The 230,686-nt window shown below is 53.1% G+C and carries 220 protein-coding genes and 1 tRNA gene (2 of these 221 cut by a window edge); 126 read left to right on the top strand and 95 right to left on the bottom strand.

Annotated elements, in window-relative coordinates:
- From rnm to G163CM_RS07425, 4 genes are all read left to right on the top strand, one after another.
- A protein-coding gene (gene rnm / locus G163CM_RS07440; RefSeq protein WP_015964657.1) for an RNase RNM crosses the window boundary here: on the top strand, positions 1-159 show its end. 723 nt of this gene lie to the left of the window's left edge; only the last 159 of its 882 coding nucleotides appear in the window; its start codon lies beyond the left edge, outside the window; the stop codon is at positions 157-159.
- Positions 156-776 carry an L-threonylcarbamoyladenylate synthase gene (locus tag G163CM_RS07435; protein WP_015964656.1) on the top strand — a complete coding sequence of 207 codons (621 nt, stop codon included), beginning with the start codon at positions 156-158 and terminating at the stop codon, positions 774-776. The genes rnm and G163CM_RS07435 overlap by 4 nt, the downstream gene beginning before the upstream one ends.
- A 198-nt stretch (positions 777-974) precedes the next feature.
- The gene (gene rluB, locus G163CM_RS07430) at positions 975-1,859 is read left to right on the top strand and encodes a 23S rRNA pseudouridine(2605) synthase RluB (RefSeq protein ID WP_015964655.1); all 885 of its coding nucleotides are present in this window, start codon (positions 975-977) and stop codon (positions 1,857-1,859) included.
- Between the two features lie 211 nt (positions 1,860-2,070).
- Positions 2,071-4,263, top strand: coding sequence for a TonB-dependent siderophore receptor (locus tag G163CM_RS07425; protein ID WP_231827507.1), 2,193 nt, complete (start codon positions 2,071-2,073; stop codon positions 4,261-4,263).
- 42 nt (positions 4,264-4,305) lie between these two features.
- Here G163CM_RS07425 and cobO read toward each other — a convergent pair whose 3' ends face one another.
- Positions 4,306-4,896, bottom strand: a complete 591-nt coding sequence (gene cobO / locus G163CM_RS07420; RefSeq protein ID WP_231827506.1) for a cob(I)yrinic acid a,c-diamide adenosyltransferase — start codon at positions 4,894-4,896, stop codon at positions 4,306-4,308.
- Positions 4,893-5,651 (bottom strand): YciK family oxidoreductase, encoded by a 759-nt coding sequence (locus tag G163CM_RS07415; RefSeq protein WP_231827504.1) that lies wholly within the window; start codon positions 5,649-5,651, stop codon positions 4,893-4,895. Before G163CM_RS07415 ends, cobO begins: the two co-directional genes overlap by 4 nt.
- A gap of 251 nt (positions 5,652-5,902) precedes the next feature.
- On the opposite strand from G163CM_RS07415, the gene sohB reads away from it, so the two are divergent.
- Positions 5,903-6,949, top strand: coding sequence for a protease SohB (sohB, locus tag G163CM_RS07410; RefSeq protein ID WP_015964651.1), 1,047 nt, complete (start codon positions 5,903-5,905; stop codon positions 6,947-6,949).
- Between the two features lie 60 nt (positions 6,950-7,009).
- Here sohB and G163CM_RS07405 read toward each other — a convergent pair whose 3' ends face one another.
- Positions 7,010-7,261, bottom strand: coding sequence for a YciN family protein (locus G163CM_RS07405; protein ID WP_015964650.1), 252 nt, complete (start codon positions 7,259-7,261; stop codon positions 7,010-7,012).
- 407 nt (positions 7,262-7,668) lie between these two features.
- Here G163CM_RS07405 and topA point away from each other — a divergent pair, with 407 nt between their 5' ends.
- From topA to G163CM_RS07360, 9 genes are all read left to right on the top strand, one after another.
- The gene (gene topA / locus G163CM_RS07400) at positions 7,669-10,266 is read left to right on the top strand and encodes a type I DNA topoisomerase (RefSeq protein ID WP_149464605.1); all 2,598 of its coding nucleotides are present in this window, start codon (positions 7,669-7,671) and stop codon (positions 10,264-10,266) included.
- 177 nt (positions 10,267-10,443) lie between these two features.
- Complete coding sequence (gene cysB, locus G163CM_RS07395; RefSeq protein ID WP_015964648.1) at positions 10,444-11,418, top strand: HTH-type transcriptional regulator CysB; 975 nt, start codon at positions 10,444-10,446, stop codon at positions 11,416-11,418.
- A gap of 324 nt (positions 11,419-11,742) precedes the next feature.
- Complete coding sequence (locus tag G163CM_RS07390) at positions 11,743-11,904, top strand: YmiA family putative membrane protein (RefSeq protein WP_083867130.1); 162 nt, start codon at positions 11,743-11,745, stop codon at positions 11,902-11,904.
- Positions 11,904-12,056, top strand: coding sequence for a hypothetical protein (locus G163CM_RS07385; protein ID WP_015964646.1), 153 nt, complete (start codon positions 11,904-11,906; stop codon positions 12,054-12,056). Before G163CM_RS07390 ends, G163CM_RS07385 begins: the two co-directional genes overlap by 1 nt.
- Before the next feature lie 121 nt (positions 12,057-12,177).
- Positions 12,178-12,276 carry a small membrane protein YmiC gene (ymiC, locus tag G163CM_RS07380; protein ID WP_229837649.1) on the top strand — a complete coding sequence of 33 codons (99 nt, stop codon included), beginning with the start codon at positions 12,178-12,180 and terminating at the stop codon, positions 12,274-12,276.
- 202 nt (positions 12,277-12,478) lie between these two features.
- Positions 12,479-15,154, top strand: coding sequence for an aconitate hydratase AcnA (acnA, locus tag G163CM_RS07375; RefSeq protein WP_231827501.1), 2,676 nt, complete (start codon positions 12,479-12,481; stop codon positions 15,152-15,154).
- Positions 15,155-15,465: 311 nt separating this feature from the next.
- Complete coding sequence (locus G163CM_RS07370; protein ID WP_149464607.1) at positions 15,466-16,356, top strand: carbohydrate ABC transporter permease; 891 nt, start codon at positions 15,466-15,468, stop codon at positions 16,354-16,356.
- Entirely contained in the window at positions 16,349-17,251 is a 903-nt protein-coding gene (locus G163CM_RS07365) for a carbohydrate ABC transporter permease (protein ID WP_231827499.1), read from the top strand. The genes G163CM_RS07370 and G163CM_RS07365 overlap by 8 nt, the downstream gene beginning before the upstream one ends.
- Before the next feature lie 11 nt (positions 17,252-17,262).
- On the top strand, positions 17,263-18,390 hold the full coding sequence (locus G163CM_RS07360) for an ABC transporter ATP-binding protein (RefSeq protein ID WP_231827493.1): 1,128 nt from the start codon (positions 17,263-17,265) through the stop codon (positions 18,388-18,390).
- 34 nt (positions 18,391-18,424) lie between these two features.
- Here G163CM_RS07360 and ribA read toward each other — a convergent pair whose 3' ends face one another.
- Positions 18,425-19,018 carry a GTP cyclohydrolase II gene (gene ribA, locus G163CM_RS07355; RefSeq protein WP_015964640.1) on the bottom strand — a complete coding sequence of 198 codons (594 nt, stop codon included), beginning with the start codon at positions 19,016-19,018 and terminating at the stop codon, positions 18,425-18,427.
- A gap of 179 nt (positions 19,019-19,197) precedes the next feature.
- Between ribA and pgpB the strand changes: the two genes are divergently transcribed.
- The 5 genes from pgpB to yciH all read left to right on the top strand — a co-directional run bounded on the left by pgpB (position 19,198) and on the right by yciH (position 22,856).
- Complete coding sequence (gene pgpB / locus G163CM_RS07350) at positions 19,198-19,962, top strand: phosphatidylglycerophosphatase B (protein ID WP_231827491.1); 765 nt, start codon at positions 19,198-19,200, stop codon at positions 19,960-19,962.
- Between the two features lie 152 nt (positions 19,963-20,114).
- The gene (locus G163CM_RS07345; protein WP_015964638.1) at positions 20,115-20,423 is read left to right on the top strand and encodes a LapA family protein; all 309 of its coding nucleotides are present in this window, start codon (positions 20,115-20,117) and stop codon (positions 20,421-20,423) included.
- A gap of 6 nt (positions 20,424-20,429) precedes the next feature.
- A complete protein-coding gene (gene lapB, locus G163CM_RS07340) occupies positions 20,430-21,599 on the top strand; it encodes a lipopolysaccharide assembly protein LapB (RefSeq protein WP_015964637.1) in 1,170 nt (389 codons plus the stop codon).
- Between the two features lie 193 nt (positions 21,600-21,792).
- Complete coding sequence (pyrF, locus tag G163CM_RS07335; RefSeq protein WP_231827489.1) at positions 21,793-22,530, top strand: orotidine-5'-phosphate decarboxylase; 738 nt, start codon at positions 21,793-21,795, stop codon at positions 22,528-22,530.
- Positions 22,530-22,856 (top strand): stress response translation initiation inhibitor YciH, encoded by a 327-nt coding sequence (yciH, locus tag G163CM_RS07330; RefSeq protein WP_231827487.1) that lies wholly within the window; start codon positions 22,530-22,532, stop codon positions 22,854-22,856. Before pyrF ends, yciH begins: the two co-directional genes overlap by 1 nt.
- A gap of 66 nt (positions 22,857-22,922) precedes the next feature.
- On the opposite strand, the gene osmB is transcribed toward yciH, so the two are convergent.
- The 3 genes from osmB to G163CM_RS07315 form a co-directional block, all read right to left on the bottom strand.
- A complete protein-coding gene (gene osmB / locus G163CM_RS07325) occupies positions 22,923-23,141 on the bottom strand; it encodes an osmotically-inducible lipoprotein OsmB (RefSeq protein WP_015964634.1) in 219 nt (72 codons plus the stop codon).
- Between the two features lie 401 nt (positions 23,142-23,542).
- Positions 23,543-24,292: a DNA-binding transcriptional regulator YciT gene (gene yciT / locus G163CM_RS07320; RefSeq protein WP_231827486.1), complete on the bottom strand. Its 750-nt coding sequence runs from the start codon at positions 24,290-24,292 to the stop codon at positions 23,543-23,545.
- 64 nt (positions 24,293-24,356) lie between these two features.
- Entirely contained in the window at positions 24,357-24,539 is a 183-nt protein-coding gene (locus tag G163CM_RS07315; protein ID WP_015964632.1) for a YciZ family protein, read from the bottom strand.
- Here G163CM_RS07315 and G163CM_RS07310 point away from each other — a divergent pair.
- Entirely contained in the window at positions 24,519-24,680 is a 162-nt protein-coding gene (locus G163CM_RS07310; protein ID WP_231827484.1) for a hypothetical protein, read from the top strand. The genes G163CM_RS07315 and G163CM_RS07310 overlap by 21 nt on opposite strands.
- Here G163CM_RS07310 and G163CM_RS07305 read toward each other — a convergent pair.
- The 8 genes from G163CM_RS07305 to sapA all read right to left on the bottom strand — a co-directional run bounded on the left by G163CM_RS07305 (position 24,677) and on the right by sapA (position 34,282).
- Positions 24,677-26,611 (bottom strand): exoribonuclease II, encoded by a 1,935-nt coding sequence (locus tag G163CM_RS07305; RefSeq protein ID WP_231827483.1) that lies wholly within the window; start codon positions 26,609-26,611, stop codon positions 24,677-24,679. The genes G163CM_RS07310 and G163CM_RS07305 overlap by 4 nt on opposite strands.
- A gap of 81 nt (positions 26,612-26,692) precedes the next feature.
- Positions 26,693-27,850, bottom strand: a complete 1,158-nt coding sequence (locus G163CM_RS07300; RefSeq protein WP_231827482.1) for a CMD domain-containing protein — start codon at positions 27,848-27,850, stop codon at positions 26,693-26,695.
- A 195-nt stretch (positions 27,851-28,045) separates the two neighbouring features.
- Entirely contained in the window at positions 28,046-28,834 is a 789-nt protein-coding gene (gene fabI, locus G163CM_RS07295) for an enoyl-ACP reductase FabI (RefSeq protein WP_015964629.1), read from the bottom strand.
- 159 nt (positions 28,835-28,993) lie between these two features.
- A complete protein-coding gene (gene sapF / locus G163CM_RS07290; protein WP_015964628.1) occupies positions 28,994-29,800 on the bottom strand; it encodes a putrescine export ABC transporter ATP-binding protein SapF in 807 nt (268 codons plus the stop codon).
- A gap of 1 nt (position 29,801) precedes the next feature.
- Positions 29,802-30,794 (bottom strand): putrescine export ABC transporter ATP-binding protein SapD, encoded by a 993-nt coding sequence (gene sapD / locus G163CM_RS07285; RefSeq protein ID WP_015964627.1) that lies wholly within the window; start codon positions 30,792-30,794, stop codon positions 29,802-29,804.
- On the bottom strand, positions 30,794-31,684 hold the full coding sequence (gene sapC, locus G163CM_RS07280; protein WP_015964626.1) for a putrescine export ABC transporter permease SapC: 891 nt from the start codon (positions 31,682-31,684) through the stop codon (positions 30,794-30,796). The genes sapD and sapC overlap by 1 nt, the downstream gene beginning before the upstream one ends.
- Complete coding sequence (sapB, locus tag G163CM_RS07275; protein WP_015964625.1) at positions 31,671-32,636, bottom strand: putrescine export ABC transporter permease SapB; 966 nt, start codon at positions 32,634-32,636, stop codon at positions 31,671-31,673. Before sapB ends, sapC begins: the two co-directional genes overlap by 14 nt.
- Positions 32,633-34,282, bottom strand: coding sequence for an ABC transporter substrate-binding protein SapA (sapA, locus tag G163CM_RS07270; protein WP_231827480.1), 1,650 nt, complete (start codon positions 34,280-34,282; stop codon positions 32,633-32,635). The genes sapB and sapA overlap by 4 nt, the downstream gene beginning before the upstream one ends.
- A 790-nt stretch (positions 34,283-35,072) precedes the next feature.
- On the opposite strand from sapA, the gene G163CM_RS07265 reads away from it, so the two are divergent.
- Positions 35,073-35,885: a helix-turn-helix domain-containing protein gene (locus G163CM_RS07265; RefSeq protein ID WP_231827478.1), complete on the top strand. Its 813-nt coding sequence runs from the start codon at positions 35,073-35,075 to the stop codon at positions 35,883-35,885.
- 52 nt (positions 35,886-35,937) lie between these two features.
- Complete coding sequence (locus G163CM_RS07260) at positions 35,938-36,177, top strand: hypothetical protein (protein ID WP_231827477.1); 240 nt, start codon at positions 35,938-35,940, stop codon at positions 36,175-36,177.
- A gap of 252 nt (positions 36,178-36,429) precedes the next feature.
- Here G163CM_RS07260 and G163CM_RS07255 read toward each other — a convergent pair whose 3' ends face one another.
- Together G163CM_RS07255 and G163CM_RS07250 are read right to left on the bottom strand one after the other, a co-directional pair.
- Positions 36,430-36,789, bottom strand: coding sequence for a hypothetical protein (locus tag G163CM_RS07255; protein WP_231827476.1), 360 nt, complete (start codon positions 36,787-36,789; stop codon positions 36,430-36,432).
- Between the two features lie 56 nt (positions 36,790-36,845).
- Positions 36,846-38,339 (bottom strand): sensor domain-containing diguanylate cyclase, encoded by a 1,494-nt coding sequence (locus tag G163CM_RS07250; RefSeq protein WP_231827475.1) that lies wholly within the window; start codon positions 38,337-38,339, stop codon positions 36,846-36,848.
- Positions 38,340-38,593: 254 nt separating this feature from the next.
- Here G163CM_RS07250 and G163CM_RS23440 point away from each other — a divergent pair, with 254 nt between their 5' ends.
- Together G163CM_RS23440 and G163CM_RS07245 are read left to right on the top strand one after the other, a co-directional pair.
- On the top strand, positions 38,594-38,728 hold the full coding sequence (locus G163CM_RS23440; RefSeq protein WP_255690229.1) for a hypothetical protein: 135 nt from the start codon (positions 38,594-38,596) through the stop codon (positions 38,726-38,728).
- Positions 38,729-38,857: 129 nt separating this feature from the next.
- The gene (locus G163CM_RS07245) at positions 38,858-39,562 is read left to right on the top strand and encodes a metallophosphoesterase (RefSeq protein ID WP_231827468.1); all 705 of its coding nucleotides are present in this window, start codon (positions 38,858-38,860) and stop codon (positions 39,560-39,562) included.
- Here G163CM_RS07245 and pspF read toward each other — a convergent pair.
- Entirely contained in the window at positions 39,516-40,490 is a 975-nt protein-coding gene (gene pspF / locus G163CM_RS07240; RefSeq protein WP_231827462.1) for a phage shock protein operon transcriptional activator, read from the bottom strand. The two genes, G163CM_RS07245 and pspF, sit on opposite strands and share 47 nt — an antisense overlap.
- Before the next feature lie 166 nt (positions 40,491-40,656).
- Here pspF and pspA point away from each other — a divergent pair, with 166 nt between their 5' ends.
- From pspA to G163CM_RS07190, 10 genes are all read left to right on the top strand, one after another.
- On the top strand, positions 40,657-41,325 hold the full coding sequence (pspA, locus tag G163CM_RS07235) for a phage shock protein PspA (RefSeq protein WP_015964616.1): 669 nt from the start codon (positions 40,657-40,659) through the stop codon (positions 41,323-41,325).
- 51 nt (positions 41,326-41,376) lie between these two features.
- Complete coding sequence (gene pspB, locus G163CM_RS07230) at positions 41,377-41,601, top strand: envelope stress response membrane protein PspB (protein WP_015964615.1); 225 nt, start codon at positions 41,377-41,379, stop codon at positions 41,599-41,601.
- Entirely contained in the window at positions 41,598-41,957 is a 360-nt protein-coding gene (pspC, locus tag G163CM_RS07225) for an envelope stress response membrane protein PspC (protein WP_144052247.1), read from the top strand. The genes pspB and pspC overlap by 4 nt, the downstream gene beginning before the upstream one ends.
- A gap of 12 nt (positions 41,958-41,969) precedes the next feature.
- The gene (gene pspD, locus G163CM_RS07220) at positions 41,970-42,194 is read left to right on the top strand and encodes a phage shock protein PspD (RefSeq protein ID WP_015964613.1); all 225 of its coding nucleotides are present in this window, start codon (positions 41,970-41,972) and stop codon (positions 42,192-42,194) included.
- 124 nt (positions 42,195-42,318) lie between these two features.
- Positions 42,319-43,716, top strand: a complete 1,398-nt coding sequence (locus tag G163CM_RS07215) for a YcjX family GTP-binding protein (RefSeq protein ID WP_231827456.1) — start codon at positions 42,319-42,321, stop codon at positions 43,714-43,716.
- Complete coding sequence (locus G163CM_RS07210; protein WP_231827454.1) at positions 43,713-44,765, top strand: YcjF family protein; 1,053 nt, start codon at positions 43,713-43,715, stop codon at positions 44,763-44,765. The genes G163CM_RS07215 and G163CM_RS07210 overlap by 4 nt, the downstream gene beginning before the upstream one ends.
- Before the next feature lie 176 nt (positions 44,766-44,941).
- Complete coding sequence (gene tyrR, locus G163CM_RS07205) at positions 44,942-46,483, top strand: transcriptional regulator TyrR (RefSeq protein WP_231827452.1); 1,542 nt, start codon at positions 44,942-44,944, stop codon at positions 46,481-46,483.
- A gap of 28 nt (positions 46,484-46,511) precedes the next feature.
- A complete protein-coding gene (locus tag G163CM_RS07200) occupies positions 46,512-47,948 on the top strand; it encodes an oligosaccharide MFS transporter (RefSeq protein WP_231827450.1) in 1,437 nt (478 codons plus the stop codon).
- 11 nt (positions 47,949-47,959) lie between these two features.
- The gene (locus G163CM_RS07195) at positions 47,960-49,615 is read left to right on the top strand and encodes a hypothetical protein (RefSeq protein ID WP_231827448.1); all 1,656 of its coding nucleotides are present in this window, start codon (positions 47,960-47,962) and stop codon (positions 49,613-49,615) included.
- A gap of 26 nt (positions 49,616-49,641) precedes the next feature.
- Positions 49,642-50,517: a helix-turn-helix domain-containing protein gene (locus G163CM_RS07190; RefSeq protein WP_231827442.1), complete on the top strand. Its 876-nt coding sequence runs from the start codon at positions 49,642-49,644 to the stop codon at positions 50,515-50,517.
- A 44-nt stretch (positions 50,518-50,561) separates the two neighbouring features.
- Here the strand turns inward: G163CM_RS07190 and tpx are convergent, their stop codons facing one another.
- Positions 50,562-51,068, bottom strand: coding sequence for a thiol peroxidase (gene tpx / locus G163CM_RS07185; RefSeq protein ID WP_015964609.1), 507 nt, complete (start codon positions 51,066-51,068; stop codon positions 50,562-50,564).
- 101 nt (positions 51,069-51,169) lie between these two features.
- On the opposite strand from tpx, the gene ycjG reads away from it, so the two are divergent.
- Positions 51,170-52,135, top strand: a complete 966-nt coding sequence (ycjG, locus tag G163CM_RS07180; RefSeq protein ID WP_231827440.1) for an L-Ala-D/L-Glu epimerase — start codon at positions 51,170-51,172, stop codon at positions 52,133-52,135.
- On the opposite strand, the gene mpaA is transcribed toward ycjG, so the two are convergent.
- Positions 52,126-52,845, bottom strand: coding sequence for a murein tripeptide amidase MpaA (gene mpaA, locus G163CM_RS07175; protein ID WP_231827438.1), 720 nt, complete (start codon positions 52,843-52,845; stop codon positions 52,126-52,128). The two genes, ycjG and mpaA, sit on opposite strands and share 10 nt — an antisense overlap.
- A gap of 177 nt (positions 52,846-53,022) precedes the next feature.
- Here mpaA and G163CM_RS07170 point away from each other — a divergent pair, with 177 nt between their 5' ends.
- Entirely contained in the window at positions 53,023-54,639 is a 1,617-nt protein-coding gene (locus G163CM_RS07170) for a peptide ABC transporter substrate-binding protein (RefSeq protein WP_231827436.1), read from the top strand.
- 45 nt (positions 54,640-54,684) lie between these two features.
- On the opposite strand, the gene G163CM_RS07165 is transcribed toward G163CM_RS07170, so the two are convergent.
- On the bottom strand, positions 54,685-56,820 hold the full coding sequence (locus G163CM_RS07165) for a bifunctional diguanylate cyclase/phosphodiesterase (RefSeq protein ID WP_420851439.1): 2,136 nt from the start codon (positions 56,818-56,820) through the stop codon (positions 54,685-54,687).
- Positions 56,821-57,254: 434 nt separating this feature from the next.
- On the opposite strand from G163CM_RS07165, the gene zntB reads away from it, so the two are divergent.
- The 3 genes from zntB (at position 57,255) to dbpA (ending at position 60,110) form a co-directional block, all read left to right on the top strand.
- Positions 57,255-58,238: a zinc transporter ZntB gene (gene zntB, locus G163CM_RS07160; RefSeq protein ID WP_231827432.1), complete on the top strand. Its 984-nt coding sequence runs from the start codon at positions 57,255-57,257 to the stop codon at positions 58,236-58,238.
- 278 nt (positions 58,239-58,516) lie between these two features.
- A complete protein-coding gene (ynaL, locus tag G163CM_RS23455) occupies positions 58,517-58,708 on the top strand; it encodes a proline-rich small protein YnaL (protein ID WP_071843514.1) in 192 nt (63 codons plus the stop codon).
- Between the two features lie 28 nt (positions 58,709-58,736).
- Positions 58,737-60,110 carry an ATP-dependent RNA helicase DbpA gene (dbpA, locus tag G163CM_RS07155; RefSeq protein WP_231827430.1) on the top strand — a complete coding sequence of 458 codons (1,374 nt, stop codon included), beginning with the start codon at positions 58,737-58,739 and terminating at the stop codon, positions 60,108-60,110.
- Between the two features lie 43 nt (positions 60,111-60,153).
- On the opposite strand, the gene ttcA is transcribed toward dbpA, so the two are convergent.
- Together ttcA and G163CM_RS07140 are read right to left on the bottom strand one after the other, a co-directional pair.
- A complete protein-coding gene (gene ttcA / locus G163CM_RS07150) occupies positions 60,154-61,089 on the bottom strand; it encodes a tRNA 2-thiocytidine(32) synthetase TtcA (RefSeq protein ID WP_149464631.1) in 936 nt (311 codons plus the stop codon).
- Between the two features lie 238 nt (positions 61,090-61,327).
- Entirely contained in the window at positions 61,328-61,744 is a 417-nt protein-coding gene (locus tag G163CM_RS07140) for a DUF1398 family protein (protein WP_231827428.1), read from the bottom strand.
- A gap of 401 nt (positions 61,745-62,145) precedes the next feature.
- Between G163CM_RS07140 and G163CM_RS07135 the strand changes: the two genes are divergently transcribed.
- From G163CM_RS07135 to G163CM_RS07120, 4 genes are all read left to right on the top strand, one after another.
- Positions 62,146-62,424, top strand: coding sequence for a YdgH/BhsA/McbA family protein (locus G163CM_RS07135; RefSeq protein ID WP_015964590.1), 279 nt, complete (start codon positions 62,146-62,148; stop codon positions 62,422-62,424).
- Between the two features lie 182 nt (positions 62,425-62,606).
- Positions 62,607-63,752 (top strand): transglutaminase-like domain-containing protein, encoded by a 1,146-nt coding sequence (locus tag G163CM_RS07130; protein ID WP_231827427.1) that lies wholly within the window; start codon positions 62,607-62,609, stop codon positions 63,750-63,752.
- A complete protein-coding gene (locus G163CM_RS07125) occupies positions 63,730-64,086 on the top strand; it encodes a hypothetical protein (protein ID WP_231827426.1) in 357 nt (118 codons plus the stop codon). The genes G163CM_RS07130 and G163CM_RS07125 overlap by 23 nt, the downstream gene beginning before the upstream one ends.
- Complete coding sequence (locus tag G163CM_RS07120) at positions 64,083-64,367, top strand: heavy-metal-associated domain-containing protein (RefSeq protein ID WP_015964587.1); 285 nt, start codon at positions 64,083-64,085, stop codon at positions 64,365-64,367. Before G163CM_RS07125 ends, G163CM_RS07120 begins: the two co-directional genes overlap by 4 nt.
- Before the next feature lie 56 nt (positions 64,368-64,423).
- On the opposite strand, the gene G163CM_RS07115 is transcribed toward G163CM_RS07120, so the two are convergent.
- From G163CM_RS07115 to nifJ, 3 genes are all read right to left on the bottom strand, one after another.
- The gene (locus G163CM_RS07115; protein ID WP_231827424.1) at positions 64,424-64,591 is read right to left on the bottom strand and encodes a hypothetical protein; all 168 of its coding nucleotides are present in this window, start codon (positions 64,589-64,591) and stop codon (positions 64,424-64,426) included.
- 122 nt (positions 64,592-64,713) lie between these two features.
- Positions 64,714-65,883, bottom strand: coding sequence for a porin OmpC (gene ompC / locus G163CM_RS07110; protein WP_231827422.1), 1,170 nt, complete (start codon positions 65,881-65,883; stop codon positions 64,714-64,716).
- A gap of 341 nt (positions 65,884-66,224) precedes the next feature.
- Entirely contained in the window at positions 66,225-69,752 is a 3,528-nt protein-coding gene (nifJ, locus tag G163CM_RS07105; protein WP_231827411.1) for a pyruvate:ferredoxin (flavodoxin) oxidoreductase, read from the bottom strand.
- A 327-nt stretch (positions 69,753-70,079) separates the two neighbouring features.
- Between nifJ and G163CM_RS07100 the strand changes: the two genes are divergently transcribed.
- On the top strand, positions 70,080-70,346 hold the full coding sequence (locus G163CM_RS07100; protein WP_015964583.1) for a putative hemolysin: 267 nt from the start codon (positions 70,080-70,082) through the stop codon (positions 70,344-70,346).
- A 5-nt stretch (positions 70,347-70,351) separates the two neighbouring features.
- On the opposite strand, the gene hslJ is transcribed toward G163CM_RS07100, so the two are convergent.
- The 4 genes from hslJ to G163CM_RS07080 all read right to left on the bottom strand — a co-directional run bounded on the left by hslJ (position 70,352) and on the right by G163CM_RS07080 (position 74,478).
- The gene (hslJ, locus tag G163CM_RS07095) at positions 70,352-70,795 is read right to left on the bottom strand and encodes a heat shock protein HslJ (RefSeq protein ID WP_231827410.1); all 444 of its coding nucleotides are present in this window, start codon (positions 70,793-70,795) and stop codon (positions 70,352-70,354) included.
- Positions 70,796-70,939: 144 nt separating this feature from the next.
- Entirely contained in the window at positions 70,940-72,010 is a 1,071-nt protein-coding gene (locus G163CM_RS07090) for an ABC transporter ATP-binding protein (protein WP_231827408.1), read from the bottom strand.
- Positions 72,007-73,395: a phosphohexomutase domain-containing protein gene (locus G163CM_RS07085; protein ID WP_231827406.1), complete on the bottom strand. Its 1,389-nt coding sequence runs from the start codon at positions 73,393-73,395 to the stop codon at positions 72,007-72,009. The genes G163CM_RS07090 and G163CM_RS07085 overlap by 4 nt, the downstream gene beginning before the upstream one ends.
- A 27-nt stretch (positions 73,396-73,422) precedes the next feature.
- The gene (locus G163CM_RS07080; protein WP_231827404.1) at positions 73,423-74,478 is read right to left on the bottom strand and encodes a LacI family DNA-binding transcriptional regulator; all 1,056 of its coding nucleotides are present in this window, start codon (positions 74,476-74,478) and stop codon (positions 73,423-73,425) included.
- A gap of 219 nt (positions 74,479-74,697) precedes the next feature.
- Here G163CM_RS07080 and G163CM_RS07075 point away from each other — a divergent pair, with 219 nt between their 5' ends.
- Genes G163CM_RS07075 through G163CM_RS07050 form a run of 6 tightly spaced genes read left to right on the top strand, consistent with a single transcriptional unit; the run spans position 74,698 to position 81,200 of the window.
- Positions 74,698-75,972, top strand: coding sequence for an ABC transporter substrate-binding protein (locus tag G163CM_RS07075; protein ID WP_231828341.1), 1,275 nt, complete (start codon positions 74,698-74,700; stop codon positions 75,970-75,972).
- Between the two features lie 9 nt (positions 75,973-75,981).
- Entirely contained in the window at positions 75,982-76,848 is an 867-nt protein-coding gene (locus tag G163CM_RS07070; RefSeq protein ID WP_231827403.1) for a carbohydrate ABC transporter permease, read from the top strand.
- Entirely contained in the window at positions 76,849-77,676 is an 828-nt protein-coding gene (locus G163CM_RS07065; protein ID WP_015964576.1) for a carbohydrate ABC transporter permease, read from the top strand.
- A gap of 8 nt (positions 77,677-77,684) precedes the next feature.
- Complete coding sequence (locus G163CM_RS07060) at positions 77,685-79,268, top strand: alpha-glucosidase (protein ID WP_231827401.1); 1,584 nt, start codon at positions 77,685-77,687, stop codon at positions 79,266-79,268.
- Complete coding sequence (locus G163CM_RS07055) at positions 79,252-80,310, top strand: glycoside hydrolase family 130 protein (protein WP_231827399.1); 1,059 nt, start codon at positions 79,252-79,254, stop codon at positions 80,308-80,310. Before G163CM_RS07060 ends, G163CM_RS07055 begins: the two co-directional genes overlap by 17 nt.
- The gene (locus G163CM_RS07050) at positions 80,310-81,200 is read left to right on the top strand and encodes a DUF1861 family protein (RefSeq protein ID WP_231827398.1); all 891 of its coding nucleotides are present in this window, start codon (positions 80,310-80,312) and stop codon (positions 81,198-81,200) included. Before G163CM_RS07055 ends, G163CM_RS07050 begins: the two co-directional genes overlap by 1 nt.
- Before the next feature lie 92 nt (positions 81,201-81,292).
- Here the strand turns inward: G163CM_RS07050 and G163CM_RS07045 are convergent, their stop codons facing one another.
- From G163CM_RS07045 to G163CM_RS07020, 6 genes are all read right to left on the bottom strand, one after another.
- Positions 81,293-82,282: a 2-hydroxyacid dehydrogenase gene (locus G163CM_RS07045; RefSeq protein WP_231827396.1), complete on the bottom strand. Its 990-nt coding sequence runs from the start codon at positions 82,280-82,282 to the stop codon at positions 81,293-81,295.
- Positions 82,283-82,506: 224 nt separating this feature from the next.
- The gene (gene hxlB, locus G163CM_RS07040; RefSeq protein WP_231827394.1) at positions 82,507-83,028 is read right to left on the bottom strand and encodes a 6-phospho-3-hexuloisomerase; all 522 of its coding nucleotides are present in this window, start codon (positions 83,026-83,028) and stop codon (positions 82,507-82,509) included.
- A 54-nt stretch (positions 83,029-83,082) separates the two neighbouring features.
- Positions 83,083-83,541 (bottom strand): PTS sugar transporter subunit IIA, encoded by a 459-nt coding sequence (locus G163CM_RS07035; RefSeq protein WP_015964570.1) that lies wholly within the window; start codon positions 83,539-83,541, stop codon positions 83,083-83,085.
- Between the two features lie 7 nt (positions 83,542-83,548).
- Positions 83,549-83,833: a PTS sugar transporter subunit IIB gene (locus tag G163CM_RS07030; protein WP_015964569.1), complete on the bottom strand. Its 285-nt coding sequence runs from the start codon at positions 83,831-83,833 to the stop codon at positions 83,549-83,551.
- Positions 83,834-83,856: 23 nt separating this feature from the next.
- Complete coding sequence (locus G163CM_RS07025) at positions 83,857-85,227, bottom strand: PTS galactitol transporter subunit IIC (protein ID WP_231827392.1); 1,371 nt, start codon at positions 85,225-85,227, stop codon at positions 83,857-83,859.
- A 10-nt stretch (positions 85,228-85,237) separates the two neighbouring features.
- Positions 85,238-85,768, bottom strand: coding sequence for an RpiB/LacA/LacB family sugar-phosphate isomerase (locus G163CM_RS07020; protein ID WP_015964567.1), 531 nt, complete (start codon positions 85,766-85,768; stop codon positions 85,238-85,240).
- Between the two features lie 385 nt (positions 85,769-86,153).
- Between G163CM_RS07020 and G163CM_RS07015 the strand changes: the two genes are divergently transcribed.
- The 4 genes from G163CM_RS07015 (at position 86,154) to G163CM_RS07000 (ending at position 90,252) form a co-directional block, all read left to right on the top strand.
- Positions 86,154-86,909 carry a DeoR/GlpR family DNA-binding transcription regulator gene (locus tag G163CM_RS07015; RefSeq protein ID WP_231827390.1) on the top strand — a complete coding sequence of 252 codons (756 nt, stop codon included), beginning with the start codon at positions 86,154-86,156 and terminating at the stop codon, positions 86,907-86,909.
- Between the two features lie 181 nt (positions 86,910-87,090).
- Entirely contained in the window at positions 87,091-89,730 is a 2,640-nt protein-coding gene (locus G163CM_RS07010) for a YdbH family protein (protein WP_231827388.1), read from the top strand.
- Positions 89,730-89,921 carry a YnbE family lipoprotein gene (locus G163CM_RS07005; protein WP_015964564.1) on the top strand — a complete coding sequence of 64 codons (192 nt, stop codon included), beginning with the start codon at positions 89,730-89,732 and terminating at the stop codon, positions 89,919-89,921. Before G163CM_RS07010 ends, G163CM_RS07005 begins: the two co-directional genes overlap by 1 nt.
- A 10-nt stretch (positions 89,922-89,931) precedes the next feature.
- A complete protein-coding gene (locus G163CM_RS07000; RefSeq protein WP_370516897.1) occupies positions 89,932-90,252 on the top strand; it encodes a YdbL family probable chaperone protein in 321 nt (106 codons plus the stop codon).
- On the opposite strand, the gene feaR is transcribed toward G163CM_RS07000, so the two are convergent.
- A complete protein-coding gene (gene feaR / locus G163CM_RS06995) occupies positions 90,253-91,158 on the bottom strand; it encodes a transcriptional regulator FeaR (protein ID WP_231827386.1) in 906 nt (301 codons plus the stop codon).
- 235 nt (positions 91,159-91,393) lie between these two features.
- Between feaR and G163CM_RS06990 the strand changes: the two genes are divergently transcribed.
- The gene (locus tag G163CM_RS06990; protein ID WP_231827385.1) at positions 91,394-92,893 is read left to right on the top strand and encodes an aldehyde dehydrogenase family protein; all 1,500 of its coding nucleotides are present in this window, start codon (positions 91,394-91,396) and stop codon (positions 92,891-92,893) included.
- 249 nt (positions 92,894-93,142) lie between these two features.
- Positions 93,143-94,012 (top strand): hypothetical protein, encoded by an 870-nt coding sequence (locus tag G163CM_RS06985; RefSeq protein ID WP_231827384.1) that lies wholly within the window; start codon positions 93,143-93,145, stop codon positions 94,010-94,012.
- A 71-nt stretch (positions 94,013-94,083) separates the two neighbouring features.
- Here the strand turns inward: G163CM_RS06985 and G163CM_RS06980 are convergent, their stop codons facing one another.
- From G163CM_RS06980 to paaZ, 6 genes are all read right to left on the bottom strand, one after another.
- Positions 94,084-96,138, bottom strand: coding sequence for a hypothetical protein (locus G163CM_RS06980; protein WP_231827379.1), 2,055 nt, complete (start codon positions 96,136-96,138; stop codon positions 94,084-94,086).
- A 52-nt stretch (positions 96,139-96,190) separates the two neighbouring features.
- Positions 96,191-97,399, bottom strand: coding sequence for a DUF3142 domain-containing protein (locus tag G163CM_RS06975; RefSeq protein ID WP_231827377.1), 1,209 nt, complete (start codon positions 97,397-97,399; stop codon positions 96,191-96,193).
- Positions 97,400-97,766: 367 nt separating this feature from the next.
- Positions 97,767-100,037, bottom strand: a complete 2,271-nt coding sequence (tynA, locus tag G163CM_RS06970; protein WP_231827375.1) for a primary-amine oxidase — start codon at positions 100,035-100,037, stop codon at positions 97,767-97,769.
- Positions 100,038-100,225: 188 nt separating this feature from the next.
- Complete coding sequence (locus G163CM_RS06965; protein ID WP_231827374.1) at positions 100,226-101,920, bottom strand: flotillin family protein; 1,695 nt, start codon at positions 101,918-101,920, stop codon at positions 100,226-100,228.
- Positions 101,921-101,947: 27 nt separating this feature from the next.
- Positions 101,948-102,577, bottom strand: a complete 630-nt coding sequence (locus tag G163CM_RS06960) for an OB-fold-containig protein (protein WP_231827373.1) — start codon at positions 102,575-102,577, stop codon at positions 101,948-101,950.
- Between the two features lie 202 nt (positions 102,578-102,779).
- Positions 102,780-104,822: a phenylacetic acid degradation bifunctional protein PaaZ gene (paaZ, locus tag G163CM_RS06955; protein ID WP_231827372.1), complete on the bottom strand. Its 2,043-nt coding sequence runs from the start codon at positions 104,820-104,822 to the stop codon at positions 102,780-102,782.
- Between the two features lie 286 nt (positions 104,823-105,108).
- Between paaZ and paaA the strand changes: the two genes are divergently transcribed.
- The 15 genes from paaA to G163CM_RS06880 all read left to right on the top strand — a co-directional run bounded on the left by paaA (position 105,109) and on the right by G163CM_RS06880 (position 124,230).
- Positions 105,109-106,038, top strand: a complete 930-nt coding sequence (paaA, locus tag G163CM_RS06950) for a 1,2-phenylacetyl-CoA epoxidase subunit PaaA (protein ID WP_231827371.1) — start codon at positions 105,109-105,111, stop codon at positions 106,036-106,038.
- 11 nt (positions 106,039-106,049) lie between these two features.
- Complete coding sequence (gene paaB, locus G163CM_RS06945) at positions 106,050-106,337, top strand: 1,2-phenylacetyl-CoA epoxidase subunit PaaB (protein WP_015964556.1); 288 nt, start codon at positions 106,050-106,052, stop codon at positions 106,335-106,337.
- Positions 106,338-106,345: 8 nt separating this feature from the next.
- Positions 106,346-107,098, top strand: coding sequence for a 1,2-phenylacetyl-CoA epoxidase subunit PaaC (paaC, locus tag G163CM_RS06940; protein WP_231827370.1), 753 nt, complete (start codon positions 106,346-106,348; stop codon positions 107,096-107,098).
- 13 nt (positions 107,099-107,111) lie between these two features.
- Positions 107,112-107,609, top strand: a complete 498-nt coding sequence (gene paaD, locus G163CM_RS06935; RefSeq protein ID WP_231827369.1) for a 1,2-phenylacetyl-CoA epoxidase subunit PaaD — start codon at positions 107,112-107,114, stop codon at positions 107,607-107,609.
- Between the two features lie 7 nt (positions 107,610-107,616).
- Positions 107,617-108,687, top strand: a complete 1,071-nt coding sequence (gene paaE / locus G163CM_RS06930) for a 1,2-phenylacetyl-CoA epoxidase subunit PaaE (RefSeq protein WP_231827368.1) — start codon at positions 107,617-107,619, stop codon at positions 108,685-108,687.
- Entirely contained in the window at positions 108,684-109,451 is a 768-nt protein-coding gene (gene paaF, locus G163CM_RS06925) for a 2,3-dehydroadipyl-CoA hydratase PaaF (RefSeq protein ID WP_231827367.1), read from the top strand. Before paaE ends, paaF begins: the two co-directional genes overlap by 4 nt.
- A 2-nt stretch (positions 109,452-109,453) precedes the next feature.
- Positions 109,454-110,242 carry a 2-(1,2-epoxy-1,2-dihydrophenyl)acetyl-CoA isomerase PaaG gene (gene paaG, locus G163CM_RS06920; protein WP_231827366.1) on the top strand — a complete coding sequence of 263 codons (789 nt, stop codon included), beginning with the start codon at positions 109,454-109,456 and terminating at the stop codon, positions 110,240-110,242.
- Between the two features lie 3 nt (positions 110,243-110,245).
- Complete coding sequence (locus tag G163CM_RS06915) at positions 110,246-111,661, top strand: 3-hydroxyacyl-CoA dehydrogenase (RefSeq protein ID WP_231827365.1); 1,416 nt, start codon at positions 110,246-110,248, stop codon at positions 111,659-111,661.
- A complete protein-coding gene (paaI, locus tag G163CM_RS06910; protein ID WP_015964549.1) occupies positions 111,654-112,073 on the top strand; it encodes a hydroxyphenylacetyl-CoA thioesterase PaaI in 420 nt (139 codons plus the stop codon). Before G163CM_RS06915 ends, paaI begins: the two co-directional genes overlap by 8 nt.
- Positions 112,073-113,278 carry a 3-oxoadipyl-CoA thiolase gene (gene pcaF / locus G163CM_RS06905; RefSeq protein WP_231827364.1) on the top strand — a complete coding sequence of 402 codons (1,206 nt, stop codon included), beginning with the start codon at positions 112,073-112,075 and terminating at the stop codon, positions 113,276-113,278. The genes paaI and pcaF overlap by 1 nt, the downstream gene beginning before the upstream one ends.
- Before the next feature lie 28 nt (positions 113,279-113,306).
- Entirely contained in the window at positions 113,307-114,620 is a 1,314-nt protein-coding gene (gene paaK / locus G163CM_RS06900; RefSeq protein ID WP_231827363.1) for a phenylacetate--CoA ligase PaaK, read from the top strand.
- A gap of 134 nt (positions 114,621-114,754) precedes the next feature.
- On the top strand, positions 114,755-115,720 hold the full coding sequence (paaX, locus tag G163CM_RS06895; protein WP_231827362.1) for a phenylacetic acid degradation operon negative regulatory protein PaaX: 966 nt from the start codon (positions 114,755-114,757) through the stop codon (positions 115,718-115,720).
- On the top strand, positions 115,701-116,297 hold the full coding sequence (paaY, locus tag G163CM_RS06890) for a phenylacetic acid degradation protein PaaY (protein ID WP_231827361.1): 597 nt from the start codon (positions 115,701-115,703) through the stop codon (positions 116,295-116,297). Before paaX ends, paaY begins: the two co-directional genes overlap by 20 nt.
- 383 nt (positions 116,298-116,680) lie before the next feature.
- Entirely contained in the window at positions 116,681-123,133 is a 6,453-nt protein-coding gene (locus G163CM_RS06885) for a BigA/YdbA N-terminal beta-barrel domain-containing protein (RefSeq protein WP_231827360.1), read from the top strand.
- Between the two features lie 224 nt (positions 123,134-123,357).
- Complete coding sequence (locus G163CM_RS06880) at positions 123,358-124,230, top strand: aldo/keto reductase family oxidoreductase (protein ID WP_231827359.1); 873 nt, start codon at positions 123,358-123,360, stop codon at positions 124,228-124,230.
- A 39-nt stretch (positions 124,231-124,269) separates the two neighbouring features.
- Here the strand turns inward: G163CM_RS06880 and azoR are convergent, their stop codons facing one another.
- A complete protein-coding gene (azoR, locus tag G163CM_RS06875) occupies positions 124,270-124,875 on the bottom strand; it encodes an FMN-dependent NADH-azoreductase (RefSeq protein ID WP_015964543.1) in 606 nt (201 codons plus the stop codon).
- A gap of 238 nt (positions 124,876-125,113) precedes the next feature.
- On the opposite strand from azoR, the gene hrpA reads away from it, so the two are divergent.
- From hrpA to G163CM_RS06860, 3 genes are all read left to right on the top strand, one after another.
- Positions 125,114-129,016 (top strand): ATP-dependent RNA helicase HrpA, encoded by a 3,903-nt coding sequence (gene hrpA / locus G163CM_RS06870; protein WP_231827358.1) that lies wholly within the window; start codon positions 125,114-125,116, stop codon positions 129,014-129,016.
- Positions 129,017-129,248: 232 nt separating this feature from the next.
- The gene (locus G163CM_RS06865; protein WP_231827357.1) at positions 129,249-129,386 is read left to right on the top strand and encodes a DUF596 domain-containing protein; all 138 of its coding nucleotides are present in this window, start codon (positions 129,249-129,251) and stop codon (positions 129,384-129,386) included.
- Positions 129,383-129,772, top strand: coding sequence for a lysozyme inhibitor LprI family protein (locus tag G163CM_RS06860; RefSeq protein ID WP_231827356.1), 390 nt, complete (start codon positions 129,383-129,385; stop codon positions 129,770-129,772). The genes G163CM_RS06865 and G163CM_RS06860 overlap by 4 nt, the downstream gene beginning before the upstream one ends.
- 644 nt (positions 129,773-130,416) lie before the next feature.
- Here the strand turns inward: G163CM_RS06860 and G163CM_RS06855 are convergent.
- Complete coding sequence (locus tag G163CM_RS06855) at positions 130,417-131,736, bottom strand: MFS transporter (protein WP_231827355.1); 1,320 nt, start codon at positions 131,734-131,736, stop codon at positions 130,417-130,419.
- A 397-nt stretch (positions 131,737-132,133) separates the two neighbouring features.
- Between G163CM_RS06855 and G163CM_RS06850 the strand changes: the two genes are divergently transcribed.
- Complete coding sequence (locus G163CM_RS06850; protein ID WP_231827354.1) at positions 132,134-132,934, top strand: YdcF family protein; 801 nt, start codon at positions 132,134-132,136, stop codon at positions 132,932-132,934.
- A gap of 48 nt (positions 132,935-132,982) precedes the next feature.
- On the opposite strand, the gene gap is transcribed toward G163CM_RS06850, so the two are convergent.
- Positions 132,983-133,984, bottom strand: coding sequence for a type I glyceraldehyde-3-phosphate dehydrogenase (gene gap, locus G163CM_RS06845; RefSeq protein WP_231827353.1), 1,002 nt, complete (start codon positions 133,982-133,984; stop codon positions 132,983-132,985).
- 197 nt (positions 133,985-134,181) lie between these two features.
- Between gap and cybB the strand changes: the two genes are divergently transcribed.
- From cybB to G163CM_RS06810, 7 genes are all read left to right on the top strand, one after another.
- Positions 134,182-134,712, top strand: coding sequence for a cytochrome b561 (gene cybB, locus G163CM_RS06840; protein ID WP_231827352.1), 531 nt, complete (start codon positions 134,182-134,184; stop codon positions 134,710-134,712).
- A gap of 89 nt (positions 134,713-134,801) precedes the next feature.
- Positions 134,802-135,440, top strand: a complete 639-nt coding sequence (leuE, locus tag G163CM_RS06835) for a leucine efflux protein LeuE (protein ID WP_231827351.1) — start codon at positions 134,802-134,804, stop codon at positions 135,438-135,440.
- A gap of 282 nt (positions 135,441-135,722) precedes the next feature.
- A complete protein-coding gene (locus G163CM_RS06830) occupies positions 135,723-135,878 on the top strand; it encodes a Hok/Gef family protein (RefSeq protein ID WP_231827350.1) in 156 nt (51 codons plus the stop codon).
- A 364-nt stretch (positions 135,879-136,242) separates the two neighbouring features.
- On the top strand, positions 136,243-136,398 hold the full coding sequence (locus G163CM_RS06825) for a Hok/Gef family protein (RefSeq protein WP_231827349.1): 156 nt from the start codon (positions 136,243-136,245) through the stop codon (positions 136,396-136,398).
- Positions 136,399-136,541: 143 nt separating this feature from the next.
- On the top strand, positions 136,542-136,817 hold the full coding sequence (locus G163CM_RS06820; protein ID WP_015964534.1) for a metal/formaldehyde-sensitive transcriptional repressor: 276 nt from the start codon (positions 136,542-136,544) through the stop codon (positions 136,815-136,817).
- A gap of 24 nt (positions 136,818-136,841) precedes the next feature.
- A complete protein-coding gene (locus tag G163CM_RS06815) occupies positions 136,842-137,960 on the top strand; it encodes an S-(hydroxymethyl)glutathione dehydrogenase/class III alcohol dehydrogenase (RefSeq protein WP_231827348.1) in 1,119 nt (372 codons plus the stop codon).
- Positions 137,961-138,111: 151 nt separating this feature from the next.
- Positions 138,112-139,788: a methyl-accepting chemotaxis protein gene (locus G163CM_RS06810; RefSeq protein WP_231827347.1), complete on the top strand. Its 1,677-nt coding sequence runs from the start codon at positions 138,112-138,114 to the stop codon at positions 139,786-139,788.
- A gap of 38 nt (positions 139,789-139,826) precedes the next feature.
- Here G163CM_RS06810 and G163CM_RS06805 read toward each other — a convergent pair whose 3' ends face one another.
- From G163CM_RS06805 to pcaH, 4 genes are all read right to left on the bottom strand, one after another.
- The gene (locus G163CM_RS06805) at positions 139,827-142,205 is read right to left on the bottom strand and encodes a glucose/quinate/shikimate family membrane-bound PQQ-dependent dehydrogenase (RefSeq protein ID WP_231827346.1); all 2,379 of its coding nucleotides are present in this window, start codon (positions 142,203-142,205) and stop codon (positions 139,827-139,829) included.
- A 285-nt stretch (positions 142,206-142,490) separates the two neighbouring features.
- Positions 142,491-143,414, bottom strand: a complete 924-nt coding sequence (locus G163CM_RS06800; RefSeq protein ID WP_231827345.1) for a LysR substrate-binding domain-containing protein — start codon at positions 143,412-143,414, stop codon at positions 142,491-142,493.
- Positions 143,415-143,592: 178 nt separating this feature from the next.
- On the bottom strand, positions 143,593-144,213 hold the full coding sequence (pcaG, locus tag G163CM_RS06795; protein WP_231827344.1) for a protocatechuate 3,4-dioxygenase subunit alpha: 621 nt from the start codon (positions 144,211-144,213) through the stop codon (positions 143,593-143,595).
- Positions 144,210-144,950 (bottom strand): protocatechuate 3,4-dioxygenase subunit beta, encoded by a 741-nt coding sequence (gene pcaH / locus G163CM_RS06790; protein ID WP_015964528.1) that lies wholly within the window; start codon positions 144,948-144,950, stop codon positions 144,210-144,212. The genes pcaG and pcaH overlap by 4 nt, the downstream gene beginning before the upstream one ends.
- A gap of 218 nt (positions 144,951-145,168) precedes the next feature.
- Here pcaH and hglS point away from each other — a divergent pair, with 218 nt between their 5' ends.
- The 5 genes from hglS to rimL all read left to right on the top strand — a co-directional run bounded on the left by hglS (position 145,169) and on the right by rimL (position 151,618).
- Positions 145,169-146,512, top strand: a complete 1,344-nt coding sequence (gene hglS / locus G163CM_RS06785; RefSeq protein ID WP_231827343.1) for a 2-oxoadipate dioxygenase/decarboxylase HglS — start codon at positions 145,169-145,171, stop codon at positions 146,510-146,512.
- A gap of 40 nt (positions 146,513-146,552) precedes the next feature.
- The gene (locus G163CM_RS06780; protein WP_231827342.1) at positions 146,553-148,061 is read left to right on the top strand and encodes a carboxylesterase/lipase family protein; all 1,509 of its coding nucleotides are present in this window, start codon (positions 146,553-146,555) and stop codon (positions 148,059-148,061) included.
- A gap of 147 nt (positions 148,062-148,208) precedes the next feature.
- Complete coding sequence (locus G163CM_RS06775) at positions 148,209-149,159, top strand: GlxA family transcriptional regulator (RefSeq protein WP_231827341.1); 951 nt, start codon at positions 148,209-148,211, stop codon at positions 149,157-149,159.
- A gap of 183 nt (positions 149,160-149,342) precedes the next feature.
- A complete protein-coding gene (locus G163CM_RS06770; RefSeq protein ID WP_231827340.1) occupies positions 149,343-150,998 on the top strand; it encodes a glucan biosynthesis protein D in 1,656 nt (551 codons plus the stop codon).
- A gap of 68 nt (positions 150,999-151,066) precedes the next feature.
- On the top strand, positions 151,067-151,618 hold the full coding sequence (gene rimL / locus G163CM_RS06765) for a 50S ribosomal protein L7/L12-serine acetyltransferase (protein ID WP_231827339.1): 552 nt from the start codon (positions 151,067-151,069) through the stop codon (positions 151,616-151,618).
- Here the strand turns inward: rimL and ydcK are convergent.
- The gene (gene ydcK, locus G163CM_RS06760) at positions 151,610-152,590 is read right to left on the bottom strand and encodes a YdcK family protein (protein WP_231827338.1); all 981 of its coding nucleotides are present in this window, start codon (positions 152,588-152,590) and stop codon (positions 151,610-151,612) included. The two genes, rimL and ydcK, sit on opposite strands and share 9 nt — an antisense overlap.
- A 112-nt stretch (positions 152,591-152,702) precedes the next feature.
- On the opposite strand from ydcK, the gene tehA reads away from it, so the two are divergent.
- The 3 genes from tehA (at position 152,703) to G163CM_RS06745 (ending at position 155,165) form a co-directional block, all read left to right on the top strand.
- Positions 152,703-153,701, top strand: a complete 999-nt coding sequence (gene tehA, locus G163CM_RS06755) for a dicarboxylate transporter/tellurite-resistance protein TehA (protein ID WP_231827337.1) — start codon at positions 152,703-152,705, stop codon at positions 153,699-153,701.
- 2 nt (positions 153,702-153,703) lie between these two features.
- Positions 153,704-154,300 (top strand): tellurite resistance methyltransferase TehB, encoded by a 597-nt coding sequence (gene tehB / locus G163CM_RS06750; RefSeq protein WP_231828340.1) that lies wholly within the window; start codon positions 153,704-153,706, stop codon positions 154,298-154,300.
- Between the two features lie 196 nt (positions 154,301-154,496).
- Complete coding sequence (locus tag G163CM_RS06745) at positions 154,497-155,165, top strand: DUF3313 domain-containing protein (protein WP_231827336.1); 669 nt, start codon at positions 154,497-154,499, stop codon at positions 155,163-155,165.
- A 33-nt stretch (positions 155,166-155,198) separates the two neighbouring features.
- On the opposite strand, the gene G163CM_RS06740 is transcribed toward G163CM_RS06745, so the two are convergent.
- Positions 155,199-156,107: a DMT family transporter gene (locus tag G163CM_RS06740; RefSeq protein WP_231827335.1), complete on the bottom strand. Its 909-nt coding sequence runs from the start codon at positions 156,105-156,107 to the stop codon at positions 155,199-155,201.
- A 182-nt stretch (positions 156,108-156,289) separates the two neighbouring features.
- Here G163CM_RS06740 and G163CM_RS06735 point away from each other — a divergent pair, with 182 nt between their 5' ends.
- On the top strand, positions 156,290-157,162 hold the full coding sequence (locus G163CM_RS06735; protein ID WP_231827334.1) for a helix-turn-helix domain-containing protein: 873 nt from the start codon (positions 156,290-156,292) through the stop codon (positions 157,160-157,162).
- Here G163CM_RS06735 and G163CM_RS06730 read toward each other — a convergent pair.
- Complete coding sequence (locus G163CM_RS06730) at positions 157,142-158,308, bottom strand: benzoate/H(+) symporter BenE family transporter (RefSeq protein WP_231827333.1); 1,167 nt, start codon at positions 158,306-158,308, stop codon at positions 157,142-157,144. The two genes, G163CM_RS06735 and G163CM_RS06730, sit on opposite strands and share 21 nt — an antisense overlap.
- Before the next feature lie 135 nt (positions 158,309-158,443).
- On the opposite strand from G163CM_RS06730, the gene G163CM_RS06725 reads away from it, so the two are divergent.
- Positions 158,444-159,025, top strand: coding sequence for a helix-turn-helix domain-containing protein (locus G163CM_RS06725; RefSeq protein WP_231827332.1), 582 nt, complete (start codon positions 158,444-158,446; stop codon positions 159,023-159,025).
- Positions 159,026-159,214: 189 nt separating this feature from the next.
- A complete protein-coding gene (locus tag G163CM_RS06720) occupies positions 159,215-161,173 on the top strand; it encodes a peptidase U32 family protein (RefSeq protein WP_231828339.1) in 1,959 nt (652 codons plus the stop codon).
- Positions 161,174-161,223: 50 nt separating this feature from the next.
- Here the strand turns inward: G163CM_RS06720 and G163CM_RS06715 are convergent, their stop codons facing one another.
- Genes G163CM_RS06715 through G163CM_RS06705 form a run of 3 tightly spaced genes read right to left on the bottom strand, consistent with a single transcriptional unit; the run spans position 161,224 to position 163,756 of the window.
- Positions 161,224-161,349, bottom strand: coding sequence for a DUF2474 domain-containing protein (locus G163CM_RS06715; protein WP_231827331.1), 126 nt, complete (start codon positions 161,347-161,349; stop codon positions 161,224-161,226).
- Positions 161,349-162,359 (bottom strand): cytochrome d ubiquinol oxidase subunit II, encoded by a 1,011-nt coding sequence (gene cydB, locus G163CM_RS06710; RefSeq protein WP_231827330.1) that lies wholly within the window; start codon positions 162,357-162,359, stop codon positions 161,349-161,351. The genes G163CM_RS06715 and cydB overlap by 1 nt, the downstream gene beginning before the upstream one ends.
- Entirely contained in the window at positions 162,359-163,756 is a 1,398-nt protein-coding gene (locus G163CM_RS06705) for a cytochrome ubiquinol oxidase subunit I (protein ID WP_231827329.1), read from the bottom strand. The genes cydB and G163CM_RS06705 overlap by 1 nt, the downstream gene beginning before the upstream one ends.
- Positions 163,757-164,005: 249 nt before the next feature.
- On the opposite strand from G163CM_RS06705, the gene G163CM_RS06700 reads away from it, so the two are divergent.
- Positions 164,006-164,081, top strand: a tRNA-Glu gene (locus tag G163CM_RS06700).
- A gap of 10 nt (positions 164,082-164,091) precedes the next feature.
- On the opposite strand, the gene rcnR is transcribed toward G163CM_RS06700, so the two are convergent.
- Positions 164,092-164,364 carry a Ni(II)/Co(II)-binding transcriptional repressor RcnR gene (gene rcnR / locus G163CM_RS06695; RefSeq protein ID WP_231827328.1) on the bottom strand — a complete coding sequence of 91 codons (273 nt, stop codon included), beginning with the start codon at positions 164,362-164,364 and terminating at the stop codon, positions 164,092-164,094.
- 123 nt (positions 164,365-164,487) lie between these two features.
- Between rcnR and G163CM_RS06690 the strand changes: the two genes are divergently transcribed.
- The gene (locus G163CM_RS06690; protein ID WP_231827327.1) at positions 164,488-165,423 is read left to right on the top strand and encodes a nickel/cobalt efflux protein RcnA; all 936 of its coding nucleotides are present in this window, start codon (positions 164,488-164,490) and stop codon (positions 165,421-165,423) included.
- Positions 165,424-165,881: 458 nt separating this feature from the next.
- Here G163CM_RS06690 and G163CM_RS06685 read toward each other — a convergent pair whose 3' ends face one another.
- Positions 165,882-166,079, bottom strand: coding sequence for an ECs_2282 family putative zinc-binding protein (locus G163CM_RS06685; RefSeq protein WP_231827326.1), 198 nt, complete (start codon positions 166,077-166,079; stop codon positions 165,882-165,884).
- A gap of 328 nt (positions 166,080-166,407) precedes the next feature.
- Between G163CM_RS06685 and G163CM_RS06680 the strand changes: the two genes are divergently transcribed.
- The 6 genes from G163CM_RS06680 (at position 166,408) to patD (ending at position 173,455) form a co-directional block, all read left to right on the top strand.
- On the top strand, positions 166,408-167,820 hold the full coding sequence (locus G163CM_RS06680) for an aminotransferase-like domain-containing protein (RefSeq protein WP_015964504.1): 1,413 nt from the start codon (positions 166,408-166,410) through the stop codon (positions 167,818-167,820).
- A gap of 273 nt (positions 167,821-168,093) precedes the next feature.
- Complete coding sequence (ydcS, locus tag G163CM_RS06675; RefSeq protein ID WP_231827325.1) at positions 168,094-169,239, top strand: putative ABC transporter substrate-binding protein YdcS; 1,146 nt, start codon at positions 168,094-168,096, stop codon at positions 169,237-169,239.
- Positions 169,240-169,256: 17 nt separating this feature from the next.
- Positions 169,257-170,270 carry an ABC transporter ATP-binding protein gene (locus G163CM_RS06670; RefSeq protein ID WP_231827324.1) on the top strand — a complete coding sequence of 338 codons (1,014 nt, stop codon included), beginning with the start codon at positions 169,257-169,259 and terminating at the stop codon, positions 170,268-170,270.
- Positions 170,271-171,212: an ABC transporter permease gene (locus G163CM_RS06665; protein ID WP_231827323.1), complete on the top strand. Its 942-nt coding sequence runs from the start codon at positions 170,271-170,273 to the stop codon at positions 171,210-171,212.
- On the top strand, positions 171,202-172,008 hold the full coding sequence (locus G163CM_RS06660; protein ID WP_015964500.1) for an ABC transporter permease: 807 nt from the start codon (positions 171,202-171,204) through the stop codon (positions 172,006-172,008). The genes G163CM_RS06665 and G163CM_RS06660 overlap by 11 nt, the downstream gene beginning before the upstream one ends.
- A 22-nt stretch (positions 172,009-172,030) precedes the next feature.
- Complete coding sequence (gene patD / locus G163CM_RS06655; protein ID WP_231827322.1) at positions 172,031-173,455, top strand: aminobutyraldehyde dehydrogenase; 1,425 nt, start codon at positions 172,031-172,033, stop codon at positions 173,453-173,455.
- 52 nt (positions 173,456-173,507) lie between these two features.
- Here patD and G163CM_RS06650 read toward each other — a convergent pair whose 3' ends face one another.
- From G163CM_RS06650 to G163CM_RS06640, 3 genes are all read right to left on the bottom strand, one after another.
- Positions 173,508-173,768: a hypothetical protein gene (locus G163CM_RS06650; protein ID WP_231827321.1), complete on the bottom strand. Its 261-nt coding sequence runs from the start codon at positions 173,766-173,768 to the stop codon at positions 173,508-173,510.
- 304 nt (positions 173,769-174,072) lie between these two features.
- Positions 174,073-174,306 carry a hypothetical protein gene (locus G163CM_RS06645; protein WP_015964496.1) on the bottom strand — a complete coding sequence of 78 codons (234 nt, stop codon included), beginning with the start codon at positions 174,304-174,306 and terminating at the stop codon, positions 174,073-174,075.
- Between the two features lie 173 nt (positions 174,307-174,479).
- Positions 174,480-174,839 carry a DUF4156 domain-containing protein gene (locus G163CM_RS06640; RefSeq protein ID WP_231827320.1) on the bottom strand — a complete coding sequence of 120 codons (360 nt, stop codon included), beginning with the start codon at positions 174,837-174,839 and terminating at the stop codon, positions 174,480-174,482.
- Between the two features lie 287 nt (positions 174,840-175,126).
- Here G163CM_RS06640 and G163CM_RS06635 point away from each other — a divergent pair, with 287 nt between their 5' ends.
- A complete protein-coding gene (locus G163CM_RS06635) occupies positions 175,127-175,627 on the top strand; it encodes a hypothetical protein (protein WP_231827319.1) in 501 nt (166 codons plus the stop codon).
- A gap of 423 nt (positions 175,628-176,050) precedes the next feature.
- Here G163CM_RS06635 and G163CM_RS06630 read toward each other — a convergent pair whose 3' ends face one another.
- The gene (locus G163CM_RS06630; protein WP_231827318.1) at positions 176,051-176,212 is read right to left on the bottom strand and encodes a hypothetical protein; all 162 of its coding nucleotides are present in this window, start codon (positions 176,210-176,212) and stop codon (positions 176,051-176,053) included.
- Positions 176,213-176,601: 389 nt separating this feature from the next.
- Here G163CM_RS06630 and G163CM_RS06625 point away from each other — a divergent pair, with 389 nt between their 5' ends.
- The 4 genes from G163CM_RS06625 (at position 176,602) to G163CM_RS06610 (ending at position 180,151) form a co-directional block, all read left to right on the top strand.
- A complete protein-coding gene (locus G163CM_RS06625) occupies positions 176,602-176,757 on the top strand; it encodes a Hok/Gef family protein (protein WP_149465145.1) in 156 nt (51 codons plus the stop codon).
- Between the two features lie 244 nt (positions 176,758-177,001).
- Complete coding sequence (locus G163CM_RS06620) at positions 177,002-178,288, top strand: citrate synthase (RefSeq protein ID WP_231827317.1); 1,287 nt, start codon at positions 177,002-177,004, stop codon at positions 178,286-178,288.
- 178 nt (positions 178,289-178,466) lie between these two features.
- Positions 178,467-178,883 carry a translesion error-prone DNA polymerase V autoproteolytic subunit gene (gene umuD, locus G163CM_RS06615; RefSeq protein ID WP_231827316.1) on the top strand — a complete coding sequence of 139 codons (417 nt, stop codon included), beginning with the start codon at positions 178,467-178,469 and terminating at the stop codon, positions 178,881-178,883.
- Positions 178,884-178,885: 2 nt separating this feature from the next.
- A complete protein-coding gene (locus G163CM_RS06610; protein ID WP_231827315.1) occupies positions 178,886-180,151 on the top strand; it encodes a Y-family DNA polymerase in 1,266 nt (421 codons plus the stop codon).
- Here G163CM_RS06610 and G163CM_RS06605 read toward each other — a convergent pair.
- Positions 180,128-180,727 (bottom strand): TetR family transcriptional regulator, encoded by a 600-nt coding sequence (locus G163CM_RS06605; RefSeq protein WP_231827314.1) that lies wholly within the window; start codon positions 180,725-180,727, stop codon positions 180,128-180,130. The two genes, G163CM_RS06610 and G163CM_RS06605, sit on opposite strands and share 24 nt — an antisense overlap.
- A 116-nt stretch (positions 180,728-180,843) precedes the next feature.
- On the opposite strand from G163CM_RS06605, the gene G163CM_RS06600 reads away from it, so the two are divergent.
- Complete coding sequence (locus G163CM_RS06600; protein ID WP_231827313.1) at positions 180,844-182,331, top strand: MFS transporter; 1,488 nt, start codon at positions 180,844-180,846, stop codon at positions 182,329-182,331.
- Positions 182,332-182,379: 48 nt separating this feature from the next.
- Here the strand turns inward: G163CM_RS06600 and G163CM_RS06595 are convergent, their stop codons facing one another.
- The gene (locus G163CM_RS06595) at positions 182,380-183,414 is read right to left on the bottom strand and encodes an AI-2E family transporter (RefSeq protein WP_015964480.1); all 1,035 of its coding nucleotides are present in this window, start codon (positions 183,412-183,414) and stop codon (positions 182,380-182,382) included.
- A 211-nt stretch (positions 183,415-183,625) separates the two neighbouring features.
- Between G163CM_RS06595 and G163CM_RS23540 the strand changes: the two genes are divergently transcribed.
- The 3 genes from G163CM_RS23540 to mdtI all read left to right on the top strand — a co-directional run bounded on the left by G163CM_RS23540 (position 183,626) and on the right by mdtI (position 184,519).
- Entirely contained in the window at positions 183,626-183,724 is a 99-nt protein-coding gene (locus G163CM_RS23540) for a protein YdgV (RefSeq protein ID WP_420851396.1), read from the top strand.
- A gap of 116 nt (positions 183,725-183,840) precedes the next feature.
- Positions 183,841-184,203 (top strand): multidrug/spermidine efflux SMR transporter subunit MdtJ, encoded by a 363-nt coding sequence (mdtJ, locus tag G163CM_RS06590; protein ID WP_015964478.1) that lies wholly within the window; start codon positions 183,841-183,843, stop codon positions 184,201-184,203.
- A complete protein-coding gene (gene mdtI, locus G163CM_RS06585) occupies positions 184,190-184,519 on the top strand; it encodes a multidrug/spermidine efflux SMR transporter subunit MdtI (protein WP_015964477.1) in 330 nt (109 codons plus the stop codon). The genes mdtJ and mdtI overlap by 14 nt, the downstream gene beginning before the upstream one ends.
- A gap of 82 nt (positions 184,520-184,601) precedes the next feature.
- On the opposite strand, the gene G163CM_RS06580 is transcribed toward mdtI, so the two are convergent.
- The 5 genes from G163CM_RS06580 to G163CM_RS06565 form a co-directional block, all read right to left on the bottom strand.
- Positions 184,602-185,420 carry a trypsin-like serine peptidase gene (locus G163CM_RS06580; protein WP_231827312.1) on the bottom strand — a complete coding sequence of 273 codons (819 nt, stop codon included), beginning with the start codon at positions 185,418-185,420 and terminating at the stop codon, positions 184,602-184,604.
- Positions 185,421-185,522: 102 nt separating this feature from the next.
- Positions 185,523-185,606 (bottom strand): small membrane protein YdgU, encoded by an 84-nt coding sequence (gene ydgU, locus G163CM_RS23600; protein WP_459349919.1) that lies wholly within the window; start codon positions 185,604-185,606, stop codon positions 185,523-185,525.
- A 72-nt stretch (positions 185,607-185,678) separates the two neighbouring features.
- Complete coding sequence (asr, locus tag G163CM_RS06575) at positions 185,679-186,059, bottom strand: acid resistance repetitive basic protein Asr (protein ID WP_231827311.1); 381 nt, start codon at positions 186,057-186,059, stop codon at positions 185,679-185,681.
- A 153-nt stretch (positions 186,060-186,212) separates the two neighbouring features.
- Positions 186,213-187,697: a carboxypeptidase M32 gene (locus G163CM_RS06570; RefSeq protein ID WP_231827310.1), complete on the bottom strand. Its 1,485-nt coding sequence runs from the start codon at positions 187,695-187,697 to the stop codon at positions 186,213-186,215.
- Positions 187,698-187,796: 99 nt separating this feature from the next.
- The gene (locus G163CM_RS06565) at positions 187,797-189,047 is read right to left on the bottom strand and encodes an MFS transporter (protein WP_231827309.1); all 1,251 of its coding nucleotides are present in this window, start codon (positions 189,045-189,047) and stop codon (positions 187,797-187,799) included.
- A 116-nt stretch (positions 189,048-189,163) separates the two neighbouring features.
- On the opposite strand from G163CM_RS06565, the gene G163CM_RS06560 reads away from it, so the two are divergent.
- The 3 genes from G163CM_RS06560 (at position 189,164) to bioD (ending at position 192,235) form a co-directional block, all read left to right on the top strand.
- Complete coding sequence (locus tag G163CM_RS06560; RefSeq protein ID WP_231827308.1) at positions 189,164-190,081, top strand: LysR family transcriptional regulator; 918 nt, start codon at positions 189,164-189,166, stop codon at positions 190,079-190,081.
- A gap of 110 nt (positions 190,082-190,191) precedes the next feature.
- Positions 190,192-191,412, top strand: a complete 1,221-nt coding sequence (gene mlc, locus G163CM_RS06555) for a sugar metabolism global transcriptional regulator Mlc (protein ID WP_015964470.1) — start codon at positions 190,192-190,194, stop codon at positions 191,410-191,412.
- A 127-nt stretch (positions 191,413-191,539) separates the two neighbouring features.
- A complete protein-coding gene (bioD, locus tag G163CM_RS06550) occupies positions 191,540-192,235 on the top strand; it encodes a dethiobiotin synthase (protein WP_108474210.1) in 696 nt (231 codons plus the stop codon).
- Here bioD and clcB read toward each other — a convergent pair.
- From clcB to G163CM_RS06470, 16 genes are all read right to left on the bottom strand, one after another.
- Positions 192,188-193,480: a voltage-gated ClC-type chloride channel ClcB gene (clcB, locus tag G163CM_RS06545; RefSeq protein ID WP_231827307.1), complete on the bottom strand. Its 1,293-nt coding sequence runs from the start codon at positions 193,478-193,480 to the stop codon at positions 192,188-192,190. The two genes, bioD and clcB, sit on opposite strands and share 48 nt — an antisense overlap.
- A 222-nt stretch (positions 193,481-193,702) precedes the next feature.
- The gene (locus tag G163CM_RS06540; protein WP_420851090.1) at positions 193,703-194,845 is read right to left on the bottom strand and encodes an IS481 family transposase; all 1,143 of its coding nucleotides are present in this window, start codon (positions 194,843-194,845) and stop codon (positions 193,703-193,705) included.
- A gap of 111 nt (positions 194,846-194,956) precedes the next feature.
- Complete coding sequence (osmV, locus tag G163CM_RS06535; RefSeq protein ID WP_231827306.1) at positions 194,957-196,105, bottom strand: osmoprotectant ABC transporter ATP-binding protein OsmV; 1,149 nt, start codon at positions 196,103-196,105, stop codon at positions 194,957-194,959.
- Positions 196,105-196,752 carry an osmoprotectant ABC transporter permease OsmW gene (osmW, locus tag G163CM_RS06530; RefSeq protein ID WP_015964466.1) on the bottom strand — a complete coding sequence of 216 codons (648 nt, stop codon included), beginning with the start codon at positions 196,750-196,752 and terminating at the stop codon, positions 196,105-196,107. The genes osmV and osmW overlap by 1 nt, the downstream gene beginning before the upstream one ends.
- A gap of 9 nt (positions 196,753-196,761) precedes the next feature.
- The gene (gene osmX, locus G163CM_RS06525) at positions 196,762-197,664 is read right to left on the bottom strand and encodes a glycine betaine ABC transporter substrate-binding protein (RefSeq protein ID WP_231827305.1); all 903 of its coding nucleotides are present in this window, start codon (positions 197,662-197,664) and stop codon (positions 196,762-196,764) included.
- Positions 197,665-197,680: 16 nt separating this feature from the next.
- Complete coding sequence (gene osmY / locus G163CM_RS06520; RefSeq protein ID WP_231827304.1) at positions 197,681-198,391, bottom strand: osmoprotectant ABC transporter permease OsmY; 711 nt, start codon at positions 198,389-198,391, stop codon at positions 197,681-197,683.
- Between the two features lie 280 nt (positions 198,392-198,671).
- Complete coding sequence (locus G163CM_RS06515; RefSeq protein WP_231827303.1) at positions 198,672-199,529, bottom strand: DmsC/YnfH family molybdoenzyme membrane anchor subunit; 858 nt, start codon at positions 199,527-199,529, stop codon at positions 198,672-198,674.
- Position 199,530: 1 nt separating this feature from the next.
- Positions 199,531-200,148: a DMSO/selenate family reductase complex B subunit gene (locus G163CM_RS06510; RefSeq protein WP_231827302.1), complete on the bottom strand. Its 618-nt coding sequence runs from the start codon at positions 200,146-200,148 to the stop codon at positions 199,531-199,533.
- Positions 200,149-200,158: 10 nt separating this feature from the next.
- A complete protein-coding gene (locus G163CM_RS06505; protein WP_231827301.1) occupies positions 200,159-202,588 on the bottom strand; it encodes a DMSO/selenate family reductase complex A subunit in 2,430 nt (809 codons plus the stop codon).
- A 198-nt stretch (positions 202,589-202,786) separates the two neighbouring features.
- Entirely contained in the window at positions 202,787-203,728 is a 942-nt protein-coding gene (locus G163CM_RS06500; RefSeq protein ID WP_231827300.1) for a LysR substrate-binding domain-containing protein, read from the bottom strand.
- 108 nt (positions 203,729-203,836) lie between these two features.
- A complete protein-coding gene (dmsD, locus tag G163CM_RS06495) occupies positions 203,837-204,451 on the bottom strand; it encodes a Tat proofreading chaperone DmsD (RefSeq protein ID WP_231827299.1) in 615 nt (204 codons plus the stop codon).
- A 45-nt stretch (positions 204,452-204,496) separates the two neighbouring features.
- Complete coding sequence (locus G163CM_RS06490; protein ID WP_015964461.1) at positions 204,497-205,354, bottom strand: dimethyl sulfoxide reductase anchor subunit family protein; 858 nt, start codon at positions 205,352-205,354, stop codon at positions 204,497-204,499.
- A gap of 1 nt (position 205,355) precedes the next feature.
- Complete coding sequence (locus tag G163CM_RS06485) at positions 205,356-205,973, bottom strand: DMSO/selenate family reductase complex B subunit (protein ID WP_015964460.1); 618 nt, start codon at positions 205,971-205,973, stop codon at positions 205,356-205,358.
- Between the two features lie 10 nt (positions 205,974-205,983).
- Positions 205,984-208,413 carry a selenate/tellurate reductase subunit YnfF gene (ynfF, locus tag G163CM_RS06480; protein ID WP_041686244.1) on the bottom strand — a complete coding sequence of 810 codons (2,430 nt, stop codon included), beginning with the start codon at positions 208,411-208,413 and terminating at the stop codon, positions 205,984-205,986.
- A 67-nt stretch (positions 208,414-208,480) separates the two neighbouring features.
- Positions 208,481-210,916 (bottom strand): selenate/tellurate reductase subunit YnfE, encoded by a 2,436-nt coding sequence (ynfE, locus tag G163CM_RS06475; RefSeq protein ID WP_231827298.1) that lies wholly within the window; start codon positions 210,914-210,916, stop codon positions 208,481-208,483.
- Positions 210,917-211,059: 143 nt separating this feature from the next.
- Positions 211,060-211,329, bottom strand: a complete 270-nt coding sequence (locus tag G163CM_RS06470; protein WP_015964457.1) for a DUF1161 domain-containing protein — start codon at positions 211,327-211,329, stop codon at positions 211,060-211,062.
- Positions 211,330-211,430: 101 nt separating this feature from the next.
- Here G163CM_RS06470 and G163CM_RS06465 point away from each other — a divergent pair, with 101 nt between their 5' ends.
- Entirely contained in the window at positions 211,431-212,141 is a 711-nt protein-coding gene (locus G163CM_RS06465; RefSeq protein WP_231827297.1) for a YnfC family lipoprotein, read from the top strand.
- On the opposite strand, the gene speG is transcribed toward G163CM_RS06465, so the two are convergent.
- Both speG and G163CM_RS06455 read right to left on the bottom strand, forming a co-directional pair.
- On the bottom strand, positions 212,135-212,695 hold the full coding sequence (gene speG / locus G163CM_RS06460) for a spermidine N1-acetyltransferase (protein ID WP_015964455.1): 561 nt from the start codon (positions 212,693-212,695) through the stop codon (positions 212,135-212,137). The genes G163CM_RS06465 and speG overlap by 7 nt on opposite strands.
- A gap of 77 nt (positions 212,696-212,772) precedes the next feature.
- The gene (locus G163CM_RS06455; RefSeq protein WP_015964454.1) at positions 212,773-213,114 is read right to left on the bottom strand and encodes a DUF1283 family protein; all 342 of its coding nucleotides are present in this window, start codon (positions 213,112-213,114) and stop codon (positions 212,773-212,775) included.
- A gap of 140 nt (positions 213,115-213,254) precedes the next feature.
- On the opposite strand from G163CM_RS06455, the gene G163CM_RS06450 reads away from it, so the two are divergent.
- The 8 genes from G163CM_RS06450 to G163CM_RS06415 all read left to right on the top strand — a co-directional run bounded on the left by G163CM_RS06450 (position 213,255) and on the right by G163CM_RS06415 (position 220,138).
- Positions 213,255-213,581, top strand: a complete 327-nt coding sequence (locus G163CM_RS06450) for a YnfA family protein (protein ID WP_015964453.1) — start codon at positions 213,255-213,257, stop codon at positions 213,579-213,581.
- A gap of 64 nt (positions 213,582-213,645) precedes the next feature.
- Positions 213,646-213,948: a type II toxin-antitoxin system HigB family toxin gene (locus G163CM_RS06445; protein ID WP_231827296.1), complete on the top strand. Its 303-nt coding sequence runs from the start codon at positions 213,646-213,648 to the stop codon at positions 213,946-213,948.
- Positions 213,949-213,953: 5 nt separating this feature from the next.
- On the top strand, positions 213,954-214,313 hold the full coding sequence (locus tag G163CM_RS06440) for a helix-turn-helix domain-containing protein (RefSeq protein WP_231828338.1): 360 nt from the start codon (positions 213,954-213,956) through the stop codon (positions 214,311-214,313).
- Between the two features lie 149 nt (positions 214,314-214,462).
- Positions 214,463-215,677 (top strand): starvation-sensing protein RspA, encoded by a 1,215-nt coding sequence (gene rspA / locus G163CM_RS06435; RefSeq protein WP_113856859.1) that lies wholly within the window; start codon positions 214,463-214,465, stop codon positions 215,675-215,677.
- Positions 215,678-215,741: 64 nt separating this feature from the next.
- Positions 215,742-216,722, top strand: a complete 981-nt coding sequence (locus G163CM_RS06430) for a C4-dicarboxylate TRAP transporter substrate-binding protein (protein ID WP_231827295.1) — start codon at positions 215,742-215,744, stop codon at positions 216,720-216,722.
- A gap of 44 nt (positions 216,723-216,766) precedes the next feature.
- Positions 216,767-217,252, top strand: a complete 486-nt coding sequence (locus G163CM_RS06425) for a TRAP transporter small permease (protein ID WP_231827294.1) — start codon at positions 216,767-216,769, stop codon at positions 217,250-217,252.
- Positions 217,243-218,520 carry a TRAP transporter large permease gene (locus G163CM_RS06420; RefSeq protein WP_231827293.1) on the top strand — a complete coding sequence of 426 codons (1,278 nt, stop codon included), beginning with the start codon at positions 217,243-217,245 and terminating at the stop codon, positions 218,518-218,520. The genes G163CM_RS06425 and G163CM_RS06420 overlap by 10 nt, the downstream gene beginning before the upstream one ends.
- A 157-nt stretch (positions 218,521-218,677) precedes the next feature.
- The gene (locus G163CM_RS06415) at positions 218,678-220,138 is read left to right on the top strand and encodes a mannitol dehydrogenase family protein (protein ID WP_231827292.1); all 1,461 of its coding nucleotides are present in this window, start codon (positions 218,678-218,680) and stop codon (positions 220,136-220,138) included.
- Positions 220,139-220,384: 246 nt separating this feature from the next.
- On the opposite strand, the gene ydfZ is transcribed toward G163CM_RS06415, so the two are convergent.
- Positions 220,385-220,588 carry a putative selenium delivery protein YdfZ gene (ydfZ, locus tag G163CM_RS06410; RefSeq protein WP_015964447.1) on the bottom strand — a complete coding sequence of 68 codons (204 nt, stop codon included), beginning with the start codon at positions 220,586-220,588 and terminating at the stop codon, positions 220,385-220,387.
- A gap of 295 nt (positions 220,589-220,883) precedes the next feature.
- Here ydfZ and G163CM_RS06405 point away from each other — a divergent pair, with 295 nt between their 5' ends.
- A complete protein-coding gene (locus G163CM_RS06405) occupies positions 220,884-221,318 on the top strand; it encodes a universal stress protein (RefSeq protein WP_015964446.1) in 435 nt (144 codons plus the stop codon).
- 39 nt (positions 221,319-221,357) lie between these two features.
- On the opposite strand, the gene G163CM_RS06400 is transcribed toward G163CM_RS06405, so the two are convergent.
- Positions 221,358-222,044: a GntR family transcriptional regulator gene (locus G163CM_RS06400; RefSeq protein ID WP_231827291.1), complete on the bottom strand. Its 687-nt coding sequence runs from the start codon at positions 222,042-222,044 to the stop codon at positions 221,358-221,360.
- Positions 222,045-222,137: 93 nt separating this feature from the next.
- Complete coding sequence (gene ydfG / locus G163CM_RS06395) at positions 222,138-222,887, bottom strand: bifunctional NADP-dependent 3-hydroxy acid dehydrogenase/3-hydroxypropionate dehydrogenase YdfG (protein ID WP_015964444.1); 750 nt, start codon at positions 222,885-222,887, stop codon at positions 222,138-222,140.
- 124 nt (positions 222,888-223,011) lie between these two features.
- Here ydfG and dcp point away from each other — a divergent pair, with 124 nt between their 5' ends.
- On the top strand, positions 223,012-225,057 hold the full coding sequence (dcp, locus tag G163CM_RS06390; RefSeq protein ID WP_231827290.1) for a peptidyl-dipeptidase Dcp: 2,046 nt from the start codon (positions 223,012-223,014) through the stop codon (positions 225,055-225,057).
- 63 nt (positions 225,058-225,120) lie between these two features.
- Here the strand turns inward: dcp and nqrE are convergent, their stop codons facing one another.
- Together nqrE and ftrA are read right to left on the bottom strand one after the other, a co-directional pair.
- On the bottom strand, positions 225,121-225,720 hold the full coding sequence (gene nqrE, locus G163CM_RS06385) for an NADH:ubiquinone reductase (Na(+)-transporting) subunit E (RefSeq protein ID WP_231827289.1): 600 nt from the start codon (positions 225,718-225,720) through the stop codon (positions 225,121-225,123).
- 721 nt (positions 225,721-226,441) lie between these two features.
- Positions 226,442-227,434 (bottom strand): transcriptional regulator FtrA, encoded by a 993-nt coding sequence (ftrA, locus tag G163CM_RS06380; RefSeq protein ID WP_231828337.1) that lies wholly within the window; start codon positions 227,432-227,434, stop codon positions 226,442-226,444.
- Between the two features lie 103 nt (positions 227,435-227,537).
- On the opposite strand from ftrA, the gene G163CM_RS06375 reads away from it, so the two are divergent.
- The gene (locus tag G163CM_RS06375) at positions 227,538-227,957 is read left to right on the top strand and encodes a rhodanese-like domain-containing protein (RefSeq protein ID WP_231827288.1); all 420 of its coding nucleotides are present in this window, start codon (positions 227,538-227,540) and stop codon (positions 227,955-227,957) included.
- 9 nt (positions 227,958-227,966) lie between these two features.
- On the opposite strand, the gene ydeE is transcribed toward G163CM_RS06375, so the two are convergent.
- Positions 227,967-229,157: an efflux MFS transporter YdeE gene (gene ydeE, locus G163CM_RS06370; RefSeq protein ID WP_231827287.1), complete on the bottom strand. Its 1,191-nt coding sequence runs from the start codon at positions 229,155-229,157 to the stop codon at positions 227,967-227,969.
- Between the two features lie 197 nt (positions 229,158-229,354).
- Between ydeE and eamA the strand changes: the two genes are divergently transcribed.
- Positions 229,355-230,254, top strand: coding sequence for an O-acetylserine/cysteine exporter (gene eamA, locus G163CM_RS06365; protein ID WP_231827286.1), 900 nt, complete (start codon positions 229,355-229,357; stop codon positions 230,252-230,254).
- Between the two features lie 33 nt (positions 230,255-230,287).
- Here eamA and marB read toward each other — a convergent pair whose 3' ends face one another.
- Positions 230,288-230,506: a multiple antibiotic resistance protein MarB gene (marB, locus tag G163CM_RS06360; protein WP_015964436.1), complete on the bottom strand. Its 219-nt coding sequence runs from the start codon at positions 230,504-230,506 to the stop codon at positions 230,288-230,290.
- A 30-nt stretch (positions 230,507-230,536) separates the two neighbouring features.
- Positions 230,537-230,686 carry the end of an MDR efflux pump AcrAB transcriptional activator MarA gene (marA, locus tag G163CM_RS06355; protein WP_108474241.1) on the bottom strand. Its footprint extends 234 nt past the window's final position, so only the last 150 of its 384 coding nucleotides appear in the window; its start codon lies off the right edge, out of view; the stop codon is at positions 230,537-230,539.

Below are 230,686 nucleotides of genomic sequence, written 5' to 3'. Positions count from 1 at the left end.
TATGCCCGAGAATATGCGTTACTGGCCTCGCAGGGTTCTGATTTTCATCAACCCTGCCCATGGATAGAACTGGGCCGTAAGCTGTGGCTACCCGCCGGGGTAGAGGGCATCTGGCAACGCTTCGAGACGCCACAGAATTCTACTGAGAGGGAAGTATGAGTCAGTTTTTTTACATCCACCCGGATAACCCGCAGGCGCGACTGATTAACCAGGCGGTTGAGATCGTGCGCAAAGGTGGGGTGATTGTCTACCCAACCGATTCCGGCTATGCGCTGGGCTGCAAAATTGAAGATAAAGGCGCGATGGAACGCATCTGTCGTATTCGTCATCTGCCAGATGGCCACAACTTCACGCTGATGTGCCGCGACTTGTCCGAACTGTCGACCTATTCTTACGTCGATAACGTGGCGTTTCGCCTGATGAAAAACAACACGCCGGGCAATTACACCTTCATCCTGAAAGGGACGAAAGAGGTGCCGCGCCGTCTGTTACAGGAAAAGCGTAAAACCATCGGCATGCGCGTGCCGTCTAACCCTATCGCCCAGGCGTTGCTTGAGGCATTAGGCGAGCCAATGCTTTCGACCTCCCTGATGTTACCGGGCAGCGAATTTACTGAATCCGATCCGGAAGAGATTAAAGATCGTCTGGAAAAAGTGGTCGATTTGATTATTCATGGCGGTTATCTGGGCCAACAGCCGACTACGGTCATTGATTTAACTGACGACGCGCCAGTGGTGCTGCGTGAAGGCGTGGGCGATGTGAAGCCGTTCCTGTAAACGTGAATAAACCAGATGAATCTTTTCATCAGAAATTCATGTAAGATACGCGGCCACGAATTATTGTTATGGCGCACGTGGTGCGCCATTTAGCGTGTAAAAGATACCTTTCAATGCGTTAGTGTTCTTCTGAACTCAACGCATTGTTGTTGAAAGTATACCCAGACGCCTGTGAAGGCGACACCGGAAGGAAGCTCTATGAGCGATAAAAGCGAAAAACTGCAAAAAGTGCTGGCGCGTGCTGGCCACGGCTCCCGTCGTGAAATCGAAGCGATTATTGAAGCGGGGCGCGTGAGCGTCGACGGCAAAATTGCCAAACTTGGCGATCGTGTTGAAGTGATCCCTGGCCTGAAAATTCGTATTGATGGTCATTTGATTTCCGTTAAAGAGTCCGTCGAACAAATTTGTCGCGTTCTGGCTTACTACAAGCCGGAAGGTGAACTCTGTACGCGAAACGACCCTGAAGGTCGCCCAACCGTATTCGATCGTCTGCCAAAACTGCGCGGCGCGCGCTGGATTGCCGTCGGTCGTCTGGATGTGAACACCTGCGGTCTGCTGCTGTTCACCACCGACGGTGAGCTGGCAAACCGCCTGATGCATCCGAGCCGCGAAGTTGAGCGTGAATACGCCGTGCGCGTGTTCGGCCAAATTGATGACAGCAAAGTGCGCGAGCTTTCTCGCGGCGTACAGTTGGAAGATGGCCCGGCGGCGTTTAAAACCATCAAGTTTACCGGTGGGGAAGGCATCAACCAGTGGTACAACGTAACCCTGACGGAAGGCCGTAACCGCGAAGTGCGCCGTCTGTGGGAAGCGGTGGGCGTGCAGGTTAGCCGTCTTATCCGCGTTCGCTACGGCGATATCCCGCTGCCAAAAGGCCTGCCGCGCGGTGGCTATACTGAACTGGATCTGGCGCAGACCAACTACCTGCGTGAACTGGTTGAGCTACCGCCAGAAACCGCATCAAAAGTGGCGGTTGAGAAAGACAGACGTCGCATGAAAGCGAATCAGATTCGCCGTGCGGTGAAGCGTCACAGCCAGGTCAGTAACCCGCGTCGTGGCGGGGGAAGCCGCAGCAACGGTTAATCAACCTCCTGATTATCAAGCCGGGCAAACAGCAATGTTTGCCCGGTTTTTTTTGTGCCTGACTTTCCGCCTTCACAAAATCTATCGATTTGGTTGTTTTGTAGCCAAAAAAGGAGATGTGAAGGAGATTCCATGAATCATATGTGAAATGCGAATAATTATCATTAGTATGCGCACTTGAATTTTGTGATTCATGACAGGGAATGAAGGCATGTTAACTTCTGTAACAACACGAAAAAAACCGATTGCACTCTTTTTGGCCAGCTTACTGAGCACCAGCGCATGGGCCGCCAATGAAGACCCGACAGAACCGCTCGCCGATAACGAAACCATGATCGTGACCGCCGAGCAGGAACTGAAACAGCAGCCGGGCGTTTCGACCATCACCGCTGAAGATATCCAGAAGAGCCCGCCGGTGAATGACCTCTCCGACATCATCCGCAAAATGCCCGGTGTTAACCTGACAGGCAACAGCGCCAGCGGCAGCCGTGGCAACAACCGTCAGATTGATATCCGCGGCATGGGGCCGGAAAATACCCTCATCATGGTCGATGGCGTACCGGTAACCTCGCGCAACTCTGTTCGTTACAGCTGGCGTGGAGAGCGTGATACGCGCGGTGACACCAACTGGGTTCCGGCGGAAATGGTTGAGCGCATCGAAGTGATTCGTGGCCCGGCGGCGGCGCGCTATGGCTCCGGTGCGGCGGGCGGGGTGGTGAATATCATTACCAAACGTCCGACCAACGACTGGCACGGCTCGCTCTCACTGTTCACTAATCAGCCGGAAGACAGCAAAGAGGGCGCGACCAAACGCGCAAACTTTAACCTGAGCGGACCGCTGGCCGGTGATGCGCTCACTATGCGCCTGTACGGCAACCTGAACAAAACGGACGCCGATGCTTATGATATCAACACCGCCCAGAACGGTTCCGCCGCTGCGGGGCGTGAAGGCGTGCGCAATAAAGATATCAACGCGGTCGTGTCATGGAAAATTACCCCGTTGCAAATTGTCGACTTCAGCTATGGCTATAGTCGTCAGGGGAATATCTATGCGGGCGATACTCAATACAGCAACAGCAACGTCAGCCCGGGTGGGTTAATTAAGACGCTGTATGGTGATGAGACCAACCGCATGTACCGCCAGAACTACGGCATCACCTATAACGGTATCTGGGACTGGGGAACGTCTAAACTCAACTTCAACTACGAAAAAACCAACAACACGCGTCTTGATGAAGGCTCCACCGGTAAAGTGGAAGGGATGATCAACAGTGACGATTATTCAACCAGCCGTCTCGAAAGCTATCGTGCCGGTGGCGAAGTAAACTTCCCGCTCCAGCTGCTGGTGGATCAAACCGTCACGCTGGGCGCGGAGTGGAACCGTGATGAACTGAATGATCCTGCCTCTATGACGGCGACCGATAGCACGGGCGTAACGGTGGGTAATGTTTCGGGCAGCGCCAGCGACCGCAGCAGCAAAAACAGTTCAACCATCAGCTCTCTCTATTTTGAAGATAACATTGCCGCGACGGACAGCACCCAGGTTCTGCCTGGTTTGCGTTTTGATTATCACGACACTTTTGGAGCCAACTGGAGCCCGAGCCTGAACATTTCGCAGGGGTTAGGCGATATGTTCACCCTGAAAGCGGGGATCGCGCGAGCGTTTAAAGCGCCAAATCTGTACCAGTCTACCGAAGGTTATCTGCTCTCAACCCGTGGCAACGGTTGCCCGGTGAGCGTGAGCTCCGGCAGCTGTTTCCTGCTGGGTAATGAAGACCTCGACCCGGAAATCAGCGTCAATAAAGAAGTGGGGATTGAGTTCCATGACAATGGCTATGCGGCAGGGGTGACCTGGTTCCGCAACGATTATAAAAACAAAATCGTGGCCGGGGACGACGTGGTGGGTTACGCCTCAAATGGCGCCAATATCCTGCGCTGGGAAAACGGTGGCAAAGCGATCGTTGAAGGTCTGGAAGGCAACCTGACCATTCCAGTGCTGCGCGATGTGCTTGAGTGGCGCACCAACGCAACCTACATGTTCCGCTCTGAGAGCAAAAAAACCGGAAACCCGCTCTCGGTTATTCCGGAATTTACCATTAACTCGCAGCTTGACTGGCAGATCACCGACAAACTGGATACCACATTAAGCTGGACACAGTATGGCCGTCAGAAGCCGCGCCAGAATGCGGAGATCCGCAACGAAGCGGGCGAGATGTCGAACCGTGAAATCAGCCCGTACTCCATTTTTGGCCTGAACGTCAATTACGATATCACCAAAAACCTGCGCGCCAATGCCGGGATCAACAACCTGTTTGATAAACGGGTTTATCGCGAAAACGATGGCGCATCCACCTACAACGAACCGGGCCGCGCGTACTACGCAGGCGTAACCGTCTCGTTCTAAGATGTCATGCCGGAAAGGTTCACCTTTCCGGCATTTCTTCGTTTAATAATCGATGCCAATCTGCGCTTTAATACCCGCATCGAACGCATGTTTCACCGGACGCAGTTCACTGACGGTATCGGCCATCTCGGTGATTTCACGATGACAGCCGCGACCGGTAATGATCACCGACTGGTGCGCCGGGCGCTGGCGTAACGCGCTCAGTACTTCTTCCAGCGGCAAATAGTCATAGGCCACCATATAGGTCAGCTCATCAAGCACAACCAGGTCCAGGGATGCATCGGCCAGCATGCGTTTTGCGTGTTGCCAGACGGCCATACAGGCGGCCGTATCGCTCTCACGGTCCTGCGTATTCCAGGTAAAGCCGGTCGCCATTACCTGAAACTCGACACCGTGCGGCTCCAGCAAATTACGCTCACCATTGGGCCAGGTGCCCTTAATAAACTGGATGACACCGACTTTTTTGCCGTGTCCGACGGCGCGCGTCGCCGTCCCAAAGGCGGCGGTGGTTTTGCCTTTCCCATTGCCGGTGAAAACCATGACAATGCCACGTTCTTCCTGAGCGGCGGCCACACGGGCATCGACTTTATCTTTCACGCGCTGCTGGCGCTCGCGGTAACGTTCATCACTCATTGGGCTATCCCCGGTTTACGGCCTGGTTGGGCATCGAAAGTCATCCCTGTTTTGCGGCGGCTATCGTCGCCCATCAGCCACAAATAGAGCGGCATAATATCGGCAGGTGTTTTCAGTTTTAACGGATCTTCCGTCGGAAATGCGCTGGCACGCATGCCGGTTCGCGTACCGCCCGGGTTAATGCAATTGACGCGCAGGCGGTTTTGATACTCCTCGGCGAGCACCTGCATCATGCCTTCGGTGGCGAATTTGGACACGGAATAGGCCCCCCAGTTGGCGCGCCCCTGGCGGCCTACGCTTGAGGAGGTAAAGACCAGTGTGCCTGCTTCAGACTGCAACAACAGCGGCAGTAACGCCTGGGTCAACATAAAGGTGCCATTGACGTTAACCTGCATCACCTGCTGCCAGATGTCGGGATTCTGTTCAGACATTGGCACCACTTCGCCGAGCAGCCCGGCGTTATGCAGCACGCCGTCAAGGCGCGGGTAATGCATGCTGATTTGCTGAGCAACCTGCTGGCAATCCTGTGGTGTACAGGTGAGCAGGTCGAGGGTGAACCAGCGTACGGGCAATCCGCCGTGGTTTTCAATTTCTTGCGCGACGGCGCGTAATTTTTCTTCATTACGACCCAGTAAAACCACGCTGGCGCTATAGCGTGCGTAGGTGATGGCTGCTTCCCGACCAATACCATCACTGGCACCGGTGACCAGAATTATACGGTTTTGCAACAAATCGCGTTTAGGCTGGTAGTGCACGACGACTCCTTTGTGGCTTTTCGCTACCACAATCTGTGTTCTTTTCATGGCTTTTGGGCTTTATGCCCTAATCGCGCCACTATTTCAATCAGCCAGGAGGAGAGTCAACGTAAAATTAACAATTTGCAATGATTTCATCAGCCAATTTGAATTACGGAAAGCGTCTCGCAGGCTTTAATCGTGGTCGAGACGTAGCGAAAACGGTGTTGTACACTGGTCACAGATTCAGTGGATTTGTACAAGGTGAAAGCGTGGAAATTCTTTTTCAATATGGTCTGTTTTTGGCGAAGATCGTGACGGTTGTCGTCGCAATCATTGTAATCGCAGCACTTATTATCAATTTATCACAGCGCAAGCGGCAACGTGGAGAGCTGCGGGTAACCAATCTCAGCGAACAACATAAAGAGATGCAGGAGGATTTAGCGGTGGCGCTGCTCGATGGCCCACAGCAAAAACTCTGGCATAAAGAACAGAAGAAAAAAGCCAAACTTGAGGCAAAGGCGGCAAAAGCAAAGGCCAAACAGGGTAATGCCACGCCTTCAGGCAAACCGCGCGTGTGGGTGATTGATTTTAAAGGCAGTATGGATGCGCATGAAGTCGCCTCGCTGCGTGAAGAGGTCACTGCGGTGCTGACGGTCGCCACGCCGCAGGATGAAGTGGTGGTGCGTCTGGAAAGCCCTGGTGGCGTGGTGCACGGTTACGGCCTGGCGTCGTCTCAGCTACAACGCATCCGCGATAAGCAGATCCCGTTGACGGTGGCGGTCGATAAAGTGGCGGCCAGCGGGGGCTATATGATGGCCTGCGTGGCGAATAAAATCGTCGCTGCGCCGTTTGCCATTCTTGGCTCCATTGGCGTGGTCGCACAAATTCCGAACCTGCATCGTTTTCTGAAAAATAAAGATATTGATATCGAACTGCACACGGCGGGTCAGTACAAACGTACCCTGACGCTGCTGGGGGAAAACACGGAAGAGGGGCGGCAGAAATTCCGCGAAGATCTTAACGAAACTCATCATCTGTTTAAGGCTTTCGTTAAAGAGATGCGACCAACGCTTGATATCGACGCGGTGGCAACTGGTGAGCACTGGTACGGCGTGCAGGCGCAGGAGAAAGGGCTGGTGGATGAAGTGGGTACCAGCGATGAACTGCTGCTGAACCTGATGAAAGATCGCGAAGTGATGAGCGTAAGTTATAAACAGCGCAAGAAAATGATGGACCGTTTCACCGGGAGTGCGGCAGAAAGTGCGGATCGTCTGCTGCTGCGCTGGTGGCAGCGGGGGCAAAAGCCGTTGATGTAAGTCTCAGGACAGCCCGGTAGGCTCACTGCCGGGCTGTGAGATCGCCTGACTCAACGTGTGTTAGTCGACCAGGTGATATTTCTCGGAAAGCTGATGGGCAAGGTATTTAAACATGTTAAATACTGCCGTGCTTTTCGGCGTGGGCAGGCCTTGTTCATCCAGGAAATACTCGCCGCTGAATATCAATACGCCATTGCGCTGTTCTACGCCCGTGGCTTCGATGCCAGCTAAGGTATCTTCATGTTCACGGATGAGTCGGTTTGCTTCAATAAGCAGAGTTTGACGATCGATGGGTTGTGTATTACCAGACATTTTCTACTCCTCGAAAAACTTCCCCTAGTTTACGCCGGGCACGCGCTCGGGGCAAATACTCCCTTGAAACTTCAGGGCTATAGTTAAGGTTGAGCCTGCACCTGCCTTTCTGGCGCGTTTAACAAATGCGTGCTAATAAAGTTGCGTAACGAATTTTATCAGGTACAGTGTGACGCTTTCGGCAATCTGGCAACAGATTTGCTTGACATTCGACCGAAAATTCTTCGTGCTATAGCACCTGGCGGTAAAACGTCAGTGAACTCAACCGCCTGGCTTCAGGATGTGAAGTGGGTGGCTAAAGGGTTGATATCCATTGAGACCGCCGCAACATACAAGGCTTGTCGCCAGTGGAAAGGTGACTCAATGTGCGATGTATTCTGGAAGAATCAAATTAGGTAAAGGTGAATATGGGTAAAGCTCTCGTTATCGTTGAGTCCCCGGCAAAAGCCAAAACGATCAATAAGTATCTGGGTAATGACTACGTGGTTAAGTCCAGCGTCGGTCATATCCGCGATTTGCCGACAAGTGGCTCAGCCGCCAAAAAGAGCGCTGACTCTGCCTCCACCAAAACGGCCAAAAAGCCTAAAAAGGATGAACGTGGCGCGCTGGTTAATCGCATGGGCGTTGACCCATGGCATGACTGGAAAGCGCACTACGAAGTGCTCCCGGGTAAAGAAAAGGTAGTTTCAGAACTTAAGCAACTGGCGGAAAAAGCCGACCACATCTATCTCGCAACCGACCTTGACCGCGAAGGGGAAGCCATTGCATGGCACCTGCGGGAAGTGATTGGTGGAGATGATTCGCGCTATAGCCGCGTGGTGTTCAACGAAATTACAAAAAATGCGATTCGTCAGGCGTTTGAAAAGCCGGGCGAACTGAATATCGATCGTGTTAACGCGCAGCAGGCGCGTCGCTTTATGGACCGCGTAGTGGGCTATATGGTGTCGCCGTTGCTGTGGAAAAAAATCGCCCGTGGTTTGTCCGCAGGCCGCGTGCAGTCCGTTGCCGTGCGTCTGGTGGTTGAGCGCGAACGCGAAATCAAAGCCTTCGTACCGGAAGAGTTCTGGGACGTGGTAGCCAGCACCACTACGCCGGGCGGCGATGCGTTGCCGCTGGAAGTGACGCATCAGAAAGATAAAGCCTTCCGTCCGGTAAGCCGCGACGAGACAATGGCCGCCGTTAGCCTGCTGGAAAAAGCGAGCTACAGCGTCCTTGAGCGTGAAGATAAACCGACCAGCAGCAAACCTGGCGCGCCTTTTATCACTTCCACGTTACAGCAAGCCGCCAGCACACGTCTGGGCTTTGGCGTGAAAAAAACCATGATGATGGCGCAGCGTCTGTATGAAGCAGGCCACATTACTTATATGCGTACCGACTCTACCAACCTGAGCCAGGACGCAGTAAGCATGGTGCGTGGTTATATCGGCGATAACTTTGGTGATAAATATCTGCCGAAGAACCCGAACCAGTACGCCAGCAAAGAGAATTCTCAGGAAGCGCACGAAGCGATTCGTCCTTCCGATGTCTCGGTGGTGGCTGAATCGCTGAAAGATATGGAAGCCGATGCGCAAAAACTGTATCAGCTGATCTGGCGTCAGTTCGTCGCCTGTCAGATGACACCGGCGCAGTACGACTCCACGACGCTGACGGTGCAGGCGGGTGATTTCAAACTCAAGGCGCGCGGTCGTACCCTGCGTTTTGATGGCTGGACGAAAGTCATGCCTGCGCTGCGCAAAGGCGATGAAGATCGCACGCTGCCAATGGTTAATCAGGGAGACAAACTCTCTCTGGTTGAACTGACGCCAGCTCAGCATTTCACCAAACCGCCGGCGCGCTTTAGCGAAGCCTCACTGGTTAAAGAGCTGGAAAAACGCGGTATTGGCCGTCCGTCCACCTATGCGTCGATCATTTCGACCATTCAGGATCGCGGCTATGTGCGCACCGAAAACCGTCGTTTCTACGCTGAAAAAATGGGTGAGATCGTCACCGATCGTCTGGAAGCGAACTTCCGCGAACTGATGAACTACGATTTTACCGCACAGATGGAAGACCATCTCGACCGCGTGGCAAACCACGAAGCCGAGTGGAAGCAGGTGCTGGATCTCTTCTTCGGTGATTTCACCAAACAGCTCGAAACGGCTGAGAAACCGCCAGAAGAGGGTGGCATGCAGCCGAACGAGATGGTGCTAACCAGCATCGATTGCCCGACCTGCGGTCGCAAGATGGGTATTCGTACCGCCAGCACGGGGGTATTCCTGGGCTGCTCCGGTTATGCGCTGTCGCCGAAAGAGCGCTGCAAAACCACCATCAACCTGGTGCCGGAAAACGAAGTGCTGAACGTGCTGGAAGGCGATGACGCTGAAACCAACGCGCTGCGCGCAAAACGTCGCTGCCAGAAATGCGGCACGGCGATGGACAGCTATCTCATCGATCCGAAGCGCAAGCTGCACGTTTGCGGTAATAACCCGACCTGTGACGGTTACGAGATCGAAGAGGGTGAATTCCGCATCAAGGGTTATGACGGCCCGATCGTCGAGTGCGAGAAATGTGGTTCTGAAATGCACCTGAAAATGGGGCGTTTTGGTAAGTACATGGCCTGCACTAACGAAGAGTGTAAAAACACCCGTAAGATCCTGCGTAACGGTGAAGTCGCTCCGCCGAAAGAAGATCCGGTTCCGTTGCCGGAGTTGCCGTGCGAGAAATCTGACGCCTACTTCGTACTGCGTGATGGTGCTGCCGGGGTCTTCCTGGCGGCGAACACCTTCCCGAAATCGCGTGAAACCCGCGCGCCGTTGGTCGAAGAGCTGTTCCGATTCCGCGATCGTCTGCCGGAGAAACTGCGTTATCTGGCCGATGCGCCGCAGGAAGATCCACAAGGTAATAAGACGATGGTGCGCTTCAGCCGTAAGACGAAGCAGCAGTATGTTTCTTCTGAGAAAGATGGCAAAGCGACAGGTTGGTCTGCCTTCTTTGTCGACGGTAAATGGGTCGAAGCGAAGAAATAATTGTCACCTGACAAACCGTACAAAGGGCCGATCATCGGCCCTTTTTTATAACCGCGTTATTATTTTTTGTTCCCGTCTATACACTCTTGCTATAAATGATATAGTGGTTATAGCAAACACTTTTCTTATTATGAAATCGTATTAATAGCGTATCACTACGCAACCGGATATCGCGCCATGAAACTACAGCAGCTCCGCTATATCGTTGAAGTTGTTAACCATAACCTCAACGTCTCCTCCACCGCTGAAGGCTTATATACCTCCCAGCCGGGCATCAGTAAGCAGGTCAGAATGCTGGAAGATGAGCTGGGTATCCAGATTTTTGCGCGCAGCGGTAAGCATCTGACGCAGGTCACGCCAGCCGGGCAGGAAATTATCCGTATTGCCCGTGAAGTGCTTTCGAAAGTGGATGCCATTAAATCGGTGGCGGGTGAACACACCTGGCCGGACAAAGGCTCGCTGTATGTCGCCACCACGCATACCCAGGCGCGCTATGCGCTTCCCGGCGTGATTAAGGGCTTTATCGAGCGTTATCCGCGAGTTTCTCTGCATATGCATCAGGGCTCGCCAACGCAGATTGCTGAAGCGGTTTCGAAGGGGAATGCAGATTTTGCCATCGCCACCGAAGCGCTGCACCTGTATGACGATCTGGTTATGCTGCCGTGTTATCACTGGAACCGTTCCATTGTGGTGACACCGGAGCATCCGCTGGCGTCGAAAACGTCGGTTACAATCGAAGAACTGGCCCAGTATCCACTGGTCACCTATACCTTTGGTTTTACCGGGCGTTCAGAGCTCGATACCGCGTTTAACCGCGCCGGGCTGACGCCGCGTATTGTTTTCACCGCCACTGATGCCGACGTTATCAAAACCTACGTCCGCCTGGGGTTGGGGGTTGGGGTGATTGCCAGCATGGCGGTTGATCCGGTTTCCGATCCTGATCTGGTCAAACTGGATGCTGACGGTATTTTCAGCCACAGCACCACCAAAATCGGTTTCCGCCGCAGTACTTTCCTGCGCAGCTATATGTATGATTTTATTCAACGCTTTGCGCCGCATTTAACGCGTGACGTTGTTGATACCGCGGTCGCGCTGCGCTCCAATGAAGATATCGAAGCGATGTTCAAAGATATTAAATTGCCCGAGAAGTAATCCTCTGAATTTCCGAACGGTATCTCCTGTCGGGAGATACCGTCTGAATCGTAATAATACCTCTCCTCATTCTCATCCTCTAAATCATCTTGCTCTCGATATGCCCTTATATTTTTCATTAATTTGGCTAATGTATTGCCAGTGAGCGCACAAAAGTAGAAACGAATTCCCCTTAAGGCAAATTTTGCAGTTCAATTATTTATTTTTGGTCAAAAGATTAAATAAATGCGTCCTTTTAGCTGGCGAAAGCACTGGATTTTTGACTAGATTTTATTTAGGATTTGTCTCAGTGATGATTAATCGTACCGATTGTTTGGTGCCAAAATGATAAGTAATATCGATTGTAAGAGGTTGTCGATGCCGTCAGGAACCAAAGGTCCACAGCGCGATCCGCACGTGAAGCGTAAAGCCTGGGCGTCGGTGTTTCTGGGGTCTGCGCTGTTTTGGGTGGTTGTTGCACTGCTTGTCTGGAAGTACTGGGGCTGATGATGTTCATCTCCAGTCGTCCCCGGCCAGCACAGCCCAAGCCGCAGCCGGAGAAACAGGATAAGGTCAAAATTCCTGAATCATGGGAATTGACCCCCGAACAACGTGAATTTATTGAGTCGTTTAATCCTGGTGAGCGCAAAAAAAAATAATAGCAGGGTGGCTCGCCCAACATATCTTCTGCATTCGCACTGGCTTTTAAATACACCACAGCAACGGTCTGTCGACACCATGTCGGCTGAATGCACTCATGCATAAAAAGGTGTAAGCAAAATGAATACGCATCACAATTTGAAATACTGGTCATGGATGGGCGCGCTGTCGGCTTCACTCCTGTTTTGGGGGCAAATTATCTGGCTGCTGTGCCGCTAAATCCGCTGCGCAATAATCTCCGTCTTCCTTCCTTCTAACGCCTGGCCTCTGCGCCGGGCGTTTTAATTTCACAGAATAGTCTCAACAATTTTATCAATTAGAGTTGTTATCAAAACGTTACGACATCTTTGTGTTATCTTTAATGCGTACCCTGAGGAGTGTCAGGGGGATTGCAAGTCCCGTTACACATAAAGGAGGAGCTATGTCGTCAACACTACGAGAAGCCAGTAAGGACGCGCTGCACACGCAAGATAAAACCTATCACTACTACAGCTTACCGCTGGCAGCCAACACGCTGGGTGACATTTCCCGTCTACCCAAATCACTAAAAGTCCTGCTGGAAAACCTACTGCGCTGGCAGGATGGGGATTCTGTTACTGAAGAAGATATCAAAGCCCTGGCCGGGTGGGTGGAAACTGCCCATGTCGATCGGGAGATAGCCTACCGCCCGGCGAGGGTCTTGATGCAGGATTTCACCGGGGTACCGGCGGTGGTCGATTTAGCCGCCATGCGCGAAGCGGTGAAACGTCTGGGCGGGGACACCGCGAAGGTTAACCCGCTTTCACCGGTTGACCTGGTGATTGACCACTCGGTTACCGTGGATCACTTCGGCGATGACGATGCTTTCGCGGAAAACGTGCGTCTGGAGATGGAACGCAACCATGAACGCTATGTGTTCCTGCGTTGGGGCCAGCAGGCGTTCAGTCGGTTCAGCGTCGTGCCGCCGGGTACCGGGATTTGCCACCAGGTTAACCTTGAGTATCTTGGTAAAGCGGTCTGGAGCGAGTTACAGAACGATGAATGGATTGCTTACCCGGACACGCTGGTCGGCACCGATTCACATACCACGATGATTAATGGCCTGGGCGTGTTGGGGTGGGGCGTTGGGGGAATCGAAGCCGAGGCTGCGATGCTCGGTCAACCGGTTTCTATGTTGATTCCGGATGTGGTGGGCTTCAAGTTAACCGGCAAACTCAGCGAAGGGATCACTGCCACCGACCTGGTGTTGACCGTCACCCAAATGCTGCGTAAACACGGCGTGGTGGGGAAATTTGTTGAATTCTATGGCGATGGCCTGGACTCTCTGCCGCTGGCGGACCGTGCCACCATCGCCAACATGTCGCCGGAATATGGCGCAACCTGCGGTTTCTTCCCGATTGATGGCGTAACGCTCGATTATATGCGCCTGAGCGGGCGCAGCGATGAGCAGGTCGCGCTGGTTGAAGCCTATGCGAAAGCGCAGGGGATGTGGCGCAACACCGGCGATGAACCGATTTTCACCAGCAGCCTTGAGCTGGATATGGGTACGGTGGAAGCGAGCCTCGCCGGGCCGAAACGCCCGCAGGATCGCGTTGCGCTGGGCGATGTGCCTAAAGCCTTTGCCGCCGCGACAGAGCTGGAAGTGAACACCGCGCAGAAAGATAAGCAGCCGGTAGAATACACGCTTAAAGGCCAAACCGTACCGCTACCGGACGGCGCGGTGGTGATTGCCGCCATTACCTCCTGTACCAATACGTCCAACCCGAGCGTTCTGATGGCAGCGGGCCTGCTGGCGAAAAAAGCTGCTGAGCTGGGCCTGAAGCCGAAACCGTGGGTGAAAGCTTCGCTGGCGCCGGGGTCGAAAGTGGTTTCTGATTATCTCGCCCACGCCCGTCTCACGCCATACCTGGATAAACTTGGCTTTAACCTCGTGGGCTATGGCTGTACCACCTGCATCGGTAACTCTGGCCCACTGCCAGAGCCCATCGAAACGGCGATTAAGAAGGGCGATCTGACCGTTGGGGCCGTGCTTTCCGGTAACCGTAACTTCGAAGGGCGTATCCATCCGCTGGTGAAAACCAACTGGCTGGCCTCACCGCCGCTGGTGGTTGCCTATGCGCTGGCCGGAAATATGAACGTCAACCTGGCAAGCGACCCGCTCGGTCACGATCAAAAAGGCGATCCGGTTTACCTGAAAGATATCTGGCCGAGCAGCCAGGAGATAGCCAAAGCCGTGCAGCAGGTTTCCACCGAAATGTTCCGCAAAGAGTATGCGGAAGTCTTCGAAGGTACACCGGAATGGAAAGCCATTACCGTTGCGGAATCGGACACCTACAACTGGCAGGATGACTCTACCTATATCCGCCTGTCACCGTTCTTTGACGATATGGAAGCCCAGCCGAAGCCGGTAGAGGATATCCATGGTGCGCGTATTCTGGCGATGCTCGGTGATTCCGTCACCACCGACCATATTTCACCGGCCGGCAGCATTAAACCGGACAGCCCGGCGGGCCGCTTCCTGCAGGCGCGCGGGGTGGAACGTCGCGACTTCAACTCCTATGGTTCTCGTCGCGGTAATCACGAAGTGATGATGCGCGGTACCTTTGCCAACATTCGTATCCGCAACGAAATGGTGCCGGGTGTGGAAGGGGGCATGACGCGCCTGTTGCCTGGTTCAGAAGTGATGTCGATTTACGACGCGGCGATGGCGTATCAGAAGCAGGGCACGCCGCTGGCGGTGATCGCCGGGAAAGAGTATGGCTCTGGCTCCAGCCGCGACTGGGCGGCGAAAGGGCCACGTCTGCTGGGCGTGCGGGTGGTGATTGCGGAATCCTTTGAGCGTATTCACCGCTCTAACCTGATCGGCATGGGTATATTGCCGCTGGAATTCCCGCAGGGTGAAACGCGACAGTCGCTGGGGCTGACCGGGGAAGAACAGCTCGATATCCCGGATTTACAGCAGCTTAAACCAGGCGCGACGATCCCGGTGACGCTGACCCGTGCGGATGGCACCGCGGAAACGCTGGCCTGCCGCTGCCGTATTGACACCCAGACCGAGCTCACTTACTACCAGAACGATGGCATCCTGCATTACGTGATCCGTAATATGCTGGATTGATCCTGTTCGTTGAATAGCCCGATGCGCGAAAGCGGTCGGGCTTTTTTTGTGCATATTACTAATATTATTAGTTTTTGGTTAAAATAATTAATCATTTTATTAGTTTTATTAGCTTTTATTTATATTGATTCTTAAAATGGGTGTGTGAATTTTATATATTCACTGTGATTATATGTAAAATCAGGCGCAGCAAGGGTTTGATGGCGATCACAGGTTGAATGGATTGAATTATTTCGAGTGTGATAACGATCGCGATGTTGGTGGGGTTTTTACGGGATGATACGGCATTATTTATTTGTCCCGAGGCTGTTATGAATGAAAATAAGTGGTTAGGGTTGGCATGGATCTCACCCTATATTATTGGATTGTTAGTGTTCACCGCCTTTCCCTTTGTCTCTTCCTTTCTGTTGAGTTTTACCCAATATGATTTGATGAGCCCGCCTGAGTTTAACGGCATTGAAAACTACCGCTACATGGTGTCGGAGGATCCGCTGTTCTGGAAATCCCTCGCGGTCACGTTTGTGTATGTGTTCGTGACCATCCCGCTGAAGCTGATGTTTTCGTTGTTCATTGCCTTCGTGCTGAACTTCAAACTGCGCGGTATCGGTTTTTTCCGCACGGCGTACTACATTCCATCCATTCTCGGCAGCTCTGTCGCCATCGCGGTCCTGTGGCGCGCACTGTTTGCTATCGACGGCCTGCTAAACAGCTTTACTGGCGTATTCGGCCTTGATCCTATCAACTGGCTGGGTGAACCCCCGTTGGCGCTGTTTTCTGTGACGCTGCTCAGCGTATGGCAGTTTGGCTCTTCAATGGTTATCTTCCTTGCAGCACTGCAAAACGTGCCGCAGTCGCAATACGAAGCGGCGATGATCGATGGCGCCACCAAGTGGCAAATGTTCCTGAAAATTACCGTGCCGCTGATTACGCCGGTCATTTTCTTCAATTTCATTATGCAAACCAGCGGTGCGTTCCAGGAATTTACCGCGCCGTTTGTTATCACCGGCGGCGGCCCAACCTACTACACCTACCTGTTCTCGCTCTACATCTACGATACCGCCTTTAAGTATTTCGATATGGGATACGGCGCGGCGCTGGCGTGGGTACTGTTCCTGGTTGTTGCCATCTTCGCGTTGCTGGCCTTTAAGTCATCGAAATATTGGGTCTTCTACTCAGCAGACAAGGGAGGTAAAAATGAGTGATCAACATGTCATGACGGCGACCGCAACGGAAGCGGCGAATGAGGTGGCCCGCACGCTGCGACGCGAAAAAATCAGCCGCAATATCCGCTATGTGATTTTACTGTTGGTCGGTTTGCTGATGCTTTACCCGTTGGCGTGGATGTTCTCCGCCGCGTTTAAACCAAACAGTGAAATTTTCACCACCCTGAACCTCTGGCCGACACACGCCACCTGGGATGGGTTTATCAACGGCTGGAAAACGGGCACGGAATATCACTTCGGTCACTACATGATTAACACCTTTAAATATGTGATCCCGAAAGTGATTCTGACCATTATCTCATCCACCATAGTGGCTTACGGTTTTGCCCGCTTTGAGATCCCGTGGAAGAAATTCTGGTTTGCCACGCTCATCGCCACCATGCTGCTGCCGAGCACCGTGTTGCTGATCCCGCAGTATCTGATGTTCCGCGAAATGGGCATGCTGAACAGCTATCTGCCGCTTTACCTGCCAACAGCGTTCGCCACGCAGGGATTCTTCGTCTTTATGCTGGTGCAGTTCCTGCGCGGCGTGCCGCGCGATATGGAAGAGGCTGCGCAAATCGACGGCTGTAACTCCTGGCAGGTGTTGTGGTATGTGCTGGTGCCAATTCTGAAACCGGCGATTATCTCGGTCGCGCTGTTCCAGTTTATGTGGTCGATGAACGACTTTATCGGTCCGCTGATTTACGTCTACAGCGTGGATAAATATCCGATTGCGCTGGCGCTGAAAATGTCCATCGACGTCACGGAAGGGGCGCCGTGGAACGAAATTCTGGCAATGGCGAGCATCTCCATTTTGCCATCTATCATTGTGTTCTTCCTGGCGCAGCGTTACTTCGTCCAGGGCGTATCCAGCAGCGGAATTAAAGGCTAAGAGGGAATATCATGGCTGAAGTGATTTTTAATAAACTGGAAAAGGTGTACTCCAACGGCTTCAAAGCGGTACATGGTATCGACCTGAACATTGCCGATGGCGAATTCATGGTGATTGTTGGCCCCTCCGGCTGCGCGAAATCCACGACCCTGCGTATGCTCGCCGGGCTGGAAACCATCAGCGGCGGTGAAATTCGTATCGGCGAAAAAGTGGTGAACAATCTGCCGCCAAAAGCGCGCGGTATTGCGATGGTGTTCCAGAACTACGCGCTCTATCCGCACATGACCGTGCGGGAAAATCTGGCGTTTGGTTTGAAACTGAGCAAACTGCCGAAAGAACAAATTAATCAACAGGTTGAAGATGCTGCCAAACTGCTGGAACTGGAAGATCTGCTGGATCGCTTACCGCGTCAGCTCTCCGGCGGGCAGGCGCAGCGCGTGGCGGTAGGTCGTGCGATCGTCAAAAAACCGGACGTGTTCCTGTTCGATGAACCGCTCTCTAACCTGGATGCCAAGCTGCGCGCATCGATGCGAATTCGTATTTCTGACTTGCATAAGCAGCTCAAGAAATCGGGCAAACCGGCAACCACCGTTTACGTCACCCATGACCAAACCGAAGCGATGACCATGGGCGACCGTATCTGCGTGATGAAGCTGGGCCACATCATGCAGGTGGATACGCCGGATAACCTGTACCACAAACCGAAAAACATGTTTGTCGCGGGCTTTATTGGCGCGCCGGAAATGAACATCAAACCGGCAAAAATTGTGCGTCGCGATGACGGCCTGCATATCACCGTCGGCGAGGATTTACTGGCGCTGAACGCCAGTCAGCAGGAGAAAGTAGCGCACTACGTTGATAAAGAGGTGCATTTTGGCATTCGCCCGGAATATGTTGATGTCTCCACGACGTCGTTCGGAACAAGCTGTGGGCGAGGGAAGTTAATCCGCATTGAAAATATGGGGCATGAGTATTTTCTTTATTTGCAGGTCGGTGATTTCGAACTGACGGCGCGTATCGCTTCCGACGCGGCGAAACCGATTATCGACAACGGGTTACAGCAGCAGGTGTGGTTCCGTTTTGAGATGGACAAATGCCACATTTTTGACGGGGAGACGCAGGAAAATATTTCGCTGTAAAAAAGCCCGCCAGGTTCGCTGGCGGGCTTCAGGTTTACTCTTCTTTCAACAGGTGGCCCATCTTGGCCGCCTTGGTATCGAGATAGTAGGCGTTTTTCGGGTTGCGCCCAACGATGAGCGGAACGCGCTCAACGATATTGATGCCCGCTTCGGTCAGGATCTCAACCTTTTTCGGGTTGTTGGTCAGCAGGCGCACTTCGTCTACGCCCAGCAGCTTGAACATATCCGCACACAGGGTGAAGTCGCGCTCATCGGCGGCAAAACCGAGCTGGTGGTTGGCTTCAACGGTGTCGTAGCCCTGATCCTGCAATGCATAGGCGCGAATTTTATTCAGCAGGCCGATATTACGCCCTTCCTGACGATGATAAAGCAGAATGCCACGGCCTTCTTCCGCGATGTGCGTCAGGGCCGCTTCAAGCTGGAAACCGCAATCACAACGCAGGCTAAAGAGCGCATCGCCCGTCAGACATTCGGAGTGAACGCGTGCCAGTACCGGTGTTTGCCCGGAAATGTCACCAAAAACCAGGGCGACGTGATCCTGCCCGGTTGCCAGTTCTTCAAAGCCCACCATCAGGAAATCGCCCCAGGGGGTTGGCAGTTTGGCTTCTGCCACACGTTTAAGCTGCATGTGATTCTCCAGATTATGTCAGCGCCAGTAGCGCTTTCTGTTTTTTGTATTTTGCCACAACGTGCTTTGGTTCACCTAATGGTGCGCAAGTGACTGCTGTTAAAGCGCACAATTTTGACAGTTTCGCCGTTATGTTATTATTCGTTTATTATTGAGGATTCAGAGACAAAGGAGCCGTTATGCTAACAATTGCCAGACGTACCGCCGTGGGGGCCGCCGCATTGTTAGTGATGCCGCTCGCCGTATGGATTTCAGGATGGACGTGGCAGCCAGGGAATTCTTCAGCCTGGCTCAAAGCCTTGTACTGGATTACCGAAACCGTAACCGAACCCTGGGGCATTATCACTCACTTGGTGCTCTTTGGCTGGTTTTTATGGTGTCTGCGCTTTCGCCTGCGCCCGGCGATTATGCTGTTCGCGATTCTTGCCGGGGCGATAATGATCGGGCAGGGGGCGAAATCGTGGGTGAAAAGTGTGGCTCAGGAACCACGGCCTTTTGTTATCTGGCTGGAAAAAACGCACCATGTTCCCGTTGATGAGTTCTACACTTTAAAACGTAAGGATCGCGGCGCGCTGGTGGAAGAACAGCTTGCACAACAACAGGATATTCCATCTTTTTTGCGTAAACACTGGCAAAAAGAGACCGGTTTTGCGTTTCCGTCCGGGCATACCATGTTTGCGGCAAGTTGGGCGCTACTCGCCGTCGGCCTGCTGTGGCCGCGTCGGCGCACGTTTACCATCGCGATTTTGCTGGTATGGGCAACGGCGGTTATGGGCAGTCGTCTGCTGTTAGGGATGCACTGGCCACGCGATTTAGTGGCGGCAACGTTGATGTCCTGGCTGCTGGTTACCGTGGCGACCTGGCTTGCACAAAAAATATGCGGCCCGTTGTCACCGCCTGGTGAAGAAGCGCAGGAAATCAGGAAACGCGAGCAGGAAAATTGAGCAAGGGTTGATTTTCCCCCTTTTAACCCTCAAATCCTGAACTGGCCGTGTGCTTTTCCATTTCGTCTGCGCGGCGAAAATGATACTTTATAAGGCTTGATGCGATAGATCGAACGGGATTTATCAGCTAAAGCCACATAACGGGAAGTCGTGTGAAATATTTTCTCATTTTCTTATTGGTGTTAGCGGTCTTTGTCATTTCAGTGACGCTGGGCGCACAGAACGATCAGCTCGTGACCTTTAACTATTTACTGGCGCAGGGCGAGTTCAGAATTTCAACATTACTGGCGGTATTGTTTGCCGTAGGTTTTGCGATTGGCTGGCTGGTCTGTGGCCTGTTCTGGCTGCGCGTGCGTGTTTCTCTGCTGCGTGCAGAGCGTAAAATTAAACGTCTGGAAAATCAGATTGCGCCAGAGAGTGTGCCGTCCGTAAACCCGACCGTGCCAGTAACGAAGGAATAACGATTTATGCTGGAGTTGTTGTTTCTGCTCTTACCCGTTGCGGCAGCCTATGGTTGGTATATGGGGCGCAGAAGTGCACAACAGTCCAAACAGGACGAAGCAAGCCGTTTGTCACGTGATTATGTGGCAGGGGTTAACTTTCTCTTAAGTAACCAGCAAGACAAAGCGGTAGACCTGTTCCTCGACATGTTAAAAGAGGATACCGGCACCGTTGAAGCCCACCTTACGCTCGGCAACCTGTTCCGTTCACGCGGCGAGGTTGACCGTGCCATCCGTATCCACCAAACCTTAATGGAAAGCGCCTCGCTAACCTACGATCAGCGTCTGCTGGCGGTGCAACAGTTGGGCCGCGACTACATGGCCGCCGGGCTCTATGACCGCGCAGAAGACATGTTCAGCCAATTGGTCGACGAAACGGATTTCCGTATCAGCGCGCTGCAACAACTGCTGCAAATCGCGCAACTGACCAGCGACTGGCAAAAGGCTATCGACGTTGCCGAACGCCTGGTGAAACTCGGTAAAGAGAAGCATCGCGGCGAAATCGCCCATTTCTGGTGCGAACTGGCCCTGCAACAGATGGGCAACGATGATATGGATAAAGCGATGACGCTGCTGAAGAAGGGCGCGTCTGCCGATCCGTCCAGCGCGCGCGTCTCTATCATGATGGGCCGCGTCTGGATGGCGAAGGGCGATTACGCCAAAGCGCGTGAAAGCCTGCTGCGTGTCATCGATCAGGATAAAGAACTGGTCAGCGAAACGCTGGAAATGCTGCAAACCTGCTATCAGCAGCTGGGTAAAACCGATGAGTGGGAATCGTTCCTGCAACGCTGCGTAGAGGAAAACACCGGTGCTGCGGCAGAACTGATGCTGGCGCAGGTACTCGACCAGCGTGAGGGCGGCGACGTCGCGCAAACCTATGTGACGCGCCAGTTACAGCGCCACCCTACGATGCGCGTCTTCCATAAACTGATGGATTACCACCTTAATGAAGCAGAAGAAGGGCGCGCGAAAGAGAGCCTGATGGTGCTGCGAGACATGGTTGGCGAGCAGATCCGCAGCAAACCGCGCTACCGCTGCCAGAAATGTGGTTTTACCGCCTATACGCTCTACTGGCACTGCCCATCCTGCCGTGCATGGTCCACCGTTAAGCCGATTCGCGGCCTCGACGGGCAGTAATATTTAAAAAAACGCCCACTTTAGTTACAACATACTCTTCGGTTTTTTACCCCTCGCAAATTCAGCATCGAGCACGTAAGGCTCGGCAGGGCGAATCGCGCCTGTCAATTTGTCCCACTCGCAGGTAGAATGCTCGCCGTTTACCTTTTCTGCGCCTGAATAGCCGGGCGCCCATCAACAAGAAGGTCTGGTCATGACGTCTACTGCTTCATCTTCTTCCCGTATTGTCACATCCTCTCCCGTTGTTGTTGCTCTCGATTACGATAACCGCGATAAAGCGCTCGCTTTTGTCGATCGGATCGACCCGCGCGACTGCCGTCTGAAAGTCGGAAAAGAGATGTTCACGCTGTTTGGCCCGCAGTTCGTGCGTGATTTACAGCAGCGTGGCTTTGATATCTTCCTGGACCTGAAATTCCACGATATCCCGAATACCACTGCCCATGCCGTTGCGGCAGCGGCAGAGCTGGGCGTCTGGATGGTGAACGTGCATGCATCGGGTGGGGCGCGCATGATGACGGCGGCGCGCGAAGCGTTACTGCCATTCGGAAAAGATGCGCCGCTGCTGATTGCGGTCACCGTGCTGACCAGCATGGAAGCCAGCGACCTGGTGGATCTCGGCGTGACGTTGTCACCTGCGGATTATGCCGCCAAACTGGCTAAACTGACCCGTGATTGCGGCCTCGATGGCGTAGTGTGCTCGGCACAGGAAGCGGTGCGCTTCAAGCAGGAGCTGGGGCAGGCATTTAAACTGGTGACGCCGGGTATTCGCCCTGTAGGCAGTGAAGCGGGTGACCAGCGCCGTATCATGACGCCTGAACAGGCGCAGGCAGCCGGCGTAGACTACATGGTGATTGGCCGCCCGGTTACGCAATCCGCGGACCCGGCGTTGACACTGCGCACCATTAACGCCTCGCTGCAAAAGGGGGCGTAATGAGCGACTCCAATAGCCGTCTGGTGTACTCCACCGACAGCGGTCGTATCGACGAACCCAGGGCCGTTGTCGAACGTCCAAAAGGTGATGGCATTGTGCGTATTCAGCGCCAGACCAGCGGGCGAAAAGGAAAAGGCGTGTGCCTGATTACCGGCATCGATCAGGATGACGAATCGCTGGCCAAACTGGCCGCAGAGCTGAAAAAGAAATGTGGCTGCGGCGGTTCGGTGAAAGATGGCGTGATTGAAATTCAGGGCGATAAACGCGACCTGCTAAAAACATTACTCGAAGCTAAAGGGCTGAAAGTAAAACTGGCAGGCGGTTAAGCAACAAAAAGGGCCCCGATAAACATCGGGGCCCTGAATTCTTATTTCAAATATACGGACGATTAATTATTTGCCCACCTGGTGGCCGATAATCCCGCCGACTGCCGCGCCGCCCAGGGTACCCAGGGTGCTGCCGTCAGTTAATACTGCACCGCCCAGCGCGCCTGCGCCAGCACCAATAGCTGTGTTACGGTCGCGTTTGGACCAGTTTGAACATGCGCTCAGTGACATTACTAAAGTAGCAGCAATAACCGCTGCAGTGATTTTTTTGTTCATTGAAGTCATCGTATTTTCTCCTGAATATTCGATTCACGGAAAAAGCCTATTTTAATTTTAGCCGCTGGCCAGAGATAAAAACGGCTTATGTCGTGAAGCATGTTGCGCAGGTTGTAGAACTGTTACTTAGTCACGCAAGTGATAGTTACTTCCTGTTATATCGCTAACATTAATTCTACGATTTTATCCCATATTAGACAGGTAAAAAGTCCTAATTGGGCCTTCGGAAAAATCTCATAGCGGGGTGGGGGGAGCAATACGAGGAATGGATGTTTGTATGGGGAAAGGATCCCCTCACCCTAACCCTCTCCCACAGGGAGAGGGAACAGGCCGAGCGCTATTTAAATATTCGTGCGGTTTTCTCCCTCTCCCTGTGGGAGAGGGCCGGGGTGAGGGGGCGGCACAATTGTCTAAGGCCGCTTAACAATATTCACCTTCAGCCCGGATCGCTCCAGTTGAGCCTGCTGCTCTGCCGCCAGCCCATCATCGGTGATCACCCGGCTAAACTTCGTCATCGGCCCCAGCGGGTACGCGTGGGTGACGCCAAACTTGCTGCTGTCGCTCAACGCAATCGCTTCACACTCTTTTTCCAGAACCGCATTCACTACGTCGGCACGCATCATGTCGCGGCCCGTAAAGCCCGTTGCAGCCTGCCAGCCGTCGATACCGATAAACGCCTTGCTGAAATGGACCTGCTGGATGTACTGGCGCGTCAGCGGGCCAACCATGCTTTCGCTTTTCTTCTGGTAGATACCGCCAAGCAGGATAACTTCTGCCGGCATCTCTTTAAGCAGGTGTGCGATATAGCTGCTGACAGTGATAATCGTGATATCAGGTTGCTCGGCAAGCGTGCGCGCCAGCAGGGCATTGCTGCTGCCATTTTCGATGAACACCGTTTCGCCCGGCAGCACCAGTGATGCGGCAAAGCTTGCCAGCTCGCGCTTAAGCGCAAAATTATTCATCATGCGGGTTTCTACGTCTTCGCTGTCCAGCGGAACCGCAAAGCCGTGGGTACGGCGCAGGTAGCTCTCTTTCTCGAGCAGGTTCAAATCCTGACGAATGGTGACCTCGGAGACGCCGGTCATTTTAGCCAGGTCGGCGACGCTCATGCGGCCTTTATCGATAACCATCTGTAGGATGGATTGTTGTCGGGCATTCATAATTAATTACGTATCAAAAGTCGGGGCGAAAACGCGCAGGCGCATTTTCGCAAGGTGAGCGGTGTCAGATTTCCCACGGGGATTTAGGCTGACCTGTTTGCGTATTTTGTTGATCGGCAATTTGTGCCAGCAGTTCAGCTTTAAGAATTTCCAGGTTATTGATTGCAGAGTGGTAATCACCTGCCACCAGGATATCGAGAACGGTATCAATACGTTGAGCAACCTGATGCGCATCAAGATTGGACATGGTGTAACCCTGTTTAGAAATTTGAATGAAATCAATGATGCTAAAAATAGCGGCAAAAGAGAAGAGAAAAAAATGGCAGACGATACAACATTAAGTGAAAAGCGGCTTCGTTTAACGAAGCCGCTGTTTAGTCGGGCTTAAACCGCCGGACGGGCGATGACGCTGCGGGTTTCCATACGCACTTCGGCGATGGTCACATCGATAACGTCAGTCACTTTGTAAGCGACTTCGCCTTTGATCTGTACGGTGCCGTTTTCCTGGCTGCAAACCATTTCGTCACGCACGGCGTGCAGGAACGGAGCTGGAATAAAGGCTACGGCGCCATTGTCGACCAGACGCACGCGCATGCCGCCACGGCTGATATCGATAATTTCTGCCGCGAAGCGCGTCTCTTTGCCCGCCTGCGGGTGCAGATAGCGCGCGTACAGCCAATCAGCAACATCACGTTCCGCCATGCGGTTCAGGCGACGACGTTCTGCCATTTGGACCGTCACATCATCCTGCGGACGCTCAGCGTTTTCACCCTTAATGATCGCTTTCAGCAGGCGATGATTGAGCATATCGCCATACTTACGAATCGGGGAAGTCCAGGTTGCGTAGGCTTCAAGCCCCAGACCGAAGTGCGGGCCTGGATCGATACTGATTTCAGCGAACGACTGGAAGCGACGGATGCGGCTATCCAGGAAACCTGACGGCTGGGCATCCAGCTCGCGACGCAGCTTACAGAAGCCATTCAGGGTCAGAACTTCTTCCGGATCGACATGGACGTCGTGCGTTTTCAGCAACGCCGCCAGCGCTTCCGTATTCGCCGGATCAAAACCGGTATGGACGTTATAAATTCCGAACCCAAGCTTGTCACGCAGCACGCGAGCCGCGCAGATGTTAGCCGCAATCATTGACTCTTCGACGATACGGTTCGCAATGCGGCGGGGTTCAGCGACGATATCCAGCACTTCGCCTTTTTCACCCAGCACAAAGCGGTAGTCCGGGCGGTCTTTAAACACCAGCGCGTGGGTTTTACGCCATTCGCTGCGCAGCTGACACAAACGTTCCAGCAGCGTGATTTGACGTGCGATATTCTCGCTGTCGGGTTTCCATTCGCCGGTTTTTTCCAGCCAGTTGGAAACATCGTCGTAGGCCAGCTTGGCTTTCGATTCAATGGTTGCCGCGAAGAATTCGATATTGTCTTCGATGGTACCATCGGCGGCCAGCGTCATGCGGCAGGCCAGCACCGGGCGAACCACGTTGGCACGCAGCGAGCAGAGGTCGTCGGACAGTTCACGCGGCAGCATCGGGATGTTAAAGCCCGGCAGATAGTTGGTAAACGCGCGCACTTTGGCGATGTTATCAAGCTTGCTGCCTGCGACAATCCATGCGGTTGGGTCGGCAATCGCCACGGTTAAATTCAGCTTGCCGTCGGCGGCGTCTTCCACATACAGCGCATCATCCATATCTTCGGTGCTGGCGCTATCGATGGTGACAAAGTTGAGGGCGGTAAGGTCGCGACGTTCCAGCCCTTCGTCCTGCATCTCTGTCGCTACGCCGTCAGGCGCTTCTTTTTCCAGATTATGACGGGCGAGGGTAACCCACCACGGCACGAAATGATCGTCGCCGAAGGTGATGAACTGGGTCAGCTCTGCGTAGAAGGTGCGATCGCCTTTCAGCGGGTGGCGGCGCATTTCTGCAACGGCCCAGTCGCCTTCTTTAAAATCGTGATCCACGCCACGCTCAGCGCGACATGGAATAGAATCTTTGATCAACGGATGATCGGGAACGATAGAGAGGCGGTCGTCTTTGCGGTGCACACGCCCGACAAAGCGGCTCAGGAACGACTCAACCAGTTCTTCCGGTTCGGCGCTCTCTTTCTCTTTTTCAGAATGGATCACAGCGATAATGCGATCGCCGTGCATCACTTTTTTCATCTGCGGCGGCGGAATAAAGTAGCTTTTCTGCGCATCGACCTCGAGGAAACCGAAACCTTTTTCCGTGCCTTTGACAACCCCTTCCGCACGCGGCGTCTGGGAGTGAAGTTGCTGTTTTAGCTGCGCGAGCAGCGGGTTATCCTGAAGCATAATGATGTATTTTCTTGGCCAAAAGAGCGGCTGACAGTTTTACGCGATTCTCACTGTTGCGGCAAGCGCTCTTTCATCCTTTTACGCAGGTTGTCGCTCGCTTCTCAGCGCGATCCGCAGCCGATTTAACCAGCCAAATAGCGCGCTCCAGGCGAGCAGAGTGATACTCTGTTCTTCACTCACTCCGTGCTCCGTTAGCGAGGCTAATTGCGCAGGGCTAAAACGGTCCGGCGCGCGCGTTAACAGGCCAATAGCCTGGGTCACGGCCTGTTCGCGCGGATATTGATGACACCACGCCTGCACGGCGCGATCGCCATTACGAATGGCATCGGGAAGCCCGCCGGCGCCTTGCCACTGCGCGCTGTAATGATTAAAACAGCTCACGCTGCCATTAATGCGAGCAGGCACCAGCGCCGCCAGAGCGTGCAAGGGAGGATTTGCGGGCAGGGTGCCGATCAGTTGCCCAAGACAATCCAGAATTGTTTCCTCGTGCGCTAACAGCGGGGCTAACGCAGAAAGCGTCGGCTGCGATTGCCAGCGCAGCAGCGATTGCGCCTGGGTTTTACTTGCATAACGCGCATCCACAACGGGCAAATCGCTCAGCCATTCGCTTTCTGTCGCCTGGAACCCCTCAGCAGCGGCATCTTCCTGCGTCGGCATGCCGGGTATCCAGCGAACGGGTTGCCCTTGCTGGGCCTGGAATATCGCCACTACGCGCGACTGAAAACCGACAAAACCCACAATCTGGTTGATCAAAATAATGTCGTAGGTGGTTAACCCAACATCGTCGAGCTGCTGTCGTGCCAGGGGCGTAATCACGGAAGGGGAACTGGCAAGCTGACGGGCGTACTGGGTAATCTGGGCAAGGCGATGGTTGCTTTCGCGTGACGAATCAGGGCCTGGGAGCGGCGCCAGACGGGCGGCATAGTGATTACAGAGCCGTTGTACCCCGCAGACCTGTGCGACCGTCAGCGCGCTGCTCAGGCGGTCGTAGGCGCTGAATGTCCGTAAGCGGCTGACGGCGACTTCATCCGGGAACAGTTCTTTCGCCAGATTCCGGCAGGCGTTAAGCCAGGGAGTACAGTCGCGTTGCAGCGATTCCGGCAGTTGTAGCCCTAATAAAAAGCGGTCTTCAACGTGGGCGGCTTCAGGCACAAGGGGCAGAACATCACTGTGTTGCGATCGGGACTGGGTCTCATGATACCAGTGGCTTTTACCGTAAGCGCGGCGTTGCTCCATGGGCATTCCTTGAATGGTAAGTGGCGAACCGATGCAAGAATGAGAGGCAACACCGGATCGTTATGGATAAATATCCTGGCGTAAGCGCGCGATAGGAGAAAATATTGTTCGGTGCTAATTAATAACTTACTGGAATAACAGAGGGAAAAACGGGGGGAGGGGAAACCCTTCCGCCAAAGCGGAAGGGTAAAGAACTTATTTCAGTTCCAGTTCGTTCATTGCAGCGATGCTGAAGCCGCCGTCAACGTGAACCACTTCACCAGAGATACCGGCAGAGAGGTTGGAGCACAGGAATGCAGCAGAGTTACCCACATCTTCGATGGTAACGGTACGACGAATCGGGGTAACCGCTTCGCAGTGCGCCAGCATTTTACGGAAATCTTTGATACCGGAAGCCGCCAGCGTACGGATCGGGCCCGCAGAGATGGCGTTAACACGGATACCTTCCGGGCCCATAGCGTTAGCCATGTAGCGAACGTTAGCTTCCAGAGACGCTTTCGCCAGACCCATCACGTTGTAGTTAGGAATCGCACGTTCTGCACCCAGGTAGGACAGGGTCAGCAGAGCTGAATCCGGGTTCAGCATGCTGCGGCAGGCTTTCGCCATTGCCACAAAGCTGTATGCGCTGATGTCGTGGGCAATTTTGAAGCCTTCGCGGGTGACGGCGTTAACATAGTCGCCATCTAACTGGTCAGCCGGCGCGTAGCCGATGGAGTGAACGAAACCGTCAAATTTCGGCCATACTTTCGCCAGTTCAGTGAACAGGGATTCGATGCTTTCATCTTCAGCCACGTCACACGGCAGCACGATGCTGGAGTTCAGTTGTGCAGCAAACTCTTCTACGCGGCCTTTCAGTTTCTCGTTCTGATAGGTGAACGCCAGTTCAGCCCCTTCACGGTGCATCGCTTGCGCAATACCGTATGCGATGGACAGTTTGCTGGCAACGCCAGTCACCAGAATGCGCTTACCGGAAAGAAAACCCATAGCTTTTAATCCTTATATTCATTGTTATGGCGACCTGCCTGAAAACGGCGAGCCGTCGTTAAATCGCGGCGATTCTAGCATGAGTCGCCGGGAGAGTTAATCCGACCACTTCATCTCTGTCGGATTGGTCGTGAAAACTTTGCCGAGGGTGGCTGACAATTATCGGTCTTTTCGCCACGCATCTGCCGTTAATGCTTCGCCAAAATGCCCGGCAATCAAACGCTTAGTCAGATCATGCAGCGGTGACGCCAGCACATCAGCGGTACTGCCGCGTTCGACCACTTCACCCTGGTGCATCACCAGCACCTGATCGCTAATATGCTTCATCATGCCTAAATGCTGGGTCACATAGATATATGAAATACCCTGTTTCTCCTGCAACTCCAGCATCAGGTTCACCAGCTGTGAGCGCATCGACATATCGAGCGAGGCCAGCGCTTCATCACAGACAATCACTTTAGGGCGCAGAATTAATGCGCGCGCCAGCCCCAGACGCTGTTTCTGTCCTGGCGCCAGCATATGCGGGTAATAGCTGACGTGATCCGGCAGCAGCCCAACCATACGCAGCGTTTCAATAATCCGCTTGCGGCGATCCTCCGCTTCAAGCTCGGTGTTCAGGCGCAGCGGGAAATCGAGAATTTGTGAGATTCGCTGACGTGGATTCAACGACGTTGACGGGTCCTGGAAAATCATACGAATACGCTGGCTACGGAAGGAGTAATCGCCATAGTGCAGGGGATGATCGTCAATCAGCAGCTCACCGGTGGTCGGCTCTATCATTCCGGCGAGCATTTTCGCCAGCGTCGATTTCCCCGAGCCGTTTTCGCCGATGATCGCCAGCGTCTGTTTTTCGCGCAGCGTAAAGCTGAGCGGTTTGACCGCCTGAAGCGTCTGACGGTGAAACCAGCCAGTACGATAGCGGAAAGTTTTACTCAGATTACGCACTTCAAGTAATGTTTCGACCACGTCACTCTCTCTCCATGTTCAGCGGAAAATGACAGGCGAAAAGATGGTTTTTCGCACCGGTCAAACGCGGCGTTTCTATGCATTCCCGCTGCGCATAAGGGCAACGCGGGCCCAGGCGGCAGCCAATTGGCAACTGCTCCAGCAAGGGGATCGCGCCCGGCATGGTATTCAGGCGGCTTTTGTGCGGCATCGGGCTTCCAAAGTCAGGTATTGCGCGAATTAACGCCTGCGTATACGGATGATGGGGAATGGTCACCAGATCTTCACTGGGGGCCGTTTCCACCGTTTGCCCGCAATACATAACGTTGATTTTATCCGCCCATTTGGTGAGCATCTGTAAATCATGCGAAATCAACAGAATAGTGGTGTTGTTGTTCTGGTTCAGACGCGTCAGCAGGCGGAAAATCTGCGCCTGCGTGGTGGGTTCCATGGCGTTAGTCGGCTCATCGGCAATCAACAAACGCGGCTGATTCGCCAGGGCGATGGCAATCATCACTTTCTGGCATTCACCTTCCGTAAGTTCATACGGGAAGCTGCGCATGGCGTCTTTATGATCTTTAATCCCGACGCGGTGCAGCAGTTCAATGACACGACGCTTACGCCAGCCAAAACGCTGCCACCAGCGGCCTTTGTAGGTCCAGCCGGGAATGTTCTGCTTGAGCTGCTTACCGATGCGTTCTGACGGGTCGAGACAGGATTGTGGCTCCTGGAAAATCATCGACACGTTATGACCGACCAGCTTGCGGCGCTCGCGGTTGGACAGACGGAGCAGGTCGATATCATCAAAGCGCATACGGTCGGCAGTGACGCGCCAGTTATCTTTATTAACGCCGCAAATCGCTTTGGCAATCAGGCTTTTCCCCGAGCCGGATTCGCCAACCAGGCCGCGAATTTCACCTTCAGCCAGCGTCATACTGACGCGGTCAACGGCTTTCACCCAGCCTTCGTTAGTTTTCAGCTCGATGGTTAAATTACGAATATCGAGTAACGGCATTATTCCACCCCCGCATTAATGGCACGGCGAATACCGTCGCCCAGCAGGTTAACCAGCAGTACGCTAATCATAATCGCCGCACCCGGCAGCATCACCGTCCACGGCGCAACGTAGATAAGCTCCAGCGCATCGCCCAGCATCGCGCCCCATTCCGGAGAGGGTAGCTGCGCGCCAAGGTCGAGAAAACCGAGGGCGGCAATATCCAGAATCGCCATCGACAACGCACGGGTGATTTCTGTCACCAGCCCCGCTGCGATATTTGGCAAAATCGCGAACCACAAAATATTCAGCGTTGATGCGCCATCCAGGCGGGCGGCCACCACATAATCGCGCTCAAGCTCATCGTGCACCATGCTGTAAATGGAACGCACCATGCGCGGTAACAATGCCAGCCAGACGGCAAACATGGCATGCGACAGATGCGGCCCGGCGAACGCGACGACGATAATCGCCAGCAGCAGCGACGGAATAGAGAGCAGGGTGTCGAGGATGTGGTTCAGCATGGCGGAACGCAGGCCGTGCGTTGACCCGGCGAGAACGCCGAGAACCAGCCCGCACAGCGTGGCGGCCAGCGTCACCACAAAGGCGCCGCCTACGGTCGGCGCAGCACCGCTAAGCAAACGGCTTAGTACATCGCGCCCGAGATCGTCCGTGCCAAGGAAGAAGGAGACCTCACCATAGCGCGACCACGACGGCGGCAGCAGTTGATAACCGAGAAACTGCTGATCGATACCATACGGCGCGAACCAGCTTCCGAATACGCACAGCAGCACCAGCCCGCCGCAGCCATAAAGGCCAATCATCGCGGTGGTGTCGCCGTAAAATTTACGCCACACGGTACGCAGCGCACCGGGCGGGCGCTTCTCGATGTAGACGCTATCGTAAGGCATACCATTCCTTATGTTTCAGAGGGTTAGCCATTGCACCCAAAATATCAGAGATCACGTTTACCACAATCACCAGTGCGCCAATCACCATCACGCCCGCAGAAATCGCGGCGTAATCTTGCTGGCGAATCGCGTTAATCATCCAGCGCCCCAGCCCGGGCCAGCTAAAGACCATCTCGGTGATCATTGCCAGCGTCAGCATGGTGGAGAATTGCAGACCTAAACGCGGGATCACCGGCGGCAGCGCGTTATGCAGCACATGGCGACGCAAGATGGTTAACCGGGAGACGCCGCGTGTCGCGGCGGCTTTCACGTAGTTGGAATCGAATACCGCCATGGTGCTTAAACGCATCAGACGCACCACTTCGGTGGTAGGAGCCACCGCCAGCGTCAGAACCGGCAGCACCATATGACGCAGCGCGCTGGCAATCATTTCTTCCCGCCAGGGCGAATCAGAGAGCCAGGCGTCAATCAGCGCAAATCCGGTTACGCTTTTGACCTGGTAAAGCAGATCAAATCGCCCGGAAACCGGCAGCCAGCCGAGCGTCAGCGAGAAGAAGAGGGTGAACAGCAGGGCGAGCCAGAACACGGGCACAGAAAAACCGACCAGCGCCAGCGCGCTGATTAATTTGTCCTGCCATTTATTGCGCGTAATACCGGCTACCATTCCCACCGGAATACCGACCAGCAGGGCAAAACCGAAGGCGAGGATACACAACTCCATCGTCGCCGGGAAAACCTCTTTTAGCTGTTCGGAAATCAGCTGACCGTTGATGCTCGAAACGCCAAAATCCCAGTGCAGTACGCCGTTAAACCAGAACACCAGCGCATTCCAGAACGATGCGCCCTGTAACGGGGCATGCGGCGTGAAATAGCTCAGGCTGAAGCCGACCAGCGCAAGAAGGAAGAGCGTCACCAGCAGAAGCAACAAACGACGAAGGGTAAAAATAATCATGGCTTTTTCACCTGTTCTTCTTTCTCACGCGAGACGCCCGCAAAGGAAGCGTTGCCGAACGGGCTCAACACCAGGCCTTTAATATCATAGCGATAGGCCTGTAAACGCAGTGATGAGGCCAGCGGCAGCACCGGCAATTCGCGCGCCAGAATCTGTTGGGCTTCATCGTAGGCATCGATGCGTGACGCCAGCTGTTGTGAGGCCAGGGCTTTGCGCAGCACGTCATCGAACTCGCGGTTACACCAGTGGGCAAAGTTGGTTTGCGAGGATATCGCCGCGCAGCTCAGCAACGGGCGGAAGAAACTGTCCGGGTCGTTACTGTCAGTCGCCCAACCGGACAACGTCAGATCATGGTTCATATCCATCAGGCGCGCCTCCTGGAAACGGCCTTCAACCGGCACAATCATTACCTTCACGCCAACCTGTGCCATATCAGCCTGAATCAGTTCTGCGGTTTTCAGCGGGCTGGGGTTCCACGCTTGCGAGCTGGTTGGTACCCACAGCTGAAGCGTCAGGTTTTCCGCACCCAGTGATTTCAGCATCTGGCGTGATTTTTCTGGATTGTATTCAGTAATTTTAGCCTCGTTATCGTAAGCCCAGGAGGCGCGAGGCAAAATTGAGGCCGCCGTTTCCGCCGTACCATAATAAATAGACTGCATCAGGCGCTGGTTATTAATCGACAGGGCCAGCGCGTGGCGGATTTCCGGATTATTCAGCGGCGGTTTATCGGTATTAAACGCCAGGTAGGCGATGTTCATCCCAGGACGCAGCGTCAGGCGCAGACGTGGGTCGTCACGCAGAATGGTTAACTGGCTGGCGGCAGGCCAGGCCAGTACGTCGCACTCACCGGTCAGTAGTTTCGATAAGCGACCTGTACCGCCGGAACCCAAATCAACAACAACCTGTGGCATTAAAGGCTTACCGCGCCAGAAGTGTTCGTGACGCTGTAGGCGAATGTATTGCCCGGTGCGATACTCATCAAGCAGGAATGGCCCGGTGCCCACCGGTTGGCGATCGAGCAGCTCCTGGTGATCCTGCTTTGCCAGTTGGTTGGCATACTCTGACGACATGACAGAAGCATAGTGGGTCGCCAGGTGCCATAAGAAGGAGGCGTCTGGTCGATTAAGACGGAATTCTACCGTGTGGCTATCGAGTTTGCGCACGCTCTGAACCGAATCGGCGAACTGCAAACTGTCGAAATAAGGGAAGTTGCCGCCGTTGACGTTATGCCAGGGGTGATTACGGTCAAAGATACGCTCGAAGGTGAAGACGACATCGTCTGCATTGAGGTTTCGGGACGGCTTAAACCAGCGGGTGGTCTGAAACTGTACGTCGTTGCGCAGGTGGAAGCGGTAGGTTGCGCCGTTATCCAGCACCTCCCAGCGCTCCGCCAGTTCCGGTACCAGACGATAAGTATACGGGTCGACATCCAGCAGGCGATCATAAAGCTGGGCCGCCAGCGTATCGACAATAAGACCGCTGCCTGCTTTTTGCGGGTTGAACGTGTTGACCTGCCCACTGACACAGTAGACAAATCCGCTATCGCGAATGTCGGCATTGGCGGGCAGGGAAGAGGGCGGCGCGGCAATCGCCTGACCACAAACTAACCCTAACGCTGCCAGGAGTGATGACAAATTCAGGCGCATAATTCTTTTTTGATGTGAGATAGTGTGGCTATCTTATTAATAGTTAATGACATTTGTCATATCCGTTTGTCCAGGAGAAAGGTGCCGGTTCACCTGTTGCATCGTTCGATACAGACAGCATGAGCATCTTCGGATTTTCCCATAGATTATACCCTGTAAATCAACTCTCCGTCCTGAAGCTCCGCTTTCCCGTGTTGTGGTAAAAGGTCGCCAGTTATGAGAAAGAGGGCACAAAAATGACGGAACATGCTCAGAGTACATTGCTATTATTTGATTAAAAAATTATCAATAGAGAGAAAAATCCCCATCACCTTGAAGTATGGTATCTTTTTATCGATAACATCTCCAGTTGGCCTTCTTGTCCCTTTGTTTAATACTCCCTCACAGCTGAGAAATGTATGTTTTGTAGGCTATCGCATAACGGATCAGACTCGCTGTAGCAAACATATCCTTAACAAGATGAGGCATCAGTATCGCGCAATTTGGTGCCGGGGGTTTTATATTTAATTGATTCCACAGGCAAAAAATTCTCCAGTTCACTCTTTCCCCTCTCCTGGCGGGTGTGGAATGGCATTTGGAATTCATGCCGGATCCGATAAATGGCATAGAGACCACTGACCGAAATTGTTACATTTACTTTTTTATACGGCCAATATGTACATTAGCGGGGCTAATTCATACCGTATAAATGTGACACATGATTCCCAGCACAATACCTTCATGACTGGTAAACCTTCAGTAATGCGTTACATTATATATCTGGCCGAGTGGATGAATTAGGATTGTGATTATGCGTTATGAAAGTATTGTTAGTGATATGGCCGCGTGGATTGAAAACAATAAATATCATAACCTTAAAATTGAAGAAATAACCGAGAAATCCGGGTTTTCCAGAAGGCATCTACAGCGTTTTTTTAAACAAAAAACGGCATTGAGTATCGGTACATATAGTCGACTTCGACGCCTTTCAGGCGCAGCTATCTCACTACGAATCACCGGACACACTGTTAAAAATATCGCGCGCTGGTTCGGCTTTGATTCTGCTGCATCCTTTATTGCAGCCTTTCGCCGTCAATTCGGCGTCACACCTGTCGCATTTCGTAAGCAAGATCACTGGCCCTTTGAAAATATGATCCCTCGCTATGATTATCTGGCTTGCGTAGCGAAGCTGGACTGTCGCCTGATACGATGCAGCATTGATAAACCTATAATGAGTAGCGTTAATATTGCTGAGGTCACGCAGAATATTCAGCCGACAGGATTATATTCAATGCTTATTACGAATGTGAAATATGATGAAGAGTTCACAACTAACAGCGATGTTATGCTATCTTATGCATTATGTATTGAAGATAGTCAAGATGGTGACAAACTGGATTGGATTTCAATTGCCCTCAACGACAATATTAAAAACTTACCGCATATCCAAAGTGTAATTTATGCGGGTTTATTGCCGTCGCTTGGTATAACGCGTCTTCGGGCTCCGGATGTTTTGAAGGTCAAATGTAATCAGGCTGGTGAGGTTATAATCAGCGAATATCGGGTGCCTTGTGTGCAACACACCACAAACTTATGTTCAAACAGCGCAAGTGAAACTTATTGAGGAGCGAAGTAGGAGAGTGTTCATTCCTGTAAAAAATAAAATACACAAATGCATGAGCTATGAAATCTTTGATGATATTTCTTTACAAGAAAAGAAAAGGCTCTATCTTCTGGAAAATGGGGTGAAGAATTTTTCTGGCGGCATTATAAATTTACGCAGCAGAATAGACGAAATTCTCAGCGGTGATTGCGCCGATGCCGAAATGCTTCGTATTTTACTTGGGGATCTTTCGGCATATCTGCGTGATTTACAGGCAGTTGGCCAGCTTGATAGCGATAAATGGATTTTATAACCTCCATAGTCTATTAATAAAACTGGGTAAACTGGTTTCATCCAGCGTTGCCGCCAGACGTAAAAACTCAGATGCAGTGGAATTGGGCATGTTCTTATTCCATTGTGTAAGCGGGGTGCACTGAACATGCTCGTTGAAATAAAGCATGATTTCATTCTCGCAGAGTATTACATCATGTATCAATCCGCACCGGTAAAGGCAGTTTGCTATTAAAGTGACTTTATTAATTTGCATACAAGAAACCTGTCTCTATTATTCATGAATTACCGGAAGTGGAACAGAGTAGTTATCCCTCAGTCCGAGTAACTGACACTGCACAATTTTGCGCTCATCCTGGTACCAAAAAATAAAAATACCACTATTTTGAACATAAATCATTTGATCAAGATTAGCGAACTCAAATATGGTTTTGGAACCATCGATGGTATGGCCGCCCCCTGTTTCAAACTCGTCCTTTCCCCAACGCTCCTGAGTGTGAAGATAATGATGGAGAATAACTTCGATGTGTCCGCGTAGCGGGCACTGGAGGGATATAAATGCATCATTAATGTTTATGGCCAGGGCAAGGGGGGAAGCCAGGAGTAAATTAAGTAATAAAAATATTTTTCTCATAATATGCCACTGTTTATAAGGTTACAAAATTAAGGCGTACGCATATATTGCGTGATTTATCGTTTTATTGTGTTTTTACCGCTCTCTTTGGCCAGATAGAGCAGTTTATCAACAAGCTCCAGTGCTTCTAAGCCAGTTTTATTATCAAATGTAATAATTCCACCACTTACCGTTGTTCTAAGTTCGCTTTCACGATATTTTCTTTCTGATATATCTATGCGTAACGATTCGATAATAGAGTTCGCTGAGTTAATATTGATACCATCAAAAATGGCCGCAATTTCCTCTCCACCATAACGATAGAATTTTATGTTGGCGGTTTCATATTTTCTGGCAAGCTTTGCAATCGTTTTGAGCACCAAATCGCCTATGGTATGACCAAATTTATCGTTAACTGATTTAAAATCATCTATATCGATGAGCGCTAAACAGGAGTCAGATTTGTAGCTGAATGTCTCTAGTTGTTGATCAAATACTCTGCGGTTGAGCAACCCTGTGAGAGCATCAGTCGATGCCTTTGATGAGATGTCTTCTATCCGTGATATATTATTCTCAATTTCAAGCGCCAGAATTTTTGACGAGTCCTCGCCATCAAAACGCCCATATCGAATACTGGATGCGATATTTGTTAATGTTGTATTCATTACGGATATGATCGCCCACCAGGCGAAGCAGATAATCAGTATCGAAAGCATGATGAAATAAAAAATCTTAGTATTCATCTCAATCATTACACGATTCATGTTTTGCCGTGTTACCTTGTAAAAAACTATCCATGATGGATTATCCATTTTCTTATAAAAATAGTATGCATCATCTTCCTGGCTGAAAAACGAACCACTTTCCCATATTGCTCGCGTGAGCAGCTGTAAATTCTTTTCAATATTAGTCATGTTGACTTTATCAGTGATTTGCTCGCCATTCTCAGCCAAAATGAAATTATTGCCCTGTATGGGCGGAGCAATACTGCCTAATGACTGGTTAACAAACGATAAATCAATATCAAAAGCAACGATGCCGTTGGTTATTTCGCCACTTTCGAAAAAAGGCAGTGATACAGAAACAATTCTTTTGGTTGAAATATAGTCGTTGTAAGGCTGCGTGAACGAGGTTTTTTCTGAGTAACTGGTAGACATCTGATACCATGGGCGTGACTTAGGATTGAAGTCTTTGGTAAAGTTACTATTTTCACTCAGCATAGGGATTCTGGTGTAATTTTGTTGTGCGTCGAGAATATTCAGCCCAGTGACGTTAGGCAGGATATATAGCTGGGTGTTCAGCCATTTGTTAAACCTGCGTGTACTGATTTCTGAGTGCTCGCGTATCGTTTCAGTGATGAGTTTCAGGGATGTTTCGCTATTAGCAAGCTTTTCATTGATAATACTTGCTAATACAGTTACATATTTTTTTGAAAATGAGACGCACGAATATTTAATATCAATCCATTGATGATAAGCGATCATTCCACTGGCAATAATTAACGTAAACAATAAGCTGGAAAAAACAATGTTTAATGATTTTGTAAAGGAGACTTTTTTCTTTAATTTCATACTTTCAATTGAGACGGGTTTTTACTGCTGAGATGCTAATTAATTCTGCGTGGTGTGTCAAAAAATAGATATGTTATTTGTGCCAAATTGGTGATTGCTAATAAATAATGACTTTAATCGAGCAGTGCCTGATTCAATATCAGGCACCAGTGAAAGAAGGGACTGAATCAAGATGAGCGATTTCTTTTGCGTGGGCGTGGTCGATTAAACCAGGACATTACCCCGGAGAAAAGCAGCACCACCCACACGCATTCGTGCAAAAAAACGCCGATATAGACGCGATTGAAGATAAAAAGCAGATAAATGATCATCACACTGCAAAAAATCGTGAAGCTGAAGCGGAAGGTTTTAGCGCGCATAATGGGGTTTCGATTGATAAAGATAAGTGATTATACGATCACAATCATTCGTAGATGTAGTGCGTTTTTCCAACGCGAGGTTCATCCTCATCAACGACTAACTGGCCTAAACTTAACCTAACCCCCTTTTTCATCTTATCGACGCGGTCGGAGGTGACAATGAGCCTCTATCAACGTATTCATGGCGACCTCTGGCGCAATATTTGGGTGGTGGGCGATCTCCACGGCTGCTACAGGTTATTGATGCAACATCTTGATCGCGTTGCATTTCAGCCTATGCAGGATCTGCTGATTTCGGTGGGGGACTTAATCGATCGGGGAAGTGAAGATGTAGAATGCCTGATGTTACTGAACCAGCCCTGGTTCCGGGCGGTGCGCGGAAATCATGAGGAGATGATGCTGGACGCGCTGGAGGGGAACGGTCACGCAAATCTGTGGGTGGCCAACGGTGGCGGATGGTATTTTGACCTCAACGTAAACCAGCAACATCGCGTGAAAACGCTGCTGCATCGTATTGCCGAATTACCGTTGATTATCGAAGTGGTGACCGGGGATATAAAAATGGTTATCTGCCACGCGGACTACCCGGATGACCATTATGCCTTTAACAAATCGGTTGACCCTTTTCAGGTGGTGTGGAACCGACAGCGTATCAATCGCGCCCAGCGCGGCTCCATGAGTTTGATAGGCGGGGCCGATCAGTTTTTCTTCGGCCACACGCCTGTACGTAAACCCTTTAAATCCGCCAATCAGCTCTACATTGATACGGGCGCGGTGTTTTGCGGCAACCTGACGCTGGTTCAGCTTCAGCATCGTGTTAAAGCTGGTGCTTCTTCAGTAACGCCCGTAACTGGTGATAGGTGAGCCCAAGCAAATCCGCCGCCTGCTTCTGATTAAACCGCGCCTGCTGCAAACTCTTTTGCAGCAGATCTCTTTCTTGATCCAACTGAAACTGGCGTAAATCGAGCGGTAATTCAGGCGCGTTCTGGCTGCTTTTTTCCGCTGTTTTTGGCTCACTTCGCCGTTGGAAAGGATCGATGATAATGTCGTCCAGCGGGATGTCGCTGCTGCCATGTCGATATACTGAACGCTCCACGACGTTTTTCAGTTCGCGAATATTTCCCGGCCAGCGATAATCCATCAATGTTTCACGGGCCTGCTCAGTGAAACCTGGAAACAGCGGCATCCCCAGTTCACGGCACATCTGAATCGCGAAGTGGTTCGCCATCAGCATGATATCACTCTGACGCTCGCGCAGTGGTGGGAGCTGTACGACGTCAAAGGCTAACCGGTCAAGCAGGTCGGCGCGGAACGTACCGTCTTCTACCATCTGGGGTAAATCGGCGTTGGTGGCGCACACCAGACGCACATTAACCTGCAACGGCTGGCTGCCGCCGACGCGCTCCAGCTCACCATACTCAATTACGCGCAGCAGCTTTTCCTGCACCAGCATGGGCGCGGTCGCCAGTTCATCGAGAAACAGTGTGCCGCCATCAGCGCGTTCAAAACGCCCCGGATGTCGCTTTTGCGCGCCGGTAAATGCGCCTGCTTCATGGCCGAATAATTCCGAATCGAGCAGATTTTCATTTAGCGCCGCGCAGTTGAGCGAGATAAACGGTCCTTGCCAGCAGGAGGAGAGATAATGCAGACGGTTAGCAATCAGCTCTTTCCCCGTACCGCGTTCCCCGATGATCAATACCGGTTTATCCAGTGGCGCGAGGCGTGAAACCTGCTCCAGCACTTCCAGAAAGCGGTTGGCTTCGCCGAGAAGATTGTCTTTGTATTCTGCCATGATGAAATTCACCACTTGTTAGTGTAATTCGCTAATTCACTCTACGTCTAAAGCGGGTGAATTTCAATCACCTTCAGCAGAATCAATAAGATACAAAGTTGGCACGTGAATTGTATTATCCATACAGCAGGCTAATGCCTAAAACAGAAATTATGAGGACTATATTATGGGTATCTTTTCTCGTTTTGCCGACATCGTGAATGCCAACATCAACTCCCTGCTGGAGAAAGCGGAAGACCCGCAAAAGCTGGTGCGTTTGATGATTCAGGAAATGGAAGACACGCTGGTGGAAGTGCGTTCTACGTCGGCGCGTGCGCTGGCAGAGAAAAAAGATCTGACGCGTCGCGTTGAAAAAGCTTTTGCACAGCAGGCCGAATGGCAGGAAAAAGCTGAACTGGCGCTGCGTAAAGAGAAAGAAGATCTGGCGCGTGCGGCATTGATTGAAAAGCAGAAGCTGACCGATTTAATCACCACCCTGGAACATGAAATTACCCTGGTGGACGAAACCCTGGCGCGCATGAAGAAAGAGATTGGCGAGCTGGAAAATAAACTGAGCGAAACGCGTGCTCGTCAACAGGCGCTGGCATTGCGTCACCAGGCGGCAAACTCTTCCCGCGATGTGCGTCGTCAGTTAGACAGCGGTAAACTCGACCAGGCGATGGCGCGTTTTGAATCCTTTGAACGCCGTATCGACCATATGGAAGCGGAAGCTGAGAGCCACCGTTTCGGTAAACAGCCGTCGCTGGATCAGCAATTCGCCGAGCTGAAAGCCGATGATGAAATCAGCGAACAGCTGGCGCAGCTGAAAGCCAAAATGAAGCAGGACAATCAATAATTATTCAGGCGGCACGCGGCGTGCCGCTGCTCATCATTGTAAGGAGTACCTATGAGCGCGCTTTTTCTTGCCATTCCGCTGACATTATTTGTGTTGTTTGTTCTGCCGGTATGGATTTGGCTGCATTACAGCAACCGCTCGCGCAGCAGTGGATTGACGCAAAATGAGCAGCAACGTCTGTTACGGCTCACCGATGATGCTCAGCGTATGCGTGAACGTATTCAGGCGCTGGAAGCGATTCTCGATGCCGAGCACCCGAACTGGAGGGATAAATAATGGCCTTAGATTTTAATAAAAAATTGTGGCGTATTCCCCAGCAGGGCATGGTTAAAGGGGTTTGCGCAGGTATTGCGCACTACCTCGATGTGCCGGTAAAACTGGTGCGGATTATTACCGTGTTGGCGATGATATTTGGCCTGTTTTTCTTTGTCGTCGTCGCCTACATCATCCTGACTTTCGCGCTTGATCCGATGCCGGAAGGCGCGATGGGCGATGCACATAGTCCCACCAGCGGCGAACTGCTGGATGCGGTGGATGCGCAACTTGCCGCAGGTGAACAACGCCTGCGCGAGATGGAACGCTACGTCACGTCCGACACGTTTTCGCTGCGTAGCCGTTTCCGTCAACTGTAATTGAGGATATTCATGAATACTCGCTGGCAACGTGCCGGGCAACAGGTTAAACCCGGTTTAAAAATCGCAGGTAAGCTGGTGCTTCTGACCGCGTTACGTTACGGCCCGGCAGGGGTTGCTGGCTGGGCGGTGAAATCCGTCGCCCGACGTCCGTTGAAGATGCTGCTGGCCGTGGCACTCGAGCCTTTGCTAAGCCGCGCGGCGGCGAAACTGTCGAAACGCTATAACCGACAGTAAAACAAACGAAGCGGCACAACAGGGGTTGTGCCCATTGTTTTCTCTGAGCTTTTACATCTTTCCTTTTCACCCTCATGTAATATCTACCTAATACGTTTTTCCTTCAGGGCATAATGGAACCGCAATGAAGCGACTAAAAAATGAATTCAACGCATTGGTTAACCGGAGTGTCGATAGACACCTGCGCCTCGCCGTTACCGGCCTGAGCCGCAGCGGGAAAACCGCGTTTATCACCGCGATGGTAAACCAGCTATTAAGCCTGCACGCCGGGGCGCGTTTGCCGCTGCTGAGCGCGGTGCGGGAAGAGCGTCTGATTGGCGTGAAGCGCGTGCCGCAGCGGGATATGGGCATTCCGCGCTTTACCTACGATGAAGGGCTGGCGCAGCTCTACGGGCAACCGCCGACCTGGCCGACGCCAACGCGTGGCGTGAGTGAGATTCGTCTGGCGCTGCGTTTTCGCTCCAATGAATCGCTATTACGCCACTTTAAAGATACCTCGACGTTGTATCTGGAAATTGTCGACTACCCTGGTGAATGGCTGCTGGATTTACCGATGCTGGCGCAGGATTACCTGAGCTGGTCGCGGCAGATGACCGGCCTGCTACAGGGGCAACGCGGTGAGTGGTCTGCACATTGGCGTAAGCTGTGCGAAGGGCTTGATCCGCTGGCTCCCGCCGATGAAAACCGTCTGGCGGCGATTGCCCAGGCGTGGACCGATTATCTGCATACCTGCAAACAGGAAGGCCTGCACTTTATCCAGCCGGGGCGCTTTGTGTTGCCGGGCGATATGGCCGGCGCGCCCGCGTTACAGTTTTTCCCGTGGCCGGATGTCGATGGCGTCGGTGAGGCGAAACTGGCACAGGCTGATAAACACACCAACGCAGGCATGCTGCGCGAGCGTTTTAACTACTATTGCGAAAAAGTGGTGAAAGGCTTCTATAAGGAGCATTTTCTGCGCTTTGACCGTCAGATCGTGTTAGTTGACTGCCTGCAACCGCTGAACAGCGGGCCACAGGCGTTTAATGATATGCGCCTGGCCTTAACGCAGTTAATGCACAGTTTTCACTACGGCCAGCGCACGCTGTTCCGTCGTCTGTTCGCGCCCGTTATCGACAAGCTGCTGTTTGCCGCCACTAAGGCGGATCACGTTACCGTCGATCAGCACAGCAATATGGTGTCGCTGCTCCAGCAACTGATTCAGGATGCCTGGCAGAATGCGGCCTTTGAAGGCATCACCATGGATTGCCTGGGGCTCGCCTCCGTGCAGGCGACGCAAAGCGGGCTAATTGACGTAGACGGAGAGAAAATCCCGGCGCTGCGTGGTCACCGGCTCAGCGATGGTCAGCCGCTCACGGTCTATCCGGGGGAAGTTCCCGCGCGTTTGCCGGGGCAGGCGTTCTGGGATAAGCAGGGCTTTCAGTTTGAGGCGTTTCGTCCGCAGGTAATGGATGTCGACCAGCCGCTTCCGCATATTCGTCTTGATGCGGCGCTGGAATTTTTGATTGGAGATAAATTGCGATGAACGAACCGTTAAAACCGCGCATCGATTTCGACGGCCCGCTGGAAGCGGAAAAAAGCGAACAATTCCGGCAGTCGCAAACCTTTGCTGACGATATCGCAGACAAGTTTGCACCAGCGGTTGTTGATGAAACCCTGCCGGAAGAGGGGCAGGCGGAAGCAGTTGTGGAATCGGTGCTGCGTCCTAAACGTAGCCTGTGGCGCAAGATGGTCACCGCCGGGCTGACTATCTTTGGCATCAGCGTGGTGGCGCAGGGCGTACAGTGGACGATGAATGCCTGGCAAACCCAGGACTGGGTGGCGCTGGGCGGTTGCGCGGCCGGGGCGCTGATTGTTGGCGCGGGCGTGGGGTCGGTAGCAACGGAATGGCGACGCTTGTGGCGTTTGCGCCAGCGCGCGCAGGAGCGGGACGAAGCCAAAGAACTGATGCAGAGCCACGGCGTCGGTAAAGCTCGCGCGTTCTGTGAAAAACTGGCGCAGCAGGCGGGTATTGACCAGGCGCATCCGGCGCTGCAACGCTGGTATGCGGCGATCCATGAAACCCAAAACGATCGTGAAGTGGTTAGCCTTTACGCGCATCTGGTGCAACCGGCGCTGGATGCGCAGGCGCGGCGGGAGATCAGCCGCTCAGCAGCAGAATCTACCATGATGATTGCTGTCAGCCCGCTGGCGCTGGTGGATATGGCGTTCATCGCCTGGCGCAATTTGCGATTAATTAACCGCATCGCCACGCTTTACGGCATTGAACTGGGCTATTACAGCCGTCTGCGCCTGTTCAAACTGGTGCTGCTCAATATCGCTTTTGCTGGGGCCAGCGAGCTGGTGCGCGAAATCGGTATGGACTGGATGTCGCAGGATCTGGCCGCGCGCCTTTCCGCCCGCGCCGCGCAGGGGATAGGTGCAGGGCTGCTGACCGCGCGCCTTGGCATCAAGGCGATGGAACTGTGTCGCCCACTGCCGTGGATCGACAACGACAAACCGAAGCTTGGCGATTTTCGTCGCGAGTTGATTGGTCAACTGAAAGGCGTCGTTCAAAAGAGCGGGGCGAAGTAAAATCTAACAGGCCGACCGCGTGTCGGCCTGCGCACATTTCCCGTTGAACGAAAATCTTTACGGCGCAATGGCGTTTTTTCCGCCATACTGTCAATAATTGTTGACAGCCTGCTTCCCGCCGAACGATAAGTGTCTTATTATTCACGAGTCTTTGGCTTATAAGGGTGAAAATTCCCATGCGTCTTGAAGTCTTTTGTGAGGACCGCCTCGGTCTGACACGTGAATTACTCGATCTGTTGGTGCTGCGCGGCATTGATTTGCGCGGGATCGACATTGACCCTATTGGCCGAATCTACCTCAATTTCGCCGAGCTGGAGTTCACCAGCTTCAGCACCTTAATGGCGGAGATCCGCCGCATCGCGGGCGTGACCGACGTGCGCACGGTACCGTGGATGCCTTCAGAACGTGAGCATCTGGCGTTAAGCGCGCTGCTCGAAGCGATGCCCGAGCCGGTGCTCTCGCTCGATACCCGTAGCAAAATCGAACGTACCAATCCGGCAAGCTGTCAGTTGTTTGGCATGAGCGCCGACAAAATGCGCAACCATAACGCCAGCCAGCTCATCAGCGGTTTCAACTTCCAGCGCTGGCTGGAGAGCGAGCCGGTGGAAACACAGGCGGAACACGTGGTGATCAACGGGCAAAACTTTTTGCTGGAAATCACCCCGGTTTACATGAGCGGCGAGCACGAACAACGTATCCTCGCCGGGGCCGTTGTGATGCTGCGCTCGACCGTTCGCATGGGCCGCCAGTTACAGACCCAAACTCCTCAGGATGTGAGCGCATTCAGCCAGATCGTCGCCGTGAGCCCGAAAATGCGTCATGTGGTCGATCAGGCGCGTAAACTGGCGCTACTGACCGCGCCGCTGCTGATTGTCGGCGAAACGGGCACCGGTAAAGATCTATTGGCACATGCCTGCCATCTGGCCAGCCCGCGAGCGGCAAAACCGTACCTGGCGCTGAACTGCGCGTCGATCCCGGAAGATGCGGTTGAGAGCGAACTGTTTGGTCACGCCCCGGAAGGTAAAAAAGGTTTCTTTGAGCAGGCGAACGGCGGTTCGGTGCTGCTGGACGAAATTGGCGAAATGTCGCCGCGCATGCAAACCAAACTGCTGCGTTTCCTGAACGACGGCACTTTCCGCCGCGTCGGGGAAGATCATGAAGTGCACGTTGATGTGCGCGTGATTTGCGCCACGCAGAAAAACCTGGTGGAGCTGGTGCAGAAAGGGTTGTTCCGCGAAGATCTCTATTATCGTTTGAACGTCCTGACGCTGAATCTGCCGCCGCTGCGCGATCGTCCGCAGGACGTGATGCCGCTGACGGAACTGTTCGTGGCGCGCTTTGCCGATGAGCAGGGCATTTCGCGTCCGAAGCTCTCTGCCGATCTCAGTAATGTGTTAACCCGTTACGGTTGGCCGGGCAACGTCCGCCAGCTGAAGAATGCGGTCTATCGCGCGTTAACACAGCTGGAAGGTTATGAACTGCGTCCTAACGATGTACTGCTGCCGGATTATGACGTCACCACCACGGCGGTGGGCGAAGAGGCGATGGAAGGGTCGTTGGATGAGATAACCCGTCGCTTTGAGCGTTCGGTGCTGACGCAGCTTTATCGCAGCTTCCCGAGTACGCGTAAGCTGGCGAAACGTCTTGGCGTATCGCATACGGCGATTGCGAATAAACTGCGTGAATATGGTTTAAGCAATAATAAAACAAAAGAATAATTTTGTTTTTCTTCCCGGCACGGAATGGTTGCCGGGAAGAATTCTGCGTATCAACAAAGAAAAACTTGCATCATTATTATTAAACTTTTCGTCTGTTTTTCGTTTTTATACGCATCGTTTTCCAAAAATCATGTTTTTTTGTGATCCCGATGGGATTTCATCGCCCGTTGCACGAATATTGTTGCCACTCCAAAACAAGGAGGGCAGTATGAACAAAGGTGATGATCTCGTTAAAGCACGACGTAAAATCTATATTACGCTCAGTCTTTTTATTCTGGTTTATTTCTTCTCGTGGAAAGCAACGCTGGATACCTATTCATTTTGGTTATCAGAAAAGATTGGCCTTGATGGTGTGGCAATTGGTATCGTTTTTTCCGTCAATGGATTCTGCGCTGTATTAATTAAACCCGTCTATGGTTTCTTGATTGACCGGCTGGGATTGCGCAAAGATCTGCTCTTTTTTATTGCATTAGTGTCCATCACCGTTTTCCCATTCTTCTTTTATATCTATAAACCATTACTGCAAAATGCGCTCTATCTAGGTATCGCGGTGGGCGCTGTATTCCTGAGCATGGGATATTACGCAGGCTGCGCGGCGGCGGAGTCATATCTGGACCGGTTTGGCCGCCTGTTTGATCTCGAATTCGGCCAGATTCGTATGTGGGGTGCATTAGGTTCGGTCTTTTCTGCGGCGAGCACCGGGTACATTTTTAATATCAACCCGATGATCAACTTTGGAATCAGTTCTGCGGGCGCGCTTGTCATTCTGATCATCGTATTGACCATGAAGATAGACGTCAGCGACGAGGCCAAAAGCCGGGTTATCGCAAAAGAGAGGACAACCCTCGCCGACGTCACTGCGCTGTTCAGATTACGCAGTTTCTGGACCTTTGTGATTTACGTTTGCGGGGTGGTATGGGTGCTTTTCGTGGCGGAACAGCAATATCCGCGCTTCTTCATCACTTTTTATGAGAGCAAAGAAGCCGGGCACCAGATGTTTGGTTATCTGGGCGCAGCAAGCCTTGGCTGTGAGTTTATCTTTATGATGATCGCGCCTGGTATTGTGAACCGTCTGGGGCCAAAAGCCGGGATGTTGATTACCGGGTTCGTTGTCGCGGCGCGTTTTATTGGCTCTGGGCTTGCCACCAGCGCGCTCACGATTGCGATTATCAAGCTTTCCTGGGGCATTGAAATGTCCTTCCTGCTGGTCTCGGTGTTTAAATATCTGGAGATCAATTTTGATAAAAAAGTAAACGGCACCATGTATCTGCTGGGCTATCAAAGCGTGAACTATGTCGGCACCGTTTTATTATCGCCGTTAAGTGGTTTTCTGTATGAAAAAATTGGCTTTGCGGATACCTACTTGTTGATGGGCTGTACCGTGCTGGTCTTCACGCTTATTTCCGCTGTTCTACTTACTAATAATCGTAAATCAACGCCTTTATATCCGGCTGCGAATCACTAACGAGCAAAACAATGAAAAGAGAACACGTTATTCATGATATTTATCAGCACCTGGACACTATTGTCACCAGGACGTTACGGGGTGAATCCAGCTTTGGTCATCAATTAACGCTGAAGGGCGACCCCTATGCCAGTGGGAAATTTGCGCTTGCACTGGCTATGTTAATCGAGAAATCAGGTACGACTCAAGCCGAGTGGGAAGACGCATGGCATGAACTGATTGCCGCGCCGTGTGAAAACTGGGGAAAATATTATTTCCTTAAGGCATTGGTAAAACTTAATGCATTAGGGCGACTGCATACTCTGTTTTCACAAGAACAGCTTAATCAGTTGGAAAATAAGCTTCGGTGGCAGGAGATGGTCGAGGAAGAAACATGGCAACTTAACGAACGGTTTCCAACGAATTTCTACGGTGTGGCTTTCAGCGTGGCGCGATTCCGCTACTTACTGGGTTGGGAATCGGCATACGCCTCGCAGGAAATCCTGACGCGTTTGTGTGAGCATTATCGCACGCATTCCAGCAACGGGTTCAGCGACGAAACGGAGGGAAAAGGGCGATACGATCGCTACAGCGTGTTGCTGATTGCTGAGATTTGTCAGCGCCATCTGGAAACCGGCCTGATGGTCCCGGATGAGTTAAAAATAGCGCTACGGCAAGCCGCGACGCTGGTGTTGTCCATGCTGACCGACAACGGCGGTGGCTTTTTGTGGGGGCGTTCAATCGGTGCTTATGGCGACAGCGCGTTCAATGAAATTCTGGCCGTTAGCCAGCAGCTTGGCCTGTTAAATGCGCAGGAGCGGCAGACCGCAGAAACGTTTTCCCTGGCGTGCAGCAAGCGTTTTCTGCGTTTCTGGATCGACCGCGATGAACAGAGCGTGAATCTCTGGTTTAACGGGCGTCGGACGGACGCCTATCGCGCCGAGCATCGGCTGGTGGGTGAGAACATTAGCTTATGTATTCAGCATCTCTATGTGCAGCAGGTTTGGGCAGGAAGTGTGGAGAGCGACGCTGTGCGGTTGAACACGCCGCCGCTTCAGCTTGCTTTCACGTCCTTTTGCAATGGTGATTATATTCGCGGGCTTTTCCACTGGCATGATGGCGAACGTTCGTTTGCACTGCCGCTAATCAATGGCGATAAAGGCTATCATGCGTCTTCACCCTACTGTCCGATTCCTTTCTGTACCGGGTTGTTCAGCGGCGTGGCCGAAGAGGAGGAGCCGCTCTGGGTGCCCGTCATTCGCGACAGTGACAATCGAACATTGAGCCCGCTGGTGTGGTTTACCGACTGTACGCAGCGGCAAACGGAAAACGGTTGGGAAATGATTATTCATAACGATGCGATGGATGTTATCGCCGTCGACGGCGCAGCAACGCTAGTGCCTGCGCGGGATCCCGCGATACGTTCCCGGACACGCTATCTGATTGAAAAGGGATGTATTACACGGGAAGATACTTTCTTCAATGACAGTAAACGGACGTTGCAAGTTAGCATAAACGGCGCGGTGTTTTCTGATGACATGACCGTCGAATTTACCGGCTATGCGCAGACCAGCAAAACGCCGACATCGCTGTGCAGCCCTTATGGGCCGCTGCAAAGTGCATTCATTGCCCGGCAAGAGATCGGCGAACGTGAATGTTTCACGGTGAGCTGGCGAGTGTGTTACTGACGCGTCACTTTTCAGGATGAAATACGATGGCAACACGGCGTGGTTACGGCAAGGATGTTACGTTACTTGAAACGATCGATCTTGATGAAACCGCGCTGTGTTTTAATCCCATGAAAAACACGCCTGCCGATTATTATCATTTTCATGAATGTACGGAGCTGCTTTTTATCAGCAAGGGTGTGGGGATTGCCGTCGCAGAACATCACCAATTTACGGTCAAACCAGGGCGTTTGTTTGTGTTTCCGCCGGGCAGGGTGCATAAAATTCATGTCGAGCAGGATTCACGTAACCAATATCATCGGACAACGCTTCACTTTAATAGTGCGGTGCTTGAACCCTATCTCCGCGATTTCCCCCGGCTGCAAAAGCGCTTTTGTCAGCTCAGCCGCTATGGCGAAAAGATCCGTATCTTTGATGTTTCTGAAATGCAGGCGAATTTTGAAGCGCTTTTCGTTTTGTTTGAGAAACGCCATTCCGCCCATCAACCCACCGTTAACGACAGCGCCTTTCTGTTAATGCAACTCATTAGCCTGCTTCCGGAGCAGGAAGAGGAAGAGGCGCTCGTCGTGGAGCAAAATGCATTTTCCCGAGAAATCATTGGCTGGATTGAACAACACTTCCAGCAACACTGTTCTTTGAAAGCGCTTGCCGAGGCGATGAGCAGTTCAGAAGGGCATGTTTCAAGACGCTTTCGTCAGGAAACTGGCGGCACGCTTCAGGAGTATCTGGTGATGCGCCGAATTCGTCACGCCTGCGAATTGCTGGTGCATACGCGGCTGTCGGTCAAAGAGGTGGGTGCACAATCAGGATTTAACGAATATGCCTGGTTTATCACCAGTTTTCGAAAATATATGGCCAGAACGCCCCTGCAATATCGAAAATCATATAGTCTACGAGGATAGCGGGCGTGAATACGTCCTGGCCCGGATGAGCCAGGACGTTGAGCTTACGCTTTCAGCGCAGCCAGCGCCGCATCGTAGTCTGGCTCGTTGGTGATTTCGTCAACCAGTTGGCTGTAAACCACGTTGTCGTTCTCATCGATAACCACAACCGCACGTGCCGCCAGGCCTTTCAGTGCGCCGTCAGCGATGCCCACGCCGTAGGTTTGCAGGAATTCTGGCGCACGCAGGGTGGACAGGGTAACCACGTTGCTCAGGCCTTCTGCGCCGCAGAAGCGAGACTGGGCGAACGGCAGGTCAGCAGAAACGCACAGCACAACGGTGTTGTTCAGCTCGGAAGCCAGCTGGTTGAATTTGCGAACGGATGCCGCGCAAACGCCGGTATCGATGCTTGGGAAAATATTCAGCACTTTGCGTTTGCCTGCATACTGGCTGAGTGCGACGTCAGAGAGGTCTTTCGCGGTCAGCGTGAAAGGCTGAGCTTTGTCGCCTGCCTGCGGAATAGCGCCTTGAACAGAAACGGGATTGCCCTGGAAATGTACAGTTTGTGACATGATAATCTTCCTGTTTACATATAATTAACGTCGAAACTAGTGTATGTCATCAGGTGTTAACACGGCAAACCCTATTTACCGTTGTCCGTAAGGAGTAAGGGATGAGAAATGTAAGAGTTTTTGAAGAGGCGTGGCCGTTACATACACCGTTTGTCATTGCCCGCGGTAGCCGCAGCGAGGCGAAAGTGGTCGTGGTTGAGCTGGAGCAGGACGGCATCAAAGGCGTCGGGGAATGTACGCCTTATCCACGTTACGGCGAAAGTATCCCGTCTGTGATGGCGCAAATTGTTTCGATTGGCGAACAGCTGGAGAAGGGGCTCACCCGTGAAGCGCTTGCGCAATTACTTCCAGCGGGGGCGGCGCGCAACGCGGTGGATTGTGCGTTGTGGGAGCTTGAAGCTGGCCTTGCGAAAGCCACAGTACCCGCCATGCTCCATCAGACACTGGCAAAGACGCTAACAACGGCGCAAACCGTGGTGATTGGCACGCCAGAGCAGATGGCGGCCAGTGCCAAAGCGCTTTTCGAAGGCGGCGCACGCTTACTGAAAGTAAAACTGGACGATCGTCTGATTGCCGAACGCATGGTGGCTATCCGCGCCGCTGCGCCGGATGCAACATTGATAGTTGATGCTAATGAGTCCTGGCACGGTGAAGGTCTGGCGGCACGCTGTCAGCTGCTGGCCGATCTCAACGTGGCGATGCTTGAGCAGCCGCTGCCCGCCACAGATGACAGCGCGCTGGAAAATTTTATTCACCCGCTGCCTATCTGCGCCGATGAAAGCTGTCATACGCGAGCGAGCCTGCCTGCGCTTCGTGGGCGATATGACATGGTTAACATTAAGCTCGATAAAACGGGCGGTCTTACTGAAGCGCTTGCCCTTGCGCAAGAGGCGCGCGCGCAGGGGTTTTCTCTGATGCTGGGTTGCATGCTCTGCACCTCGCGCGCCATTACCGCCGCGCTGCCTTTGACACCGCAGGTTACCTTCGCGGATCTCGACGGCCCAACCTGGCTGGCGGTAGATGCAGAGCCTGCGTTACATTTTACTACCGGTCAGCTTCATCTGTGAGCCGCCGCGCGCCAGCGTAGCAGGGCGGTCATCGCGCCGAGATATTTCTCGCTCGCTTCATCCGAGGAGATGGGCGGGAACTCGGCGGTGATACAGTGCAGGCCAATATCATTACACCAGCTGCCAAATGAGCCCGGCGTTTCATATCCGACGCTCCCGACCAGCGGCAATGCAAAGGATTCAGCCAGCCAGCGGCCCAGTTCGCTGTGACGCGGATCCTCAATACAGGCCAGCGGATCGTGAAAAGAGACCACCCAGGCGGGGTGGATCTGATGAATCAACTGGCAAAGCGCCTCGCTTTCCGGCTCGGAACCGGGGTTATCACCGGTAAGCAGCACCACGTCACGGCTATCTGCCGAACTGTTCCAGCGGTACACGGTTTCACCGGATTTCCAGTTTGCCGACGGGAAATTGCGATTTAAATCAACGCCGTTGGCATTGGCGCGTAACCCCAACTGACAGCCATCCGGATTCACGGTTAACACCACATGATGTCGCCGCAACTCGGGCGAAAGCGTCCGCAGCGCGCACGAGAGGGTGACAATGGAGGAATTTTCGTCGCCATGCGTCCCGGCAATAATTAACCCGCTGGTATGATCGGCGAGCGGTGCGGGAAACCAGATAAGCGGCGCGCCTAAAAGTGAACGACCATAATGTTGCGTACCGGGCGGAAAAGCGCCCCGCAAGGCGCGAGGACGAGTGGCGGACATAGAGAATCCTGATTATGAGTACTGATATAAGCAGTGTTGTGCAAAATTCACCGCGAATCAAATGGTTTCCGTGTCAGAAAAACATTCGTTATATCAATTTTATGTGATAAGCCGTTTGCATTTGCGACGCCTGAAACAAATAATATTTTCATCAAGTTGGCTTATTAAGGGGATGTCATGAAGTATCCTTTCACGTTGTCGTGCTGTGCGTTATGGCTCAGTAGTCTGAGTTCTGTTGCCCTGGCGGCAGAAGTACCCGCCGGAACCGCGCTGGCAGCGAAGCAGGAGCTGGTTCGTCATATTAAAGATGAGCCAGCCTCTCTGGACCCGGCAAAAGCGGTAGGTCTGCCGGAAATCCAGGTGATCCGTGACCTCTTCGAAGGGCTGGTTAACCAGGATGAAAAGGGGAACATTGTTCCTGGCGTCGCGACGCGCTGGCAGAGTAACGACAATAAAATCTGGACCTTCACACTGCGTAACGATGCCAAATGGTCCGACGGTACGCCTGTCACCGCCCAAGATTTTGTCTATAGCTGGCAGCGCCTGGTTGACCCCAAAACCACTTCACCGTTTGCCTGGTTTGCGGCACTTGCCGGTATTAATAACGCCCAGGCAATTATCGACGGTAAAGCAAAGCCGGAAACTTTGGGCGTGACGGCAGTCGATGCGCACACTTTGCGAATTCAGCTGGATAAACCGCTGCCGTGGTTTGTGAACCTGACGGCCAATTTCTCGCTCTATCCGGTGCAAAAAGCCAACGTTGAAAGTGATAAAAACTGGACGCGCCCCGGCAAGCTGATTGGCAATGGCGCTTACGTGCTTGCCGACAGGGTGGTGAATGAAAAGCTGGTGGCAACACCCAACGTTCATTACTGGGATAACGCTAAGACGGTTATTAAGAAGGTCACCTTCTTACCGATCAATCAGGAATCATCGGCCACGAAACGTTATCTGGCCGGGGATATTGATATCACCGAGTCCTTCCCGAAAAACCTGTATAAGAAACTGCTGAAGGACATTCCGGGGCAGGTCTATACCCCGGCACAGCTCGGTACATATTATTACGCTTTCAATACCCAGAAAGGGCCGACGGCGGATGCGCGCGTCCGTTTAGCGCTGAGCATGACCATCGACCGTCGCATTATTGCGGAGAAGGTACTGGGTACAGGTGAGAAACCGGCATGGCACTTTACGCCGGATGTGACCGCCGGATTTAAAGCCGAGCCGACGCAAATGGAGCAGAGTAGTCAGGCAGAGCTGAATGCTCAGGCGAAAACTTTATTGCAGGCGGCGGGCTATGGCCCGAATCGACCGTTGAATTTGACGTTGCTGTATAACACCTCGGAAAACCATCAGAAGATTGCGATTGCTGTGGCCTCAATGTGGAAGAAAAATCTGGGTGTTGATGTGAAGCTGCAAAATCAGGAGTGGAAAACCTATATCGACAGCCGCAACACCGGTAATTTTGATGTGATCCGCGCGTCCTGGGTGGGCGACTATAATGAACCGTCAACCTTCCTGTCGCTGTTGACGTCGAACAATACCGGGAATATCTCCCGTTTCAGCAATCCGGCCTATGACAAGGTGGTGAATCAGGCTACGCTTGAGAACACCGAAAAAGCGCGGAATGCCGATTACAACGAGGCAGAGAAAATTCTCGCTGAGAAAGCGCCTATTGCACCGATTTACCAGTATACCAATGGTCGTTTAATTAAACCGTGGCTGAAGGGGTATCCTATTGAGAACCCGGAAGACGTGGCGTATACGCGGACGATGTATATTGTGAAGCACTAAGCTTCCGCTCTGGCCCTGACGCATCGTTCATGCGTCAGGGCTTTTTTACGCATGCTTTACCATGTTTCTTCGAAGAGAGATCGGTGGTGCAGCGGTACTTGTGGAGTGGATATTAAACGGCATTCGGCTTAACGCGGCGTCAATATCCTGTGGCGGAACCGGCTCAGAGAAGAGCGAGCCCTGCAAGGCATCGCATCCCAGTTGTGTCAGTAAACGTTGTTGTTCTTCCGTTTCAATCCCTTCTGCCACTACATTCATATTCATTGAATGCGCGATATGAATAATCGATGAGACAATTTTCACATTTTTACTGTCATCACGGATATCTTTCATAAAGCTTCGGTCTATTTTTAGTTCGCGGGCGGGCAGATTTTGTAATAGCAACATATTGGAATAACCGGTACCAAAATTATCGATAGACACCGTCAGGCCAATACGGTTGAAGTCATGGAATATTTGTAAACTGCGATCGAGACCACGCATGGCCGTCGTTTCGGTTAACTCAATGGTTAGCCGAAGCGGTGAAAGGTGATAACGCGAAAGCGTATTGCACAGTAATTCGTAGATATTCTGCTGCTCGAACTGGTTAGCCGAAATATTAATGGAAAGCGTCCAGTCATCATGACCCTCTTTGCTCCACTGACGCAATTGTTTGCAGGCCTGGTCGATTGCCCAGTTGCCCACAGGCAGAATTAAACCGGTATTTTGCAAGGTGGGTAAAAACACACTCGGCAGTAAAATCCCTTTTTTAGGATGACGCCAGCGCAGCAACGCCTCGAAACCGTAAATGCGATTTTCCTGAACGTGGTATTTGGGCTGATACCACAGCTCAAATTGATTGCGCTCCAGCGCCTGCGTAAGGTCCTGTAACAAGTGCGCGCCTTGCCACGAACTATCAAGCATCGCATCACCATAGACCGCCCAGCCGTTACGCCCATTTCGTTTGACATGGTACATCGCGGTGTCCGCGCACAGTTTGAGTTCCTGCGGAGAATCACCGTCAGCAGGGTACATGCTGATGCCCGCGCTCAGGGAGATTTGCAGGATTTGGCCCGAGTGATAAAAAGGCCGACGAATGCTCTCCACCATGCGGTTACACAGCTCCGCCAGTTCAGATTCGGTGCTATGAGGCGCCAGCAGAATAAACTCATCGCCGCCAATGCGGGCTAGCGTCATTTTGGGCGGCAGGCAGGTGCTCAGCCGATTGGCAACGGAAACCAGCAGGTTGTCACCGACGTGGTGACCCCAGGCGTCGTTAATCAGCTTGAAGCGGTCGAGATCCATCAACACCAGGCCAAACTCAGCGCCGGTAAGCCGCGCCTGTTGCAGGCAAGCTAGAAGGCGCATGTCTATCTGGCTACGATTCGCCAGCCCCGTCAGCCCATCGTAGCGCGCCTGTTGTTCGAGCTGTTTATTCAGCAGTTGCAGGTTTTCGGTCAGGCGGGTGGTGCGCATTTGCGAATCCACCATCGAAATCACCAGCATCGTGCCTAATAGCAGCAGCGTGATGGCAGAAACCCAGACCGAAAGTCCTTCTTCACCAACCTGATGAATGTGGTTAGCCATCATATGGGCGTGACTTGAAAATGTGGCCGCGCTCATCCCGGTATAGTGCATCGCGGCGATGGCGATGCCCATTGCCATTGCTGCGGCGATATGACAGAGCAGCACGCGCTTGCTGTTCAATCGCAAGCTGAAGGCCAGCCATAGACCCACGCTGGAAGCAATAACCGCAATCACGACGGAGATGATAATGCGAGGAATACTCCAGATAATGCCATCATGCATCATCAACGCCGCCATGCCGACGTAGTGCATCGTGACAACGCCGCTACTGAGTAAAACGGTCGCGAGCGCCAGCCGTTTTGGCGATAACGTCGGCCCGGCAACGGCAATGTTAATCGCCAGGGTGGCCGCCAGAATCGCTGCCAGCAACGAGAGTAGGGTTAACTCCAGGTGATAGCTCATCTCCATCGGCATTTTCATCGCCAGCATGCCGATGAAATGCATAGACCAGATGCCAATACCTAAAGTTGCGCCACCTGAAACGCGCCAGAACATGGCCGCATTTTTATTAGATGCAGCAATTTTCCCTGCGCTATCAAGGGCAACGAAAGATGCGATGAACGCCACCAGAAATGAAATGCCAACCAGAACCGGGTCCCACGAAACATGCAGCATCATGTCATCCACATTTCTTAGATTTTGGAATTAATCTATCAGGAATAATCTGAAATAAGCTACAGAAATAACATGATAGATCACGGTTTTTTAACGGATTGACGGTATTTAACTGAAATAAGTATTGCTGAATCGCGTTAAACTAAAAGAGCTCGGATAATTTATTTTAAAATACCCATAACGATGATGATGTTTAATTTGTTGGGTGATATTTAATTTTATTGGATATGTGATCCTCATAAGATTATGCAAGAATATATTCTTGCATCTGGCCGAAGCTTGAGCATTGGCAATAGTGCTTTTTCATTAAAATGCTTTGTTGTACGGTTATGGATGCTTTTATGAGCAAATTCAGCGTGATGGACGCAGCAGTGATTGCGTAACCGGGGCAGATGGCTAGACTAGCAGAAGGGTGAGTCGTCAGTGGAGGTAAAGTGGAAGCCATAAAGGGATCGGATCTTAATGTACCGGATGCTGTATTTGCATGGATACTCGATGGTAAGGGTGGGGTAAAGCCTCTCGAGGCGAGCGATGTGATCACCAAAGAAAATCCATGCTGGCTGCATCTGAATTACACCAACCCGGACAGCGCGCAATGGCTGGCGTCGACGCCGCTGCTGCCAAATACCGTGCGTGATGCGCTGTCCGGTGAAAGCCTGCGCCCGCGCGTGAGTCGGATGGGCGAGGGCACGCTGATAACGCTGCGCTGTATCAACGGCAGCACCGATGAACGACCCGATCAGCTGGTGGCGATGCGCCTTTATATGGATGAGCGGCTCATTGTTTCCACGCGCCAACGTAAGGTGCTGGCGCTGGACGATGTGATTAGCGATCTCGAAGAAGGCAGCGGGCCAGCAGACTGCGGCGGCTGGCTGGTGGATGTCTGCGATGCGTTGACCGATCACGCCAGCGAATTTATCGAGCAACTACACGATAAAATTATCGATCTGGAAGATAACCTGCTGGAGCAGCAAATCCCGCCGCGCGGTTTTTTGGCGCTGCTGCGCAAACAGCTCATTGTGATGCGTCGCTATATGGCTCCCCAGCGCGATGTTTACGCCAGGCTTGCCAGCGAACGGTTGCCGTGGATGACGGACGATCATCGCCGCCGTATGCAGGATATCGCCGATCGCCTGGGGCGTGGGCTGGACGAAATTGACGCCTGCATCGCGCGTACGGCAGTCATGACCGATGAAATTGCCCAGGTGATGCAGGAATCCCTCTCTCGTCGAACCTATACCATGTCGCTGATGGCGATGGTGTTTTTACCCAGCACGTTTTTAACCGGTTTGTTCGGTGTCAACCTGGGGGGAATACCCGGCGGCGGATGGAATTTAGGCTTCTACTCCTTTTGTGTCATGCTGCTGGTACTCATCGGTGGTGTTACCTGGTGGTTACATCGCAGTAAATGGCTGTAAAAATTAACCTTTTTAACAGTAATTGAACACAAAAACGGCACTTAAATTGAGCGAGGTCAATAAACAATACCCCCAATCAGGGCAATATCTCTCTCGCAGGTGAATGCAACGTCAAGCGATGGGCGTTGCGCTCCATATTGTCTTACTTCCTTTTTTTGAATTACTGCATAGCACAATTGATTCGTACGACGCCGGCTTGAATAGTCGGCTTTTTTTTTGCCTGAATTGCTGCGGCATCTACCCTTAAAGAACCAACCTGATTTTTAGAGGGGAAGATGATGTACCAGGTATTACGACTCGACGCTTACCTTAACATTCATTCGATTCCGACCGATCCCATTCCGGTAGAGCCGCCTCCGGGGCGAGATCCCATCCCGCGTCCGCAGCCGATGCCCGACCCGCCGCCGGACGAAGAACCGATTAAATTGTCGCATCAGACGCGCAGATCTGCGAGGATACGCGCCTGCTGACGATAGCCTTTTACCGCGAGAAAATATTGTGACCGCTTTTTCAACACTGAATGCACTGCCTACCGCCCAGATCGACAACCTTAACGATCTGGGCTACCTCTCCATGACCCCTGTTCAGGAAGCTGCGCTGCCCGCGGTACTCGCCGGGAAAGATGTCCGCGTACAGGCGAAAACCGGGAGTGGGAAGACGGCGGCATTCGGGTTGGGCCTGTTGCAGCATATCGACGCCTCACGTTTCCAGACGCAGTCGCTGGTGCTGTGCCCAACGCGTGAATTAGCCGACCAGGTCGCGGGTGAAATTCGCCGTCTGGCGCGTTACCTGCCGAATATTAAAGTGCTGACACTGTGCGGCGGCCAGCCGTTTGGCGCACAGCGCGACTCCCTCCAGCACGCGCCGCACATTATTGTCGCCACGCCGGGACGTCTGCTGGACCACCTGCAAAAGGGCACGGTTTCTCTGGAGAGCCTGCAAACGCTGGTGATGGATGAAGCTGACCGCATGCTGGATATGGGCTTCAGCGACGCCATTGATGAAGTGATCCGCTTCGCGCCAGCCAGCCGCCAGACGCTGCTGTTTTCCGCTACCTGGCCGGAGGCTATCGCCGCCATCAGTGGCCGTGTTCAGCGCGACCCTGTGACCATCGAAATCGACAGCGTGGATGCTCTGCCCGCTATCGAACAGCAGTTTTTCGATGTTCCGCGCCATGGCAAAATCGCGCTGCTGCAAAAACTGCTGACTCAGCATCAGCCTGCGTCATGCGTGGTGTTCTGTAACACCAAAAAAGATTGTCAGGCGGTATTTGAAGAACTCAACGCCGCAGGTCAGAGCACGCTGGCGCTGCATGGCGACCTTGAGCAGCGCGATCGCGATCAAACGCTGGTGCGTTTTGCTAACGGCAGCGCGCGCGTGCTGGTGGCAACCGATGTCGCCGCGCGAGGCCTGGATATTAAATCGCTGGAGCTGGTGGTGAACTACGAGCTGGCATGGGATCCGGAAGTGCATGTACACCGTATCGGTCGTACGGCACGCGCGGGGAACAGCGGCCTGGCGATCAGCTTCTGCGCGCCTGAAGAAGCGCAGCGCGCGAATATTCTGGCCGAAATGCTACAACTTAAACTGAACTGGATGCCAGAACCGTCTCAAAGCCGCATTGCGCCACTGACGCCGGAAATGGCCACCCTGTGCATCGACGGCGGTAAAAAGGCCAAGATGCGCGCGGGAGACGTGCTGGGCGCGTTAACGGGCGATATAGGTTTAGTGGGTGCGGATATCGGCAAGATTGATGTGCATCCGGCGCATGTTTATGTTGCCGTGCGCGAGAAAGTCGCTCACCAGGCATGGAAGCAGTTGCAGAAAGGGAAAATTAAAGGGAAAGCGTGTCGCGTTAGACTGCTGAAGTAATGCTTTAGTCAGGCCGACCAGAATGTCGGCCTGACGCATGTGTTTATTTCACTTCCACCACATTCAGGCGCAGTTCATCAAGCTGAGCGTCGTCTTCTTCAGGCTGCCAACCCGCAGGTTGTAACGGCATTTCTTCGCGATCAAAGGCCAGGTCGCCGCCGTTAACCACTTCAGAACCGTGCGTAATCCCTTTGAAATCGAACAGTTCGGTGTCGCACAGATGCGACGGCACCACGTTTTGCATGGCGCTGAACATGGTCTCAATGCGGCCAGGATAACGCTTATCCCAATCGCGCAGCATATCGCCAATAACCTGACGTTGCAGGTTTGGCTGCGAGCCGCACAGGTTGCAAGGGATAATCGGGAAGGCTTTGGCTTCAGAGAAGCGCTCAATGTCCTTCTCGCGGCAGTAGGCCAGCGGACGGATGACAATATGTTTGCCATCGTCGCTCATCAGCTTCGGTGGCATCCCTTTCATTTTCCCGCCGTAAAACATGTTCAGGAACAGGGTCTGCAAAATATCGTCACGGTGATGGCCGAGGGCGATTTTGGTCGCGCCCAGTTCAGTCGCCGTACGGTAAAGGATCCCACGACGCAGGCGTGAGCACAGCGAACAGGTGGTTTTGCCTTCAGGGATCTTCTCTTTGACGATGCCGTAGGTATTTTCTTCAACAATCTTGTACTCGACGCCTAATTTCTCCAGATACTCCGGCAGAATGTGCTCCGGGAATCCTGGTTGTTTCTGGTCGAGGTTTACCGCCACCAGGCTAAAGCTAATCGGCGCGCTTTGTTGCAGATTACGCAGAATCTCCAGCATGGTGTAGCTGTCTTTGCCGCCGGAGAGGCAAACCATGATGCGGTCGCCATCTTCAATCATGTTGAAGTCAGCAATGGCTTCACCGACGTTGCGACGCAGGCGCTTTTGCAATTTGTTGAGGTTGTATTGCTCTTTTTTACTAATATCTTGATTCTGTTGCATTTAATGATTACTCAAAAATCGAAAGGAGCGCGATGCATACGCGGAAACGTCCGCTAAGCATAGGCTAGCCTGAGTTAGCTTACGACTGTGTGGCGTGTATGGTACGGATTACGGCGACGAATGCCAGCATGTTTTGCAGTGGCGTTGCCTGATGACGACAGCTCATGAGGCTGTGAATCAGCCCGCAAACCAGACCCAGGCTAATAATGATGATGTTGGGGCGGTGGTTAATCCGAAATCATGCGACAGCTTCATTCAGAGAGACGGGCGATAAAATGTTCTCACTGTGTAATAGATAATTGTCTTTTGACCAATAACTACGGGTCAGGCTGTGAAGATCCACAACCCATTTGAACACGCCTGCATGAGCCAGCTCAGTATAAAATTGCTCATAGGTAGATTCCCCTGAGAAAATTCGTCTGGCTGCCTCACGTGTCAATTCGCTACAGGAACAACCATTTACCTTCACCAGGCGCCGATGATTTTTTAAGGAGATATACGAATCAGTACAGGTAATGAGTTTAATATTGCCCGTCGCAACAAAATAGATGTAATGAGAGATGTTGTTACGACGTAAATCCGATGACAGAGAAATAAAGTCCAGGTTATGCCTTACTCTTTCGAAAAAACCATAAAATTCATCATGTAACTCCATTTCTGCCTCGTATATTGTGTTGAGTTCTAATAATTATAATTGATGTCGTAATGATCAAGTTTTAGTGTTGTTTGGATTCTAATAGTCACTAGCTGTTATTTTATATGGCTGGGTAAAAAGGAACAGTGTTTCAATTGTTACGGAGTATTGCTGTCATGGCCTGGACGCGGCAGAGAACAGTGCAATAAGACTCGACATTATTGATTACCCGGGCATTTCGACTCTTCTTTTATAGAAGAGGAGGAATCTGTTTTGTCTTTAAATGTATAGGGTTATCCTTGAAGGTAAATGTAAGGTGCGTTTTGGTTATACAGATTAAATGTTTCTTCTTTTCATTGAATATCTCAAAAATGGCTTATACTGTTACAGGCTAAGACAAAACGTTAACAGGAGAGTATGCGATGAAAAAAGTATTGTTAGGGACAATGGCTGCGTTATCTATGGTGGCATTTAGTACTTCAGCAGCAGACCTGATTTCCAAGGATGAGGCTCATCACTTTAAACTGGAATACATCGGTAACGTTTCAGTAGGGGCTACCAATGGACAGGTTTCTTCACCGTCCGATCTGCACAAAAAACTGTCCGAACTGGCGGATAAGAAAGGCGGTAAATATTACGTGATTATTGCGGCGCGTGAGCATGGTCCGAACTTTGAAGCCGTAGCAGAAGTCTTTAAGTAAAAACTAAATCATTCGTTATTGATAAGACTCGCTTCGGCGGGTCTTTTTTGTATTTTAAGGCCATTAACGCGCTATGCGTGAAACTGGATGTTGTCGAGTGGACCGTGTCGCCGCATAATAACGCCGACCTCCGCAGGTGCGGGGTTAAGTTCGAGCTTTTACTCGCGACTGAAGGAATTGTAATGGAACGGCGTAATTTTCTAAAAAGCGCAGCCGCACTCTCCACGCTGGGTCTTGTCAGCCCGGTCTTCTCCGAAAGTAAACAGGTTGCTCAACCTGCTGTTGTCTCCTCAGGCAAAGCCCGTCGTTTCGTGATGACGCAAACCTATAGCCTGAAAGCGCCGAAAGGGTCTGAAGGGCTGGTTAATTTGTGGATCCCGGTGCCAGAAGATACCGCCTTCCAACAGCTACTCGATCTCTCCTTCAGTGGTAACTATCAGAAAGCAACGCTCAATGCCAACAACCGCTACGGCGCAAAAATGTTGTTTGTGACCTGGGCTGATTCTAAAGGCGCGTTGGATATCAAAGTCGAAATGACCATTGAAACCCACGACTGGGAAGTGCTAAAAGAGAATAAACTGGCAGACTGGCAGTTGCCTGAAAGTGATGCCGTTATTCCGGATGAAATTAAACCTTTTCTTCAGGCCACTGCGCACATCCCTGTTGATGGTCTGGTAAAAGAGAGGGCGCTTGAAATAATTGGTCAGGAAAAAGCGCCAATTAAACAGGCGCGTCTGATCCATGACTGGGTCAGCACTCATATGCATCGTGACGATGCGGTGATCGGCTGCGGTACCGGTGACGTCGGCGAAATTCTGAAAACCAATAAACTCGGCGGAAAATGTACCGATATTAACTCCGTGTTTGTCGCGCTGTGCCGCGCGGTCGGTATTCCGGCGCGTGAGATGTTTGGTATTCGTCTGGGGTCGACCATTAAGCTCGATAGCTATTCCAAAAAAGCCTTCGGTAGCGCCGATGCTCAGGGCGTAGCGAAAGTGAGCGGGGGGCAGCACTGCCGCGCGATGTTCTGGCTGGCAGGCTTCGGTTGGGTACCTGCGGATCCGGCGGATGTGACCAAAATGCGTCTCACCGAGAAAAAAGAAAACGGTGACTCGGCGGTGAAAGCGGTTAACGATTATCTCTTCGGTAACTGGGAGATGAACTGGGTCGGCTTTAACCACGCACGCGATTTCGCGCTGTTCCCGGCGTCTGAGCAGGGTGACATCAACAACCTTGGCTACCCGTATGCGGAAGTGGACGGTGACCCGCTGAACTTCTACGATCCTGCGCTTTTCAGCTATGACTATGTCAGCGTCGAACAGCATTAAGGGCGGGCTGGTTACGCTTCTGGCGGCGGTTATCGCCGCCGGAGCGTCAACACTGTGCTGCATCGGGCCGCTGCTGTATCTGGTTTTTGGTATCTCTGCGGCGGGGCTTATCGGCATTCCTGGCGCAACCTGGTTACAGATCCCGATGCTGCTGCTGTCGCTCGGTCTGATGGCGCGTGGCTTCTGGCGTTTATATCTGTCGCCTAAGCCCATTTGCGTTAACGTGGTGAGCCGTCGGGTGCTGGTGTGGCTGTACTGGCTGTCGGTGCCGCTGGTGCTGGCTCTGCTCACCTATCCGTACGTACTGCCCTGGGTTTGGGAGATGATGGAATGAAAAAGTTACTGTGTATCGCGCTGCTGCTGGCCGCCCCCTTAAGCTGGGCGGGAGATAAGTTGGTGACCATCGATATCGGTGAGATGAACTGTTCGCTGTGTGTGATTTCCATTAATCAGGCGTTGCGTAGCACGGATGGCGTGATTAAAGCGAAAGCCTCGTTGAAGACGCGTCAGGCGCTGGTGACCGTTCCTGATAACTTTGATAATCAGCGACTGCTCGCGGCAATTGCGAAAACCGGTTTTAAAGGCGAAATAAACAACGTTGCGCAAGTGCAATAAACGTTAGCTGGCGAGTCGGATAAAAAGCAGGCTCGCCACAATTATGCTCATTATATTTATTTACTGAATATATTCTGTTTTTGACTCAGCGGTGCCATGATCTCTTTTAAGCGTTCATAGCGTTGTTCTGGTGTTAAATAAAATACCAAAAAAGAATTCTTAACTTTTGGCTCCTGCTGCCAGAGCTTTTTCATAACCTGCAAATATGATTCAACGTTTTTCATTGTGTGCCGCCTGTCGGTGTTATAAAAAATATAACCCGCAAAAAGGTGAAGAAAAACGGATGGTATGAGTTGAAGTGTTCCGGGTTTAGGAAATGCCCGCCGTTGCCAGCGGGCGATAACGATTAGAACTGATATACCAGGCCGACACCGACAACGTCATCGGTAGAAATACCGTTGTTGTTGTAGAATGCATCGTCTTCGTCCAGCAGGTTGATTTTATAATCAACGTAGGTGGACATGTTTTTGTTGAAGAAGTAGGTCATACCCACATCTGCATATTTGACCAGGTCTTTATCGCCGACACCATTCGTGGTTTGCAGGTCCTTACCTTTAGACATCAGGAAGGAAACTGCCGGGCGCAGACCGAAGTCGAACTGGTACTGCGCGGTCACTTCGAAGTTTTGAGTTTTGTCCGCAATACCGCCGCCATTGTCGCTACTGGAACTGCCGTACGGGGTCATGTTACGGGTTTCAGAATACATGGTCGCCAGATAGATATTGTTGGCGTCGTACTTCATACCCACGGTCCACGCGTCGGCTTTATCGCCGCCAGCATAGGCGCTGTTTGCAGGAATACCGGCGTTAACCTGGTCATTGGTACGGTCAGAGGAGGCGTAGGCTGCACCAACGCTAAAGCCCATGCCAATATTGTAGGTTGATGCCAGGCCCCAGCCGTCGCCGTTCTCGTTGCGGATGTTACGGCCATTGTTATTACCCGTGCCTTCGTTAGACCCACAGTAATACTCTTCGCAGTTGTTACCTTCGTTATTCCCCTGATACTGCAGCGCGAAATTCAAACCATCTACCAGACCAAAGAAGTCGCTGTTGCGATAGGTTGCTACGCCGTTAGCACGGCCTGTCATAAAGTTATCTGCTTTGGTGTAGGAGTCGCCGCCGAATTCCGGCAGCATATCGGTCCAGCCTTCAATATCGTACAGCACACCGTAGTTACGGCCATAATCGAAGGAACCGTACTCACCAAACTTCAGGCCAGCGAACGCCAGACGCGTCCAGGACTGATCGCTGCTGGACTCAGTATTGTTCGCCTGGACGTTATATTCCCATTGGCCATAACCGGTCAGCATATCGTTAATCTGCGTTTCACCTTTAAAACCCAGACGCACGTAGCTCATGTCACCATCGCTGTTGGTGTCATCAGAGAAATAGTGCAGACCATCTACTTTGCCGTAGAGATCTAATTTGTTGCCATCTTTATTATAAATTTCTGCTGCGTGAGCGGCGCCTGCGCAAAGCAGTGCAGGGATAACAAGGGCCAGTACTTTTCTTTTCATTTAATTATTCCTTTAGATTGTTTTTATACACTCGATTCCCATCAGGGAACTCACGCATGCTAATTGAGTCAAAGGAGAGATGGTAAAAAACAATTGTTACGGAATAAGTAAAATCTCAAGAATATGATTCCTGTGAAATAGTGATAATTATGGTGAATATATTCATATAATATATACAAAATAAAAATTATACAAAGCGATATTTTCGCAGTAAGATGCCGCCGTTATATGCCTTTATTGTCACACACTGTTTTATTGACGTGTGCCGTTTTTATTTTCGTCTTTATAAAAGACAAGCCCGAATAACGATTCGGGCTTTTTTTTACTGATTGAGCAACAACTTATTCCCCAGCTGTTGGTTTTTCTGCTTTCCCGGCCAGCATCGCAAGGAAGTCATAGCGTTTTTGCAGATCTTCCGCCGCATCCTTCCAGAGCTGTTCTGCCACTTCCGGCTGCTGAGTGTTAAGTCGACGGAAGCGCTGTTCATTCATCAGCGTTTCATCCAGCGCGGCTGACGGTGGGCGAGAATCCAGCATCAGCGGGATTTTACCTTCATCGGCACGTCGCGGGTCGAAACGGAACAGCGGCCAGAAGCCGGAGGCAGTGAGCTGGCGCATCTGATCGTGACTCAGCGCCAGGTCGTAACCATGCTCTTCACACGGGCTGTAGGCGATAATCAACGATGGCCCCGGATACGACTCCGCTTCCTGTATCGCTTTCACCGTCTGGTTAAGCTGTGCGCCCAGCGAAATCTGCGCCACGTACACATGTCCGTACATCATCATGCTGACGCCCAGGTCTTTACGCGCCTTGCGCTTGCCGTGCTCGCCAAATTTCGTGACTGCGCCGAGCGGGGTGGCTTTCGACGCCTGACCGCCGGTGTTGGAATAACACTGGGTATCCAGTACCAGAATATTGACGTTTTCGGTCAGGCTCATCACGTGATCCAGACCGCCAAAGCCAATATCGTAGGCCCAGCCATCACCACCAATCAGCCAGACCGATTTCTCGACCAGCGCATCGGCGTCCGTCAGCAGCTCCTGCGCGCCCTCGACATTTGCCAGCGCCGCGCGAAGCTGTGCGACCTGCTCACGGCGGACTTCCGGCGTGGCGTCAGCGTGCAGCGCCTCGTTCAGTTCTGCAGGAATGTGTTCTGCAAAACCGTCCAGCAGACGCATCACGCGCTGGCGATGCTGATCGACCGTCAGGCGGAAGCCAAGGCCGAATTCGGCGTTATCCTCAAACAGTGAGTTCGCCCATGCCGGGCCGCGACCATTAATATCGGTGGTATACGGCGTAGAAGGCAGGTTACCGCCATAAATTGAGGAACAGCCGGTGGCGTTGGCAATCAGCATGCGGTCGCCGTAAAGCTGGGTCAGTAACTTGATGTACGGCGTCTCACCACAACCGGAACAGGCACCGGAGTACTCGAACAGCGGGGTGATCAACTGCGAAGTACGGATGTCGATACGTTCCAGTTTGCTGCGGTCGATTTCCGGCAGGCCGAGGAAGAAGTCATAGTTTACTTTCTCTTCTTCCACATGTTCCAGCCGCGACATCATATTGATGGCTTTGATTTCCGGGTTCTGTCGGTCTTTGGCCGGGCAAACTTCGACGCACAGATTACAGCCGGTGCAATCTTCTGGCGCGACCTGCAGAACATATTTCTGACCGCGCATATCGCGGGATTTCACATCCAGCGAGTGCAGGGACGATGGCGCGTTTTCCATGGCCTCCGGCGACACCACTTTGGCGCGAATTGCCGAGTGAGGGCAGGCGGCGACGCAGTGGTTGCACTGGGTACAGAGTTCCTCTTTCCAGATGGGGATCTCTTCGGCAATGTTGCGTTTTTCCCATTTGGTGGTGCCTACTGGCCAGGTGCCATCCGGCGGCAGCGCAGAGACGGGCAGAGCGTCGCCCAGGCCCGCCAGCATTGCGGCGGTGACGGTTTTCACAAAATCAGGTGCGGCGTCGGAAACGACCGGTGGGCGATTCGGACTGCTGGCAACCACAGGCTGTAGCGGTACTTCAAAAAGCAACTCGCGGGCCAGCGCCAGCGCCTGCCAGTTACGCTCAACCAGATCCTGGCCTTTGCTGCTGTAGCTTTTGGCAATCGCGCCTTGCAGTTCCATCAGGGCGCTGTCGCCTGGCAGGATTTGCGTCAGATGGAAGAACGCCATCTGCATCACCGTGTTAATACGCGCCGCCAGCCCGCATTCACGGGCGATTTTCGCGGCGTTAATCACATAGAAACGTGCCTTTTTCTGATTCAGCACCGCCTGTACTTCCTGCGGCAGACGCGCCCACACTTCATCCGCGTGATACGGCGTATTGAGCAGGAAAATACCGCCAGGTTTGAGGCGTTCCGCCATCTGGTACTTATCAATAAACTGTAGCTGGTGGCAGCCGACGAAATCGGCCTGAGCCACCAGGTATGCTGAGCGAATCGGCTCCTCGCTGACGCGCAGATGCGACACGGTCAGGCCGCCGGCTTTTTTCGAGTCATAGACGAAATAACCCTGCGCAAACCACGGTGTCGAATTACCGATAATTTTAATATTGTTTTTGGTGGCGGACACGCTGCCGTCGCTGCCGAGCCCGTAGAAGAGTGCTTCCAGCTTCGCGCGTGACGGCAGGCTGTTTTCTGGCAGCGCCAGCGACAGGTTGGTGACATCGTCATAAATGCCGACGGTAAAGCGCGGTTTCGGTTTTGCCTGCGAGAGCTCGCTGAAGATAGCCAGCACGCATTCCGGGCCGAACTCTTTCGAGGACAAACCGTAGCGGCCACCGATGACGCACGGCAGCGTTTCGCGCTCGCCCTGATTAAACGCTTCTGCCAGTGCGGTCATCACGTCGAGATAGAGCGGTTCGGCCTGTGCGCCCGGCTCTTTGGTGCGATCGAGCACCGCGACGCTGCGTGCGCTTTCCGGCAGCACCTGGAGCAGATGTTGCGCGGAGAAAGGACGATACAGCCGCACTTTCAGCACGCCGACTTTCTCACCGCGCGTCAGCAGTTCATCGACGACTTCTTCACAGGTGCCGATGGCGGAACCCATAATAACGATGACGCGTTCCGCCTGCGGGTGGCCGTAGTATTCAAATGGTTTGTACTCGCGCCCGGTCGCATCAGCGAAGTCGCGCATGGTTTGCTCGACGTGCTGGTAAACGGCGTTGTACCAAGGGTTAGTGGCTTCACGAGACTGAAAATAGGTGTCCGGGTTGGCGGACGTGCCACGGATAACCGGATGTTCGGGGTTCAGCGCCCTGGCGCGGTGCGCGGCAATCTCGTCTTCCGGCATTAGCCCACGAATGGTGTCGTCGGCCAGCGGCACAATTTTGTTAATTTCGTGCGATGTCCGGAAACCATCGAAGAAATGAATAAATGGAATGCGGCTCTTGAGCGTGGCGACATGGGAAATCAGCGCGAAATCCTGTGCTTCCTGTACGCTACCGGCGCACAACATGGCGCAACCGGTCTGACGAACGGCCATCACGTCGGAGTGATCGCCAAAAATAGAGAGCGCGTGTGTGGCCACGGTACGCGCGGCGACGTGCAGCACAAACGGCGTTAACTGACCGGCCAGTTTGTACAAGGTTGGGATCATCAGCAGTAATCCCTGCGATGACGTGAAAGAGGTGGAGAGAGCACCGGTTTGCAGCGCGCCGTGCACCGCTCCGATTGCACCGGCTTCGGACTGCATCTCTACCACGCGAGGCGTATCGCCCCATACGTTTTTCAGGCCGTTGCCTGCCCAGGCGTCGGCCTGCTCAGCCATCGTGGAACTGGGTGTAATGGGGTAAATCGCGATAACTTCGCTGGTGCGAAACGCGACGCTTGCTACTGCGCCATTACCATCAACTGTGATCATTGAGAACACCTTACATTGCGCAAAAAGACGTTCGGGGAAAAATCCGCGAACCTGATAAACATCATTCTGTACGTCGTAAAGCCAACAAAAAAATCCGCGACGTTACTGGGGATGATTTCTTATAAAGTCTAGCAAACGTCAGGCTGAATCATTTTTGCTTTTGTGTCCTTGATTCGCGTCAGTGACCCGCATCAGATGATTCTGGTCATAAAAATTGACAGAAAATGTTTCTGGAGCGCATAAATGCGCGTTCCCTCTCTCGACGGACCGGCGTGTGATGCCTATTATGCATAGGTTTTCTAATTATTTTGCTACGGAGAGAGACACATGCGAGCAGCGTTTTTCGTGGGGTGTGCTGCGTTATTATTGTCGGCGTGCAGCAGTGAGCCCGTTCAGCAGGCTACCGCCGCACACGTTTCACCAGGAATGAGAGCCGCGATGTCAAATTCAGGGCAGGCTAACTGCGCCATGATTGGCGGGTCGCTTTCAGTGGCCAGACAGCTCGACGGTTCCAGTATCGGCATGTGCGCGTTACCCAACGGTAAACGTTGCAGCGAGCAATCCCTCGCCGTCGGAAGCTGTGGGAATTACTAACCCGGTCAATTCACCAGGTCAGACAGTTTATAAATCAGTGTATGCTGCGCGGTGGCCAGCGTCAGTTGCGACTCGGTCAAATCTACCTGCGCGCCTTGTGAAAGCATGGTGCTGAGGGTGTTATCCAGTTCATTAAGCTGTGAGTCGGTACAGAGCTTGCGCGTCATCGCCAGCTCTTTAACTTTTAACTCACCACTGTCAGATACGCGCCCCGTGCCGTTGAATTGATTACACATATTGCCGGAAACGTGCAACTGATGAAGGATACCCGTTTGCTGGCCGAAACTGAGTTCCAGCGGCGTTTTTACGTTGGTTAACGCTTTACCATCCACGCTTTCCAGTACGAAACGGTGGTGCTGGAGCTCTTCTGCGCCCGTTGAGACTTTGCTGTTGTAGACACATCCCGCCAGCAGTGCAACGGCTGCTAACAGGTAGACCTTTCTGTTCATTAGTATCCCCGAGAGATTATTCACACAATCAATGTTTCTGGAGTGTAACTTTACAACCAACAGAGTCTGTGGGGATTATCTGAAAGTGCTTCGGGGAAATCTTATGCGGGCATCGGTATTATCTTATGCCCGCAGGTAAAAGGTTTAGCGATCGGCGACTCTTTTTCCAAGCGCATCAAAGAGATGAAGATGCGATTCCTGGACAGTAAGGGATAACGCAGTGCCTTGCGCGAAGCTTAACTGTTGGAAGGATTTCAGACAAAGTGAATGTCCGTTAAGGTCCATCCATACCAGCGTGGAATCGCCCTGAAGCTCACAAAGCCGCGTTTGTGCCGTCAGGGTGAAATCGCCCGCCTGCTGGTACTGAATGTTTTCAGGACGGATCGCGACGAACAGTTTATCGCCCTCGCTGACGCCCGGCAGCGGACGAGATAGCGGGAAAGTCAGCGTGTCGGCAATATGCAGTGCGCCCTCGCGCCAGACGGCAGGCAAAATGTTGATTTTAGGTGTGCCAATAAACTCCGCAACAAACAGGTTAGCCGGATGATTGTAGAGTTCCAGCGGTGAACCGACCTGTTCAATTTTGCCTTTATATAACACCACAATCCGGTCGGCGAGGGTCATCGCTTCGACCTGATCGTGCGTCACATAGATCATGGTGTTTTGCAGGGTATTGTGCAGTTGCTGAATTTCCTGGCGCATTTCGACGCGCAGCGCGGCATCCAGGTTGGAAAGCGGTTCGTCAAACAGAAATAGCTCAGGCTGCTGGACGATCGAGCGACCAATCGCCACGCGCTGGCGCTGGCCGCCGGATAAATTTTGCGGCAGCCGGTCGAGCATCTCATCCAGCTTGAGCATCGCCGCCGCCTGAGTAATGCGTTTTTCAATTTCATCGGTAGGCGTGCGCAGATTACGCAAACCAAACGACAGGTTTTCTTTCACCGTCATATGCGGGTAAAGGGCGTATGACTGAAAGACCATCGACAGATTGCGCTTGCCGGCGGCGACATCCGTCACGTCGCGTTCGCCCATCTTAAGCGTGCCGCCATCGGGCGACTCCAGCCCGGCGATAATGCGCAACAGGGTCGATTTCCCGCATCCTGAAGGCCCCACCAGCACGATAAATTCCCCGGACGCGATCTCCAGCGATAGGTTCTCAATAATGGTGCTTTTATCATAAACCTTGTGAATGTTTTTCAGACTTAGCGCGGTCATAGCGTCTCCTTGTCATTTCCGTGCGCGGCAATCAGGGTGAGGAGTTCGTCCGTTTTATCTGCCAGCAGGGCAATATTGGCGCGGGTTTCCACATTCAGCCGCAGCAGGGGCTCGGTGTTGGAGGCGCGCAAATTAAAGCGCCAGTCGGCGAAATCGAGACTCAGCCCGTCGCAGTCGTCACGTTGAGCCTTTTCATGCTGATAGTGCTGCGCCACGCAGGCCATCACATGCTCGGGATCGGCAACGGTCATATTCAGCTCGCCGGAAACGGGAAAACGCGCCTGCGCCAGCGTCACTAATGAGGAGAGGGAACACTTATCCTGGCCGATAATTTGCAGCATCAGCACCAGCGGGATCATGCCGCTGTCGCAGTAGCCAAAATCGCGGAAATAGTGATGGCCGCTCATCTCGCCGCCGTAAATCGCATCTTCCTCGCGCATGCGGGCCTTGATAAAGGCATGGCCGGTTTTGCTGATTATAGGTTTCCCGCCAAACTGGCTGACCATCTCCAGCGTGTTCCAGGTCAGGCGCGGGTCCAGAAGAATGGTGCCCCCAGTAACCTGCTGGAGAAAGTGCTCGGCGAACAAGCCCACCAGATAATAACTTTCAACAAATTCGCCGCGCTCGTCGAAGAAGAAGCAGCGGTCAAAATCGCCGTCCCAGGCGACGCCAAAATCGGCGTGATGTGCAATGACCGCCTGACAGGTGGCCTGACGATTTTCTGCCAGCATCGGGTTAGGGATACCCGCCGGGAAGGTGCCGTCCGGTTGATGGTGCACGCGGATAAACTCGACGTTGATGCCCCGCGATTTCAACCCGGCATCCAGCGCATCCAGCGCCGGGCCAGCGGTACCGTGCCCGGCGTTGACCACAATGCGTAACGGACGAACCGGCGCATGGTGCATAAATCGCAGCAGGCAGGCCACCCACGCCGGGCGATTGTCGTAGTGAATCACCTGGCCGCGATGCACGGTAGGCGGGAACTGATTCTTTTCGGCGAGCGCTTTCACCTCCAGCAGGCCGTTGTCATTGCTGACCGGCCGAGCCTCTTCGCGCACCAGCTTCATACCGTTGTAATTGGCCGGGTTATGGCTGGCGGTGACCTGAATACCGCCGTCGGCACGCAGTTCGCGGGTGGCGAAGTAAATCTCTTCGGTGCCGCTCAGGCCAATATCAATGACATCGACGCCGCTGGCGGTAAGCCCGTCGATCAGCGCGTTTTTCAGTGTTTCAGAACTCAGGCGGATATCGGCTCCGACAACCACCCGGCGCGGATGCAGCCACGCCGCCCAGGCGCGGCCAATGCGAAAGGCGATATCCGGCGTCAGGTTGACGCCCACTTCGCCACGAATGTCATAGGCTTTAAAACAGGTTAGTTCGTCCATAATCTACTCTTCGGTTTAACTAAAATCTCAGGCCGATTCCCGGATAACGAGCTGCCTCGGCAGTTCATGGTGGGTGACGGGCCCGGTACTCAAAAGCATCTCCACGGCGATTTCGCCTTTGCGCTCAGCGTTTTGCGCGATGGTGGTAAGCCCCACGCCGTCTACCTCAACCGCCAGGTTATCGAAGCCGGTTACCGCGATCTGTCCAGGCACCGCCAGCCCGGCGCGATGGCAATAACGAATCGCGCCGACGGCAAAGCGGTCGGAAAGGCATATGAGCGCGGTAATGTCGGGGTGGGCGGTGAGTAGCGCCTGTGCAGCGGTTTCACCGTGATCTTCATCGTGACGCGTTTCGTATAGCCAGCAGCGCTCAACATTAACGTCATTGGCCAGAAAGGCGTCGCGGCAGGCGTTAACGCGAGTCAGCATCAGGGTGTTATCGCCAGTGATTGGCTCGCGAAGTGAGCGCATTCCGAGTGCATTGGCCTGCGATGCGAAGGCGATAATGCCAAAACGACGATGCCCTTTGCCCAACAGATAGTGGGCGATGTCGTGCATTGCCCCCGCGTTGTCGATAGAAACGCTGCTGTAGCCCGGAAACTGGAAATCCAGCGTGACCACGCGCTGGCCGCGAGCCAGAATCTGCTGGATTACATCCGCGCTGTTATGTGTGGCATTGAGTATGTAGCCATCGACCAGCGCGGTGAGCGGGGCGGTTCCGCTCTGCTGCGGCTTACGCAGGGGAATTAATGCCAGATTGACGTTCTGTGCTTCGCAGCGCGAGGCTATACCCCGCATCAGCGCAATATCATGGGGATCGATAAACACATAGCTCATCGAATCATTAAATATGACGCCAATGGTATTGGCTTTCCCGGTGCGCAGGGCGCGAGCCAGTTTGTCCGGCCCCTGAAAACCGATTTCATTGGCATAGCGTAAAATATGTTCGCGTAATTCGGGCGACAGTTTTTCCGGGTTATTCCAGGCATTAGATACGGTGGTATGCGAGACGCCCAACGTTGTCGCCAGGGATTTAATTGTAACGCGCTGTGTGACTGTATTATCAATTGAGTTTATTTTCATTTAATAATTCATATTTATTATTTATATATTCTTGACGTCTATTAATCTGTCTTTTTTAAATTCTACAGGCGCTGAGTTTAACGTTAAACAAAAATCGTTTTGTGATGTGTTTAACGTTAAACATAAAAACAGAGTGCTAATTTACGCTCCATTCAAAAACAGCTATCAACGATTTAATTGTCCTTTCTAAGGAAGAGGAGAGATAAAGTGAAGACCGCAATGATTGCTAAATTAACGGCATCTGCGTTACTGATGCTGTCGCTGTCTGGCTGCGGGCCAGATGAAAAACCCGCAGAAGAAACGCCGAAAACGCCGATTAAAATGTGGGTGGCGCCGAATGAGAATGAAGAAGCCTTCTGGAATACGATGGTAAAAGAGTGGAATAAAGACCCGTCGCATACGCCTGTTGAATTCACAACTATTCCTGCGGCAAATAGTTCTGAAGAAGCCATAATGAATGCATTGGCTTCAGGAACGGAACCCGATTTATCCAGCAATATTTTTATCGGTTTCGCCAGCCAGCTTGATGAAATTGGCCAAACCGAAGACCTGTCAAAAATGCCGGGCTATGATGACCTTATTAAAAATCGTCAAATGACGAATATTCTTCCGGCATGGAAACTGAACGGCAAACAGACAGTGCTGCCGATTTATGTTAACCCCATTGTCTGGTGGTGGCGCGGCGATTTGCTTAAGCAATACGGTTTTGACCATGTGCCTACCCGCTACGATGAGCTCTATCAGCTGGCGGAAAAACGCGCGCAGGACAACAACGGCTACACCATTCAGCTCACCGCAGGGAAAAACTGGTGGGAGCGCTGGTTCGACCTTATCCCACTGTACTACGCGCAGAGCGGTGGCCAATCTTATATCGTTGATAATAAAACCCAGTTTAACGATCCGTCAGGGCTGGCTGTACTGACATTTATGGGGAAAGTCTTCAACAGCAAATGGAGCAGTTACGACTTCACTTCAGCGGACGATCCGCTGGCAAGCGGGCAGGTGCTGGCTTCCGCACGCGGACCGTGGGATCTCGCACGCTATCGTAAGCAGTATCCGGAAGTGCTGAAATCCATTCAAATTGGCCCGATGCTGACGGAAAAAGGCACCGCCCATCCGCATACTTTTGGCGACAGTAAAGGGATGGTTATCTTCAGTTCCAGCAAGCACAAATCAGAAGCCTGGGCGTTTATGCAGTGGGTATTCAATAATGCCGAGCACGATCGCACCTGGCTTGAGCTGACCGGAATGCCGCCTGCGCGTGCCGATCTGCTCAGCAACCCAACCTTTGTCAGCTACTTTGATAAAAACCCGCTGGAAAAAGAGATTGCCTCCTATGTTGACGTCGCGCTGCCACCGGTTGCCACTACGCAAACCACGGAAATTCAGCGCAGCATGACGCAAATGCTGGAAGAGGTGATTTTCAATAACACCGATCCTGTTAAAGCGCTTGAAAAATCAACCCAGGAAATTAACACCCTGCTGGCAAAATAAGAGGAAATAATGGCTGGATATGATTCCCGCACCGGAGGCCTTTTGGCCTCCACCTGGGTCGGTTATTCGCTTTTATTCTGGTTTTATCCGCTGGCCTGGCTGGCGGTTTTAAGCGTGACGCAGTGGCAATTTATCGGTACGCCAAAATTTATTGGCCTGCAAAATGTATTTGGCGTAATGCAGGATAAACTTTTCTGGCAATCCATGTGGAACGTGTGTCGTTTTCTGATGTGGTATTTGCCGATAGTCTTTATTTCATCAATGCTTTTCGCCGCAGGTTTGAAAAAAATCAAGTACGGCAAATCATTTATTGCACTGAGTTTTTTGCTGGCCAATATTTCATCGGGTGTGGCGTACTCTATCGTATTTTCAAAACTGTTTAGCGAATACGGGCCGGTAAACCAATTTTTACGTGAATGGTTAGGCGTCTCTGTGCCGTGGTTTACCAACCCGGATTGTGCAATGTTATCAATTGCGCTGATTGTCACCTGGAAATTTGTGGGTTATTACGGGCTGATTCTCTATTCCGGCATGTTGGCTATTCCGAAGGATATTTACAGCGCAGCATTGCTGGATAAAACCGGGAAATTCAAACAGAGCTGGGCAATTACTTTACCGATGATGAACGCGCAAATCGTGATGGTGGTGGTGCTGGCGATGACCGTGGCTTTCGCCATCTTCACCGAACCATACCTGATTACCGGCGGCGGCCCGCTTAACAGCACTACCAGCCCGATGGTGGTGATGTATGAAGTGGCGTTCCAGAAGATGAAGCCCACCTGGGCGGCGACCATGTCGATTATCGTGGCGGCGTGCAGCTTCCTGGCGATCTGGATTTTCCGCAAACTGTACGAAAAAAATATCGAGATTGTGTGAATGAAAAAGCTCACTCCCTTGAGTCTTGTAATCCACGCGCTGATGTTTCTGCTGGCGCTCACCTGGCTCTATCCGTTTATCTGGATGGTCATTTCGTCGCTGAAACCGACGGCGGAAATCTATACCACCGGTTTGTTCTCCGGCCATTTAACGCTGGAGAACTACACCTTCTTGTTTGATAACAGCAATCGCGCCGACAAACCGTTTTTACGCACGCTGTGCAACTCGCTGTTTGTCTCCATCACCATAACCGCCTGCGTGACAATTACGTCCATGCTGGTGGGGTATGCGGTGGCGAAAACGGAGTTTCGCGGTAAAAATGCTTTTCGTAACTTGTTGATTGTGCAGATGGTCTTCCCGGTGTTCATGTTCATTATTCCGCAGTTTGTACTGATGCGGGAACTCGGGCTTATCAATAGCTATAGCGCCATGATCCTGCCGTATGCCATGAGCGCGTGGGGGATTTTTATGGTGTCGCAAAGCTTTAAAGGTACGCCAAACGATTATCTCTATGCAGCACGTCTCGATCACGCCAGCCTGTGGGGGATCCTGCGTCACGTCATGATGCCGCTGAATAAATCCATACTGGCTATCGTTGCGTTGTTCACCTTTTCCAGCTCATGGGACAACTTCCTGTGGCCGCTTATCGTGATGCGCGAAGTGGACAAAATGCCGTTCTCCGTGCTGCTGGCGACCTTTAGTAAATCGTATGGCGTATACCTCGGCCCAGTGCTTGCCGGTTCAGTGGTGCAAATGTTGCCGATCGTCATTCTGTTTATTGTGTTCCGCAAATACTTCCTTGAAGGGATGTCGTTATCACTTAAATAAGGTGCGCTATGGAGAGTAAACCGTGGTGGCAGGCGACAACCTGCTATCAAATCTATCTGCCGTCGTTCTGCGACGGCAATAACGACGGGCTGGGAGATTTTCCTGGCCTTATCTCAAAGCTTGATTATCTTCAGTCGCTTGGGATAGGAGCGGTATGGATTACGCCGTTTTATCCGTCACCGCTGGTGGATAACGGCTACGACATCAGCGACTACTGCGCGGTGGATGAACGTTTTGGCGATATGGATGATTTTCGCCAGTTGGTGGCTGGCTGCCATGCGCGCGGTATCCGCGTCATTATCGATCTGGTGGTAAATCACGTTTCATCTGAGCATCCCTGGTTTAAGGATGCATGGAATAACCCGGCCAGCCGCTATCGCGATTACTTTATTTTTCGCGACCAGCCCAATAACTGGCAGTCGTTTTTCTCCGGTAGCGCATGGACCGCAGAGCCCGATACAGGGCAGTACTATTACCATAAGTTTGCCCCGCAGCAGGTTGACCTTAACTGGGCGAATCCGCAGGTAGAGAAGGAGATTCATCGGGTTATTGATTTCTGGATAGCGCAGGGCGTCGATGGTTTTCGCTTCGACGTGATTAACTTCCTCACCACCGACGGCGTGCTGCACGATAATCCGCAGGAGGAGGGCGAGCAGAAGCACGAACACGATATCAACCAACCGGGCATTATCGCGACCCTGGCACGGCTTTGCCGTTATATCCGCCAGCGTGGGGATTTTTTCCTGATTGGCGAGATTGGCAGCGACGACCTGGCCGTACTGAAGCGTTATCAAAGCCCTACGCTTATGGATGTAGTGTTTAACTTCAACATTGGTAGCCAGAAAGCCTTCAATGTCACCCAACTGTACGAGGCTCTTAAAGATACGCTTAAGCAGCAGCCTGGTCTGCCAACGCTGTTTTTCTCCAGCCATGACATGTCCCGCATGATCAGCCGTTTTGGCGAAAACGAGCGTGATACCGAGCGGGCCCTGGCGGTGCTTGCCCTGCAACTGACCGTCAGCGGCGTACCGTTTATTTTTCAGGGCGAAGAGCTGGGGCTGACGGACTATCGTCCGCAAACCGCAGAACAACTGTTTGATATCCAGGGTATCACGCATTATCAAACTGCGCTGGCGGCAGGGAACTCGCCTGACGCGGCGCTGGCTCTGGCGATGGATCACTCGCGTGATGGCTCCAGAGCGCCCATTCCCTGGCGGGATGCGCCTAACGGCGGGTTCTCTACGGTCGCGCCATGGATGCCTGTTACCGGCGATATCGCTACGTTGAATGCGTTGGCACAGCAGGCGGACGCGTCATCGTTTTGGCACCAGTACCAGCAACTTATCATGCTCCGCCGCCACACGGAGGCGTTAAACCATGGTCAGCAAAGTCCGTTAACGTTGAGCAATGAGTGTATTTGGTTTTCACGACGCAGCGCCAGCGAACAGGTATGGGTCGCGATTAATTTTGGCGAACCACAGCACAACCCGTGGCACACCCTCGCAGCCGAGGTCATCTATGGTGATGACACTACTGAGCTTGCGAAGAATCACTGTTTAATTAAAAGGAGAGTTTATGAACAGGCACAGTAATAACCCGCTGATCACCCCGGCAGACATCGTGCCTTCTCTGCCAGGCAGGAAGGTGGAATGCGTGTTCAACACCGGCGTAACCGAATTTGGCAATGAAATCATTCTGCTGTTGCGCGTCGCGGAAAGCGTGATTAGCCACGATCCCAATTTGATTATCGTTCCGCTGCTGGAAAAAACGGAAGCCGGCTGGGTGGAATCGACCACCTCGTTTGATAAACGTGATGACCGTTATGACTTCAGCGACCCGCGCACTATTGTGCTGAAAAGCGATACCGCGCAGGTCTGGCTGACCTCTATGTCGCATCTGCGTCTGGCGCGTAGCACGGATGGTGTGAACTTCACTATCGACGATCATCCTTTTATTATCGCCGACACGCAGTATGAAGAGTTTGGCTGCGAAGATGCGCGTATCACCAAAATCGACGACACCTGGTACATCAACTATTCTGCCGTCTCGTCGCTTGGGATCTCTACCGCCATGGCGACAACCCGCGATTTTGTCACCGTCGAGAAGAAAGGGCTGATCCTCTGCCCGGATAACCGCGACGTCTGTTTCTTCCCGGAAAAGGTGAACGGTCGTTATATGGCCTTGACCCGCCCGGCGCCGTGTCACTTTGGTCATCCGGAAATCTGGATCTGCGAATCACCGGATATGCTGCACTGGGGTAATCATCGTCATCTGCTGGGGCGTTCAGGCGATGAGTGGGATGCGCGTAAATCAGGCGGCGGCGCGCCGTTGATTAAAACAGAGCGCGGCTGGCTGGAGATTTATCACGGCGTCGATGCCGATCAACGTTACTGTCTCGGTGCGCTGCTGCTTGACCTGAACGACCCTACCAAAATTCTGGCGAAATCGCCGGTGCCGCTGCTGGAACCTGCTGCGCCGTATGAACTGGAAGGTTTCTTTGGCAATGTCGTGTTCACCTGCGGGGCACTGATTCGCAATGACGTACTGCACGTCTGGTATGGTGCGGCGGATGAATGCACCGCGCTGGCGACCTGGCCGCTGGATGCGTTGTGGCGTCACCTGAGGCTGGCGTAATGGTAGCCCGTGTCAGCGATCTTTATCAGCGCTATCTTGCTCAACGCACGCCGCGCAAAGGCGGAAAAATTCGTTTTCACGGCGTGAAAGATGTGGATGTTTATAATCCGTCTGCGCCGTTTCGCGACGCAGATCGGTGGCTTATTGCCGCGCGTGTGGAAGCACGCGCGAGCGAAATGTCGCAGGTCTGTTTTTTTGAGTGGGATGGGCTTAACGATGCGTTGCTGGTGGAGGATGCGCCACGCTTCGCGCTTCAGGACCCCTTCGTTTGCTGGATAGATAACCAGCGCGTTGTCGGTGGCGTAGAGGTCGAATTTGATGCGCATAACCAACCTGTACGCTGGCGCACCCAGTTTTGGGCGGGGCCATCAATTTTCCATATGCGTCTGATGACAAAGGGCCCGTGGGGAATGAAGGATATTCGGCTTGTCTCTTTGCCTGACGCACGTGTGCTGGTATTTACCCGGCCCCAGGGCGCGATTGGCGGGCGCGGGATGATTGGCTGGACGATCGTTGATACGCTAAAAGATCTCAATGCGTCATCGATAGACAAAGCCACTTTATTACATCACGTTGAAAGTATGGACTGGTGTGGCGTAAACGCAGCGAAGTTATTACCTGACGGCCGTGTTGACGTGCTGGCGCATGTGGCGCATTTTGATTCGGAGTTGAACCGCCACTACTATGCGGCGCGGTTTATCTTTGATTATCACAGTGGGCAAAGTTCGCCAATCGAGATCGTTGCGTGTCGCGATGATTTTCTGCCGGGAGAGAGCAAGCGCGACGATTTGCGCGATGTGGTGTTTCCTGCGGGATGGTTACAGATGCCGGAGGGAAGGCTGCTTTTCTGCGGAACAAGCGACTGCGAAGTGCAGTGGCTGGCGTGCTAAATTGCCCGGGGCGCTTGCGCTTGCCGGGCCTACAGGATTTGCACATTTGTAGGCCGGGTAAGCGCAAGCGCCACCCGGCAAACCGCACGCACTTACGCCAATGCGTTCGGGCAATCTGTGCCTTTGTCGATCTGACGCAGGTTTTCCAGCGTGGTTTCGGAAATGCTGGTCAGCGCTTCGGCGGTCAGGAAAGCCTGGTGCCCGGTAAACAGCACGTTATGGCAGGCAGACAGGCGACGGAACACGTCATCCTGGATCACGTCGTTAGACTTATCTTCAAAGAACAGATCGCGTTCGTTCTCGTATACGTCCATCCCCAGCGAGCCAATCTTCTGATTTTTCAGCGCATCAATCGCGGCCTGAGAATCAATCAGCGCACCACGGCTGGTATTGACGATCATCACACCGTCCTTCATCTGCGCAAACGCATCGGCGTTCAGCAGGTGATAGTTTTCCGGCGTCAGCGGGCAGTGCAGGGAGATAACGTCCGACTGAGAAAACAGTGTCTGCAGGTCGACATATTCAACACCCAGTTCCAGCGCGGCAGCACTCGGATACGGATCGAACGCCAACAGACGCATACCGAAACCTTTCAGTATACGCAGCGCGGCAATACCGATTTTCCCGGTACCAATCACCCCGGCGGTTTTACCGTACATGATGAACCCGGTCAGACCTTCCAGCGAGAAGTTAGCATCACGAGTACGTTGATACGCGCGGTGAATACGGCGGTTCAGCGTCATCATCATGCCTATGGCGTGTTCGGCGACCGCTTCCGGCGAATAGGCTGGAACGCGCACCACGCGCAGACCCAGCTCTTTAGCCGCATCGAGATCGACGTTGTTAAAGCCCGCACAGCGCAGGGCGATGTACTTGACGCCATTTTTCTTCAACTCTTCCAGCACCGGGCGGCTGCCGTCATCATTGACGAAGATACATACCGCTTCGCAGCCATGGGCCGTTTTGGCGGTTTTTTCCGTTAACAGAAAGTCGAAAAATTCAAGCTCAAAGCCATAAGCCTCATTCACATTTTGCAGATACTTTTTGTCGTACTGCTTTGTGCTATAAACGGCGATTTTCATAAGACTTTTCTCCGGTGATTTTTGAGCCAGATTAGCATGCCTAAAATTATCTTACAATTTTTAAAAAATAGTTTAATTGCACGATGCGGGAAGAACATTAGCAGCAAGTATAAGCCTTTTCTTAAGGCCTGTAGTCTACAATAATCTGCTATTTTTTCAGAGACATGCCAGAGGAGGAAATAAGAACGGCCATTAAGCCCGTTGTTTAATGACCGGGGGAAGGTTTACTCGATATCTGCGTGGCGCTGCTTCATGCTCAGACTGGTTTCGTTCAGATTTTCCATGAGCGTAAGCACAATACTGTCGTAGGTTAACAGCGAAGCCTGTTCAAACAATGAACCCATCGGTTGCACGCTGCTTGCCGCCGGGATCGTCAACACGCAATCCGCTAACCCTGCCAGCGTAGAATTCGGTGCGGTGGTGATAAGCGCAATACGCACGCCGTTTTTCTTCGCAATCTGAACCTGGTTAATCAACCGGAGCGTTTCGCCTGAACCCGAACCGACAATCATCAGATCATTGGGGTGTGAATGCGGTGAACTGATTTCACCCACCACGCTGACATCCAGGCCCAGGTGCATTAATCGATTGGCGAAGGCGTTGATCATCTGGCCCGAACGCCCCGCGCCCGCCAAAAAGATATGGCCTGCTGTAGTAATGAAATCGATCAGTTTGTCGAATTCGGCTTGATCGATCCTGTCGGCGAGGGAAGAGAGCTCGCCGGTTACAAGAGAGTAATTTTTCATGATATTGCTTCTATAGAGAGTGGGGCAGAGAAAGGACTTCTCTGCCCACTGGCGTCAGGAGGCGCTAAGCATTTCCTGAACGTATTGACCCACTTCTTCTGCCTTCAGATTCCGGCAGGACTCAATAAAGGTGATGTCCTGGAACAGGGTAAACAGACGACGCAGAATTGACATATGCTGATCGCTGGTGGCGAACGCCAGGTTAAACATAATGCCGCAATCGACGGTTAAATCGGCGTCTTCCATCTGCCCAAAGGCGACATCTTTCGCAAAGCGGACGATGCTGATGCTGTTTGTTTTCACCAGCGTATAGTCCGCATGCGGGATGGCAATCCCCTGACCATTGGCCATCATCAGCCCGGTCGGATACGTTTTCTCGCGCTCCAGGCACGCGTCAATGTACGCGGGTGTGATGTAGCCTTGTTCCAGAAGCTTTGTTCCTGCAAAGGTGATTGCTGTGCGGTAATCTGAAATATTGTCGCCAACATCGTTTACCAGAATCTCAAATTTCATTTTGCACCTACTTCGTCAGTTCTTCTTTTACTGCCGCGAAAATTTCATCTTCGCCCAGGCCCGTCAGCAAACCGGCGCCGACGATAACGCGTGTGGTAATCGCCGGGTTATCGAGTTTGGTTGATGAAACAATCAGGTCGTAGCCATTAAAGGTGTCGGCGGTGCAGGCCATCAGCGATGATTTATCAACCTGCGCTTCCATTTTTTCTTCTTTCAGGAAATCCTGCAGCACAGAAACCATGATGGAGGAGGAGGCGATTCCGTTTCCGCATACCACTAAGATCTTTTTCATTTTTTAATCCTCAATAATCGGGTTTAGGCCGTTTTTTCTGCGTCGTTTTTCATCTGACGACGCGCTTTCTGTTTGAGTAAGTATCCAACCGACAGCAGCAGAACACCTGCCAGGACGTATCCTGCGATACCGACGTGGCTCAGGCCAGCGAACAGACCGGTAAACGGGTTTGCTGACGGGTTAAGCGAGGAGTACATCACGCTTGAATCCGGGTTAGTACCAAATTTCTGGAATACTTCATTAGTTGCCGGAGCCATCCAGGAGGCAATATAGAGGCCGCCGCCGAACAGGATGATAGAGGTGACCCAGGTACGAATAATGTTGCCGTTGAAGACCGGAACCATACAGGCGATGAAGAAGACGAACTGCGACAGGTCGCCCAACGGCATCACACGGTTACCCGGCAGTACCACCGCCAGAATCACAATCACCGGAATCAGCAGCAGTGCAGGAGCGATAACGGACGGATGACCGACGATCAGCGCCGTATCCATGCCCACGGTGATATCACGATCCGGGAAGCGCTTAACCAGTTTCTTACGCGCCACGTTAGACAGCGGTACCAGGCCTTCCATCATGATAGAGGTCATGCGTGGCAGCAGCAGCATTACGGCAGCGAGATACATCCCCAGTTGCAGGCTGGCAATAATGGTGTGATACGGCGATTCCCAACCATAGCCACAAAAGCCCAACAGAATACCAATAATAAAGCCAACCATGGTTGGGTCACCCAGAATACCGAAGCGTTTCTGGATAGACTCAGCGGTCACGTTCAGGTTACGGAAGCCCGGAATGCGGTCGTAAACCCAGTTGAACGGGTAGGCGAACAGCAGATAGGTATTGGCAACCGGGTGTGAAATTGCCACACCTTTTGGCAGATTAAAGAACTTCTCATTGTTCTTCGCCCCCAGGTCTGCGGCAATCAGCGCCCAGACGTGGAACAGCGCGGCAGTCAGGACGCCGTACAGGAAGCTGCCGGAATAGGCACCGACAATTGCGCCCATTGAGGCGTTCTGGTGCAGGTTAAACACGTCGACGTTAACGCAGTCGGTCAGACGTGCCACCAGCATCGCGATATTTACCGCCACGCACAGTGGAATGATGATCGCGCCCATGCTTGAACCAAAGCCCATGACCGCGGTGGCTGCGCCGCCGACGTCAATCGCGCTCAGCGATGACCCCGTGGCTTCGGCAAGGCCGGTTACCGCAGGCTGCATCTTTTCCAGCATCAGCTTGATGGTCATGGTTAAGGCGATAAAACCAATACCCACCTTAATGGCGGAGGAAATGCACTCGGACAGCGGGCGTCCAAGCAGTTTCATCAGCACCAGGAAGATCACAGGAATGAAGATAAAATTACCCAGATCGTTAATAAACTGCGTAATCAGTTCCATTTTTTAGCCCTCAGATTGTTTCATCGTCTGGTCTGAAACCCATATTCCAGCGAACGTCTGCGGGTTTAACCAGTAAAGCATTATCACTACGCTCAGCTTCCAGTAAGTTCTTTTTGGAGTTCTCTCTTGCCGTGGCAAAATCGAACGCGTTATCAAACCACGCATCGACGATCATCTTGGTGTACTCAAGATCGTTCACCCGGCAGCCCAGGCCGATAATTTGCGCGTTATTGCTCAGTCGGGCACGCTTGGCGGAATAGGGGTTGGTTACCGCAACCGCGCGGATCCCCCAATGTTTGTTCACCTGGCAGGTAAAACCAATGCCGGTGCCGCAGATGTAGATACCCAGTCGGCACTCGTCACGCTGGATGACGCCCGCCATCTCATCCGCCAGACGGGCGAAATTATTCACGCCTTCTGCTTTGCTTTTTACCGGGTCGTACACCACCTCGGCATTTTTCTCTTCTTCAAGATACTTTTTGATCGCTTCTTTGCGTTCAAAACCCACATCATCGCACGCAATCGCTATTTTCGTTTTCATCTCAACCAACCTGTCAGTAGTAACTAAAGCCAAGTATGCTGTTGGCTTTAATTGGTTGTCAACTGAGATCAAAATCACATTTTTCGTATATTGTTGATATTAAAGGATTAAAAAGCCAATAAAAACAAATAAAAAATAACTAAAGCCAATATGTGTGCGCGAGATCTCAAAATGCGGCAACACTCGGCGGGTGAGCGCATTATTATGTCATTTTCTAATGAATCTAATGATAATCATATTGTTATATTTCTATTTTGTGAGCTTTTCAGCGCTGAAACAGAGGTATTAACTCGCTGAAGTTTGATAAGGAGTTTGTTTTTGTTTGTTTCTTCTGTGCTATGCTCAGGCCAATCTTTATTGCCTATGCCCGCATTCCGGAGGAAAGATGTATCTGGTTGATGAAAGACGAAAATTAATCCTTGAAGACATCATTTCTGCAGGGACCGTGTACGTCAGCGATTTGGCGAGAAAGTATGAAGTGACTTATGAAACCATCAGAAAAGATCTCACTCATCTTGAGCAAAAAGGGCTGCTGATCAAAAGCCACGGCGGCGCGACCCTGAAGCAGGGCGCGATTGAACATCCTTTCCAGGTGCGCGAAAAAGAAAACACGTCTTATAAGAAAGCCATCGCCCGCAAGGCGCTCGATTTTATCCCGCCGAACAGCTCAATGATTATTGGTACCGGGAGCACCACCTTTGAGCTGGCGAATCTGCTGTGTATGAAGTCGGGTTTTAAAATTTTTACCGACTCACTGCCGGTGGCGAGCGTGCTGATTGAGTCCGATAACCAGGTCTTTTTGTTTGGTGGCGAGCTAAGACGTAAAAGTGCGTCGGTGTTTGGCGGCTGGGCGGTATCCATGATCAACGATATCCACGTCGATCTCTGCTTTATTGGCACCGATGGTTTTAGCAATCTTGCGGGTCCGTCTACGCCATCGTCATCGGACGCTTTTCTCGATCGCACCATCATCAATCATTCGGAAAAGAAATATATTCTGGGTGACTACACCAAGTTTCAGCGCAGCAGCCTGTTTAAAATCTGTGACTGGTCAGACATTACCGGGCTTATCACCAACGATATCGCCGATAAAGAGGGGATTGCGCAGGTGGCAAAACAGACCTCGGTGATCACCTGCTAATCGATGAGGGAAGTGCGTGCTGCTGTGCATACATTTCCCTCACTAATGAATTTTTCCTTCCGTTTCGCTGTTCTCATCTACGCTTAAAAGCGTACTGCGCCTTTCACTGACGGGCTCATCATGACACAATACCGGGCATACACGGCTTTTACGCTTGATAAATCTGGATATTAATTAACCCATGAAGGGTAAATACAAAGCCGCTTTAGCGCTACTTCTGCTTATTATTCTCCTGCCGTTAACGCTGGCGATGACGCTGGGTTACTGGGTGCCGACGCTCGTCGGGATCTGGCTGCCGGCCGGAACCCGCATTGCGTTTGAACAAAGCCCCAAAATTACGCGTAGCGGATTACAAATCCCTGACCTGAGATATTTCGCCGGTGAATGTACGCTGGCGCGTCTGGAGAACGTTTCTCTGTCTCACCCCAGCCGCTGGCAGCTGCATGCCGGTAGCGTCAATATTGATTCCGCTTGTTTCAGCAAACTTCCTCAATCGGATGCGGTACCGGGTGCGCCGCGTACGCTGGCGGAGTGGCAGTCGATGCTGCCAAATACCTGGCTTACCATTGATAATCTGCGTTTTGCGCCGTGGGAAAAGTGGCAGGGCAAGCTTTCGCTTTCGCTGACGCCGCAGCGCCAGGAAATTCATTATGACGGGCCGGACGCCAAACTTCGCGCACGCCTGAAAGGACAAGCGCTGGTCGTCAGTCAGTTTGAAGCGCAGGTGATGGACAATGAACCGCCGCTGAAGCTGGTGGGGAAATTTACCATGCCGCTGGTGCCGGACGGTTTACCAGTGCAGGGTCATGTTGAATCGACATTCCAGCTCCCGCAAATTTCCCCGCTGGTGGATGCGGAGCTGGACTGGAACGGTAATCAGGGGCAACTGCTGGCGATGGCGCGCGGCGAGCCGGATCCGCTGCTGGATCTTCCCTGGACGCTCACCGAACAGCAGCTCACGCTTAGCGATGGTCGCTGGAGCTGGCCTTTCCAGGACGGCATTCCGCTCAGCGGGCGCATTGGGCTGAAAATTGATGACTGGCAGAAAGGGCTGGAGCAGATGCAAATCACTGGCCGCCTGAACGTGCTGACTTCAGGCGACGCGGGGAAAGGCAACGCCGTGCTGACGATTGGCCCCGGTAAACTCAGCATGGAAAACAGCGATATGCCGTTGCAGTTGACGGGTGAGGCCAAACAGGGAGATTTGATTCTCTATGCGGTGCTGCCTGCGCATCTGAAAGGTATGCTCACTGACCCCTCACTGACTTTCCTGCCCGGCGCGCTGCTGCGCTCGCGGGGGCGAATTATTGATTCTTTGAATATCGATGATATTCGCTGGCCGCTGGCGGGCGTCAAAGTTGCGCGTCAGGGCGTGGATGGTCGCCTGCAGGCGATTTTAAAAGCCCACGAAGATGCTACTGGCGATTTTGTCCTGCATCTCGATGGGAAAGCCGAGAACTTTTTGCCGGATAAAGGCACCTGGGAGTGGCGCTACTGGGGCGATGGTCACTTTACGCCGATGCAGGCGCGCTGGGACGTGAAGGGCACCGGCATGTGGCGCGACAGCGCGATCGTGCTCAACACGCTCTCTACGGGATTCGATAAATTGCAGTACGGCACCATGACGATGGCGAAACCGCGTCTGGTGCTGGAGGAACCGATCCACTGGAACCGCGATGAACAGCATCCCTCGTTCAAGGGCGCACTGTCGCTGGATGCAGCAGAAACCACCTTTACCGGCGGCAGCGTTTTGCCGCCTTCAACGTTCAAATTCAGCGTTGACGGGCGCGACCCGACTTTCTTCCTGTTCAAAGGCAACCTGCGCGCGCAGGCGATTGGCCCGATACAGCTCAGTGGCCGTTGGGATGGTGAGCGTCTGCGCGGCCAGGCGTGGTGGCCGAAACAGTCGTTAACTGTCTTCCAGCCGCTCGTTCCTCCCGATCTTAAAATGGCGCTGCGCGATGGCGAGCTTTATGCCCAGGTGGCGTTTTCCGCCGCCGCCGGGCAAGGTTTTGAAGCGGGCGGACACGGCGTGCTGAAGGGCGGTAGCGCCTGGATGCCGGATAACCAGGTCAATGGCGTCGATTTTGTGCTGCCGTTCCGCTTCAAAGAGGGCGTCTGGGATTTAGGCACGCGTCACCCGGTCTCACTGCGTATCGCCGAAATCGTCAACCAGGTCACGGCGAAAAACGTCACCGCCGATTTACAAGGCACCTGGCCGTACAGCGAAACATCGCCGCTTCAGTTAAGCAACGTCAGCGTCGATATTCTGGGCGGCAAGCTCACCATGCAACAGCTTCGCATGCCGCAGCATGACCCGGCGCTGCTGCGCCTGCAAAATATCTCGACCAGCGAGCTGATTAGCGCGGTGAATACCAAACAGTTCGCCATGTCGGGAGCGATGAACGGCGCGCTGCCGCTGTGGCTGAATAACGACAAATGGATAATCAAAGACGGCTGGCTGAATAACCCCGGCCCGATGACGCTGCGCGTGGATAAAGACATGGCGGATGCGATTGTCGACGATAATATCGCCGCCGGGGCCGCCATTAACTGGCTGCGCTATATGGAAATTTCCCGCTCGTGGACGAAAATCAATTTAGATAACCTCGGGATGTTGACCCTGGATGCGAGAATCAGTGGCACCAGTCGTGTCGATGGCAAAAGTAATACGGTGCATTTAAATTACACGCATCAGGAAAATGTTTTTGATTTGTGGCGAAGCCTGCGCTTTGGCGACAATCTTCAGTCATGGCTTGAGCAACACGCGACGCTTCCGGTGTCGCGGTGTGACGGCGGCAAGGAATGTAAGGAGCAATAATGAAAATCACCATCGCCATGCTGGGCTTGCTGGCAACTACGCTGCTGTCGGGCTGCACGCCACGCATTGAAGTGGCCGCGCCCAAAGAGCCTATCACCATCAATATGAACGTGAAAATCGAGCATGAGATCCACATTAAAGTCGATAAAGACGTGGAAAACCTGCTGAAATCACGCAGCGATTTGTTCTGAGGTCAGGATGATGAAAAAACGCATATGGGCGCTGCTGGCGCTGGGGCTTTTTAGCGTACAAGCGATGGCGCTGACGTTGAATGAGGCTCGTCAACAGGGGCGCGTTGGCGAGACGCAAAGCGGCTACATCGCGGCCTTAAAGCAGGATAAAGAGACCACGGCGCTGGTGCAGAACATCAATCAGGCGCGTAGCCAGAGCTATCAGCAACTGGCGGAAACCAACAATATTCCGGTCGATGAAGTGGCGAAACTGGCGGGCAAAAAGCTGATCGCCAAAGCGCAGCCCGGCGAGTATGTGCAGGGGCTGAACGGCAAGTGGATCCGCAAGTAATCAGCGGCTCTTACGGCGGTACTCACCCGGCGTCAGCCCGAAACGCTGCTTGAAGGCCGTTGAAAAATGGCTCTGGTCGGTGAATCCCCAGTTAAAACCAATCCCGGCCAGTTTCTCATCTTCCCCCGCGTGACGAATCGCCTCGGCGCAAAAATCGAGGCGACGGTTGCGAATATACTGCGCGACGACCAGCCCCTTATCGGCAAACATGCGGTACAGACTGCGCACCGACATTCCCGTCTCACCAGCGATCCATTCCGGGCGCAACGTCTCTTCACGAATATTATCGTCAATCAGCGTGACCACCTTTTGAAACTGACGCTCGCGGCGCGGCGGGGTGGATTCACGCTGATGCAGCACCGGGCGCAGCAGGCACACCATCGCCTGTAATGCGGCTTCGCTTTCACTCTCGGACATCGCCGTGTTGTTCATGCTCTCCTGCAACAGGCTATGGCTCAGCTGCACCATTGGCAGGTTAGAAGGCAGGCGCTCGGCGCAGCCGATCTTCTGATGCGGAAAATGCTGCTCCAGCAGGGTGCGCGGCAGCAGAAGTGAAATTTGTCGCGAATCCTGTTCCCAGTACAGCGAGCATGGGCGAGAGGCATCAATCAGAGAGATATCACCCGCGCCAATCACTACCTGACGCGCGTCCTGCTCCATCATCGCCTGCCCACTTAGCTGAAACACCGTATAAAACCAGGCGTCATCGCCCCCTTTGATTTCCTGCGAGGTGCGAAACAGCGTTGCGCCACGGGTGGTGACGGTGCTGAGTTTTAACCCTTTGGCATAGCTGGTTTCCAGCTCGCCGACAAAATCGTCCGCCAACGGATTGCCGGCAAAGTTGCCGCATACCTGATTAATCTGGGTCAGCCACTGCTCAAAATCACGATTTACAACGGGGGTCATGGCTCTGTATCGCTCTGTTAAATGTTTTATCAGTGTTGCATTTATGTTGCGCTAAACGAAGCTAATGACGCTGACTATAGGAAAGAAGTCTCACAAGTTATAGGGGGGCAGCCGACTATTGTCGCTATTTGCGGAGCCTGTCACAGCAGACAAAGCGAATGTCACAGGGAAAAAAGCGCCATTGTCACAGAGTGAGTAGACTGAAATCACGATGGGTAAGTAATAAGGAAAATCTATGTCAGAGGCAAACGTAGCGGTACTTAATAACGTACAACAATTTCTCGACCGCCAGCACGGTCTCTGGATCGATGGCCAACAGGTGCCATCACAGAGCGATAAGCGGCTGACGATTTTTAACCCGGCAACCGGGCAGGCCATTTCCTCGACCGCTGATGCCAGCGTGGCCGATGTTGACCTGGCGGTGATGTCGGCGTGGAAAGCGTTTGTGTCGCGCGTTTGGGCGGGGCGTTTGCCGGCTGAGCGTGAACGCATCCTGCTGCGTTTTGCCGACCTGGTCGAGCAGCATAGCGAAGAGCTGGCGCAACTGGAGACGCTGGAGCAGGGCAAATCTATCGCTATTTCCCGCGCCTTTGAAGTGGGTTGTACCCTGAACTGGATGCGCTATACCGCCGGGCTGACGACGAAGATCGCCGGTAAAACGCTGGATCTTTCCATTCCATTGCCGCAAGGCGCGCGCTATCAGGCGTGGACGCGTAAAGAGCCGGTGGGCGTGGTGGCGGGCGTGGTGCCGTGGAACTTCCCGCTGATGATTGGTATGTGGAAAGTGATGCCCGCGCTGGCAGCAGGTTGCTCTATCGTGATTAAGCCATCCGAAACCACGCCGCTCACCATGCTGCGCGTGGCTGAACTGGCGGTGGAAGCGGGGATCCCGGAAGGCGTCTTTAACGTGGTAACCGGTTCCGGCACGGTGTGCGGCGCGGCGCTGACGTCGCATCCCCATGTGGCGAAAGTGAGCTTTACCGGTTCGACCGCCACGGGCAAACAGATCGCGCGTACCGCCGCCGATCGTCTTACCCGCGTGACGCTGGAGCTGGGCGGTAAAAACCCGGCGATTGTGCTGAAAGATGCGAACCCGGAGTGGGTGATTGAAGGTCTGATGACCGGAAGCTTCCTCAACCAGGGCCAGGTGTGCGCCGCCAGCTCGCGCATTTATATCGAAGCGCCGCTGTTCGACACGCTGGTTAGCGGTTTTGAGCAGGCGGTGAAGTCGTTGCAGGTGGGGCCGGGCATGTCGCCGTCAGCGCACATCAACCCGCTGGTTTCGCGGCTGCATTGTGACAAAGTGCTCTCATTCCTTGATGATGCCCAGGCGCACAACGCCGAGCTGATTCGTGGCGCAAACGGCCCGGCGGGCGACGGTTACTATGTCGCGCCGACGCTGGTGGTTAACCCGGATGCGAAGCTGCGTTTAACCCGTGAAGAAGTGTTTGGCCCGGTGGTTAACCTGGTGCGCGTCGCTGATGGCGAAGAGGCGCTGCGCCTGGCGAATGACACCGAATATGGCCTGACCGCCAGTGTCTGGACGCAAAATCTGTCGCAGGCGCTGGAATATGGTGACCGCTTAGAAGCCGGTACCGTATGGGTTAACAGCCACACCTTAATCGATGCCAATCTGCCGTTTGGCGGGATGAAGCAGTCAGGCACAGGGCGCGATTTCGGGCCAGACTGGCTGGATGGCTGGTGTGAAACGAAATCGGTGTGCGTGCGGTATTAAGTTTATCCTTCAATAAAGCCGATAACAGTGCTTAGGCTGTCCACTTTCAACAGGAAAGAGGGCAGGCTAAGCACCTCTCATTATAAAAATCCCTTCACATCCGACCTCTTCTCTTTTCGATACGACGTCATGCTGGTAATATAAATCGCGCAATGAAGAAATAATTGATTGCTGTTATAAATACATACATTTTATTTGTCACGATTATATCCGTGACAGGTGTCTTATCTCTATACAGGGAATTATGTGATGAATATCTCAAAGGATGCTGGGAAAACACTTGGTGTTTTCGGTTGGGCGAAATTTAGATTTATAGGATGTATAGTTTGTGCAGTAATATTCATTGGTGTTGCTATTCTTTGTTTTTCTTTAATGAACATCCCCACATCAAGAGAAGCTGCGCACGGTGGAACTTATTTTGATACGACGGCTTGGCCTGTATCACCCTTTATATTATTTATGGGTGTCGGTGGTGGGTTGTTGATTTTGGCAGCGATTACTTTGCTCGTTGCCCGGTCGGTTAAAGCAAAATATACCTTCACTGTGTATGAAGGAGGCATAGCCAGTCGATGTGGAGGGAAAGAAACATATATCCCCTTTAGTGAAATTGAGGACGTCTATCTTTTCTCGGTTGGCCGAGGTAATTACTCGGGAGAGTTAAATTCACTGGCGTATCGTAAGTCCAGACAAAATGACTGGATTATCATTTCGCTGTTAAATACTGATTCGGAAAAGCTGATCTCCCTGTTCCGCCAGCTTCATGCAGAGCAAAGAAGCAGAGCGTTGCAGGAAAAAATCGAGCAGGGACAGAAGGTGAGGTTTGACTACGTTAGCGCGAAGAATGTGTGGTTAAAACGAGCATTCGCATTACGAATCGCAGATTATTTAAAAATAGATGCTTCCCTGAAGCCTCTTTATCTGACGAAAGAGGGTATTGTTATTGATGAGAAAAACATCGTCATCAATAAGACGGATTGCATAACGAATGACAGTTGGGTAGAAAATCTGTATGTGCTTGATAGTCATGGTAGCAAGAAATTCTCAATGATGTTTCCAACGATAATTTCTGGGGATGCTTTTATTACAACTTTAAATAATGTAATTAAAGCGAAAGATTAACGCTCGATATACAGCCGGATAGCGAGGGGGGTATCCGGCTGTATATGACAACCTGACGTATCAATTGCAGGTTAACCGCGTTCCACCTTGTTATATATTTTCGTTTCCTGTTCCGTAGACTTGACAAACATCGGCTCCGGGCAATTGCGGCCAAAGTGCGCCGCCCAGTCAAAGGCCTTTCCGCTTCTCACATAGCGCCTGTAGATTTCACCACCGGTTTCAGGATCAAGATAGCGAACCCAGCTCGCCGCATTACACAACACGGCAGCCCATGCCTGTGTTTTGGGATGCAGTAAATCGGCGGCTTTCCCAGCCATTTCTGCCGCCTGCCAACGGTAATGGAGGAAGTTGTTTTCTTTTGACGGAAGGGCATTATCCCAGCGCTGGTATTCTTTATCGCTTATCCAGTCGCCTTCTGTGAAAGAGCGATAAGGTGAGGAATACTGACCACTGGTGATGGCGTAATCGGGATACATTTCATAGGCGACAAGTTCAATACCCTTATAACGCAAAAGCCTGGCGGCTTCGTATTGCGCCTGGGCGCGCTCGCGGCTACTGATGTTTGTTTGCTTCGCTTTCGCCATTAAATCGGCGAGCTTTTGCGCCGCTTCCCGATAGTTGGGGATATCAAAATAAGTAACCGCCTGCTGATACTTGCCGTTACGTATCAGCCTTCTCGCCAGCAGGGCGCGAAGTTTTACGTTGCTCGAAATACGCGTTGGATAAACGTAATAGCCTCCTTCTTTTTGAAATGCAGCAAGATCAAAGGGTTTCAACGGCTGCTGTGGTGCAGGCACGTTTTTATCCACAAAGGCTTGCAGTTCAGGCAGCGTTAATACGCTTTCTGCCACATCAGCTAAATCTGCCCAGTAGATATCCTTGCCTTTATAAAACAGCGCCATTGCCTGCAAATAATCATCACGTTTCAGCGCAAGAATCGCCTGTTCGCTGGCAATACGACACGACGGAACGATAATCTCATTACCATGGTAATAATCGCTTTCCGTCATCGGATTCCCCCAGGTTTCATCCTCAGGGAAGAATTTCGCCGCGCGAGCGTAATAGCGAGTGGCCAGCGGAATATCTCCGGCACGTAGCGCCATTTTGGCGTTTAACCATTCGCGTAGCCCGCTTTCCGGGGCGTCTTCTAATAGAGACTGCGTCAATGCATAATCGCCGTTGCGATAGGCCAGCGCCGCCAGACGATCGCTCCAGGCAAAACCTTTAACCCGATGTTTAAGTAGCAGGTTAATGAGTTTATCTCGTTGCACTGCACAGCCACGATTGCTGTCTTCGTCGGCGCACCCTTCCTGGTTATAAGCCCAGTCGTGGCGAACAAAAATCTCTGCAATAATCAATTTTTGCACCAGCGGATCGCTGATGATTTTTTCCAGCAGGGAAAAATTACTCTGTTTTGTCAGGTAGCGTGAAATGCTACGCAGCGAGTCTTTTCCTGAATAGGAACCTTGCGCTGCCTGCTGAGCGTAGAATTTGATAGCGCTGGGTAAATCGGCTTTATTTAAGCTATAAAAGCCCAGTTGCCCCAGGCTGGCAATGGAGAGTTCTTCGGGATCGGGCTCCCCATTACGCACTTCATCAATGACTTGCTGGTAAAGTTTAATACTTTTCCAGGATTCATCACTCATATAAACCATTGTATCGTATTGAAGTTCATAGTCAGACCCCTCACCAGAGTCAAACACGTCACGCGCCATCGTATACAAGGCCTTCAACCGCCATTTGCCTTGCTCAGGCCTGGGAAGCGCCAGCAACTGATGAAACCAGGGGCTGTCATAGACGCCGTGATAAAAATCGCGCGCGCCCAGATAGTAGAGTCGCTCGGCAATGGGCAACGGCGTTTGAAGTTTGACTTCAATTTCCAGTTTGCGTTTTTTACGCGCGAAATTTTCATAACTTTCACCCTGATGCGTGTCGTAATAATCTCCATACTCATCCCAATCGACGGGGTCCATATCCACTTTTTGCGATAACGGCAATTTGGGATCGCGCTCAACCAGATGGCGGGCTTCAAAGATAAAACTGCCATTCGGCATTTGGAATAACGCGTAGTTTCTGTTACCCAATAAATAGTTTGGCGAAAAGGGGCCACAGGCGCGGCTTTGCATGCTGAGTACCAGCGTTCCGGCTAACAGCATTTCCAGTGCCATACGCTTGTGTTTACGGTTTAACATCGAAATTTCCCTGTAATGTTTTTGCGCAGCGCGCCCATCCCAGCGGGCTGCTTTCTCCGGCGCGGAGCTGCTGCGAACTGATGCGCGTAAACCGCAGTGCATCCTGAGTTAATTCTGAACGGTAGTGATTTGCACCATCGGTAAATTCGCACTCCGCATTTTGCAGGACAACCTGTTGGGGCAGCGGTGAATCAATTTGGCCGCTATTTTTAATCGCCAGATCGAAAAGTTTTGCATCCTGAGTCGGTGTGATAATGACCGACCAGCGAGGTGCCAGCGATTGATGATGAATCACGGCTTCAAGCGTAGTCATTGACCAGGCACGACGATCGCCTGTAAGTGGCAGCCGGAACCAGACGATCCCTTGTAATTCCTTCGGCGGGGAGCCTTCCAGTTGCTGGATAAAATCGGCTAACGTTTGCGGCGCAACGCTCAGTTCCTGCAACTCTTCTGCATAAGATAAGAGGATTTCACTCTCCACGCGGTTGTCTCGTGTTAACGCAGAACCGTAGGCCGGTAGGGCAATGAAAAAGGGATGCCGTGTTTTACCTGCGTATTCGTGAAGCCAGCGTTGCGCCAGCGCCGAGTCAAACAAGCCTTTCATGGGCGATTGCACATTGTGAACCTGCAGGACGGAAGTATCCGCAGTTTGCAACAGCGTTGGCAGCAAGGGCGATTCCAGCCAGGTGGGGAGGGCAGTAATACTCAGCGTTAACTCTTCTGGCAATGCTTTACGCAGGGCGCGAACGAATTGCTGATAGGCCGCCAGTTTTGCCGTTGGCGCATCGTAATCAATTTCAATGCCGGTTAACGGGACCCCGGCCTTCATCCATGTGTTAATCGTGCGCTGAACCTGCATAATAATAAGCGGTTGGTTGAGGTGAGCGAGTTGACCATCCAGCCGCACAACCAGCCACACCGAGCGCCCATCCTGCTTTAACAGCGCGGTATCCACCACGATAGTACGAACCCCTTCCTGCGGATGAATCTGTAAACCCAGTACGCGCAGGGCTGAAAACAGGGCGTGGCTCTGTTTCAGCGCTTTTTGGTGCTGGGGTGTCCAGACGCGTTGCCAGATATAGACTTGCTGATCGAGATGTATCGATTTTGGTGAAGAGAAAAGGGCATACAGACAGTAACCGGCTATCAGCATGACGAGGAGAACACAGGCGGCAATCCATTGGCGTAGTGACATGTTGGTGTGGTCTATTGAGTGAGGTCGCAGGAAGAATACCCCCGGCGATGATGGTGGTGAAATGGCTTTATTTAGGGAGAGTGGAATTCGGAATTATGCCTGATGTGATTATTAATATTGGTGATGATTAATTTGCCACTTAAAAACTCCGAGAGTTTTATTCGATGTTAATTCTACTTTCTACTTAGAAAAAACGTGACAGGGCGCAGTTTCGAGAGTGACGACAAACACCAAAATGCCGGATGCGCTACGCTTATCCGGCCTACGGGTTTTCTGCAATCTATTGAATTTACGTTTTTTGTATGCCGGATAAGGCGTTGCGCCGCATCCGGCATCAATAAATCACCGTTTCCTCACAACGCAAACATCACTTCTCTTTCTTCGCCCCCAACGTCGGCGTTTCATCAAAGAAGTTCCACGGTTTCAGCAGCGTATGCACCCATTCCGTTGGCATAATCGGCCACTCTTCGGCGCGGGCGACGTGCGTGGTGCCGGTCGTCATCCACACTACCGTATCGGTGTTGTTCAGCGACTCATTGTCTTTGGTGTACTGACCGAGCCCGGTATCGTGCGTTGAACGGTTCGGGTATTTCCCTTCCGGGAAGCGCTCGTCCGGATGATAACGCGTCACCCACAGCTGTTTATCCATAAAGCTCAGGCGATGGTAAATCCACTCGTCCGGGGCGAACTGCGCGCCTTTCGCGACCGGATGCGTGCCGCCCGCGTACGGGATAATCTGATAGGAAACCGGGTTACCCATGCGGTTTTCTTTGTTCGGGTTGCTCAGCAGACGAATGGTACCTGGGTCAAATTTCTGCGCCGCGTCCTTCTCGTTGCTGATAGCGTACTCGTTGATCTGCATGGTACTGGTACGCGGGCCGCCTGCGGTATTCGGTTTCACTACCGGGTCCATCGCCACCAGGCTGTTGTTCTCGCCATCAACGTCGAGGTCGAGGCGGAAGTTGTAGATATGCTGGTGGGTGGTGCCGACAATATTATGGTCGATCAGCGTACCGTAACGCGTATCGTCTTTCGCGCTCGGGTCGTGCATGGTTTTGGCTTTTACGCCTTTCACTGCTTCAATGCCGGTTGCGCCTGCATCGATACCGATGGTGCCGTTTTCGTGGAAGATCCAGTCGAAAATGTAGTCGTAGTTGCCTACGGTGCTTATCCAGCGCACAACCAGCTCACGTCGCTGGGTGCTGACGTTCGGCTGGCCCATCTCCTGGTGCTTATACTCCGGCCCGGCATAGCGTTCGAAAACGGCAATCGCGCGCGGGATCTCGGTGGGTGTGCCGGTGTAGTCGGCGATGGTCTCGTTCAGCAGCACAGCGTTCGACGGCGCATCTTTGCCGCGCGCGATAGGCGAGGTGAGAGTACCCATGCCGTAGTCACCGGAATCCAGGTACGCTTTGAAGTACCAGCCGATATCCGGGTCGCCGTATGGCACGATCATCCCGCCAAGCGATCCTTCGTACATCACTTTACGTTTGGTGCCGTTATCGTTAAAGGTCACAGTGGAGATCATCGGCCCGACGCGCGAGTTCATGCTCAGGTGGAAATCCCAGTTACGCCAGTGGATCATGTCGCCGGTGATGGTGTAGTTTTTACCTTCCGGTTCAATGATATCCAGCGGTTTCACCGCCGGGGCGACGCGGTCACGGCCATCGTAGGCGCGTGCGGCCATCGGTACCGGGATCACCGGGCCTTCTTCCAGCTTCACGATTTTTTTCTGTTCCAGGTCGACAACCGCGACCAGGTTTTCAATCGGATGCGCCCAGTAGTTGCCATCGCCCACGTCCAGATAACTGATGACTTTCAGCAGACGCGCATCCTGTTTCAGGCCGTCTTTGCCGTCAAAATAGCCCACGGTGAGCGGGGTAGTAATGACTTTTTTCGGGTCGTTGATACCGCGTTTTTTCAGTGCTTCAGCATATTCTGTGCTGGCATTAATGATGTTTTGCACGCTGGCGAAGTCGTCAATCAGCACCATGCCGTGCGCGTCTTTGATGGGCTGCCAGGAGAGGATCTTTTTGTTTTGCAGATCAACCACACCTTCGATGATGTGCTTGCCATCCAGCATGATGACATCCGCTTTGCGCGGCTCAGTTACGGCTTTGCCTTCCAGCGCGAATGCCCATACGGCGGCTTTCTCAGGCGAGTGCAGTGAGATCTCGGTAAAACGGGTATTCGGTTTAAAATCTGGCGATGCTTTGATGATCTCAACGGCTTGCTTGATTTCATCTGCGCTCAGGGCGTTAAGCGGGTGCGGCGCTTTCTCCACCTGGAAGGTCTGGTCCAGGCCAGACTGGAAAACATCGTTGATAAAGGTTTCAGAAACCCAGGCTTTGTTGTCCTTCATCACCACCGGCACTTGCAGGTTAAGCGGCTGGCCGTTGACGATCGCGGTTTTAGCGCCCGGTTTTACTTTGACGTAAGCGCCATCTTTAATCAGCGTGAAAACTTGTGCGTAGTCATCCCATTGCACATCGGCGCCAAAATCTGCCAGTGTTTTATCCATCGGCACCATGTGGGCTTCGCCGCCGTGGGCGAAAACCGGCGATTGCCAGGCGCAAAACAGGGCTACGGCCAGAGCCAGTGCCGTCTTGCGGGGAGAAAGAATAGAGGAGCTTCCCATTATAAACCTCGTCTTGTTGTTGTGTTTCTCGCTCGCTACCGCTCTCTGCGGGCGGTTTTTAACGCTTTCACCCTATCAGCACGGCGGTAAAGTCGTTTGCCTGCACCTGCCAGGTTGTTTGGCAGTTTTGCCAGATATAAAAAATGCCTCCGGGGAGGCATTTGGTGTTCATTACTGATGTGCTGTTTTTACTCGCTTTCAGCTCGCATTTCCACCGGGTTAACCGTAGACGGTTTCTCGCTTATAGCATCCGATTTTAACGGTTCCGCTAATGCGGATAGTGAACCTCCGGACAGACCGATCTCTTTCAACAGTGAATCAATCAGCGGTGCCTGAGTGCGGTAAGAGAGCGCAGCTGACAGGGCCTGTTCTGCCAGATTACCGCCGTTTGCAACGCCCGAGGTAGCTTCACCGGTGATGCCGCCACGATTCAACCCATCGACCTGGATTATCTTAATGCCGTCGATAGACTTCATTGGTTCAACGGATTTCTCAATCACAGACGGCAGCGACTGCAACAGGGCCAGTTTGAATTTCAGGCTAGTTTGTTCATCAGAAAGTACGTTAATGGCGTCGTTCAGCGCGCGTTGCGCTTCCGCCTCGGCAAGGCCTTTTTTACGCGTTGCTTCGGCAAGTTCAACAATCGCTGCCGCCTGCATTTCCGCTGCTTCTTTCTCTGCTTTTGCCCGCACGGTCAGTTCAACCGCCTGGGTTTCTGCATCCTGTGCGGCAGCGATCAGTGCAACTTGTTTCGCACGATCAGCTTCTGCGGTCTGGCGCGTGGTCTCAACGTTCTGCTGCGAGCGAACGGCTTCTGCCAGCGCATCGTTAGCGCGGGCTTCTGCCTGGGATTGCTGTTCAGACTTCGCCGCAATGGCAATAGATTTGGTCTGGTTAGCAATTTCGGTGACCTGCTGCTGTTCAATTTCTTTTATGCGAACTTCACGCTCGGCTTCCACTTTACGGGAACGTACTGCCTGTTCACGCTCGATTTCTGCTTCCTGAATTTGGCGCTCGGCAAGAATGCGCGTTTGTTCAGCTTCACGGTGACGCTCGGCTTCAAAAGCGGCAATTTTTGCATTCTGCTCGGCAGTACGCGTTTTCACTTGTTGTTCCTGCTCAAGCGTCATGAACGCTTCCTGCTGTTCAATCTCCAGCTTGCGCGACAGTGCATCACGGTTTTTCTCGCGAACGGCAATTTCCACATCTTGCTCAACTTCGTTACGTTCACGACGACGGCGTTCCGTTTCCTGCGTCAGTTTTGTCAGGCCTTCGGCATCAAAGGCGTTGTTTGGGTTGAAATGTACTTTTTCTGTCTGGTTAAAATTGGTTAACGAGACGCTTTCTAGCTCCAGTCCGTTCTTTGACAGATCTTCTGCAACCGTATTTTGTACACCCTGTACAAAGTTTTCTCGCGTATCCTGAAGTTCATGCATGGTCATTTGCGAGGCGGTAGCACGCAGGGCATCCACGAATTTATCTTCAATGAGCACACGTAAATCTTCCGGTGAAAGGGTTCGCTGCCCGAGGGTTTGCGCAGCGGTTGCAATTCCTTCCACGGTAGGCTTGACCCGTACAAAGAAGGCCACGACGACATCGACACGCATACGATCTTTTGTGATCAGGCTATCGACGGTTGAACGGCTGACTTCCAGTTTTAGGGTATTCATGTTGATAGGAATGATTTCGTGGAAGATGGGCATGACAATTGCGCCACCACTCATCACCACTTTTTGCCCGCCCAGTCCCGTTCGAACAAAGGATTGTTCGGCGGAAGCCCGACGATATAACCTGGCGAAAATAATCCCAACAACCAACAAAATGAAAACCGCGATGATGGCGGTAAACATCCATGATGGCAGCATGCCAATAACATCATCCATTAGTAGTCCCTTTAAATTAATCAAACATTACAAATGTTCTGGCCATGGATTTATTTCAGCCAGATAGCGCGTTGAAGAGAGACGGCCAATAATCAGCACTTTATCTCCTCTTCGAAATTCTTTCCCTTCTTCAGGCTCAAGTAATAAATAGTGTGTTTGCCCAAATTTGTCGGTGAATTTCCCTTCACCGGGATTACCCGTGCTGGCAACATGCCCAGTCATTATTGCCATACGGCCAATATATTCATCTTCTGCGATAGCGGTGGTTTCATCGCGCGGCAGCCACGGGGCAATGGCTTTGCCGCTGTAATGAACAGCAAAGACGGACATCATCAGTGAGACAGGAGCCAGCAGCAGGTTACTAATCGGGGTGTGCCAAAGCGTCATCGAACCATGTTGTATAAGAATGCCAAACAGGCCGAAATATCCTGCCAGCAGACATAGAATAACCAACGCAGGAATCCGGCCAATATTCATATAATGCATAACTTGCCCGATATTGCCGGACGTTAAAGCATCAAAATGCTGCAGATGCGCATCAAGCGCGCTCGATATTAAATGCCCGAATATAAGTGCAATGAATTCAAGTACGCCAATCAGTAAAACAAATGAAATGGCAAACAGGTAGGGCGAGTTATACTCTGAAAATAAAGTCATACGCGTTTCCTCTTACAACTGCGATCCCTGTTAATACCGCAAGAGACTGTTCGTATTCTTACAGTAACGTCGAGTTATAATAGCATGCGTTAGTATCGTTCCTAAAGATGAAAGCGAAGGTTGTGCAGACATTTATGGCCCGATGACGAGGGGCATCATCGGGCCGTTACAGCCATCGTTTAGCTGCATTTTCAGTAACGTATTAGGCAAAATCCCCGCTCTGTCGCGCTACTAGCGTCAGAATGGAATACAGCGCAACCGCCTGCTGATGCTGGTTGTAAATCTCAACCGACCATTCCACCACGCCGGTAGGGGTCTCTTCCGCTGTTTTCTGGCGTTTGATAGTTTTACGCTTACAGGTCAGACGCACCTGAATGGTGTCGCCCGGTTTGACCGGCTCGATGAAGCGCAGGTTTTCCATGCCGTAGTTGGCGATAACTGGCCCGACGCCGGGGTCAACGAACAGGCCCGCAGCGGCGGAAATCAGGAAGTAACCGTGGGCCACGCGCTCGCCGAACAGCGACTCGGCGGCGGCGAGTTTGTCCATATGCGCGTAGAAGTGGTCACCGCTCAGACAGGCGAAATTCACGACATCCGCTTCGGTGACCGTGCGGCGGTGCGTCAGCAGGCTGTCGCCGGGCTGGATCTCTTCGAAGTATTTGCGGAACGGGTGTACGCGATCTTCCATGACCACCGCGCCGCGTACCCACTGTTTACCAATGGCCGCGAGCATGGTCGGGCTGCCCTGAATGGCGGTACGCTGCATGTAGTGTTTTACCGAGCGTAATCCGCCCAGCTCTTCACCACCGCCCGCACGGCCTGGGCCGCCGTGTACCAGCTGCGGCAGAGGGGAACCGTGTCCGGTCGATTCTTTCGAGGACTCTTCGTTCAGTACCTGAATACGCCCGTGCGCGCGTGCTGCGCCGAGAATAAACTCGCGCGCTAATGCGCCATCGGCGGTCACCAGCGTGCCTGCCAGGCTACCTTCACCCGCTCGCGCCAGCGCCAGCGCGTGGTCGCGGTTCTGATACGGCATCAGGGTCGCAACCGGGCCAAAGGCTTCAATGGCATGCGCGGCTTTGATCTCATCCGGCTGCGGGCAAAGCAGTAATGTTGGCGGGAAGAACGCCCCGGCGGCTTTGTCGTCCGCTTTGCCGCCCAGCAGAATCTGACATCCCGCGGCAACGAGCAGATCCACTTTCTCCTGCACGTCCTGACGCTGGTCGATATTCACCAGCGCGCCCATCTTCACGCCTTCCTGCGCCGGGTCACCTACGACGATTTTCCCCAGACGCGCAATCAGCGCTTCACTTAAAGCATTGATCTGTTGCTGCGGTACGATGATACGGCGAATAGCGGTACATTTTTGCCCGGCTTTGGCCGTCATCTCGCGCACGATTTCGCGGATGAAAAGTGCGAACTCCGGTTGCTCTGGCGTGACGTCATCGCCCAGTACGCAGCAGTTGAGGGAGTCGGCTTCCATAGTGAATGGAATCGACTTCGCCACGATGTTGGGATGCACGCGCAGCTGTTGCCCGGTCGCGGCGGAGCCGGTGAAGGTGACCACGTCCTGGCTGTCGAGTTTTTCGAGCAGGTCACCCGCGCCACCGCAAATGACGCTTAACGCGCCGTCAGGCACCAGGCCGCTGTCGATAATCGATTTCACCATCGCCTGAGTTAGCTGGGCGCTGGCGGTAGCCGGTTTGATGATCGCCGCCATCCCGGCAAGCCAGGTGGGGGCCAGTTTTTCCAGCATGCCCCAGCAGGGGAAGTTAAAGGCGTTAATGTGTACCGCTACGCCTGATTTTGAAGTCAACACATGGCGTGCGGCAAATCCACCCGCTTTCGAAAGCGGGATCAGCTCATCCTCCGGCCACAGTGTGTCATCCGGCAGTTCGCGATTGCCGAGACCTGCGTAGGTAAACAGCGTGCCGATGCCGCCTTCGATATCCACCCAGCTATCCGCGCGCGTCGCGCCGGTTTGCGCCGACAGCGCGTAAAAATGTTCTTTTTCCGCTAACAGGTGTTTAGCCACCGCTTTCAGCATGGCGGCGCGTTCAATAAAAGTCATCGCCTGGAGCGCTTTGCTGCCCTGCTCAATGGCATAACGGCGGGCCTGTGCCATATCCAGCCCTTCACTGGTGACCTCCCACAGTGCTTCGCCGCTGATGGCATGGTGAATGGTACGGGCGCGCCCCTGGCCGGTTTGCCATGCGCCGGATAAGAAGCTGGCTAACTGCTGCATCGCTATTCTCCAAATGTTACGTGATTTACTTATACATAGTTAAATTGCGAATCATAAATCGCAAGCTGAATTTTAATGATTTTTTAACATTGTGATCGCTGCGTGCTTTGCGTAATGACTTAACTCATTGTTTATAAGCGTTTTGTCCAATTGCTTTGCGAGAGCTGTCACATAATGCACAAACAAAATTTGTGGTTTTATTTAACTAATGTGTAACTTTTAAGAAAGAAAGTGATTCACATATGTTTATCGTGTGAATGTTTTTGGAATCATAAAAGGTGATGACGTGACAGAAGAACAACGCTTTAACCAGCGCATCGCGCAGGAAACGGCCATCGAACCGCAGGACTGGATGCCGGACGCCTACCGCAAAACGCTGATCCGCCAGATTGGCCAGCATGCCCACTCAGAAATTGTCGGCATGCTGCCGGAAGGCAACTGGATCACTCGCGCGCCGACGCTGCGTCGTAAAGCCATTCTGCTGGCGAAGGTGCAGGACGAAGCGGGGCACGGCCTCTATCTCTACAGCGCAGCAGAAACCCTCGGTTGTGCGCGTGAAGACATCTACCAGAAGATGCTCGATGGACGCATGAAGTACTCCTCCATCTTTAACTATCCCACTCTGAGCTGGGCCGATATCGGCGTGATTGGCTGGCTGGTTGACGGTGCGGCGATTGTTAACCAGGTGGCGCTGTGCCGTACCTCTTACGGGCCGTACGCCCGTGCGATGGTGAAAATCTGCAAAGAAGAGAGCTTCCATCAGCGTCAGGGTTATGAAGCCTGCATGGCGCTGGCGCTGGGGAGCGAATCTCAGCGTCAGATGTTGCAGGACGCCATCAACCGTTTCTGGTGGCCAGCGCTGATGATGTTCGGGCCGAACGATGACAACTCGCCGAACAGTGCCCAGAGCCTGGAGTGGCGCATCAAGTTATTCACTAACGATGAGCTGCGTCAGCGCTTTGTCGATAACACGGTCCCGCAGGTGGAAATGCTGGGCATGAAAGTGCCGGACGCGGATCTGCATTTTGATGAAGAGAGCGGGCACTACCAGTTTGGTGAAATCGACTGGAACGAGTTTAACGACGTGATCCATGGTCGCGGCATCTGTAATCACGAACGCCTGGCCGCAAAACGCAAAGCCTGGGAAGAGGGCGCGTGGGTGCGGGAAGCCGCGCTGGCGCATGCGCAAAAACAACAAACCCGCAACGCGGCATAAGGAGAAGAACAATGAGCAATGTTTACTGGCCGTTATATGAAGTTTTTGTTCGCAGCAAACAGGGATTATCTCACCGCCACGTCGGCAGCCTGCACGCCGCCGATGACGCGATGGCGCTGGAAAACGCTCGCGATGCCTACACCCGCCGCAACGAAGGTTGTTCTATCTGGGTGGTGAAGGCGAGCGAAATTGTTGCCTCGCAGCCGGAAGAACGCGGCGAATTTTTCGACCCGTCGGAAAGCAAGGTCTACCGCCACCCGACGTTTTACACCATCCCTGATGGCATCGAGCACATGTGAGGTGGGTGATGACTAAAAATTCCGTCGCGATTTATGCCCAGCGTTTGGGCGACAACGGCCTGGTGCTCTCGCAGCGTCTGGGTGCCTGGTGCGGCCATGCGCCGGAGCTGGAGATTGACCTGGCGCTGGCGAACATCGGCCTCGATTTACTCGGTCAGGCGCGCAACTTCCTGAACTACGCCGCCGAATGCTACGGCAGCGGCGATGAAGACACACTGGCCTATGGTCGTGAAGAACGCCAGTTCAGCAACCTGCTGCTGGTAGAACAACCGAACGGCAACTTTGCCGATACCATCGCCCGTCAGTTTCTGATGGATGCCTGGCACGTCGCGCTCTACAGCCGTCTGGTAAACAGCCGCGATGCGCAAATTGCCGCTATCGCCGCCAAATCGATTAAAGAAGTGCGTTATCACCTGCGATTCAGCCGCGGCTGGCTGGTGCGCATGGGTGACGGTACGTCGGAGTCCGCACAAAAAATGCAGCAGGCGCTGAACAACGTCTGGCGCTTCACCCGCGAACTATTCGAAGTGGATGCCGTTGAGCAGGAACTGATTGAGCAGGGCATTGCCGTTGATGTGCGCGAACTGAAAGACGAGTGGGAGACCACCGTGCGCGACGCGCTTGCGGATGCCTGCCTGCAATTGCCGGAAGAAGCGGCTTTCCGTACCGGCGGGAAACAGGGGCTGCATACGGAACATCTGGGGCCGATGCTGGCGGAAATGCAGTATCTGCAACGTATCTACCCCGCACTTCAGTGGTAATCAGGAGGTCATAGTGCAACGAATTGCCGCGATAGCACCCTCGAAAGTGCATGAGATCTGGCGCTTACTGAGCGAGATCCCCGACCCGGAAGTGCCGGTGTTAACCATCACCGATTTAGGCATGGTGCGCAGCGTCGCCCCGCAGGGTGACGGTTGGGAGATTGGCTTTACGCCGACCTATTCCGGCTGCCCGGCCACCGAGCATCTGCTGGGGGCCATCCGCGACGTGATGACCGAACACGGCTTCACGCCGGTGCATATTGTGCTGCAACTCGACCCTGCCTGGACCACTGACTGGATGAACGCCGATGCCCGCGAGCGCTTACGCCAGTATGGCATTAGTCCCCCGCAGGCCCACGCCTGCCACGCATCGGTTCCTGAGGATGTGACCTGCCCGCGTTGCGGCAGCACCCATACCTCGCTTATCAGCGAATTTGGTTCGACGGCCTGCAAAGCGCTCTACCGCTGCGATAGCTGCCGCGAACCCTTCGACTATTTCAAATGTATTTGAGGTTGCCATGACGACGTTTCATTCGCTTACGGTGGCAAAAGTGGAACCGGAAACCCGCGATGCGGTGACCATTACTTTTGCCGTACCCGACACGTTACGGGAGGCTTACGCTTTCCGTCCTGGTCAGCACCTGACGCTGAAAACCCGCATTGGCGGGGAAGAGCTGCGCCGCTGCTACTCCATCTGCCGCACCGGCACGCCGGGGCAGATTAGCGTTGCGGTGAAAGCCATTGAAGGCGGGCGTTTCTCCCGCTTCGCCCAGAGTGATATTAAGCAAGGCATGGCGTTTGAGGTGATGGTGCCGCAGGGCCATTTTGGCTATCAGCCGCAGGCAGAGCGCACAGCACGCTATCTGGCGATTGCCGCCGGTTCTGGTATCACGCCGATGCTGGCGATTATTGAAGCCACGCTGACCACCGAAGCCAATAGCCAGTTCACGCTGATTTACGGCAACCGCAGCAGCCAAAGCATGATGTTCCGCCAGGCGCTGGCAGACCTGAAAGATAAATATCCGCAGCGTTTACAACTGATCAACCTCTTCAGCCAGGAGACGGTCGAGAGCGAACTGCTGTCCGGCCATATCAACACTGAAAAACTGCACGCGCTGGCGCGCAATCTGGTGCAGTTCGATCAGCTTGATGAAGCGTTTATCTGCGGCCCGGCGGCGATGATGGATGACGCGGAAACCGCGTTGCGCGCATTAGGTATGCCGGAGAAAGCGATTCACCTGGAGCGCTTTAACACACCGGGCAGCACCATTAAACGCGTCTCTACCGTACAGGCTGAAGGCCGCAGCGTGACGATTCGTCACGATGGGCGTGACCGTCAGATCTCCCTGAATGCAGAGGATGACAGCATTCTGGACGCTGCGCTGCGTCAGGGCGCTGACCTGCCGTATGCCTGCAAAGGCGGCGTCTGCGCCACCTGTAAGTGCAAAGTGTTGCGCGGCGAAGTGGAGATGGCAACCAACTACAGCCTTGAGCCTGATGAAGTGGCGGCGGGCTATGTGCTGAGCTGCCAGGCGCTGCCGAAAGGCGATGGCGTGATTGTCGACTTTGACGCGAAGGGGATGGCATGAGCGAACTGATCGTTGCACGCCACGAGCGCGTGCTGCTGCTGACGCTGAATCGCCCACAGGCGCGCAATGCCCTCAACAATGCCTTGCTGGAGCAAATCGCCAGCGAACTTGAAAAGGCCGCGCGCGATGCGGACATTTCTGCCTGCGTCATCTTCGGCAATGACCGTTTCTTCGCAGCCGGCGCAGATCTTAACGAGATGGCGGCCAACGATATGCCCGCCACGCTCAACGATATTCGCCCGCGTTTATGGGCGCGAATCGATGCGTTTAATAAGCCGCTGATTGCCGCCGTTAATGGCTATGCGCTGGGCGCAGGCTGCGAACTCGTGCTGCTGTGCGACACGGTGGTCGCGGGCGATAACGCCCGTTTTGGCCTGCCGGAAATCACCCTCGGCATTATGCCAGGCGCGGGCGGCACTCAGCGTTTAATTCGCAGCGTCGGTAAGGCGCTTGCCAGCCGTATGGTGCTGACGGGTGAAGCGATTGACGTTCATCAGGCGCAGCAGGCCGGGCTGGTGAGCGACGTCTACCCGGCGGGCTTAACCCTCGAATACGCCCTGAAACTGGCAAAGACCATCGCCCGCCATTCACCGCTGGCATTACAGGCGGCAAAACAGGCGCTGCGTCAGTCGCAGGAAGTGGGGCTGCATGCGGGTCTGCAACAGGAACGCCAGCTGTTTACGCTGCTGAGCGCAACCGAAGATCGTCAGGAAGGCATTAATGCCTTCCTGCAAAAACGCCAACCAGAATTTAAAGGACGTTAATCGTGGATGCTTTTATTTTGAGTCATGTTGAGCAGGGCGTAATGACCATAACGCTTAATCGCCCGGAACGTCTCAACAGCTTTAATGATGTGATGCATCAGCAACTGGCCGAATGCCTGAAGCAGGCGGAACGCGACGACACCATCCGCTGCCTGCTGATTACCGGCGCAGGGCGCGGCTTTTGCGCGGGGCAGGATCTGAACGATCGCAACGTCGATCCCAACGGTCCGGCCCCGGATCTGGGGATGTCCGTTGAACGTTTTTATAACCCGCTGGTGCGCCGTCTGGCAAAGCTGCCGAAACCGGTGATTGCTGCGGTGAATGGTGTGGCGGCAGGCGCAGGCGCAACGCTGGCACTGGGCTGCGACATGGTGATTGCTGCGCGTTCAGCCAATTTTGTGATGGCGTTCAGTAAGCTGGGCCTGGTACCGGATTGCGGCGGCACCTGGCTGCTGCCGCGCACTGCCGGGCGTGCGCGCGCCATGGGGCTGGCGTTGCTGGGCGACAAAATGAGCGCCGAGCAGGCGCAACAGTGGGGCATGATCTGGCAGGTGGTGGATGACGCCGAACTGGCAGATACCAGCCTGACGCTGGCACGCCATTTAGCCACCCAGCCGACCTACGGTTTAGGGCTTATCAAGCAGGCGCTGCTGGCCTCCGAAACTCACACGCTGGATCAACAGCTGGATATCGAGCGCGATTTCCAGCGTATGGCCGGGCGCAGCGATGACTATCGCGAAGGCGTCAGCGCGTTTCTGGCCAAACGTCCACCACAGTTCAGTGGGAAATAAGCCATGAGTCATGAAATCAAAACGGTTGCGGTGATCGGCAGCGGCACGATGGGCGCAGGCATCGCTGAAGTGGCCGCCGCCGCAGGGCACGACGTGCTGTTGTTTGATATCAATCAGGATGCGCTCACCCGCGCTATTGACGGTATCCGTCAGCGTCTGACCTCTCGCGTGTCGCGCGGCAAGCTGAGCGCGGAGGCGTGCGAAAGAACGCTGAAAAAAATCTATGCGGTGGCGGATATCGCTTCGCTGGCGCCGGCGAACCTGGTGATTGAAGCAGCCTCTGAACGGCTGGAGGTGAAAAAAGCGTTGTTCAGCCAACTGGCGGAAATTTGCCCGCCGCAAACGCTGCTGACCAGCAACACCTCGTCGATTTCGATTACCGCGATTGCCGCGGACGTGCGTTTCCCGGAGCGCGTCGCGGGGCTGCACTTCTTTAACCCGGCACCGGTGATGAAGCTGGTGGAAGTGGTGAGTGGGCTGGCAACGTCGCCAGAAGTGGCGGAAACCCTGTGTAACTGCGTAGCCGCGTGGGGCAAAAAGCCGGTGCGCTGCCGTTCAACGCCGGGCTTTATCGTCAACCGCATTGCGCGTCCCTTCTATGCCGAAGCCTGGCGTGCGCTGGAAGAACAGGTTGCGACACCTGAAGTGATTGATTCGTCGCTGCGTGAAGGCGGTGGCTTCCCGATGGGCCCGCTGGCGCTGACTGACATGATTGGTCATGACGTGAACTTTGCGGTCACCAGTTCGGTGTTCAACGCCTTCTGGCAGGACCGCCGCTTCTTACCATCGCTGCTGCAACAGGAACTGGTGCTGGGCGGACGACTTGGTAAAAAGAGCGGGCAAGGTGTGTATCGCTGGCCGGTTGAAGCCGTCTCTGACCCGTATCTGTCAGCGGTTTCAGCCGTTCCAGGCGAGATTACAGAAAATGGTGACAGTGTCACTATTGACGATCTCCTGCTGATTGAAACGCAAGGTGAAACCGCGCTGGCGCTGGCAATGCGCCATCAGCGCCCGGTTGTGGTGTTCGACCGGATTGAAGGCGATGTGGTGGTGCTGGCTGCTGCGCAGACCAACGTGCAGGCCGATACCGATCAAGCCGTGCACTACTTCCAGCAGCAGGGCAAAAAAGTGCTGCAAATTGCCGATTATCCGGGGCTTTTGGTGTGGCGCACGGTGGCGATGCTGGCGAATGAAGCGCTGGATGCGGTGCAGAAACACGTTGCCAGCGAACAGGATATCGATACGGCGATGCGCCTTGGGGTGAACTACCCGAAAGGGCCGTTGCAGTGGGGCGCTGAGCTGGGCTGGCAGAACGTGCTGCGCGTACTGGAAAACCTGCAAGCCCATTACGGCGAAGAACGCTACCGTCCATCTTCTTTACTGCGCCAGCGTGCGCTGCTGGAGAATCACCATGAGTAACGCCTGGCGTAATGCCCACGCAATGTATGAGCGCGACACCTGCGCACAGGCATTGGGTATCGACATTATCGAAATGGATGAAGGTTATGCGGTGCTCACCATGACCGTCGCGCCGCACATGTTGAATGGTCACCAGACCTGCCACGGCGGGCAACTGTTTTCACTGGCGGATACCGCCTTTGCTTACGCCTGTAACAGCCAGGGGCTGGCGGCAGTGGCTTCCGGCTGCTCGATAGATTTCCTGCGACCTGGCTTTGCGGGCGACAAACTCACCGCCACCGCCCGGGTAAAACATCAGGGTAAACAGACTGGCGTCTATGACATTGAAATTGTGAACCAACAACAAAAAACGGTAGCCCTGTTTCGCGGTAAATCCCACCGCATCGGCGGCACGGTAACAGGAGAAGCCTGATGCGTGATGCATTTATTTGTGACGGAATTCGTACTCCGATTGGCCGCTACGCGGGCGCGCTGTCGGGCGTTCGCGCCGACGACCTCGCCGCCGTGCCGCTGCGTGAACTGCTGGCGCGTAACCCAAAGCTCGACCCAACCCGTATTGACGATGTGATCCTCGGTTGTGCTAACCAGGCCGGGGAAGATAACCGCGATGTGGCGCGTATGGCGCTGCTGCTGGCGGGCTATCCGCAGGATGTTTCCGGTACCACCATTAACCGCCTTTGCGGCTCTGGCCTGGATGCGATTGGCTTTGCGGCCCGCGCGATTAAAGCCGGTGATGCCGACCTGCTGGTGGCGGGTGGCGTGGAGTCGATGTCGCGTGCGCCGTTTGTGATGGGCAAGGCTACCGCGCCTTTCCAGCGTCAGGCCGAGATGTTTGATACCACCATCGGCTGGCGTTTTGTGAACCCGCTCATGCAGCAACAATTTGGTACTGACAGCATGCCGGAAACGGCAGAGAATGTAGCCGAATTGTTAAATATCAGCCGCGCCGATCAGGATGCTTTCGCTTATCGCAGCCAACAGCGAGCCGCCAAAGCCCAACGCGATGGCGTGTTTGCTGAAGAGATTGTCGCGGTGCGCGTGCCAGGTAAAAAGGGCACGTTTACCGAGGTGCTGGATGACGAACATCTGCGTCCGGAAACCACGCTGGAACAGCTGGGCAAACTGAAAGCGCCGTTCCGCGCGAATGGCGTGATCACGGCGGGTAACGCCTCGGGCGTGAACGATGGCGCAGCGGCGCTGATTATCGCCAGCGAGCAGCAGGCCATCGCGCAGGGGCTGACGCCGCGCGCGCGTATCGTTGCCATGGCGACCGCAGGCGTGGAACCGCGCCTGATGGGATTAGGCCCGGTACCTGCCGTGCGTAGAGTGCTGGAGCGTGCGGGCTTAAGTATCACCGATATGGACGTTATCGAACTGAACGAGGCCTTCGCCGCGCAGGCGCTGGGGGTGCTCAGACAGTTAGGGCTGCCGGATGAGGCGTCGCATATTAACCCGAACGGAGGCGCCATCGCCTTAGGCCATCCGTTAGGTATGAGCGGCGCGAGACTGGCACTTTCCGCCAGCCTTGAGCTGCAGCGCCGTCAGGGCCGCTACGCCCTGTGTACGATGTGTGTTGGTGTGGGTCAGGGCATTGCCATGATCCTGGAGCGTGTGTGAGCTAATTTTTACCTGCGAGTACCCTATAATGACAACAAATACAAAGCTGGACCCAATCGAAAAAGCATCGCTGGACGAACTGCAGGCACTGCAAACGCAACGCCTGAAGTGGACCCTGAAACACGCCTACGAAAATGTGCCGATGTATCGCCGCAAATTCGATGAAGCGGGCGTTCACCCGGATGACTTCAAGGAACTGAAAGATATCGAAAAATTCCCGTGCACCACCAAACAGGATCTGCGTGATAACTATCCGTTCGGCATGTTTGCCGTACCGATGGAGCAGGTGGTGCGCGTGCATGCCTCTTCCGGCACGACCGGTAAGCCGACCGTGGTCGGTTACACTCAGAATGACATCAATATCTGGGCCGATATTGTGGCGCGTTCTCTGCGCGCAGCAGGCGGCACGCCGAAAGATAAAATCCACGTCGCTTACGGCTACGGCCTTTTCACCGGCGGGCTGGGCGCGCACTACGGCGCGGAACGTTTGGGAGCGACGGTTATCCCGATGTCCGGTGGCCAGACGGAGAAACAGGCGCAGCTTATCCGTGATTTCCAGCCGGATATGATTATGGTGACGCCGTCCTACTGTCTGAACCTGATTGAAGAGCTGGAACGCCAGATGGGCGGCGATGCGACGCAATGTTCCCTGCGCGTCGGCGTGTTTGGCGCAGAGCCGTGGACGATGGCGATGCGTAAAGAGATTGAACGTCGTCTGGGTATTACCGCGCTGGATATCTACGGTTTGTCGGAAGTGATGGGCCCTGGCGTGGCAATGGAGTGTATCGAAACCGCCGATGGCCCGACCATCTGGGAAGACCACTTCTATCCGGAAATTGTTAACCCGAACGATGGTACGGTGCTGAATGACGGTGAGCATGGTGAACTGCTTTTCACTACGTTGACCAAAGAAGCGCTGCCGGTGATCCGCTATCGCACCCGCGATCTGACACGTCTGCTGCCAGGTACCGCCCGCACCATGCGTCGTATGGATCGCATTAGCGGACGCAGCGACGATATGCTGATTATCCGCGGTGTGAACGTCTTCCCGTCTCAGTTGGAAGAAGAGATTGTGAAGTTTGAGCATCTTTCGCCGCATTACCAGCTGGAAGTTAACCGTCGCGGCCATCTTGATTCGCTGTCGATACAGGTGGAGCTGAAAGAGAGTAGCCTGTACCTGAGCCACGAACAGCGTTGCCAGGTGTGCCACCAGTTGCGTCACCGCATTAAATCGATGGTCGGGATTTCCACCGATGTGACGATCGTTAACTGCGGCGCGATCCCGCGCTCTGAAGGCAAAGCGTGCAGGGTGTTTGATTTGCGCAAGATAGCCAGCGTGTAACATTGCCGGATGGCGGCGCGCTGTGCCTTATCCGGCCTACAGGGGATGGTAGGCCGGGCAAGGCGCAGCCGCCCCCGGCAAAACTACGATTCATACCTATGCTATGATTCATAAATCAAAACAATAACAACAGGATGAATCAGATGAGTAAAATCGATACCTTCATTCAGCAGGCCGTGTCATCGGTGCCCATTAGCGGCACCTCGCTGATTGCTTCGCTGTATGGTGATTCCCTGTTGCATCGCGGCGGTTCTGTCTGGCTGGGTAGCCTGGCGGCGATGCTTGAAGGTCTGGGATTTGGGGAGCGTTTTGTCCGTACCGCGCTGTTTCGCCTCAATAAAGAGGGCTGGCTGGATGTGGAACGCATTGGCCGCCGCAGCTTTTATCGCCTGAGTGATAAAGGCCAGCGCTTAACCCGCCGGGCGGAAAATAAAATCTATCGTGCGGAAACGCCGGCCTGGGACGGCACCTGGCTGCTGTTGCTTTCCGAAGGGCTTGATCGTGCAACACTTTCAGACGTCAAAAAACAGCTTATCTGGCAAGGGTTTGGCACGCTAGCGCCCAGCCTGATGGCCTCGCCGTCACAAAAGCTGGCCGATGTGCAGTCACTGCTGCATGAAGCGGGTGTGGCGGAAAACGTCATCTGCTTTGAAGCGCATTCCCCACTGGCGTTGTCGCGCGCGGCATTGAGCGCACGCGTGGAAGAGTGCTGGCAACTGACCGAGCAGAATGCCATGTACGACACCTTTATCCAGTTGTTCCGCCCGCTGCTGCCGTTATTGCGCGACGTAGATGCGGATGAACTGACTCCGGAACGTTGCTTCCAGATCCAACTTCTACTGATTCACTTTTATCGCCGCGTGGTGCTGAAAGATCCGCTGCTGCCGGAAGAACTGCTCCCGGCGCACTGGCTCGGCGGCTCTGCGCGTCAGCTCTGTATCAACATTTATCAACGTGTGGCTCCCGCCGCGCTGGCCTTCGTCAGCGAAAAAGGCGAAACCCCGGTGGGCGAACTACCTGCGCCGGGTACGCTGTTCTATCAACGATTTGGCGGGTTGCCGGTGAGTGAAGGGAGGTCTTATGCCAGTGTATCAGATTGACGGCTTAACCCCGGTGGTGCCGGACGAGAGCTATGTGCATCCTACCGCCGTATTAATTGGCGACGTCATCCTGGGTAAAGGTGTATACGTTGGGCCAAACGCCAGTCTGCGCGGCGACTTTGGTCGCATTGTCATTAAAGATGGCGCGAACATTCAGGATAACTGTGTAATGCACGGTTTTCCGGAGCAAGACACGGTTGTGGAAGAGGACGGGCATATTGGTCATAGCGCCATTCTGCACGGTTGCGTCGTACGCCGTAACGCACTTGTCGGGATGAATGCTGTAGTGATGGACGGCGCGGTGATCGGTGAAAACAGTATTGTCGGCGCGGCAGCATTTGTGAAAGCCAAAGCAGAGATGCCTGCGAATCACCTGATTATCGGTAGCCCCGCGAAAGCCATTCGCGAGCTCAGCGAGCAGGAAATGGCGTGGAAAAAGCAGGGTACACGGGAATATCAGGTGCTGGTGGAACGTTGTAAAAAGACGATGCATCAGGTCGAACCGTTACGCGCAGTCGAAGAAGGGCGAAAACGGCTGATATTTGATGAGAGTTTGCGGCCTAAATCGGCGAGTTGAGTAAAAAAGGCAGAAATAAAATTTCTGCCTTTTTTATTGGGACGCGTTAACTGTAGTTGTAGTTAGAAGATATTTATTTGTTGCAAGAATATATGCAAGGCGGAGGAACTTATTTTTGTTTTAAGGTGAATGATTTTTTTGTATGTTTTTGGTGGAATACAACATGCATTAATGAATTACGTCACAAATAATATTGGCAATAATTCATCGAGTTTATTTGTTAAGTTTTACTTAAAGTCCCTTTAAGTTGAATTGTTTTGTATTGACAAATAGAATCCCTAAAAAGAGATATTTAATCATGACCTTATTGTGATCATTTTTTAATTCACTGTTTTTATTGGTCTTCTAAATTATTTAAGTTATTACGTTGAGAGGGATTTCTCATGCAAAAGAAAACATTACTGTCGGCTTGCATTGCTTTAGCGTTAAGCGGGCAGGGTTGGGCTGCGGATACGATAGAAACGGATGGTGTTTCAGGAGAACGTAAAAGTTCACGCGTAACCTGCCCGACAGATCCTGGTAAACTGAGCCAGCAAGAATTAAAAAAACTCCCACCAGAATGTGTTGCTGCAACACCCTCAAATCATAAACTTTATCCCTGGCTTGCTGTCGGTGCGACCGCGCTGCTTACCACTCTCGCTGCAATTGAGTTAACGGACCACGACGGCGACCACTCTCACTCTTCTTCTTCACCTCAACCTACACCGCCAGACGATAACGACAATCCACCCGTGCCACCCAGCGATGACGGCTCGCTCACTCCCGTGGGGCCAAACGACGGTGGCGATGATACACCAGACGATGGTGGCGACGATACGCCGGATGATGGCGGTGACGACACGCCAGACGACGGCGGCGACAATACGCCGGATGACGGCGGCGACAACACACCAGACGACGGCGGCGATGACACGCCAGACGACGGTGGCGACAATACACCGGATGACGGTGGCGACAACACACCGGATGACGGCGGCGATGACACGCCAGATGATGGCGGCGACAACACGCCGGATGACGGCGGCGATGACACGCCAGATGATGGCGGCGACAATACGCCGGATGATGGCGGTGATGACACACCAGACGACGGCGGCGACGACACGCCGAACGACGGTGGTGACGACACACCAGACGACGGTGGCGATGATACGCCGGATGATGGCGGTGATGACACACCAGACGACGGTGGCGACGATACGCCGGATGATGGTGGCGACGACACACCAGACGACGGCGGCGACAATACGCCGGATGATGGTGGTGATGATATTCCAGACGATGGCGGCGATGACACGCCGGATGGCGGCGGTGACGATACGCCAGACGATGGCGGCGATGACACGCCGGATGACGGCGGTGACGATACGCCAGACGATGGCGGCGATGACACGCCGGATGACGGCGGTGACGATACGCCAGACGATGGCGGTGACGATACGCCAGACGATGGAGGCGACGATACACCAGACGACGGCGGCGATGACACGCCGGATGACGGCGGTGACGACACACCAGACGATGGAGGCGACGATACACCAGACGACGGCGGTGACGATACGCCGGACGACAGCGGCGATGATACGCCGGACGACAGTGGTGATGATACGCCGGATGATGGCGGTGATGATACGCCGGATGATGGCGGCGATGACACGCCGGATGATGGCGGTGATGATACGCCGGATGATGGCGGCGATGACACGCCGGACGACGGCGGTGACGATACCCCGGACGACGATGGTGATGACACCCCAGTCAAACACGATCCTGTCGTTTATAAAAATAATGTCACCTGGGATCAGGATGCGAAGACCGTAGAAATTCGTAATACCACCTTCACGTACGCTAAAAATGAAGATGGCAGTTACACGCTTACCGGGCCAAATGGCAAAACGACGATCGTAAAAAACTGGTCCGTTGACGAGGCGGCCAACACTGTCAGCTTTGACGGCGTCAATACGGCGGGCGGGATCACCTGGCGTTATGATGACGATGGCAAAATCCATATTGTCAAAGAGGCGGGTACAGTTGCTGACGGAACTACAGGGGACCATTTTCAGGTTAACGATGCCACCATCACCGATAAGGGTGGAAATACCGCGCTGAATGGTGGCACGGTGATGGTTGTTGACGGTCACGATATAACCCTTAATAACGACGGTAAAACCACCGCAATTGGCGAAGGTTCAGTGGTCGGTATCCTGACCGGCGACGATATCACCATCAATAATAATGGTGAAACGGAAGTTGATGGCGGGACGGCGGTTATTATCAATGGCGATCGCGCGACATTGAATACCGCGGGTGACTCGACGTTTACCAATGGTGGGACCGGCAGCGAGATTAATGGCGACAACGCGGTAGTAAGTAATAAAGGTGTCATGACCGTCGACGGAGAACATTCGACGGGATCGAAAATTACCGGTAACGATGCACTGGTTAAACAATCAGGCGATCTTTATGTAAGCGGTGGCGCACGTGGAATTATTGTTGATGGAGATGGCACCATTATCAGCAATAAAGGCAATATAACCGTCGTGGATGAGAAATCCATTGGCATTGAGTTGCAGGGTAATGACACCACATTTATCAATATGGGTGATATTTCCGCCAGCAATGGCAATGCGGAAGAGAATGCCACAGGTGTGAAGATTGCGGGGGATAACGCCACGTTTATGAACGTGGGTGATATTTCTGCCAGCAATGCAGGGACGGGAGTTCAGGTTATTGGCGACGCTGGCGATATCTCACTTGCGGGTGGTATGTATGTGGGTGATTTCTCCACAGGTCTGGATGTGGTTGGCAATAATAACACTATGACGCTGGCCACCTATGAGCTGAACGTCACCGGACAGGATGCGACAGGGGTCAATGTCGCCGGGAACGGGAATACCATCGATATCGCAGGCAATATACTGGTCGATAAAAACCAGTTGGCTGATAATGCGGCAGAATATTTTTACGACCCATCCGTTGGCGTTAATGTCAGCGGTGATAATAATGATATTACACTGGATGGTCAGTTAACGATGGTCGTGGATAGCGAAACCACGAATCGTACCTATGCACGTTTTGACGGTAGCCAGGAAAACATCTCCGGACTGGTGATCACGGGTGATGGTAATACGGTAGCACTTAATGGTGGCGTGCAATTCAGGGGAGAGGCAAATACCTTAACCAACGGAGAGGATATTGCCTCCGCACGTAAGGGAAGCGGCTCCACTCCTCTTATTAAGGTTGATGGCAACTCATCCGTATACCTGAATGGTGACTCGGTAATAGGCGGTGATTTCCCGGTAGGTTACTCCAGTATTATCCAGTTGAATGATGGTGCAATGTTGAAGATAGGCGATGATGCCTCTTTTTCAACGAAGGATGTCAATATATTCGAACACTATTTTGATGCGACTCCTGCGATAATAAATGCGTCTTCCGGTTCCCAGGTCATCAATGAAGGGGATGTCGATGTAGCGAATATTAAATTTATTAATGTCAACGATGAAAACAGTTCGGCGGTTAACAGCGGCAGCATCGCATTACTTCAGTATGATTATTCGACACCGACAAATCCAGTCCCGGAACCGGGTGGGGTAGCACTAATGGCGCAAGGAGGCGCTACGGTTACAAATAATGGATTCATCACAGCAAAAGTTATGGAGCAGTATAGCGTGGTGAATATGCGAAACTCCGTGGGTGCTACTGGCAGTGATATTCCGAATAATCAAACGGAGAGTATGATTGCTCTCGAAGCCTACCATAACAGTTATGCACTCAATGGTGAGAGTGGCGTGATTGATATGTATGGTCGAGGGAACATTGGCATGACGGCAATAGACAACTCGACGGCTGAGAATGCAGGCAATATCTCTATCGATGCGTTATGGGTTGATGCTAATGATACAACGCAATTACGCAGCGATATACATGGAAATAGAGCCGGAGATTATGCCGCTGCTATGTGGGTGGGTACAGATGATTTTAATGGGGCCGGAGTTAACGCGACCGCGATTAATAAAGAAAGCGGTGTCATTACTATTTATAATGCAGGCGCGGGAATGTTCGCTAATGGTCATGGCAATACGGTCATTAACCAGGGGACTATCAACCTGGAAAAAAATGATAACTATGACAGCACGATTGGCGCGAATAAACTCGTCGGCATGGCGGTTTACAATGGCGGAACCGCAATTAATGATCAGACTGGCGTTATTAATATTAATGCCGAAATTGGTCAGGCATTTTACAATGACGGTTCCGGCGTTATTGTTAACTACGGCACTATCTGCACGTTCGGTATTTGTCAGGACAGTGCGAGCTATAACCCAACCGACAGTGCCATCAGCCGGGGATGGGATAATGGCAACGTTATTACCGCTGAAGGCGAAACGCTGGATTTACCCACAAGCGGAGGGGTAACCAACCCCCTGGCAGAGAGCGATATTTATATCACCAACGCAGGAACGGTGACGGGCGGAGCCATTACGGTTGCTCATAATGGCAACCTGACCAACGAAATCACGGGTAATATCAACAAGGTGGTTATCGCCATCGACGGTGAATATATCAACCAGGGAATAACTCAATCCGTTTCTGTTGATGGCGGCGTCTTTAATAATGAAGGCACAGTCACAGGCCAGGTAGTTACGACAGTTGCGAGTTCGGTCATCAACAATGCTGGCACTATTAGTAGTATCGAACAGTGGGCCAGCTCTGTTTATAACACCGGAACGGTGAGCAACTGGAAAGGCTCATCGGTGTCTGCCGTCATGAACAACCAGGCAGGTGGAACGGTAGATAAGGTGTTTTTTACTGCTGCATCAACGTTCAATAACGCCGGAACGGTCAATCATGTCACCGTGGATAAAAAGGGTGTATTCAACAACCTGCAAGGCGGTGTAGCAACAATTGATGACGGTCAATTGTGGGCGGGTTCATTTAATAACTGGGGCACGGTTAACAGTGACGCTAATATTATGGCCGCTGGCAATCCACACACCCTTTATAACGGTGAGACGGGCGTAATCAACGGTCAAATCAAGACTGCCTTGAACGTGAACGCTAACACGCTGGTGGTGAACGACGGTACTATTAATATTGACAACACTGGTAATGTGGCGATGTCGGCGCATGGCAGTGCGAAAATGGTCAACAACAATATCATTAACGTCGGCACAGAAGGCACCTCTGAGACTGGCATGGTAGGGATGCAACTCGAAAGCAACGCGAAGGCGGATGCGGTCATTGAAAATAATGGCACCATCAATATTTACGCCAGTGATTCTTTTGCATTCAGCCAGTTAGGCAGCGCTGGACATATCGTAAACAACGGTATCGTGTATATCGACGACAGCGTGACGGGTTCCGGTATCTTCAAACAAAGTGGTATCTCGGCAGAAGGCAACGGCGAAGGCGGCGACGGCACAGAAGCGCACTATGTGGACTTCACTGCGCCGGATGAGCCGACGATTACGCCTTATAGCGGCGGTAGCTCGTCATCGTCCGTGAGCAGTGACGACGGCATGAACAATCTCAACGGTTACGTGGTGGGAACCAGTGCCGATGGCAGCGCCGGTAAGCTCATGGTCAACAATGCCAGCATGAACGGCGTGGGGATCAACACTGGGTTTACCGCCGGTACGGCAGACACCACCGTTAGTTTTGATAACGTGGTGGAGGGCAGCAACCTGACCGACGCTGACGCCATCACCTCAACGTCCGTGGTATGGACTGCCAAAGGCAGCACCGATGGCAGCGGTAACGTTGACGTCACCATGAGCAAAAATGCCTACACCGATGTGGCAACAGATGCCTCGGTGAATGACATCGCTAAAGCACTGGATGCGTCTTACACCAACAACGAGCTGTTTACCAGCCTGAACGTCGGCACGACTGCCGAACTGAACAGTGCCCTGAAACAGGTCAGCGGTAGCCAGGCGACCACGGTATTCCGCGAAGCGCGCGTTTTAAGCAACCGCTTTAGCATGCTGGCGGATGCCGCGCCGAAGGTGGGGAACGGTCTGTCCTTTAACGTGGTGGCGAAAGGCGATCCGCGTGCGGAACTCGGAAATAACACCGAGTATGACATGTTGGCGTTGCGTAAAACCGTGCACATGAGCGAAAGCCAGAGCATGAGTCTGGAGTACGGTATCGCGCGTCTGGATGGCGACGGTGCGCAGAAGGCGGGCGACAATGGCGTAACCGGCGGCTACAGCCAGTTCTTTGGTCTGAAGCACCAGATGTCCTTCGACAACGGTATGCGCTGGAACAACGCGCTGCGTTATGATGTGCATAACCTCGACAGCAGCCGCTCGGTGGCTTACGGCGACGTCAGCAAAACGGCGGATACCAACGTGAAACAGCAGTACCTGGAGTTTCGCAGCGAAGGGGCAAAAACCTTTGAACCGCGCGAAGGCCTGAAAATTACCCCGTATGCCGGTGTAAAACTGCGTCACACGCTGGAGGGCGGTTATCAGGAACGGAATGCAGGAGACTTCAACCTGAGCATGAACAGCGGCAGCGAAACGGCGGTGGACAGCATCGTCGGGCTGAAACTGGACTACGCAGGCAAAGACGGCTGGAGTGCCAACGCGACGCTGGAAGGCGGGCCAAACCTGAGCTACACGAAGAGCCAGCGCACGGCAAGCCTGGCAGGCGCAGGCAGCCAGCATTTCAACGTTGATGACGGGCAGAAGGGCGGCGGCATCAACAGCCTGGCAAGCGTCGGCGTGAAGTACAGCAGCAAAGAAAGTTCGCTTAACCTGGATGCCTACCACTGGAAAGAGGATGGTATCAGCGATAAAGGCGTGATGCTGAACTTCAAGAAAACGTTCTGATGTTTGTTGCGCCAGATGGCGGTGCGAGCACCTTACCTGGCCTACAGGTATATTGCCCGTAGGCCAGGTAAGCGCAGCGCCACCGGGCAGTAATGCGTGTGCCGGATGAGATGTTGTACTCATCCGGCTTTTTTTTACACATTCGCATTTATTACACATTTCCTCCCCGCGCGTTCATTTCTATACTGTGGGCTCTTAATCTGCCTTAAACAGGACAGGGTGTTATGAGCAACAACAGTGGTACGTTTACTCTCGGTACAAAATCGGTAAAACGACTGGGTTATGGTGCGATGCAGTTGGCTGGCCCCGGCGTTTTTGGGCCGCCAAAAGATCGCCATGTTGCTATTACGGTATTGCGTGAAGCGCTGGCGCTGGGTGTGAATCATATCGACACCAGTGACTTTTATGGCCCACACGTGACAAACCAGATTATCCGCGAAGCCCTGCATCCGTATCCGGATGACCTGACGATAGTCACCAAAATTGGCGCGCGTCGCGGGAAAGACGCTTCATGGCTTCCGGCGTTTTCGCCTGAAGAACTCAAGCAGGCAGTACACGATAACCTGCGTAACCTCGGCCTGGACGTGCTGGATGTGGTTAACCTGCGCGTGATGCTCGGCGACGGTCACGGCCCGGCAGAAGGGTCGATTGAAGCTAACTTTACCGTACTGGCCGAACTGCAACAGCAGGGGCTGGTGAAGCATATCGGCCTGAGCAACGTTACACCGACGCAGGTCGCTGAAGCGCGTAAAATTGCGGAAATTGTCTGCGTGCAGAACGAGTACAACATCGCGCACCGTGCCGACGACGCGTTGATTGATGCGCTGGCGCATGACGGTATCGCATACGTACCGTTCTTCCCGCTCGGTGGTTTTACGCCGCTGCAATCGTCAACGCTTTCTGACGTTGCCGCAAGCCTTGGCGCAACGCCGATGCAGGTGGCGCTGGCGTGGTTGTTGCAACGTTCGCCGAATATCCTGTTGATTCCAGGTACTTCTTCAGTGGGGCATCTGCGGGAAAATATGGCGGCGGGAGAATTGAGTTTATCTGGTGACGTGCTGGCAACGCTGGACAGCATTGCGAAAAATGCGGGTTAAATAAAAAAGCCTCCCGGTTCGCGGGAGGCCTCTTAAATCTTATGCGGCAACGATAGTGTCGATGGCTGCTTTCGCATCTTCCTGCGCTTTGGCCGCCATTTCCGGGCCGTAAGCGATGCCTTCCGCAAAGACGAATTTCACGTCGGTCAGGCCGATAAAGCCCAGGAAGGTGGACAGGTACGGCGTCACCTGATCGGTCGGGGTATCTTTATGGATGCCGCCACGGCTGGTGATCACCACGGTTTTCTTACCGGTAACCAGGCCTTCAGGACCTTTCTCGGTGTAACGGAAGGTCACGCCAGCACGAGCAACCAGGTCAAAATAGTTTTTCAACTGAGTAGAGATGTTGAAGTTGTACATCGGCGCTGCAATCACGATAACGTCGTGGGCTTTCAGTTCAGCAATTAGCTCGTCAGACAGCGCCAGTGCTTCCTGTTGACGCGGCGTCAGCGGGGAATCGCTCGGACGCAGTGCGCCAACCAGTTCGCCATCCAGTACCGGCACCGGGTTAGCGGCCAGGTCACGAACGGTGATTTCGTCCGCGCTGTGTTTTTCACGCCACTGCTCAACAAAATAGTCGGACAGCTGATTAGACTGGGAGTAGCCTGCCAGGATGCTGGATTTCAGAACCAATACTTTGCTCATGGGTGTTTCCTTTATACTTTGAGTGACGGGCCTTGCCCGGTTGCTTGCAGACACTTTATTCACAATCCTGCCACAGGGATAGCGCAATATATCGAATCCTCTGTTCGATTTTTTTGAATAACTGACTTTCCTCTCTATACCACATACCGGGAAAACCGTTCGGTATCAGGCCAGGTGTGGTATTCTGGAGGGAACGTATGACGAGAACATTTCCGGCACCCAGATGCCCGATAACGCTATGACAGAACAACAAAAACTCACCTTCGCGACGTTGAATCAGCAGCTCGATGCATTAACGCTGCGCGATAAACAGCGCTTTGCCCGTCGCCTGCACGGTGTGAAGAAGGTTAAAAATCCTGATGCACAACAGGCCATTTACCAGGAAATGGCGAAAGAGATTGAACAGGCAGCAGGTAAAGTCCTGCTGCGCGAAGCCGCACGCCCGGACATTACCTATCCGGATAACCTGCCGGTTAGCCAGAAGAAACAGGATATTCTTGAGGCGGTGCGCGACAACCAGGTGGTGATTGTCGCCGGGGAAACGGGTTCCGGGAAAACCACCCAGTTGCCGAAGATTTGTATGGAGCTGGGGCGCGGAATCAAAGGGCTGATTGGCCATACCCAGCCGCGTCGTCTGGCGGCGCGTACCGTGGCGAACCGTATAGCGGAAGAGCTGAAAACAGAGCCGGGTGGTTGCATCGGTTATAAAGTTCGTTTTAGCGATCACGTCAGCGACAACACCACGGTTAAGCTGATGACCGACGGTATTCTGCTGGCGGAAATCCAGCAGGACCGCCTGCTGATGCAGTACGACACCATCATTATCGATGAAGCGCACGAACGCAGTCTGAACATCGACTTTTTGCTCGGTTACCTGAAAGAGCTGCTGCCGCGCCGCCCCGATCTCAAAATTATCATCACTTCCGCGACCATCGACCCGGAACGCTTCTCGCGCCACTTTAATAATGCGCCGATTATCGAAGTTTCAGGGCGTACCTACCCGGTGGAAGTGCGCTATCGCCCGATTGTCGAAGAGGCGGATGACACCGAACGTGACCAGTTGCAGGCCATTTTTGATGCTGTAGACGAACTGGGGCGGGAAAGTGCGGGCGACATTCTGATCTTTATGAGCGGTGAGCGTGAAATTCGCGATACCGCCGATGCGCTCAGCAAACGGGATCTGCGCCATACGGAGATCCTGCCGCTGTATGCGCGACTCTCCAACAGTGAACAGAATCGCGTCTTCCAGTCGCATAGCGGGCGTCGCATCGTGCTGGCGACCAACGTTGCGGAAACCTCGCTGACCGTGCCGGGCATAAAATACGTTATTGACCCAGGCACCGCGCGTATTAGCCGCTACAGCTTCCGTACCAAAGTGCAGCGTCTGCCGATTGAACCTGTTTCGCAGGCATCCGCAAACCAGCGTAAAGGCCGCTGTGGGCGTGTCTCGGAAGGGATCTGTATTCGACTCTATTCGGAAGATGATTTCCTGTCGCGCCCGGAATTTACCGATCCGGAAATTCTGCGTACCAACCTGGCATCGGTTATTTTACAGATGACCGCGCTGGGGCTCGGAGATATCGCCGCCTTCCCGTTTGTGGAAGCGCCGGATAAACGCAATATTCAGGATGGCGTGCGTCTGCTCGAAGAGCTGGGCGCCATCACCACGGACGAACAGCAAACCGCCTATAAACTGACGCCGCTGGGCCGCCAGCTGTCACAGTTGCCGGTTGACCCGCGTCTGGCGCGTATGGTGCTGGAAGCGCAAAAACACGGTTGCGTGCGCGAGGCAATGATAATTACCTCGGCCTTGTCTATTCAGGACCCGCGTGAGCGCCCGATGGACAAACAGCAAGCCTCGGACGAAAAACATCGCCGTTTCCACGACAAAGAATCTGACTTCCTCGCCTTTGTGAACCTGTGGAATTACCTCGGCGAGCAGCAAAAAGCGCTGTCATCGAATGCGTTCCGCCGCCAGTGCCGCACGGATTTCCTCAACTATCTGCGCGTGCGCGAATGGCAGGATATTTACACCCAGCTGCGCCAGGTGGTGAAAGAACTGGGTATTCCGGTCAACAGCGAACCGGCTGAATATCGCGAAATCCATATCGCGCTGCTCACCGGCCTGCTTTCCCATATCGGCATGAAAGACGCTGATAAACAGGAATTTACCGGCGCACGCAATGCGCGCTTTTCGATATTCCCCGGTTCCGGTTTATTCAAAAAACCGCCGAAATGGACCATGGTTGCCGAACTGGTGGAAACCAGCCGCCTGTGGGGGCGTATCGCTGCGCGCATCGACCCGGAATGGGTAGAGCCGGTTGCCCAGCATCTGATCAAACGGTCGTACAGTGAACCACACTGGGAGCGGGCACAGGGTGCGGTGATGGCGACAGAAAAAGTCACCGTTTACGGGCTGCCGATTGTCGCCGCGCGTAAGGTGAACTACAGCCAGATTGACCCGGCGCTGTGTCGTGAGCTCTTTATTCGCCACGCGCTGGTGGAAGGTGACTGGCAGACGCGTCATGCATTCTTCCGCGATAACCTGAAACTGCGCAGTGAAATTGAAGAACTTGAGCACAAATCGCGCCGTCGCGACATTCTGGTTGATGACGAAACGCTGTTTGAGTTTTACGACCAGCGCATCAGCCACGACGTGATCTCCGCCCGACACTTTGATAACTGGTGGAAAAAGGCCAGCCGCGAAACGCCGGATTTGCTCAACTTTGAAAAGAGCATGCTGATTAAAGAGGGGGCGGAGAAAGTCAGCAAGCTGGACTACCCGAACTTCTGGCATCAGGGCAATCTCAAGCTGCGCCTGAGCTATCAGTTTGAACCTGGTGCGGATGCGGACGGCGTGACCGTACATATTCCGCTGCCGTTGCTCAACCAGGTGGAAGAGAGCGGGTTCGAGTGGCAGATCCCTGGCCTGCGTCGTGAACTGATTATCGCACTGATAAAATCGCTGCCGAAACCAGTACGCCGTAATTTTGTGCCTGCGCCAAATTACGCTGAAGCGTTCTTAGGCCGCGCCACACCGCTGGAGCTGCCGCTGCTCGATAGCCTGGAGCGCGAACTGCGCCGTATGACCGGGGTCACCGTTGACCGCGACGCCTGGCAGTGGGATCAGGTACCCGATCACCTGAAAATCACTTTCCGTGTAGTGGATGACAAAAACAAGAAACTTCAGGAAGGGCGTTCCCTTCAGGCGCTGAAAGACACGCTTAAAGGGAAAGTTCAGGAAACGCTTTCCGCCGTTGCCGATGATGGTATTGAGCAAAGCGGGCTGCATATCTGGAGTTTCGGTAATTTGCCGGATCACTACGAGCAGAAGCGTGGCAACTACAAAGTGAAGGCCTGGCCGGCGCTGGTGGACGAGCGTGAAAGCGTGGCGATTAAGCTTTTCGATAACCCGCAGGAACAGCAGCAGGCGATGTGGCGTGGTTTGCGCCGCCTGCTGCTGCTGAACATTCCGTCGCCAATTAAGTATCTGCACGAGAAATTGCCGAACAAAGCCAAACTGGGGCTCTACTTTAACCCGTACGGTAAAGTGCTGGATCTCATTGATGACTGCATCTCCTGTGGTGTTGATAAGCTTATCGATGAAGCGGGCGGCCCGGTATGGACCGAGGAAGGGTTCACGAAGCTGCATGATAAAGTACGTGCTGAACTGAACGAAACCGTCGTCGAAATCGCCAAACAGGTCGAGCAGATCCTCACGGCGGTATTCAATATCAACAAACGCCTGAAAGGGCGTGTGGATATGACCATGGCGCTGGGGCTGTCGGATATCAAAGCGCAGATGGGTGGGCTGGTTTATCGCGGGTTTGTCACCGGCAACGGTTTCAAACGCCTGGGCGACACGCTGCGCTATTTGCACGCGATTGAGAAACGACTGGAAAAACTGGCCATCGACCCGCACCGTGACCGTGCGCAAATGCTGAAGGTGGAAAGCGTACAGCAGGCCTGGCAGCAGTGGTTAAATAAACTGCCGCCGGCGCGTCGGGATGATGATGATGTACAGGAGATCCGCTGGATGATTGAAGAGCTGCGCGTCAGTTTCTTTGCTCAGCAGTTGGGTACACCGTACCCCATTTCCGATAAACGCGTGTTGCAGGCGATGGAGCAGATTAGCGCGTAACGTTTTTCTGTGCTGTTAACTTTCATACAAACCCGGTTAGCGCATGCTGCCGGGTTTCTTTATGGATTCTGAAAAGCGGTGGCAGACGTACTCTGTATGAGCGTGCAGGAGTAAGCTGTGCGCGTGCAGATCGACGATCAGGGTGGGGCGGTAGCGTTGTTATAAATACGGAACCAAATTCAAAATTTTGGTTCCCCCGATAGAGGATGGAAGGTTAAATGACATTCATTTTATGGAAGAGGTGAGAATTAAGCTTGCAAAAAAATGGGCGATTCCTGAATGGAGCATACAAGTGCAAATAGATTGCTTTAAATCTGCTTTTCCCGATAGTGAAGAAGAAATGGATGATGGAATTAAAGAAATCAAATGAAAATAAAAATGCTTATGCTTTTATTTATCCCATGTGCACTCTGGGCGAATGATTTTTGTACAGATATTCAAGTATCAGATCAAGTTTTCGATTGTGCAAAAGAAACATTTACTAACCACGATGCGGAAATAAATAAAACCTATAAAGCACTTCTGTCTGACATCAAAAAAAGATATTCATCTGAACCAGAGACAGGTGCTGAAGTTATTGAGAAAATAAAGATCTCGCAAAGAGCGTGGATTCATTTTCGAGATGCCAATTGTCCTGTTTTTACCTTGGATGTCGAAGCTGGCTCACAAGTTTATGAAACATCGTTATATGATTGTGAGAGTGAGATGACGATTAAGAGAACAGAGGAGTTAAAGACAATATTGAAAAGTCTATAGTCTATATCAATAGAGGTAAAATGAGTCAATATTTGATAAATACCGCGATATATATATTTATTTCGTCAATGTAGTACTAATTTGGTTTATGAAACTGTTGATGCGTTAGCCAGTGTAGAACAGGAGGTTATTCTAGTTGAAAAAGAAAATCAGTAGATGGAATGTCATTCTAAAACTGTCATTTCTTTTAGTGTTGTTATATCTCTCCTGTCTGACTTACGTTGAAGTGTTTACAAAGGGAGTTTATCGCCGAACAGACACACTGGAATACTTCTTCTTAACTCGGCCAGAAATCAAGAATGCGCCAATAATTTCAGAAGACTACAGCTACTCATATAATGATGTTTTGGACAAAGATGAATATATCGAGAGTGGAATAACGTATTGTAAGATTAGCCAGTTTACAGAAGCCTATCTTACATTAGTCAAATATGCGGATGATCTCGGTATACCGTCAACTTATTTTTATCCTGAAGAAACTCAGCCCGAGAAATTCTTTCTGACGACAGAGAGCAGAGTCAGTGGCGACATATGCTTATCTTTAACGCTGTATATCCGAAAGTAATTGTACCGGGAGAATGGAGGCTCTGATACCACGGACGAAATTTCCCCCTCCAGAAACAAAGAGGGGGAAGGTCTGGTCGTTACAGCCCTGACGTCTGCACGTTCACCGCATCAATTCGACGGCTACGGCTGGCAAAGAAGATGGCAATCAGCGAGATGGTGACCGTTGCGCCCAGGTACCATGCAACCGGAACCCAATCACCGTCATATTTCGCCAGCAGGCCGGTGGCGATAAGCGGGGCGGTGCCGCCAGCTAATGCCGCGCCAATCTGATAACCCAGCGTAATTCCGGTGTAACGCACATTCGCGCTAAAAATTTCCGAACACAGCGTGCCCAGCACGGCGGTGATCGGTGCCCAGAGAATACCGAACATCACCACGGTCGCCAGCATAATCGCCCAGGTGGCGCCGGTATCCAGCAGCATAAACCACGGCACGATAAAAAGACCCAGCAGCGCGACGCTCACCGCGTACATGCGTTTGCGGCCAATTTTATCAGACAGTAACCCCATCAGTGGAATCATTACCGTCGCAACCAGTGCGCCGAGCGTGACGGCCTCCAGCACCTGTGATTTCTGGTAGGCGAGGGTGGTCGTGGCATAGCTTACGACGAAGGTTGAGAAAATATAGAACGGCGCGGTTTCGACAACTTTCAGACCTGCCGCAATCAACACTTCACGCCAGTGATGCGTCAGCGTGTCGCGAAGCGGCGCTTTCGCCACCTGACCGGACTGCTTCACCTTCTTAAACTCTGGCGTCTCATCGATATCTTTACGGATCCACAGCCCCAGCAACACCAGCACCGCACTCATCAGGAACGGAATGCGCCAGCCCCATGAGAGAAACTGCTCCTCGCTAAACAGCGTCATCAGCGACACGATAAAGGTCGCCATCAGCATACCAATGGTCACGCCCGCTTGCGGAATGCTGCCGAAAAATCCTTTGCGTTTTTCTGGCGCATATTCATAAGCCAGCAGCAGCGCGCCTCCCCATTCACCGCCAATTCCCATCCCCTGAATAATACGCATCAGAATCAGCAGAATGGGCGCCCAAATGCCAATCTGATCGTAGGTCGGTAGCAGACCAATCATGACGGTTGCTCCGCCCATTAGTGAGAGCGTCAGCACCAGCGTTTTTTTACGGCCAATACGGTCGCCAATGTGGGCAAAGAGTACGCCGCCAATCGGGCGTATAAAGAAAGTCAGCGAGAAGGAGAGGTACGAGAGGATGAGGCCAATAACCGGGTCAACCATCGGGAAGAATATTTTATTAAACACCAGCGCTGCGGCCGTGCCGTACAGAAAATAATCAAACCATTCAATGGAGCTGCCGGTCAAACTGGCAATCAGGACCCGTTTGTTTTTTTTCAGGATCGTACTGCTGCTTTCTTGCGTCGTCATGAAGGAAAACTCCCGCCACATTAAGTTAGAATCAGGTGCCACCTGATACCTCAAAGGTGCAACCTGCAATGTGTTAAAAAGGTTGCTTGTTTGTTAAGCAACTTAGAGGTGGGCGCTATTTTTAGCAAGGGTGAGCAGGGTGTTTATACACAAAAAGCAGGCATTTTGATGACTTAATCATTCATAAAATGAATAATTAATGGTTTGATGTTCTCTGTTTTGGCGCTCTGTTAGTGGTTTATTCAGGTGCAACCGCATCGTTTTTAGATATTTCTGGTTATTTCAAGAATGTTACAAAAATGCAGGCCAGGTAAAATTAACGCTTTCGGAGTGATCTACTGTCATCAAGCTTCAGACACGTTATCCTGTGCTGACAAACTCACAGCGAGGGAGGATTATGCTAACGACATTGCCACAATTACCCGATAGCACACTTACGGCTGCCAATTTGCTGGGGAGCTGGCTTGCGCAAAATGATTTTGCCTCCCGACCTCAACCAGACGATTTTGAAGTGGTGGTGCTGGCTGGGAACGCCGTTATTCCTGTTATCGATGCAGCCTGTCAGCTGGCGACGTATGAGGGAAAAACGCTGTTGATCAGCGGCGGAATCGGCCATTCAACGACCTTTCTGTATGCCGCGATAGCCCAGCATCCGCGCTATAACACCCTGCGTACCACCGGGTTGTCTGAAGCGGCAATCCTTGCGGAGATTGCGCATCAATTCTGGAAAATCCCGCGCGAGAATATTCTGGTGGAGGATGCATCGACGAACTGCGGTGAAAATGCGCGTTTTACCCGACGCATGTTAGATACCCAGGCGATTGCCGTTAAAAAGGGTATCGTTGTGCAGGACCCAACCATGCAGCGTCGTACGATGGCGACGTTTGAACATGTCTGGCAGAAAGCGGAAAATGCGCCGCACTGGCGGAGTTATCCCGGATGTCAGCCGGAGCTCTTCAACGGTGAAAACGGCGTAGCGTTTAAAGGAGATGACACCGGATTGTGGCCAGTAGAACGATATCTCTCATTAATTATCGGGGAATTACCACGTATACGTGATGATGAACAGGGATACGGGCCGCGCGGTAAAAACTTTATTGCTCACGTGGATATACCGCTGGCGGTCGAGCAGGCCTGGCAGCAGTTAACGCAAGACGCCACGCTGCGCGAAATGTCGGCCATGCGGGCATTGCGCTAAGAGGCCGCGAATGACGCCCGGAAAGGAACGTTTCCGGGCGTTGTCTTTTTACAGTTTGGCGTATTTTTCCAGTACGCGAATCAACTGAGTCACAAACCCATATTCGTTATCGTACCAGGCGACAGTTTTCACCAGTTGCAGATCGCCAGCTTCGGTCACCTCGGTTTGCGTGGCGTCGAAAACGGAACCAAAGTGCGTGCCGATAATATCGGTCGATACGATGTCATCATTGGTGTATCCAAACGACTCATTATTTTCTGTTGCTTTTTTCAGCGCGGCATTCACGTCATCGACGGTGACTTTTTTACCCAGGATAGAAACCAGTTCGGTCACCGAACCGGTTTTCGTTGGCACACGCTGGGCATGGCCTTTCAGTTTACCGACAAGGGCAGGGATAACCAGCCCGATCGCTTTTGCCGCCCCCGTCGTGTGCGGAATAATGTTTTCCGCCGCGGCGCGCGAGGCACGCAAATCTTTCCCCCGAGGCCCGTCAACCAGTGCCTGAGTCCCGGTGTAGGCATGGATGGTGGTCATGGTGCCCACTTTTATTTCGAATGCATCATTCAGCGCTTTTGCCATTGGCGCCAGGCAGTTGGTGGTGCAGGAGGCGACAGAGATAATCGTGTCGCTGGCGTTGAGCGTGTCATCGTTCACGTTGAATACCAGCGTTTTGATGTCACCCGCCGGAGCAGATATCAGTACTTTTTTAGCACCCGCATCGATATGCGCCTGCGACTTTTCAGCCGAAGTATAGAAGCCGGTACATTCAACGACGATTTCTGCGCCTTCCGATTTCCACGGTATGTTCTTCGCCTCTTTTTCCGCAAAGACTTTAATCGTTTTACCGTCAACGATAAGCGCGTTGTCGCTGAAATCAACGCTCCACGGGAACGGCCCGTAGTTGGAATCATACTTCAGCAAATATGCCAGTACTTTTGGCGACGTAAGATCGTTAATTGCGACGACTTCATTGCTGCTGGAGGTTTCCAGCAGACGACGCAGGACCAGTCGACCAATACGCCCAAATCCGTTAATGCCAATTTTACTCATGATGTTCTCCATCAGTTCGGGGGATACGGTATTTTTACTTATCCAGGCTTAGTTCAGCATTGGCGGATGGGCAACCCGATTTTGTCTGTAATGCATCAATGAGGTGAATAGAACCAAAGTAACTGCAGAAAAGTTAATGAATTTTTAAGTGAAAACGGCTATTTTGCTTTTTTGTTAATTACTTATCAGGGGTCGCTATGCGCGATAAATACTCAGGCCTGCAAATAGGCATTCACTGGCTGGTCTTCTTACTGGTTATTATCGCCTACTGCGCGATGGAATTCCGTGGCTTCTTTCCGCGTAGCGCGCGTCCGGTTATCAATATGGTGCACGTCTCCTGTGGCATCTCCATTCTGGTGCTGATGGTGGCGCGTTTGCTGATTCGCCTGAAACGCCCGGCGCCGCCGATTGTGCCGAAACCTAAGCCAATGATGACGGGCATGGCGCATCTGGGGCATCTGGCGATTTACCTGCTGTTTATTGCATTGCCGATTATTGGCCTGGTGATGATGTATAACCGGGGGAATCCATGGTTTGCGTTTGGGATAACCATGCCGCATGCGGCGGAATCGAATTTCGATATTGTCGATACGATGAAGGAATATCACATTCTGCTGGCGAATATCGGCTACTGGCTGATCGGCCTGCACGCACTGGCGGCGCTGGCGCATCATTATGTCTGGAAAGACAATACGCTGCTGCGCATGATGCCGCGTAAACGGGGTTAACCATAAGTAAACTGAATAGTCCTTTATTGGCCATGTGGCGTGCGTTACCATACCGCCACGATGGTTAATATTGTGTAAGGAAGAGCAGGGTGTTCGCAGATTTTGGCGTACTAAATTACTGGACGTATGTGGTCGGGGCGATTTTTATCATTCTGGTGCCGGGGCCAAATACCTTCTTTGTCCTGAAAACAGGTGTGGCACACGGTATTCGTGGAGGCTACATGGCAGCGCTGGCGGTCTTTATCGGCGATGCGGTGCTGATGTTCCTCTCTTATGCGGGCGTAGCGACGCTCATTAAAACCACGCCGGTGCTGTTTAATCTGGTGCGCTATCTGGGGGCCATTTATCTGCTCTATCTGGGCGGGAAGATGCTCTACAGCACGCTTAAGCGTAAAGCCGGAGAGCCTGAAGCGCACGCCGAGCCGGGGCATGCTATTTTCAAACGCGCCCTGACGCTGAGCTTAACCAATCCCAAAGCGATTTTGTTTTATGTCTCGTTCTTCGTGCAGTTTATTGACGTGAAATCGGCTACGCCGGGGCTGGCATTCTTTATCCTGGCGCTGACGCTTGAACTGGTGAGCTTTACCTATTTGAGCTTCCTGATTGTGTCAGGCTCGCTGGTGACGCGGTATGTGAAAACCCGTAAGAAGCTGGCGAAAATTGGCAATAGCCTGATTGGGCTGGTGTTTGTGGGCTTCGCGGCGCGACTGGCGACGCTGCAGTCCTGAGTTCCTTTTTGCCGGATGCGCCTGTATCCGGCACTCCCTCTAAAGCAATCATTCCTTTCTTAAGAGTCCATTTCCAGACTGCTGAGTTTCACTGTGAAGGTGTAAAATCGCGGCGGGTGCTTGAGGCTATCTGTCTCAGGCAATCTCCAAAAGGCAGATAGAGAAAAGCCCCGGAAACATTGAGCGTCTTGCAGGACGCTTAACACTTACCGAGGCCTAAATCTATGCCAAGCAGCATTAGATTAGCCTCTTACAGACCTACGGGTCAAGGAGAAGCAGGCTATGAAATGGCAACGTTCAGGCTTAATTGCCCTGGTTATCATCTGTATCACCGTGATTTTAGCGGTGTTGGCGATGCGGCGGGATCTCTGCGAGGTCCACTTCCGGACGAACCAGACGGAGGTTACTGTTTCTACAGCATGCGAATCTAAACAGTAAGAGACAAGGCGGGGAGCGATCCCCGCCGTTTCTGATGTGGCAGGTATCCTTTGAGCACCCTTTTTATACGTCACTCAATTCATCATCATTTCGGCATTCGCGGTAAATATGCGCGCCTTGTCCGAGACAACCAAGCTCTTCTTACGAGTCCATTTCCAGACTGCTGAGTTTCACTGTGTAGGTGTAAAATCGCGGCGGGTGCTTGAGGCTATCTGTCTCAGGCAATCTCCAAAAGGCAGATAGAGAAAAGCCCCGGAAACATTGAGCGTCTTGCCGGACGCTTAACACTTACCGAGGCCCAAATCTATGCCACACAGCATTAGATTAGCCTCTTACAGACCTACGGGTCAAGGAGAAGCAGGCTATGAAATGGCAACGTTCAGGCTTAATTGCCCTGGTTATCATCTGTATCACCGTGATTTTAGCGGTGTTGGCGATGCGGCGGGATCTCTGCGAGGTCCACTTCCGGACAAACCAGACGGAGGTTACTGTTTCTACAGCGTGTGAACCTAAACAGTAAGAGACAAGGCGGGGAGTCATCCCCGCCAATCTCAGTGGTTGGCTGGCGTCCTCAATGCACCCTATCAACGCATTCATTTAGTGATTGTTTTACATCTATATCATATCAATGATAGTATACCCCCCTATACTAATGGAGGGCGTATGCCGCATTCCCCTGACGATAAAAAACGGGCGCTGACCCGGGTACGCCGCATTAAAGGGCAGGTTGATGCTCTTGAACGCGCGCTGGAATCCGGCGAGCCGTGCCTGACTATTCTGCAACAGATAGCCTCAATTCGCGGGGCCGCCAATGGCCTGATGGGTGAACTGGTCGAAATGCACCTTAAAGACGAACTGGTGAGCGGCGAAACGACGCCCGATCAGCGCGCCGTGCGCATGGCTGAAGTCGGTCATCTGCTACGATCTTATCTAAAATAAAACATCATAAAGGAAGAGACCGCTATGAAATCACGTGCAGCTGTCGCGTTTGGCCCAGGTCAACCGCTGAAAATTGTTGAAATCGATGTCGCGCCGCCGAAAAAAGGCGAAGTACTGGTAAAAATCACCCATACCGGGGTTTGCCATACCGATGCATTTACCTTATCCGGCGATGATCCGGAAGGCGTGTTCCCGGCGGTGCTGGGTCATGAAGGCGGCGGCATCGTTGTTGAAGTGGGCGAAGGCGTTACCAGTCTGAAACCGGGCGACCACGTTATTCCGCTTTATACCGCCGAATGTGGGGAGTGTAAGTTCTGTAAGTCTGGTAAAACGAACCTTTGTCAGGCCGTTCGCGCCACCCAGGGGAAAGGGTTGATGCCGGATGGCACCACCCGTTTCTCCTATAACGGTGAACCGATTTTCCACTACATGGGCACCAGTACGTTCAGCGAATACACCGTGTGTGCCGAGATTTCACTGGCGAAAGTGAACCCGCAGGCACCGCTCGACAAAGTTTGTCTGTTGGGTTGCGGCGTCACTACCGGTATCGGCGCGGTGCATAACACCGCAAAAGTTAAAGAGGGCGATACCGTTGCGATCTTCGGTCTGGGCGGCATCGGCCTGGCGGCGATTCAGGGGGCGGTACAGGCGAAAGCCGGGCGTATTCTGGCCATTGATACCAACCCGGAGAAATTCAAGCTGGCGAAAGAGATGGGCGCGACCGATTTCATTAACCCGAAGGATTTCGATAAACCGGTTCAGGATGTCATTGTCGAAATGACAGACGGTGGCGTTGATTTTAGCTTTGAATGTATCGGTAACGTCGACGTCATGCGTGCCGCGCTGGAATGTTGCCATAAAGGTTGGGGCGAAAGCGTCATCATCGGCGTTGCGGGTGCAGGTCAGGAGATCAAAACCCGTCCGTTCCAGTTGGTGACCGGCCGCGTATGGCGTGGTTCTGCCTTTGGCGGCGTAAAAGGCCGTTCCCAGTTGCCGGGTATGGTGGAAGATGCCATGGCGGGCAAAATTCAGCTTGATCCGTTCATTACACACCGTCTGCCGCTGGAGCAAATCAACGAAGCGTTTGACCTGATGCACGAAGGGAAATCCATTCGTACAGTTATTCATTTCGGCGACGCGTAATCCCAGGCGTCCTCTCCCGTCGGGGGAGGACGTTTTTTACGCCAAATTGTGACCCACCTTGCGCTTTTAGCCATAATCAAATCCTCTGACTTGCCGATGACAATCTTACGGGCGTGTTTGTACGCCGCTTACCTGAAGAGAGTCGATTGGCATGGACAAGACTAAAACACAACACCAGACCCAAAAACTCAGTTTCCTGCACCATATTCGTTTAGTACCGCTTTTCTCCGCTATTCTCGGCGGCATCATTCTGCTGTTTGCCTTAAGCTCCGGGCTGGCGGGTTATTTCCTGTTGCAGGCGGAACAGGATCAAAAAGATGTCACCGAAGAATTGCAGGTGCGGATGGGCTTATCAAACAGTTCTAACCATTTGCGCACAACGCGTATTGAGTTAATCCACGCCGGTGCGGCGAGCCGGATTGCCGAAATGGATGAGATGAAGCGCAATATCGCGAACGCGGAATCCCGCATGCAGCAGTCGCAGGCGGCGTTTACTCAATATCGTGAGCGTCGGGTGAAAACGGCAGCAGATAGTGCGCTGGATAAAGAGCTTACCGCCCGCTTTACCGCCTATATTGATGGCCTGAAGCCGATGCTGAAATACGCTAAAAATGGCATGTTTGAAGCGATCATCAATCATGAAAACGAACAGGCGAAACCGCTGGACGATCGCTATAACGCGGTACTGCTGAAAGTGATTCAGATTCGCACCGACAGAGCCAATCACCTTACTGAGCAATCGCTTGAGCGTACCCGGCTGGGGTTGATGTTTATGGCGGCGGCCTTTGTGCTGGCGCTGGTGCTTACCATTATTACTTTTGTGGTGCTGCGCCGGATTGTCATCAACCCCTTACAACATGCCGGGCAGCGTATCGCGCAAATCGCCAGCGGCGATCTTACCCAGCCGGATGAATCCGTCGGGCGCAGCGAAATCGGCCAGCTCAGCTTTAACCTGCAAAGGATGCAGCATGCGCTGGTGCAGACGGTGGGCACGGTACGTCAGGGGGCTGAGGAAATCTATCGTGGAACCAGCGAAATCTCCGTGGGGAATACGGATCTCTCAGCGCGGACCGAGCAACAGGCAGCTGCCATTGAACAGACCGCTGCCAGCATGGAAGAGCTCACCGCAACAGTGAAACAAAACGCCGATAACGCCCACCACGCCAGCAAACTGGCGGAAGATGCCTCCGGGAAAGCGACGCGTGGCGGGCAACTGGTCACTGGCGTGGTCGCGACAATGGGCAATATTTCCACCAGTTCGAAGAAGATTTCCGAAATTACCGCGGTAATTAATAGTATTGCCTTCCAGACCAATATTCTGGCTCTTAACGCGGCGGTGGAAGCGGCCCGTGCCGGTGAGCAGGGGCGTGGATTCGCGGTGGTTGCCAGCGAAGTACGTACGCTCGCCAGTCGCAGCGCGCAGGCGGCAAAGGAGATTGAAGGGCTGATTTCTGAATCTGTCACCCTGATTGAGCGCGGTTCGGATGAAGTGGTGAACGCCGGGGCAACGATGACGGAAATTGTTGATGCGGTGAAACGCGTGACGGACATCATGCTGGAAATTGCGGCGGCGTCTGATGAACAGAGTCGCGGAATTTTGCAGGTCAGTCAGGCGATTACCGAGATGGATAACGTCACTCAGCAGAATGCCTCGCTGGTGGAGGAAGCATCGGCAGCGGCGGCTTCGCTGGAGGCGCAGGCGGCACGATTAACCGAAGCGGTAGGGACGTTTCGTATTCCTTCGCACAACGGCGTGAAGAAAGAAAACGTCCCGGCTACCGCGCCGACGTTAGCCGTGGCAGGCGGCGATAGCTGGGAATCGTTTTAGCTTAAAAGGTCGGGTGAGAAATCACCCGACACGGAGAGTTACTTTTGTGCGTCCGGCAGGGCGTACGCAATGATGTAATCACCACGATCCGGCGACTGACGCGCACCGCCTGCGTTGATAATGATGTACTGTTTGCCGGTTTTCGGCGACACATAAGTCATCGGGCCAGACTGGCTGCCTACAGGCAGTCGGTCTTTCCAGACTTCTTTCCCGGTTGCTGTATCAAAGGCGCGCAGATAGAAATCCTGCGTACCGGCGAAGAACAGCAGACCAGATTGTGTCGTCATTGACGCGCCCAGCGTCGGCATCCCGATAGGAATCGGCATATGCATGCGGATACCCAACGGGCCGGTGTCTTCCACCGTACCAACCGGTACCTGCCAGACGATTTTGCCTGATTTCAGATCGACCGCTGACATCGTACCAAACGGCGGTTTCTGGCACGGAATACCCAGCGGCGACAGGAAGCGCTCGCGCATTGCGCCATACGGTGTGCCTTCCATCGGGACAATCCCCATTTCGATACCGCTGGCATCTTTCGCCACTTTCGCACGCGGTACCATATAGTTCGCCAGGCCGAGGCGCATATCGTTAACGAACATCAGGCTGTTGTTCGGGTCAACGGAGACGCTGCCCCAGTTCATGCCGCCCAGCGAGCCGGGGTATTGCAGTGAACGATCTTCGCCCGGAGGGGTGAAAATGCCCTGATGGCGCATCTCTTTAAACTGAATACGGCACAGCAGCAAATCGATTGGCGTTGCGCCCCACATATCTGATTCTTTCAGCGTTTCGTTGCCAATCATCGGCATACCGACGGAATACGGCTGAGTAGGGGAATAACGTTCGCCTTTAACATTACCCGCTGGAACCGGGCGTTCTTCGACTTTCGCCACCGGCTCGCCGGTTTCGCGGTTAAGCATGAAGATCATACCCTGCTTGCTGGTTTGTACCAGCACCGGCGTGGTACCGCCTTTGCCGTCAGGCAAATCGGTCAGCAATGGCTGAGAAGGCAGGTCGAAATCCCACAGATCGTGGTGCGTGGTTTGATAATGCCAGCGCACTTTCCCGGTCGTGGCATCAACGGCAACAATCGACGAGCTGTATTTATCATCCAGCGCCGTACGTTCACCCGCCCAGAAATCTGGCGTCGCATTACCGGTCGGTAAGTAGACCAGATTCAGTTTGGCGTCATACGACATCGCAGACCACACGTTTGGCGTGCCGCGCGTGTAGGTTTGGCCTTCCGGTGGCAGCCCGGTAATATTCGGGTTACCCGGATCCCACGCCCATGCCAGTTTACCGGTGTGCACGTCATAAGCACGCACCACGCCCGGCGGTTCATCGGTGGAGAAGTTATCGGCCACGCGACCGCCCAGCACTACCACATTCCCGGCTACCAGCGGTGTTGAGGTTTGCTGATAATAACCTGGCTTGATTTCGCCCATCCCGACGCTCAGATCAACCACGCCTTTATCACCAAAATCGGCGCACGGTTTACCGGTATCAGCATTGATGGCGATAAGGCGCGCGTCGGTGGTTGGCAGGAACAGACGACGCGGACAGGCGGCGGGCGCACTGTTATTTTCTGCTGTCGTGACTTTTTGCGACTCTTCGTAATAACCTAAACCGCGGCAACGCTGCCAGTTGGGTGCCGTGGCTTTCGAATCATAACGCCACTTCTCTTTACCGCTGTCGACATCCAGCGCCAGCACTTTACTGTATGGCGTACAGACGAACAGCGTGTCGCCTACCTGTAGTGGGGTGTTCTGATCTTCTGCGCCGGAACCATTACTGACCGGAATATCTCCGGTGTGCGCCACCCACGCTACCTGGAGCTTATCGACGTTCTGCTTGTTGATTTGATCCAGTGCAGCAAAGCGGTCGCCGTGAGTGGTATTCCCCCAGTGTGTCCAGTTCTTCTGCTGCTCGCCTGCGGTCACCGGTTTAACCGGAACCTCTTCATCTGCGCTCACCAGGGTATGGGTTTTGAACATTCCCCCCAGGCTTGCCAGTAATACCACGGCGATGACAGCCGCCAGCCCAAATGCAGGGCCTTTCTTCGCGTGCGGCGATACGGACAGGAACGGCCAGATAATGGCGCAAAGGAATGCCAGCACCCCAAAGGTGAACAGGCGTGAAAAGAGTGGCCAGAAATCCCAGCCTGCATCGCTGACGGACCAAATCAGCGCAACAATAAATGCCAGTGCATACAGCGCTATCCCGCTGCGGCGATTACGTGCGATCAGCGCCGAAGCGACAATCATCACCAGTCCCATCAGCGCGAAGAACCAGGTTCCCCCCACGGTAGCGAGTTTAATGCCCAGCGCTCCCACGGCCAGACCGATGATAAACATCAGTCCGGCGAGAAGCCATTTAAGGACCCGGGGGAGTCCTTTGAGTGAAATGCCCGTTGCCATACTGTTCTCCTGATGACAGCCAAACCCGAATGAGTGAACCAAATGAATCACACATAGAGGGGGTGTTGTTTTAAATGAAAGCGTGCTGCTTGTTATTGGTGTTCATCCGATACTCATATGGATTACGAATGAACCATTTGGTTAATGTATGGCTATAATAGATCTGTTAAATCGCATTGCGCAATTGTTAATAAATGATTTCGCATTAATTGATCTATGGTGGCGTGATCTGAGGTAAAGCGGTAGCCACCCTCTCCATGACGGAGAGGGCCGGAATGCGAAAGGTTAACCTGGCATTGATTTGCGAATGGCTGCCAGCAGCGTCTGCGCGCCGCTGGAAAGCGGGCTATCCACGCGAGTTAGCACACCAATGGGCTCGCCCTGGCCTTGAGTCGCGATGGGAAGTGAGGTTAACGCACCGCGTCGCAGGTCGTCTCTGACCGCGCCAGACGGCACAAACCAGACGTAGTTGTAATCTACGGTTAACTGGCGGGAGAGCGAAGCCGACAGTGTTTCAATGCAGCCCGCAGGCATTTTACAGCCCTGACTTTGCAGCAGCGTTTCCGCATTTTGTCGGGGAACGGTCCCTTTCGGAGAGACAACAACAGGCCACTCCATCACGCGGCTCAGGGTGATATTTTCATGCAGAAGAGGATGGTCCGGGCGCACTACCAGTTTGAGCGATTCCAGAAACAGCAGCTCATAGGTTAAGCCGGTCATCAGTTCCGGATCGGACATTCTGCCAATACCAAAATCAATATCCCCGGATTTCAGCGCCGCCAGCAGCATGGTGTTATTCATGGTCGCGACCTGCAATGTGACATCATGCTGCTGCTGGTGAAATTGCCCCAGCACCATCGGCAGGATCCCCAGCGCAGCAGTAGGTAGCGCGCCGATGCGGACGACATCGTGATGGCTGCCTTCTTTGCGGGTTAACGCCTGGCCTGCGGTATTTAGCGCATCCAGAACTTTCACTGCGTGGGTAAGAAACTGCTCGCCGACAAGGGTCAGCTGTGCGCCGAGACGCCCACGCTCGAATAAGCGCGTGCCGGTCAGTTGCTCCAGTTCATTGAGCGTTTTGGATAACGCGGGCTGGCTGAGATTAAGGGTTTCAGCCGCGCGCCCCAGAGTTCCTTGTTGGGCGACGGCAACGAAAGTGTGCAGGTGGCGCAGACGAATGCGCTGACTAAAGAGAGCATTTTTTTCCATACGCGATGTTAAGAACAGATCGATAAGAGTGACAAGTAATACTGTTTAAATTTGATAACTTGATAGCAAATTATTATTAACATTTGATCTAATTGAGTTACAAGAAATATCTGACACAGCGCAGGGATTGATGGGAAAAGAAAGCCCGGCAAACGCAGCGATGCCGGGCACTGGGGAATTAAAGATCGAAAAAGACGGTTTCCTTATCACCCTGTAGATAGATATCAAAACGGTACACAGTCTCATTACCGCGCGTCTCTTTTTGGGCGATAAGCGTCTGGCGGCGAACTTCCCACTCAATCAGATTCAGTACCGGATCGGTCTGATTCGCAGCCTGTTCGTCGTCAAAGTACATCCGCGTATTCAGGCCAATATTGATGCCGCGCGCGGCTATCCACAGATTAACGTGCGGTGCCATCATGCGGCCATCGCGGCCTACCACCGGGCCGGGTTTGATGGTTTCAAAGCGCCAGATGCCGCTATCAAAATCCGAGCAGGCGCGCCCCCAGCCACGGAAATCGGCATCCAGCGCTTTGCCTTCCTGTCTGTCTGCCGGGTGGTTATAGCGCCCGTTGGCGTTAGCCTGCCAGATCTCCAGCAGGACATCACGTACCGGCGTGCCTGAACCATCCAGTACACGCCCTTCAATGGTGATGCGCTCGCCCTGAGTATGGCTATTGACCAGTACCGGGCCAAAGTTTTTCTCGAAAATGTGGAACCCGGCGGCATCAGGCGCGAGGCCAATGTGGACGTATGGGCCCGCCGTCTGTGAGGCCGTTTCCTGTAAATACTCTTTCATCGCGCAGCCCCCTGAGTGCGGTTTTCAAACAGCGTGGCACGTTGGCCGCGCAACACCAGATCAAAACGATACGCCAGACAATCCAGCGGGATCGCGGCATGTGTATCCAGCTCGGCAATCAGCGTGCGGATGGCATCATCATTATTGATGGTTTTGACGATAGGGCACTGCTTAATCAGCGGGTCGCCTTCGAAATACATCTGCGTCACCAGACGTTGCGCAAAGGCATCGCCTGACAGCGAAAAGTGAATATGCGAAGGACGCCAGTCGCTCGCCTGATTACGCCACGGATACGGGCCTGGCTTGATGGTACGGAAGAAGTAGTAGCCGTTTTCATCCGTCAGCACGCGGCCGCAGCCGCCAAAATTGGGGTCGATAGGCGCCAGATACTGATCTTTTTTATGGCGATAGCGGCCACCTGCGTTGGCCTGCCACACTTCAACCAGCGTGTTTTTCATCGGGCGGCCAAACCCGTCACGCACATAACCGTGAACGATGATGCGTTCGCCAATCGGCAGGCCGTCTTTGGCATAGTTCAGGATCAAATCGTTATCCTGAGGGCCAAGATCGTCACTTGAAAACACCGGCCCGGTGATTTCCGACAGCGAGTTTTGCAGGGAAATAAGCGCATTACGCGGCGAGCGCAGCACGCTGGTTTTGTAGCCCGGCGCAAACGCGGGCGGGTGACTGTTATAGTCGCGATGGATAACTTCTTGCGGTGACCATTTCGTGCTCATAGGGTGGCTCCGTGTAGGGTGTTGTTTTTGTCGCCACAATGAGTGTGTGTAAATTCAATGTTAATTTAAAGTGAATTTAAGGTGTTTATTTAATAACTTCAGGTTATATCTCTCCGTTTCGCTTACAGCGTCATACCGATCACACTTTCCAAATTCTTGCCACGCAGCGTCGTGAGCTTTTCTACACTCCAGAATATATTCACTGGAGGCATGACATCATGGCGCAAAGCATCACGGCAGATGAGATTCGGGAAGATTTTTCGCAGGCGATGTCGGCAATGTATCAGCAGGAAGTGCCGCAGTACGGCACATTGCTGGAGCTGGTCGCAGACGTGAATCTGGCGGTACTGGAAAATAACACGCGCCTGCATGAACAGATGGTGAATGCGGATGAACTGGCGCGGCTTAACGTTGAGCGTCATGGGGCGATACGCCTCGGCACGGCTGAGGAGCTGTCGATGCTGCGGCGCATGTTCGCCATTATGGGGATGTACCCGGTTAGCTATTACGATCTCTCTCAGGCAGGCGTGCCGGTGCACTCCACGGCATTTCGTCCGGTGGATGATGCGGCGTTGTCGCGCAATCCATTTCGCGTGTTTACCTCGCTCTTACGCCTTGAATTAATTGACGATCCCGCGCTCAGGCAGCGTGCCGCTGAGATTTTACAGCAGCGTGATATTTTTACCCCGCGCTGTCGTGAACTGATTGCGCTACATGAAGAGCGGGGCGAGTTTACGGCGGCACAGGCGCAGGAGTTTGTCCAGCAAGCGCTGGAAACCTTTCGCTGGCATCAGTCGGCGACGGTCGATCGCGAGACCTACCAGGCGCTGCATCAGCAGCATCGGTTAATTGCCGATGTGGTCTGTTTCCCCGGTTGCCACATCAACCATCTCACGCCGCGCACGCTGGATATCGACCGTGTACAGGCGCTGATGGCGGAATACGGAATCGAGCCGAAAGCGGTGATTGAAGGCCCGCCTCGCCGTGATGTGCCGTTGTTATTGCGTCAAACCAGTTTTAAGGCGCTGGAAGAGCCAGTGAAATTTGCCGGTGACGGGCAGGGAACACATACCGCGCGGTTCGGTGAAATTGAGCAGCGGGGCATCGCGTTAACGCAAAAAGGGCGGGCGCTGTATGACAAACTGCTCAATGAGGCAGGCGTCGGTAGCGATAACCTGACCCATCAACTGCATTTACAGGATGTGTTCAAGGCGTTCCCGGATAGCGAATTTCTGCTTCGCCAGCAGGGGCTCGCCTGGTTCCGGTATCGTCTGACGCCGGCCGGGGAAGCGCACCGTCAGGCATTTCATCCCGGTGACGATCCGCAGCCGTTAATTGAGCGCGGTTGGGTGATTGCGCAGCCGATAATTTATGAAGATTTCCTGCCGGTCAGCGCGGCGGGGATTTTTCAGTCCAATCTTGGAAACGGCAATTCGTCGCGGCATCACGGAAACGCCAGCCGCGATGCCTTTGAACAGGCGCTGGGCTGCCCGGTGCTGGATGAATTTACGCTTTACGAGCAGGCGGAAGTGCGCAGTAAACGGCGTTGCGGTCTGCTCTGAAACAGGTAATCTTGAGGGAGATTGATAAAGGACGGAATCGATGCACAACCCCTCAACGCCGCTGGCGGAAACCCGCCAGGGCACACTTCTTGGCCTCGTTGATGAGAATATCCACCTCTGGCGAGGCATTCCCTTCGCGCAACCGCCCGTCGGTGCTTTACGCTGGCGCGCGCCGCAGCCGGTTCAACCATGGACTGGCGTGCGTCAGGCCGATACTTTCTCTGCTTCCTGCTGGCAGAATATCGACTACTGCCGCGAACTGGGCGGCGGCGATCCGGGGCGCTTCTCGGAAGATTGTCTCTATCTGAATGTCTGGTCGCCAGCCGCGCGTTCAGCGCCTTTACCCGTGATGGTGTGGCTGCACGGTGGTGGGTACACCATTGGGGCGGGTGGTCTGCCGCCGTACGACGGCAAAGCGCTGGCGCAACGAAATGTGGTGGTGGTGACGGTTAACTATCGGCTCGGGCATCTGGGCTTTTTTGCTCATCCTGCCCTTGAAGGGGAAGACAACGAACCGCTGAATAATTTTGCCCTGATGGATCAAATCGCCGCGCTACGCTGGGTTCAGGAGAACATCGCCGCATTTGGCGGTGACAGCAATAATGTCACGTTATTTGGCGAGTCGGCGGGCGCGCGCAGCGTGCTGTCAATGATGACGTCGCCAAAAGCGGCGGAGCTGTTTCACAAAGCGGTGATCCAAAGCGGCTATACGCTTCCCGATACCCCACGCGAAAAGGCGCTGGAGAAGGGCGTACAGCTGGCGGCGCACTTTGGTCTGGAGAATGCCAGCGCGGACCAGCTACGCGCGATCCCGCCGGAAAAGTTCTGGCCGCTCGAAGCACCGCTCAATATTGGCCCAACGCCCATCGCCGGCGACGCGGTCCTGCCACAGCCCATGCTGGACGTCTTTTTTGCCGGGAAACAGCATGCCATGCCGGTGTTGATTGGTTCGAACAGCGACGAAGCCAGCGTGATGGCGGTGTTTGGTGTTGATCTTGCCGGTGAGATAGAAAAACTCAGGCGAACCCGGCGTCTGGGGCTGGGACTCATTAAACTGCTTTATCCGGGTGTGAAGGGCGATGAAGAACTCGGGCGTCAGGTGTGCCGGGATATGGCCTTTACCACACTGGGCTATGTGGTGATGCAGGCGCAACAGCGGGTGAATCAACCCTGCTGGCGCTACTGGTTTGATTATGTGACCGAAGCGGAACACGCCACTTACACCAATGGCGCGTGGCACGGCAACGAAGTGCCTTATGTTTTCGATACCCTGACGCTGGCAGAACCTGCCCGATTTTACGTCAATGAGCGAGACAGAGCCTTTGCGGCACAGGTGGCCGATTACTGGGTGAATTTTGCGCATCATGCCAGTAAAACCTGCACTGTACTCAATGGCCCCACTCGCTGGCCCGCATCGGTCCAGGGCCGCGATCGGCTACTGCGAATTGGTCTGAATAAGCACGCGGGTTTTAAAGTGGAGAACCGTTTTATGCGTGCGCGGCTGGCGCTGTTTAAGCGGGTAATGAAGCATCATGTGACACTGGATTGAGCGGTGTATTGACCTTGCGGTCTGTAAGAGGCAATCTACATGTGACTAGCATATAGGGGGCCTCGGGTTGATTGAAAAATCACTCGGGGCTTTTCTCTATCTGCCGTCCTGCAAATGCCAGGACAGATAGCCTTAAAGGAGTTGTTTATGTCAGCGCCGTTGGTGGCCGTAATCGCCACCGAAGGGTTCAGCCCGTTTCACCTCTGCGTACCGGAGATTATTTTTAGCCAAATCCTGCCTGGCGAGGCCCTGTTTCGTTATGTGGTTTGCGCCGAAAATCCGGGAACAATCCCCTCGAAATCGGGCATGTCAGTATCCGTCGAACACGGGCTCGACGCGCTTAATGATGCCGACATTGTGATTATCCCATTCTGGGCGCATCCCGAAGAGAAACCCTCCGTTGCGCTGCTCAACGCCTTGCTGGCAGCCCGCCTGCGAGGCGCGGATATTGTTGGGCTTTGTCTTGGGACGTATGTGCTTGCCTACGCCGGGCTTCTGGATAATCACCGGGCCTCAACGCACTGGGAATTTGAAGCGGATTTTACGGCGCGTTTCCCCTGCGTACAGCTCGATACCAACTCTCTCTACGTGGATGACGACCATCTGATCACCTCCGCCGGTACGGCTGCCGGGATCGATTGCTGCCTCTATGTGCTGCGTAAATATTATGGCAGCGCCGTGGCCAATAAAGTCGCCCGCCGCATGGTGATCCCCCCGTATCGCGAGGGTGGTCAGGCCCAGTTTATTGAGTGCTCCGTGCCGAAAAACACCAAAGATAGCCGAATTAATGCCTTGCTGGACTACCTGCGCGGACATCTTGATAAACCACACGATGTTGACTCGCTGGCGAATTTCGTTTCGATGGCGCGGCGTACTTTCACCCGCAACTTCACTCGCGCAACGGGTGTATCGCCGGTGGAATGGTTGCAGGTTGAACGTCTGCGCTACAGCCAGACGTTGCTGGAATCAACAGACCATAGCGTGGAAATGATCGCCAGTTTGTCAGGGTTTAACTCACCGGTTTCCTATCGTCAGGGATTTAAACAACGTTTTGGCGTAAGCCCGAGCGAGTGGCGCAAGATGTTTCGCGGTAAATAACGTTTTTTATACACAAATTTACACCTTATTCAGTCTCTTCCCCTCGACAGAATCTTTTTGCGCCAGTCGGAACAAATTATCGCGCCAACAATTGGATTATTAATCGATTTTGTCTAGAGTGGTCGGACTTAACGACGTAACCGTTTACCGCATTCTTCTCTTAAAAAGGACGCTTTCTCAGGCATGAACCGCAGACACTTTCTTAAATCATCAATGGCTGTTGCCGCCGTGTGCGGGACATCCGGTGTAGCTTCCCTTTTTTCTCAGGCTGCGTTAGCGCAGGAGTCGGATATCGCGGACGGCCAGACCCGTCGTTTCGACTTTTCCGTGCTGCAGTCTATGGCGCACGATCTCTCCCGTCAGCCCTGGGGCGGCGCACCGCGTCCGCTGCCGGAAACGCTGGCGAACATGACGCCGCAGGCCTACAACAGCATTCAATACGACGCGGCGCACTCCCTGTGGAACAACGTTGACGATCGCCAGTTAGACATCCAGTTCTTCCACGTCGGGATGGGGTTCCGCCGCCGCGTGCGGATGTTCTCCGTAGACGCCGCGACGCAGCAGGCGCGCGAAGTGCATTTCCGCCCGGAGCTGTTTAAATACACCGACACGGGCGTTGATACCAAACAGCTGGAAGGGCAGACCGATCTCGGCTTCGCCGGGTTCCGTGCCTTTAAAGCGCCGGAGCTGGCGCGTCGCGATATCGTCTCTTTCCTTGGCGCGAGCTATTTCCGCGCGGTCGACAGCACCTATCAGTACGGATTGTCCGCCCGAGGACTGGCGGTGGACACCTACACCGACAGCCTGGAAGAGTTCCCGGATTTCACCTCGTTCTGGTTCGAGACGGTGAAACCAGGGGCAACCGTCTTTACGGTTTACGCGCTGCTCGACAGCCCAAGCGTGACCGGTGCGTATAAGTTCATCATTAACTGTGCGGAAAGCCAGGTGATCATGGACGTCGAAAACCATATCTATGCGCGTAAAGATATTAAACAGCTGGGTATCGCGCCGATGACCAGTATGTTCAGCTGCGGCAATAACGAACGCCGCGTCTGCGACACCATTCATCCACAAATTCACGATTCCGATCGTCTGGCGATGTGGTTGGGCAACGGCGAGTGGATTTGCCGTCCGCTGAATAACCCGCAGAAACTGCAGTTCAACGCCTATCAGGATAAAAACCCGAAAGGCTTTGGTTTGTTGCAACTGGATCGCGATTTCACGCACTATCAGGACGTTATGGGCTGGTACAACAAGCGCCCGAGCCTGTGGGTTGAGCCGCGTAATCAATGGGGTAAAGGGGCCGTCAGTTTGATGGAAATCCCGACCACCGGTGAAACGCTGGATAACATTGTTTGCTTCTGGCAGCCGGAAAAACCGGTGAAGGCGGGCGATACGCTTAACTTCAGCTACCGCCTCTACTGGAGCGCGATGCCGCCGGTGCGTTCACCGCTGGCGCGCGTGATGGCAACCCGTACCGGGATGGGCAGCTTCCCGGAAGGCTGGGCGCCGGGCGAACATTACCCGGAAAAATGGTCGCGTCGTTTTGCTATCGATTTCGTTGGCGGCGATTTGAAAGCGGCCGCGCCGAAAGGTATCGAGCCGGTCATTACGCTCTCCAGCGGGGAAGCCAAACAAATTGAGATCCTCTACGTGGAACCGTTCGACGGCTACCGCATTCTCTTTGACTGGTATCCGACCTCCGATTCAACCGACCCGGTTGATATGCGCTTGTTCCTGCGCTGTCAAGGCGATGCCATCAGTGAAACCTGGCTGTATCAATACTTCCCGCCCGCGCCGGATAAACGTCAGTACGTTGACGACCGCGTGATGAAGTAATCGGGCAAACTGTAACCTGTAGGCCGGATAAGCGAAGCGCCATCCGGCTTTTTTATTGAGGAAATACCATGTCTTCGCAGGAGATTATCCCGGTTAGCTCTACGTTGAGCCTCCATGCGGTCGATGAAAGCCACGTTCCGGCGCTGCATCAGTTGGTTATCAAAAACAGAGACTGGCTTTCTGCGTCAATGAACTGGCCGCTGTTAGTCACCCGCGAGCAGGATACGCACCAGCATGTGCTGGGTAATATGATGCTGCATCAGCGCGGCATCGTGAAAATGTTTATGATTTTGGAGCATGACGCGTTGGTGGGCGTGCTGTCATTTAATCAGATTGAACCGACCAACAAGACCGGTTATATCGGTTACTGGCTGGATGAGTCTGCGCAAGGCAAAGGCATACTTTCCGCCTCGTTACAGGCGTTTATTGACTACTTTGTACAAAGCGGTGAAGTCCGACGCTTCGTCATTAAATGCCGCGTGGATAACGCGCGCAGCAATCAGGTGGCCTTACGTAACGGTTTTAGCCTCGAAGGCTGCCTGAAGCAGGCGGAATTTCTCAACGGCGTTTATTACGATCAGAATATCTACGCGCGGATTATCGACAACGCGTCACAGTGATCCCAACAGCGGCGTGCGCGTAATACGCTGCTCGCCGCGAATCACTGCGCGTCCGCGTAAGTGAATGACGTCATCGCCAAAGGCTTCGACGACGGCATCACCTTCAATCTCAACATGATGCTCGATCACCACATCGCCGCGAATACGGGCATGCCCGTAAATCAATACGTTATCGTCAAGCAGAATCGGGCCGCCCTGAAGCCAGGCGTGACCGCCGACGCGCACGTGATGTTTCAACAGACAATTGCCTTCAATGACCGCGTTTTCAGCCACCTGCGAGCTGTACCGCAGGGTGGGGATGGCGTCTTCTCCGGCCCCGGCTACCACCCGTGCGTTGCCATACACTTTCGCGCAGTCGCAAACCCAGACATCATTTTCTTCGTTGCCTTCCAGCAGGGCGCGTTCAAAAATCTCCGCCCGATGTTCAACAAAAGCATGATTCACAATCGCTTCACCATAAATTTGTGCCTGGTGAACAATTCGCGAGCGGCTCACCGTCGCGTGGTCGTAAATCTGAAGCACTTGATCGTTATCAGGCGTCAGCCCCTGGGCGGCAATGACCTGGCTATGGTGTAAAATGCGCGCGTTGCCAAACAGGTGACAATATCCGCGCACGATGGATGCCTGTACGGTGACGTTGTCACTTATCCGGGCGTAATGACTGATTTTACTGCAATCGATCCAGGCATCTCCCCGGATATGCGCATGATGGCTGACTTCGCAAGGCTGCGTCAGGCGGGCGTTTCCTTCAACATGCGCGCCGGCAAAAACCACGCTGTTTTCATCGTAGATCCAGCAATCGCCTTGCTGACTTAGTGCATTTTCGTCGTCTACCCAACCGCCCGCGCTGCCTGCGGTGACATCGGCAAAGTCACGCAGGGCAATGATTTGCCGCACTACAACGTTGCGTTTATCGCCATTTTCCGTAAACGGGTGCGTGCGGGTCTGTTCGCTAAGACGGTATTTTTTCATCGGTTATTCTCATTGCTTCGCACTAAGATAAACGTAGCAAATATTGCAGGTAGCGGGCGTTTAAAGATTACTTTAAAATGCATCTTCAAAATTAGTTGATAATATAAACAAAATGAAGAATTCGAAGTGTGAGAGCAAGGTGTTGAATTTACCCGCTGGCTATTTTGGCATGGTGTTGGGGACCATCGGGATGGGGTTTGCCTGGCGCTATGCCAGCACGATTTGGTCGGTAAGCCGGACGATTGGCGATGGTCTGGTGATTCTGGCAATCGTGATGTGGAGCCTGCTGGCGCTGGCGTTTATCAGCCGCACGATTCGTTTTCCACACAGCGTCGTTGAAGAAATGCGTCATCCGATAGCCAGCAGCTTTGTCAGCCTGTTCCCGGCGACAACAATGCTGGTGTCTATTGGCGTCACGCCGTGGGACAGGCCGATTGCGCTGGTGCTGTTTGCCGTAGGGGTAACGCTGCAACTGGGGTATGCCGCCTGGCAAACGGCGGGGCTATGGCGCGGAGAACATCCCGAAGGCGCCACCACGCCGGGGCTCTATTTACCGACCGTGGCGAATAATTTTATCAGCACCATGGCCTGCGGCGCGCTGGGTTTTAACGACGCCGGGCTGGCGTTTCTGGGGGCGGGCGTAATTTCATGGATCACGCTCGAACCGGCTATCGTTCAGCGCCTGCGTAGCGGTGGCGAATTGCCAATGCCGCTGCGTACTTCACTGGGAATTCAACTTGCCCCGGCGTTGGTGGCCTGTAGCGCATGGCTGAGCGTCAACGGCGGGCATGCTGATGTCTTCGCCAAAATGCTGTTTGGTTATGGCCTGCTGCAACTGCTGTTTATGCTGCGCCTCATGCCCTGGTATCTGCGTCAGGCCTTTAATGCGTCGTTCTGGAGCTTCTCGTTTGGTATCTCTGCGCTTGCCACGACGGCGCTGCATCTGGGCCATGCCAGTGGCGTCGGCTTCTACCATCACCTGGCGCTGCCGATGTTTATCTTTACCAATTTTATTATTGGCCTGTTATTGATACGCACGCTGGTATTACTGCTTCAGGGGAAACTGCTGGTTCGTGTCGAACGTACTGTCTTAGAGAAAAGTAAGGATTGATGATGACGATTCGTGATGAAAACTACTTTAGCGAAAAATATGGCCTGACCCGCACGCACTCCGAGGTGCTGGAGGCGGCGAAAGTGATTACGCCTGGCAAAACGTTGGATCTCGGCTGCGGTAACGGGCGTAACGCGCTCTATCTCGCGGCAAATGGTTTTGACGTTACGGCATGGGATAAGAATCCGGCAAGCATCAATAATCTGGAATCCATCCGCCGTGAAGAAGGGCTGGAGAATTTGCAATCGGCGATTAAAGATCTCAATGCGCTGAGCTTTGAAGGGGAATACGATTTTATTCTTTCTACCGTTGTGTTGATGTTCCTGCAGCCGGAAACGATCCCTGGCTTGATTGCGAATATGCAGCGTTGCACTAAGCCTGGCGGATATAACCTGATTGTCGCGGCGATGGATACTGAAGATTATCCTTGTACCGTGGGTTTCCCTTTTGCGTTTAAAGCCGGGGAGTTACGTCACTACTATGCAGGTTGGAATTTCCTAAAATACAACGAGAATCCAGGTGAACTGCATCGCACTGATGCCAATGGCAATCGCATTAAACTGCGTTTTGCCACAATGCTGGCGCAAAAAACGGCATAACAGCTAAAAGTTCCACTATTCACTTTTTCATATCACAAATTACCGGCTAATAATTATGCCGGTAATTTTTTTATTCGCCTGCTAACTAATTATTTTTTTTCTATAAATTGCGAGCAACAACCATTTTTGCAACAACAGGCTGTTCATTCCTTTGCTATAACTCTTTTGAAATCGTACCTCTATCAGGAACAACCCCATGCGTACTCATACGTTCTTCAAAGTTGCGGCCCTTGCCGGCGTGATTGCTCTGTCTGGTTGTGCGTCAAAAGTCGCGGAACCTACGCAGTATTCCGGTTTTTTAAAAGATTATTCGAATTTGCAGGAAACCACCTCCGCAACGGGCAAGCCGACCCTGCGCTGGGTGGATCCTAATTACAATCCCAAAAATTACGACAGTATTGTTTATAACCCTGTGGTCTATTATCCAACGCCTAAACCGAGCACCCAGATTGGTCAAAAGGCGCTGGATGATATTCGTAACTACACCGATCAACAGATTAAGCAGGCTGTCTCACAGCATAAAAAAATCGTTGCCACCCCTGGGCCACGTAGCCTGATCTTCCGTGGTGCAATTACCGCCGTCGATTCCAGCAATGAAGGGCTCCAGTTCTACGAAGTGGTGCCAATTGCGTTAGTGGTTGCCGGTACCCAAATGGCGACCGGTCACCGTACTATGGACACCCATCTCTTCTTTGAAGGTGAGTTGATCGATGCGGCAACCAATAAACCGGTGGTGAAAGTGGTGCGTAAAGGCGAAGGGAAAGATCTCAACAATGAGAATACCCCAATGACGCTGCAAACCCTGAAAAAGACCATCGACGATATGGCGGTGGATGCCGTTAAATTCGACCCGGCAATGAAGTAATCGAAAATTGGGTGGCGTAAGCCACCCAGTTTTTTACGCTCGTTTCATTTTCAGGCGCGGCTTGATAAACCCCGCAGGCACCCGCGCAAACATCACCAGATTTCCCACCAAAATCAGCACCAGCCCGATAATGGCGTTGGCATGCCACTGATAACCTTCGTAAATGGTAGAGAGCGTCAGTGCGACCAGCGGAAACAGCAGCGTACTGTACGCCGCGTTGCTGGCGCCAATTCTGCCGACCAGAGTGAAGTAAGCGCCAAAGGCAATCACCGAGCCGAAAATCGCCAGGTAGAAAAGGGCGCCAAGATAGCTGAAAGTCCACTGTGGCGTAAAGTTATCACCGCGCAGCAGGGCGATTAGCCCGATAATCAGTGTGCCGTAGAGCATCGCCCAGCTATTGGTGGTGAGCGTTTCCAGGCCGCGTCGCTGGTGGCGGATGCTGAGCATATTTCCCAGCGAGAAGCCATACGTGCCAAGCGCGCTCAACAGAATGCCTGGCAGCATCGTACTGCTGAGCCCGGAGAGCTGAAGATCGTCCCAGAACAGGGTGATAATCCCCGCCAGCCCCAGCAGTGCGGCAAGGTAAAAGCGCCCCGGCGGCGTCTGGCGGAAAAAGAGGAAACTGTTGATGGCGTTAAACAGCACCGCCATAGAGAAAATCACCGATTCCAGCCCGGTGTTAATCCAGCTTGCGGCGGTGTAAAAACACCAGAAATTAAAGCCGAACACACAGCAGCCTTGCAGGATGCAGAAAAGATGGTCGCGTAAGGCCAGACTGCGCAAACGGCGCGTTAAAAGCAGAATGGTCAACATGGTGATGCTGGCAATCGCGAAGCGCCAGAAGATAGACACGGTAGCCGGTACCGGGCCCTGTTGTAAAAAAATGGCGATCCACGTCGTGCCCCAGATGGCGACAACCAGTATGTAGAGCAGTGCGTTCATGCGCGTTCCTCAATAACCCAGAAAAACGCAGTTTGACGCGTCTTGCTGGGTGACGCTTGCAGCGCCTTGCCACTGACTTGCAAATTCTTGCGGATTTTTTGTGAGCAGAGTCGAACAACTCTGGCAATCAGGCGCGTCGCTACATAGACTAGGTCTATGAATTACTGTGAAACAGACCGCTAATGACCCATTCCTACGCTACTCTGGAACGCCTGCAAAGTCAGAACGCCGTGCTGCGCGACACAGTTGTGCTTAATTCAGGTATCCAGCTTGCGGCCTGGTACAATAATTGTGACACTGTCACCGTTGAAAGCGATCATCATACGCTGAGTCTTTATGTAGCGGATGGCTATGAAAGTTATCAGAAAACACCGCACGGCTGGAAAAATGGCGGCGGACCGGACCGCTTTTGCCTGATGCCGCAGGCCTGTGAATCGACGTGGGATATTCGCGGCGACCTCTCTTTTGTTCACCTCTATTGCACCGATCGCCATCTGAAACACATTGGCGAACAGATCTGGGACCGAAGCCCGACGGCTATTCAGCTTGATGAAAAATCCTTTGCCGATGACGCGAAAATCACCGCGCTTTATCGTCAGTTCCTGCTGAGCTGTGACTGGCAGCAACCTGCGAATCAGCTGGCATTGAGCAGCGCCAGTACACTGCTGCTGACACATCTTATTCAGAATTACGCCTCCGTTCAGTGGCGACTGCCTGCGGTGACGGGTGGCCTGGCACCGTCGGTGTTGCGCAATGTGCTGGCGTGGATTGACGCTAATCTGTCGCAACCGCTGACGCTTGCCGAATTGGCAGCACAGGCCGCACTCAGTGAATACCATTTTGCGCGAATGTTTCGTCAGTCAACCGGCCTGGCGCCGCACCAGTATGTGATGCAACGACGCATGGATCATGCTGAACAACTGGTGCGAACGACCGCGTTGCCGCTGACCGACATCGCGCTGGCCTGCGGGTTTAGCTCGGCCAGCCATTTCAGTAATCGTTTTAAGCGCGTGCAGGGCGTTACGCCATCGCAGCTACGCGCGGCGCACCTGTGATAACACGGCGTAACTTGCGCCACCGAGTATCAATCCCCAGAAAGCCGAACCGACGCCGGCGAGCGTCAGCCCGCTGGCGGTGACCAAAAAGGTGACCATGGCGGCATCACGCTCATTCGCCTGTTGCAGCGCCTGATACAGGCTGCCGCTCAGGGTTCCGAGCAGCGCCAGCCCTGCCAGCATCTCAATCCAGGCGGTGGGAAGCGACGCCATCAACGCCGTTATCGACCCGCCAAATAGACCGGCCAACAGGTAAAACACCCCGGCAGCCGCAGCGGCCCGCCAGCGTTGCGCGGCTTGTGGATGCGCGTCCGGGCTTTGGCAAATAGCCGCGGTAATCGCGGCGATACAGACGGAATACACGCCGAACGGCGCGAACAGCAACGCCAGCCCCCCGGTAAAGACGATCAGCGGGGAGGCGGGAATGTGATAGCCCGAAGCCTGCAATGTGGCAAATCCCGGCGCGTTCTGTGAGGCCATGGTGACCAGAAAAAAGGGGACTCCGACGCTTAGCAGCAGCGCGGGGGAAAAATGAGGTGAGATAAATTCAGGCGCAACGAGGGCGAAAGAGAGCGTATTGCGCTGAACCTCACCGCTCATCCAGGCCGCGAGGCTTCCCACGACCAGCGCGGCGACCACCGCATAACGCGGGGCAAAAGCTTTACAGAGAAGCCAGGCTACCAGCATGCTGCCGCTCAAGACGAGGTGATTTTGCAGGCTGGAAAACGCCTGTAGGCCAAAACGCAGTAAGATCCCCGCCAGCATCGCCGCCGCCAGCGAATGTGGAATTAATTTCATTAACCGGGCAAATAATCCGGTCACGCCGCACAATACAATCAGCGCGTTAGCGAAGATAAAAATCCCCACCGCCTCGTTGAGCGTTGCGCCCTGTAAGCCGCCCACCAGTAACGCTGCGCCTGGCGTCGACCAGGCCGTTAAAATGGGCGCTTTTTTCCAGAGCGTCAGCGCCAGCGTGCTGATCCCCATCGCCAGCCCTAACGCCGTCATCCATCCGGCAATTTGCGAAGCGTTTGCCCCCGCAGCGGCAGCGGCCTGCCAGATGATAGCGGCTGAGCTGGCGTAGCCCACCAGCACGGCGACAAACCCCGCCAGCAACGTCGGGAAGGGACAGAAACGAGTGAACATGCAAACCTCTTGTGCGTTATAACGTCCAAAAACACTGTAGCATTGAGCGTTATAGCGCACAAGTCATGATGATTATCACAGGGTGATCAGTAAACCTTTGATATAATAAAGCCGTTTCTGCACTGGAGAGGTGATATGAATATTGCACAACATCTGTCAGCCACACTGAAATCCCTGCGCCAGCAGCGCGAGTGGAGCCTGTCGCGGCTGGCGGAAGAGACGGGCGTGTCTAAAGCGATGCTGGGGCAAATCGAGCGTAATGAATCCAGCCCGACGGTGGCGACGTTGTGGAAAATCGCCACTGGCTTGAATGTACCGTTTTCAGTTTTTATCACGCCTCCGCAGGTTGAGGTGCCCGGCGCGTTTGATCCGCAGCAGCGGGCGATGGTCGTTACGCCTGTTTTTCCGTGGGACCCGGAACTGTGCTTTGACCACTTTTCTATCGTGCTGGCCCCCGGCGCGTTAAGCGAATCGACGCCGCATGAAAAGGGCGTCATTGAGCACGTCGTTGCCATTAGCGGTACGCTCGATATGCGCGTGGCGGGTGTGTGGCGCAGCCTGACGCCAGGAGAAGGGTTACGTTTTGCCGGTGACGAAGCGCATGCTTATCGCAACAGCAGCGACCAGCCCGCGCATTTTCATTCGTTGATTCACTACCCAAAAGAAAAAACCGCAAGCGAGCTTGCGGTGCGTCATAGAGACAGAAATCATCAATAACGTGACGAGGAAATCCGGAATACGCAGTCACTGTAATCGGCCCGGTGTGTGCGCGGAAATAGTTAATTCTTCGATACTTTGCCGGAAAAGAGAAATTGACCGCGCAGAGGTGGTGGAAAAGTGTTTGGTCTGCGCCAGGAACTGACTACAATAGCCGCCATTTTGACCCCAACGGATAATAACGACTGTATGCGCCTGCAAAACCATCATCTTGAATTACTGAGCCCGGCCCGAGATACGGCGATTGCCCGCGAAGCCATTCTTCACGGTGCGGACGCGGTTTATATCGGCGGCCCTGGCTTTGGTGCTCGCCATAATGCCAGCAACAGCCTGAGTGATATTGCCGAACTGGTGCCTTTCGCCCATCGCTACGGTGCGAAGATTTTTATCACGCTTAATACCATTCTTCATGATGATGAGCTGGCGCCCGCGCAGAAGCTGATTACCGATCTCTACGAGACCGGCGTGGATGCATTGATTGTGCAGGATATGGGCATACTGCAGTTAGATATTCCGCCGATTGAGCTGCACGCCAGTACGCAGTGCGATATCCGCAGCGTTGAGAAAGCAAAATTCCTTTCTGAAGTGGGCTTCAGTCAGATCGTTCTGGCGCGCGAGCTGAACCTGCAACAGATTCAGGCAATCCATGAAAGCACCGATGCGACCATCGAATTCTTTATTCATGGCGCGCTGTGTGTGGCCTATTCCGGCCAGTGCAATATCTCCCACGCCCAGACCGGGCGCAGCGCGAACCGTGGCGATTGCTCACAGGCCTGTCGTCTGCCGTATACCCTGAAGGACGATCAGGGCCGCGTGGTGGCGTTCGAAAAACATCTGCTGTCGATGAAAGATAACGATCAAACCGCCAACCTTGGCGCGTTGATTGATGCGGGTGTCCGCTCCTTCAAAATTGAAGGGCGATACAAAGACATGAGCTACGTGAAAAATATCACCGCCCATTATCGCCAGATGCTCGATGCGATTATTGAAGAACGCGGCGACCTGGCGCGCGCTTCTGCGGGGCGTACGGAGCATTTCTTTATTCCGTCCACCGATAAAACATTCCATCGCGGCAGCACGGATTATTTCGTTAACGCGCGTAAAGGTGACATCGGTGCCTTTGATTCGCCGAAGTTCGTCGGTCTTCCGGTCGGTGAAGTGCTGAAAGTCAGCAAAGATCACCTGGATGTGGAAGTGACCGAACCATTAGCCAACGGTGATGGCCTGAACGTGCTGATTAAACGCGAAGTAGTGGGCTTCCGTGCGAATACGGTCGAGAAGACCGGTGAAAATCGCTATCGTGTCTGGCCAAACGAAATGCCGGCCGATCTGCATAAGGTGCGTCCGAATCACGTCCTCAACCGTAACCTTGACCATAACTGGCAGCAGGCGCTGCTGAAAACATCCAGCGAACGCCGCATTGGCGTGGACGTTGAACTGTCGGGTTGGCAGGAGCAACTGGTGCTGACCATGACCAGCGAAGATGGCGTCAGCGTGACCCATACGCTGGATGGTGAATTCGCCCCGGCCAACAATGCGGAAAAAGCGCTGAGTCAGTTGCAGGACGGCATCGCCAAACTGGGCCAGACCTGTTATTACCCGCGCCGCACCGACGTGCAGTTAGCGGAAGCGTTGTTTGTCCCAAACAGCGTGCTGAATCAGTTGCGTCGTGAAACCGTGGAGATGCTGGAAACGGCGCGCCTGGCGGCGTATCAACGTGGCAGCCGTAAACCGGTCAGTACGCCAGCGCCGGTCTATCCGGAAACGCATCTTAGCTTCCTGGCAAACGTCTACAACCACAAAGCGCGCGAGTTCTATCAGACCTTTGGCGTGAAGCTTATCGATGCGGCGTATGAAGCGCATGAAGAGAAGGGCGATGTGCCGGTGATGATCACCAAACACTGTCTGCGCTTTGCCTTTAATTTGTGCCCGAAACAGGCCAAAGGCTCCATTAAGAGCTGGCGCGCCACGCCGATGCAGCTGGTTCACGGTGATGAAGTATTGACGCTGAAGTTTGATTGTCGCCCGTGTGAAATGCATGTGATCGGGAAAATGAAGAATCACGTCCTGAAGATGCCACTGCCGGGAAGCATAGTGGCGTCGGTCAGCCCGGATGAGCTGCTGAAGACGTTGCCTAAGCGTAAGTAAAAGCTAACCCCTCTCCGATATGGAGAGGGGACCGATTGTGTCTCGTATCCTCAGGATTTAAATCCGGCAGCCGTCATCATTAAACGAAATAAATACCCCACTACGGCCAGTGTTAATACGCTGCCGCCCCAGATTGCGGCCAGCCAGAATAGCCGCTGAAACCATGATTTTTGCATCAGTGATACCCCTCGCCATGTTGCACTTTCCCACGGAAGACGTAGTAGCTCCAGAAGGTATAAACCAGAATAATGGGAATAATCAGCAGGGCGCCAATCAGCATAAAGCCCTGGCTTTGCGTCGGCGCGGCGGCCTGCCACAGGGTGATATCGGGCGGAATAATATGCGGCCAGATGCTGATTCCAAGCCCGCTAAAACCGAGGAAAATCAGTACCAGCGTCAAGACAAACGGCTGGGCATGGCATTCCGGACGGGCCAGCGTACGCCAGATGATCAGGCTTACGGCCATCACCAGCAACGGAACCGGCAACAGGAACCACAGATTAGGTAGCGTAAACCAGCGTTGTGCAATGGCCGGATGCGCCAGCGGCGTCCACGCGCTAATCACCGCAATCACCGCCAGCTGCGCCAGCAAAAGCCCACGCGCGTGGCGGCGCATAATACGTTGCAATGGATCTTCACTTTTCATGATCAGCCAGGTTGCGCCCAGCAAGGCATAGGCCACGACCAGACCCAATCCGCAGAACAGCGTAAACGGCGTCAGCCAGTCGAAGGGGCCACCGGCGAAGGTGCGGTTAACGACCGGAAAACCGTTCAGTACCGCGCCGACCACTACGCCCTGGCTGAATGTCGCCAGAATAGAGCCGCCGAGAAAGGCTTTATCCCAGAAGGGGCGATGCGATGGCGTCGCGTTAAAGCGAAATTCAAACGCCACACCGCGAAAAATCAGGCCGATCAGCATCAACGATAACGGGATGGTCAGCGCATCGATGATTACCGCATAGGCCAACGGAAACGCGCCAAACAGCGCCGCGCCGCCCAGCACCAGCCAGGTTTCGTTGCCGTCCCACACCGGGGCGACGCTGTTTACCATCACATCGCGATCGACGGCATCGCGGGTGAAGGGGAACAAAATACCGATCCCCAAATCAAAACCATCCATCACGATGTACATCAGGGTGGCGAAGACGATAATCACAAACCAGATAATAGAGAGGTCGACGCCCATCAGTGCTGCTCCTGTGAATGAGTAGGGGTAATTGCGGCGGAAAGAGGACGCGCAGGCGTACCGTCAGTGGGCGGAGTAAAATCCTGCGGCCCTTTGCGGATCAGGCGCACCATATAGCTGTATCCGACGCCGAAGACCGAGCTGTAGACCACAAAAAAGGCCAACAGGCTGATGCTCATATGCAAATCTCCGTGGGCGGAAACCGCATCCGCCGTACGCTGTAGGCCATACACTACCCATGGTTGCCGGCCCACTTCGGTGGTGACCCATCCTGCGAGAATGGCGATTAAGCCAGATGGCCCCATCAGCAACGCAAACCATAAGAAGGGGCGCGAAACATAGAGGCGCTGCTTTTTGCGCAGCCACAGCGCGGCGACGCCTAACAGCAGCATCAGCATGCCAAGACCGGCCATAATGCGAAACGACCAGAAGACGATAGTGGAGTTCGGGCGGTCCTCTTTGGCAAACTCCTTCAGCGCCGGGACCTGTTTGTCGAGGCTATGGGTGAGGATTAAGCTTCCCAGCGCGGGGATCTCCAGGCCGTAGCGGGTACGTTCCTGCTCCATATCGGGCCAGCCAAACAGCAGCAGCGGTGTAGGCTCGCCCGGCGGATTTTCCCAGTGACCTTCAATGGCGGCGATTTTTGACGGCTGGTGTTTCAGCGTATTCAGACCGTGCATATCACCAATCATGGCCTGAATGGGCGCGACGATAAGCGTCATCCACAGGGCCATCGAAAACATGGTGCGGATAGCGGGCGTGTTATTACCGCGCAGCAGATGCCAGGCCGCAGATGCGCCGACAAACAGGGCGCTGCTCAGGAAAGCCGCCACCGTCATATGTAACAGGCGATAGGGGAATGACGGGTTGAAGACCACCGCGAACCAGTCAACCGGTACAACCTGGCCGTTCACGATCTCGAAGCCCTGCGGTGTTTGCATCCAGCTGTTTGACGCGAGGATCCAGAACGTTGAGATAAGCGTACCCAGTGCCACCATGCAGGTCGCGAAGAAGTGTAACCCCGGCCCGACTTTATTCCAGCCAAAGAGCATCACGCCGAGGAAACCCGCTTCGAGGAAGAAGGCGGTTAACACTTCATAGGTGAGCAGCGGGCCGGTAATACTGCCTGCAAATTGTGAGAAACCGCTCCAGTTGGTGCCAAACTGATAGGCCATTACCAGCCCGGAAACAACGCCCATCCCAAAGTTAACGGCAAAAATCTTCGACCAGAAATGGTAGAGCGAACGCCAGACCGGCTGACGGGTTTTGAGCCATAACCCTTCGAGCACCGCCAGATAGCTGGCAAGCCCGATGGTGATGGCGGGAAAGATAATGTGAAAGGAGACGGTGAAGGCGAACTGTATTCGCGCCAGGTGAAACGCATCAAGACCAAACATGCAAAACTCCGCATCAATTTTTGTTCGGTCAAATTGTAAGGTGCGTAACAATCCGGTGACATGTACAGCAAAGCGATGTTTTTAGATAACAGTTGCGTTAACTGTTATACATCCGGGGGAGAGGAGTCGTGCGAATGACTGAGCGAAATGTAAGGAAAGTTAAGCTTTTTCGGTTCCGGATTTTTGTTTAACTTTCATTGAAGTAGAGGGGATTACTCTGCCGCTCGTTGTTCAGCATGACACAGCAAACCGCCATTAGCTCAACTGGAAGAGCAGACGATTTTCGATTGGAAGGGACGGGGTTCGAGGCCTCGATGGCGGTCCACATTTCTGGATTACTTGATATAGGAATCCAGCACCTTCAGCACCACTTCAAGATCTTCTTCACGCTTCAATTCTTCGCCCTGATGAACGATATGTTCCGTCAGATGGCCTTTGATAACTTCGCGCATTAAACCGTTCACCGCACCGCGAATAGCGGCGATTTGTTGTAGCACGGCGGCACATTCATGAGGCTCATCGAGCATTTTTTTGAGCGCCACCACCTGACCCTGAATCTTGCTGGCACGGGCTTTAAGCTTCTGTTTATCACGAATAGTATGCGACATGCTGATATCTCTCTGACTTAAAATCGATGTTGATTATAGCATTAGCATTCTACTGGGGGGTAGTATTCGGTACTGGGGGGGAGTAGAATTCGGTGCGTCCATCTCTAACCAATAACTATTCTCATGAACGAATTCACAACACTTCTTCAGCAAGGAAACGCCTGGTTTTTCATTCCGAGTGCCATTTTGCTTGGTGCACTTCACGGGCTGGAGCCGGGGCATTCGAAAACGATGATGGCGGCTTTTATCATCGCCATTAAAGGCACGGTAAGACAGGCAGCGATGCTGGGGCTGGCGGCGACGCTTTCTCATACCATGGTGGTCTGGTTGATTGCTTTCGGCGGGATGTATATCAGCAATAAGTTTACTGCAGAATCGGCGGAACCCTGGCTGCAACTGGTGTCCGCCGTCATTATTCTGTCGACTGCTTTCTGGATGTTCTGGCGGACCTGGCGCGGCGAGAAAAACTGGTTGTTGCAAATGCAGGAAGAGGTGCATCACGACCACGACCACGACCACGACCACGACCACGACCACGACCACGACCACGACCACGACCACGACCACGACCACGACCACGACCATGACCACGACCACCACCACGGACATGATCATCATCACGACGATCACCACCACGCACATGCCGAGTTTGCCGGGCTGGATGTGAACTCCCGGGAGTATCAGGACGCGCATGCCCTGGCGCATGCGTCGGATATTAAGCGCCGCTTCAGCGGTAAAGAGGTCACCAACTGGCAAATTCTGCTGTTTGGTCTGACGGGCGGGCTGATCCCGTGCCCGGCTGCAATCACCGTACTGTTGATTTGCATCCAGCTTAAAGCGGTGACGCTGGGGGCAACCCTGGTGGTTTGTTTCAGTATCGGGCTGGCGTTGACGCTGGTCACCGTGGGGATTGGAGCGGCAGTCAGCGTTCGCCAGGTCGCCAAACGTTGGCGCGGTTTTGATACCCTGGCCCGACGCGCGCCTTATTTCTCCAGCGCATTGATTGGTGCGGTTGGGTTATATATGGCGATCCACGGCTATACTGGCGTGATGAATTAACAAATCTGCATCATTGTGGCGTCATGGGAAATGTACGATTGGGTTTTTACTTAACATTTTGCAATCTTTTTCCTGTGACGCATCGCGCGATTACCAGAATTAGCAGTTCCGTTTTTACCGCATCCTGTCATATAATTTGCGCCGGTTAACCGACGTGTCATTTTCTTCGTCGGCTAATAAAACCCTTTTCTGATAATTACACATTTTCTTTTGCTGATTTTTTAACCACCCGCAGTGGGCAGTAAGAGTATAAAGAAGTCTGGCTGATATGATCGTTGAATATACATCTTTAATGCACCTAATGATCGCCGCAGGTCAGGGCGTTTTTTTAGGTTTTATTAGCTTTATGTGTGTACTGCTTATGTTATTGACTCGCAGTAAGAAAGCCGCTCCCTCGTTATTCCGTGGGCCAATCAAGAAAAGACATACATACTGGCGCTAAGCGTAAACACTGACGTTCATTCCTGGCAGTACAGAGCGTTACGCAGCAGGGCTGCGGCGGCTTTGCGCGCCTGGTTGATGACATCTTCTGGCGTATACGCACGGCCACATTGTTGGCAGTGACAGTTGCTAATCTCTTCTGGCGTGTAAATAACTGTGCCCGGTTTAAATATGGGTTCTTCACAGTCCGGGCATAAATAGGTGTGATCCTGCATAACGCTCCTTAACGCCATATTGCTGTCCTCTATAATTCATATCTCATCAGCGCATCTTTTCCAGTCAAGATTTCATTCTTTGCTGATTCTTAATACTTTTTACAAATCCGTACGCTTTAACACAGTGTTATTGTTACTGCGGTAATTGACCATTCCCCATGATGGGTAGTCGTCGAATACCCTCATGATTATTGTTCATCGTGTTTATGTCTAATACGTACTTCAGAAAAAACGCACTTTCGGACTATTCATAACAGTTACGCGAAAATGAAGTTTTTGTAAAACTGTTATAAGATGCTGGTTACTCAATCGTAAATCGGACAAAGCGATGAAAAAATACCAGCGGCTTGCGCAACAGATGACGGATCAGATAGAGAACGGCGTCTGGCAACCCGGCGACAGGCTACCGTCGCTGCGCGAGCAGGTGGTGAACAGCGGCATGAGTTTTATGACCGTCAGTCATGCTTATCAGTTGCTGGAAAGCCAGGGGCGAATCATCGCCCGCCCGCAGTCGGGCTATTACGTTGCGCCGCGTGCGGTGGTGCAGCGCCCCAGCCGTCCGCCTGTGCAGGTGATGCGTGATGAAGCCGTTGATATCAACACCTATATTTTCGAGGTATTACAGGCCAGCCGCGATGCGTCTGTGCTGCCGTTTGCCTCGGCGTTCCCTGACCCACGGCTGTTTCCACTGCCGCAGCTAAACCGCTCACTGGCGCAGGTAAGCAAAACCGCCACGGCGATGAGCGTGATTGAAAACCTGCCGCCGGGCAATGATGAGCTGCGTCATGCTATCGCCAGGCGTTACGCGTTGCAGGGCATAACGGTTTCTCCGGATGAGATAGTGATCACCGCCGGGGCGCTTGAGGCGCTGAATCTGAGCCTGCAGGCGGTGACTGAACCGGGGGATTGGGTGATTGTTGAGAACCCTTGTTTCTACGGTGCGTTGCAGGCTCTGGAACGGTTGAAACTGAAGGCGCTCTCGGTGGCGACGGATGTGAAAGAAGGTATCGATCTCGATGCGCTGGCGCAGGCGTTGCAAAATTATCCGGTGAAAGCCTGCTGGCTGATGACCAATAGCCAGAATCCGCTGGGTTTCACGCTGTCTCCGGAGAAGAAAGCGCAGCTCGTGGCGTTGCTGACGGCGCACAATGTGACGCTGATAGAAGACGATGTGTACAGCGAACTCTACTTTGGCCGTGATAAACCCCTCCCTGCAAAGGCGTGGGATCGCGACGACATGACGCTGCACTGTAGCTCTTTTTCCAAGTGCCTGGTGCCGGGTTTCCGTATTGGCTGGGTAGCGGCAGGCAAGCACGCCAGGCGGATTCAGCATTTGCAGTTGATGAGTACGCTCTCTACCAGTTCACCGATGCAGATGGCATTGGTGGATTATCTCGCCACCAAACGTTACGACGCGCATTTGCGACGCTTGCGGCGTCAACTGGCCGAACGTAAACAGCTGGCGTGGCAGGCGTTACTGCGTCATTTGCCGCCGGAAGTCAAAATTCACCATAACGACAGCGGTTATTTCTTATGGCTGGAATTGCCCGCCGGAATTGACGCAGGCGTACTCAGCGCGATGGCGCTTGAACATCACATTAGCATTGCGCCGGGCAAAATGTTTTCCACCACCGATAACTGGGCGTCCTTTTTCCGCTTTAATACCGCGTGGGGCTGGGGAGAGCGGGAAGATCGCGCAGTGGAAATACTCGGTAAACTCATTCGCCAGCTTCTGAATTAATTATTGGTATGATCAAACAATGGCCGTGGGTTATTTTATTCCGCCGCGGTCATAGGAAATTCGCATAGCCGCACCACGCCCTAACTCCTTGTCTATAATCCATATTCTGAGCAGGTCATCCTTTCATATACGCGGAATGCGTACTTTGTCACAACCTGCACAAATTTCTTCTCGCGCCCGCGAGGCCTTGAGTTACGCCATCTATTTTTAGTGAGGGAGATATTTTTACGGCACGGCTGCCGCTCAATTTCATTGTGACAGGAGTAAATCTTTATGAGCAAGAAATTTGCCTGCAGCAGCCTGTGCGCGCTCGGGATGACTATCGCTGTGGCGCACGCCGCCGAACCGCCTAAATCACTCGATAAAGGAGAAGGGCGTTTGGATATTATCGCCTGGCCGGGTTACATCGAACGGGGCGAAACCGATAAACAGTACGATTGGGTGAGCCAGTTTGAAAAAGAGAGCGGCTGCAAAATTAACGTTAAAACCGCCGCGACGTCAGATGAAATGGTGAGCCTGATGGCGAAGGGCGGCTATGACCTTGTCACCGCGTCCGGCGACGCCTCGCTGCGCCTGATTATGGGCAAACGCGTGCAGCCGATCAATCCTGAACTGATCGCTAACTGGAAAACCCTCGACCCGCGTCTGGAAAAGGGCGCCTGGTTTAACGTCGGCGGCAAAGTGTACGGTACGCCGTATCAGTGGGGGCCAAACCTGCTGATGTATAACACCAAAATATTCCCAACGCCGCCGGACTCCTGGAACGTTGTTTTTGTGAAACAAAACCTTTCGGATGGCAAATCCAACCAGGGTCGCGTTCAGGCCTACGATGGCCCGATTTATATCGCCGATGCGGCGTTGTTCGTGAAAGCCACGCAACCGGCGCTGGGCATTGATGACCCTTATCAACTGACCGAAGAACAGTATCAGGCGGTGCTGAAAGTGCTGCGCGATCAGCATGGGTTAATCCACCGCTACTGGCACGATACGACTGTCCAGATGAGCGACTTTAAAAACGAAGGCGTGGTGGCGTCCAGCGCGTGGCCGTATCAGGCTAACGGCCTGAAGGGTGAAGGTCAGCCGATTGCCACGGTCTTCCCGAAAGAAGGCGTCACCGGCTGGGCGGATACCACCATGCTGCATGCTGAGGCGAAACATCCTGTTTGTGCGTACAAGTGGATGAACTGGTCACTGACGCCAAAAGTGCAGGGTGATGTCGCGGCCTGGTTCGGCTCGCTGCCTGTGGTGGCGGAAGGCTGTAAAGCCAGCCCGCTGCTGGGCGAAAAAGGCTGTGAAACCAACGGCTATAACTTCTTCGACAAAATCGCATTCTGGAAAACGCCGGTGGCGGAAGGCGGGAAATATGTGCCTTACAGCCGCTGGACGCAGGATTACATCGCCATTATGGGTGGCCGCTGATCGCCCGGGAGTGAAACATGACGTACGCTGTAGAGTTTCATGATGTCTCCCGTCTGTATGGTGAGGTTCGTGCGGTGGATGGCGTCAGTATTGCCATCCACGACGGGGAGTTCTTTTCGATGCTGGGGCCTTCTGGCTCCGGTAAAACCACCTGCCTGCGGCTGATTGCCGGTTTTGAACAGCTTTCAGGCGGCGCGATTTCTATTTTTGGCCGTCAGGCCAGCGAACTCCCGCCGTGGGAGCGCGATGTGAATACGGTTTTCCAGGATTACGCGCTGTTCCCGCATATGTCGATTCTCGACAACGTGGCCTATGGGCTGATGGTGAAAGGCGTGGCGAAGAAAGCGCGACATGCGCGGGCGCGACTGGCGCTGGAGCAGGTGGCGCTGGGGTTTGCCTGGGATCGTAAACCGTCACAGCTTTCCGGCGGTCAGCGTCAGCGCGTGGCAATCGCGCGTGCGCTGGTCAATCAGCCGCGCGTTCTGCTGCTGGACGAACCGCTGGGCGCGCTGGATCTCAAACTGCGTGAACAGATGCAGGTTGAGTTGAAAAAGCTGCAACAGGAACTTGGGATCACCTTTATTTTTGTCACCCACGATCAGGGCGAAGCGCTGTCGATGTCTGGCCGGGTTGCGGTGTTCAATAACGGTCGCATCGAGCAGGTGGACACGCCGCGCGAACTCTATCTGCGTCCGCGCACGCCATTTGTCGCCGGGTTTGTCGGCACCTCGAATGTCTTTGATTCGGCGCAGGCGACAACCCTTTGCGGAATGAGCGGTGACTGGTCGCTGCGCCCGGAACATATTCGCCTGAATACGCCAGGGGAAATTCAGGCTCGCGGCGTGGTGCAGTCGGTGCAGTATCAGGGGGCCGCCACGCGTTTTGAACTGCTGCTTGAAGGTGGCGGAAAACTGCTGGTCAGTGAAGCCAACGTCTCCACGGATCTAACCCCCAGCGGGCCGCAAACCGGACAGACGGTGCTGGCGTCGTGGGCGCGCGACGCGATGGTGCCGCTGGATGGAGGGAGGTAAATGGAGATGAGTATCAGTAAATCCAGTGCTTCCGCCAGTTCCGCACGGCTTTCGGGCTTGTTCTGGCGCAAGCCCGCGCTGGGGCTCTTTTTATTGTTGCTCGGCCCGTTGATGTGGTTCGGCGTCGTTTACTTTGGTTCGCTGCTGACACTGTTGTGGCAGGGGGTCTATACCTTCGACGATTTCACCATGTCAGTAACACCGGATCTCACGCTGGCGAATCTTCGGGCGCTGTTTAACCCGGCCAATTACGACATCATTTTGCGAACGCTCACCATGGCCATCGCGGTGACGATTGCCAGCGCCATTCTGGCATTTCCGATGGCGTGGTACATGGCGCGCTACACTTCGGGAAAGATGAAGGCGTTTTTCTATATCGCGGTGATGTTACCGATGTGGGCCAGCTATATCGTTAAGGCGTACGCCTGGACGCTGCTGTTGGCGAAAGATGGCGTGGCGCAGTGGTTTCTCAACCATATGGGGCTCGGCGGCGTGTTGAGCGCAATTTTGACCGTGCCTGGCGTCGGCGGAAATACGCTATCCACCTCCGGGCTCGGGCGCTTTCTGGTGTTCGTCTATATCTGGCTGCCGTTTATGATCCTGCCGATTCAGGCTGCGCTGGAGCGTCTTCCGCCGTCACTGATGCAGGCCTCCGCCGATTTGGGCGCACACCCGCGCCAGACGTTTCGCTATGTGGTATTGCCGCTGGCGATCCCCGGCGTGGCGGCAGGCTCCATCTTTACCTTTTCACTGACGCTCGGCGACTTTATTGTGCCGCAGCTGGTGGGGCCGCCGGGATATTTTATCGGCAATATGGTCTATTCCCAGCAGGGGGCGATTGGCAATATGCCAATGGCCGCTGCGTTTACGCTGGTCCCCATCGTGCTGATTGCGCTTTATCTGGCGTTTGTGAAACGCCTGGGAGCCTTCGATGCACTCTAATCGCGCACCGTTGTTCGTTCGTATCGCAGCCTGGGGCGGCGTGGTATTTCTTCACTTCCCGCTGTTGATTATCGCTATCTACGCCTTCAACACCGAGGACGCCGCATTTAGCTTCCCGCCGCAAGGGCTGACGCTACGTTGGTTTAGCGAAGCTGCCGGGCGTAGCGATATCCTTGAGGCGGTGACACTGTCACTTAAAATTGCCTCGTTATCGACGGCTATCGCGCTGGTTCTGGGTACGCTGGCCGCCGCCGCGCTCTGGCGCAGTGAGTTTTTTGGCAAAAACGCCATCTCGTTGCTGCTGCTGTTACCGATTGCTTTGCCGGGTATCGTCACGGGTCTTGCTCTGCTCAGCGCCTTCAAAACGGTGGGGCTTGAACCCGGTCTGCTGACGATAGTGATAGGGCACGCCACGTTTTGCGTGGTGGTGGTATTCAATAACGTGATTGCGCGTTTTCGTAGAACCTCATGGAGCCTGGTCGAGGCATCGATGGATCTCGGGGCCAGCGGTTGGCAAACCTTTCGCTATGTCGTTCTGCCGAATCTGGGCTCCGCACTGCTGGCGGGCGGAATGCTGGCTTTCGCGCTGTCGTTTGATGAAATCATCGTGACGACCTTTACGGCAGGCCATGAGCGCACGTTGCCGCTGTGGTTGTTAAATCAGCTGGGCAGGCCGCGAGATGTTCCGGTCACCAACGTCGTAGCGCTTCTGGTGATGATGATTACAGCAATACCGATTTTAGGGGCATGGTGGCTGACTCGTGATGATGAGACAGCGGCCAGCGGTGGTAAATAACTCAATCAGACAGGATACAGCGATGCAACATAACTTATTGATTAATGGCGAGCTGGTAGCGGGTGAAGGCGAGACGCAGCCCGTGTACAACCCGGCAACGGGTGCGGTATTGCTGGAGATAGCCGAAGCGTCTCCTCAGCAGGTGAACGCGGCCGTGGAAGCGGCTGACCGTGCCTTCGTCGAGTGGGGGCAAACCACGCCGAAGCACCGCGCGGAATGTCTGTTAAAACTGGCGGATACCATCGAAGCGCATGCTCAGACGCTGGCAAAATTAGAGTCTCTGAACTGCGGTAAACCGCTGCACTGCGTACTGAATGATGAGCTTCCGGCCATTGTTGATGTCTTCCGCTTCTTTGCCGGTGCGGCGCGTTGCCTCAATGGCCTGGCGGCGGGAGAATATCTGGAAGGGCACACGTCGATGATCCGTCGCGATCCGGTCGGCGTGGTCGCCTCTATCGCCCCGTGGAACTATCCGCTAATGATGGCGGCCTGGAAGCTGGCCCCGGCGCTGGCGGCGGGCAACTGCGTGGTGATCAAACCGTCTGAAATCACGCCACTGACCGCGCTGGCGCTGGCTGAACTGGCGAAAGATATCTTCCCGGCAGGCGTGCTGAACGTGCTGTTTGGGCGAGGCAAGACGGTGGGCGATCCGCTGACCGGACACTCTAAAGTTCGCATGGTGTCGCTGACCGGTTCCATCGCCACCGGGGAGCACATCATTGCGCATACTGCCTCCTCGGTAAAACGTACGCACATGGAACTGGGCGGGAAAGCGCCGGTGATCGTCTTTGATGACGCGGATATTGATGCCGTGGTTGAGGGCGTGCGCACCTTCGGTTTCTACAATGCCGGGCAGGATTGTACCGCTGCCTGTCGTATCTATGCGCAGAAAGGGGTTTATGAGCGGTTGGTTGAAAAACTCGGCGCAGCGGTGGCCAGCCTGAAAATTGGCGATCCGAATGATGAGAGTACGGAACTGGGGCCACTGAGTTCGATTGCCCATCTTGAGCGTGTTAGCGCGGCGGTAGACAAAGCGAAAGCGCTGCCGCACGTCAAGGTGATCGCGGGCGGTCATAAGGCTGAGAGTAAAGGTTATTACTTCCTGCCGACGCTGCTGGCGGGCGCAAAGCAGCAGGACGATATCGTCCAACGTGAAGTATTCGGCCCGGTGGTGAGTGTGACCGCATTTGATGATGAAGCGCAGGTGCTGACGTGGGCGAACGACTCACAGTATGGACTGGCGTCCTCTGTGTGGACGCAGGATGTCGGTCGCGCACATCGCGTCAGCGCGCGGTTGCAATATGGCTGCACCTGGGTCAATACCCACTTTATGCTGGTGAGCGAAATGCCGCATGGCGGGCAGAAACTGTCGGGATACGGCAAGGATATGTCACTGTACGGGCTGGAGGATTATACGGTCGTGCGGCATATCATGGTGAAGCATTAAGGGCCGGGAAGTGGCTGAATTTACACAGCCACTTCCTTTATCGCGCTTTGAATCAGTGTGTTTTGGCAATCAGTGCCAACACTTTTTCAGTAAGCTTTTCCTCATAACCATCCTGCTCCGGATGGTTAAACTTAACCAAAGGGGCCGAGCTATTTTCTTCTTCATACGAATTGGCTACATATCCAGGGGTACCGCTCATCTTATTAATAACGTTCGTTAATACGGTTATAGCAATCCTGGACGCCTGAAGGTCAAGGCTTAGGTCGGCAATGGTTTTTTCTAGCGTTTCAACGCGTTCATTTAAATCAGACATTTTATCTCCTGGTCATCAGGAAGGATGAAGATTTTTTTTGTTACATTAAAACTATAGTTTAGATTAATGTGAGGGGATGAGAGACGTGTTTTTGACAGAAAAGTCTGATTATCTCATGGTGTAAGATTTACTATTCCGGAAATACTCGTTGTTATTAAATTAATGAATAAAAGCGTCATCCGTGACAGATATTCCAGCCGGAAAACGCTTGCGCGTAACCGTTGAGGTTGTCTTCGCCGTTTTCCGGTGGAAACCGGACTACGTCCATGAATATCTCTTCTACTCGAGATAAAGACAGTTCACATTAGCTGTTAAGATAGGGCAGGCATGCCGCGGCTTCCTGAGGATACTCAAAGCTCATCAGCCAGTTTCTGGCTTTGACGATCGACTGTATCCGTTCGTCCGTTACGCAACCTGCTTCCATCCGGGATAACTGCATAATGAGTGCATTTACGCTAATCTCTTTCTCGCTAAGTGCAAGGGCGAGTGCAGCTTCTCCAATAACAACCTGGCCTTTTTCGTCGTGTTGAATAGACAATTGTTAATCCTCCATTTCACGTTGATGAAAACCTCATAATTAATTCTAGATTATTTTTTAACGCTGAATTTATTATGAGAATTTTCTTTATGGCCAACTTTATTTGGGGTGATAATTTGAATATGTGGTTTTAGCTATTAAATAAAATAAAGGCCCTGTGCAGGGCCTGGCTTTTATTCTGGGCAGCGATAAACATTGCCAGATAAAGTAACATTGGTTTGTTCAGATGAACCCGTACCGCCGTAAGCACTACCGGTTTGACCCGCTCTTTGGGTAATGAGCGCGACCACATTTCCTCCCATATCTGCCGCTTTGTTTTTCAGATCGTTACGCGCGCCAGTTTCAAGATTGCTGTTTGATGTCCAGCCGCCAGTAAAGAAGTTACCCTGGCTCCCGGTGATGTCGCCGAGGAATTTACATTCGCGACCCGGTTCATTATTGGTGACTCTAACGTGTGCAGCATTACTCTGTACGCTATTTGCACTACAGCCAGCCAGGCCGAGAACAAAAAGTGCTATCATGGTTTTTTTCATTGTGACTATCCGATTGCGATTTTTCTGACATAGGCTAATCCAGTTTTTAGTGATAATCAATGTCAGTAATTAATGTAAGTGACTAATCCTTAATGAGTAGTAGGCAATCAATTTGTCTTTTTCGATTTTTCTGATGCAGTAAGAATGGCCATCTTGTTGGTTTTTTGTGTTTATAAATTGTAAATTTATAGTTAATTCTTTTCGGATTTTTCAATCTGAACTATAGTGAGTTAACGAAGCAAAGATTTAATAATACGTCCTGCTTCCACCCACTTACCGAGGGAAGCATGAACGACAACGTATGTGATTATATTCTATTGACAGCCCTTCGGGACTGTATCGAACTTAGAAAAACCATGAATACCCATGGGCTTAGTGATGAAAAAGGGGCGCTAAGTTCTGTTTCCTGCCTTCTGGATTTTCTCAGCTGTAGACGTAAATATGGCCTGACGAGAGTCATTGATTTAAAAAAATCCTCTACTGCGGAACGTACTATCGGTGTGACGTTATCTCTTCAACTGGGGCATGCCATCCGTGTTGAACATATATATACGCAGCGTCAGTGGGCGCTTTGGTTTATCGAGAAAGTTGACGATGGTTTAAACGATAGAGAATTACTCTCTTTCATTGACCGACACTACAGATTGATATTGGTGACCTTAGTTCAGTACAGAGCGTTACGAAAAATTATTATTCCCCGTGTCGGTTTTGCTCGATTTGATTACATTAACCTCAGACTGGACAAACCTGGGCTGATTTTCCCTGCGTTTTCGACACAGCTTCACTGAGTACACCGCGTTATCGCGTTTTTCTCCGCATGCAAGACGTCGACATATTTGAAATATTCTGTTTCTCATAGTGATTATTCATTTGCTGGAGTTTTTTTCTGCGAAGACTACGCTTAGAGAGATATCCTGAATCGGGAGGGGGTATGTTAACTCACTCTGAAGCGAAACGCTGGGCAGCGGTAATGCTCAAATCCGCCTTGTGTGATGGCATGCAGACAGAAGAGATATCACGGCAGATACATCTGGTATGCGACCATCATGGTAAAGAGTGCCTTGAGGAACTCATTGAGGAAATCTTGAAGGAAGCAGGGCGACTAGGCCCCAGACATAGCTCTGGCGAATTAGCACATCATTGAATCAGACGTTCATAAACCGCCCCCGGGCGGTTTATCTTTGGGCTATACCTGTTGGCATTACACAGCGCTAGCGACCGCCAGGCCCCCCGTGACCATTGCCTGGCCCACCTGAGTGTTGGCCTCCATGTCCGCCAGGACCACCGTGCCCACCCGGCCCCCACCATGGTGCGCAACCGCTGACGGTTGCCGTCGCCAGAATAATGGCAAAGACCATCGCAAATTTTTTCATAACGCTTCCTGATACATTCTCTAATTGAACGCGGCATGTATAACACAGGTCTATATATCAGGATCGCAACGAGCTGTAATCTTCACAGAATCTCCCTGATTGCTGGTTCTTCAACCGTTTTATTCCGTGGGTGAAATGCCTGGATTGATGACGAGTGAACAGTACGGCAAGTCCGCTTTCAGACTGCGGGAGTAGAGAACAGAAGAGGTAATATTGCGTCGGGTGCTTGAGGCTATCTGTCTCAGGCAAATACCAAGCGGCAGATAGAGAAAAGCCCCAGACCACATTCAGCGTCCTGCAAGACGTTAAATATTAATCTGAGGCGATTTCTACATGCGACACATGAAGATTAGCCTCTTACAGACCTACGGGTCAAGGAGAAGCAGGCTATGAAACGGCAGCGTTCGGGCTTAATTGCCCTGGTTATCATCTGTATCACCGTGATTTTTGCGGTGTTGGCGATGCGGAAGGATCTCTGCGAGGTCCACTTCCGGACAAACCAAACGGAGGTTGCTGTTTTCACCGCGTGTGACTCCAAACAGTAAGAGACAAGGCGGGGAGTTATCCCCGCCAATCTCATGTGCTGGCAGGTATCTTCAATGCACCCTTTTTTTTGAGTTTTTGAACAAGCAGCCATAAAAAAACCTCCGTTTTTTATCCATCGCACGTTTTATCGTCGTTTTAGCCGTTTACATCAAAGAATCGCCCCATCGCTCTGGTTATGTTGGTTTTTCTGCCTGAAATATTACCTCAGGTTATGGCTTCGTATTGCACAGGGGACACTTACCGATGGGTGCTAAACCACTAACGCTTTCTTTGGACGGGCAGGAGCCTGTGATACTGGACCGCGTGTCAGCAACGCTTGGGCACGATGGTATGGATATCCGGGCGCTGAATCAGTCTCGCTTATACGGCTTTGATCCCGGTTTTTCTAACACGGCGGGCTGTCAGTCAGCGATTTCCTATATCGATACGGAAAAAAGCATTCTGCTACACCGTGGTTACCCGGTTGAGCAACTGGCCAGTCAGTGCGACTTTCTGGAAGTGGCTTACATTTTGCTGGAAGGCCACGCACCGGACGAATCCCGTTATCAGGCCTTCCGACAAAACATTACGCGGCACACGCTGGTGCATGAGCAGATGTCAAAGATGTGCAGCGGTTTTCGTCGCGACTCGCATCCGATGGCGTTGATGTGCGCCATGGTGGGGGCGCTGGCGGCGTTCTATCACGATGTGCTGGATGTGGAAAATCCCGAACACCGGGCGCTGGCGGCTACGCGATTACTGTCTAAAATGCCGACGCTTGCGGCAATGAGCTATAAATTTACCATCGAACAACCCGCGCAATATCCGCGTAACGATCTCTCCTATGCGGGCAATTTCCTGCACATGCTGTTTGCGATTCCCGCGGAGAAATATCAGCTTAATCCGGTGATTGAACAGGCGATGAACCAGATTCTGGTACTGCACGCCGATCATGGTCAGTGCGCATCGACCACGACGGTTCGCGCGGCCGGGTCATCGGGTGCGAATCTGTTCGCCTGCGTGGCGGCAGGGCTGGCCTCACTGTGGGGCCCGATGCACGGTGGTGCGAATGAAGCCAGCATGCGCATGCTGGAAGAGATTGAAACGGTCGATCAGGTACCGGCGTTCCTTCGCAATGCGAAGCGGGACCCGCAGGCGTTTCGCCGTTTGGGATTTGGTAACTCGCGTTATCGCAATCTTGATCCTCGTGCGGCGATCCTGCGCGATACCTGTCATTGTGTGCTGAAGGAGCAGGGGATGTCCGACAGTCTGCTACAGGTTGCGATGGCGCTCGAAGAAGTGGCGTTGACCGATCCCTGGTTTGTTGAAAATGGATTGTCGCCAAGCGTGGATTTCTACACTGCGGTGATCCTGAAAGCGATGGGCCTGCCATCTTCCATGTTTGTGGTGGTAGCCGCGGTGGGCCGTACGCTGGGTTGGGTGGCTCACTGGAACGAAATGCATCAGTCCCCGCTGACTATCTACCGTCCGCGCCAGATTTATACCGGCGAAACGCAACGGGATTATGTCTCTCGCCGCAGCAGTAAATAACGAACTCGCTTTGCCAGCCCTCGTCTGAGGGCTGAATTATTTACAAAACTAATATTCCTGAACATTAAAAACTTATCGATAAAACGGTGATAGGTTAACCGTTCGTACCTCAGCACATCTTGATCAGCTTTATGAATACTACTACTGTATATAAAAACAGTATCTGGTGTTTACGGTCATGATGTACAAACTTGCAGAACAACGCGAGAGCGTAATTACGCCTCTTTTCAGTGAATTAGTGCCATGCGGCTTTCCCAGCCCGGCACGCGACTACGTTGAGCGGGGAATCGATCTCAACGAATTTATGGTGGCGCATCCCAGCGCGACCTATTTTATCCGCGCCACGGGCGATTCGATGATCGACGCGGGTATCGGCAATGGTGATTTGCTGGTCGTTGACAGCGCGAGAACCGCCAGACACGGCGATATTATTATCGCCGCTATCGATGGCGAATTTACCGTCAAGCGGTTACAACTGCGTCCGGTGATCCAGTTAGTGCCCTGTAATCCGGCCTATGCGCCTATCTGCATTAACGAAGATATGCCGCTGGATATCTTTGGTGTGGTGACGTTTATCGTGAAAGCGGCCTGCTGACTATGTTTGCGCTGGTGGATGTGAACAGTTTTTATGCCTCCTGCGAAACGGTGTTCAGGCCGGATCTCAAAGGCAAACCGGTGGTAGTACTGTCAAATAACGACGGCTGCGTCATTGCCCGTAGCGCAGAGGCGAAATCGCTGGTGGCGATGGGCGTGCCCTATTTTAAACAGAAGGAGCAGTTCCGGCGTCATGGCGTGGTGGCATTCAGCAGTAATTATGAGCTGTATGCCAATATGTCGGAGCGGGTGATGTTCACCCTGGAAGAACTGGCGCCGCGTGTGGAGATCTACAGTATCGATGAAGCATTTTGCGATCTTACCGGTGTCAGAAATTGTCGTGATTTAACCGATTTTGGTCGGGAGATTCGGCAGACTATTGCTCAACGCACCCATCTGACGGTAGGCGTGGGGATCGCGCAAACCAAAACCCTCGCCAAGCTTGCAAATCATGCCGCCAAAAAATGGCAGCATCAAACGGGCGGCGTGGTTGATCTCTCCAGTCTCGAACGGCAGCGTAAACTGATGGCGGCGTTTCCGGTCAGCGAAGTATGGGGCATTGGGCGGCGGATCGGCAAAAAGCTGGAAGCGATGGGTATCAAGACCGTTTTGGATCTCGCGGATACGGACATCCGCTTTATTCGCAAACATTTCAGCGTGGTGCTGGAGCGCACGGTGCGCGAATTACGCGGTGAACCGTGCCTGGAACTGGAAGAGTTTGTGCCGGTGAAGCAAGACATCATTAGCTCCCGCTCATTTGGTGCGCCGGTAACGGATTACGAAGATATGCGTCAGGCTATCTGCGAGTACGCCTGCCGGGCGGCGGAGAAGCTGCGTCAGGAACATCAGTATTGTCGGTTTATTTCGGCATTTATTAAAACATCGCCGTTTGCCGCCGGGCAGCCCTATTACGGCAACAGTGCATCGGTAAAGCTGCTGACGCCCACCCAGGATAGCCGCGATATTATCCATGCCGCGACGCGCTGTCTGGAGGTTATCTGGAAAGAAGGGCGACGTTATCAGAAAGCGGGCGTCATGCTGGGGGATTTTTTCAGCCAGGGCGTTGCACAGCTGAATCTGTTTGATGACAACGCGCCGCGCGCGGACAGTGAAGCATTAATGAACGTGTTGGATGCGATTAATCATAAGACCGGGCGCGGGACGCTCTATTTTGCCGGGCAAGGTATCGCGCAGCCGTGGCAGATGAAACGAGAACTGCTCTCGCCGCGTTATACCACGCGCATGTCAGATATTGTGTGTGCGCGGTAGTGAAAACAGTTCCAGCGCGATCGCCGCTTCCAGATGCTGGTCAAAGGCGTCGTCGTTAATATCCGTCATGCCCAGCGCGTACATGCCGTCCAGCCCACAAACCAGCGCAATCAGCCGCCAGGCAATGTGCTCGGGGCTATCGCGCAGCGTAAACTCCTGCGCCGCGTGGCCCTGGCGGATAATCGCCGTGGTTTCATCATGCCAGATATGCATGGTGAGAATATAAGCAGCCTTGATGTCGGGATCTTTCGCGGCAATCAGCTGCGCTTCCCGCCAGAGGCGAATATAGGGCTCAAACCCGCCGTCATCGCTGCCAAGCATCGAGCATAAGCGTTCACGCCACGTGGCGTTTTCCGGCAACGGATTAGCATCCAGCAGGGTACGGGTTAAGCGAATAAACGCCTGGGCTTTGAGTTCGCCTGCCGAAGCAAAATGGTGATGGACCTGGCCTGTGGCAACGTTGGCTTCCGTAGCGATCCGCCTGACGGTCATTGCCGGGAAACCTTCGGCCAGCGCCACGCGCATCGCCGCCTGCATAATTTCTTCCCGTCGTTCGTCCTTACTCAGATAACCCATAATTTTTCATCCTCAATAACCGCGCAACGAGTTTAACAAAAAGCTGGACAGTTGTTCAACTTTCCGTAGGATCGCGTTCTGGACGGATGTCCAACTTTAATAAATGAGGGAGAGTTATGTTTCGTCAGTGGTTAGCGTTAGTGATTATCGTGCTGGTCTATATTCCGGTCGCCATCGATGCGACGGTGCTGCATGTGGCGGCGCCGACGTTGAGTATGACGCTTGGAGCAAGCGGCAACGAATTACTGTGGATCATTGATATCTACTCGCTGGTGATGGCCGGAATGGTACTGCCGATGGGGGCGCTGGGCGACCGCATCGGTTTTAAACGCCTGCTGTTGCTTGGCAGCGGATTGTTTGGCCTGGCGTCGCTGGCGGCAGCGTTTGCGCCAGATGCCGGTTGGCTGATTGCGGCGCGCGCGGTGCTGGCGATTGGCGCAGCAATGATCGTCCCGGCGACGCTTGCCGGGATCCGTACACTGTTTATCGATGCGCGTCATCGTAACATCGCGCTTGGCGTCTGGGCTGCGGTTGGTTCCGGCGGGGCAGCCTTTGGCCCGTTGATTGGCGGCATGCTGCTGGAGCACTTCTACTGGGGCTCGGTGTTCCTGATTAACGTTCCAATCGTGTTGCTGGTGATGGCACTTTCCGCGCGCTTCGTGCCGCAGCAGCCGGGCCGACGCGATCAGCCGTTGAACCTGAGTCACGCCATTATGCTGATTGTGGCGATCCTGCTGCTGGTGTATAGCGCCAAAACCGCGATGAAAGGGCTGGTTGCGCCGTGGGTTATCGGCGGGGCGTTCGTGACCGGCGCGCTGTTATTAACGATGTTTGTTCGTATCCAGCTTCGTGCGGCGAAGCCGATGATCGATATGCGTCTGTTCAGCCACCGCATTATTCTCAGCGGCGTGGTGATGGCGATGACGGCAATGATTGCGCTGGTCGGTTTTGAGCTGCTGATGGCGCAGGAACTGCAGTTTGTACATGGTTTCACGCCGTTTGAGGCCGGGAAATTTATGCTGCCGCTGATGGTAGCTAGTGGTTTCAGCGGCCCGATAGCCGGTGTGCTGGTTGCGCGTCTTGGCCTGCGTACTGTGGCAACGAGCGGCATGGCGCTGAGTGCGCTGAGCTTCCTTGGGTTGTCGATGCTGGATTTCAGCACCCAGCAATGGCAGGCGTGGGGGCTGATGGTGTTGCTCGGCTTTAGCGCCGCCAGCGCCTTGCTGGCGTCAACGGCGGCGATTATGGCCGCCGCGCCGAAGGAAAAAGCAGCGGCTGCCGGGGCGATTGAAACCATGGCGTATGAACTGGGTGCCGGGTTAGGTATTGCCGTCTTTGGCTTACTGCTGAGCCGCAGTTTTTCCGCGTCCATTATTCTGCCGGAAGGGCTGACGGGCGATATCGCCGCGCGCGCATCGTCGTCGATTGGCGAAGCGGTTAAGGCGGCGCAAACCCTGACGCCGACGCTTGCCGAGGCCACAATTAATGCCGCACGTACCGCGTTTACCTTCTCGCACAGCGTGGCGTTAAGCAGTGCCGGGATGATGCTGTTACTGCTGGCGGTCGGGATGTGGTTTAGCCTGGCAAAAGCGGGGAAACCGTAAGAGAAGGAGAGGCTGCCGACAGGATGTCGGCAGCTTTATGTGACACTGTCACTTATCGCTGAGATCGCTCAACAGTACGGCAATACTTCTGCCGCCGATGGTTTGCTCAAGGGCAATCTTGACCACAATGGTGAGCGGTACCGAAAGCAGCATTCCCACTGGCCCAAGCAACCATCCCCAGAAGATCAACGACAGAAATACCACCAGCGTTGACAGCCCCAGCCCGCGTCCCATGATGCGCGGTTCGAGGATGTTACCGAACAGCAGGTTTATCAGCAGATATCCTGCCAGCACAATCAGCGCCTGATAAAACCCGCCAAAAACCAGCACCTGTAAAATCGGCGGGATCGCCGCCAGCACGGAACCGATGTTAGGGATATAGTTCAGCGCGAAGGCGAGCAGGCCCCAGACAAATGCGAAACGTACGCCCAGCGCTTCCAGCATGCCCCACGCCACCAGGCCGGTCACCAGGCTTATTGCCGTCTTCAGCACCAGATAATGCGACACGCTTTGGATAGCGCGCTGGATAGCCGCCATTCCTTCTGTCGGTTTGACCATCAGTTGCTGGAGTTTGGCCGGAAGCTGCGGCACTTCCAGCAGCATAAACACCACGGTTAACAGCAGCAGGAAAATCGAAGACATCGCGTTAGATAGCTGTGTCAACAGGCTGGTGACAAAGGTCATCGCGGCGTTTGGATCGATATATTTAATCAACTCATCCGCTGAGACCGTCACGCCAAAGCGCTCCAGCCAGGGCTGAATATTCTGCAGCGGCACATGTAAAGAGGAGCGATACTGCGGCAACGTGCGCGCCAGCTCGTTAAGCGAGGTGCCCAGTGACGCCAGCAGCAGGACGGCAACCATAATAATCAGGCAGATCAGTAAAGAGATAGCCAGCACGCGAGGAATGCGCCAGCGGGTCATCAGCTGTACCACCGGGTTAAGCACCACGGCGATAAACAGCGCCAGCACGAAGGGAACGATGATATCCGCCGCGAAACGGATACCCGTCAAAATGATGACCAGCATGCCCAGCATGATGACAATTTTTAATCCATTAAGCGTAATGATGGGCTTGGCCATAAGGGTTCCTGAAAAAAGTGTACAACAAGCCTGAATATCATAATTGCGAACGGTCTGAGAGGGAACTCACTTAGATCTAATATTTATGGTAAAGATCTGAAAATATTTTGAGTTAATCAGAAGGTTGTGCTAAAAATTAGCTGTGTTTAACTACCGAGGACAATTTTTTTCCGCAACGAAGAGAAGCAATACCGCGGATAATTGTATTTTTATGGACAATCAGTTCAAAACTTTCATTTCTACTCACACTGCTGTTTTACCTTTCTCCAGCTCGCTTTGTGCCGAGCAGCACTGGCGCAACGCGCTTTAGTCTCTTTCTTCTGCCTGATCTGACGCCCGCCGTCAGGACTCATTACAACCTGGATTTTACGGTTTGCACCTCGCTGTGAGCCGCAACGGAATATATTCTCAAGCAGGAGAAATAACATGTTTTATTGGATTCTTTTATCCCTTGCGATCGTCGCTGAAATTATCGGCACGCTGTCTATGAAATGGGCTGCCGTCAGTAATGGCTCGACTGGTTTTATTTTGATGTTGGTGATGATTGCCATCTCTTATATTTTCCTTGCCTTCGCGGTGAAAAAAATCGCGCTGGGTGTGGCCTATGCCTTGTGGGAAGGCATCGGTATTTTGCTCATCACGCTGTTCAGCGTCATGTTGTTTGGTGAATCACTGTCAGCGATGAAGATTGCCGGTCTGGTGACGCTGGTGGCGGGGATTGTGTTGATTAAATCCGGTACCCGTAAAGTGAAATCTCAGCCGGTGGAGGCTCACCATGCAACAGTTTGAGTGGATTCACGCCGCCTGGCTGGGGCTGGCTATCGTGCTGGAAATTATCGCGAATATCTTTTTGAAGTTTTCAGATGGTTTTCGCCGCAAATTCTATGGCGTTCTCTCAATTACCGCAGTACTGGCCGCGTTTAGCGCGTTGTCGCAGGCGGTAAAAGGTATCGATCTCTCCGTGGCCTATGCGTTATGGGGCGCCTTCGGGATTATGGCTACGCTGGCGGCGGGCTGGATCCTGTTTGGTCAACGCCTGAATAACAAAGGCTGGATGGGCCTCGGTCTGCTGATAATCGGCATGGTGCTGATTAAAATGGCCTGATGGATGGGCGCTGCGTTTGTCAGGCCTACAAAATGCAAAAGTGTTGTAGGCCAGGTAAGCGTAGCGCCACCTGGCACAAAGATTACTCTGTCGCCAGCGCTTCCAGCTTGTCGCGAAAACCCGTCACCGAAATAGCCCGGTTATCCGCGCGCCAGCGATCTTTCGGCCCCGGCGCGGAACTCTGTACCGCAATCAACTGCCAACCATTGTCTGTTTTTAGCATCAACGGTGAACCACTATCGCCCGGTAGCGTATCGCACTGATGCGATAGCACCGACGTTTGCGCCCAGCCGGTCACTACGCAGTCGCGATGACTATAAAGCGAATCAAGATGATCTTCCGGATAGCCTGATTGCGTCACTTTACGGTCCGCCGCCTTCAATGCGGCAGTGAGGGCGGCTTTATCACCCTCAAACAGCGGCAGCGGCGTAATTCCCCCCGGCGGATAACGCAAAATAATTAAGCCAAAATCCCACGGCGCGGCGGCAGACGGAACAATCCAGCCATCGCCATCGGGCTTCAGACGCTTGCCAAGTGAAGCGTCCACTCGACCTTCAATACCGTGAATTTCATAACGCCAGACGCCTTTCTGTGACACGAAGCGTAGCGCGACGGCTTTATCCGGCTTGCCATTAGGGGGCGTCAGTAAACAATGTCCGGCGGTTAACGCCAGATGGGGCGAAATGAGGGTGGCGGTGCACAGGTTACCACTGACGGTTTCCAGTTGACCGATAGCATCCCAGGGGGAATCTGTTGCATCGGTCACAAGGGTGCGATCGTCCTGACCGAAAAACAGCGTTTTGACATCTTTCGCGCTCATGCCGCTATCGCTGTCATCCGCATGTACAGCCATCGACAGCGCGCTCAACGATCCCAGTAAAACGAAAACAGCTCTACGCATATCACTCTCTGGTGGGGTAATTATGATTATAAAAAGTTAAACCCAATGTGATTACTATAGACGGGACAAATGAAAAGGGGGAGCAAAATCAGCGAACTACGCTCAGTAAAGGAAAAACCTTGTCGCAATCAGTGCGCAGATGATGAGTAAAGCCAGGATGAGCTCGAAACGATAGCGCCGCAACATCATTGCTCTCCAGGAAAAAATCGGCGCTGAAACAGCGCCGATTTGTCATCAGAACGATACGAACGGTGACGATTACGCAGCAGGCTGAGAAGCAGGTTTAGCGGCTTCGTGTTTTACTGCTTTTTTATGATGTTTTTTTGCTGCCTGCGCTTTCTGCTCAGCAGCAGCCGGTTTTGCGGCTTCATGTTTTTTGTGTTTCTTAGCGGCTTGCGCTTTCTGTTCTACCGGTTTGGTCGCTTCGGTTTTAGCGGCTTTTTTGTGGTGTTTTTTTGCAGCCTGCGCTTTTTGTTCTGCGGCGGCTTTCTGGTGTTTTTTGTGATGCATGGTTTTTGCCGGTGCCGCTTTAGTGGTTGCGCTAGCAGCCGGTGCCGGAGCCGCGGTAGTTTCAGCAGCGAATGCAGCAGATGACAGACCCATAGCAGCGGCAACAACCAGAGCTAATACTTTTTTCATTCTCATACCCTCGAATTGGTTTTTTCATTCAACCCCACTGCGGGGCCGTTGAAAGAACTATATCCCTGAGTTATCAGGCTTTCCGTGAGTGATTGGTATCGGCGTGTAACGGAATGTACAACGCCGGAGGAGAGCCCTTCGGCGTGAGGAGAATTACAGATAGCGGGCGGTTAAATGTTCGCGGAAATAGCGGCTGTTCAGGTCCTCGCCCGTCGCCTGCTGAATAAGCTGTGAAGTGCCAAAGCGGCTACCATGCTGCCAGATGTTTTGGCGCAACCACTCAAACAATGTGCTGAAATCACCGCTGGCAATACGTGATTCGAGATCGGGCATTGCATTACGCGCGGCGTGCATCAACTGTGCGGCGTACATTGCGCCCAGCGTGTAGGACGGGAAATAACCGAAACCACCGTCGGTCCAGTGAATATCCTGCATACAACCATCGCGATAGTTGCCTTCCGTCGAGAGCCCCAGCCAGTGACGCATTTTTTCATCCCACAGGGCAGGAATGTCATCTACTTCAATCTCGCCATCAATCAACGCGCGTTCAATTTCGTAACGCAGGATCACGTGCGCCGGATAACTCACTTCGTCGGCATCAATACGAATAAAGCCCGGTTTCACGCGCTGGTTCCACGCAACAAAGTTTGAGGCCTCAAAAGCGGACTGCGGGCCAAACTGCGCCACGACGGCAGGCAACAGGTGCTGTAAAAACGCGTCGCTGCGTGCCAGTTGCATCTCAAAGAACAGACTTTGCGATTCGTGGATGGCGGTAGACCGTGCATACGATACCGGCTGCCCCAGCCAGTTACGCGGCAGATTCTGCTCATAGCGCGCATGCCCGGTTTCATGGATAACGCCGAACAGGGCGCTTAACAGGTCATGCTCGTTATAACGGGTAGTGATACGCACATCTTCCGGTACGCCGCCGCAGAAAGGGTGTGCGCTGACATCCAGCCGACCGGCGTTAAAATCAAAGCCGAGGCGCTTCATCGCTTCCAGCCCCAACTGGCGCTGATGCTCCACCGGGAACGGGCCCTGCGGGGCGATCAGCGTTTTGCTGGCCTGCTTTTCTACCGCTTTGGTTAACAGTTCCGGCAGCCAGGATTTGAGATCGCCAAACAACACGTCCAGACGTGCGCTGGTCATGTCAGGCTCAAAAATATCCAGCAGCGCATCATAGGGCGAGCAGTTTTTGGCCTGCGCACGGATACGCGCCTCTTCCCGGCTGAGTTTGACCACTTCTTTTAAATTTTCCGCGAAGCCCAGCCAGTCGTTGTTAGGGCGCTGTGTCCGCCAGGCGTGCTCACAGCGGCTACCTGCCAGCGATTTGGCTTCGACCAGGCTTTCCGGCAACAGGGCGGCCTGTTGATAATGACGCGCCATTTCACGCAGGTTTGCCTGTTCAAGATCGTTAAGATTTTCCTGTTCTGCGTTGCGTAGCCACTCACCAACCTGTTTATCGGTCAGGATCTGATGCTGCAACACGCCCAGTTCTGCCAGCGCTTCGCTACGCGCATTGCTGCCGCCCGGCGGCATCATGGCAAACATATCCCAGCCAGCGATGGCGGAAAGGTGTGAAAAACGGGAGAGACGCTGGAAGGTGCGGGTGAGGTGTTGGTAGTTTTTGTTTTCCATAGTGCCCTGTTTTCTATAAAAGAGAAGGCGGCAGGCGCCGATAGATTCAGATCTATCACAGGGCGGTAAGCGGGCGCAAAAAATTCGCGCCCGTAGCCATCAATGCAATCGTCTGTGCAGCAACGTTCCGACCAGCAGCGCCGTGACCAGCAGCAGGGCGATAAACGCGCCGACGCCGTTCCAGCCGTAGCGGTGCCAGAACACGCCGCCGAGCGTCCCGGCGATGCTGGAACCCAGGTAGTAGCTGAAGAGATAAAGCGATGAAGCCTGGCCTCTGGCGCGACGCGCGCGGGGGCCAATCCAGCTGCTGGCGACCGAGTGCGCGGCAAAGAAGCCAGCGGAAAACAGCAACATGCCGGGGAAGATGACCCACAAAGGCGAGAACAGCGTCAGCAGCAGGCCGAGCAGCATTACGCCGGTGAAGAAGATCATCACCGGGCCGCGACCGTAGCGGGTTGTCATCACGCCCGCTTTTGGTGAACTCCAGGTTCCGGTGAGATAAGCGACAGAGAGCAGGCCAACTACCGCCTGATTCAGTGACCAGGGTGAGAGCATCAGGCGATAGCCGATGTAGTTAAACAGGGTGACGAATGCGCCCATCAGCAGGAAGCCTTCGACAAACAGCAGCGGCAGGCCGCGATCGTGCCAGTGCAGACGGAAATTAAGCAGCAGCGTTTTCGGGCGCAGGGAGGAAGGGCGGAAATGGCGCGATTCCGGGAGGATCTTCCAGAACATAATTGCCGAGGCTAGCGCGAAGGCACTGATCACCGCCAGAGCGATACGCCAGCCGAAGAAATCGGTGAAAACCCCGGTGAGCAGGCGTCCGCTCATTCCGCCAATTGAGTTTCCGCTAATATAGAGGCCCATCGAGAAGGCGACGAAACTGGGGTGGATCTCTTCACTGAGGTAGGTCATCCCGACCGCCGCCACGCCGCTGAGCGATAAACCAATCAGCGCACGCATGATCAGAATACCATGCCAGCTGGTCATCATCGTGGAGAGCAAAGAGCAGCACGATGCCAGCAGCAGCGCGGTTACCATCACCTGTTTGCGGCCAATGGCATCGGAAAGCGGCCCGGTAAAGAGCAGCCCAATCGCTAACATCGCCGTGGAAATCGACAGTGAAATACTGCTTCCCGCAGGCGAGATACCAAACTCATGTGACAGCACCGGCAGAATCGGCTGAACGCAGTAGAGCAGGGCAAAGGTCGCCAGCCCGGCGGAAAAAAGTGCGAGGGTAACCCGAATAAACTGAGGTGTGCCGCGAGTAATAAACTGGTTCGGCCTGGATGGGGCATTGTCGCGGACATCGATAGCCGGTTCGTTGTCTGCGGTGGTTGTACGGCTCACGGGAAGATCCTTGCTTAAAAACAAAAGGTAATAGCGATGTAGGTCACATAATTAGAGTAGGAAATCGCGAATATTCTGTCTAATATATTAATAATCTCAATTGATATGTAACAAATATGAATATCGAGCTGCGCCATCTGCGCTACTTTATTGCGGTAGCGGAAGAGCTTCATTTTGGTCGTGCTGCTGCCCGTCTGAACATCTCTCAACCACCGCTAAGCCAGCAAATTCAGATACTTGAACAGCAAATTGGCGCCCGTCTGTTTGCCCGCACCAACCGCAGCGTTAACCTCACGGCGGCGGGAAAGCAGTTTCTTGCCGATAGCCGCCAAATTATGCTGCTGGTCGAAGAGGCCGCTGCCCGTGCCGGGCGTTTGCATCATGGTGAAACGGGCGAGTTGAATATTGGTTTTACCTCTTCGGCGCCCTTTATTAAGGCGGTGTCTGATACGCTCTCGACCTTTCGTCGTCGCTATCCCGATGTGCATATCCAGACGCGCGAAACCAATACCCGTGAGCAGATTTCGCCGCTTACTGAAGGTTCGCTGGATCTCGGTTTGATGCGGAACACGCAGCTTCCTGACACGCTGGAGTGGGAGGTTATTCTACACGAGCCGCTGCTGGCGATGATTCATCATGAGCATCCGTTAGCGAATCAACGCGCGGTGAGTCTGACAGAGCTTGCCGATGAGCCTTTTGTTTTCTTCGACCCGCACGTGGGAACAGGTCTGTATGATGATATTCTGGGCCTGCTGCGCCGCTACGGCGTGACGCCGCGCATGACCCAGGAAGTGGGCGAGGCGATGACCATTATTGGCCTGGTGGCGTCCGGGCTTGGGGTGTCTATTCTTCCGGCGTCGTTTCGGCGGGTGCAGCTTATGGAAATGCGCTGGGTGCCCATCATTGAAGAAGATGCGGTTTCAGAAATGTGGCTGGTGTGGTCTAAACATCATGAACTTAGTCAGGCAGCCCAACGCTTTAAGCAACAGCTGCTGGCTGCGGCAAAGATAAGCATTTCTGACGAAAAAGCATGAAAAAATGTGCGGCAAATCACAAGGCTAAGGAAAACTTTGGCGTACCCCATTGAAGTCCTTCACCATAGCCCTGAGATTATTTCGAAGCGCGAAAATAAAGGGAGTCTACGGTGGTAGCGGACAGTCAGCCAGGCCATATCGATCAAATAAAGCAGACTAATGCGGGCGCGGTGTATCGCCTGATTGATCAGCTTGGCCCGGTGTCGCGTATCGACCTCTCCCGGCTGGCGCAACTGGCACCTGCCAGTATTACCAAAATTGTGCGTGAAATGCTCGAAGCGCACCTGGTGCAGGAGACTGAAATTCAGGAACCTGGCAGCCGTGGGCGTCCTGCGGTGGGGCTCATGGTTGAGACGGAAGCGTGGCATTATCTGGCGCTGCGTATCAGCCGGGGTGAAATTCATCTCGCTCTGCGCGATCTCAGCAGCAAGCTGGTGGTGGAAGAACGTCTCGAACTGGCTCTCCAGGACACGCAGCCGCTTTTGAAGCGTATTATCACGCAAATCGATCAGTTCTTTATTCGCCATCAGGGGAAGCTGGAGCGGTTAACGTCCATCGCCATTACGCTTCCCGGAATCATTGATACGGAAAGCGGAATTATTCATCGGATGCCGTTCTACGAGGACGTGAAAGAGATGCCGCTGGGTGAAACGCTGGCGGCGCATACAGGCGTACCTGTTTATATTCAACATGATATCAGCGCATGGACCATGGCTGAGGCGCTGTTTGGCGCATCACGCGGGGCGCGGGATGTTATTCAGGTGGTGATTGATCATAACGTGGGCGCGGGAGTAATCACCGACGGTCGTTTGCTACATGCGGGCAGCAGTAGCCTGGTGGAGATTGGCCATACGCAGGTCGACCCGTATGGTAAGCGTTGTTACTGCGGTAACCACGGTTGCCTGGAGACCATCGCCAGCGTAGAGAGCGTGCTGGAGCTGGCGCAGGTGCGTATGCACCAGTCGATGAGTTCGATGCTGCACCAGCAGCCGTTGACGGTGGAATCGCTGTGCCAGGCGGCGGTCAAGGGCGATTTACTGGCGAAAGATATCATCACCAGCGTCGGCACCAACGTCGGGCGCATCCTGGCTATCATGGTGAATTTATTCAATCCACAAAAAATACTTATCGGTTCGCCGTTTAATCAGGCTGCCGATATCCTCTTCCCGGCGATCAGCGACTGTATTCGTCAGCAGTCACTTCCGGCTTACAGCAAGCATATCTCCGTTGAACAGACCCAGTTCTCAAACCGTGGCACGATGGCCGGGGCGGCGCTGGTCAAGGATGCGCTCTATAACGGATCGCTGCTGATTCGACTGTTACAGGGTTAACATTTTTTCACTGTCGCGCAAAAAATTGCGCTATCTCAAGCCGGGTTTCTGGTTCATCACGTAGACTTTCACCACTTTAAATTATTTCTGGTCTGTATATTTCACCGGCATAACTGTGGAGTTAGTAATGCTTAACCGTTTCTTTATTACTGGTACTGATACTTCTGTCGGCAAGACGGTGGTTTCCCGTGCGCTACTGCAGGCGCTGGCAGCCAGCGGGAAACGAGTAGCCGGGTACAAACCTGTGGCAAAAGGCAGCAAAGAGACCCCTGAAGGGTTACGCAATAAAGATGCGCTGGTGCTGCAAAGCGTGTCGTCGCTGGAACTGCCGTACGATGCGGTGAATCCAATTGCCCTGAGCGAAGAAGAGAGCAGCGTCGCGCACAGCTGCCCAATCAACTACACGCTGCTGTCAAACGGGCTCGCCAGCCTGAGCGAGAAAGTGGATAACGTGGTGGTTGAAGGGACTGGCGGTTGGCGTAGTCTGATGAATGACCTGCGCCCGCTTTCTGAATGGGTGGTTCAGGAGCAACTGCCGGTGGTGATGGTGGTGGGGATTCAGGAAGGGTGCATCAACCATGCGCTGCTGACGGCTCAGGCCATCGCCAACGACGGCCTGCCGCTGATTGGCTGGGTGGCTAACCGTATCAACCCGGGGCTTGCTCATTACGCGGAAATCATTGATGTGCTGAGTAAAAAACTGCCCGCGCCGCTGATTGGCGAACTGCCGTATCTGCCGCGCGCCGAGCAGCGTGAACTGAGCCAGTACATCAATTTATCCATGTTGAGCAACGTGCTCACGGTAGATAGAATCCTGGCGTAAGGTTCGCGACAGCACCGACGCCAGTACGCAGGCAATCAATAAACCGGGCAGTACGCTATATTGCCCGGTCATTTCACAAATCATTAATGTCGACATGATCGGCGCATGCGTGGTTGCCGCCAGCAGCGCTGCCATGCCGCTCATCCCCAGTAAGACAGCCATTGACGGCTGATCCGGTAGCCAAATTCCGCACAACTGTGCAAACAGCATGCCTACTGCCATTCCCAGAAACAGCGTTGGCGTAAACACGCCGCCCGGCGCGCCGGAGCCGCTACTGGCGAGGATCGCCAACAGCTTACAGATGAATATCCCTGAAATGGCGGCCAGCAACGGCGGAGACAGCAACGAGGCATGGACCACGCTGTAGCCATTTCCCCAGACCGCGGGCGTCAGCAGCGACAGCAGGCCGACAATCAACCCGCCGAGTGCCAGTTGCCAGGGCGGAGAGAGTTTCAGGCGCAAAAAGAGGCTGTGCGTGGCATTCATTAACCACATCAATAACGGGCCACACACGCCCGCCAGCAGACCGGTGGCGATAATCAGCACATAGGCCGTTACGTTGAGCGTGTGCGGTAGATTGACGACGTAGAGCGGTTCGCTGCCGCCACCGATCAGATGCGTGGTCAGCAATGCGACAACGGCAGACACCACGACCGGGCCAAGCGAGGCCAGGATCAATGTGCCAAACAGAATTTCGGCGATGAACAGGCTACCCGCCAGCGGTGCGTGGTAGGCGCTCGCCATTCCGGCGGCAGCCCCGCAGGCAATCCACAATTTCCATTCGTCGCGTGCGGTAAAGCGCTGAGCAAACCACGACGCTGCCAGCGCCGCCAGCAGGATCATCGCGCCTTCACGGCCAATGGCGCTACCGCTGACCACCACCAGTAACGATGCCAGGGATTTGACCAGGCTGGCGCCGTAATCAAATTGTCCGTCGGTGCGCAGCGCTTCCATATAGTCCGTGGGGGCGTGAGGCCGTTGTTGATTCAAACGCTGCCAGCCCCACAAGAGCATTCCCGCCGCAAATCCGCCAAGAGCGGGCGTCAGCACGCGCCGCCAGGCGGAAAGCCCCGTCGCGGCATTGACCAGGCTGCCGGTGTCATTGCTGAGAAACAGCCACTCCAGAAACAGCATGGCATGACGAAACCCTGCCACCGCCAGCGCGGCGAGCATACCGGTGATGGCGGCAAACAGCAGACGACGCAGCATAGTGCGCAGATCGGGATAAGCGTGAAGACGTTGCATGAGCGGTTTCAACACAAAGAGATTCAGGTGGCTATTTTGCGGGGAAAGCGGGGGAGATGCAAAAGCTGTGGGTGCGGATCCCCCTCACCCTAACCCTCTCCCATAGGGAGAGGGGACCGTTCGTGCCAGTGGTTAAGTGCGTGCGGTTTTCACCCTCTCCCTGTGGGAGTGTACGGTCCGGGGACATGGTAGACAGGTGTTCGGGGACATGGTGAACACTTTTTAACATCCTTTACCCATGGTGATCGACTTTTTCTTCAGGTCGATCACCCCCACTTTCGTACTGTACCACCACACTTCATAGCAGCCATCCTCCTGCGTCTCCTTCAGCCCGACCCGCTCTCCCCTGAACGCATTGCCTGCCTTCAGACTGATACCTTTTATGCTCAGCTTCCCGCTGATATCGACCTTCCTCACCATCACCCCTTCATCATATTCCGGTGGCGTAATGCTGTCGCTGTACTGCCTTGCAGACGGCTGATACCGCGAGGCCGGAACGGCCATACCCAGTGCTTCATGGGGCCGTTCAAGGTTATACACCGTACGCCAGTGGTCGAAAGCTCGCTGCAGCTCACCGCTGTCTGTGAACCACTTACCCTGCAGTACTTCCGCCTTCAGGCTGCGGTGAAAACGTTCCAGCTTGCCCTGTGTCTGCGGATGGTATGGCCGGGAATGCCCCACCCGGATACCCTGGCGCATCAGCCACAACTCAAGTGCCGTCCAGGTGCCGGTGGTGTCGCCCCACGGTGAGCCGTTGTCCATCGTCATCCGGTCTGGCAGCCCGTAGCGTTCAAACACGCTGACCAGCTGCTGCTGCACGGTCTCACGGCGTTCATCGGTGCAGGGTGCCAGACACAGGGAGAAACGAGAGTGGTCGTCCAGCAGGGTGAGCGGATGGCAGCGGCCCCCGCCGAAGGGGAAGTGGCCCTTAAAATCCATCTGCCAGAGCCGGTTCGGCGCGTCATGTTCGAAGCGCCCTGTGGCCGGAATGCCCGGAGCCGTGCCCGGTAGCAGACCGTGACGGGCCATCAGGTTATGGACGGTGCTGAAGGCGGGCATACGGTGCCCCTGGTCTTCGAGCCAGCGCTTTATCTTGCGGGCGCCCCAGCGCTCATGACGGGCATGGGCGATGCGCAGCAGGTCAGTGATATCATCCGGAGAACGGTTGGGAGAGTGATGAGGTACGCGGGGACGGTCCAGAAGACCGGATGCGCCTTCCTCAGCCCAGCGACGAAGCCACTTGTAACCGGTGGCGGGAGAAATGCCGTAGTGACGGCAGAGGGAACGGATGTTCGCCCCGTCTTGTGAGGCGAACAGAACAAACTCGGAACGTAATGACATGGTATCTCTCGCATCCCAGGGCATAAGCGACTCCATAAACGGATTCTTATGCCTTAGTTGTAAGTGTCTACCATGTCCCCGAACAAGTGTTCAATATGTCCCCGGACTGTACAGGGAGAGGGCCGGGGTGAGGGCTTAGTTCTCGCTATGAATATTCAGCGCCCGACGCGTACGCCCGGAGCTGAGGTAATCGGCAATATAATCCTGCGAAATCTCGCCGTTATAGCGCCCATCTTCATCGACAATCGGCATCCAGCTGGTGTTGCTCTCATAGAGTTTCGACAGCACCACGCGCAGGTTGTCTTCCGCCTTGCCGGTGACGCGGAACGGGTGGATGAGATCAGAACAGACGCCGCTCGCCTGACGCGCTTCGCGGCGCTTCACAAACCCTAGCGGTTTGCCTTCCTCATCCACCACGGTCAACGCACGAATGTCGTTCTCGTCCATAATGCCAAACGCTTCGGCAAGTGGCGTGGAACTGCGAGCGGTGATCGTCGGCTGCTGGTCGGTGACATCACCCGCCGAGACTAACAGCAGGCGCTTCAGCGTGCGGTCCTGCCCGACAAACGAGCCGACGAATTCGTTAGCCGGTTTTGCCAGCAGCTCATCCGGGCTGGCGCACTGAATAATACGCCCCTGTCGGAATACCGCGATACGATCGCCTAGTTTCAGCGCTTCATCGATATCATGACTCACCAGCATGACGGTTTTCTTCAGGGCTCGCTGCATCTCGAGGAACTGGTTCTGAATCACTTCACGGTTTATCGGGTCGACCGCGCCGAAAGGTTCATCCATCAGCAGCACCGGCGGATCCGCCGCCAGCGCGCGGATCACGCCAATACGCTGCTGCTGACCGCCGGACATCTCTTTGGGATAGCGGTGAAGGAATTTTTTCGCATCCAGTGCCACCATTTCCATCAGTTCCTGCGCGCGGGTTTTGCAGCGGGCTTTATCCCATCCCAGCATGCGTGGTACCACGGTAATGTTCTCTTCAATGGTCATATTCGGAAACAGACCGATTTGCTGGATAACGTAGCCAATATTGCGACGCAGCGTCACCGTGTCCATCTCATCGGTATTTTGCCCGTTGATGAGAATGGTCCCGCTGCTGGGTTTAATCAGGCGGTTGATCATCTTCAGGGTGGTGGTTTTGCCGCAGCCGGAGGGGCCCAGCAGGACGCACATTTCACCTTCTGGCACATTCAGGTTGACGTTATCGACGGCCTTCAACGGTTGACCATTTTTCTGTGAAAATTGTTTAGTGAGGTTTTCCAGTTTTATCATTATCGTATCCCCTTCGGTGTCAGAGCGATTTGCAGGCGGTGCAGCAGCCAGTCGAGCACAATCGCCAGTAAGCAAATCATCAGAGCGCCAGCAATCAGCATGCGGATATCACTTCCGCCGATGCCGTTCAGTAACAGTAATCCCAGCCCGCCTGCGCCAATCACGGCAGCAATCGCCATCACGCCGATGTTCATCACCACGGCGGTGCGAATACCGCCGAAAATCACCGGTAATGCCATCGGAATTTCTACCCAGCGCAAACGCTGCCAGAAGGTCATGCCGATCCCGCGTCCTGCTTCGCGCAGGCCCGGCGGCAGGGCGTCCAGCGCCGTATGCGTGTTGCGCACAATTGGCAGCAGGGAATAGAGGAAAACGGCGGTGACGGCAGGCAGCACGCCAATCCCGTGACCGATCAGCGAAAACAGCGGGATCATCAGGCCAAACAAGGCGATAGACGGAATAGTTAACAGCAGCGTCGCGACGCTCAGTACCGGCGTGGCCAGCCATTTGTGACGCACGATGAGAATGCCGAGCGGGACGCCAATAATAATCGCAAGCCCCACCGCCAGCGCCACCAGCCACAGATGCTGAAGGGTGAGCGTGGCAAGGTAGCCTGCGTTGTCCATCATGTAATGCAACGTGTCCATAAGCGCTCCTTACAGCATGCCTTTGTCTTGCAGGAATTTACGGGCTACCTGCTGCGGGGTTTGATGGTCGATATCCACCTGCGCGTTAAGCGTGGCGATCACGTCGTTATTGAGCAGGCCTGAGAGCGTATCCAGTGCTTCTTCAAGGCCCGGATTGGCCTCCAGCACATCTTTACGCACCACCGGCGTCACGGCGTAGCTCGGGAAGAAACCTTTGTCATCGTCCAGCACTTTCAGGTCGAAACCCTTTACGCGACCATCGGTGGTGTAGATAAGCCCGGCATCGACAAAACCATCGCGTACCGCGTTATAGACCAGGCCCGGGTCCATCTGGCGGATCTGCGGGCGATCGAGCGGCATGTTGTATGCTTCCTGCAACGGCTTCATGCCATCACTGCGCCCGGCGAATTCGAGATCCAGCCCCAGACGCCAGTTTTTATCCGGGTCGGTCTGGCGGATGTGCTCAATCTTCTCCACCATCTGCGACATGGTGGTAATGCCTTCCGCTTCCGCACGTTTACGCTGCATGGCAAAGGCATAGGTATTGTTCATATCCGCCGGTTTAAGCCACACCAGGCCCAGTTTGGCGTCCAGCCGTTTTACCGTGTCGTAAGACTCCTGCGGGCTCATCCGTTTGTTGATGTGGTTAAAGATAATCAGTGACGTACCGGTGTACTCCCACGTCATATCAATCTGCTTGTTGATCATCGCATTACGCGAGATAACGGTGGCGATGTTGGTTTGTGGCTGAACCTGGAATCCTTTCTTTTGCAGATACTGCACGGTCATCGCCGATAAAATATGTTGCTCAGTAAAGCTCTTGGTGGCCAGGGTAATCGGCGCAGCCTGCACGGTTCCGGCAAACAGTAACGTTGCGCTAAACCACCCCAGCAGCTGTTTTTTAAAAGTCATGTCACGCTCCTTATGTTCAGGCTGTATGGGGGCTGAGTATGCGGCCAAGCCAGGCGAGCAGGGAATCGAGGATCAGGGCAAACAGGGCGGTGGCCGTGGCGCCTAAAATCAGCGTCGGGAAATCGTTAAGGTAGATCCCCGGAAAAATCAGTTCGCCGTAGCTGCTAGCACCAATCAGGAAGGCGAGCGGAGCAGTACCAACGTTGATCGCGGTTGCGATGCGAATGCCTGACAGCATTACCGGCCAGGCGTTGGGGAGTTCAACCTGCCAGAGCCGTTGTAACTTCGTCATGCCGATACCGTTGGCCGCTTCAATCAGTGAAGGCGGAACCGACTTCAGGCCGGAATAGGTGTTACGCACTATCGGCAGCAGCGAAGCGAGGAAGAGCGCCACGATAGCGGGAATATCACCAATCCCGATGACCACCATCGCCAGTGCCAGTACCGCCAGCGGCGGCAGCGTGTTACCGACGTTGAAAATCTGCATCACATATTCGGCAATACCTTTTGCCGCAGGGCGGCTCAAAAGGATACCGCTGGGAATGCCGACCAGCAGGGCAAAGAACATGGAGATGAAAACAAGTTTAAGGTGTTGTTGACCCAGGTAGATCAGGTCAACCTGACGGGCTTTAATTGTGTCCAGTCCGATACCCCAGGCGAGGAGTGCGAGGACCAAAACAATCGCGCCAGCAAAGCCCAGAAAGCGCATAAGGGGGGAAGCCTGCATTGCTGTGTTTCTCCCTGTTATAGGTTTTTATTAATGCGTCATGTTTCACAGTGACGCATTTGACCTATAGCAACGCATGGCCAGCTATTCCAGAAATGAGGAAATTTACATTGCACAGCTTTTGAACGAAATCAGTAAGTTGGCTATACGCGATAAGGGTTTGCAGGGGAGGTATAGAATAGTCTTAAAAGCGAAAATAAGAAGTGACGTTGTCACAAGTGAGAGGGATAAACTGCCGGAAAAGGATGTTATTTTCGGCAGTTTATCATATTGCGAAGATCTATCCCGCGACGGTGAGGCCAACCGTCATATGCAGCCCGTAAAAGAGAGTACGACCAATGAGCTCACCACAGGCTACCAGCACGAACCCCGCCAGCATTCCCGCAAACAGCGGTAGTTTTCGACGCATCAGAGGGCAGAGCCAGCAGGCGAAGCCCACCGTTAACAATACAATCCGAATGACCTGTAACCCTGCGTAATCGGGTACCAACGCCGCAGCCTGTTGAACGGAGCTGTGGATTGCTGCCAGCGACACGCCCTGAAAAATGATCATGCCTACAGTAGCCAGTAGCGCTAACAGGCTGATACTGCTCATCATTGTGCCATTAATATTGACCTTCGCAGCACGCAGCAATATCGCCCCGAACAGTGGCCCACAAAGAAACGCTGTCAGGAAAAAATGCAGCGTTGTCAATCCAGTATGCCAGGTAGGAACGGTTTCAATCTGATACACCAGGCTCATCATCGCGATGAAAATCACGCCAAGCAGGGAGCTTACCCCCAGCCAAAGCTTTGTCATTATCAACGGTAATTTACCGGCGATAGACGCTAACCAGCCCATACCGCCTACAGCGAAGAAGACAGAACCTGCGGCAATTTCATTACTGAGGCCAGATTGACCCACTCGGTTGAGTGAGTTCAGGGCCCGAAGCGGTGAACCGAGATGCATCATAGACGCGAAAAAGCCAATGCCCATTGCTATCCAGAGAAAAAACATCATGCGTACGATACGTTGTCTGGCGGCCACGTTCTCTTTCATCGACGCCCACCCGGCCGCGCAAACTAGCAATGCGCCCACCACGGTTTGCCCCAGCACCGTAAACAGTACCAACGGCCACTCATGCCATCCATTTCCCATTTTACACCTCCTCAGGATTTGCCAGAAAACCGGTCGTGTCGCCTGTTGGTCTCGCGTTAGCGTTTGGTTTGATAACCACGTTGGGTCGGGTGAAATGCGCGGACGGCAGCGGCGCTACGGACGCAAGATTACCGTATTTCTTACGCAGCGCATCAATTGGGCCAAAGTCCAGCGCGCGCAATGGGCAAGATTCGACGCAGATCGGTTTTTTGCCGTCGGCGACGCGGTCGTGACAGCCATCGCATTTGGTCATATGACCTTTTGTGGCGTTATACTGCGGCGCGCCATACGGGCAGGCCATATGGCAGTAGCGACAGCCGATACAGACATCTTCATCAACAACCACGAAGCCATCTTCGCGCTTATGCATTGCGCCGCTCGGGCACACTTTGGTACAGGCCGGATCTTCACAATGGTTGCATGAGGTGGAGAGGTAATAGGCGAACACATCCTGATGCCATACACCATCGTCCTCCTGCCAGTTACCGCCCGCGTATTCATATATGCGACGAAAGCTAACATCGGGGCCTAAGTCTTTGTAATCCTTACATGCCAGCTCACAGGTTTTGCAGCCCGTGCAGCGACTGGAGTCGATAAAAAATCCATATTGTGTTGTCATGGACGGATCCTTAAGCCTTTTCAATCTGTACCAGATTGGTGTGTGAAGGGTTACCTTTTGCCAGCGGGCTTGCGCGATGTGAGGTTAAAACATTGATGCATCCGCCCTTATCGATACGTTTTCCATCGGGGTCATACCACGCGCCTTCCCCCATGGCGACAACGCCGGGGATGATACGAGGCGTTACCTTCGCTTCGATATGAACCTCGCCTCTGGCATTGAATATGCGAACCTTGTCGCCGTTGGCGATCCCGCGCTGTTGCGCATCCAACGGATTAATCCAGACCTGCTGGCGACAGGCCGCTTTAAGCACGCCAACGTTACCGTACGTCGAGTGGGCGCGAGCTTTGTAGTGAAACCCCGTCAGTTGCAATGGAAATTGCTTAATTAAAGGGTCGGTGTGGTGCTCAAAGCCCGGTGTGTAGACAGGTAAAGGATCGATGACATCGCCTTCGGCCAGTTGCCATGTTGCTGCAATGTCGGCCAGCGCCCGGGAGTAAATTTCAATTTTCCCGGAAGCAGTGGAGAGGGGATTAGCATGAGGATCGTCGCGAAACGCTTTATAGGCCACCTGGTGAACATTCGGATCGCGCTGTTTATAAATGCCCTGCTGACGTAGCGTGTCGAATGCAGGGAGTCCTGGAATATTTTTACGCGCATTGTCATAGAGATAATGCATCCAGTCGAGCTGGCTGCGTCCCTCCGTGAACGACTGCTCGACGCCCATGTGTTTTGCCAGTCCGGTCATCATCTCGTAGAGCGTTTTGCATTCAAACCGTGGTTGGATGACCTGGTCAGCAAAAATAACGTAGCCCATATTGCCGGTAGAACCGTCCTGGGCAAAATCCATCTGTTCGGCAATGGTACAGTCAGGAAGAATGATATCGGCATATTTTGCAGAAGAGGTCATGTGGCAATCGATCACCACGATCAGCTCGCATTTCTTGTCATCCTGCAACACATCGTGAGTATGGTTGATATCTGAATGTTGGTTTATCAGGCAGTTACCTGCATAATTCCAGATCATTTTGATAGGCACATTAAGCTTATCTTGCCCACGAACGCCATCGCGGAGCGCGGTCATTTCAGCGCCTCGCTCAATGGCATCGACCCAACTGAACATCGAAATACTGGCTTTAACCGGGTTATCGAGCATGGGTATATAGCCAAATGGCAGGCTAAAACCGCTTTCTCGGGCGCCGGAGTTACCGCCGTGAATGCCAACATTGCCGGTAAGAATAGCCAGCATTGCAATAGCGCGGCTGGTCATCTCGCCGTTGGAACGTCGTTGCGGCCCCCAGCCCTGGCTAATAAACACCGGTTTTGTAGAGGCTATTTCCCTCGCCAGATGGCGAATGCGTTCCGCGGGGATCCCGGTAATCGGCGCTGCCCATTCCGGCGTTTTCGCGATTCCATCTTTTGCATCCCCTAAAATATAGGCTTTGTAGTGGCCATTCTTTGGCGCGTCAGCAGGAAGCGTTTGCTCGTCGTAACCGATGCAATAGGTGTTAAGGAAATGATGGTCTACAAGATCTTCGCTAATCATAACCCACGCCAGCGCCGAGACTAACGCCGCGTCGGTACCCGGACGGATGGGGATCCACTCATCTTCACGACCTGCGCCCGTGTCGGTATAGCGAGGGTCGATGATAATAAGTTTAGCGCCCGATTTTGCCAGCGCTTGTTGAAAGGTATATATAAGACCACCCCCGCTCATGCGGGTTTCGCCAGGATTATTGCCAAAGAGAACGACCAGCTTGCTGTTCTCGATATCCGAGGGGCTGTTGCCGTCGGCCCATCCGCCATAGGTGTAGTTCAGCCCTGCTGTAATTTGCGCGGTAGAATAATCACCATAGAAATCGAGGAACCCGCCGCAGAGATTCATTAATCTGCCGACGAAACTCCGGCCAGAAGGCCAGGGCGCCGTTATCGTCCCGCCACCGGTTCCGGTACCGTAATTGAGATAAATAGCGTCGTTACCGTAATCTTTAATCAGTCGTTTCATGTTGCTGGCGATGGTGCTGTACGCCTCTTCCCAACTGATGCGTTCGAATTTGCCTTCGCCGCGCTTCCCGATGCGTTTCATGGGATATTTAAGCCTGTCCGGGTTGTAGATCCGGCGGCGAATTGAGCGCCCGCGCAGGCAAGCACGAACCTGCCGTAACCCTTCGTAATTGTCGTCACCGGTATTATCCGTTTCGACATATCTAATTTCGCCATCGATAACATGCATATGGAGTGGGCATCGACTACCGCAATTTACGGTACACGCGCTCCAGACACGCTTTTCCTGCGGGGATGGCGGTTGTTCAGCTGCAATTGTACTGAGGCTAAAAGGTAGGGTTAAACTGTTTGCAGCAGCTATTACGCCGCCGGTTTGAATCAGTTTTCTACGGGTGACGGGAAATTGGCACAGACGTGCATTTTCAGTACGATCCATTACTTCACCTTTCCTGGTAATAATTTAGCTGACGATGATTATTTTGCTGTTATATTTTTATTGTGAATGTATTTAATTGTTTGCAATGCAATAACAAATCGCCAGTGGATTTATCCCTCTGGCGAATGTTGGATATTATTTTCTTGATTTCGAATCGTGCTGACAAACGAGAAAATCTTTAGCGGCGATATAGAATTTCTATGCGAGAGAGTGTGCTTTTAGAGGATGGTTTTTCTCGTTATTGGTTTTGTGAATCAGCCAGTCATGAAAGCGTTTTACATCAGGCCGCATGACACTATTTTTCGGCGTGACAAGATAATATGACCACTCCAGTTGCCAGCGACGCGCGGTGTTCAGTTGTACCAGTTGATTGGTGGCGATTAAGTGCCTCACCAGGTTTTTTTGCGCAATCGCCACACCGCGCCCGCTAAGCGCTGCGAGGATGACGGCGGATGTTGAGTTGATATGCAATGCACGCTCGCTGGCGTTCGATATTCCTAATGTTGCCAGCACATTCTCCCATGAGGGAAAACTGGTGCCTGGGTAGAGCGTGTCATCATGAATGTGCGTTTGTACGGCAAGCCACTGCAAATTAATGGTTTCATTTAGCGCCAGGAGATGCGGGCTACATACCAGAATAGCTTCTTCTTCCATCAACCATTTCTTTGTCACGCCCGGCCAGTTTCCAGGACCGCAACGAATTCCCAGGTCGGCTTCCCCGTTCGCGACATTAACAAGTTTATCCGTTACATTGAGATTAAATTCAATCTCTGGATGAATATCCGAGAAGGTATTTAGCAATTCCATAAACCAGTGTGTGAGAAGCGTCTGAGAAAGGGTTAATGTAATTACCGGACGTTCATTATGATGACGCAGTATATTTAACCCGGTTTTCAGGCTGTTTAAGCCAGGCGTGATATGATGTAACGCATCATCGGCATTATTAATAAGTGTCAAACGTTCGTTGCCGGTACGTCCCCGTAAAAATAACGGGTGACCAACCCAATTTTCCAGTGATTTAACTAACTGACCGACAGCCGCAGGCGTTACGCCAAGCTCTTTGGCAGCACCGACAAAACTTCCGTGCCGCGCGGCAGCTTCAAAAGCATGAAGCCATTTTAATCCGTTAAGATCGCGCATGACTGATTTCCCTCAGCATGGAGTATTCCTTTCATTTTGGACGGCGAGGATGAGGATTAATGCAGACGGTCTAGTAGATGTCACCGTCTGCGCGTTATTGCCCTGGATTTAACGGAAGAGCGTTTTTTCAGCGACGGGGATGAGCATATGTGTGGTCCATTCTGCCAGCGTCAACTGTGCTAATTCACCCAACGCCTGATAAAACGGGTGATTGGCGTTAGCGACAAACTCTTCCAGAAAACGCGTAGACCACGGGAAGAGGTGCCAGGCCAGCAGTTGTTCGCACAGAGCGTGCTGCTCATTTTCCGCCAGCCAGGCGGCAAGCAGCAGCAGGGAGCCAAAGTGATCTTCCGGCTCGTTTTGCTGCATATCGAACTGGATGCCGTTTTCACGCATCCACTGGCGCAGCGCCAGGGTCGAGTCGCCAAACAGCACCGATTCGCGATCCAACCAGACGGAACCCCACGGCGGAGAAGGCAACGCATACGGGCCGACAAACAAGCGCTGCCAGGCTTCAGACAACGTTTCTTCGGCATCCGCGTTAAATTTTGCACTCAGTGGCTGCAACACCTCTTGCGGCAAGGGCCACTGGGTCAGCCATTCCGTGCCTTTCAGCGCCTCGATCAAGGGGGCGGCTTCCGGGCTTTCCGGCGGCAGATAAAACAGCGCGCCGAGCACACGGGCGGTCATAGAAAATGTGTCGTGTTGGGAAAAATCAGTCATTCAAACCATCCTAAAAGTGCGGGTTGCCCCGCACAATGTCATCCGTTAACCCGCAACGGCCATACCCACGGTCATATGCAGACCATAAAAAAGTCCACGGCCAATCAGTTCGCCTGCCAGCACCAGAATCAGCCCTAACAGCAGGCCAAACACCGCCGGTTCTTTGCGACGTACCAGCGGGCAAATCCAGCAGCCAAGGCCCGCAGCAACCAGCACGATACGCCAGACCTGCAGGCTGCCGTAGTCCGGTACCAGCGCGCTGGCCTGCTGTACGGAGCTGTGAATGTCGCCGAGCGAAATACCCTGCAAAACAATCACCGCAATGCTTACCAGCAGGGCGAGAACGCTGACTGCCGCAAAGGTGACTCCGTTAAACATCACGCGCGCCGCACGTAGCAGCAGGGCGGCAAACAGCGGGCCGCTGACAAAGGCCGTCAGGAAGAAGGCCAGCGTCGTATAGCCATTATACCAGGTTGGCACGGTATCGATCTGATAAACACGGGTCATTGCCCAGATAAATACCAGCCCCAGCACCATGCTCACCAGCAGCCAGAGTTTGCCCAGCGCTTCCGGCATTTTGCCCAGCACGGCCACCAGCCACCAGAATCCACCGACGGCGAAGAAAATCGACCCGGCGGCAATTTCATTACTCAGCGCAGACGCGCCCACGCGGTTCAGGGAGTTAAACGCCCGCAGCGGTGAACCGAGGTGCATAATCGAGGCCAGAAAACCGATGCCCATCACCAGCCATAAAAAGAACATACTGCGCACCAGACGTTGACGTGCGGCAGCATCATCTTTCATTGCAAACCAGCCGAGTCCGCTGACAATCAGCGCCCCAGCAACGCACTGGCCCAGTACGGTGAAGAGTACCAGTGGCCATTCATGCCATCCATTTCCCATTTCAGACCTCCTTTGGGTTTGCCAGATAACCGGTGGTATCGCCGGTCGGGCGCGCGTTAGCGTTAGGTTTAATCACGATGTTCGGTTTGGTGAAATGCGCGGATGGCAGCGGCGCGACCGCCGCAAGGTTGCCGTGTTTTTTGCGCAGTTCGTCGATCGGGCCAAAGTCCAGCGCGCGCAGCGGACAGGATTCAACACAAATCGGTTTTTTGCCATCGGCGACGCGCTCATGACAGCCGTCGCATTTGGTCATATGACCTTTCGCGGCGTTATACTGCGGCGCGCCGTACGGGCAGGCCATGTGACAATAGCGACAGCCGATGCAGACATCTTCATCGACGACCACAAAACCATCTTCGCGTTTGTGCATCGCACCGCTTGGGCACACCTTGGTACACGCCGGATCTTCGCAGTGGTTGCAGGAGATGGAGAGGTAATAGGCAAAGACGTCCTGATGCCAGACGCCGTTGTCCTCCTGCCAGTTGCCGCCCGCGTATTCATAAATGCGACGGAAGCTGACATCGGGGCCCAAATCTTTGTAATCCTTACACGCCAGCTCGCAGGTTTTGCAGCCTGTGCAGCGGGCGGAATCAATATAAAAGCCGTACTGGGTTGTCATCGGTTACTCCTTATACCTTTTCAACCTGAACCAGATTGCTGTGGGACGGGTTCCCTTTCGCCAGCGGCGATGGACGGTGAGAGGTGAGAATGTTGATACTGCCGCCGTGATCCAGACGATCGCCGAACATATCCGCCTTCAGCCACGCGCCTTGCCCGATGGCGGTGACGCCAGGCAGAATGCGCGGGGTAACTTTTGCCGGTATCAGCATTTGACCATGCTGGCTGGAGACACGAACGGTATCGCCGTTAGCAATGCCGCGCGGTTGTGCATCGACAGGGTTGATCCAGATCTCCTGCGGGCAGGCCTGTTGCAGTACGTCGATATTGCCGTAGCTGGAGTGGGTACGCGCTTTATAGTGGAAACCGGTTAATTGCAGCGGGTAGGTTTTGCGTGCCGGGTCGCTCACGCCATCGAAGCCAGGGGCATAGGCCGGCAGCGGATGAATAATTTCATCCTCTTTCAGCTCCCAGGTTTTGGCGATATCTGCCAGCCGTTCAGAGTATATCTCAATTTTACCGGATGGCGTTTTCAGCGGATTCGCCGCCGGGTTTTCACGGAAATCGCGGAAGGCAACGTAGTGTTCTTCCGGACATTTTTTCTTGAAGATACCGAGGGTTTTCATCTCCTCATAGGACGGCATTTCCGGATTCCGTTCTTTGGTTTTGGCATGCAGGTACTGAACCCATTCATGCTGTGAGCGGCCTTCGGTGAAGGTTTGATACACATCCGGGCCCAGACGTTTAGCGATTTCAGACAGGATTTCATAAATCGGACGACGTTCGAACTTCCGGCTGGTGGCCGGTTGACCGAGGATGACATAACCCATGTTCCCGGCGGATTCATGAGAAATCAGATCCTCCTGCTCGGTTGGCATGAGATCCGGCAGCAGAATGTCGCAATATTTTGCCGACGCCGTCATGAAATGCTCAATGCCGACAATCATTTCGCACTTGCTATCGTCCTGCAAAATCTCATGGGTGCGGCTGATATTCCCGTTCTGGTTGATAAGCGTGTTGCTGGCATAGCACCACATAAACTTAATCGGCACGTCGAGTTTATCTTTCCCGCGCACACCGTCGTGGATGGCGGTCATTTTCTCGCCGTGGTCGATAGCGTCCGGCCAGGTGAAGACGGAGATTTGCGTTTTCACCGGGTTATCGAGCATCGAGAACCACTCCACGCCGAGATCCCATGTGCCTTCTCGCACCCCAGAGTTCCCGCCATTGATACCCACGTTACCGGTCAGCACCGACAGCATGGCGATGGCGCGTGAGTTTTGTTCTCCGTTGGAGTGACGCTGCGGCCCCCAGCCCTGACAGATATAGGCCGGTTTGGCGCTGCCGATTTCACGGGCCAGCTTAATGATTTTATCCGCCGGGATACTGGTGATTTGCGCCGCCCATTCAGGGGTTTTGGCGATGCCATCCGGGCCATCGCCGAGAATATAGGCTTTGTAGTGCGCATTGCGCGGGGCGCTGGCAGGCAGCGTTTTTTCGTCGTAGCCGACGCAGTATTTATCGAGGAAGGGTTGATCAACGAGGTTTTCAGTAATCAGCACCCAGGCGATCGCTGCGGCCAGCGCGCCGTCGGTGCCAGGGCGAATCGGCAGCCACTCATCTTCGCGCCCGGCGGCGGTGTCGTTATAGCGCGGGTCGATGACAATCATGCGGGCATTCGAGCGCTCGCGCGCCTGTTCCACATAATAGGTGACGCCGCCGCCGCTCATGCGCGTTTCCGCCGGGTTGTTGCCGAACATCACCACCAGTTTGGTGTTGGCGATATCGTCCGGGCTGTTGCCGTCGTTACTGCCGAACATGTAGCTCATGGCGGCGCTAATCTGTGCGGTACTGTAACTGCCATAACGGCTAAGGTAACCGCCGCACGAGTTCATCAGGCGATAAGGCACGTTAGAGTTGGTGATATTCCCGCCGTCAACGCCTGTGCCGTAGAGCACGTGCACCGCTTCGTTACCGTAATCTTTCAGAATGCGTTTCAGGTTATCGCCGATGGTATCCAGCGCTTCATCCCACGAAATGCGTTCGAATTTGCCTTCGCCACGCTTACCGACGCGTTTCATCGGATATTTCAGGCGATCCGGGTGATTCATACGGCGGCGAATCGAGCGCCCGCGCAGACAGGCGCGAACCTGATGATTGCCGTAGATATCTTCGCCGGTGGTGTCTGATTCCACCCAGTAAACGCTGTCGTCCTTAACGTGAAGCCGTAACAGGCAGCGGCTGCCGCAGTTAACGGTGCATGAACTCCAGACCGCTTTTTCCTCCACGGGTGCCAGTTTATCCGCCGCCTGAGCGATGCGGGTAAACGGCAGTGTGAAGGCGCTGCTGGCGGCGGCCAGGCCGCCAATCGCGGAGGTTTTCACCAGATTTCGGCGGCTAATCTTCGCCGTCATAAGCGCCTCAGGCGCGATGATTTTCATAGTGACTCACTTATTTGCTTTTCCATAATTAAAACGCCCGAGCCAAAAGACACTCGGGCAAAACGCGTTATACCTTTTCGACTTGCACCAGATTGGTGTGTTGTGGATTACCTTTCGCCAGCGGAGAGGGGCGCTGAGTGGTGAGGGTATTTACGCAGCCGCCGTGGTCGATTTTGTCACCCGCCATATTGGCGTCGTGCCACGCGCCCTGGCCCATAGCGCTGACGCCAGGCAGAATGCGCGGGGTGACTTTTGCGGGAAGACGCACTTCACCACGATCGTTGAAGACGCGCACCATATCGCCGTTAGCAATCCCGCGCGGCTGGGCGTCGACCGGGTTAATCCACACCTCCTGACGACACGCGGCCTGCAAGACATCGACGTTGCCATAGCTGGAGTGTGTGCGGGCTTTATAGTGGAAGCCAAACAGCTGAAGCGGGAACTGGCTGCGTTTCGGGTCGTCCCAGCCTTCGAAAGTGGAGGCGTAAACGGGAAGCGGGCTGATGACCTCATCTTTTTGCAGCTCCCAACTGTTGGCGATTTTCGCCAGACGGCTGGAGTAAATCTCAATTTTTCCGGACGGCGTTTTCAGCGGGTTCGCCTGAGGATCGTCGCGGAAGGCTTTATAGGCGACAAAGTGGCCATTCGGATCTTTACGCTTATAAATCCCCATTTTTTTCAATGCATTATAAGACGGCAGCGCCGGGTCTTTGGCTTCCATTTTGGCGTAAAGATAGCGTAGCCAATCTTCCTGTGTGCGCCCTTCGGTGAAGCGCTGGTGGATATCCGGGCCCAGACGTTTGGCCACTTCGCTCATGATCCAGTAGATAGGTTTACGCTCAAATTTTGGCGCGGTGGCGGGCTGGATGAAAATCAGATAGCCCATATTCCCGGCGTAATCGTTGGGAATAATGTCTTCCTGTTCAACGGTCATCAGGTCTGGCAGCAGAATATCGGCGTATTTCGCCGATGAGGTCATAAAGTTCTCGATAACCACAATCATTTCGCACTTCGACTCATCCTGCAAAATGTCATGGGTGCGGTTGATGTCAGAGTGCTGATTAGTGATGGTGTTGCCCGCATAGTTCCAGATGAACTTAATCGGCACATCGAGCTTATCTTTGCCGCGCACACCATCGCGCAGGGCGGTCATTTCCCGACCGTGGTCGATGGCATCCGTCCAGCTAAAGCAGGAGATTTGCGTTTTCACCGGGTTTTCCGGCAGCGGCATACGTTCGATAGTAATGGTGTAGGTCGATTCTCGCGCGCCGCTGTTGCCGCCGTTAATACCCACGTTACCGGTGAGAATGGGCAGCATGGCAATTGCCCGGGAAGTGAGCTCGCCATTCGCCTGACGCTGCGGCCCCCAGCCCTGGCAGATATACGCGGGTTTGGCCGTGCCAATCTCACGGGCGAGCTGAATAATGCGATCTGCCGGAATGCCAGTAATATGCGAAGCCCACTGCGGTGTTTTGGCAATACCGTCCTCGCCCTGGCCGAGAATGTAAGCCTTATAATGGCCGTTGGCAGGCGCATCTTCTGGCAGGGTTTTCTCATCGTACCCGACGCAATATTTATCAAGGAAAGGCTGATCAACAAGATTTTCGTTAATCAGCACCCAGGCGATACCCGCCACCAGCGCTGCATCGGTGCCGGGACGAATGGGGATCCACTCATCTTCCCGGCCCGCAGCGGTATCGGTATAACGAGGATCGATAACGATCATGCGCGCATTTGAGCGTTCACGCGCTTGTTCAAGGAAGTAAGTAATCCCGCCGCCGCTCATACGCGTTTCCGCCGGATTATTGCCGAACATCACCACCAGTTTGGTGTTTTCGATATCGGAGGTGCTATTGCCTTCGTTTGACCCGTAGGTGTAGGGCATGGCCGCCGCGATTTGAGCGGTACTGTAGGTACCGTAGTGGCTCAAAAAACCACCGTAGCAGTTCATCAGGCGGGCGACCAACGAGGCGTAGGGCGAGGAGCGGGTAATATTGCCGCCGACGATCCCGGAGGTGTAGTTGATATACACCGCTTCGTTGCCGTATTCATGTACCACTTTTTTCAGGCTGTTGCTGATGGTATCCAGCGCTTCATCCCAACTGATGCGCTCAAATTTACCTTCGCCGCGTTTACCTACGCGCTTCATGGGATAATTAAGGCGATCCGGATGATTGATTCGGCGGCGAATCGAGCGTCCGCGCAGGCAGGCGCGCACCTGGTGATCGCCATACACATCATCACCGGTGTTATCCGTTTCAACCCAGTACACTTCATCATCGCGCACGTGCAGACGCAAAGCGCAGCGGCTGCCACAGTTAACGGAGCAGGCGCCCCAAACGACTTTGTCTTCGGGCTGATTCGCGGATGAAACCGCCGCGGCGGCGGGACGTAAGGCAAAAGGAAGAGATAATCCCCCAGCGACCAGGGCCAGTGAGCCTGCGGCTGAGGATTTGATAAGCGTCCGTCGGCTTATCCCGGCGGGAGATTCCGTTGTTGACATCGCTCACTCCATTATTATTTTGTCTAATTAATTTCAATGCGAAATTAAATACCGGCTAATGGTGAGAGGATCATACATATTAAGGGGTAGGAAAGAATTATCCCCGGTCAAACCAGGGATAATATTTGATGACAGCTACGATGTTATTGTGCGTCGCTGGAAGGGGTGTTATCGCTGCGGGTATAGATGATTTTAAAGGTATCGTTAGCGCAGTGGCCTACGACCTGAGCGCCTGACTGGTCGGCCTGATCGTTAGGCACAATATCCAGAGAAAACGCGCTTTCGGCTACGCCGTTGTTGATGATTTTTTGTTGAATATCACTCCTGACACGTTCACATGAGTCAGGGGCAGCCAGCGCGGGCACAGCGGCTCCGGCCAACAGTAACGCGAGTAACCAGCGTGAAGATCTCATGGCAATCTCCTTTTTGAAATGTAAATCAAGTATAGCAAAGCTAGTGTAAATAACTGTATTTGCTAATATGATTGAGAAAATTCCCCAAAAAGGATCCCGGCGTGAAGAGACTTGTGTTGCTGACCCCATTCATAGCGCTACTTGCAGCCTGCGATAAAAATGACTCGCCCGCCGCATTTTCCCCGGAAATGGCGAGCTTTTCTAATGAGTTCGATTTCGATCCGCTACGCGGGCCGGTAAAAGATTTTAGCCAGACGCTAATGAATGAGAAAGGCGAGGTGGCGAAGCGGGTTAGCGGGCAGATGTCCGAAGAGGGCTGTTTCGACGTGCTGGAGTTTCACGATCTGGAAAATAACACCGGTGCGACGCTGGTGCTGGATGCCAACTATTACGTCGACGGCATGACCCAGGAAAAACGCGTGCGGTTGCAGGGAAAATGTCAGCTTGCGGAATTACCTTCTGCGGGCGTAGCCTGGGAAACTAACGACGATGGCTTTGTGGTGAAATCAATCAGCAAAGAGCGTGAAGTCAATTATCAGTATGACAGCGAGGGATATCCGTTGGGTAAAACGTCGCTGACGAAAGGAAATACGCTGGCGATATTATCTACACCGTCAGATGACCCGCGTAAAAAGCTTGATTACACCTCAGTCAGCCTGCTGAATAAACAGCCGGTTGGCAACGTAAAACAGAGTTGTGATTATGACCGGCATGATAATCCGGTTAGCTGCGACCTTGAAGTGATAGATATGAGCGTGAACCCGGCGGTCACGCTCCGTTATACGATTAAAAATGTGATCGACTATTATTGAGCCGTCGGCTTCAGCAACCCAGGTGCCGGTGTCTTGTGCATCGCCATATATTGATGCTGGAACAGACACATGCGGATGGTGTTGCGGTACTCGCCGTTGATAAAGAATTCGTGAATCAGCTCGCCTTCCACCATAAAACCGAGTTTGCGATAGATGTGAATCGCTTTTTCGTTTTCTTTATCGACAATCAGATAAAGCTTATACAGATTAAGCACCGTAAAGCCGTAATCCATTGCCAGTTTTGCGGCTTTCGAGGCTAACCCTTTACCCTGATGCTCCGGCGAAATAATAATCTGGAATTCCGCGCGGCGGTGAACATGGTTAATTTCGACTAATTCGACCAGGCCCGCTTTCTCGCCGTTGCACTCCACCACAAAGCGACGTTCGCTTTGATCGTGAATGTGCTTGTCATAGAGATCGGAGAGTTCAACAAACGCTTCGTAGGGCTCTTCAAACCAGTAGCGCATGACGCTGGCGTTGTTATCGAGCTGGTGGACAAAGCGGAGGTCTTCGCGCTCGAGCGGGCGAAGTCTGACGTTACTGGCGTCACTCATGTGAAATCCTTTCAGGCTGACTATGGGATAAACAGGGGAAAAGGGCGCAAACGCGCCCAACTACTAGAGGTTAATAACTAGGGATTAACGACGCGGCCCGTGCGGCGGTCAAGGCAGCGCAGGGTATTGGGTTCCCAGTACGCGTTCACGTTAGCGCTCTGCTGGCATTTATCGCGTGAATCGAAAGCGGCATCTTTTTTATCCCACTCTTTCTCAACGCGATTGTTCACCTTATTACGCAGCGTACGGGTATCGTTCCACTGCTCTTTATCCATCGCCGCATCCTGACGCGTCTGAGCGTTATCACCCGATTCAATAATCAGTTTGCTGGTGTTAGCAGAGGCCGACGCCGTATACATAATAGCGCTCAGCGCCAGCATCGCCGTCAGGCACAGGCGTTTGCCAGATGTCATATTCATTGCAGATTCCTTTGGCGTAACTAAATACTTTTAAGAGTTTACTACAACTCGTTTCGGCGGCATACCCACGAGAAAAACAGGGTCGTCTTCAGCGGATTATCCCGTATCATCGTTAAACCTATCTTAACGCTGCGACAATAATGTTAAAAACATCCTTACTTTTCTTTGCGACGGCGCTGTGTGAAATTCTGGGCTGCTATCTACCGTGGTTATGGTTAAAACGCGGCGCAACGCCGCTACTGCTGATTCCCGCCGCACTGGCGCTGGCGATGTTTGTCTGGCTGTTGACCCTGCATCCGACCGCCAGCGGGCGAGTCTATGCCGCGTATGGAGGTGTGTATATTCTCACCGCACTTATCTGGCTGCGGGTGGTGGATGGCGTCAAACTCTCAATGTATGACTGGGCAGGCGCGGGCGTAGCGTTCTGCGGCATGCTGATTATTGTGGCGGGATGGGGGCGGGGGTAGCGTTATTTAATGTGATTAAAATTCCCGCATTGCCTTGGTCCCAAAATGGGACTATTATGGTCATATGAAAATCATCTCCCTTAAGACGTTAAAGGATTTTTGGACGGCGAATCCTGATTCTGAGCAGCCGTTAAGGGCCTGGGTTGATGAGGCAAGCCAGGCGGACTGGAAGACACCCGCAGAGATTAAGGAACAATACAGAACGGCAAGCATACTAAAGAATCGCAGGGTCGTATTTAATATCAAAGGCAATGACTATCGATTGATTGTTGCTATTGCATACCAACGGGGATGGATGTTCGTCAAATTTCTTGGCACTCATCGGGAATACGACAAGATTGATGCAGAGACCGTGGAGCTTGAATGATGAATATGCAACTAAAACCCATCAGGAACGAAGAAGATTATGAGGCTGCGCTTCGTACTGTTTCACCCATGTTTGACAATGAACCCGCGCAAGGGACTCCTGAGGGGGATTATTTCGAGGTGATGTGCCTTCTCATTGAAGAGTATGAGAAGAAACAGTATCCAATAGCGCCTCCCGATCCCATTGAGGCGATCAAGTTTCGGATGGAACAGCAAGGGCTCAGTATTAAAGATCTGGAGCCTGCGATTGGTAAATCTAATCGCGTTTATGAAGTTCTCGCAGGTACACGAAATTTGACCCTACCGATGATACGGCGGTTACATACTCAGCTTGGCATTCCACTTCAGAGTCTAATTGGTGTTTGATACGCACAAGAGTGCGTACCAAAGGGGCGCTTACTTACAGCGCCCTTTTTTTGTGATCTCGATAGTCATTTTTTGATCATAATACTTGTATGGTAGTGGCTCAGATGTGTAATTTAGCGCCATTAACCGATGAGATGTAAGGATTGAAGATGAAGATCACAGGAGCTGAAGTTTTTGTTACCTGCCCGGGACGAAATTTTGTCACGTTGAAAATCACCACGTCTGAGGGCCTTGTAGGCTACGGCGATGCCACGCTGAACGGGCGTGAGCTTTCCGTTGCCTCTTATCTAAAAGATCACCTGTGCCCCCAGCTGATTGGCCGAGATGCGCACCGCATCGAAGACATCTGGCAGTTTTTCTATAAAGGCGCGTACTGGCGTCGTGGCCCGGTTACGATGTCGGCGATTTCCGCTGTAGATATGGCGTTGTGGGATATCAAAGCAAAAGCCGCGAACATGCCGCTTTATCAACTGCTGGGTGGTGCGTCGCGTGAAGGCGTGATGGTTTATTGCCACACCACAGGTCACACCATTGATGACGTGCTCGAAGATTACGCTCGCCACAAAGAGATGGGCTTCAAAGCGATTCGCGTGCAGTGTGGCGTGCCGGGTATGAAAACGACCTATGGCATGTCGAAAGGGAAAGGGTTGGCCTACGAACCGGCCACCAAAGGGCAATGGCCGGAAGAGCAGCTGTGGTCAACTGAAAAGTACCTCGACTTCACGCCGAAGCTGTTTGATGCCGTGCGCAGCAAGTTCGGTTTTGACGAACACCTGCTGCATGACATGCATCATCGCCTGACGCCGATTGAAGCCGCGCGCTTCGGTAAAAGCGTGGAAGATTACCGCCTGTTCTGGATGGAAGATCCCACTCCGGCTGAAAATCAGGAATGTTTCCGCCTGATTCGTCAGCATACGGTAACGCCAATTGCCGTCGGTGAAGTCTTCAACAGTATCTGGGACTGTAAGCAGCTGATTGAAGAGCAGTTAATCGATTATATTCGCACCACGATTACTCATGCTGGCGGTATTACGGGGATGCGTCGCATCGCTGATTTCGCGTCACTTTATCAGGTGCGCACCGGCTCGCACGGTCCATCCGACCTTTCACCGGTATGCATGGCCGCGGCACTGCATTTCGACCTGTGGGTGCCGAACTTTGGCGTGCAGGAATATATGGGCTATTCCGAGCAAATGCTTGAAGTCTTCCCGCATAACTGGACCTTCGATAACGGCTACATGCATCCGGGTGAGAAGCCAGGACTGGGTATTGAGTTTGATGAAAAGCTGGCTGCGAAATACCCGTATGATCCGGCGTACTTGCCGGTAGCGCGCCTTGAAGATGGCACGTTGTGGAATTGGTAAATACTTGCGATTTTTATTATCGCTAATGAACACTTGAGATAATTATTTATTAAAGGATGAAACAATGAATATCAGCAAGCTTTCAGGATTGATCAAAACCATCTGTATTGTTCCGTTTTTGGCCGCTGGTGTGAGTTGGGGCGCAGAGTCACTGAACGTCAGTACATCGCTGTCACCTGATGATCCTATTTATAAAGGATTGCAGGCGTTTAAAAAAAATGTTGAGAGCAGAACGCAAGGTGAGTTGAAAATAAAGCTGTTTTCCAGCGGTCAGTTAGGTGCTGATAATGAATTGTTACAGCATGCGCAAGCGGGAAGTAATGTCGCGGTGCTTGTTGATGGAGCAAGGCTGGCGCAGTTTGTGCCTGAAATGGCCATTATTCCTGCGCCGTTTGTTTTTAAAGATTACGCTACGCTGAAGAAATTTATTGCCAGCCCCGTGTTTGCCGGGTGGAGTGATAAAATGGCTAAGGAGGCCGGGCTTACCCCGCTGTCATTCAACTGGTATCAGGGGGCCCGCATGCTGGTTACGCAAAAGCCCATCAGCAAACCGACAGATTTAAACGGTGTTCGCGTGCGTGCGCTGGAAGCGCCCATCACCATTGAAACCATCAAATGTATGGGGGGATCGCCAACGCCGTTGTCATGGTCTGAAATCTATTCGTCGATTCAGACCGGCGTCGTGGATGCTGCCGAGGCTCAACCAACCGCAGTATATGGTTCTAAGCTTTATGAGATCACCAAAAACATCACCAAAACGAACCACATTCATTTAATGACCGGGCTTATCGTTTCACAGAAATGGTTGTCCAGCCAAACGCCAGAAATTCAAAAAATTCTTCATGAAGAGGCTGAAAAAAATGGTGATATAGCTTCAGAAAATACCATTAAGGCCGGGGATGTGATGCTGGCTGAAATGGCGAAAAAGGGTATGACGATTTCAGATGTTGATGTTAAACCTTTTATCGAAAGCTGCCAGTATGTGCCCGAAAAATTGGGGTTAAGCAAAGCGAAAGAACAAGTTGAATCGGTTATCCAACAATAATTTTATCAGCGGGGCTTAGGCCCTGCTATTTGATGGAGTTTACGATGAATCTTTTGCGTGAATTTGAACTGGCAGCAGCCAGAATAGGCCTGGTCGCGATTGTGCTAATTATTCTGGCAGGTGGCGTAGCGCGCGCGATAGGGCATCCTATTATCTGGTCGCTGGAAATTGCGATGGTGTTATTTGCGTGGGTTAGCATATTTGCGATTGACTATGGTTTTCAATCCAGACGGCATATTGGTATTGATGCGCTGGTAAATTTATTTCCACAGAGAATGAAAAGAGCTTGTCTCTGGTTTAATGAGTTGCTCATTCTTGGTTTTCTGCTTTGCGGCGTCTGGTACGGTTTTAATTTCACATGGACCACGCATCACCAGGTGCTGCCGGTAACGGAACTGTCACTGGCCTGGTTAAATAGCGCTGTTCCAACCGGATGCCTGCTGATGGTTGTCACGTCGGTGTCCTTTCTCATATCAGGATGCCGTGAAGAGGAGAAAAGCAAGCCGGACATGGAGGATGTATGCTTATAACCGCTTTGTTATTCGTGGTATTACTCATTATTGGTATGCCCGTTGGCATGGTTATCGCTATTTCGAGTTTGAGTTATTTCTTTACTGCCGATTTTTTACCAATAGGTATCGCGTTTCAAAAGTTTTCCGCACCCACACAATCATTTCCCATCCTGGCGACACCGCTGTTTTTGCTGGTTGGAAACTTGCTGAATAAATCGGGTGTGACAAGCCGACTACTGGACTTTGCCCGTGTGGTATCAGGCTGGATGGTGGGTGGGCTGGCACAAATCAACGTTTTGCTGGCGTGCTTGCTGGGCGGCGTTTCGGGTTCGGCGACGGCGGATGCCGCGATGCAGTCCAGAGTATTGGGCCTACCCATGATTGAGAGAGGATACCCAAAAGCATTCAGTGCAGTGGTTATAGCTTTTAGTTCACTTATTACTGCGACAATCCCACCCAGTATTTTGTTGATTCTGTATGGTTTTGTGGGCAACGTTTCCATCGGCAAATTGTTCATTGCGGGGATATTCCCAGGATTGTTGCTGACCCTCATTCTGATGGGCACCAACTACGTGCTGGCGAAAAAAATGAATATCCAGCCAGAAATGGCATCAAAGCCAACGCGTGGTGATGTCTGGAATAGCTTTAAAAATAGTTTTTGGGCGTTGATGTTTCCGGTTGTGTTGATCGTGGTGATTCGTTTGGGGATTTTTACCACCACGGAGGCCGGGGCATTTATCGTCTTGTATTCCTTCATTATTGGACGCTACGTCTACAAAGCGCTCAGCAATGAGGCGCTGTGGGAGGTATTAAAGCAAACCATCAATGATATTGGCGTCGTAATGCTGTTGATTATGTCTGCTGCGATCCTGGGGCATATCACGATTCTTGATCAAATACCGCAACAGCTGGCTGAGTCCATTCTGCAATTTACTGAAAATAAATACGGTATTTTGCTGCTGTTACTGGCGCTGATCACCGTGGCGGGAATGCTGTTTGACGGTAGCGTCATTATCTTGCTGCTGACGCCTATTTTGTTACCCATTGCCATTGAAGCGGGTTTTGATCCCATTCACTTTGGGCTGATCTTCGTGGTACTCACCTTGTTGGGCGCAAACACGCCGCCGGTGGGAATTTGCATGTATACCGTCTGCGGGATCCTGAATTGCAGTAGCGTGGCCTTCGTTAGGGCATCAGTACCTTATCTGATCGCATTCTTCCTGTTTATCGCGCTGCTGGTGATTTTCCCTCAAATCACGCTCTTTCTGCCTGAAACGCTGATGTAACGTGCAGTGACAGCTATCACAATAAATTGTATAGCTGTCACACAACTTAAAAATCATGTCATACCAATCGCCAATAAGTTAACTCAAATCAAAAACACGCCAAATGAACTCGTTAATCTAGTATGGCAATCAACGTTCTCTACAGTGAGTCAAAAAGATGCAAAATAAGCTATTAGCCGCTAAGGCAACTCTCCCGACCTTTGATCGCAGCAAACTCGTGCCGCGCATTGTCCATCTTGGCTTTGGTGCTTTTCACCGCGCCCATCAGGCTATCTATGCAGATATCCTTGCCACGGAGCACGGCAGTGATTGGGGTTACACCGAAGTTAACCTGATTGGCGGCGAGCAGCAGATTGCTGATCTGAAGAACCAGGACAATTTATACACCGTGGCAGAGATGTCTGCCGACGCGTGGACTGCGCGCGTAGTTGGCGTGGTCAAAGAAGCCCTGCACGCGCAGGTCGACGGTCTGGAAACCGTACTCGCGAAAATGTGCGAACCGCAGGTGGCGATTGTCTCTCTGACGATCACTGAAAAAGGCTACTGCCACTCTCCGGCGACCGGGCAATTGATGCTCGATCATCCTTTCATCGCTGCTGATATTGCAAACCCGCATCAGCCTAAATCTGCACCGGGGGTCATTGTTGAAGCACTGGCGCGTCGCAAAGCAGCGGGGCTACCAGCATTTAGCGTGATGTCTTGCGACAACATGCCGGAAAACGGCCACGTGATGCGCAATGTCGTTACCGCATATGCCCGCGCGGTGGATGCAGACCTGGCGGCGTGGATTGAACAAAACGTGACGTTCCCGTCTACGATGGTTGACCGTATCGTTCCGGCGGTCACTGCCGATACGCTGGATAAAATTGAACAACTGACCGGCGTGCGCGATCCGGCAGGCGTAGCTTGCGAACCGTTCCGTCAGTGGGTGATTGAAGATAACTTCGTTGCAGGCCGCCCTGAATGGGAAAAAGCAGGAGCGGAACTGGTTTCTGACGTTATTCCATTCGAAGAGATGAAACTGCGCATGCTTAATGGCAGCCACTCCTTCCTGGCGTATCTGGGTTATCTGGCGGGCTATCAGCATATCAATGAATGCATGGGTGATGAGAACTATCGCCGCGCGGCACACGACCTGATGCTGAAAGAGCAGGCCCCGACGCTGAAAGTTCAGGGCGTGGATCTCTCTCGCTATGCCGATCTGCTGATTGAGCGTTATACCAACCCGGCACTGCGTCACCGTACCTGGCAAATCGCGATGGACGGCAGCCAGAAGCTGCCGCAGCGTATGCTGGATTCCGTCCGCTGGCACCTGGTACATAACAGCAGCTTTGCGCTGCTGGCGCTAGGTGTCGCTGGCTGGATGCGCTACGTTGGCGGCGTGGACGAGCAGGGCGACGCTATCGAAGTGTGCGACCCGCTGCTGTCGGTGATTCAGGCGACCGTTGCGCAAAGCGAAGAGGGCGAAGCCCGCGTGAAAGCGCTGCTGGGTATTGAGGCTATTTTCGGTAAAGAACTGCCGCATGAAGCGAAATTCGTTGAGCAGGTGACGAAGGCGTATCTGTCTCTGCTGGCGAAAGGTGCGAAGGCGACGGTTGCGGAATTTGCCAACGCCTGATGCGGCGATGTGCCCGGTGGCGCGTTGCTTACCGGGCCTACAATCTGGTGTTGTGCGGGTTTCGGAATGCCGACATCGGCTGCGGTTGTTAACAGGCCTACGGATATGCACTTTCTTCGTAGGCCGGATAAGCGCAGCGCCATCCGGCAAAATGCAGGCGCAATATTTCAATTGGGGAATTTAACGCAGACAGGAAAATCATTATCGGGCGGCCTCAGAACAAGACCACCCGAATTACACCACTAATTAGTGCATGCCGAGACGAATAAGCTCAATCGGCTCGAACTCTCCGTCACAACCATCAATCTCAACTGTTTTGCTGCGGCGCACCTGGGCAGGTGTCATACCGTCTGCTTTAATCGCCTTGATAGTGCCGGTTTTCCCGGTACCATTAATCATTACACGGCTGCCAGTAGTAATTGCATTGCGGTTACGATCGTAAGTCATCATGGTGTTCTCCTTTCTTTCATATCGAAGCCGGTTACAAAATGGGATGTGGCAACGACGGGTTCTATAAATACGCCTATCCATAAAAAATTAAATTGTTTTTGATCAATTACACGATTTTTTTAGGGAAAGGGTGGCCTATACATATCTACAGGTTAGTTAAGAGTAGCTGAAGTAATGGACGAACCTTTGCAAAGGTGAATAGTTTAACGAAGAAATCATTGTGGATTTGTTTAGTTTAAATATGGCATTGTTACCTTGCTGCAATAAGGTTCCTCTGGAATAAGGAGATTGGGCTATGTATAAAAAAATATTGATGCCTGTAGATGTTTTTGAAATGGATTTGAGTGACAAAGCATTGCGCCACGCGGCCTGGTTGGCGGGTGAAGAGGGGGAGATCACGTTGGTTAATGTACTGCCCAACAGCAGTCGTTCGTTATTACGCGGATTTGCCTCTGATATCAAAAAGTTTAATGCGTTTATGTCGAACGAGTCGGAAATTAAAATGAAGCGTCTGATGAAGATGCTGGATATTCCCGCCTCGCGGCTGCGTACCGAAGTACGGTTTGGCAATATTCGTGATGAGATTATCGCGATGAGCAAAACGGAAGGTTACGATGCCATTGTTATCGGCTCACGTAGCCCTGGCGGCACAACCCACTTACTGGGTTCCAATGCTGAGTCGATTCTGCGTCATGCCGCAATACCGACCATGGTCGTCAGAGAGTCCTGAACAACATAAAAGCCTTCACCCCTGTGTGAAGGCTTTCTGTTACTCCTCGCTAAACCAGTCGAGTTTTTCCTGTCGAATTAACTGCACAGATTCACTGATTTCCTGCAAATGCTGCGTCATCGCTTTTTCCACTAAATCCGGATCGCGCTTTTCCAGTGCATGGAAAATATCGTGGTGCTGCGCCAGCAGCATATCCGGGGAAGAAACGTGGTCGAGGCTCATATAGCGCACGCGGTCGATCGCCGCTTTAATATTCTCGATGGTATCCCATGCCAGCTGACAGTCGGCAATCATCGACAGCAACTGATGAAATTCATCATCAAGCTGGAAAAAATCATTATGCTGGAGCCGGTCGATGGCAATACGCTGCTGGTGAAGGTTTTGTTCCAGCTGATAGAGCTGTTTATCGGTGATCATGGTCGCCGCCCGACGCGCCACTGCACACTCAATTGCCTGACGGACAAAACACCCATTGCGCACCTGCGACAGCGATATTTTGTTTACATAGCTGCCGCGCTGAGGGCGAATCTGAATCAGGCCATTTTCCGCCAGTTTAATAAACGCTTCGCGAACCGGCTGGCGTGAAACGTCAAAGCGCATCGACACCTCTTTTTCAGAAAGCGGCGTTCCTGGGGGGATCAAACAATGCACGATATCGCGGCGTAAAATGCGATAAATTTGCTGGTTGACGGGCTGTGTTGGGTTGAGTTGTGTTTCGGCGGCCATTGATTCATTCTTATTCGCTGATTTTGGCCTCTATTTTACGCTTTTTTTGCTGCTGAGCCCATACCCGACGGGCGTCGGGCAGGGCTAAAAACATCAATTTTGACGGTGAACGCTCAGGCCTGCGTAAGTCTGGCTAACCGGCATCATTTCAACGGTGTTGATGTTGACATGTTTTGGCAGTGTCGCCACCCACCAAACCGCTTCGGTCACATCTTCCGGCGTCAGTGCATTGGTATTTTCATAGGTTTTACCTGCTTTCGCATCATCACCTTTGAAACGCACATTGGAGAACTCGGTACCGCCGACCAGGCCCGGTTCGATATCGGTTACGCGAACGGCAGTGCCGTGCAGATCGGTACGTAAATTCAGGCTGAACTGACGCACGAACGCCTTGGTTGCGCCATACACGTTGCCGCCTGCATAGGGCCAGCTTCCGGCGGTGGAACCAATATTGATAATATGACCGCGATTGCGTTCAACCATTCCCGGCAACACGGCGCGGGTCATGTACACAAGGCCTTTGTTGTTGGTGTCGATCATGTTTTCCCAGTCTTCTACGCTGGCTTTGTGCGCCGGTTCCATGCCCAGCGCCAGCCCGGCGTTGTTTACCAGAATATCAATCGCCTGCCATTGCGCGGGCAACTGGCTGAGCGCTTCTTCAATTGCGGCGCGGTTGCGCACGTCCAGTTGCAGCGTTAACACGCTATCGCCGAGCTCCTCTTTTAACACCTGCAGGCGCTCCTGGCGGCGTCCTGTGGCAATCACTTTGTGCCCATTGGCGACAAAACGACGCGTAATGCTTTCACCAAAACCTGCCGTTGCCCCGGTAACCAGTATGATCATCTCTCTGTTCCTCAACGCTTTTTGTGTGTTATTACGATAGCACGCTCTTTTCCATCGCGGGAAGTGATTGCGGTCTTTCCGGGGGTTGCCTACTCTAAGGGAAAGTCATCTCAAGGAGTCGAACATGTTGGCCACCAACCCATTCTTTGCCGCCAGTACGCTGCCGTATCAGGCCCCCCCATTTAATTTGATCAGTGACAGCGACTATCGTCCGGCATTTAACGAAGCCGTGAAACGTAAACGCGAAGAGATTGGCCACATCGCGCAAAACCCGGAACCAGCAAGCTTTGAGAATACGTTCATTGCGCTGGAGAAAAGCGGCGAGCTGCTGACCCGCGTGACCAGCGTTTTCTTTGCGATGGCTGCGGCACATACAAACGATGAAATCCAGCGTCTGGATGAGCAATTTTCGGCAGAGCTGGCAGAGCTTTCAAATGATATCTATCTTGATGATGCGCTGTTCAGCCGCGTAGAAGCGGTCTGGCAGTCACGTGATGAACTGTCTCTGGATGCGGAATCACGTCGTCTTGTAGAGGTAATCTATCAGCGCTTTATTCTGGCGGGCGCCACGCTGGGCGCGGATGAAAAAGCACAGTTAAAAGCGCTGAACACGCAGTCCGCCACGCTCAGTAGCCAGTTTCATCAGCGCCTGCTGGCGGCCACAAAAGCGGGTGGGCTGGTCATCGAAGAACCTATTCTGCTTGATGGTCTGAACGCAGAGGAGTTAGCCGCTGCTTCGGCCGCGGCACAGGATCGCGGGCTGCACAACAGCTGGCTGCTTCCCCTGTTGAATACGACTCAACAGCCGTTCCTGGCGTCTTTGCGCGACAGGCAAACGCGCGAAAATCTGTTTAAAGCCGCATGGTCACGTACGGAAAAGGGCGATGATAATGACACGCGCGAGCTGGTGTTGAAGTTGGTCGACATTCGCGCAAAACAGGCCGCCCTGTTAGGTTTTGCGGATTACGCCAGCTGGAGTATGGCCGATCAGATGGCGAAAACGCCGGACGCTGCGCTGCATTTTATGCGCGAAATCGCCCCCGCAGCCAGGGCGCGCGCCGAGCGAGAACTGGCGGATATTCAGCAGATTATTGATTCCGAGCCTGCGCCGTTTGCGGCGCAAGCCTGGGACTGGCTCTATTACGCTGAACAGGTCCGCCGCGAAAAATACGCGATTGATGAAGCGCAGATCAAACCCTATTTTGCACTCGATCGTGTACTGATTGATGGTGTGTTTTGGGCGGCCAGCCAGCTGTTTGGTATTCGCTTTGTCGAGCGCTTTGATATTCCGGTTTATCATCCCGATGTGCGCGTTTGGGAGATTTTCGCCGAAAATGGTGAAGGTATTGCGCTGTTTTACGGCGATTTCTTCGCGCGCGACAGTAAAAGCGGCGGGGCGTGGATGGATAACTTCGTTCAGCAATCAACGCTGCTCAATACGCGTCCGGTGATTTACAACGTTTGTAACTATCCCAAACCGGCCACCGGCAACAGTGCGCTGATCGCCTGGGATGACGTCATTACCCTGTTCCACGAATTTGGTCATGCGCTTCACGGTCTGTTTGCCAGCCAGCGCTACGCCACACTTTCCGGCACCAGTACGCCGCGAGATTTTGTCGAGTTCCCGTCGCAGATCAACGAACACTGGGCCAGCCATCCGCAGGTGTTTGCCCATTATGCTCGCCACCATCAAACCGGTGAGCCGATGCCGGAAGCCCTGCGCGACAGCATGTTCCGTGCCGCGAAGTTCAATAAAGGCTATGATATGACGGAACTGCTCAGCGCGGCGTTGCTGGATATGAACTGGCATACGGTGACCGCGCAGTCTATCCCGCAGAACGTGGCGCAATTTGAAGCGCAGGCCCTACAGCAGGAAAATCTGCATCTCGCCGCGGTTCCGCCACGTTACCGTAGCAGCTATTTTGCCCATATCTTTGGCGGAGGCTACGCAGCTGGCTATTACGCCTATTTATGGACACAAATGCTGGCCGATGACGGCTATCTTTGGTTTGAAGAGCAGGGCGGTTTAAGCCGCGAGAACGGTGAATGCTTCCGTCAGGCGATATTGTCGCGCGGCAACAGCAGCGATTTAGAAGCGCTGTACCGCGACTGGCGCGGGCATGATCCGCTTATTGAGCCGATGCTGAAGAATCGTGGGTTGAGTGAGTAGTTCGGCCCCTCACCCCGGCCCTCTCCCTGTGGGAGAGGGTTAGGTTTAGGGTGATAGTTTTGCCTAAAGCGATATCCCCGAAAACGACATAAACCCCAGCGACATCAGCCCGGCGGTAATAAACACGCTGCCCAGCCCGCGCAGGCCTTTTGGCATATTGGCGTATTTCAGCTTCTCACGAATGCCCGCCAGCGCCACCAGCGCCAGCATCCAGCCGAGGCCACATCCGGCGCCGTAAGTGATGGACTCGCCGAATGTATACTCACGCTGCACCATAAAAATGGTCGCGCCAAAGATGGCACAGTGAATGGTCAATAACGGCAGGAATGCGCCCAGGGTGTGATGCAAGGCGGGCAGAAAGCGATCCAGCACCATTTCCAGGATCTGTACCAGTGCCGCCAGTACGCCAATAAAGGTGATGAAATCGAGAAAACTTAGATCCACCCCCTCGATCAGCGCGTTCTCCCTCAGCAGATGGGTATAAATCAGATTGTTGATGGGCGTTGCTACGGTAAGCAGGGCTGTAACCGTAAGACCAAGCCGAAAGGCGATATCGATCTTTTTAGAAATCGCCAGAAACGTGCACATCCCTAAAAAGAAATTGAGCGCCATGTTTTCAACAAACACTGCTCTGATAAAAATATTTAAATGAGATTCAAACACGACAACCTCCCTGTAGTGTTATTCACCCGCATTATAATTTATCTGACTGTGTATCAAATGTTTTTTATTTTTGATGTCTGTTTTTGTGATGAAAACACAAAAAAAAGCCCGCACAGGGGAAGGCGGGCTAAATCTGACAATGAATTATGCATTCTCGTCATCAATCCTGAAGGAAGATAACGCGGGTTATCTTACGCAAGATGCATTTCACGACAACCCGACATATTCGGTAGGTGTCTGCTGTTGATATCTATGTCTTTAGCATTCGTGCATTTCCTCACACCGTCTTTACAAATAAGCGCATTTATTGAAGTAACTCGCCATTCAGACTGCTACTATTGCTTTGTAACTTGTTGAGTTAACGGATTAAATTTCGACAATCTGCCGGAGGGTAGTATGAAAAAAAGTATGCGTAAAATTCGCCGTGGGATCACCTGGTCTAACACGCCTGAAAATCAAAATTTACAGGAATCACGGTCTGGCAGGATGTGGGCGGATCGTACAGCCTGCTGTAAAAGCAAAAAAGGCTGGAAAACAAATACGCTGAATGACGTATTTGTCGTTTAGCTTTCATTGAGGAAGCCAGTGCTAGGATGATTTTAGCAACAGTCGTCGTTACCACGGATGTCTACGAATGACTGTACTAACCAAAAACACAGATCTATCCATGCAAGCATTTTACCGTCAGTTATCTGACGGTTTTTTTTTGCCTGAAATAATATTATTCACCGCTGACCGTGAATTTTTTCCGCCAGGCGAGTGGGCTGCTTGCCAGATGCTGCTGAAAATGGCGACGCAGAGTCTTACCATTTACAAACCCTGCTTGCTCAGCCACGCGTTCCATGCTGATGCGCGTCGTCACCAGATAATGCTGTGCCCGGCGAAGGCGTTCGTCTAACAGCCAGCGTGCCGGTGTTTTTCCTGTTGCCTCCTGAAATCGGCGTAAAAACGTACGTTCACTCATATCCATGCGCCTCGCCAGCGAGGCCACCGTATGGTTTTCAGCAATATTCTGGTGCAGATAATCAAACAGCGAGCCTAACCGCAGGCTTTCGCGATCGCGCGCGACCGGGCGCTCAATCTGCTGTTTTTGTGCGCCGTCGCGATGAGGCTGGACCACTAAACGACGCGCAACGATATTCGCCGCATCAAGGCCGAAATCGAGCCGCACGACGTGCAAACAGAGATCAATCCCCGCCGCGCTGCCTGCGGATGTCATGACGTTATCCTGTTCCAGATACAGCACATCATCAACCACACTGATAGCGGGATAACGCTGCTGGAGTTTCTCAGTATAGCGCCAGTGGGTTGTGGCCTTTTTACCGTCCAGCAAGCCAGCCGCCGCCAGCACAAAAACGCCGGAGCAAATAGACATAATTCGGCAACCACGGGCATGAGCCTGACGCAACGCGTCGCACAGCGCGTCGGGAACCGGGGTTTCCACGCCGCGCCAGCCCGGCACCACAATCGTGTCAGCGTCCTTTAAGCGTTCTAACCCCCCATCCGTCATCATACGAACGCCGCCGAGGGCGCGCATTTCGCCGTCATCCACGGCGGCGACGGCGAAGCGATACCAGCTGTCACCCATCTCCGGACGCGGGAGGCCAAAAATTTCGACCGCCACGCCAAATTCAAACGTACAGAGCCCATCGTAAGCCAGTACGACTACCAGGGGAGAACCAGAGATTGTCACATTCTGGCTGTTTTCTGTCAGAAATGCGGGCGGCTTAAGGGGTAATGCCATGTTTATACTCGCGTTAGTGGATCCCGCAGACGCGGTGACAACATAGTGTTAACACAGACCAGGAGATGTGACTATGAGTTATGTAAGTGAATTTGCCGTAGCCCCAGCCAAAGACGCAATACGTCATTTTCGCCAGCGCTTAAGTATGGAAACAGACTGTGCCGATGTGCACGCCGCCATGCGTAATCAGGATGTAGACTTTGTGCTTCTGCATGCCGTTGGCAGCCCGGAAATGTTTGCCGCTCGACATATTCCCGGCGCGCGTCATTTACCTCATCGAGAGATGACGGCGGAGAGGATGGCAGCTTGGCCGCAGGAGACGTTGTTTGTGGTCTATTGCGCGGGCCCGCACTGCAACGGCGCTGACCAGGCGGCGCTGAAGCTGGCGTTACTGGGGCGTCCGGTGAAAGTGATGATAGGCGGAATGACCGGCTGGCAGGATGAAGGATATGAGTTTGCCGGTACACCTCAGCACGCGGAAATCGCGCGCTGAGGATGACGCTTACAGCGCGGTGAGCGCTTTACGCCTGCCGCTGGCGTTCATGCCTTTCAGCACCAACGCCCAGGCAATGACGATCGCGGCGATTAAAATCAGGAATAGCGACGCGGGCGGCATGTGCGTGAGAATTTGCCCGGTGAGCATGGGGTTCATCGCCGCGCCCATCCAGCCCAGCGCCTGTGCTGAGAAGTAGCTGGCTTTCATGCCCGGCGGAGCGATGTTATCAATCAACATGTATTCGCCGGGTGCATAGATAACCTCGCCAATCGTAAACACCGCCGCGGCGAGTCCCCAGTAAATCAGATTGTTGTCGGAATACATAAACCCGACCAGCCCCAGCACAAAGCAAACGGTGCCCAGCGTCATGAGCGGGCGCAGGTTTGTGGTACTGAGTCGGCGGCCCACCGCATACTGGAGTGAGACGACTATGGCGGCATTCACCGGCAGGATCACCGCGATCACTTTCTCTGCGAAGGTGCTGTCGGCCACCGCCAGCACATATTGCGAGAGGCATGAGGCAAACGACCCGCCTACGAAGGAGGCAAGCAGGCCCGATAGCGTGAACCATAATAAGGCTTTGTCACGCAATAATACCGACGGATCCCACGCCACCGGCGTTTGTTCGCTTTCACTGGCGAGTAGTCGTTGTACGTAGCGCTGAATCAGCATCAGCGGCAAGGCTGCGCATACGGCAGCCAGCAGGAAGGGCAGATTAATGCTGTACATCACCAGAAGCGTGCCGAGCGGTGGGCCAACCGTCCAGCCGATATTGAGAATGGTGTAGTTGAGGGAGAAGATCCGCGCCTTTTCTGTTGATGACAGGGCATCGGAGAACCAGGCTTTCAGGACGGTAGCGAACACCGAATAAGAGCAGTTAATCAGTGCGAAGAACAGCACCACCAGCGTAACGCTATTCACCAGCGGAATAGCAATAAACCCGGCGATAAACGCAACGATCGCCAGCAGCATATAGCGTTTCTTATCGAACTTATCCGCGAGAATGCCAAATCCAAGGCTAAAGATGACGCCGATAGTCAGCGCGATGGTCATGGCATAGCCGATGGTATCGACCGTCATCGCATATTTGCGCGTGAGGTAGATAGTCATAAAAGGAAGTGTTGCGCCACGTCCGATGGTCAACAGGAGCGACGACGCCAGCAGCGCTCCGGTGGCGCGCCGTAAAGATGGTTTCATTATTCGGCCTGACGATTTGTTATGTTTTCGTTGTGATGTGCCTTTTCAGAAATATCACGCTAACGCGTGCTTGTATACCAGAGGAAAGGGGATGCCTGCACATTTCACCCTGCCAAAAATAATGATCTGTTCGATCTTGCTATTTTTAGTTATGTTGAATCTGTTCACATAATTTTAATAAATCATTGAGGCAGGGTATGACACGTAAAGATGGGCTACTGGCATTGCTGGTGGTGGTGGCGTGGGGCATCAACTTTGTGGTGATCAAAGTGGGCCTGCACAATATGCCACCGCTGTTGTTAGCGGGATTACGCTTCTTACTGGTGGCGTTTCCGGCCATCTTTTTTGTGGCAAGGCCGAAAGTTCCCCTTCACCTGCTGCTGGGTTACGGCCTGACCATCAGCTTTGGTCAGTTTGCCTTTCTGTTTTGTGCGATCAAATTTGGTATGCCTGCCGGGCTGGCCTCGCTGGTGCTGCAGGCGCAGGCGTTCTTTACCATCATTCTCGGTGCGTTTGTGTTTGGCGAACGGTTACAGGGCAAGCAGGTGGCCGGGATTTCTCTGGCGGTATTTGGCGTACTGGTGCTGATTGAGGGGAGCCTGAACGGCCAGCATGTCGGCTTATTAGGTTTTATGCTCACCCTGGCGGCGGCGCTAAGCTGGGCCTGTGGCAATATCTTTAATAAACGCATTATGCAGCATGAAACAAGACCGGCAGTGATGTCGCTGGTGGTGTGGAGTGCGCTGATCCCGATTATTCCGTTTATGCTCAGCTCGCTGATGTTTGAGGGCCCGTCACTGATGGCGCAAAGCCTGCTGGCTATCGATCTCACCACGATTTTGTCGCTGGTCTATCTGGCGTTTGTGGCGACGATAATCGGCTATGGCATTTGGGGAACATTACTCGGGCGCTATGAAACCTGGCGCGTGGCACCGTTGTCGTTGTTGGTTCCGGTGGTGGGGCTGGCAAGCGCAGCGTTATTGCTCGATGAAACCTTATCTGCATTACAGCTTTTGGGAGCGGTGCTGATTATGGCTGGCTTGTTTATTAATGTCTTCGGTTTGCGTCTACCCGGCATGCGGGCGGCGAGGGGGTAAAGCAACGCCCCGCATGTGCGGGGCGGACACAAATCAGAGGCCACGCTGATTGTAGTACGGTACACCCAGTTCGTCTGATTTGTCGCTACCGGCATCCATATGATTAAAATCGAACGGCGACTGTTGGTTAGCCGACGGCATAATCATGGTGTCTCGGGCGTTGTGTTGCGTTGGTGTCAGGGTTTGCTCCGCATAACTCTGGCTGGAAACCAACGCCATAATAGCGAAGGCAGCGGAGGCGAACAGTTTCATGGTATTCCTCGATACGTCTTGTGCAGGCGATTAATAAGTACAGTGATTAAGCGGGAAGAGATAACGAGACTCTCCGTGCATATTGGTGACGCGATACTTGTGCGGCGGCACATCGAAATAGTTTTTAAAGGTTCGCGTCAACGTCTGCTGTGATTCAAAACCGTAGCGTTCTGCCAGGTA

The sequence above is a fragment of the Pseudocitrobacter corydidari genome (genome assembly GCF_021172065.1).
In the GTDB taxonomy this organism is placed as follows: Bacteria; Pseudomonadota; Gammaproteobacteria; order Enterobacterales; family Enterobacteriaceae; genus Pseudocitrobacter; species Pseudocitrobacter corydidari.
The sequence above is the reverse complement of the archived record's forward strand: the minus strand, read 5'-3'. Positions and strand labels throughout refer to the sequence as shown.

Bases quoted from the DNA above. Each gene is read 5' to 3' on its own strand.
- G163CM_RS07435 (WP_015964656.1), top strand. From the start codon at position 156: ATGAGTCAGTTTTTTTACATCCACCCGGATAACCCGCAGGCGCGACTG.
- rluB (WP_015964655.1), top strand. From the start codon at position 975: ATGAGCGATAAAAGCGAAAAACTGCAAAAAGTGCTGGCGCGTGCTGGC.
- G163CM_RS07425 (WP_231827507.1), top strand. From the start codon at position 2,071: ATGTTAACTTCTGTAACAACACGAAAAAAACCGATTGCACTCTTTTTG.
- cobO (WP_231827506.1), bottom strand. From the start codon at position 4,896: ATGAGTGATGAACGTTACCGCGAGCGCCAGCAGCGCGTGAAAGATAAA.
- G163CM_RS07405 (WP_015964650.1), bottom strand. From the start codon at position 7,261: ATGTCTGGTAATACACAACCCATCGATCGTCAAACTCTGCTTATTGAA.
- topA (WP_149464605.1), top strand. From the start codon at position 7,669: ATGGGTAAAGCTCTCGTTATCGTTGAGTCCCCGGCAAAAGCCAAAACG.
- cysB (WP_015964648.1), top strand. From the start codon at position 10,444: ATGAAACTACAGCAGCTCCGCTATATCGTTGAAGTTGTTAACCATAAC.
- G163CM_RS07390 (WP_083867130.1), top strand. From the start codon at position 11,743: ATGATAAGTAATATCGATTGTAAGAGGTTGTCGATGCCGTCAGGAACC.
- G163CM_RS07385 (WP_015964646.1), top strand. From the start codon at position 11,904: ATGATGTTCATCTCCAGTCGTCCCCGGCCAGCACAGCCCAAGCCGCAG.
- ymiC (WP_229837649.1), top strand. From the start codon at position 12,178: ATGAATACGCATCACAATTTGAAATACTGGTCATGGATGGGCGCGCTG.
- acnA (WP_231827501.1), top strand. From the start codon at position 12,479: ATGTCGTCAACACTACGAGAAGCCAGTAAGGACGCGCTGCACACGCAA.
- G163CM_RS07370 (WP_149464607.1), top strand. From the start codon at position 15,466: ATGAATGAAAATAAGTGGTTAGGGTTGGCATGGATCTCACCCTATATT.
- G163CM_RS07365 (WP_231827499.1), top strand. From the start codon at position 16,349: ATGAGTGATCAACATGTCATGACGGCGACCGCAACGGAAGCGGCGAAT.
- G163CM_RS07360 (WP_231827493.1), top strand. From the start codon at position 17,263: ATGGCTGAAGTGATTTTTAATAAACTGGAAAAGGTGTACTCCAACGGC.
- ribA (WP_015964640.1), bottom strand. From the start codon at position 19,018: ATGCAGCTTAAACGTGTGGCAGAAGCCAAACTGCCAACCCCCTGGGGC.
- pgpB (WP_231827491.1), top strand. From the start codon at position 19,198: ATGCTAACAATTGCCAGACGTACCGCCGTGGGGGCCGCCGCATTGTTA.
- lapB (WP_015964637.1), top strand. From the start codon at position 20,430: ATGCTGGAGTTGTTGTTTCTGCTCTTACCCGTTGCGGCAGCCTATGGT.
- pyrF (WP_231827489.1), top strand. From the start codon at position 21,793: ATGACGTCTACTGCTTCATCTTCTTCCCGTATTGTCACATCCTCTCCC.
- yciH (WP_231827487.1), top strand. From the start codon at position 22,530: ATGAGCGACTCCAATAGCCGTCTGGTGTACTCCACCGACAGCGGTCGT.
- osmB (WP_015964634.1), bottom strand. From the start codon at position 23,141: ATGACTTCAATGAACAAAAAAATCACTGCAGCGGTTATTGCTGCTACT.
- yciT (WP_231827486.1), bottom strand. From the start codon at position 24,292: ATGAATGCCCGACAACAATCCATCCTACAGATGGTTATCGATAAAGGC.
- G163CM_RS07310 (WP_231827484.1), top strand. From the start codon at position 24,519: ATGCGCATCAAGATTGGACATGGTGTAACCCTGTTTAGAAATTTGAAT.
- G163CM_RS07315 (WP_015964632.1), bottom strand. From the start codon at position 24,539: ATGTCCAATCTTGATGCGCATCAGGTTGCTCAACGTATTGATACCGTT.
- G163CM_RS07305 (WP_231827483.1), bottom strand. From the start codon at position 26,611: ATGCTTCAGGATAACCCGCTGCTCGCGCAGCTAAAACAGCAACTTCAC.
- G163CM_RS07300 (WP_231827482.1), bottom strand. From the start codon at position 27,850: ATGGAGCAACGCCGCGCTTACGGTAAAAGCCACTGGTATCATGAGACC.
- fabI (WP_015964629.1), bottom strand. From the start codon at position 28,834: ATGGGTTTTCTTTCCGGTAAGCGCATTCTGGTGACTGGCGTTGCCAGC.
- sapD (WP_015964627.1), bottom strand. From the start codon at position 30,794: ATGCCGTTACTCGATATTCGTAATTTAACCATCGAGCTGAAAACTAAC.
- sapC (WP_015964626.1), bottom strand. From the start codon at position 31,684: ATGCCTTACGATAGCGTCTACATCGAGAAGCGCCCGCCCGGTGCGCTG.
- sapB (WP_015964625.1), bottom strand. From the start codon at position 32,636: ATGATTATTTTTACCCTTCGTCGTTTGTTGCTTCTGCTGGTGACGCTC.
- sapA (WP_231827480.1), bottom strand. From the start codon at position 34,282: ATGCGCCTGAATTTGTCATCACTCCTGGCAGCGTTAGGGTTAGTTTGT.
- G163CM_RS07265 (WP_231827478.1), top strand. From the start codon at position 35,073: ATGCGTTATGAAAGTATTGTTAGTGATATGGCCGCGTGGATTGAAAAC.
- G163CM_RS07260 (WP_231827477.1), top strand. From the start codon at position 35,938: ATGAGCTATGAAATCTTTGATGATATTTCTTTACAAGAAAAGAAAAGG.
- G163CM_RS07255 (WP_231827476.1), bottom strand. From the start codon at position 36,789: ATGAGAAAAATATTTTTATTACTTAATTTACTCCTGGCTTCCCCCCTT.
- G163CM_RS07250 (WP_231827475.1), bottom strand. From the start codon at position 38,339: ATGAAATTAAAGAAAAAAGTCTCCTTTACAAAATCATTAAACATTGTT.
- G163CM_RS07245 (WP_231827468.1), top strand. From the start codon at position 38,858: ATGAGCCTCTATCAACGTATTCATGGCGACCTCTGGCGCAATATTTGG.
- pspF (WP_231827462.1), bottom strand. From the start codon at position 40,490: ATGGCAGAATACAAAGACAATCTTCTCGGCGAAGCCAACCGCTTTCTG.
- pspA (WP_015964616.1), top strand. From the start codon at position 40,657: ATGGGTATCTTTTCTCGTTTTGCCGACATCGTGAATGCCAACATCAAC.
- pspB (WP_015964615.1), top strand. From the start codon at position 41,377: ATGAGCGCGCTTTTTCTTGCCATTCCGCTGACATTATTTGTGTTGTTT.
- pspD (WP_015964613.1), top strand. From the start codon at position 41,970: ATGAATACTCGCTGGCAACGTGCCGGGCAACAGGTTAAACCCGGTTTA.
- G163CM_RS07215 (WP_231827456.1), top strand. From the start codon at position 42,319: ATGAAGCGACTAAAAAATGAATTCAACGCATTGGTTAACCGGAGTGTC.
- G163CM_RS07210 (WP_231827454.1), top strand. From the start codon at position 43,713: ATGAACGAACCGTTAAAACCGCGCATCGATTTCGACGGCCCGCTGGAA.
- tyrR (WP_231827452.1), top strand. From the start codon at position 44,942: ATGCGTCTTGAAGTCTTTTGTGAGGACCGCCTCGGTCTGACACGTGAA.
- G163CM_RS07195 (WP_231827448.1), top strand. From the start codon at position 47,960: ATGAAAAGAGAACACGTTATTCATGATATTTATCAGCACCTGGACACT.
- G163CM_RS07190 (WP_231827442.1), top strand. From the start codon at position 49,642: ATGGCAACACGGCGTGGTTACGGCAAGGATGTTACGTTACTTGAAACG.
- tpx (WP_015964609.1), bottom strand. From the start codon at position 51,068: ATGTCACAAACTGTACATTTCCAGGGCAATCCCGTTTCTGTTCAAGGC.
- ycjG (WP_231827440.1), top strand. From the start codon at position 51,170: ATGAGAAATGTAAGAGTTTTTGAAGAGGCGTGGCCGTTACATACACCG.
- mpaA (WP_231827438.1), bottom strand. From the start codon at position 52,845: ATGTCCGCCACTCGTCCTCGCGCCTTGCGGGGCGCTTTTCCGCCCGGT.
- G163CM_RS07170 (WP_231827436.1), top strand. From the start codon at position 53,023: ATGAAGTATCCTTTCACGTTGTCGTGCTGTGCGTTATGGCTCAGTAGT.
- G163CM_RS07165 (WP_420851439.1), bottom strand. From the start codon at position 56,820: ATGCTGCATGTTTCGTGGGACCCGGTTCTGGTTGGCATTTCATTTCTG.
- ynaL (WP_071843514.1), top strand. From the start codon at position 58,517: ATGTACCAGGTATTACGACTCGACGCTTACCTTAACATTCATTCGATT.
- ttcA (WP_149464631.1), bottom strand. From the start codon at position 61,089: ATGCAACAGAATCAAGATATTAGTAAAAAAGAGCAATACAACCTCAAC.
- G163CM_RS07140 (WP_231827428.1), bottom strand. From the start codon at position 61,744: ATGGAGTTACATGATGAATTTTATGGTTTTTTCGAAAGAGTAAGGCAT.
- G163CM_RS07135 (WP_015964590.1), top strand. From the start codon at position 62,146: ATGAAAAAAGTATTGTTAGGGACAATGGCTGCGTTATCTATGGTGGCA.
- G163CM_RS07130 (WP_231827427.1), top strand. From the start codon at position 62,607: ATGGAACGGCGTAATTTTCTAAAAAGCGCAGCCGCACTCTCCACGCTG.
- G163CM_RS07125 (WP_231827426.1), top strand. From the start codon at position 63,730: ATGTCAGCGTCGAACAGCATTAAGGGCGGGCTGGTTACGCTTCTGGCG.
- G163CM_RS07120 (WP_015964587.1), top strand. From the start codon at position 64,083: ATGAAAAAGTTACTGTGTATCGCGCTGCTGCTGGCCGCCCCCTTAAGC.
- G163CM_RS07115 (WP_231827424.1), bottom strand. From the start codon at position 64,591: ATGAAAAACGTTGAATCATATTTGCAGGTTATGAAAAAGCTCTGGCAG.
- ompC (WP_231827422.1), bottom strand. From the start codon at position 65,883: ATGAAAAGAAAAGTACTGGCCCTTGTTATCCCTGCACTGCTTTGCGCA.
- nifJ (WP_231827411.1), bottom strand. From the start codon at position 69,752: ATGATCACAGTTGATGGTAATGGCGCAGTAGCAAGCGTCGCGTTTCGC.
- G163CM_RS07100 (WP_015964583.1), top strand. From the start codon at position 70,080: ATGCGAGCAGCGTTTTTCGTGGGGTGTGCTGCGTTATTATTGTCGGCG.
- hslJ (WP_231827410.1), bottom strand. From the start codon at position 70,795: ATGAACAGAAAGGTCTACCTGTTAGCAGCCGTTGCACTGCTGGCGGGA.
- G163CM_RS07090 (WP_231827408.1), bottom strand. From the start codon at position 72,010: ATGACCGCGCTAAGTCTGAAAAACATTCACAAGGTTTATGATAAAAGC.
- G163CM_RS07085 (WP_231827406.1), bottom strand. From the start codon at position 73,395: ATGGACGAACTAACCTGTTTTAAAGCCTATGACATTCGTGGCGAAGTG.
- G163CM_RS07080 (WP_231827404.1), bottom strand. From the start codon at position 74,478: ATGAAAATAAACTCAATTGATAATACAGTCACACAGCGCGTTACAATT.
- G163CM_RS07075 (WP_231828341.1), top strand. From the start codon at position 74,698: ATGATTGCTAAATTAACGGCATCTGCGTTACTGATGCTGTCGCTGTCT.
- G163CM_RS07070 (WP_231827403.1), top strand. From the start codon at position 75,982: ATGGCTGGATATGATTCCCGCACCGGAGGCCTTTTGGCCTCCACCTGG.
- G163CM_RS07065 (WP_015964576.1), top strand. From the start codon at position 76,849: ATGAAAAAGCTCACTCCCTTGAGTCTTGTAATCCACGCGCTGATGTTT.
- G163CM_RS07060 (WP_231827401.1), top strand. From the start codon at position 77,685: ATGGAGAGTAAACCGTGGTGGCAGGCGACAACCTGCTATCAAATCTAT.
- G163CM_RS07055 (WP_231827399.1), top strand. From the start codon at position 79,252: ATGAACAGGCACAGTAATAACCCGCTGATCACCCCGGCAGACATCGTG.
- G163CM_RS07050 (WP_231827398.1), top strand. From the start codon at position 80,310: ATGGTAGCCCGTGTCAGCGATCTTTATCAGCGCTATCTTGCTCAACGC.
- G163CM_RS07045 (WP_231827396.1), bottom strand. From the start codon at position 82,282: ATGAAAATCGCCGTTTATAGCACAAAGCAGTACGACAAAAAGTATCTG.
- hxlB (WP_231827394.1), bottom strand. From the start codon at position 83,028: ATGAAAAATTACTCTCTTGTAACCGGCGAGCTCTCTTCCCTCGCCGAC.
- G163CM_RS07035 (WP_015964570.1), bottom strand. From the start codon at position 83,541: ATGAAATTTGAGATTCTGGTAAACGATGTTGGCGACAATATTTCAGAT.
- G163CM_RS07030 (WP_015964569.1), bottom strand. From the start codon at position 83,833: ATGAAAAAGATCTTAGTGGTATGCGGAAACGGAATCGCCTCCTCCTCC.
- G163CM_RS07025 (WP_231827392.1), bottom strand. From the start codon at position 85,227: ATGGAACTGATTACGCAGTTTATTAACGATCTGGGTAATTTTATCTTC.
- G163CM_RS07020 (WP_015964567.1), bottom strand. From the start codon at position 85,768: ATGAAAACGAAAATAGCGATTGCGTGCGATGATGTGGGTTTTGAACGC.
- G163CM_RS07015 (WP_231827390.1), top strand. From the start codon at position 86,154: ATGTATCTGGTTGATGAAAGACGAAAATTAATCCTTGAAGACATCATT.
- G163CM_RS07010 (WP_231827388.1), top strand. From the start codon at position 87,091: ATGAAGGGTAAATACAAAGCCGCTTTAGCGCTACTTCTGCTTATTATT.
- G163CM_RS07005 (WP_015964564.1), top strand. From the start codon at position 89,730: ATGAAAATCACCATCGCCATGCTGGGCTTGCTGGCAACTACGCTGCTG.
- G163CM_RS07000 (WP_370516897.1), top strand. From the start codon at position 89,932: ATGAAAAAACGCATATGGGCGCTGCTGGCGCTGGGGCTTTTTAGCGTA.
- feaR (WP_231827386.1), bottom strand. From the start codon at position 91,158: ATGACCCCCGTTGTAAATCGTGATTTTGAGCAGTGGCTGACCCAGATT.
- G163CM_RS06990 (WP_231827385.1), top strand. From the start codon at position 91,394: ATGTCAGAGGCAAACGTAGCGGTACTTAATAACGTACAACAATTTCTC.
- G163CM_RS06985 (WP_231827384.1), top strand. From the start codon at position 93,143: ATGAATATCTCAAAGGATGCTGGGAAAACACTTGGTGTTTTCGGTTGG.
- G163CM_RS06980 (WP_231827379.1), bottom strand. From the start codon at position 96,138: ATGCAAAGCCGCGCCTGTGGCCCCTTTTCGCCAAACTATTTATTGGGT.
- G163CM_RS06975 (WP_231827377.1), bottom strand. From the start codon at position 97,399: ATGTCACTACGCCAATGGATTGCCGCCTGTGTTCTCCTCGTCATGCTG.
- tynA (WP_231827375.1), bottom strand. From the start codon at position 100,037: ATGGGAAGCTCCTCTATTCTTTCTCCCCGCAAGACGGCACTGGCTCTG.
- G163CM_RS06965 (WP_231827374.1), bottom strand. From the start codon at position 101,920: ATGGATGATGTTATTGGCATGCTGCCATCATGGATGTTTACCGCCATC.
- G163CM_RS06960 (WP_231827373.1), bottom strand. From the start codon at position 102,577: ATGACTTTATTTTCAGAGTATAACTCGCCCTACCTGTTTGCCATTTCA.
- paaZ (WP_231827372.1), bottom strand. From the start codon at position 104,822: ATGCAGCAGTTAGCCAGCTTCTTATCCGGCGCATGGCAAACCGGCCAG.
- paaB (WP_015964556.1), top strand. From the start codon at position 106,050: ATGAGCAATGTTTACTGGCCGTTATATGAAGTTTTTGTTCGCAGCAAA.
- paaC (WP_231827370.1), top strand. From the start codon at position 106,346: ATGACTAAAAATTCCGTCGCGATTTATGCCCAGCGTTTGGGCGACAAC.
- paaE (WP_231827368.1), top strand. From the start codon at position 107,617: ATGACGACGTTTCATTCGCTTACGGTGGCAAAAGTGGAACCGGAAACC.
- paaF (WP_231827367.1), top strand. From the start codon at position 108,684: ATGAGCGAACTGATCGTTGCACGCCACGAGCGCGTGCTGCTGCTGACG.
- G163CM_RS06915 (WP_231827365.1), top strand. From the start codon at position 110,246: ATGAGTCATGAAATCAAAACGGTTGCGGTGATCGGCAGCGGCACGATG.
- paaI (WP_015964549.1), top strand. From the start codon at position 111,654: ATGAGTAACGCCTGGCGTAATGCCCACGCAATGTATGAGCGCGACACC.
- pcaF (WP_231827364.1), top strand. From the start codon at position 112,073: ATGCGTGATGCATTTATTTGTGACGGAATTCGTACTCCGATTGGCCGC.
- paaK (WP_231827363.1), top strand. From the start codon at position 113,307: ATGACAACAAATACAAAGCTGGACCCAATCGAAAAAGCATCGCTGGAC.
- paaX (WP_231827362.1), top strand. From the start codon at position 114,755: ATGAATCAGATGAGTAAAATCGATACCTTCATTCAGCAGGCCGTGTCA.
- paaY (WP_231827361.1), top strand. From the start codon at position 115,701: ATGCCAGTGTATCAGATTGACGGCTTAACCCCGGTGGTGCCGGACGAG.
- G163CM_RS06885 (WP_231827360.1), top strand. From the start codon at position 116,681: ATGCAAAAGAAAACATTACTGTCGGCTTGCATTGCTTTAGCGTTAAGC.
- G163CM_RS06880 (WP_231827359.1), top strand. From the start codon at position 123,358: ATGAGCAACAACAGTGGTACGTTTACTCTCGGTACAAAATCGGTAAAA.
- azoR (WP_015964543.1), bottom strand. From the start codon at position 124,875: ATGAGCAAAGTATTGGTTCTGAAATCCAGCATCCTGGCAGGCTACTCC.
- hrpA (WP_231827358.1), top strand. From the start codon at position 125,114: ATGACAGAACAACAAAAACTCACCTTCGCGACGTTGAATCAGCAGCTC.
- G163CM_RS06865 (WP_231827357.1), top strand. From the start codon at position 129,249: ATGGAAGAGGTGAGAATTAAGCTTGCAAAAAAATGGGCGATTCCTGAA.
- G163CM_RS06860 (WP_231827356.1), top strand. From the start codon at position 129,383: ATGAAAATAAAAATGCTTATGCTTTTATTTATCCCATGTGCACTCTGG.
- G163CM_RS06855 (WP_231827355.1), bottom strand. From the start codon at position 131,736: ATGACGACGCAAGAAAGCAGCAGTACGATCCTGAAAAAAAACAAACGG.
- G163CM_RS06850 (WP_231827354.1), top strand. From the start codon at position 132,134: ATGCTAACGACATTGCCACAATTACCCGATAGCACACTTACGGCTGCC.
- gap (WP_231827353.1), bottom strand. From the start codon at position 133,984: ATGAGTAAAATTGGCATTAACGGATTTGGGCGTATTGGTCGACTGGTC.
- cybB (WP_231827352.1), top strand. From the start codon at position 134,182: ATGCGCGATAAATACTCAGGCCTGCAAATAGGCATTCACTGGCTGGTC.
- G163CM_RS06830 (WP_231827350.1), top strand. From the start codon at position 135,723: ATGAAATGGCAACGTTCAGGCTTAATTGCCCTGGTTATCATCTGTATC.
- G163CM_RS06825 (WP_231827349.1), top strand. From the start codon at position 136,243: ATGAAATGGCAACGTTCAGGCTTAATTGCCCTGGTTATCATCTGTATC.
- G163CM_RS06820 (WP_015964534.1), top strand. From the start codon at position 136,542: ATGCCGCATTCCCCTGACGATAAAAAACGGGCGCTGACCCGGGTACGC.
- G163CM_RS06815 (WP_231827348.1), top strand. From the start codon at position 136,842: ATGAAATCACGTGCAGCTGTCGCGTTTGGCCCAGGTCAACCGCTGAAA.
- G163CM_RS06810 (WP_231827347.1), top strand. From the start codon at position 138,112: ATGGACAAGACTAAAACACAACACCAGACCCAAAAACTCAGTTTCCTG.
- G163CM_RS06805 (WP_231827346.1), bottom strand. From the start codon at position 142,205: ATGGCAACGGGCATTTCACTCAAAGGACTCCCCCGGGTCCTTAAATGG.
- G163CM_RS06800 (WP_231827345.1), bottom strand. From the start codon at position 143,414: ATGGAAAAAAATGCTCTCTTTAGTCAGCGCATTCGTCTGCGCCACCTG.
- pcaG (WP_231827344.1), bottom strand. From the start codon at position 144,213: ATGAAAGAGTATTTACAGGAAACGGCCTCACAGACGGCGGGCCCATAC.
- pcaH (WP_015964528.1), bottom strand. From the start codon at position 144,950: ATGAGCACGAAATGGTCACCGCAAGAAGTTATCCATCGCGACTATAAC.
- hglS (WP_231827343.1), top strand. From the start codon at position 145,169: ATGGCGCAAAGCATCACGGCAGATGAGATTCGGGAAGATTTTTCGCAG.
- G163CM_RS06780 (WP_231827342.1), top strand. From the start codon at position 146,553: ATGCACAACCCCTCAACGCCGCTGGCGGAAACCCGCCAGGGCACACTT.
- G163CM_RS06775 (WP_231827341.1), top strand. From the start codon at position 148,209: ATGTCAGCGCCGTTGGTGGCCGTAATCGCCACCGAAGGGTTCAGCCCG.
- G163CM_RS06770 (WP_231827340.1), top strand. From the start codon at position 149,343: ATGAACCGCAGACACTTTCTTAAATCATCAATGGCTGTTGCCGCCGTG.
- rimL (WP_231827339.1), top strand. From the start codon at position 151,067: ATGTCTTCGCAGGAGATTATCCCGGTTAGCTCTACGTTGAGCCTCCAT.
- ydcK (WP_231827338.1), bottom strand. From the start codon at position 152,590: ATGAAAAAATACCGTCTTAGCGAACAGACCCGCACGCACCCGTTTACG.
- tehA (WP_231827337.1), top strand. From the start codon at position 152,703: ATGAAGAATTCGAAGTGTGAGAGCAAGGTGTTGAATTTACCCGCTGGC.
- tehB (WP_231828340.1), top strand. From the start codon at position 153,704: ATGACGATTCGTGATGAAAACTACTTTAGCGAAAAATATGGCCTGACC.
- G163CM_RS06745 (WP_231827336.1), top strand. From the start codon at position 154,497: ATGCGTACTCATACGTTCTTCAAAGTTGCGGCCCTTGCCGGCGTGATT.
- G163CM_RS06740 (WP_231827335.1), bottom strand. From the start codon at position 156,107: ATGAACGCACTGCTCTACATACTGGTTGTCGCCATCTGGGGCACGACG.
- G163CM_RS06735 (WP_231827334.1), top strand. From the start codon at position 156,290: ATGACCCATTCCTACGCTACTCTGGAACGCCTGCAAAGTCAGAACGCC.
- G163CM_RS06730 (WP_231827333.1), bottom strand. From the start codon at position 158,308: ATGTTCACTCGTTTCTGTCCCTTCCCGACGTTGCTGGCGGGGTTTGTC.
- G163CM_RS06725 (WP_231827332.1), top strand. From the start codon at position 158,444: ATGAATATTGCACAACATCTGTCAGCCACACTGAAATCCCTGCGCCAG.
- G163CM_RS06720 (WP_231828339.1), top strand. From the start codon at position 159,215: ATGCGCCTGCAAAACCATCATCTTGAATTACTGAGCCCGGCCCGAGAT.
- G163CM_RS06715 (WP_231827331.1), bottom strand. From the start codon at position 161,349: ATGCAAAAATCATGGTTTCAGCGGCTATTCTGGCTGGCCGCAATCTGG.
- cydB (WP_231827330.1), bottom strand. From the start codon at position 162,359: ATGGGCGTCGACCTCTCTATTATCTGGTTTGTGATTATCGTCTTCGCC.
- G163CM_RS06705 (WP_231827329.1), bottom strand. From the start codon at position 163,756: ATGTTTGGTCTTGATGCGTTTCACCTGGCGCGAATACAGTTCGCCTTC.
- rcnR (WP_231827328.1), bottom strand. From the start codon at position 164,364: ATGTCGCATACTATTCGTGATAAACAGAAGCTTAAAGCCCGTGCCAGC.
- G163CM_RS06690 (WP_231827327.1), top strand. From the start codon at position 164,488: ATGAACGAATTCACAACACTTCTTCAGCAAGGAAACGCCTGGTTTTTC.
- G163CM_RS06685 (WP_231827326.1), bottom strand. From the start codon at position 166,079: ATGCAGGATCACACCTATTTATGCCCGGACTGTGAAGAACCCATATTT.
- G163CM_RS06680 (WP_015964504.1), top strand. From the start codon at position 166,408: ATGAAAAAATACCAGCGGCTTGCGCAACAGATGACGGATCAGATAGAG.
- ydcS (WP_231827325.1), top strand. From the start codon at position 168,094: ATGAGCAAGAAATTTGCCTGCAGCAGCCTGTGCGCGCTCGGGATGACT.
- G163CM_RS06670 (WP_231827324.1), top strand. From the start codon at position 169,257: ATGACGTACGCTGTAGAGTTTCATGATGTCTCCCGTCTGTATGGTGAG.
- G163CM_RS06665 (WP_231827323.1), top strand. From the start codon at position 170,271: ATGGAGATGAGTATCAGTAAATCCAGTGCTTCCGCCAGTTCCGCACGG.
- G163CM_RS06660 (WP_015964500.1), top strand. From the start codon at position 171,202: ATGCACTCTAATCGCGCACCGTTGTTCGTTCGTATCGCAGCCTGGGGC.
- patD (WP_231827322.1), top strand. From the start codon at position 172,031: ATGCAACATAACTTATTGATTAATGGCGAGCTGGTAGCGGGTGAAGGC.
- G163CM_RS06650 (WP_231827321.1), bottom strand. From the start codon at position 173,768: ATGTCTGATTTAAATGAACGCGTTGAAACGCTAGAAAAAACCATTGCC.
- G163CM_RS06640 (WP_231827320.1), bottom strand. From the start codon at position 174,839: ATGAAAAAAACCATGATAGCACTTTTTGTTCTCGGCCTGGCTGGCTGT.
- G163CM_RS06635 (WP_231827319.1), top strand. From the start codon at position 175,127: ATGAACGACAACGTATGTGATTATATTCTATTGACAGCCCTTCGGGAC.
- G163CM_RS06630 (WP_231827318.1), bottom strand. From the start codon at position 176,212: ATGAAAAAATTTGCGATGGTCTTTGCCATTATTCTGGCGACGGCAACC.
- G163CM_RS06625 (WP_149465145.1), top strand. From the start codon at position 176,602: ATGAAACGGCAGCGTTCGGGCTTAATTGCCCTGGTTATCATCTGTATC.
- G163CM_RS06620 (WP_231827317.1), top strand. From the start codon at position 177,002: ATGGGTGCTAAACCACTAACGCTTTCTTTGGACGGGCAGGAGCCTGTG.
- umuD (WP_231827316.1), top strand. From the start codon at position 178,467: ATGATGTACAAACTTGCAGAACAACGCGAGAGCGTAATTACGCCTCTT.
- G163CM_RS06610 (WP_231827315.1), top strand. From the start codon at position 178,886: ATGTTTGCGCTGGTGGATGTGAACAGTTTTTATGCCTCCTGCGAAACG.
- G163CM_RS06605 (WP_231827314.1), bottom strand. From the start codon at position 180,727: ATGGGTTATCTGAGTAAGGACGAACGACGGGAAGAAATTATGCAGGCG.
- G163CM_RS06600 (WP_231827313.1), top strand. From the start codon at position 180,844: ATGTTTCGTCAGTGGTTAGCGTTAGTGATTATCGTGCTGGTCTATATT.
- G163CM_RS06595 (WP_015964480.1), bottom strand. From the start codon at position 183,414: ATGGCCAAGCCCATCATTACGCTTAATGGATTAAAAATTGTCATCATG.
- G163CM_RS23540 (WP_420851396.1), top strand. From the start codon at position 183,626: ATGGACAATCAGTTCAAAACTTTCATTTCTACTCACACTGCTGTTTTA.
- mdtJ (WP_015964478.1), top strand. From the start codon at position 183,841: ATGTTTTATTGGATTCTTTTATCCCTTGCGATCGTCGCTGAAATTATC.
- mdtI (WP_015964477.1), top strand. From the start codon at position 184,190: ATGCAACAGTTTGAGTGGATTCACGCCGCCTGGCTGGGGCTGGCTATC.
- G163CM_RS06580 (WP_231827312.1), bottom strand. From the start codon at position 185,420: ATGCGTAGAGCTGTTTTCGTTTTACTGGGATCGTTGAGCGCGCTGTCG.
- ydgU (WP_459349919.1), bottom strand. From the start codon at position 185,606: ATGTTGCGGCGCTATCGTTTCGAGCTCATCCTGGCTTTACTCATCATC.
- asr (WP_231827311.1), bottom strand. From the start codon at position 186,059: ATGAAAAAAGTATTAGCTCTGGTTGTTGCCGCTGCTATGGGTCTGTCA.
- G163CM_RS06570 (WP_231827310.1), bottom strand. From the start codon at position 187,697: ATGGAAAACAAAAACTACCAACACCTCACCCGCACCTTCCAGCGTCTC.
- G163CM_RS06560 (WP_231827308.1), top strand. From the start codon at position 189,164: ATGAATATCGAGCTGCGCCATCTGCGCTACTTTATTGCGGTAGCGGAA.
- bioD (WP_108474210.1), top strand. From the start codon at position 191,540: ATGCTTAACCGTTTCTTTATTACTGGTACTGATACTTCTGTCGGCAAG.
- clcB (WP_231827307.1), bottom strand. From the start codon at position 193,480: ATGCAACGTCTTCACGCTTATCCCGATCTGCGCACTATGCTGCGTCGT.
- G163CM_RS06540 (WP_420851090.1), bottom strand. From the start codon at position 194,845: ATGCCCTGGGATGCGAGAGATACCATGTCATTACGTTCCGAGTTTGTT.
- osmV (WP_231827306.1), bottom strand. From the start codon at position 196,105: ATGATAAAACTGGAAAACCTCACTAAACAATTTTCACAGAAAAATGGT.
- osmW (WP_015964466.1), bottom strand. From the start codon at position 196,752: ATGGACACGTTGCATTACATGATGGACAACGCAGGCTACCTTGCCACG.
- osmX (WP_231827305.1), bottom strand. From the start codon at position 197,664: ATGACTTTTAAAAAACAGCTGCTGGGGTGGTTTAGCGCAACGTTACTG.
- osmY (WP_231827304.1), bottom strand. From the start codon at position 198,391: ATGCAGGCTTCCCCCCTTATGCGCTTTCTGGGCTTTGCTGGCGCGATT.
- G163CM_RS06515 (WP_231827303.1), bottom strand. From the start codon at position 199,529: ATGGGAAATGGATGGCATGAGTGGCCGTTGGTACTGTTTACGGTGCTG.
- G163CM_RS06510 (WP_231827302.1), bottom strand. From the start codon at position 200,148: ATGACAACACAATATGGATTTTTTATCGACTCCAGTCGCTGCACGGGC.
- G163CM_RS06505 (WP_231827301.1), bottom strand. From the start codon at position 202,588: ATGGATCGTACTGAAAATGCACGTCTGTGCCAATTTCCCGTCACCCGT.
- G163CM_RS06500 (WP_231827300.1), bottom strand. From the start codon at position 203,728: ATGCGCGATCTTAACGGATTAAAATGGCTTCATGCTTTTGAAGCTGCC.
- dmsD (WP_231827299.1), bottom strand. From the start codon at position 204,451: ATGACTGATTTTTCCCAACACGACACATTTTCTATGACCGCCCGTGTG.
- G163CM_RS06490 (WP_015964461.1), bottom strand. From the start codon at position 205,354: ATGGGAAATGGATGGCATGAATGGCCACTGGTACTCTTCACCGTACTG.
- G163CM_RS06485 (WP_015964460.1), bottom strand. From the start codon at position 205,973: ATGACAACCCAGTACGGCTTTTATATTGATTCCGCCCGCTGCACAGGC.
- ynfF (WP_041686244.1), bottom strand. From the start codon at position 208,413: ATGAAAATCATCGCGCCTGAGGCGCTTATGACGGCGAAGATTAGCCGC.
- ynfE (WP_231827298.1), bottom strand. From the start codon at position 210,916: ATGTCAACAACGGAATCTCCCGCCGGGATAAGCCGACGGACGCTTATC.
- G163CM_RS06470 (WP_015964457.1), bottom strand. From the start codon at position 211,329: ATGAGATCTTCACGCTGGTTACTCGCGTTACTGTTGGCCGGAGCCGCT.
- speG (WP_015964455.1), bottom strand. From the start codon at position 212,695: ATGAGTGACGCCAGTAACGTCAGACTTCGCCCGCTCGAGCGCGAAGAC.
- G163CM_RS06455 (WP_015964454.1), bottom strand. From the start codon at position 213,114: ATGAATATGACATCTGGCAAACGCCTGTGCCTGACGGCGATGCTGGCG.
- G163CM_RS06450 (WP_015964453.1), top strand. From the start codon at position 213,255: ATGTTAAAAACATCCTTACTTTTCTTTGCGACGGCGCTGTGTGAAATT.
- G163CM_RS06445 (WP_231827296.1), top strand. From the start codon at position 213,646: ATGAAAATCATCTCCCTTAAGACGTTAAAGGATTTTTGGACGGCGAAT.
- G163CM_RS06440 (WP_231828338.1), top strand. From the start codon at position 213,954: ATGCAACTAAAACCCATCAGGAACGAAGAAGATTATGAGGCTGCGCTT.
- rspA (WP_113856859.1), top strand. From the start codon at position 214,463: ATGAAGATCACAGGAGCTGAAGTTTTTGTTACCTGCCCGGGACGAAAT.
- G163CM_RS06430 (WP_231827295.1), top strand. From the start codon at position 215,742: ATGAATATCAGCAAGCTTTCAGGATTGATCAAAACCATCTGTATTGTT.
- G163CM_RS06425 (WP_231827294.1), top strand. From the start codon at position 216,767: ATGAATCTTTTGCGTGAATTTGAACTGGCAGCAGCCAGAATAGGCCTG.
- G163CM_RS06420 (WP_231827293.1), top strand. From the start codon at position 217,243: ATGCTTATAACCGCTTTGTTATTCGTGGTATTACTCATTATTGGTATG.
- G163CM_RS06415 (WP_231827292.1), top strand. From the start codon at position 218,678: ATGCAAAATAAGCTATTAGCCGCTAAGGCAACTCTCCCGACCTTTGAT.
- ydfZ (WP_015964447.1), bottom strand. From the start codon at position 220,588: ATGATGACTTACGATCGTAACCGCAATGCAATTACTACTGGCAGCCGT.
- G163CM_RS06405 (WP_015964446.1), top strand. From the start codon at position 220,884: ATGTATAAAAAAATATTGATGCCTGTAGATGTTTTTGAAATGGATTTG.
- G163CM_RS06400 (WP_231827291.1), bottom strand. From the start codon at position 222,044: ATGGCCGCCGAAACACAACTCAACCCAACACAGCCCGTCAACCAGCAA.
- ydfG (WP_015964444.1), bottom strand. From the start codon at position 222,887: ATGATCATACTGGTTACCGGGGCAACGGCAGGTTTTGGTGAAAGCATT.
- dcp (WP_231827290.1), top strand. From the start codon at position 223,012: ATGTTGGCCACCAACCCATTCTTTGCCGCCAGTACGCTGCCGTATCAG.
- G163CM_RS06375 (WP_231827288.1), top strand. From the start codon at position 227,538: ATGAGTTATGTAAGTGAATTTGCCGTAGCCCCAGCCAAAGACGCAATA.
- ydeE (WP_231827287.1), bottom strand. From the start codon at position 229,157: ATGAAACCATCTTTACGGCGCGCCACCGGAGCGCTGCTGGCGTCGTCG.
- eamA (WP_231827286.1), top strand. From the start codon at position 229,355: ATGACACGTAAAGATGGGCTACTGGCATTGCTGGTGGTGGTGGCGTGG.
- marB (WP_015964436.1), bottom strand. From the start codon at position 230,506: ATGAAACTGTTCGCCTCCGCTGCCTTCGCTATTATGGCGTTGGTTTCC.